The organism is Mycolicibacterium duvalii (assembly GCF_010726645.1).
Classification (GTDB): domain Bacteria; phylum Actinomycetota; class Actinomycetes; order Mycobacteriales; family Mycobacteriaceae; genus Mycobacterium; species Mycobacterium duvalii.
In genome coordinates this window covers 55,667-281,445 of record NZ_AP022563.1, presented here as the reverse complement: position 1 = coordinate 281,445, position 225,779 = coordinate 55,667, and the positions used below count along the sequence as shown (strand labels likewise).

At 68.8% G+C, this 225,779-nt stretch carries 219 protein-coding genes and 2 pseudogenes (2 of these 221 running past the window's edge); 105 read left to right on the top strand and 116 right to left on the bottom strand.

Annotation, left to right across the window (positions count from 1 at the left end; translation table 11 throughout):
* The 4 genes in view from G6N31_RS01380 to G6N31_RS01365 are tightly spaced (at most 31 nt apart) and all read right to left on the bottom strand, a layout consistent with a single transcriptional unit that may run on beyond the window.
* A protein-coding gene (locus G6N31_RS01380) for an alpha/beta hydrolase (RefSeq protein ID WP_098004770.1) crosses the window boundary here: on the bottom strand, window positions 1-324 show its start. It extends 894 nt beyond the left edge of the window; the window shows 324 of its 1,218 coding nt (coding positions 1-324); the start codon lies at window positions 322-324; its stop codon lies beyond the left edge, outside the window.
* 31 nt (window positions 325-355) lie between these two features.
* Window positions 356-1,894 (bottom strand): GMC family oxidoreductase, encoded by a 1,539-nt coding sequence (locus G6N31_RS01375; protein WP_098004771.1) that lies wholly within the window; start codon window positions 1,892-1,894, stop codon window positions 356-358.
* 10 nt (window positions 1,895-1,904) lie between these two features.
* Entirely contained in the window at window positions 1,905-4,583 is a 2,679-nt protein-coding gene (locus G6N31_RS01370; protein WP_098004772.1) for an AAA family ATPase, read from the bottom strand.
* The gene (locus tag G6N31_RS01365; protein WP_098004808.1) at window positions 4,580-5,728 is read right to left on the bottom strand and encodes a metallophosphoesterase family protein; all 1,149 of its coding nucleotides are present in this window, start codon (window positions 5,726-5,728) and stop codon (window positions 4,580-4,582) included. The genes G6N31_RS01370 and G6N31_RS01365 overlap by 4 nt, the downstream gene beginning before the upstream one ends.
* Before the next feature lie 115 nt (window positions 5,729-5,843).
* Between G6N31_RS01365 and G6N31_RS01360 the strand changes: the two genes are divergently transcribed.
* Window positions 5,844-6,368 (top strand): SixA phosphatase family protein, encoded by a 525-nt coding sequence (locus G6N31_RS01360; protein ID WP_098004809.1) that lies wholly within the window; start codon window positions 5,844-5,846, stop codon window positions 6,366-6,368.
* Between the two features lie 114 nt (window positions 6,369-6,482).
* Here G6N31_RS01360 and G6N31_RS01355 read toward each other — a convergent pair whose 3' ends face one another.
* Both G6N31_RS01355 and G6N31_RS01350 read right to left on the bottom strand, forming a co-directional pair.
* A complete protein-coding gene (locus G6N31_RS01355) occupies window positions 6,483-7,022 on the bottom strand; it encodes a DUF3558 domain-containing protein (protein ID WP_098004773.1) in 540 nt (179 codons plus the stop codon).
* Complete coding sequence (locus G6N31_RS01350) at window positions 7,019-7,612, bottom strand: DUF3558 domain-containing protein (RefSeq protein ID WP_420091015.1); 594 nt, start codon at window positions 7,610-7,612, stop codon at window positions 7,019-7,021. Before G6N31_RS01350 ends, G6N31_RS01355 begins: the two co-directional genes overlap by 4 nt.
* 118 nt (window positions 7,613-7,730) lie before the next feature.
* Here G6N31_RS01350 and G6N31_RS01345 point away from each other — a divergent pair, with 118 nt between their 5' ends.
* The gene (locus tag G6N31_RS01345; RefSeq protein ID WP_098004774.1) at window positions 7,731-9,473 is read left to right on the top strand and encodes an ABC transporter ATP-binding protein; all 1,743 of its coding nucleotides are present in this window, start codon (window positions 7,731-7,733) and stop codon (window positions 9,471-9,473) included.
* Between the two features lie 20 nt (window positions 9,474-9,493).
* Entirely contained in the window at window positions 9,494-11,371 is a 1,878-nt protein-coding gene (locus G6N31_RS01340; protein WP_165776260.1) for an ABC transporter ATP-binding protein, read from the top strand.
* Window positions 11,372-11,379: 8 nt separating this feature from the next.
* On the opposite strand, the gene G6N31_RS01335 is transcribed toward G6N31_RS01340, so the two are convergent.
* From G6N31_RS01335 to G6N31_RS01325, 3 genes are read right to left on the bottom strand one after another with little or no spacing between them, the layout of a single operon-like run.
* Window positions 11,380-11,883, bottom strand: a complete 504-nt coding sequence (locus G6N31_RS01335) for a DUF3830 family protein (RefSeq protein WP_098004776.1) — start codon at window positions 11,881-11,883, stop codon at window positions 11,380-11,382.
* Complete coding sequence (locus G6N31_RS01330) at window positions 11,880-13,289, bottom strand: amidase (RefSeq protein WP_179964251.1); 1,410 nt, start codon at window positions 13,287-13,289, stop codon at window positions 11,880-11,882. Before G6N31_RS01330 ends, G6N31_RS01335 begins: the two co-directional genes overlap by 4 nt.
* Window positions 13,289-14,275, bottom strand: coding sequence for a D-2-hydroxyacid dehydrogenase (locus G6N31_RS01325; protein WP_098004778.1), 987 nt, complete (start codon window positions 14,273-14,275; stop codon window positions 13,289-13,291). Before G6N31_RS01325 ends, G6N31_RS01330 begins: the two co-directional genes overlap by 1 nt.
* An 80-nt stretch (window positions 14,276-14,355) precedes the next feature.
* On the opposite strand from G6N31_RS01325, the gene G6N31_RS01320 reads away from it, so the two are divergent.
* Window positions 14,356-15,078 carry a maleate cis-trans isomerase family protein gene (locus G6N31_RS01320; RefSeq protein WP_098004779.1) on the top strand — a complete coding sequence of 241 codons (723 nt, stop codon included), beginning with the start codon at window positions 14,356-14,358 and terminating at the stop codon, window positions 15,076-15,078.
* Window positions 15,079-15,081: 3 nt separating this feature from the next.
* On the opposite strand, the gene G6N31_RS01315 is transcribed toward G6N31_RS01320, so the two are convergent.
* Complete coding sequence (locus tag G6N31_RS01315) at window positions 15,082-17,931, bottom strand: FAD-binding and (Fe-S)-binding domain-containing protein (protein WP_098004780.1); 2,850 nt, start codon at window positions 17,929-17,931, stop codon at window positions 15,082-15,084.
* A 48-nt stretch (window positions 17,932-17,979) separates the two neighbouring features.
* On the opposite strand from G6N31_RS01315, the gene G6N31_RS01310 reads away from it, so the two are divergent.
* Together G6N31_RS01310 and G6N31_RS01305 are read left to right on the top strand one after the other, a co-directional pair.
* A complete protein-coding gene (locus G6N31_RS01310) occupies window positions 17,980-18,705 on the top strand; it encodes a maleate cis-trans isomerase family protein (protein ID WP_165776258.1) in 726 nt (241 codons plus the stop codon).
* Window positions 18,702-19,382: a GntR family transcriptional regulator gene (locus G6N31_RS01305; protein WP_098004781.1), complete on the top strand. Its 681-nt coding sequence runs from the start codon at window positions 18,702-18,704 to the stop codon at window positions 19,380-19,382. The genes G6N31_RS01310 and G6N31_RS01305 overlap by 4 nt, the downstream gene beginning before the upstream one ends.
* A gap of 30 nt (window positions 19,383-19,412) precedes the next feature.
* Here the strand turns inward: G6N31_RS01305 and G6N31_RS01300 are convergent, their stop codons facing one another.
* Window positions 19,413-20,870: an NAD-dependent succinate-semialdehyde dehydrogenase gene (locus G6N31_RS01300; RefSeq protein ID WP_098004782.1), complete on the bottom strand. Its 1,458-nt coding sequence runs from the start codon at window positions 20,868-20,870 to the stop codon at window positions 19,413-19,415.
* Between the two features lie 77 nt (window positions 20,871-20,947).
* Between G6N31_RS01300 and G6N31_RS01295 the strand changes: the two genes are divergently transcribed.
* Together G6N31_RS01295 and G6N31_RS01290 are read left to right on the top strand one after the other, a co-directional pair.
* A complete protein-coding gene (locus G6N31_RS01295; protein WP_098004783.1) occupies window positions 20,948-22,207 on the top strand; it encodes an aspartate aminotransferase family protein in 1,260 nt (419 codons plus the stop codon).
* A gap of 69 nt (window positions 22,208-22,276) precedes the next feature.
* Window positions 22,277-24,463 (top strand): molybdopterin-containing oxidoreductase family protein, encoded by a 2,187-nt coding sequence (locus tag G6N31_RS01290; RefSeq protein ID WP_098004784.1) that lies wholly within the window; start codon window positions 22,277-22,279, stop codon window positions 24,461-24,463.
* On the opposite strand, the gene G6N31_RS01285 is transcribed toward G6N31_RS01290, so the two are convergent.
* Window positions 24,454-24,654: a hypothetical protein gene (locus G6N31_RS01285; protein ID WP_098004785.1), complete on the bottom strand. Its 201-nt coding sequence runs from the start codon at window positions 24,652-24,654 to the stop codon at window positions 24,454-24,456. The genes G6N31_RS01290 and G6N31_RS01285 overlap by 10 nt on opposite strands.
* A 72-nt stretch (window positions 24,655-24,726) precedes the next feature.
* Here G6N31_RS01285 and G6N31_RS01280 point away from each other — a divergent pair, with 72 nt between their 5' ends.
* The gene (locus G6N31_RS01280) at window positions 24,727-25,584 is read left to right on the top strand and encodes an AIM24 family protein (protein ID WP_098004786.1); all 858 of its coding nucleotides are present in this window, start codon (window positions 24,727-24,729) and stop codon (window positions 25,582-25,584) included.
* Here G6N31_RS01280 and dtd read toward each other — a convergent pair whose 3' ends face one another.
* Together dtd and G6N31_RS01270 are read right to left on the bottom strand one after the other, a co-directional pair.
* Complete coding sequence (gene dtd / locus G6N31_RS01275; protein WP_098004787.1) at window positions 25,585-26,016, bottom strand: D-aminoacyl-tRNA deacylase; 432 nt, start codon at window positions 26,014-26,016, stop codon at window positions 25,585-25,587.
* Between the two features lie 20 nt (window positions 26,017-26,036).
* Window positions 26,037-26,711: a DUF305 domain-containing protein gene (locus G6N31_RS01270; RefSeq protein ID WP_420091021.1), complete on the bottom strand. Its 675-nt coding sequence runs from the start codon at window positions 26,709-26,711 to the stop codon at window positions 26,037-26,039.
* An 88-nt stretch (window positions 26,712-26,799) separates the two neighbouring features.
* On the opposite strand from G6N31_RS01270, the gene G6N31_RS01265 reads away from it, so the two are divergent.
* From G6N31_RS01265 to G6N31_RS01260, 3 genes are read left to right on the top strand one after another with little or no spacing between them, the layout of a single operon-like run.
* Window positions 26,800-27,006: a heavy-metal-associated domain-containing protein gene (locus G6N31_RS01265; RefSeq protein WP_098004789.1), complete on the top strand. Its 207-nt coding sequence runs from the start codon at window positions 26,800-26,802 to the stop codon at window positions 27,004-27,006.
* Window positions 27,006-27,167: a hypothetical protein gene (locus tag G6N31_RS26960; protein WP_165776259.1), complete on the top strand. Its 162-nt coding sequence runs from the start codon at window positions 27,006-27,008 to the stop codon at window positions 27,165-27,167. The genes G6N31_RS01265 and G6N31_RS26960 overlap by 1 nt, the downstream gene beginning before the upstream one ends.
* A 26-nt stretch (window positions 27,168-27,193) precedes the next feature.
* Window positions 27,194-29,377, top strand: a complete 2,184-nt coding sequence (locus G6N31_RS01260) for a heavy metal translocating P-type ATPase (RefSeq protein WP_435404859.1) — start codon at window positions 27,194-27,196, stop codon at window positions 29,375-29,377.
* A gap of 155 nt (window positions 29,378-29,532) precedes the next feature.
* Here G6N31_RS01260 and G6N31_RS01255 read toward each other — a convergent pair whose 3' ends face one another.
* Window positions 29,533-30,651: an adenylate/guanylate cyclase domain-containing protein gene (locus tag G6N31_RS01255; protein WP_098004812.1), complete on the bottom strand. Its 1,119-nt coding sequence runs from the start codon at window positions 30,649-30,651 to the stop codon at window positions 29,533-29,535.
* A gap of 39 nt (window positions 30,652-30,690) precedes the next feature.
* Here G6N31_RS01255 and G6N31_RS01250 point away from each other — a divergent pair, with 39 nt between their 5' ends.
* The 3 genes from G6N31_RS01250 to G6N31_RS01240 are packed head-to-tail and all read left to right on the top strand — an operon-like array spanning window position 30,691 to window position 32,098.
* Entirely contained in the window at window positions 30,691-31,194 is a 504-nt protein-coding gene (locus tag G6N31_RS01250) for a DNA-deoxyinosine glycosylase (RefSeq protein WP_098004791.1), read from the top strand.
* A 4-nt stretch (window positions 31,195-31,198) separates the two neighbouring features.
* A complete protein-coding gene (locus G6N31_RS01245; RefSeq protein WP_098004792.1) occupies window positions 31,199-31,636 on the top strand; it encodes an HIT family protein in 438 nt (145 codons plus the stop codon).
* Window positions 31,637-31,639: 3 nt separating this feature from the next.
* Window positions 31,640-32,098 carry a nitroreductase family deazaflavin-dependent oxidoreductase gene (locus G6N31_RS01240; RefSeq protein WP_098004793.1) on the top strand — a complete coding sequence of 153 codons (459 nt, stop codon included), beginning with the start codon at window positions 31,640-31,642 and terminating at the stop codon, window positions 32,096-32,098.
* Here G6N31_RS01240 and G6N31_RS01235 read toward each other — a convergent pair.
* Window positions 32,095-33,144 carry an LLM class flavin-dependent oxidoreductase gene (locus tag G6N31_RS01235; RefSeq protein ID WP_098004794.1) on the bottom strand — a complete coding sequence of 350 codons (1,050 nt, stop codon included), beginning with the start codon at window positions 33,142-33,144 and terminating at the stop codon, window positions 32,095-32,097. The genes G6N31_RS01240 and G6N31_RS01235 overlap by 4 nt on opposite strands.
* Window positions 33,145-33,228: 84 nt before the next feature.
* Window positions 33,229-34,065, bottom strand: coding sequence for a uracil-DNA glycosylase (locus G6N31_RS01230; RefSeq protein ID WP_234815415.1), 837 nt, complete (start codon window positions 34,063-34,065; stop codon window positions 33,229-33,231).
* Between the two features lie 70 nt (window positions 34,066-34,135).
* Between G6N31_RS01230 and tap the strand changes: the two genes are divergently transcribed.
* Both tap and G6N31_RS01220 read left to right on the top strand, forming a co-directional pair.
* On the top strand, window positions 34,136-35,371 hold the full coding sequence (tap, locus tag G6N31_RS01225; protein WP_098004795.1) for a multidrug efflux MFS transporter Tap: 1,236 nt from the start codon (window positions 34,136-34,138) through the stop codon (window positions 35,369-35,371).
* A 51-nt stretch (window positions 35,372-35,422) separates the two neighbouring features.
* Window positions 35,423-36,742, top strand: coding sequence for an FAD-binding oxidoreductase (locus G6N31_RS01220; protein ID WP_098004814.1), 1,320 nt, complete (start codon window positions 35,423-35,425; stop codon window positions 36,740-36,742).
* Window positions 36,743-36,759: 17 nt separating this feature from the next.
* On the opposite strand, the gene G6N31_RS01215 is transcribed toward G6N31_RS01220, so the two are convergent.
* Together G6N31_RS01215 and G6N31_RS01210 are read right to left on the bottom strand one after the other, a co-directional pair.
* On the bottom strand, window positions 36,760-38,496 hold the full coding sequence (locus G6N31_RS01215) for an ABC transporter ATP-binding protein (protein ID WP_098004796.1): 1,737 nt from the start codon (window positions 38,494-38,496) through the stop codon (window positions 36,760-36,762).
* Window positions 38,493-41,072: an ABC transporter ATP-binding protein/permease gene (locus tag G6N31_RS01210; protein WP_098004797.1), complete on the bottom strand. Its 2,580-nt coding sequence runs from the start codon at window positions 41,070-41,072 to the stop codon at window positions 38,493-38,495. The genes G6N31_RS01215 and G6N31_RS01210 overlap by 4 nt, the downstream gene beginning before the upstream one ends.
* A 150-nt stretch (window positions 41,073-41,222) precedes the next feature.
* On the opposite strand from G6N31_RS01210, the gene G6N31_RS01205 reads away from it, so the two are divergent.
* Together G6N31_RS01205 and G6N31_RS01200 are read left to right on the top strand one after the other, a co-directional pair.
* On the top strand, window positions 41,223-42,476 hold the full coding sequence (locus tag G6N31_RS01205) for a cytochrome P450 (RefSeq protein WP_098004798.1): 1,254 nt from the start codon (window positions 41,223-41,225) through the stop codon (window positions 42,474-42,476).
* On the top strand, window positions 42,476-43,066 hold the full coding sequence (locus G6N31_RS01200) for a TetR/AcrR family transcriptional regulator (RefSeq protein WP_098004799.1): 591 nt from the start codon (window positions 42,476-42,478) through the stop codon (window positions 43,064-43,066). The genes G6N31_RS01205 and G6N31_RS01200 overlap by 1 nt, the downstream gene beginning before the upstream one ends.
* A gap of 4 nt (window positions 43,067-43,070) precedes the next feature.
* On the opposite strand, the gene G6N31_RS01195 is transcribed toward G6N31_RS01200, so the two are convergent.
* The gene (locus tag G6N31_RS01195) at window positions 43,071-44,225 is read right to left on the bottom strand and encodes an acyltransferase family protein (protein WP_098004800.1); all 1,155 of its coding nucleotides are present in this window, start codon (window positions 44,223-44,225) and stop codon (window positions 43,071-43,073) included.
* Entirely contained in the window at window positions 44,222-45,913 is a 1,692-nt protein-coding gene (locus G6N31_RS01190) for a DEAD/DEAH box helicase (RefSeq protein ID WP_098004801.1), read from the bottom strand. Before G6N31_RS01190 ends, G6N31_RS01195 begins: the two co-directional genes overlap by 4 nt.
* Window positions 45,914-46,000: 87 nt before the next feature.
* Here G6N31_RS01190 and G6N31_RS01185 point away from each other — a divergent pair, with 87 nt between their 5' ends.
* On the top strand, window positions 46,001-46,564 hold the full coding sequence (locus G6N31_RS01185) for an LppP/LprE family lipoprotein (RefSeq protein ID WP_163721986.1): 564 nt from the start codon (window positions 46,001-46,003) through the stop codon (window positions 46,562-46,564).
* Between the two features lie 385 nt (window positions 46,565-46,949).
* Here the strand turns inward: G6N31_RS01185 and G6N31_RS01180 are convergent, their stop codons facing one another.
* Window positions 46,950-48,032, bottom strand: a complete 1,083-nt coding sequence (locus G6N31_RS01180; RefSeq protein ID WP_179964250.1) for an IS110 family RNA-guided transposase — start codon at window positions 48,030-48,032, stop codon at window positions 46,950-46,952.
* Between the two features lie 155 nt (window positions 48,033-48,187).
* On the opposite strand from G6N31_RS01180, the gene G6N31_RS01175 reads away from it, so the two are divergent.
* Together G6N31_RS01175 and G6N31_RS01170 are read left to right on the top strand one after the other, a co-directional pair.
* Window positions 48,188-51,619, top strand: coding sequence for a TM0106 family RecB-like putative nuclease (locus tag G6N31_RS01175; protein ID WP_098006299.1), 3,432 nt, complete (start codon window positions 48,188-48,190; stop codon window positions 51,617-51,619).
* 126 nt (window positions 51,620-51,745) lie between these two features.
* A complete protein-coding gene (locus G6N31_RS01170) occupies window positions 51,746-53,140 on the top strand; it encodes an NAD(P)-binding protein (RefSeq protein ID WP_098006297.1) in 1,395 nt (464 codons plus the stop codon).
* Here the strand turns inward: G6N31_RS01170 and G6N31_RS01165 are convergent.
* The gene (locus G6N31_RS01165; protein WP_098006295.1) at window positions 53,134-54,918 is read right to left on the bottom strand and encodes an MFS transporter; all 1,785 of its coding nucleotides are present in this window, start codon (window positions 54,916-54,918) and stop codon (window positions 53,134-53,136) included. The two genes, G6N31_RS01170 and G6N31_RS01165, sit on opposite strands and share 7 nt — an antisense overlap.
* A 135-nt stretch (window positions 54,919-55,053) precedes the next feature.
* Window positions 55,054-56,304: a multidrug effflux MFS transporter gene (locus G6N31_RS01160; RefSeq protein WP_098006293.1), complete on the bottom strand. Its 1,251-nt coding sequence runs from the start codon at window positions 56,302-56,304 to the stop codon at window positions 55,054-55,056.
* Between the two features lie 166 nt (window positions 56,305-56,470).
* Here G6N31_RS01160 and G6N31_RS01155 point away from each other — a divergent pair, with 166 nt between their 5' ends.
* From G6N31_RS01155 to G6N31_RS01145, 3 genes are all read left to right on the top strand, one after another.
* Window positions 56,471-57,214 carry a hypothetical protein gene (locus tag G6N31_RS01155; protein ID WP_098006291.1) on the top strand — a complete coding sequence of 248 codons (744 nt, stop codon included), beginning with the start codon at window positions 56,471-56,473 and terminating at the stop codon, window positions 57,212-57,214.
* A 221-nt stretch (window positions 57,215-57,435) separates the two neighbouring features.
* On the top strand, window positions 57,436-61,212 hold the full coding sequence (locus G6N31_RS01150) for a multifunctional oxoglutarate decarboxylase/oxoglutarate dehydrogenase thiamine pyrophosphate-binding subunit/dihydrolipoyllysine-residue succinyltransferase subunit (RefSeq protein WP_234815483.1): 3,777 nt from the start codon (window positions 57,436-57,438) through the stop codon (window positions 61,210-61,212).
* 79 nt (window positions 61,213-61,291) lie between these two features.
* Window positions 61,292-62,053 (top strand): MerR family transcriptional regulator, encoded by a 762-nt coding sequence (locus G6N31_RS01145; protein WP_098006306.1) that lies wholly within the window; start codon window positions 61,292-61,294, stop codon window positions 62,051-62,053.
* A 9-nt stretch (window positions 62,054-62,062) separates the two neighbouring features.
* On the opposite strand, the gene G6N31_RS01140 is transcribed toward G6N31_RS01145, so the two are convergent.
* Window positions 62,063-62,419, bottom strand: coding sequence for a DUF732 domain-containing protein (locus G6N31_RS01140; RefSeq protein WP_098006287.1), 357 nt, complete (start codon window positions 62,417-62,419; stop codon window positions 62,063-62,065).
* A 123-nt stretch (window positions 62,420-62,542) separates the two neighbouring features.
* Here G6N31_RS01140 and G6N31_RS01135 point away from each other — a divergent pair, with 123 nt between their 5' ends.
* Complete coding sequence (locus tag G6N31_RS01135; RefSeq protein ID WP_098006285.1) at window positions 62,543-63,373, top strand: SDR family NAD(P)-dependent oxidoreductase; 831 nt, start codon at window positions 62,543-62,545, stop codon at window positions 63,371-63,373.
* A 38-nt stretch (window positions 63,374-63,411) separates the two neighbouring features.
* Window positions 63,412-64,245, top strand: coding sequence for an SDR family NAD(P)-dependent oxidoreductase (locus G6N31_RS01130; protein ID WP_098006283.1), 834 nt, complete (start codon window positions 63,412-63,414; stop codon window positions 64,243-64,245).
* 4 nt (window positions 64,246-64,249) lie between these two features.
* Here G6N31_RS01130 and G6N31_RS01125 read toward each other — a convergent pair whose 3' ends face one another.
* Together G6N31_RS01125 and G6N31_RS01120 are read right to left on the bottom strand one after the other, a co-directional pair.
* Window positions 64,250-65,107 carry a glycine betaine ABC transporter substrate-binding protein gene (locus G6N31_RS01125; RefSeq protein WP_420091346.1) on the bottom strand — a complete coding sequence of 286 codons (858 nt, stop codon included), beginning with the start codon at window positions 65,105-65,107 and terminating at the stop codon, window positions 64,250-64,252.
* Between the two features lie 5 nt (window positions 65,108-65,112).
* Window positions 65,113-66,324 (bottom strand): NAD(P)-dependent malic enzyme, encoded by a 1,212-nt coding sequence (locus G6N31_RS01120; RefSeq protein WP_234815482.1) that lies wholly within the window; start codon window positions 66,322-66,324, stop codon window positions 65,113-65,115.
* 115 nt (window positions 66,325-66,439) lie between these two features.
* On the opposite strand from G6N31_RS01120, the gene corA reads away from it, so the two are divergent.
* Window positions 66,440-67,504 (top strand): magnesium/cobalt transporter CorA, encoded by a 1,065-nt coding sequence (gene corA / locus G6N31_RS01115; RefSeq protein WP_098006275.1) that lies wholly within the window; start codon window positions 66,440-66,442, stop codon window positions 67,502-67,504.
* A 4-nt stretch (window positions 67,505-67,508) separates the two neighbouring features.
* Here the strand turns inward: corA and G6N31_RS01110 are convergent, their stop codons facing one another.
* Both G6N31_RS01110 and G6N31_RS01105 read right to left on the bottom strand, forming a co-directional pair.
* Window positions 67,509-68,102 (bottom strand): suppressor of fused domain protein, encoded by a 594-nt coding sequence (locus G6N31_RS01110; RefSeq protein WP_098006273.1) that lies wholly within the window; start codon window positions 68,100-68,102, stop codon window positions 67,509-67,511.
* A 1-nt stretch (window position 68,103) separates the two neighbouring features.
* Window positions 68,104-68,631, bottom strand: coding sequence for a YflT domain-containing protein (locus G6N31_RS01105; RefSeq protein WP_098006304.1), 528 nt, complete (start codon window positions 68,629-68,631; stop codon window positions 68,104-68,106).
* Between the two features lie 126 nt (window positions 68,632-68,757).
* On the opposite strand from G6N31_RS01105, the gene G6N31_RS01100 reads away from it, so the two are divergent.
* On the top strand, window positions 68,758-69,402 hold the full coding sequence (locus G6N31_RS01100; RefSeq protein WP_163721984.1) for a DUF4190 domain-containing protein: 645 nt from the start codon (window positions 68,758-68,760) through the stop codon (window positions 69,400-69,402).
* A 24-nt stretch (window positions 69,403-69,426) separates the two neighbouring features.
* Here the strand turns inward: G6N31_RS01100 and G6N31_RS01095 are convergent, their stop codons facing one another.
* Window positions 69,427-70,383, bottom strand: coding sequence for an HpcH/HpaI aldolase/citrate lyase family protein (locus G6N31_RS01095; RefSeq protein ID WP_098003963.1), 957 nt, complete (start codon window positions 70,381-70,383; stop codon window positions 69,427-69,429).
* A gap of 26 nt (window positions 70,384-70,409) precedes the next feature.
* Here G6N31_RS01095 and G6N31_RS01090 point away from each other — a divergent pair, with 26 nt between their 5' ends.
* From G6N31_RS01090 to G6N31_RS01075, 4 genes are all read left to right on the top strand, one after another.
* Entirely contained in the window at window positions 70,410-71,705 is a 1,296-nt protein-coding gene (locus G6N31_RS01090; protein ID WP_098003872.1) for a magnesium transporter MgtE N-terminal domain-containing protein, read from the top strand.
* On the top strand, window positions 71,702-72,247 hold the full coding sequence (locus G6N31_RS01085) for a DUF1003 domain-containing protein (RefSeq protein ID WP_098003873.1): 546 nt from the start codon (window positions 71,702-71,704) through the stop codon (window positions 72,245-72,247). Before G6N31_RS01090 ends, G6N31_RS01085 begins: the two co-directional genes overlap by 4 nt.
* 85 nt (window positions 72,248-72,332) lie before the next feature.
* Window positions 72,333-73,706: a lytic transglycosylase domain-containing protein gene (locus G6N31_RS01080; protein ID WP_098003874.1), complete on the top strand. Its 1,374-nt coding sequence runs from the start codon at window positions 72,333-72,335 to the stop codon at window positions 73,704-73,706.
* A 48-nt stretch (window positions 73,707-73,754) separates the two neighbouring features.
* Window positions 73,755-74,882, top strand: coding sequence for an Mrp/NBP35 family ATP-binding protein (locus tag G6N31_RS01075; protein ID WP_098003875.1), 1,128 nt, complete (start codon window positions 73,755-73,757; stop codon window positions 74,880-74,882).
* 52 nt (window positions 74,883-74,934) lie between these two features.
* Here G6N31_RS01075 and tatB read toward each other — a convergent pair whose 3' ends face one another.
* The 4 genes from tatB to sigE all read right to left on the bottom strand — a co-directional run bounded on the left by tatB (window position 74,935) and on the right by sigE (window position 78,192).
* The gene (gene tatB, locus G6N31_RS01070) at window positions 74,935-75,351 is read right to left on the bottom strand and encodes a Sec-independent protein translocase protein TatB (RefSeq protein ID WP_098003876.1); all 417 of its coding nucleotides are present in this window, start codon (window positions 75,349-75,351) and stop codon (window positions 74,935-74,937) included.
* Between the two features lie 2 nt (window positions 75,352-75,353).
* Complete coding sequence (htrA, locus tag G6N31_RS01065) at window positions 75,354-76,841, bottom strand: serine protease HtrA (RefSeq protein ID WP_098003877.1); 1,488 nt, start codon at window positions 76,839-76,841, stop codon at window positions 75,354-75,356.
* 70 nt (window positions 76,842-76,911) lie between these two features.
* Entirely contained in the window at window positions 76,912-77,328 is a 417-nt protein-coding gene (gene rseA / locus G6N31_RS01060; protein ID WP_163721983.1) for an anti-sigma E factor RseA, read from the bottom strand.
* Window positions 77,329-77,379: 51 nt separating this feature from the next.
* Window positions 77,380-78,192, bottom strand: a complete 813-nt coding sequence (gene sigE, locus G6N31_RS01055; RefSeq protein WP_098003878.1) for an RNA polymerase sigma factor SigE — start codon at window positions 78,190-78,192, stop codon at window positions 77,380-77,382.
* A 166-nt stretch (window positions 78,193-78,358) separates the two neighbouring features.
* On the opposite strand from sigE, the gene G6N31_RS01050 reads away from it, so the two are divergent.
* The 5 genes and pseudogenes from G6N31_RS01050 to G6N31_RS01030 all read left to right on the top strand — a co-directional run bounded on the left by G6N31_RS01050 (window position 78,359) and on the right by G6N31_RS01030 (window position 82,853).
* Window positions 78,359-79,021: an O-methyltransferase gene (locus tag G6N31_RS01050; RefSeq protein ID WP_098003879.1), complete on the top strand. Its 663-nt coding sequence runs from the start codon at window positions 78,359-78,361 to the stop codon at window positions 79,019-79,021.
* A 118-nt stretch (window positions 79,022-79,139) separates the two neighbouring features.
* On the top strand, window positions 79,140-79,802 hold the full coding sequence (locus G6N31_RS01045) for a TetR/AcrR family transcriptional regulator (RefSeq protein WP_098003880.1): 663 nt from the start codon (window positions 79,140-79,142) through the stop codon (window positions 79,800-79,802).
* On the top strand, window positions 79,795-80,718 hold the full coding sequence (locus G6N31_RS01040; RefSeq protein WP_098003881.1) for an ABC transporter ATP-binding protein: 924 nt from the start codon (window positions 79,795-79,797) through the stop codon (window positions 80,716-80,718). The genes G6N31_RS01045 and G6N31_RS01040 overlap by 8 nt, the downstream gene beginning before the upstream one ends.
* A complete protein-coding gene (locus G6N31_RS01035) occupies window positions 80,715-82,343 on the top strand; it encodes an ABC transporter permease (protein WP_179964249.1) in 1,629 nt (542 codons plus the stop codon). Before G6N31_RS01040 ends, G6N31_RS01035 begins: the two co-directional genes overlap by 4 nt.
* Before the next feature lie 28 nt (window positions 82,344-82,371).
* Window positions 82,372-82,853 (top strand): annotated as a pseudogene (locus G6N31_RS01030) (MSMEG_6728 family protein).
* Window positions 82,854-82,868: 15 nt separating this feature from the next.
* Here the strand turns inward: G6N31_RS01030 and glgC are convergent.
* Entirely contained in the window at window positions 82,869-84,083 is a 1,215-nt protein-coding gene (glgC, locus tag G6N31_RS01025) for a glucose-1-phosphate adenylyltransferase (RefSeq protein WP_098003882.1), read from the bottom strand.
* A gap of 144 nt (window positions 84,084-84,227) precedes the next feature.
* Here glgC and glgA point away from each other — a divergent pair, with 144 nt between their 5' ends.
* Complete coding sequence (gene glgA / locus G6N31_RS01020) at window positions 84,228-85,391, top strand: glycogen synthase (RefSeq protein WP_098003966.1); 1,164 nt, start codon at window positions 84,228-84,230, stop codon at window positions 85,389-85,391.
* Between the two features lie 11 nt (window positions 85,392-85,402).
* On the opposite strand, the gene G6N31_RS01015 is transcribed toward glgA, so the two are convergent.
* From G6N31_RS01015 to log, 7 genes are all read right to left on the bottom strand, one after another.
* The gene (locus G6N31_RS01015) at window positions 85,403-85,570 is read right to left on the bottom strand and encodes a DUF3117 domain-containing protein (RefSeq protein WP_098003883.1); all 168 of its coding nucleotides are present in this window, start codon (window positions 85,568-85,570) and stop codon (window positions 85,403-85,405) included.
* A 161-nt stretch (window positions 85,571-85,731) separates the two neighbouring features.
* Entirely contained in the window at window positions 85,732-86,340 is a 609-nt protein-coding gene (locus G6N31_RS01010; protein ID WP_098003884.1) for a DNA-3-methyladenine glycosylase I, read from the bottom strand.
* Window positions 86,337-86,684: a DivIVA domain-containing protein gene (locus G6N31_RS01005; RefSeq protein WP_098003885.1), complete on the bottom strand. Its 348-nt coding sequence runs from the start codon at window positions 86,682-86,684 to the stop codon at window positions 86,337-86,339. Before G6N31_RS01005 ends, G6N31_RS01010 begins: the two co-directional genes overlap by 4 nt.
* A gap of 25 nt (window positions 86,685-86,709) precedes the next feature.
* On the bottom strand, window positions 86,710-87,669 hold the full coding sequence (locus G6N31_RS01000; RefSeq protein WP_098003886.1) for a glucosyl-3-phosphoglycerate synthase: 960 nt from the start codon (window positions 87,667-87,669) through the stop codon (window positions 86,710-86,712).
* Window positions 87,666-88,541, bottom strand: a complete 876-nt coding sequence (folP, locus tag G6N31_RS00995) for a dihydropteroate synthase (protein WP_098003887.1) — start codon at window positions 88,539-88,541, stop codon at window positions 87,666-87,668. The genes G6N31_RS01000 and folP overlap by 4 nt, the downstream gene beginning before the upstream one ends.
* Before the next feature lie 75 nt (window positions 88,542-88,616).
* Complete coding sequence (gene fadD6 / locus G6N31_RS00990; protein ID WP_098003888.1) at window positions 88,617-90,419, bottom strand: long-chain-acyl-CoA synthetase FadD6; 1,803 nt, start codon at window positions 90,417-90,419, stop codon at window positions 88,617-88,619.
* Window positions 90,416-91,015 carry a cytokinin riboside 5'-monophosphate phosphoribohydrolase gene (gene log, locus G6N31_RS00985; RefSeq protein ID WP_234815336.1) on the bottom strand — a complete coding sequence of 200 codons (600 nt, stop codon included), beginning with the start codon at window positions 91,013-91,015 and terminating at the stop codon, window positions 90,416-90,418. The genes fadD6 and log overlap by 4 nt, the downstream gene beginning before the upstream one ends.
* A gap of 29 nt (window positions 91,016-91,044) precedes the next feature.
* Between log and G6N31_RS00980 the strand changes: the two genes are divergently transcribed.
* Window positions 91,045-93,051: an ATP-binding protein gene (locus G6N31_RS00980; protein ID WP_234815337.1), complete on the top strand. Its 2,007-nt coding sequence runs from the start codon at window positions 91,045-91,047 to the stop codon at window positions 93,049-93,051.
* Between the two features lie 2 nt (window positions 93,052-93,053).
* On the opposite strand, the gene G6N31_RS00975 is transcribed toward G6N31_RS00980, so the two are convergent.
* Together G6N31_RS00975 and dapE are read right to left on the bottom strand one after the other, a co-directional pair.
* Complete coding sequence (locus G6N31_RS00975) at window positions 93,054-94,667, bottom strand: ABC-F family ATP-binding cassette domain-containing protein (protein WP_098003890.1); 1,614 nt, start codon at window positions 94,665-94,667, stop codon at window positions 93,054-93,056.
* A 109-nt stretch (window positions 94,668-94,776) separates the two neighbouring features.
* A complete protein-coding gene (gene dapE / locus G6N31_RS00970; RefSeq protein ID WP_098003891.1) occupies window positions 94,777-95,844 on the bottom strand; it encodes a succinyl-diaminopimelate desuccinylase in 1,068 nt (355 codons plus the stop codon).
* Window positions 95,845-95,868: 24 nt separating this feature from the next.
* On the opposite strand from dapE, the gene dapD reads away from it, so the two are divergent.
* Window positions 95,869-96,813 carry a 2,3,4,5-tetrahydropyridine-2,6-dicarboxylate N-succinyltransferase gene (gene dapD, locus G6N31_RS00965; protein ID WP_098003892.1) on the top strand — a complete coding sequence of 315 codons (945 nt, stop codon included), beginning with the start codon at window positions 95,869-95,871 and terminating at the stop codon, window positions 96,811-96,813.
* Window positions 96,814-96,823: 10 nt separating this feature from the next.
* Here dapD and G6N31_RS00960 read toward each other — a convergent pair whose 3' ends face one another.
* The 3 genes from G6N31_RS00960 to G6N31_RS00950 form a co-directional block, all read right to left on the bottom strand.
* Window positions 96,824-97,342 (bottom strand): M15 family metallopeptidase, encoded by a 519-nt coding sequence (locus G6N31_RS00960; protein ID WP_098003968.1) that lies wholly within the window; start codon window positions 97,340-97,342, stop codon window positions 96,824-96,826.
* A gap of 92 nt (window positions 97,343-97,434) precedes the next feature.
* The gene (locus G6N31_RS00955; protein WP_098003893.1) at window positions 97,435-97,785 is read right to left on the bottom strand and encodes a VOC family protein; all 351 of its coding nucleotides are present in this window, start codon (window positions 97,783-97,785) and stop codon (window positions 97,435-97,437) included.
* Window positions 97,776-99,194, bottom strand: a complete 1,419-nt coding sequence (locus G6N31_RS00950; protein ID WP_098003894.1) for an acyl-CoA synthetase — start codon at window positions 99,192-99,194, stop codon at window positions 97,776-97,778. Before G6N31_RS00950 ends, G6N31_RS00955 begins: the two co-directional genes overlap by 10 nt.
* Window positions 99,195-99,234: 40 nt before the next feature.
* Between G6N31_RS00950 and G6N31_RS00945 the strand changes: the two genes are divergently transcribed.
* Window positions 99,235-99,783: an NUDIX domain-containing protein gene (locus tag G6N31_RS00945; protein ID WP_234815338.1), complete on the top strand. Its 549-nt coding sequence runs from the start codon at window positions 99,235-99,237 to the stop codon at window positions 99,781-99,783.
* 148 nt (window positions 99,784-99,931) lie between these two features.
* Window positions 99,932-100,432 carry an Rv2253 family sensor-like surface protein gene (locus tag G6N31_RS00940; protein ID WP_098003895.1) on the top strand — a complete coding sequence of 167 codons (501 nt, stop codon included), beginning with the start codon at window positions 99,932-99,934 and terminating at the stop codon, window positions 100,430-100,432.
* A 40-nt stretch (window positions 100,433-100,472) separates the two neighbouring features.
* On the opposite strand, the gene dapC is transcribed toward G6N31_RS00940, so the two are convergent.
* From dapC to G6N31_RS00910, 6 genes are all read right to left on the bottom strand, one after another.
* Entirely contained in the window at window positions 100,473-101,546 is a 1,074-nt protein-coding gene (gene dapC / locus G6N31_RS00935; RefSeq protein ID WP_179964309.1) for a succinyldiaminopimelate transaminase, read from the bottom strand.
* 65 nt (window positions 101,547-101,611) lie between these two features.
* Window positions 101,612-101,935, bottom strand: coding sequence for a ferredoxin (fdxA, locus tag G6N31_RS00930; RefSeq protein ID WP_098003897.1), 324 nt, complete (start codon window positions 101,933-101,935; stop codon window positions 101,612-101,614).
* Between the two features lie 236 nt (window positions 101,936-102,171).
* Entirely contained in the window at window positions 102,172-104,742 is a 2,571-nt protein-coding gene (locus G6N31_RS00925; RefSeq protein WP_098003898.1) for a bifunctional FO biosynthesis protein CofGH, read from the bottom strand.
* Between the two features lie 96 nt (window positions 104,743-104,838).
* Window positions 104,839-105,306 carry a hypothetical protein gene (locus G6N31_RS00920; protein ID WP_098003899.1) on the bottom strand — a complete coding sequence of 156 codons (468 nt, stop codon included), beginning with the start codon at window positions 105,304-105,306 and terminating at the stop codon, window positions 104,839-104,841.
* 112 nt (window positions 105,307-105,418) lie between these two features.
* Window positions 105,419-106,273 (bottom strand): N-acetyl-1-D-myo-inositol-2-amino-2-deoxy-alpha-D-glucopyranoside deacetylase, encoded by an 855-nt coding sequence (gene mshB, locus G6N31_RS00915; protein WP_098003900.1) that lies wholly within the window; start codon window positions 106,271-106,273, stop codon window positions 105,419-105,421.
* 32 nt (window positions 106,274-106,305) lie between these two features.
* Complete coding sequence (locus tag G6N31_RS00910; protein ID WP_098003901.1) at window positions 106,306-107,265, bottom strand: DUF5996 family protein; 960 nt, start codon at window positions 107,263-107,265, stop codon at window positions 106,306-106,308.
* 153 nt (window positions 107,266-107,418) lie between these two features.
* Between G6N31_RS00910 and G6N31_RS00905 the strand changes: the two genes are divergently transcribed.
* Window positions 107,419-108,693, top strand: a complete 1,275-nt coding sequence (locus tag G6N31_RS00905; RefSeq protein ID WP_098003970.1) for a chloride channel protein — start codon at window positions 107,419-107,421, stop codon at window positions 108,691-108,693.
* Here G6N31_RS00905 and G6N31_RS00900 read toward each other — a convergent pair.
* A complete protein-coding gene (locus G6N31_RS00900) occupies window positions 108,677-110,560 on the bottom strand; it encodes an ABC transporter family substrate-binding protein (protein ID WP_163721982.1) in 1,884 nt (627 codons plus the stop codon). The two genes, G6N31_RS00905 and G6N31_RS00900, sit on opposite strands and share 17 nt — an antisense overlap.
* Before the next feature lie 25 nt (window positions 110,561-110,585).
* Window positions 110,586-112,493 (bottom strand): translational GTPase TypA, encoded by a 1,908-nt coding sequence (typA, locus tag G6N31_RS00895; protein WP_098003903.1) that lies wholly within the window; start codon window positions 112,491-112,493, stop codon window positions 110,586-110,588.
* Between the two features lie 56 nt (window positions 112,494-112,549).
* On the opposite strand from typA, the gene G6N31_RS26955 reads away from it, so the two are divergent.
* Window positions 112,550-112,717, top strand: a complete 168-nt coding sequence (locus G6N31_RS26955; protein ID WP_098003904.1) for a hypothetical protein — start codon at window positions 112,550-112,552, stop codon at window positions 112,715-112,717.
* Window positions 112,718-112,784: 67 nt separating this feature from the next.
* The gene (locus tag G6N31_RS00890) at window positions 112,785-113,312 is read left to right on the top strand and encodes a DUF488 domain-containing protein (protein WP_098003905.1); all 528 of its coding nucleotides are present in this window, start codon (window positions 112,785-112,787) and stop codon (window positions 113,310-113,312) included.
* A gap of 10 nt (window positions 113,313-113,322) precedes the next feature.
* Here the strand turns inward: G6N31_RS00890 and narI are convergent, their stop codons facing one another.
* The 5 genes from narI to G6N31_RS00865 are packed head-to-tail and all read right to left on the bottom strand — an operon-like array spanning window position 113,323 to window position 121,219.
* Window positions 113,323-114,054, bottom strand: coding sequence for a respiratory nitrate reductase subunit gamma (gene narI / locus G6N31_RS00885; protein ID WP_098003971.1), 732 nt, complete (start codon window positions 114,052-114,054; stop codon window positions 113,323-113,325).
* Window position 114,055: 1 nt separating this feature from the next.
* The gene (gene narJ, locus G6N31_RS00880) at window positions 114,056-114,724 is read right to left on the bottom strand and encodes a nitrate reductase molybdenum cofactor assembly chaperone (protein ID WP_179964248.1); all 669 of its coding nucleotides are present in this window, start codon (window positions 114,722-114,724) and stop codon (window positions 114,056-114,058) included.
* Complete coding sequence (gene narH / locus G6N31_RS00875) at window positions 114,724-116,376, bottom strand: nitrate reductase subunit beta (RefSeq protein WP_098003907.1); 1,653 nt, start codon at window positions 116,374-116,376, stop codon at window positions 114,724-114,726. The genes narJ and narH overlap by 1 nt, the downstream gene beginning before the upstream one ends.
* The gene (locus G6N31_RS00870; RefSeq protein ID WP_098003908.1) at window positions 116,376-120,065 is read right to left on the bottom strand and encodes a nitrate reductase subunit alpha; all 3,690 of its coding nucleotides are present in this window, start codon (window positions 120,063-120,065) and stop codon (window positions 116,376-116,378) included. The genes narH and G6N31_RS00870 overlap by 1 nt, the downstream gene beginning before the upstream one ends.
* A complete protein-coding gene (locus G6N31_RS00865; RefSeq protein WP_163721980.1) occupies window positions 120,062-121,219 on the bottom strand; it encodes a nitrate/nitrite transporter in 1,158 nt (385 codons plus the stop codon). Before G6N31_RS00865 ends, G6N31_RS00870 begins: the two co-directional genes overlap by 4 nt.
* Window positions 121,220-121,514: 295 nt before the next feature.
* Here G6N31_RS00865 and G6N31_RS00860 point away from each other — a divergent pair, with 295 nt between their 5' ends.
* On the top strand, window positions 121,515-123,353 hold the full coding sequence (locus tag G6N31_RS00860) for a BCCT family transporter (protein ID WP_098003910.1): 1,839 nt from the start codon (window positions 121,515-121,517) through the stop codon (window positions 123,351-123,353).
* A 7-nt stretch (window positions 123,354-123,360) separates the two neighbouring features.
* Here G6N31_RS00860 and G6N31_RS00855 read toward each other — a convergent pair whose 3' ends face one another.
* On the bottom strand, window positions 123,361-123,771 hold the full coding sequence (locus G6N31_RS00855) for a (deoxy)nucleoside triphosphate pyrophosphohydrolase (RefSeq protein ID WP_098003972.1): 411 nt from the start codon (window positions 123,769-123,771) through the stop codon (window positions 123,361-123,363).
* A gap of 28 nt (window positions 123,772-123,799) precedes the next feature.
* Between G6N31_RS00855 and G6N31_RS00850 the strand changes: the two genes are divergently transcribed.
* Window positions 123,800-124,081, top strand: coding sequence for a 4a-hydroxytetrahydrobiopterin dehydratase (locus G6N31_RS00850; RefSeq protein WP_098003911.1), 282 nt, complete (start codon window positions 123,800-123,802; stop codon window positions 124,079-124,081).
* Here G6N31_RS00850 and G6N31_RS00845 read toward each other — a convergent pair.
* Window positions 124,029-125,330 (bottom strand): mannosyltransferase, encoded by a 1,302-nt coding sequence (locus G6N31_RS00845; RefSeq protein WP_234815339.1) that lies wholly within the window; start codon window positions 125,328-125,330, stop codon window positions 124,029-124,031. The genes G6N31_RS00850 and G6N31_RS00845 overlap by 53 nt on opposite strands.
* Before the next feature lie 100 nt (window positions 125,331-125,430).
* Between G6N31_RS00845 and G6N31_RS00840 the strand changes: the two genes are divergently transcribed.
* Window positions 125,431-126,102, top strand: coding sequence for a hypothetical protein (locus tag G6N31_RS00840; protein ID WP_098003913.1), 672 nt, complete (start codon window positions 125,431-125,433; stop codon window positions 126,100-126,102).
* Between the two features lie 48 nt (window positions 126,103-126,150).
* Window positions 126,151-127,158, top strand: a complete 1,008-nt coding sequence (locus G6N31_RS00835) for an Rv1157c family protein (protein WP_098003914.1) — start codon at window positions 126,151-126,153, stop codon at window positions 127,156-127,158.
* Window positions 127,159-127,189: 31 nt separating this feature from the next.
* On the opposite strand, the gene G6N31_RS00830 is transcribed toward G6N31_RS00835, so the two are convergent.
* A complete protein-coding gene (locus G6N31_RS00830; protein WP_098003915.1) occupies window positions 127,190-127,336 on the bottom strand; it encodes a DUF1059 domain-containing protein in 147 nt (48 codons plus the stop codon).
* Between the two features lie 50 nt (window positions 127,337-127,386).
* On the opposite strand from G6N31_RS00830, the gene G6N31_RS00825 reads away from it, so the two are divergent.
* Together G6N31_RS00825 and G6N31_RS00820 are read left to right on the top strand one after the other, a co-directional pair.
* Entirely contained in the window at window positions 127,387-128,046 is a 660-nt protein-coding gene (locus tag G6N31_RS00825) for a nitroreductase family protein (protein ID WP_098003916.1), read from the top strand.
* A gap of 31 nt (window positions 128,047-128,077) precedes the next feature.
* Window positions 128,078-128,443: a recombinase family protein gene (locus G6N31_RS00820; protein ID WP_098003917.1), complete on the top strand. Its 366-nt coding sequence runs from the start codon at window positions 128,078-128,080 to the stop codon at window positions 128,441-128,443.
* 10 nt (window positions 128,444-128,453) lie between these two features.
* Here G6N31_RS00820 and G6N31_RS27185 read toward each other — a convergent pair whose 3' ends face one another.
* The 3 genes from G6N31_RS27185 to G6N31_RS00805 form a co-directional block, all read right to left on the bottom strand.
* Window positions 128,454-129,131 carry an HhH-GPD-type base excision DNA repair protein gene (locus G6N31_RS27185; RefSeq protein WP_234815340.1) on the bottom strand — a complete coding sequence of 226 codons (678 nt, stop codon included), beginning with the start codon at window positions 129,129-129,131 and terminating at the stop codon, window positions 128,454-128,456.
* Window positions 129,132-129,230: 99 nt separating this feature from the next.
* Window positions 129,231-130,277 (bottom strand): ApaLI family restriction endonuclease, encoded by a 1,047-nt coding sequence (locus G6N31_RS00810; RefSeq protein WP_133117696.1) that lies wholly within the window; start codon window positions 130,275-130,277, stop codon window positions 129,231-129,233.
* A complete protein-coding gene (locus tag G6N31_RS00805; RefSeq protein ID WP_163721979.1) occupies window positions 130,268-131,527 on the bottom strand; it encodes a DNA cytosine methyltransferase in 1,260 nt (419 codons plus the stop codon). The genes G6N31_RS00810 and G6N31_RS00805 overlap by 10 nt, the downstream gene beginning before the upstream one ends.
* Before the next feature lie 88 nt (window positions 131,528-131,615).
* On the opposite strand from G6N31_RS00805, the gene G6N31_RS00800 reads away from it, so the two are divergent.
* Together G6N31_RS00800 and G6N31_RS00795 are read left to right on the top strand one after the other, a co-directional pair.
* Window positions 131,616-132,050, top strand: coding sequence for a very short patch repair endonuclease (locus tag G6N31_RS00800; RefSeq protein WP_098003919.1), 435 nt, complete (start codon window positions 131,616-131,618; stop codon window positions 132,048-132,050).
* Between the two features lie 528 nt (window positions 132,051-132,578).
* The gene (locus tag G6N31_RS00795; RefSeq protein ID WP_098003920.1) at window positions 132,579-133,127 is read left to right on the top strand and encodes a recombinase family protein; all 549 of its coding nucleotides are present in this window, start codon (window positions 132,579-132,581) and stop codon (window positions 133,125-133,127) included.
* 6 nt (window positions 133,128-133,133) lie between these two features.
* Here G6N31_RS00795 and G6N31_RS00790 read toward each other — a convergent pair whose 3' ends face one another.
* The 3 genes and pseudogenes from G6N31_RS00790 to G6N31_RS00780 all read right to left on the bottom strand — a co-directional run.
* Window positions 133,134-134,642: a bifunctional DNA primase/polymerase gene (locus G6N31_RS00790; protein ID WP_098003921.1), complete on the bottom strand. Its 1,509-nt coding sequence runs from the start codon at window positions 134,640-134,642 to the stop codon at window positions 133,134-133,136.
* 42 nt (window positions 134,643-134,684) lie between these two features.
* Complete coding sequence (locus G6N31_RS00785) at window positions 134,685-136,283, bottom strand: recombinase family protein (protein ID WP_098003922.1); 1,599 nt, start codon at window positions 136,281-136,283, stop codon at window positions 134,685-134,687.
* A gap of 17 nt (window positions 136,284-136,300) precedes the next feature.
* A pseudogene (locus tag G6N31_RS00780) lies at window positions 136,301-136,399 on the bottom strand (HhH-GPD-type base excision DNA repair protein); the annotation flags it as partial.
* A gap of 75 nt (window positions 136,400-136,474) precedes the next feature.
* On the opposite strand from G6N31_RS00780, the gene G6N31_RS00775 reads away from it, so the two are divergent.
* Window positions 136,475-136,948, top strand: a complete 474-nt coding sequence (locus G6N31_RS00775) for a rhodanese-like domain-containing protein (protein ID WP_098003923.1) — start codon at window positions 136,475-136,477, stop codon at window positions 136,946-136,948.
* A 46-nt stretch (window positions 136,949-136,994) separates the two neighbouring features.
* On the opposite strand, the gene G6N31_RS00770 is transcribed toward G6N31_RS00775, so the two are convergent.
* Window positions 136,995-137,408, bottom strand: coding sequence for a hemophore-related protein (locus tag G6N31_RS00770; protein ID WP_098003924.1), 414 nt, complete (start codon window positions 137,406-137,408; stop codon window positions 136,995-136,997).
* A gap of 71 nt (window positions 137,409-137,479) precedes the next feature.
* Window positions 137,480-137,794 carry a rhodanese-like domain-containing protein gene (locus tag G6N31_RS00765; RefSeq protein WP_179964247.1) on the bottom strand — a complete coding sequence of 105 codons (315 nt, stop codon included), beginning with the start codon at window positions 137,792-137,794 and terminating at the stop codon, window positions 137,480-137,482.
* Window positions 137,795-138,027: 233 nt separating this feature from the next.
* On the opposite strand from G6N31_RS00765, the gene G6N31_RS00760 reads away from it, so the two are divergent.
* The 6 genes from G6N31_RS00760 (at window position 138,028) to G6N31_RS00735 (ending at window position 144,292) form a co-directional block, all read left to right on the top strand.
* Window positions 138,028-139,242: a sensor histidine kinase gene (locus G6N31_RS00760; protein ID WP_098003925.1), complete on the top strand. Its 1,215-nt coding sequence runs from the start codon at window positions 138,028-138,030 to the stop codon at window positions 139,240-139,242.
* Window positions 139,239-140,039: a LytR/AlgR family response regulator transcription factor gene (locus G6N31_RS00755; RefSeq protein ID WP_098003926.1), complete on the top strand. Its 801-nt coding sequence runs from the start codon at window positions 139,239-139,241 to the stop codon at window positions 140,037-140,039. The genes G6N31_RS00760 and G6N31_RS00755 overlap by 4 nt, the downstream gene beginning before the upstream one ends.
* Window positions 140,032-140,406: a hypothetical protein gene (locus G6N31_RS00750; RefSeq protein WP_098003927.1), complete on the top strand. Its 375-nt coding sequence runs from the start codon at window positions 140,032-140,034 to the stop codon at window positions 140,404-140,406. Before G6N31_RS00755 ends, G6N31_RS00750 begins: the two co-directional genes overlap by 8 nt.
* Window positions 140,403-142,172, top strand: a complete 1,770-nt coding sequence (locus G6N31_RS00745; protein ID WP_098003928.1) for a sodium/solute symporter — start codon at window positions 140,403-140,405, stop codon at window positions 142,170-142,172. Before G6N31_RS00750 ends, G6N31_RS00745 begins: the two co-directional genes overlap by 4 nt.
* Before the next feature lie 141 nt (window positions 142,173-142,313).
* Window positions 142,314-142,664: a DUF485 domain-containing protein gene (locus G6N31_RS00740; protein ID WP_098003975.1), complete on the top strand. Its 351-nt coding sequence runs from the start codon at window positions 142,314-142,316 to the stop codon at window positions 142,662-142,664.
* Window positions 142,661-144,292, top strand: a complete 1,632-nt coding sequence (locus G6N31_RS00735; RefSeq protein WP_098003929.1) for a monocarboxylic acid transporter — start codon at window positions 142,661-142,663, stop codon at window positions 144,290-144,292. Before G6N31_RS00740 ends, G6N31_RS00735 begins: the two co-directional genes overlap by 4 nt.
* Before the next feature lie 100 nt (window positions 144,293-144,392).
* Here the strand turns inward: G6N31_RS00735 and G6N31_RS00730 are convergent, their stop codons facing one another.
* Together G6N31_RS00730 and G6N31_RS00725 are read right to left on the bottom strand one after the other, a co-directional pair.
* Window positions 144,393-144,572 carry a DUF5302 domain-containing protein gene (locus G6N31_RS00730; RefSeq protein ID WP_098003930.1) on the bottom strand — a complete coding sequence of 60 codons (180 nt, stop codon included), beginning with the start codon at window positions 144,570-144,572 and terminating at the stop codon, window positions 144,393-144,395.
* 18 nt (window positions 144,573-144,590) lie between these two features.
* Entirely contained in the window at window positions 144,591-145,034 is a 444-nt protein-coding gene (locus tag G6N31_RS00725; RefSeq protein ID WP_098003931.1) for a PPOX class F420-dependent oxidoreductase, read from the bottom strand.
* Between the two features lie 75 nt (window positions 145,035-145,109).
* Between G6N31_RS00725 and G6N31_RS00720 the strand changes: the two genes are divergently transcribed.
* Both G6N31_RS00720 and G6N31_RS00715 read left to right on the top strand, forming a co-directional pair.
* A complete protein-coding gene (locus G6N31_RS00720; RefSeq protein WP_098003932.1) occupies window positions 145,110-145,634 on the top strand; it encodes a DUF1697 domain-containing protein in 525 nt (174 codons plus the stop codon).
* A gap of 16 nt (window positions 145,635-145,650) precedes the next feature.
* A complete protein-coding gene (locus G6N31_RS00715; RefSeq protein ID WP_098003933.1) occupies window positions 145,651-146,487 on the top strand; it encodes a class I SAM-dependent methyltransferase in 837 nt (278 codons plus the stop codon).
* Window positions 146,488-146,494: 7 nt separating this feature from the next.
* Here the strand turns inward: G6N31_RS00715 and G6N31_RS00710 are convergent, their stop codons facing one another.
* The gene (locus G6N31_RS00710; protein ID WP_098003934.1) at window positions 146,495-146,860 is read right to left on the bottom strand and encodes an Rv1152 family transcriptional regulator; all 366 of its coding nucleotides are present in this window, start codon (window positions 146,858-146,860) and stop codon (window positions 146,495-146,497) included.
* Window positions 146,861-146,896: 36 nt separating this feature from the next.
* On the opposite strand from G6N31_RS00710, the gene G6N31_RS00705 reads away from it, so the two are divergent.
* The gene (locus G6N31_RS00705) at window positions 146,897-147,610 is read left to right on the top strand and encodes an NAD-dependent deacylase (protein WP_098003935.1); all 714 of its coding nucleotides are present in this window, start codon (window positions 146,897-146,899) and stop codon (window positions 147,608-147,610) included.
* Window positions 147,611-147,625: 15 nt separating this feature from the next.
* On the opposite strand, the gene G6N31_RS00700 is transcribed toward G6N31_RS00705, so the two are convergent.
* From G6N31_RS00700 to G6N31_RS00690, 3 genes are read right to left on the bottom strand one after another with little or no spacing between them, the layout of a single operon-like run.
* Complete coding sequence (locus G6N31_RS00700; protein ID WP_098003936.1) at window positions 147,626-148,255, bottom strand: class I SAM-dependent methyltransferase; 630 nt, start codon at window positions 148,253-148,255, stop codon at window positions 147,626-147,628.
* Window positions 148,239-148,934, bottom strand: coding sequence for a TetR/AcrR family transcriptional regulator (locus G6N31_RS00695; RefSeq protein ID WP_098003937.1), 696 nt, complete (start codon window positions 148,932-148,934; stop codon window positions 148,239-148,241). The genes G6N31_RS00700 and G6N31_RS00695 overlap by 17 nt, the downstream gene beginning before the upstream one ends.
* A complete protein-coding gene (locus tag G6N31_RS00690; RefSeq protein WP_098003938.1) occupies window positions 148,931-151,231 on the bottom strand; it encodes an MMPL family transporter in 2,301 nt (766 codons plus the stop codon). The genes G6N31_RS00695 and G6N31_RS00690 overlap by 4 nt, the downstream gene beginning before the upstream one ends.
* A gap of 156 nt (window positions 151,232-151,387) precedes the next feature.
* Here G6N31_RS00690 and G6N31_RS00685 point away from each other — a divergent pair, with 156 nt between their 5' ends.
* Both G6N31_RS00685 and G6N31_RS27625 read left to right on the top strand, forming a co-directional pair.
* Window positions 151,388-151,945 (top strand): DoxX family protein, encoded by a 558-nt coding sequence (locus G6N31_RS00685; RefSeq protein ID WP_234815341.1) that lies wholly within the window; start codon window positions 151,388-151,390, stop codon window positions 151,943-151,945.
* A 117-nt stretch (window positions 151,946-152,062) separates the two neighbouring features.
* On the top strand, window positions 152,063-152,194 hold the full coding sequence (locus G6N31_RS27625; protein WP_098003940.1) for a hypothetical protein: 132 nt from the start codon (window positions 152,063-152,065) through the stop codon (window positions 152,192-152,194).
* Between the two features lie 104 nt (window positions 152,195-152,298).
* Here the strand turns inward: G6N31_RS27625 and G6N31_RS00680 are convergent, their stop codons facing one another.
* Genes G6N31_RS00680 through G6N31_RS00670 form a run of 3 tightly spaced genes read right to left on the bottom strand, consistent with a single transcriptional unit; the run spans window position 152,299 to window position 155,206 of the window.
* Window positions 152,299-153,288, bottom strand: coding sequence for an NAD(P)H-dependent flavin oxidoreductase (locus tag G6N31_RS00680; protein WP_098003941.1), 990 nt, complete (start codon window positions 153,286-153,288; stop codon window positions 152,299-152,301).
* 40 nt (window positions 153,289-153,328) lie between these two features.
* Window positions 153,329-154,081, bottom strand: coding sequence for a 3-hydroxyacyl-CoA dehydrogenase (locus tag G6N31_RS00675; protein WP_098003942.1), 753 nt, complete (start codon window positions 154,079-154,081; stop codon window positions 153,329-153,331).
* A gap of 33 nt (window positions 154,082-154,114) precedes the next feature.
* The gene (locus G6N31_RS00670) at window positions 154,115-155,206 is read right to left on the bottom strand and encodes a CaiB/BaiF CoA transferase family protein (RefSeq protein ID WP_098003943.1); all 1,092 of its coding nucleotides are present in this window, start codon (window positions 155,204-155,206) and stop codon (window positions 154,115-154,117) included.
* A gap of 120 nt (window positions 155,207-155,326) precedes the next feature.
* On the opposite strand from G6N31_RS00670, the gene G6N31_RS00665 reads away from it, so the two are divergent.
* The gene (locus G6N31_RS00665; protein ID WP_098003944.1) at window positions 155,327-156,136 is read left to right on the top strand and encodes an enoyl-CoA hydratase; all 810 of its coding nucleotides are present in this window, start codon (window positions 155,327-155,329) and stop codon (window positions 156,134-156,136) included.
* 77 nt (window positions 156,137-156,213) lie between these two features.
* Entirely contained in the window at window positions 156,214-157,473 is a 1,260-nt protein-coding gene (tet(V), locus tag G6N31_RS00660; protein ID WP_234815347.1) for a tetracycline efflux MFS transporter Tet(V), read from the top strand.
* 1 nt (window position 157,474) lies between these two features.
* On the opposite strand, the gene G6N31_RS00655 is transcribed toward tet(V), so the two are convergent.
* The 3 genes from G6N31_RS00655 to G6N31_RS00645 form a co-directional block, all read right to left on the bottom strand.
* Window positions 157,475-158,155 (bottom strand): CPBP family intramembrane glutamic endopeptidase, encoded by a 681-nt coding sequence (locus tag G6N31_RS00655; RefSeq protein ID WP_098003946.1) that lies wholly within the window; start codon window positions 158,153-158,155, stop codon window positions 157,475-157,477.
* A 35-nt stretch (window positions 158,156-158,190) separates the two neighbouring features.
* Entirely contained in the window at window positions 158,191-159,339 is a 1,149-nt protein-coding gene (locus G6N31_RS00650; protein ID WP_098003947.1) for an SDR family NAD(P)-dependent oxidoreductase, read from the bottom strand.
* A gap of 69 nt (window positions 159,340-159,408) precedes the next feature.
* Complete coding sequence (locus tag G6N31_RS00645) at window positions 159,409-159,936, bottom strand: gamma carbonic anhydrase family protein (RefSeq protein WP_098003976.1); 528 nt, start codon at window positions 159,934-159,936, stop codon at window positions 159,409-159,411.
* Window positions 159,937-160,042: 106 nt separating this feature from the next.
* On the opposite strand from G6N31_RS00645, the gene G6N31_RS00640 reads away from it, so the two are divergent.
* Both G6N31_RS00640 and G6N31_RS00635 read left to right on the top strand, forming a co-directional pair.
* The gene (locus G6N31_RS00640) at window positions 160,043-160,963 is read left to right on the top strand and encodes an SDR family NAD(P)-dependent oxidoreductase (protein ID WP_234815348.1); all 921 of its coding nucleotides are present in this window, start codon (window positions 160,043-160,045) and stop codon (window positions 160,961-160,963) included.
* 137 nt (window positions 160,964-161,100) lie between these two features.
* Window positions 161,101-161,856 carry a fasciclin domain-containing protein gene (locus G6N31_RS00635; RefSeq protein WP_098003949.1) on the top strand — a complete coding sequence of 252 codons (756 nt, stop codon included), beginning with the start codon at window positions 161,101-161,103 and terminating at the stop codon, window positions 161,854-161,856.
* Window positions 161,857-161,929: 73 nt separating this feature from the next.
* On the opposite strand, the gene G6N31_RS00630 is transcribed toward G6N31_RS00635, so the two are convergent.
* The 3 genes from G6N31_RS00630 to G6N31_RS00620 are packed head-to-tail and all read right to left on the bottom strand — an operon-like array spanning window position 161,930 to window position 165,044.
* Window positions 161,930-163,072, bottom strand: a complete 1,143-nt coding sequence (locus G6N31_RS00630; RefSeq protein ID WP_098003950.1) for an acyl-CoA dehydrogenase family protein — start codon at window positions 163,070-163,072, stop codon at window positions 161,930-161,932.
* A 17-nt stretch (window positions 163,073-163,089) separates the two neighbouring features.
* Window positions 163,090-163,890 carry a crotonase/enoyl-CoA hydratase family protein gene (locus G6N31_RS00625; RefSeq protein WP_098003951.1) on the bottom strand — a complete coding sequence of 267 codons (801 nt, stop codon included), beginning with the start codon at window positions 163,888-163,890 and terminating at the stop codon, window positions 163,090-163,092.
* Complete coding sequence (locus G6N31_RS00620; protein WP_098003952.1) at window positions 163,887-165,044, bottom strand: thiolase family protein; 1,158 nt, start codon at window positions 165,042-165,044, stop codon at window positions 163,887-163,889. The genes G6N31_RS00625 and G6N31_RS00620 overlap by 4 nt, the downstream gene beginning before the upstream one ends.
* A gap of 185 nt (window positions 165,045-165,229) precedes the next feature.
* On the opposite strand from G6N31_RS00620, the gene G6N31_RS00615 reads away from it, so the two are divergent.
* The gene (locus G6N31_RS00615; protein ID WP_098003953.1) at window positions 165,230-166,021 is read left to right on the top strand and encodes a FadR/GntR family transcriptional regulator; all 792 of its coding nucleotides are present in this window, start codon (window positions 165,230-165,232) and stop codon (window positions 166,019-166,021) included.
* Window positions 166,022-166,114: 93 nt separating this feature from the next.
* Here G6N31_RS00615 and G6N31_RS00610 read toward each other — a convergent pair whose 3' ends face one another.
* The 3 genes from G6N31_RS00610 to G6N31_RS00600 form a co-directional block, all read right to left on the bottom strand.
* Window positions 166,115-167,854, bottom strand: coding sequence for a DUF3556 domain-containing protein (locus G6N31_RS00610; protein WP_098003954.1), 1,740 nt, complete (start codon window positions 167,852-167,854; stop codon window positions 166,115-166,117).
* Between the two features lie 100 nt (window positions 167,855-167,954).
* Window positions 167,955-168,476: a DoxX family protein gene (locus G6N31_RS00605; RefSeq protein WP_098003955.1), complete on the bottom strand. Its 522-nt coding sequence runs from the start codon at window positions 168,474-168,476 to the stop codon at window positions 167,955-167,957.
* Window positions 168,477-168,525: 49 nt separating this feature from the next.
* A complete protein-coding gene (locus G6N31_RS00600; protein WP_098003956.1) occupies window positions 168,526-169,962 on the bottom strand; it encodes a carotenoid oxygenase family protein in 1,437 nt (478 codons plus the stop codon).
* Window positions 169,963-170,027: 65 nt separating this feature from the next.
* On the opposite strand from G6N31_RS00600, the gene G6N31_RS00595 reads away from it, so the two are divergent.
* Window positions 170,028-170,687, top strand: a complete 660-nt coding sequence (locus G6N31_RS00595) for a TetR/AcrR family transcriptional regulator (RefSeq protein ID WP_234815342.1) — start codon at window positions 170,028-170,030, stop codon at window positions 170,685-170,687.
* An 11-nt stretch (window positions 170,688-170,698) separates the two neighbouring features.
* Here G6N31_RS00595 and G6N31_RS00590 read toward each other — a convergent pair whose 3' ends face one another.
* Window positions 170,699-171,967, bottom strand: a complete 1,269-nt coding sequence (locus tag G6N31_RS00590; RefSeq protein WP_098003958.1) for a DUF1298 domain-containing protein — start codon at window positions 171,965-171,967, stop codon at window positions 170,699-170,701.
* A gap of 24 nt (window positions 171,968-171,991) precedes the next feature.
* Here G6N31_RS00590 and G6N31_RS00585 point away from each other — a divergent pair, with 24 nt between their 5' ends.
* The gene (locus G6N31_RS00585) at window positions 171,992-172,801 is read left to right on the top strand and encodes an SDR family NAD(P)-dependent oxidoreductase (RefSeq protein WP_098003959.1); all 810 of its coding nucleotides are present in this window, start codon (window positions 171,992-171,994) and stop codon (window positions 172,799-172,801) included.
* On the opposite strand, the gene G6N31_RS00580 is transcribed toward G6N31_RS00585, so the two are convergent.
* From G6N31_RS00580 to G6N31_RS00525, 12 genes are all read right to left on the bottom strand, one after another.
* Window positions 172,798-173,511: an Rv1363c family protein gene (locus tag G6N31_RS00580; RefSeq protein ID WP_234815343.1), complete on the bottom strand. Its 714-nt coding sequence runs from the start codon at window positions 173,509-173,511 to the stop codon at window positions 172,798-172,800. The two genes, G6N31_RS00585 and G6N31_RS00580, sit on opposite strands and share 4 nt — an antisense overlap.
* A complete protein-coding gene (locus G6N31_RS00575) occupies window positions 173,508-174,206 on the bottom strand; it encodes an Rv1363c family protein (protein WP_098003960.1) in 699 nt (232 codons plus the stop codon). The genes G6N31_RS00580 and G6N31_RS00575 overlap by 4 nt, the downstream gene beginning before the upstream one ends.
* 129 nt (window positions 174,207-174,335) lie before the next feature.
* A complete protein-coding gene (locus G6N31_RS00570; RefSeq protein WP_098003961.1) occupies window positions 174,336-175,832 on the bottom strand; it encodes an MCE family protein in 1,497 nt (498 codons plus the stop codon).
* Between the two features lies 1 nt (window position 175,833).
* On the bottom strand, window positions 175,834-176,985 hold the full coding sequence (locus G6N31_RS00565) for an MCE family protein (protein WP_098003962.1): 1,152 nt from the start codon (window positions 176,983-176,985) through the stop codon (window positions 175,834-175,836).
* Window positions 176,985-178,313, bottom strand: coding sequence for an MCE family protein (locus G6N31_RS00560; RefSeq protein WP_163721978.1), 1,329 nt, complete (start codon window positions 178,311-178,313; stop codon window positions 176,985-176,987). Before G6N31_RS00560 ends, G6N31_RS00565 begins: the two co-directional genes overlap by 1 nt.
* Entirely contained in the window at window positions 178,310-179,662 is a 1,353-nt protein-coding gene (locus tag G6N31_RS00555; protein ID WP_098005234.1) for a virulence factor Mce family protein, read from the bottom strand. Before G6N31_RS00555 ends, G6N31_RS00560 begins: the two co-directional genes overlap by 4 nt.
* Window positions 179,659-180,699, bottom strand: a complete 1,041-nt coding sequence (locus G6N31_RS00550; protein ID WP_098005222.1) for a virulence factor Mce family protein — start codon at window positions 180,697-180,699, stop codon at window positions 179,659-179,661. Before G6N31_RS00550 ends, G6N31_RS00555 begins: the two co-directional genes overlap by 4 nt.
* 34 nt (window positions 180,700-180,733) lie before the next feature.
* On the bottom strand, window positions 180,734-182,182 hold the full coding sequence (locus G6N31_RS00545) for an MCE family protein (RefSeq protein WP_098005221.1): 1,449 nt from the start codon (window positions 182,180-182,182) through the stop codon (window positions 180,734-180,736).
* A gap of 1 nt (window position 182,183) precedes the next feature.
* Window positions 182,184-183,038 (bottom strand): ABC transporter permease, encoded by an 855-nt coding sequence (locus G6N31_RS00540; RefSeq protein ID WP_098005220.1) that lies wholly within the window; start codon window positions 183,036-183,038, stop codon window positions 182,184-182,186.
* Entirely contained in the window at window positions 183,035-183,802 is a 768-nt protein-coding gene (locus G6N31_RS00535) for an MlaE family ABC transporter permease (protein WP_098005219.1), read from the bottom strand. The genes G6N31_RS00540 and G6N31_RS00535 overlap by 4 nt, the downstream gene beginning before the upstream one ends.
* A gap of 163 nt (window positions 183,803-183,965) precedes the next feature.
* Entirely contained in the window at window positions 183,966-184,439 is a 474-nt protein-coding gene (locus G6N31_RS00530) for a VOC family protein (protein ID WP_098005233.1), read from the bottom strand.
* A 57-nt stretch (window positions 184,440-184,496) separates the two neighbouring features.
* Entirely contained in the window at window positions 184,497-185,105 is a 609-nt protein-coding gene (locus G6N31_RS00525; RefSeq protein ID WP_234815447.1) for a TetR/AcrR family transcriptional regulator, read from the bottom strand.
* A gap of 100 nt (window positions 185,106-185,205) precedes the next feature.
* Between G6N31_RS00525 and G6N31_RS00520 the strand changes: the two genes are divergently transcribed.
* Together G6N31_RS00520 and G6N31_RS00515 are read left to right on the top strand one after the other, a co-directional pair.
* Window positions 185,206-186,081, top strand: coding sequence for an alpha/beta fold hydrolase (locus tag G6N31_RS00520; RefSeq protein ID WP_098005218.1), 876 nt, complete (start codon window positions 185,206-185,208; stop codon window positions 186,079-186,081).
* Between the two features lie 13 nt (window positions 186,082-186,094).
* The gene (locus tag G6N31_RS00515) at window positions 186,095-188,998 is read left to right on the top strand and encodes an aminotransferase (protein ID WP_098005217.1); all 2,904 of its coding nucleotides are present in this window, start codon (window positions 186,095-186,097) and stop codon (window positions 188,996-188,998) included.
* Between the two features lie 6 nt (window positions 188,999-189,004).
* Here the strand turns inward: G6N31_RS00515 and G6N31_RS00510 are convergent, their stop codons facing one another.
* Entirely contained in the window at window positions 189,005-189,937 is a 933-nt protein-coding gene (locus tag G6N31_RS00510) for a hypothetical protein (protein ID WP_098005216.1), read from the bottom strand.
* Window positions 189,938-189,962: 25 nt separating this feature from the next.
* On the opposite strand from G6N31_RS00510, the gene G6N31_RS00505 reads away from it, so the two are divergent.
* Window positions 189,963-190,751, top strand: coding sequence for an adenylate/guanylate cyclase domain-containing protein (locus G6N31_RS00505; protein WP_098005215.1), 789 nt, complete (start codon window positions 189,963-189,965; stop codon window positions 190,749-190,751).
* Here G6N31_RS00505 and G6N31_RS26950 read toward each other — a convergent pair.
* Complete coding sequence (locus G6N31_RS26950; protein ID WP_098005214.1) at window positions 190,730-190,906, bottom strand: hypothetical protein; 177 nt, start codon at window positions 190,904-190,906, stop codon at window positions 190,730-190,732. The two genes, G6N31_RS00505 and G6N31_RS26950, sit on opposite strands and share 22 nt — an antisense overlap.
* Before the next feature lie 27 nt (window positions 190,907-190,933).
* On the opposite strand from G6N31_RS26950, the gene G6N31_RS00500 reads away from it, so the two are divergent.
* The 4 genes from G6N31_RS00500 to G6N31_RS00485 all read left to right on the top strand — a co-directional run bounded on the left by G6N31_RS00500 (window position 190,934) and on the right by G6N31_RS00485 (window position 193,212).
* Window positions 190,934-191,626, top strand: coding sequence for a guanylate cyclase (locus G6N31_RS00500; RefSeq protein WP_098005213.1), 693 nt, complete (start codon window positions 190,934-190,936; stop codon window positions 191,624-191,626).
* Window positions 191,627-191,733: 107 nt separating this feature from the next.
* A complete protein-coding gene (locus tag G6N31_RS00495) occupies window positions 191,734-192,375 on the top strand; it encodes a hypothetical protein (protein WP_098005212.1) in 642 nt (213 codons plus the stop codon).
* Window positions 192,376-192,438: 63 nt separating this feature from the next.
* Entirely contained in the window at window positions 192,439-192,708 is a 270-nt protein-coding gene (locus G6N31_RS00490; protein ID WP_133117716.1) for a hypothetical protein, read from the top strand.
* A 9-nt stretch (window positions 192,709-192,717) separates the two neighbouring features.
* Window positions 192,718-193,212, top strand: a complete 495-nt coding sequence (locus tag G6N31_RS00485) for a nitroreductase/quinone reductase family protein (RefSeq protein WP_098005210.1) — start codon at window positions 192,718-192,720, stop codon at window positions 193,210-193,212.
* Between the two features lie 12 nt (window positions 193,213-193,224).
* Here the strand turns inward: G6N31_RS00485 and G6N31_RS00480 are convergent, their stop codons facing one another.
* The 6 genes from G6N31_RS00480 to G6N31_RS00455 all read right to left on the bottom strand — a co-directional run bounded on the left by G6N31_RS00480 (window position 193,225) and on the right by G6N31_RS00455 (window position 196,869).
* Window positions 193,225-193,593: a DUF1801 domain-containing protein gene (locus G6N31_RS00480; protein WP_098005209.1), complete on the bottom strand. Its 369-nt coding sequence runs from the start codon at window positions 193,591-193,593 to the stop codon at window positions 193,225-193,227.
* A 53-nt stretch (window positions 193,594-193,646) separates the two neighbouring features.
* Window positions 193,647-194,033, bottom strand: coding sequence for a hypothetical protein (locus G6N31_RS00475; protein ID WP_098005208.1), 387 nt, complete (start codon window positions 194,031-194,033; stop codon window positions 193,647-193,649).
* Between the two features lie 75 nt (window positions 194,034-194,108).
* Window positions 194,109-194,906, bottom strand: coding sequence for an SDR family NAD(P)-dependent oxidoreductase (locus G6N31_RS00470; RefSeq protein WP_098005207.1), 798 nt, complete (start codon window positions 194,904-194,906; stop codon window positions 194,109-194,111).
* A 93-nt stretch (window positions 194,907-194,999) separates the two neighbouring features.
* Complete coding sequence (locus tag G6N31_RS00465; protein WP_098005206.1) at window positions 195,000-195,263, bottom strand: type II toxin-antitoxin system RelE family toxin; 264 nt, start codon at window positions 195,261-195,263, stop codon at window positions 195,000-195,002.
* Window positions 195,260-195,544 (bottom strand): type II toxin-antitoxin system Phd/YefM family antitoxin, encoded by a 285-nt coding sequence (locus tag G6N31_RS00460; protein WP_098005205.1) that lies wholly within the window; start codon window positions 195,542-195,544, stop codon window positions 195,260-195,262. The genes G6N31_RS00465 and G6N31_RS00460 overlap by 4 nt, the downstream gene beginning before the upstream one ends.
* Window positions 195,545-196,134: 590 nt before the next feature.
* Window positions 196,135-196,869, bottom strand: coding sequence for a hypothetical protein (locus tag G6N31_RS00455; RefSeq protein ID WP_098005204.1), 735 nt, complete (start codon window positions 196,867-196,869; stop codon window positions 196,135-196,137).
* A 121-nt stretch (window positions 196,870-196,990) separates the two neighbouring features.
* Here G6N31_RS00455 and G6N31_RS00450 point away from each other — a divergent pair, with 121 nt between their 5' ends.
* The 17 genes from G6N31_RS00450 to G6N31_RS00375 all read left to right on the top strand — a co-directional run bounded on the left by G6N31_RS00450 (window position 196,991) and on the right by G6N31_RS00375 (window position 210,513).
* Window positions 196,991-198,352 carry a recombinase family protein gene (locus G6N31_RS00450; RefSeq protein ID WP_098005231.1) on the top strand — a complete coding sequence of 454 codons (1,362 nt, stop codon included), beginning with the start codon at window positions 196,991-196,993 and terminating at the stop codon, window positions 198,350-198,352.
* A 318-nt stretch (window positions 198,353-198,670) separates the two neighbouring features.
* Complete coding sequence (locus tag G6N31_RS00445) at window positions 198,671-198,994, top strand: helix-turn-helix domain-containing protein (RefSeq protein WP_098005203.1); 324 nt, start codon at window positions 198,671-198,673, stop codon at window positions 198,992-198,994.
* A gap of 191 nt (window positions 198,995-199,185) precedes the next feature.
* Window positions 199,186-201,600, top strand: coding sequence for an AAA family ATPase (locus G6N31_RS00440; protein WP_098005202.1), 2,415 nt, complete (start codon window positions 199,186-199,188; stop codon window positions 201,598-201,600).
* Window positions 201,601-201,984: 384 nt separating this feature from the next.
* Window positions 201,985-202,485, top strand: coding sequence for a hypothetical protein (locus tag G6N31_RS00435; RefSeq protein WP_098005201.1), 501 nt, complete (start codon window positions 201,985-201,987; stop codon window positions 202,483-202,485).
* Complete coding sequence (locus tag G6N31_RS00430) at window positions 202,482-202,964, top strand: flagellar hook-length control protein (RefSeq protein ID WP_098005200.1); 483 nt, start codon at window positions 202,482-202,484, stop codon at window positions 202,962-202,964. The genes G6N31_RS00435 and G6N31_RS00430 overlap by 4 nt, the downstream gene beginning before the upstream one ends.
* Before the next feature lie 4 nt (window positions 202,965-202,968).
* Complete coding sequence (locus G6N31_RS26940; protein WP_165776268.1) at window positions 202,969-203,121, top strand: hypothetical protein; 153 nt, start codon at window positions 202,969-202,971, stop codon at window positions 203,119-203,121.
* Window positions 203,122-203,162: 41 nt separating this feature from the next.
* Window positions 203,163-203,924, top strand: coding sequence for a recombinase family protein (locus G6N31_RS00425; protein ID WP_098005199.1), 762 nt, complete (start codon window positions 203,163-203,165; stop codon window positions 203,922-203,924).
* On the top strand, window positions 203,921-204,553 hold the full coding sequence (locus G6N31_RS27755; RefSeq protein ID WP_098005198.1) for a uracil-DNA glycosylase family protein: 633 nt from the start codon (window positions 203,921-203,923) through the stop codon (window positions 204,551-204,553). Before G6N31_RS00425 ends, G6N31_RS27755 begins: the two co-directional genes overlap by 4 nt.
* On the top strand, window positions 204,553-205,020 hold the full coding sequence (locus G6N31_RS00415) for a hypothetical protein (RefSeq protein ID WP_179964246.1): 468 nt from the start codon (window positions 204,553-204,555) through the stop codon (window positions 205,018-205,020). Before G6N31_RS27755 ends, G6N31_RS00415 begins: the two co-directional genes overlap by 1 nt.
* 180 nt (window positions 205,021-205,200) lie before the next feature.
* On the top strand, window positions 205,201-205,461 hold the full coding sequence (locus G6N31_RS00410) for a hypothetical protein (protein WP_098005196.1): 261 nt from the start codon (window positions 205,201-205,203) through the stop codon (window positions 205,459-205,461).
* Window positions 205,458-206,186, top strand: coding sequence for a hypothetical protein (locus tag G6N31_RS00405; protein WP_098005195.1), 729 nt, complete (start codon window positions 205,458-205,460; stop codon window positions 206,184-206,186). The genes G6N31_RS00410 and G6N31_RS00405 overlap by 4 nt, the downstream gene beginning before the upstream one ends.
* Window positions 206,183-207,001: a hypothetical protein gene (locus G6N31_RS00400; RefSeq protein WP_308207670.1), complete on the top strand. Its 819-nt coding sequence runs from the start codon at window positions 206,183-206,185 to the stop codon at window positions 206,999-207,001. The genes G6N31_RS00405 and G6N31_RS00400 overlap by 4 nt, the downstream gene beginning before the upstream one ends.
* Before the next feature lie 85 nt (window positions 207,002-207,086).
* Window positions 207,087-207,413, top strand: a complete 327-nt coding sequence (locus G6N31_RS00395) for a hypothetical protein (RefSeq protein WP_098005194.1) — start codon at window positions 207,087-207,089, stop codon at window positions 207,411-207,413.
* A complete protein-coding gene (locus G6N31_RS00390; RefSeq protein WP_234815446.1) occupies window positions 207,410-208,009 on the top strand; it encodes a hypothetical protein in 600 nt (199 codons plus the stop codon). Before G6N31_RS00395 ends, G6N31_RS00390 begins: the two co-directional genes overlap by 4 nt.
* 105 nt (window positions 208,010-208,114) lie before the next feature.
* Window positions 208,115-208,375 carry a hypothetical protein gene (locus G6N31_RS00385; RefSeq protein WP_098005193.1) on the top strand — a complete coding sequence of 87 codons (261 nt, stop codon included), beginning with the start codon at window positions 208,115-208,117 and terminating at the stop codon, window positions 208,373-208,375.
* Window positions 208,372-209,904 (top strand): terminase large subunit domain-containing protein, encoded by a 1,533-nt coding sequence (locus tag G6N31_RS00380; RefSeq protein ID WP_420091161.1) that lies wholly within the window; start codon window positions 208,372-208,374, stop codon window positions 209,902-209,904. Before G6N31_RS00385 ends, G6N31_RS00380 begins: the two co-directional genes overlap by 4 nt.
* Before the next feature lie 27 nt (window positions 209,905-209,931).
* Entirely contained in the window at window positions 209,932-210,513 is a 582-nt protein-coding gene (locus G6N31_RS00375; RefSeq protein ID WP_098005192.1) for a hypothetical protein, read from the top strand.
* A 20-nt stretch (window positions 210,514-210,533) separates the two neighbouring features.
* On the opposite strand, the gene G6N31_RS00370 is transcribed toward G6N31_RS00375, so the two are convergent.
* The 4 genes from G6N31_RS00370 to ychF all read right to left on the bottom strand — a co-directional run bounded on the left by G6N31_RS00370 (window position 210,534) and on the right by ychF (window position 214,453).
* The gene (locus G6N31_RS00370; protein ID WP_098005191.1) at window positions 210,534-211,706 is read right to left on the bottom strand and encodes a hypothetical protein; all 1,173 of its coding nucleotides are present in this window, start codon (window positions 211,704-211,706) and stop codon (window positions 210,534-210,536) included.
* A 116-nt stretch (window positions 211,707-211,822) separates the two neighbouring features.
* A complete protein-coding gene (locus tag G6N31_RS00365; protein ID WP_163721977.1) occupies window positions 211,823-212,317 on the bottom strand; it encodes a TIGR02391 family protein in 495 nt (164 codons plus the stop codon).
* A gap of 366 nt (window positions 212,318-212,683) precedes the next feature.
* Entirely contained in the window at window positions 212,684-213,349 is a 666-nt protein-coding gene (locus G6N31_RS00360; protein WP_098005189.1) for a hypothetical protein, read from the bottom strand.
* Window positions 213,350-213,361: 12 nt separating this feature from the next.
* The gene (gene ychF / locus G6N31_RS00355) at window positions 213,362-214,453 is read right to left on the bottom strand and encodes a redox-regulated ATPase YchF (RefSeq protein ID WP_098005227.1); all 1,092 of its coding nucleotides are present in this window, start codon (window positions 214,451-214,453) and stop codon (window positions 213,362-213,364) included.
* Between the two features lie 82 nt (window positions 214,454-214,535).
* Between ychF and G6N31_RS00350 the strand changes: the two genes are divergently transcribed.
* Window positions 214,536-215,609 carry a DUF6542 domain-containing protein gene (locus G6N31_RS00350; RefSeq protein ID WP_098005188.1) on the top strand — a complete coding sequence of 358 codons (1,074 nt, stop codon included), beginning with the start codon at window positions 214,536-214,538 and terminating at the stop codon, window positions 215,607-215,609.
* Here G6N31_RS00350 and G6N31_RS00345 read toward each other — a convergent pair.
* Complete coding sequence (locus tag G6N31_RS00345; RefSeq protein ID WP_098005187.1) at window positions 215,606-216,607, bottom strand: 4-hydroxy-3-methylbut-2-enyl diphosphate reductase; 1,002 nt, start codon at window positions 216,605-216,607, stop codon at window positions 215,606-215,608. The two genes, G6N31_RS00350 and G6N31_RS00345, sit on opposite strands and share 4 nt — an antisense overlap.
* A gap of 54 nt (window positions 216,608-216,661) precedes the next feature.
* On the opposite strand from G6N31_RS00345, the gene G6N31_RS00340 reads away from it, so the two are divergent.
* The 4 genes from G6N31_RS00340 to G6N31_RS00325 all read left to right on the top strand — a co-directional run bounded on the left by G6N31_RS00340 (window position 216,662) and on the right by G6N31_RS00325 (window position 219,893).
* Window positions 216,662-217,258, top strand: a complete 597-nt coding sequence (locus G6N31_RS00340) for a lipid droplet-associated protein (protein ID WP_098005186.1) — start codon at window positions 216,662-216,664, stop codon at window positions 217,256-217,258.
* On the top strand, window positions 217,255-218,511 hold the full coding sequence (xseA, locus tag G6N31_RS00335; RefSeq protein WP_098005185.1) for an exodeoxyribonuclease VII large subunit: 1,257 nt from the start codon (window positions 217,255-217,257) through the stop codon (window positions 218,509-218,511). The genes G6N31_RS00340 and xseA overlap by 4 nt, the downstream gene beginning before the upstream one ends.
* Window positions 218,508-218,720 (top strand): exodeoxyribonuclease VII small subunit, encoded by a 213-nt coding sequence (locus tag G6N31_RS00330; protein WP_098005184.1) that lies wholly within the window; start codon window positions 218,508-218,510, stop codon window positions 218,718-218,720. Before xseA ends, G6N31_RS00330 begins: the two co-directional genes overlap by 4 nt.
* A 63-nt stretch (window positions 218,721-218,783) precedes the next feature.
* Window positions 218,784-219,893: a 3-beta-hydroxysteroid dehydrogenase gene (locus tag G6N31_RS00325; protein ID WP_098005183.1), complete on the top strand. Its 1,110-nt coding sequence runs from the start codon at window positions 218,784-218,786 to the stop codon at window positions 219,891-219,893.
* 1 nt (window position 219,894) lies between these two features.
* Here the strand turns inward: G6N31_RS00325 and G6N31_RS00320 are convergent, their stop codons facing one another.
* A complete protein-coding gene (locus G6N31_RS00320) occupies window positions 219,895-222,258 on the bottom strand; it encodes an arylsulfatase (RefSeq protein WP_179964245.1) in 2,364 nt (787 codons plus the stop codon).
* Between the two features lie 400 nt (window positions 222,259-222,658).
* On the opposite strand from G6N31_RS00320, the gene G6N31_RS00315 reads away from it, so the two are divergent.
* The 3 genes in view from G6N31_RS00315 to G6N31_RS00305 are tightly spaced (at most 14 nt apart) and all read left to right on the top strand, a layout consistent with a single transcriptional unit that may run on beyond the window.
* Window positions 222,659-224,203 (top strand): arylsulfatase, encoded by a 1,545-nt coding sequence (locus tag G6N31_RS00315; protein ID WP_098005181.1) that lies wholly within the window; start codon window positions 222,659-222,661, stop codon window positions 224,201-224,203.
* Between the two features lie 3 nt (window positions 224,204-224,206).
* Window positions 224,207-225,133, top strand: coding sequence for an HAD family hydrolase (locus G6N31_RS00310; protein ID WP_098005180.1), 927 nt, complete (start codon window positions 224,207-224,209; stop codon window positions 225,131-225,133).
* Window positions 225,134-225,147: 14 nt separating this feature from the next.
* Window positions 225,148-225,779, top strand: the 5' portion of a protein-coding gene (locus G6N31_RS00305) for a formylglycine-generating enzyme family protein (protein ID WP_276057729.1). The gene runs 244 nt beyond the window's last position; only the first 632 of its 876 coding nucleotides appear in the window; its start codon is at window positions 225,148-225,150; its stop codon lies off the right edge, out of view.

Below are 225,779 nucleotides of genomic sequence, written 5' to 3'. Positions count from 1 at the left end.
GGCCTCGATGGTCAGCGCTTCGGCAGGCAGGTCGGCCCCGGAGTCGTCATGGCGGGACAATCCGACACCGCGGTGCTCGACCATGATCACGTCGAGGCCTGCGACGGCGGCGCGCCGGCGGAATGACCGGTACAGCGCTACCGAGGCCGCGCCGGGGCCGCCGGGGATGACCACCAGCGGATGGGCGGACTTACGTCCGGTGCGCACGTAGTAGACGTCGAAGTGCTCGTCTGCGCCGGGGCGCACCGGCCGACGCACCGCCCGCACCCCGGGCAGTGCCGCGAGCCGGCGATGGATCCGGCGGCGGCGGGTGGTCATCGTCATCACGGGCCATTGTGCCGGGGTGCAGCCTCGGTCAGGAGGAACGGATCAGATCCGCCGCTTTTTCGCCGATCAGCATCGACGGAGCCTGGGTGTGGCCGCGGATGATCGTCGGCATCACCGACGCGTCGGCCACCCGCAACGCGGTGACGCCACGGACCCGCAGCTGCGGGTCCACGACGGCGGCGTCGTCGCGGCCCATCCGGCAGGTGCCCACGGGGTGGTAGAGCGTGTGCGACAGAGATTCCAGCGCCCGCGCCAACGTGTCGTCGTCGAGCACCGACGCGTCGAGGGGGCGGGCGATGCGCCCGACGATGTCCTTGAGCGCGGGTGCCCGCGCGATGTCGGCACACATGCGCAGGCCCGACATCAGGGCCGCCCGGTCGGCACCGGCGCCGTCGGTGAGGTAGCGCGGATCGATGGTCGGCTTGTCGTGCGGGTCGCTCGAGCGCAGCGTGATGGTGCCGCGGCTCTGCGGCGTGAGCAGGATCGGGCCCATCACCACGGCGTGGCCCACATACGGGTCACCGATTCCCTCGTCGAAATACGGTGCGGGAGCGAAGATCAGCTCCAGGTCCGGCAGGTCCAGGTCGGGCCGGCTCTTGACGAACCCGTAGGCCTCCCCCACGTTCGAGGTGAGCATCCCGCGCCGTCTCACCAGGTAGTTGAGGAGCTCCAGCGGTTTCTGCGCGTCGGTCAGCGAGCCGTAGGGCACGTCGAAGCCCAGCGGCACCACCAGGTGATCGAGCAGGTTGGTGCCGACCGCCGGGGAGTGCGCGACGGTCACGATCCCCAGCCGCGCCAGCCGGTCGTGGTCGCCGATCCCCGACAGCATCAGCAGCTGGGGGGTGTTGATCGCGCCGGCGCACAACACCACCTCGCGGCGCGCCGTGGCCACCGTCCGTCCCGCCTTGCCGTCGAACTCGACCCCGACCGCGCGGTTGCCGGCGAACACCACCCGCGTCGCGGTCGCCTCGGTCAGCACGGTCAGGTTCTTGCGCTTGCGGACCGGCTTGAGGTAGGCATCGGCGCAGCTGAACCGGGAGCCGCGGCGCTGCGTGACCCTGGTCTGGCAAAAGCCCTGCGGTTGATCCTGATTGGGCTCCTCGATGCGGTGGCCGCACTGCTCGGCGGCCGCCAGCCACGCGGCGGTGGATTCGCGCGGGCTGCGCTGCGGGGAGATGACCAGCGGTCCGGATTCGATGCGCCGCAAGTAGGGCTGCAGATGCGCGTAGTCCCACTCGGCGCCGGCGTGGTGGCCCCATTCGTCGTAGTCGGCGTCGAAGCCGCGGACCCACATCATCGCGTTCATCGACGTCGACCCGCCGAGCATCTTGCCGCGCGGCCAGTAGATGCGCCGACCGCCGAGGCCCTGCTGCGGCTCGGTCAGGTAGTCCCAGTCCAGCCGGCCGCGCATCAGACGGGAGAACCCGGCGGGGATGTGGACGAACGGGTCCCTGTCGCGCGGCCCGGCTTCGAGCACGACGACCCGCACCGACGGGTCGGCGCTGAGGCGGTTGGCTAAGACCGCTCCCGCGGCTCCAGTTCCGACGATGACGTAATCGGCGTCCACGGGCCGGAGTCTAGAGCGAGCCGGCCAGCTCGATATGACAGGCACTGCGGATGTCGGCGTACCGCTGGGGGCTGCAGGTCAAAATGATGACCTGTCCGTCGCCGGCGACGGTGTCGAACACCTCGGCCATTCTGGCCAGCCGATCGGGGTCGGTGAAACCCAGCGCATCGTCGATGACGACCGGAACGCTGTCCTCCTTGGCGACCAGCGCCGCTCCAGCGAGCCTGGCGACGATGCCCAGCTGTTCTTTGGCGCCCCCGGACAGCGACTCGTAGGGCACGGTGCGCCCCGACAAGGTGCGGGCCCCGATGCGCAGATCGCTGTCGACGTCGACTTCGAAGCTCTCCCCGAACACGAGCCGGCCCAGACGCTCGACCTCGCCGCGGAATGGATCGACATAGCGCATCCGCATGGTGTCGCGGTGCCGGCCCATCACCGTCCTCAGCAGTTGCGCGGCCTGGGCGCGGCGCTGCACCCGCTGGTACTCGCTCTCGGCGTGTTGGCGCTCGGCCTCGGCCGCGTCGAGTGCGCTGCGACGGCCTTCGGATCCGTACACCTTCAGCGCGGCGGCCACCTCGCGCAGCGCCTCGAAGGTCTCGGCGTAGCGCGCGGTCGCCGCGGTGTCGGCGTCCTGCGCCTGCTGCAGCGCGGCGGCCACCGCGTCGGGATGGTGCCCGGCCCATTCGTCACGCAGCCGGGTCACCGCGGCGTCGGCGAGGCGGGCGGCCCGGTCGTCGGTGTCGGCCTTGGCCGTGAGCTCGTCGTCGGGCGCCTGGGCGCGCTGGCTCGCCAGTCGTTGTTCGGCGACTGCCAGCTCGTCGCGAGCGGCCTGCAGCTTCTCCTTGGCGCGCGCGGCCCGCAACCCCCGGTCGGCGACGAGCTTGCCGGTCTCCTCGGCGAGCTTGCGCTGGGTCTCGCAGTCGTTGCGCGCCTGCTGGTGTGCGGCCACAGCCGCGGCCAGCTCGGCGCGCAGCGCGACCGGCTCCGGTGTCTCGTCGTGGGCGGCGTCCTCGTGGTTGGCGTTGTGGTTGGCGGTGTTGTCGTTCTCGGCCTGCCGGGCACGCAGCTCGGCGATCTGTTCGCGTACCTGGGCGGCGTCACCCTCTGCGGTCAGCGCCTGCAGGATCGCGGTGTGCTCCTTGACCGCTGCCTGCAGTTCTGCGCGGCGCCGGTGAAGCGCGCGCGCCTCGGCGACGTCGGCGGCGCCCGCCCGGCCCAGCGCTTCGCGCAGTGTCGCGGTGGCGTGGTCGAGGTCGGCCTGCGTGGTGGCCGCCGGCGCACCCGGAACGACCCGCATCGACAGCAGCCCGGCGACATCGACGCCGGTGGTCCCGGTGATCGCGGATTCCCAGCGGTCGCCGGCACGCAACCTCACCGGCTTCCCGGCGATGTGGACCTCGATGTCGGCGGACGCCACCAACTCCACATGGGCCGAGGCCTGCTCGGCGGCAGCGGCGGCCTGCGCCACCGCGGCGGCCGCGTCATCGATCGTCGCCATCAGCGCGTCGCTGAGAACGACCGCGGCGAGTTCACGGCGCGCTTCCTCGAGGGTCCGCGAGTGCTGTTCCAGCGCACTCAGCCGACCGGTCAGCCGCGCCAGAGTCTCGCGGTCGGTGAGCCGCTGCACCGCCGCGTGCGCGGCATCCAGACGCCGCTGAGCGGCCTCCAGCCCCGCCCGGGCCTGCTCGGCGGTCGCGTCGGCGGCCAGCTGCATTTCGACCGCGGTGTCGTGTGCCTCGGCCGCGGTCTCCGCTGCGGTCTGCAACTCGGCGATGGCCGCGGCGCGGTCCTCGACGTCGGCGCGGCACCGGCACCGCTCGCGCCAGGCCGTACCGGAGGCCGTAGCGGTGTCCGTGGCGGCCTTGGCGAAGACCGCTGCCCGTTCGACCTCGCTGTGCAGCGCCGCGATCTTCTGCGCGGTGAGACGGGCCTGGTCCAATTCCTCAGTGGTTCTGGCCTTCTCGTCCTTCAGCCCGGCCAGCTCGGCGGTGAGGGCGGCGTGACGACGGACCGCCTCCTCGACCTCGGTGACCTCGGCTGCGCATCGGGCGGCCGCCTCGTCGGCGGCGCGCAGCCGAGCCGCGGCCGCCGCCCACTCCCCGGTGGCGCGGCCGGTGGAGGTGAAGTAGCGCCGGTACTCCTCGTCGATACGGTCGATCAGCAGCGTCTCGAGACCGCCCGCGGAGGCGGGCTGGTCGTCGACCTCGCCGGCCACCACGTCGAGTGCCCGCGACAGCGCATCCGACCCCGACAGGTCGGCGGCCGACGTCGACGCCGCCTGCAGCACTCGCTGGGCCTGCCACAGGTCGACGTCCATGGTCTCGGCGAGGATGGCGCGCACCCGGTCGTGGGCTTCGTCGCCGGTGAGCTGTTCGCGGCGGGGCGCGTGCACCGTCAGTTCGGTCTCGGGCCGCTTGTGGAACCGTTTGCGGTACACGAACCGGTACGGACCGGTGGAGATGTCGGCGCTGACCTCGGCGCCCACGTCGGCGTGGGTGGGTTTGACCTGCTTGACTTCCTTCCTCGCCGAGCGGTCCTTGGCTTCCAGCAGCAGGTCGAGGGCTTCGAGCATCGACGACTTGCCGGTCTCGTTGGGCCCGCTGACCACCACCACGCCGCGGTCGGGAAACTCGATGTCGCGGTGCGTGATTCCGCGGTAGTTCGTCAGCGTGAGCCGGTGCAGTCTCATGCGGCTCCCCCTTCGGTCAGACGCAGGAGCAGGGCCAGCGCCGCGCGCGCGTCCTCGGCATCCGCACCGGTCGAGCGCGCGGTGGTGACCAGCTCCTCGACCGCGGCCGCCGCGAAGCCGCCGATGTTCAAGCCGTCGAATTCGCCGTCGGCCGGCAGCACCGCGATGTCGGTCTCCTTGTCCCAGGGCACCAGGGCCGCGAACAGCCGGGCGTACCGGTCCAGGGCCGCGTCGAGTGCCGCCTTGTCGGTGACGGTCAGTGTCCCGGTCAGGCCGAGCCGGAGCACGGTGCGGTCCTTGTCCGGCAGCATGTCCAGGTTGATGTCGAGGTCGGCGATGTCACGGCGGTTGTCGACACCGTGTCGCAACGACAGGAACCGCCAGTGGCCGACCCGGCGGGCGTCGACGTGGACCGGCCGGCGCGGATCGGTCTCGTCGATGTCGACGACGAGCACCTGGCCCGGGTCGGGTTCGATGTCGTCGTAGTTGGTCACCTCCGGAGATCCGGAGTACCAGACGCGGCCGGTGGCACCGACCTCGAAGCGAGAATGCTTGTCCCCCAGGGCCACATAGTGCACCGCGCGCCGTTCGATGGCGGCCTCGACCGCGGCGAGCGCGATCAGCGACGGACGGTCTTTGTCGGGCACCAGGATGTCGACCGCGCCGTGACCGACGACGATGCGGGTGACCCCGTCGGCGGGCACCCCGGCGAGCACATCGGCGACCAGATCGGTGGTCGGCACCTTGGAGAACCACGGCGCGGCGACCAGTTCCAGCCCCGGACGCACCTCGTGCACCCCGGGACGGTCGAGCACGGTGACGTTGTCGGGGCACTCCGCGGTGAACAGTGCGCTGGTGTACACCGAGGCCGCGTCGAGCGGATCGTGGTTGCCCGGCAGCAGGTAGACCGGCACCCCGATGCTGCGCATCGCCTCCAGCGACTGGCTGACCTCGCGCAGCGCGAGCTGGTTGTGTTCGAACACGTCGCCGGCGACGACGACGAACTCCGCTCCGGTGTCGGCGGCCACGGCGCCGAGCGCGGTCAGGACTTCCCGGCGGGCGGCCGAATACCGGGGCTGCGCATCGCCGTTGAGGAAGTACCGGGTCATGCCGAGCTGCCAGTCGGCAGTGTGCAGAAATCGCATGTCGGCCCCCGTCCTGTCCCACATCCCGGCGAGCTCTTCGTCGGGCATGGCGAGTGTATGGCGGCCCGCCGACAAGTCCGGGGACGCGCACCGGCATGGCCTAGCCTTGTTCGCCATGACGGATGCTCGCCGGGCCCACCGCACCTTGCTGCTGCTGCGCCACGCCAAGTCGGGGTATCCCGACGGAGTCGCCGACCACGACCGGCCGCTGGCGGCGCGCGGGGTCCGGGAAGGCGCGCTGGCCGGCGACTGGATCCGCGCCCACGTACCCCCGGTCGACGCGGTGTTGTGTTCCACGGCGGTCCGCACCCGCCAGACCCTGGAACGCACCGGTATCGACGCACCGGTCCGCTATCTGGAACGCCTTTACGACGCGACGCCGGGCCTGGCCCTGGCCGAGATCAACGCGTCCCCGACTCATTTCGGCGATGACCCGGCCACGCTGTTGGTGGTAGGGCACGAACCGGTGATGTCGTCGCTGGCCCTCGCGCTGGCCGTCGACGGCATCGAGTCCGAGGTCGGAGCGCAGGTCGCCGACCGGTTCCCGACCTCGTCGGTGGCGGTGCTGCGCATCGAGACCTCATGGGCCGGGCTGGAACTCGGCAGCGCTCAGCTGGTGGCGTTCCACACCGCCCGCTGACGCGTCGAGTGTGCGCGCACGGCGGTGACATCGCCGAGCGTGAGCCCACGGCGGAAAGTGGGCCCGAAAACCGCCCGGGGCGCACACTGGGCGAAGAACCCGCGGCCGTCCCGGTCAGGCGCGGGTGGCCAGCGTCAGCTCCATCAACTTGACTGCCATCCCGCACGCATCGATGCCGGGCGCCTGCGGATTGACCCACCAGCCCACCACACCGGCGGCGTCACTGGCCACTCCGCACGCGCCGTTGGGGTCCTCGGGCCGCATCACGAACGACGTGATGCCCGCGATCGACCGGTTCTCGATCTGGTAGCCCAACTCTTCGGCGGTCTGGCGCTCGTTGTCGAGACTGCCCAGTTCGAACCAGAAGCGGGTGATATCGACCAGTCCGGCCGGGTTGGCCGCCTGCCACCGGCACACCGCGCCGACGAAGGTGCTCTGGATGTCGAGCGGGTCGGCCCCGACGGTCTCGGCCAGGATGTCCTCGGTGAGGACCTCGCACTCCTTGAGCAGGTTCGGGTACTGCCGCTCCGAATCGTTGTTGCGCGGGGTGCTGCCCGATCCGGCCTTCGCGGCGGTACCGTCCACGGTCTGCGTGCAGCCGGTCAGGGTGAGCAGCGCCGCGGCCGCGGCGACGAGCGCGTGGCGGGCCCTCATTTGGAGTTCACAATCGATTGCCGGGTCAATTCCTTGGCCACCTCGCAGGCGTCGGGGAACGGCGGCTGCCCGTAGCTTATCGACCATTCGATGAAGTCGTCGTTGAACTGGATGCCGATCTCGCAGAGGTTGACGCCGAACTCCGGGTCCTCGTTGATGCCGATGAAGCCGTCGTGGCCCTCGATGCTGATGTCCTCCACGCTGGTGCGGGACAGTTCCATGGTCTTGCGTTCGCGCCCGATCGGGCTGCCGCGGAACCAGGTGAACGAGAAGTGCGGACCCAGGATGCTGCCGCCGGCCAGCCACTGACAGCCGACCGAGGTCTTGGCGGTGTTGACCAGTCCCGGCACCCGGGTCTGCGCGATGACTTCCTGGTCGCTGATGCCGCCGCATTCCGGGAAGAACGGGCCGTGGGCGACGTCTTGGTCGGGTGCCTCCGAGGACGGCACCTCCGGTGCGGGCGACTGGCCGTCGGAGCACCCGGCCAGCACCGGGAACACGGCTGCCAGCGCGACGGCCAGCGCGGAACGCACCCGTGACACCGCGGCGGACCGGCTCATGCTGCGCTGGCTGTGGTTCACGCCATGCACTGTAGCGGCAGGCCCTCCACCCAACCACCGACATGCCGGGTGACCAGCCGATTTAACGAATTCTCAGGGCGGTCAGCCGAACACCTCCGCACGAGGGCGGGTGTGCGAGAGTAGCGGGATGCTCTGGCGGCTGCTTCGACGGCATGTCCGGCCGTATCGCCGGCTGCTGGCCGTGGTCGCCACCCTCCAGGCGGTCAGCACCTTGGCCACGCTGTACCTGCCGACGGTCAACGCGGCCATCATCGACGACGGAGTCACTCAAGGAGATCTGCGCCGCATCGTCGAGCTCGGCATGGTGATGCTCGCGGTCACCGCGCTGCAGGTGGCGTGCGCGGTCGGCGCGGTCTACTTCGGTTCGCGCGCAGCCATGGGCTTCGGTCGCGACCTGCGGTCGGTGCTGTTCCACCACATCACCGGGTTCTCCGCCGAGGAGACCGCACGGTTCGGCGCCCCGTCGCTGCTGACCCGTACCACCAACGACGTCCAGCAGATTCAACTGTTGGTGCAGCTGACCGCCACGATGTTGATCACCGCGCCGCTGATGTCGGTCGGCGGGATCTTCATGGCGATCCATCAGGATGCCGGACTGTCGTGGCTGTTGCTGATCAGCGTGCCGCTGCTGGCGGCGGCCAACTATTGGATCGTGTCGCACCTGCTGCCGGTCTTCCGGCGTCTGCAAGGTCAGATCGACGGCATCAACCGGGTGATGCGCGAACAACTGACCGGGTTGCGGGTGGTCCGGGCGTTCGCCCGCGAGTCCCATGAGCGCAGCCGGTTCGCCGAGGCCAATCACGCGCTGGCCGGCACGGCGCTCGAAGCCGGCCGGTGGCAGGCGTTGATGCTGCCCGTCACCACGCTGGTGATCAACGTGTCCAGTGTGGCGTTGATCTGGTTCGGCGGGCAGCGCATCGATGCCGGTCAGATGCAGGTGGGATCGCTGATCGCGTTTCTGTCGTATTTCATGCAGATTCTCCTCGCAGTGCTGATGGCGACCTTCATCCTCGTGATCATCCCGCGCGCCTCGGTGTGCGCCGAGCGGATCACCGAGGTCCTCGACACCCACCCCGCCGTGCAGAACCACCCGTCGCCCGCGGCACCGGATATCGTCGTCGGCGAGATCCGGTTCGAATCGGCGACCTTCACCTACCCCGGCGCGGATCGCCCCGTGCTGCAGGATGTTTCGCTGATCGTCCGGCCCGGTACCAGCACCGCGGTGGTCGGTTCCACAGGGGCGGGTAAGTCGACGCTGATCTCGCTGATCTGCCGCCTCTACGACGTCACGGCGGGCGCGGTGCTCGTCGACGGAACCGATGTGCGCGACTACGACATCGAGCGGTTGTGGTCGGCCATCGGCCTGGTGCCGCAACGCGGATACCTGTTCTCCGGCACGGTGGCCGACAATCTGCAGATCGGCGCCGGCCCGGGGCAGGTGGTCACCGAAGAGCAGATGTGGGCGGCGCTGCGGGTCGCGGCCGCCGACGACTTCGTCGCCGCCCACCCCGACGGGCTGGGGATGCGCGTGGCTCAGGGTGGGATGAACTTCTCCGGGGGCCAGCGTCAGCGACTGGCCATCGCGCGTGCGGTGATCCGCCGTCCTGCGATCTACCTGTTCGACGACGCGTTCTCCGCCCTCGACGTGCACACCGACGCGCGGGTCCGGCGCGCCCTGCGCGACGTGTCCGCCGATGCGACGGTCATCATGGTGTCCCAACGCATCTCGACGGTCGCCGACGCCGATCAGATCGTCGTCGTCGACGACGGGCGCGTGGTCGGCACGGGCAGCCATCGCGAACTGCTGCAGACCTGTCAGACCTATCGGGAGTTCGCCGACTCCCAGGCGGTCGGGGCGGGCCCCCGGTGAGCGGTCCTCTGGCCCGCCCGATGCGCATGGGCGAACCGCCTGCGGTCCGGTCCCGCGACTTCACCGGGTCAGCGGTCCGAATCCTGAAGTTGCTCGCACCCAATCGAGCGATGACGGCGGCGGTCCTGCTGCTCGGCATCGGCGGCATCGCGGTCGGGGTGATCGGACCGCGCATCCTCGGGCATGCCACCGACCTGTTGTTCAACGGGGTGATCGGCCGCCAACTGCCGGCCGGCCTGACCCGGGAACAGGCGATCGATGCGGCGCGCGCGGCCGGTGACGACAGGTTCGCCGACCTGCTGGCGGGCAGCGGCGCGGTGCCGGGACAGGGCATCGACTTCGCCGCGGTGGCACGCACGCTGGCGCTGGCACTGGTGCTGTATCTGGTTGCGGCGCTGATGGTCTGGTTGCAGGCCCGGCTTCTCAACGTGGTGGTGCAACGCACCATGGCCGGCCTGCGGACCTCGGTCGAGGAGAAGGTGCACCGACTGCCCCTGCAGTACTTCGACACCCGCCGGCGCGGCGAGGTGCTCAGCCGGGTCACCAACGACGTCGACAACGTCCAGCAGTCGCTGCAGATGTCGATCACCCAGCTGCTCACCTCGGTGCTGACAGTGGTGGCGGTGCTGGTGATGATGCTGACGATCTCACCGCTGCTGACACTGCTGACCGTCGTCACCGTGCCGCTGTCGCTGTGGGTCACCCGCTCGATCGCACGCCGGTCGCGCAGGCTGTTCGTCGCCCAGTGGACCAATGTCGGCAAGCTCAACGCCCACATCGAGGAGACCTACAGCGGGTTCACCGTCGTCAAGACGTTCGGGCACCGCGCTCAGGCCGAGGACCAGTTCCGTGAGCTCAACGCCGACGTCTACCAGGCCAGCTTCGGGGCACAGTTCCTGTCGGGCCTGGTCTCTCCGGCCACCATCTTCGTCGGCAATCTCAGCTATGTCGCCGTCGCGGTCGTCGGCGGTCTGCAGGTGGCCACCGGGCAGATCACGCTGGGCAACATCCAGGCCTTCATCCAGTACGTCCGGCAGTTCAACCAGCCACTGACCCAGATCGCCGGGATGTACAACACCCTGCAGTCCGGCGTGGCCAGCGCCGAGCGGGTGTTCGACCTGCTCGACGCCGAGGAGGAGACGCCGGACCCGCCCCGCGCGCTACCCGCCCCGACCGGTGACGGCGGACGGGTGGTGTTCGAGCACGTGTCCTTCGGTTACCAGTCCGGCGTACCGGTGATCGAGAACCTGTCACTGGACGTCGCACCGGGGACCACCGTCGCGATCGTCGGACCCACCGGAGCCGGCAAGACGACGCTGGTCAACCTGTTGATGCGGTTCTACGACCTGGACGCCGGCCGGATTCTGCTCGACGGGGTCGACATCGCCACGGTGAGCCGCGGCTCGCTGCGGTCGCGGATCGGCATGGTGCTGCAGGACACCTGGCTGTTCGGCGGCACGATCTACGACAACATCGCCTACGGGCGGCCCGACGCCACCCGCGACGAGGTGCTCGATGCGGCGCGGGCGGCCTATGTCGACCGGTTCGTCCACACGCTGCCCGACGCTTACGACACCCGCATCAACGACGGCGGCACCAACATCAGCGCCGGCGAGAAGCAGCTCATCACGATCGCCCGCGCCTTCCTAGCGCGGCCGCAGCTGCTGGTGCTCGACGAGGCGACCAGCTCGGTGGACACCCGGACCGAGGTGCTGATCCAGCAGGCGATGGCGCGGCTGCGCCGGGATCGCACCAGTTTCCTGATCGCCCATCGACTTTCGACGATCCGCGATGCCGACGTGATCCTGGTGCTCGACGGCGGCCGAATCGTCGAGCAGGGCAGTCATGACGAGCTGCTGGCCCGCCGGGGCGAGTACTGGACGATGACGCGGGCCTGAGTCGGTCCTCAGGCGCGGGCGAACGTCAACGTCTCCCCCCGTACGCCGCCCATCCACAGGTCCTGGCAGGCCTCGGCCATGTCCGGCAGGCCGTCGACGACCTCCCCGAACACATTGCCCGGCACCCAGCCCTGGTCCCCGTTGATCAGCAGGTTGTTGCGCCCGTAGAACAGGGCCAGATCGACGATTGCGCCGGTGGTGCCGGTGCCGGTGGAGTTCTCGTAGCCGTAGGCCGGGTTGCCGAGTTGATCGGAATTGAACGAGAACCAGCACAGGTCCCCGGGGATCGGCGTCACCGTGGTGTTCTCCGCGCCCGGGTCGGCGGCGGCGAAAGCCGGGAGCAGCGTGTAGATCTCGTTGCGCGCGTACTTTCCGTGAAAAACCTGTGCGGACAACCCGTCGGCCAGCGCCTCCCACACCGCCGCACACGTCCGCGGCGCCTGCTCGTCGAGCAGCCGCGCCGTGCAGGTCACCCCCCGCTTGTCCAACGAAACGGTGATGAGTCTGCTCACGTGCGGCCCTCCTGGGTCCTCGATGTGGGTGTGCGTCGGTGCCAGTCGGTCACCGACTGGTAGGCCTGCCCGACCCGCAGCACCGTCGCGTCGGCATGGCGGGCCCCGACGATCTGCAGCCCGACCGGCAGGCCTGCGGCGGTGAATCCGCACGGCACACTCAGCGCCGGCTGCTGGGTCATGTTGAACGGGTAGGTGTACGGCGTCCAGCTGGTCCAGTCCGGCGATGGCGATCCGTCGGGAACATCCTGGCCGACGGGAAATGCCGGCAGCGGCAGTGTCGGTGTGATCAGCACATCGTAGTCCCGGTGGAAGCGACCCATCAACTGTCCCAACCGCATTCGCACGGCCATCGCGTCCAGGTAGTCCGATGCCGAGCACCGCGCGCCGACCGCGGCGGTGCGCAGGAGCCCCGGGTCGACGCGGCCGCTCAGCTGGTCCAGTACCCCGTGCGGCTCGAGCACCTTGGCCTCCCCGGAGAACCACAACACGTGGAAGGCGTCGACCGGATCACTGAAGCCCGGGTCGACCTCGTCGACCAGGGCGCCCGCATCGGCGAGCACCGCCACCGCCGCACGCACCGCGGCGTCGACGTCATCGACGTTGCGCACGTAGCCGAGATCCGGCGAGAAGCCGATCCGCAGCCCGGCCACCCCGGCGTCGAGGCCCTCGAGGAACGAAGCAGTCGGGGTCGGCATGGCCGCCCAGTCGCGGGCGTCGAAGCCGGTGATCACGTCCAGCAGCGCCGCGGCGTCACGCACCGAGCGGGTCATCGGCCCCGAGTGGGCCAGCGTCCCGAACGGGCTCGGCGGGTAGTGCGGGATCAGCCCGAAAGTCGGCTTGAGAGCGACGGTCCCGGTGAAACCGGCCGGAATGCGCACCGATCCCCCGCCATCGGTGCCCACCGCCCACGCCCCCATGCCCAGCCCGACGGCCGCAGCGCTGCCGCCGCTGGACCCGCCCGCGGTCATGGCCGGATTCCACGGATTCCCGGTGGGCCCGAAGGCCGGCGAGTCGGTGACGCCCTTCCACGCGTACTCCGGGGTGGTGGTCTTACCCAGGAGCACCGCGCCGGTCTCGCGCAGCCGAGCCACGCACGGCGCATCCTCATCCCAGGGGCCCGTGGTGTCGATCAACGCGCTGCCGCGCAGTGTCGGCCAGCCACGGGTCAAGAAGATGTCCTTGATCGACGTCGGTACCCCGTCGCCGGGGCCCAGCGGCTCCCCGGCGTGCCAACGCGCCTCGGATTCCTTGGCCGCGGCGAGTGCGCCCTCGGCGTCGACGAGCACGAACGCGTTGACCGCGCCGTCGTTGACCTCGATCGCGTCCAGCGCTTCCTGGGTGGCCTCCACCGGCGAGATGGTCTTGTCGCGATAACCCGCGACGAGTTCGGTCGCCTCGAACATCACTGCCCCCCTGGGACATATCCCAGCTTCTTGTCCACCACGTTGTGCAATTCCTCCCCGGCCAGCCAGCGCCGCGCGTTCTCGGTGAACTGCGCGGCCAGATTCTCCCGCCAGCCGACGACATCGGCGGACATGTGCGCGGTGATCGTCACGTTCGGCGCATCCCACAGCGGGTGCTCGCGCGGCAGCGGCTCGGTGTCGAACACGTCCAGTGTCGCGCCACCGATCCGGCCCGCGGACAGCGCGTCCAGCAATGCCGCCTCGTCGACCATCGGCCCGCGGGCGATGTTCACCAGGTGAGCGTCGGGCTTCATCGCCGACAACACCTCGGCGTCGACCAGACCGCGGGTCTGCGCGGTCAGCGGCGCGGCCAGGATCAGGTGATCACACCACCCGACGATCGCGGAAAGGTCGGCGCTGGAGACGATCTCGCCGAAGTCCGGGTCACCTGTGACGGGCCGCCGGCCGGCACCGCGCACGGTCAGTCCCGCCGCGCGCAGCAATTTGGCGATCTCCCGGCCGATGCCGCCGGTCCCGACCACCAGCGCGTGCGCCCCGGTGATCCCACGGGTCTCGCGGTGGCGCCACTCGTGACGGGCCTGCAGCGCATAACTGGTCCGACTGTCTTTGGCGTGCGCGATCACTGCGCCGAGCACGAACTCCGCCAGGGGCCGGTCGAACACGCCCCGCGCATTGGTCACCACGACATCGGATTCGGTGAGCCCGTCGAACAACAACGTGTCGACCCCGGCGGCGGTGATGTGGATCCACTCCAGGTCCCCGGCGTGGCTCCATACGTCGCGCACCGCGGTGGAGAAGTAGTCCCACAGCAGCAGCGCCCGCGCGCCACGAACGGCGTCGGCAAGGCCGTCGGCGGTGCAGAACCGGACGTCGACGGCGAGGTCGTCGGCCCAGCCGTCAGACCCGGGTGGGCGGTCATCGGGTTTCGCGCACAACACCGCGACAACCGGGCGTGATCCAGGCATTGGCACGAGGCTAGGAAGTGGAACGTACGATTGTCAACAATCGACTTGCGGGGGGGCGCCGGTGGCCCCACACTTTTCCAATGAACGCGTTGCCGCCTCTACAGCAAGCCGGAATCGGCGTTGTAGTGCCCTACGATTTCGCGCTGGACCGCGAACTCTGGCGGTGGCTTCCCAATGATGTGAGCCTCCACGTAACCCGCATGCCCTATGCCCCGATGCCGGCCACCATGGAGATGGCCGTGCACATCTCCGATCCCGAGATGGCGGCGCGCGGTGTCACCGATGTCTCGGCGATCTCGCCGCTGGTCACCGCCTACGCCTGCACGTCGGGCAGCTTCGTCGGCGGTCCGCTGGCCGAGCAGGCGCTCGTGCAGGCGATGCTGGCGGCCGGTGCCCCGTTGGCGCTGACCACCAGCGGCGCGCTGCTGTCCGCGTTGCGCTATCTCGGCTTCACCCGGGTCGCGACGGCCACGCCCTACACCGCGGATCTGACGGTGGGACTGACGGCGTTTCTCGGCGAGTCCGGCATCGAGGTGACCGCGGCCGCCGGGCTGGGTCTGACCTCCGACATCTGGACCGTGCCCCACGACGTCACCGCCCAGCTGGTGCGCCAGACCGACACCGAGGACGCGCAGGCGATCTTCATCAGCTGCACCAACATGCCGACCTACGACGTGATCGGCGCGCTGGAAGCCGAACTGCGCAAGCCGGTGCTGACCGCCAACCAGGTCACCATGTGGCACGCGCTGAGCCTGATCGGCCGCAAGGCCGTCGGACCCGGCCAGCAGCTGATGGAGCGCTGAGCCTCAGAGCCCGCCTGCCAGCAGCTCGGCCAGGTGCAGCGCGCGCCGGTCGGTGCCCTGCGCGATCTGGGTGCGGCAGCTGAACCCGTCGGCCAGGACCGTGGTTTGCGGGGCGGCGTTGCGCACCGCCGGCAGCAGCACCCGCTCCCCCACCTGCTGGGACACCTGGTAGTGGCCACGCTCGAAGCCGAAATTCCCTGCCAGCCCGCAGCATCCGGAATCCGGGATGTCGGCGGCGATGCCGGCCTTGGCCATCAGCGTGCGGTCGGCGTCGAAACCGAGCACCGCGTGCTGGTGGCAGTGCGTCTGCACCAGCGCCTGCGCGTCGAGCTGCGGGGGCTGCCAGCCGGAGGCGAGGACGAATTCGGCGAAGGTGTGCGTCTGACGGGCCGCGCGGTGGGCTCGCTCGTTGCCGGCCAGCAGTTCGAGCGCGTCGCGGCGCAGCACCGCGGTGCAGCTGGGCTCCAGACCGACGATCGGGGTGCCCGCATCGAGATGCGGCGCCAGCGTGGTCAGAGACGACGTCAGCCGCCTCTTCGCGGCGTTGAGCTGCCCGGTCGAAATCCAGGTCAGCCCGCAGCACACCGGCCGCGCCGGCAGCACCACCTGATAGCCCGCCGCCTCCAGCACCGCAACCGCGGCCTGACCGACCTGCGGGGCAAGGTGATTGGTGAAGCTGTCCGGCCACAGCAGCACCTGTCCGCGCGGGCCCGCATTGACCGGCCGTGCGGCGAACCACGACGTGAACGTCTGCTCGGCGAAGCGCGGGATCTCGCGTTCCTCGGCGATGCCGCCGAGTCGCTTCACCAGCGGACCGCGCGCCAGCCGGTTGGCCAGCCGGGGCGCCGTCGCCGCGACCCGCGACCACAGCGGCAGCCACCCCATCGACCAGTGCGACAGCGGCCGCGCCCACGGCCGGCCCGCATAGTGGTGGTGGGTGAATTCGGCTTTGTAGGTGGCCATGTCGACGTTGACCGGGCAGTCCGACAGACACCCCTTGCAGGACAGGCACAGATCCAGCGCGTCGCGCACCTCGGTGGAGCGCCACCCGTCGGTCACCACGTCGCCCTGCAGCATCTCCCACAGCAGATGCGCGCGCCCGCGGGTGGAGTGCTTTTCCTCGCGGGTGGCCTGATAGCTCGGACACATCACCCCGCCGCTGGTCTGGCGGCACTTGCCGATGCCGACACAGCGCCGCTGCGCCTGCGCGAAGTCCCCGTTGTCGTCCGGATAGGCGAACAGCGTCAACGCCTTTCGCTGCAGCGGCGCTTGATGGCGGATGTCGGCGTCCAGCGGCGGTGGGTCCACCACCACGCCGGGGTTGAGCACCCGGCGCGGGTCCCAGATGTCCTTCATACCGGCCATCAGCGCCAACCCGTCCGCACCGTACATCCGGCCCAGCAGCTCCGAGCGGGCCCGGCCGTCGCCGTGCTCCCCCGATACCGAACCGCCCAGCGCCACCACCAGATCGGTGGCCTCCTCGACGAACGCCCGGTAGGCGCGGATACCGTCGTCGGAGAGCAGATCGAAGTCGATGCGCATGTGCATGCAGCCCTCGCCGAAGTGCCCGTAGGACGCGCCGGCCAGTCCATAGCGGGCCATCAGCTCGTCAAGGCCGCGCAGGTAGTCGGCCAGCCGGTGCGGCGGCACCGCAGCGTCCTCCCAGCCGCCCCACGCCTCGGCGCCGTCGGCGCGGCGGGTGGCCAGCCCGGCGGCGTCGGTGCGGCACCGCCACAGCACCGCCTGCGCGGCCGGCTCGGTGACCAGTGACGCCGTCGCCGGCGATCCCGAATCCTTCAGCGCCACCAGCATTTTCTCGGCGGCCATAGTCGCCGCCATCAGGTCCTCGCCGCCCATCTCGACCAGCACCCAGGCCCGCCCGGCGGGCAGCCCGGCGTCGATCGCGGCTCGGCGCACCTCGCCGGGCAGCCGGTCGACAAGCTGATCGTTGATCGACTCCATCGTCAGCGGGCTGTGCGCGAGCACCGTGGGCACGCATTCGGCCGAGGCGATCGAGTCGGCGAAGCCCAGCACGCACAGCACCCGCGCGGCCGGCAGCGGCGTCAGCCCGACGGTCGCCCGCAGCGTCGCCGCGAACCCACCCTCGCTGCCGCACAACAACGCCGCGACGTTGTAACCGCGTTCGGGCAGCAGCTCGTGCAGCGCGTACCCGGAGATCTGGCGGGTGAACAGTCCGAAGCGTTGCCGGATCGCCGTCTCGTTGGCGTCGACGAATCCGGTGAGTCGGCGGTGCAATTCGCCCTCGGCGCCAGGCAGCGCGGTCAGCGCGCCACGGTCACCGTGCGAGGTGAACGTGGTGCGGGTGCCGTCGGCGAGCAGCACCTCCAGGGCGCGGACATTGTCGGCGGTGGTGCCCCACGCCACCGAATGCGCGCCGCAGGCGTTGTTGGCGATCATCCCGCCCAACGTGGCGCGGCTGCCCGAGGACGGATCGGCGCCGAACGCCAGGTTGTGCGGCTTAGCCGCGGCCAACAGATGAGTCAGCACCACGCCGGGCTCGACGAGCGCGGTGCGCGCGGCGGTGTCGATGTCGAGGATCTTGTTGACGTGGCGCGACGCGTCGATCACCACGCCGCCGATCGCATTGCCGGCCATCGACGTGCCGCCGCCGCGCATCGTGACCGGGGCTCCTGCGGCGGCGGTCAGCGCGACCGCGGCCGCCAGGTCGTCGACGTCTGTGGGCACCACGACCAGATCCGGCACCACACGGTAGTTCGACGCATCGGTCGCGTACAGCGCCCGCGCGGTGGCGTCGTCGTGGACGGTGCCACGAACCCCGGAACGCAGCTGGGCCCCCAGCCGCCTGACGTCGTAGGTCGCGGACGTTAACATTGTCGACAATCTACCTATCTGGTTGTCGGTCAGCCAAGGAGGTCATCTATGCCAACGGTCGGTCTGCTCTACCCCGGACACAGCGCCGAAGACGATTTTCCCGCACTCGAGGAACGTATCTCCGGTGCGGTGCGGCTACCGGTGGTGATCACCTCCGTCGGCGAGGACGCCCACCGCGTCGATGCACTGCTCGACATCGGCAGCGACGCCCGCCTGGCCGACGGCGCCTCCCAACTCGCCGACGCGCAGCCCGATGCCGTGATGTGGGCGTGCACGTCGGGCAGCTTCGTGTTCGGCCCGCAGGGCGCCCGCGCGCAGGCCGCCGCGGTCGCCGACGCGGCCGGGGTGCCGGCGTCGTCGACGTCGATCGCCTTCGTCGACGCGCTGCGTCACCTCGGCATCCACCGGGTCGCCGTCGCCGCGTCCTATCCCGACGACGTCGCCCAGCACTTCGTCGGCTTCCTGACCGACGGCGGCGCCGAGGTGGTGTCCATGGGCAGCCACGGCATCTACACCGCCGCCGAGGTCGGCACCCTGGAACCAGCGCGGGTCGTCGAGATGGTGAAAGCCGCCGATCATCCCGACGCCGAGGCGGTGCTGGTGCCCGACACCGCGATGCACACGCTGGCGATCATCGACATGCTGGAGGCCGCCGTGGGCAAGCCGGTGCTGACCGCCAACCAGGTGACGGTGTGGAAGGGTCTGGAGATGCTGGGGCCGGTGCCCGAATTGCCCGGGCTGGGCGCACTGTTCCGATCCGGGAGTCAGCGATGACCGGACACATCGGGCCGCTGGTGCAGCGTTCGACGCCCAGCATCATCGCCGACAAGCTGCGCGCCGCCATCGGCTACGGCGAACTCAAGCCCGGCGAACAGTTGTTGGAGGCCGACCTGGCCCGCCAGCTCGGCGTCAGCCGCGGCCCGCTGCGCGAAGGCATGCAGCGTCTGACCCAGGAGGGGTTGCTGGTCGCGATCCGCAACCGCGGATTGTTCGTCATCGACCTGACGGCCGAGGACATCCGCGACATGTACCTCGCGCGGGAGGCCATCGAACGCGCCGCGGCCCACAGCATCGTGGCGTCCGGCGGTTTCGTCGCGGCCGGTGACGCGCTGCTGGCCGTGGTGGACAAGATGGGCCGGGCGGGGTCGGCGGCCGAGATGAGCGAGCTCGACATCGAATTCCACGAGCAGCTGGTGTTGCTGTCGGGCAGCAAGCATCTGCGCCGCATGCACCAGACCGTCATCACCGAGACCCGCATGTGCATCCACTCCCTGGACGACTCCTACGCCAAGTCGGACTTCCGCGAGGAGGAGCACCGCACCCTGGCCGCGGCGATCCGCTCCGGCGACGCCGAGCTGACCGACCGGCTGATGGTCGCCCACATGGACGATGCGCTCGCCCGGCTGCTCGAGGTGCCGTCGGAGGAGCCGGCGGACGCGGTGGTGTTGTAGCTCAGCGCCGGACGCAGTGCCCACGCCCGGTCAGTTCATCTTGATGCCGACGTACTTGGTCTCGAGAAATTCGTCGATGCCCACCGAGCCGCCCTCGCGACCCAGCCCGGACGCCTTCACGCCGCCGAACGGAGCGGCCGGGTTGGACACCACCCCCTGGTTGAGCCCGACCATGCCGGTCTCCAGCGCCTCGGCCACGCGCAGCGCGCGGCGCAGGTCATTGGTGAACACGTAAGCGACCAGCCCGTACTCGGTGTCGTTGGCGGCGGCGAGTACTTCCTGTTCGGTGGCGAACGGGGTCAGCGGCGCGACGGGTCCGAAGATCTCCTGGTCACACATCTGCGCGTCGCGCGGCACTCCGGTCAGCACCGTCGGCGGGTAGAAGTACCCCGCGCCGCCGGGCGTGGACCCGCCGGTCAGCACCGTGGCCCCGCGGGTGACGGCGTCGGCGACCAGTTCCTCGACCTTGCGCCGCGCCGCGGCGTCGATCAACGGCCCCACGGTCACCCCGTCCTGGGTGCCCGGCCCCACTTTCATCGCCGCCATGCGCGCGGCCAGCCGGCGCCCGAACTCGTCGATGACCGACGCGTGCACGAAAATCCGGTTGGCGGCGGTGCACGCCTCCCCCATGTTGCGCATCTTGGCCGCGATCGCCCCCTCGACGGCCTCGTCGAGGTCGGCGTCCTCGAACACCAGGAACGGGGCGTTGCCGCCGAGCTCGAGCGACGTGCGGACGATCTTCTGCGCGCACTGCTCCAGCAGCGTACGGCCGACCGCCGTGGACCCGGTGAAGGACAGCTTGCGCACGAACCCGGACCGGATCAGCGGCTCGATCACCGCGCCGGCGTCGGTGGTGGTGATGCAGTTGACCGCGCCGCCGGGCAGTCCCGCCTCGGTCAGCACATCCATCAGCGCCAGCATCGTCAGCGGGGTCTGGGGGGCGGGCTTGACCACGCTGGCGCAGCCGGCCGCGATCGCCGGCCCGAGCTTGCGCGTTCCCATCGCCATCGGGAAGTTCCACGGCGTGATCAGCAGGCACGGTCCGACCGGCTGGCGGGTGACCAGAAATCGCGAACCGCCGGCCGGGGCGGTCTGATAGCCCCCGTCGATGCGCACCGCCTCGGCGGCGAAGTGCCGGAAGAACTCGGCGGCGTAGACGACCTCGCCGCGCGCCTCGGCCAATGGTTTGCCCATCTCCAGCGTCATCAGCAGCGCCAGCTCGTCGATGCGCTGGTGCAGCAGTTCGAACGCGCCGGTCAGGATGTCGGCCCGCGCCCGCGGCGGCAGCGCGGCGAAGCCCGGCTGCGCGGCGACCGCGGCGTCCAGCGCGGCGCGACCGTCGTCCGGTGATGCGTCGGCCACTGCGCACAGCGTCGCTCCGGTGGCCGGGTCGAGGACGTCGAACGTGCGGCCGCCGGTGGCCTCCACCCACTTGCCGTCGATGAACAGGCTCTTGTCGACCTTCTCGACGACGCGCGCCTCGTGCACTGCACCACCCCTTCCGCCTCTGCGCGAGCATCCGATAGATTGTCGACAATCTACCCGCCGACAATCAAGGATCTGTCGTGACCGCACTTTCGCCCGTCCTCAAGCAAGCGACCGACGTCCTGGCCGCGCGCGGCGTCGGCGTCGAGCTCTTCGACGAGGACAACCGACGCTATCTCGATTTCACCGCCGGAATCGGCGTCACCAGCACCGGGCATTGTCATCCCCGCGTCGTCGAGGCCGCCCAGCGCCAGGTCGGCTCCCTGATCCACGCGCAGTACACCACCGTGATGCACCGCCCACTGCTCGACCTGGTGGACCGCCTGGGCGAGGTACTGCCCCCCGGCCTGGACCGGGTGTTCTTCGCAAACTCCGGCAGCGAGGCCGTCGAGGCCGCACTGCGTCTCGCGCGACAGGCCACCGGGCGGCCCAACGTGGTGGTCTTCCACGGCGGTTTCCACGGCCGCACGGTCGCCGCGGCGTCGATGACCACCTCGGGAACCAAGTTCCGGTCCGGTTTCGCGCCGATGATGGCCGGCGTCCATGTCGCACCGTTTCCCGACCCCACCCACTACGGCTGGCCCGTCGAACAGGCCACCGACTTCGCGCTCGCGCAGCTGGACTATCTGCTGCAGACCATGACCGCGCCCGCCGACACCGCCGCGTTCGTCGTCGAGCCGGTGCTCGGCGAGGGCGGTTACGTGCCCGCCAACACCCGCTTCCTGGCCGGGCTGCGCGAGCGCGCCGACCGGCACGGCATCCTGCTGGTCGTCGACGAGGTGCAGACCGGCTTCGGTCGCACCGGGAAGTTCTGGGGGCACGACCATTTCACGTCCGACGCATTCGTCGCGCCCGATGTCCTGATCACCGCCAAAGGGTTGGCCTCGGGCTTCCCGTTGTCGGCGATCGCCGCATCGGCCGACGTCATGGGCCGGGCGTGGCCGGGTTCGCAGGGCGGCACCTACGGCGGCAACGCGGTGGCCTGCGCAGCGGCGCTGGCCACCCTCGACGTCATCCGCGACGAGAAGCTGGTCGACAACGCCGCCGCACGCGGCGAACAGTTACGCCACGGGCTACAGCTGGTCGCCGACAAACACGACGCGATCACCGATGTGCGGGGTCTGGGCCTGATGTTGGGCAACGAGTTCCGCGACGCCGCAGGTAAACCCGACGGTGCCGCGGCGGCGGCGGCGCAGCGGGAGGCCGCCCGGCGCGGCCTGCTGCTGCTGACCTGCGGCGCGTGGGGCCAGGTGGTGCGCTTCATTCCGGCGCTCGTCGTCGACGCCGATCACATCGACGAGGCTCTCGGCCTGTGGGGCGATGCCGTCGCCGCCCTGTGACGCCTGCTGAGCGGACTGCTCAATCGCGTTCCGCCGACACGCCGTCGGCCGCTCAGGCAGCATGGCCGCATGACCCGGACGGTGCACACGTTCTGCCGGTACTGCCTGGCGTCCTGCGGACTCGAGGTCACCGTGGCCGACAACACCGTGGTCAAGATCTCGCCGGACAAGCAGAACCCGCACAGCTGGCAGGACTTCTGCGCGAAGGGCCGCACCGCCGCCGAGGTCGTCGACCACCCGCGACGGATCACCGCCCCGATGAAGCGGGTCGGTGACCGCTACGTCGAAACCGGTTGGGACGAGGCGATAGCCGACATCGCCACCCGGATGAACGCGATCGTCGACGCCGGTGGTCCCGACGCCGTCGGGGCGTATTACGGCAACCCGGCCGGTTATTCGTCGTCGAACCTGATGTTCATGAACGCGTGGATGGACGCCGTCGGTACGTTCAACCGCTACGCGGTCGGTTCGGTCGACCAGAACGCGATGCATGTCGTCGCCGAGAAGATGTACGGCTCGCCCCTGATGGTGCCGGTGTCCGACATCGACCACTGCGACTACTTCCTGTTGGTCGGCACCAATCCGGCTGTCAGTGCCTGGAATTGGGTGGAGTCGGTGCCCGGCGGGTGGCGCCGGGCGCTGGCCCGCCGGGAGCACGGCGCCACCATCGTGGTGGTCGACCCGTTGCGCACCGAGACCGCCCAGCGTGCCGACATGCATCTGGCGGTTCGGCCGGGACAGGACTGGGCCCTGCTGCTGGCCCTTGTGAAGGTGATTCTCGACGAGGGCCGTGAGCACGCCCAGGACTGCGAGACCCTGGCCACCGGCATGACCGACCTACGGGAGCTGGTGGCCACCGCCGACCTGGATGACCTGGCCCGCCGATGTGACCTTCCGGTCGTCGAGATCGTCTCGGTGGCACGCGGTTTCGCCGCCGCGCCGCGTGCGATGGTGGTGACCCGCACCGGGGTGTCGCTGCACCTGGCCGGCACGGTCGCCGAGTGGCTCGGTCATGTGCTCAACGTGATCACCGGCCGCCTGGACCGCCCGGGCGGCCGGCGCTTCGAGCCCGGATATGTCGACGCGTTGCGCCTGGCCGGCCTGGCCGGCGCCAAGCCGCATCTAAGCCGCCTGCGCGGCCGCGACCTGGTGGCGGGCGCGCACGCGCTGAGCGAACTGCCCGACGAGATCACCACCGCAGGGCGCGGGCAGATCCGGGCCCTGGTGATCAACAGCGGCAACCCGGTGATCTCCGGCCCCGACGGCGCCAAGCTGGACCGGGCGCTGGCCCAGCTGGACCTGTTGGTGGCCATCGACCTCGTGCAGCGGGAAAGCCACCGGCACGCCCACTGGCTGCTGCCGGCGGTGCACTGGCTCGAGCGGGACGATCTGCTGGCGTTCACCAGCAACCTGCACGACGAGCCCTATCTGCACTACGGAGTCCGCGCGGTGCAGCCACCGCCGCAGGCGCGTGAGGAGTGGCGCATCTTCGTCGACCTCGCGCTGGCCATGAACCGGCCGCTGTTCGGTGCGTCGGGACTCAACGGGTTGGTCCGGGTGTCGCGGCGGCTGGCACGGCTGACCCGCAGGCCGAACGTGGAGTTCGGACCGCTCTGGGTCAACCGCCTGCTGGTGGCGACGAGCCGAAAAGTCAACGGCCGCAGGATTCGCTGGCGCGATGTCCTGGCCCACCCGCACGGCTGGGTGCTCGGACCGCGCGAGTTCGGTCACTTCCGGACGGCGCTGCGGACCCCCGACAAGCGGGTGCGGGTCGCTCCGCCGGAGTTCGTCGCGCGAGCCCGCGACCTGCTCGCCGAGCCGAGCCCGCAGGCGCCGGCGGCCTACCCGTTCCAGCTGGGCAACCGGCGGCGTCGCCACTCGATGAACTCGTGGCTCAACGACCTGCCCGGGCTGCACCCGTCCGGGAAGGGCACCGAGGTCCTGGTCCACCCCGACGATGCCGCACGTCTCGGGATCGACGACGGCGACCGGGTCCGGGTGCACTCCCCTGTCGGCGCGGTGCAACTGCAGGCCGCGGTCAGCGACGTGCCCCGACCGGGCGTCGTCGTCATCGACCACGGTTGGGGCTCCCGGGTTTTCGATCCGCGCGGGGATGCGGAACCACAGGCCTACGGCGTCAACCGCAACCTGCTCGTCGACGGCGACGCGGTGGATCCGCTGTCCCAGACGGCGGCGCTGAACTCGAGCTATGTCGCCGTCGAGCGCGTGGTGTCGGCCGCGCCGGCTCAGCGTTGACGCAACACGACGACGCCACCGACGACAGCCAACAGGAGAAACAGCGCGATCGCCCATCCGGCGCCCAGCAGCCACCACACCAGTCCGAGGCCCACCAGGACCGGGGACAGCGCGAACAGCACCATGACGGGGTGTTGCCGGACGACGGCCAGTGCGCTCGAGGTCCGCTGTCGGTCGATCTCTTTTGCCATTCCTCAAGAGTGCCAGCGGCGCCGCGGCGCCGCATAGGCTGGATCGCAGATTTGATGCTCAGGAGGGGCGCGATGACAGGACCCGCACGCGGAAGTTGGCTGCCCGATCCGGAGGGCCGCTACGAATACCGGTGGTTCGACGGTCAGCAGTGGACCGAGCAGGTGTCGCAGGGCGGTCAGGTGCACCGCGCCCCGTTGGGCGGGCCACCCCCACCCACCGCGTCGCAACCTCCGCCCGCCCAGCCTGCCGGCGACGGGTTCGCCGGCATCAGTGGCGAGTTGGTGGACGGCCGATTCAGCGAGAAAGAGGCCCGGCCGATCGGCAACCAGAACACCAAGCTGCTTCGGGTGCGTCTCGGCGAGCCGTTCATGGCACGGCAGGGCTCCATGGTGGCTTACCAGGGTGGCGTCGAATTCGCCTTCGAGGGCGGGGGCGCGTCGAAGTTTTTGAAGAAGGCGTTCACCGGCGAGGGCCTCCCGTTGATGCGCTGCTCGGGCCGCGGTGACGTGTTCCTGGCCGACCGCGCCTACGACGTGCATCTGCTGAACCTGACCGATTCCGGGCTGTCGATCAGCGGCAAGAACGTGCTGGCGTTCTCGTCGAGCCTGGACTGGAACATCGAGCGGGTCAAGGGGGGCAGCATCGCCACCGGCGGACTGTTCAACACCACGTTGCGGGGCACCGGTTGGGTGGCGCTGACCACCGACGGGCCGCCGGTGGTGCTCAACGCCGGCGAGGCCCCGACGTTCGCCGACACCAACGCGGTGGTGGCCTGGTCGGCGAACCTGCAGACCCAGCTCAAGACCAGCTTCAAGGCCGGTGCGTTGATCGGGCGCGGTTCCGGGGAGGCGCTGCAGGTGTCGTTCTACGGCAACGGTTTCGTCATCGTGCAGCCGTCCGAAGGGATGCCGGTAGCGCCGACGGCGTGATCACAACTCGAGCAGTATCGTCACCGGTCCGTCGTTGACCAGCTCGACGGCCATGTCGGCGCCGAAGACGCCGGTCTGCACGTGCGCACCCAGGTCGGCCAGCGCTGCGGCGAACGCGTCGACGAGCGGTTCGGCGACCGGCCGAGGCGCGGCGGCGTTCCAGGTGGGGCGACGCCCCTTGGTGGTGTTGCCGTACAGCGTGAATTGGCTGACCACCAGGATCGGCGCGCCGACATCGCCGGCTGACTTCTCGTCGTCGAGAATTCTCAACTGCCAGAGCTTTTCGGCCAGTCGACGCGCGACGGCCTCGTCGTCGGTGTGGGTGACGCCGACCAGCGCAACCAGTCCCTGGCCGTTCGGTGCGATCTCACCGACGACGTCGCCGTCCACCCGTACGCGCGCAGATGTGACGCGTTGCACCAGGATTCGCATGTAGGCGATGGTGCCATGCGTCAGAGCGAGTCGAGGATCTGCCTCATCTCGTCGATCTCGCGCTGCTGAGTGGCGATGATGTCGCGGGCCAGGTGCACGGCCTCCGCGCTCTTGCCGGTGTCCACCTCGGTCTGGGCCATCCGCACCGCGCCCTCGTGGTGGGCGATCATCCCGGTCAGGAACAGCCGAGCCGCGTCCACGCCCTCGGCGTTGCGCAACCGGTCGAGATCGGCCTCGCTCATCATGCCCATCTCCTCGTGACTGGCGCCGTGATGCCCGTGATGCTCGGCTTCGGGGACCTGCCACACGGTCAGCCACTGACGCATGGTGTCGATCTCGGGTCCCTGCGCGGCCTTGATCCGGTCTGCCAGATCGAGCACCCGCTGGTCGATGCCCTGCTTGCCGAGCACGATGTCGCTCATCACGATGGCCTGCTCGTGGTGCGGGACCATGTCACGGGCGAAGGCGGCATCGGCTTCGTTGTGAGTGGCTTCGTTGTGAGTGGCTTCGTTGTGAGTGGCTTCGTTGTGAGCCGCTCCGTCCGGCGCCGACCCGTGGTCGTGGGCAGCGTGTTCCTCATGGGTGGTGCCCTGGGCGGATTCGGTGCTGTCGTCGCTGCTGCAGCCCGACATCAGCAGGACCAGCGCGGCGACTGCGGCGCCTGCCGCAGCCGGCACTCGGCGGGTGGAGTTCACGGGGGCTCCTGTTCGTTTGGATTTATACCCTAGGGGGGTATAGTACACGTCGTCGCGCAAGCGGCTGCCGTCCACTCTAAGGAGCGCCATGAGTACCACCACCATCACCGTCGCCGGGATGACCTGCAGCGGCTGCGCATCATCGGTCCGCGCAGAACTCAAGGCCCTCCCCGGTGTCGTCGGCGTCGACATCCACCTCTCCGACGGCACAGTCAGCATCGACAGCACCGAGCCCCTCGACGATGCAGCTGTGAAAGCCGCGGTCGAAGAGGCCGGCTACCAACTGGCGAACTGATGTCCGTCGCCGCCAGGATCACCGCGTTCGCCGCCACCCTGGTGGCGGTGTTCGTCATCGCGCTGTGGATGGGTCAGGCGTTCGGTCCCGAGCCCACGACGTCCGGTCCGCAGCCTTCGACCGGGCAGCACACTCATCCGTCAGGAGGCCAGACGCCGTGACCGCGCTGGAACTGAGTATCGGCGGAATGACGTGTGCGTCATGCGCCGCGCGCGTGGAAAAGAAACTCAACAAGCTCGACGGTGTCACCGCCACGGTCAACTTCGCCACCGAGAAGGCCCGCGTCGAGTTCGATGCCGACGTCACCCCCGAGCAACTGGTGGCCGCAGTGCAGGCCGCCGGCTATGACGCCGCATTGCCCGAGCCCGCCGACGAGGCCGCGGACGGTGACGACGACCCGACTGCCGCGCTGCGGCAGCGCCTGCTCGTCTGCCTCGCGCTTTCTGTGCCGGTGATCGCGATGGCGATGGCGCCGGCCCTGCAGTTCACCTATTGGCAGTGGCTGTCGCTGACGCTGGCCGCGCCCGTCGTGGTGTGGGGCGCCTGGCCGTTCCACCGAGCGGCGTGGACCAACCTGCGGCACGGCACCGCGACCATGGACACCCTGATCTCGGTCGGCACGCTCGCCGCGCTCGGCTGGTCGGTGTACGCGCTGTTCTGGGGCAGCGCCGGTGTCCCGGGCCTGAAGCACCCGTTCGAGTTCACCATCGCGCGCACCGACGGCAGCGCCCATATCTATCTCGAGGCCGCCGCCGGGGTCACCACGTTCATCCTGGCCGGCCGGTATTTCGAGGCACGCGCCAAGCGTCGCGCCGGAGCGGCGTTACGGGCTCTGCTGGAGATGGGAGCCAAGGAGGTCACCGTCCGTAAAGACGGTGCGCAGCATCGCATTCCCATCGAACGACTGGCCGTGGGCGACGAGTTCGTGGTGCGCCCCGGTGAGAAGATCGCCGCCGATGGTGTCGTGGTCGAGGGATGCTCGGCCATCGATGCGTCCATGCTCACCGGAGAGTCGGTGCCCGTGGAAGTCACCTCCGGCGACCAGGTGGTGGGCGCGACGGTCAACGTCGACGGGCAGCTGGTGGTCCGGGCCGAGCGGGTCGGGTCAGACACGCAGTTGGCGCAGATGGCACGCCTGGTCGAGGATGCGCAGAACGGGAAGGCGCAGGCACAGCGCCTGGCCGACCGGATCTCCGGGGTCTTCGTCCCGATCGTGATCGCGCTGGCGGTCGCCACGCTGGGTTTCTGGATCGGCGCCGGCTCGTCGCTGGTGGCTGCGTTCACCGCAGCGGTGTCGGTGCTGATCATCGCGTGCCCGTGCGCGTTGGGGCTGGCGACGCCGACGGCGCTGATGGTGGGCACCGGACGGGGCGCGCAGCTGGGCATTCTGATCAAGGGGCCCGAGGTGCTGGAGTCCACCCGTGAGGTCGACACCGTTCTGGTCGACAAGACCGGGACGGTGACGACGGGCACGATGGAACTGGTCGAGGTGCTGGTCGCCGACGGCGAGGAGCCCGACGAAGTGCTGAGGATCGCCGGTGCGCTGGAGACGCCTTCGGAGCATCCCATCGCACGAGCGATCAGCAGCGGCGCCGTCGACAAGGTGGGGGCGCTGCCGCCGGTCACCGACTTCGGCAACCTGCCCGGCCTGGGCGTGCGCGGGACCGTCGAGGGACGGACCGTAATGGTGGGCCGTCCGCGGCTGCTGACCGAGCAGGGCTACCCGCTCGATTCCGGGTTGACCGCGGCGCTGCAGCGCGCGGAACGCGACGGCCGCACCGTGGTCGCGGTGGGTTGGGACGAACGCGCGCGCGGTCTGGTGGCCGTCGCCGACGCGGTGAAGCCGACCTCTGCGCCGGCCATCGCCGCGCTGCGCCGACTCGGGCTGCGGCCGATCATGGTGACCGGGGACAACGAGGCCGTGGCCCGCGCGGTCGCCGCCGCGGTGGGGATCGACGAGGTGATCGCCGGGGTGCTGCCGCAGGACAAGGTCGACACCGTCAAGCGCCTGCAGGACGACGGCCGGGTCGTCGCGATGGTCGGCGACGGCGTCAACGACGCCGCCGCCCTGGCACAGGCCGACCTCGGCCTGGCGATGGGCAGCGGCACCGACGTCGCGATCGAGGCCAGCGATCTCACGCTGGTCGGCGACGACCTGCGGGCCGTGCCCGACGCAATCCGGCTGTCGCGCAAGACGTTGAGCACCATCAAAGGCAATCTGTTCTGGGCGTTCGGCTACAACGTCGCCGCGATCCCCCTCGCCGCCGCCGGTCTGCTCAACCCGATGATCGCCGGCGCGGCGATGGCCTTCAGCTCGGTCTTCGTGGTCAGCAACAGCCTGCGGCTACGCGCGTTCACCCCGTCGCGGTGACCGAGTCACGCGCCTACGATGACCGACGCCGCCGAGTGTGCACTCACGGCGACCCCACCGCCGAACGTGAACTCTCGGCGGAAAAACGCCCTCGCCACCGCCGCCACCGCACACTCGCCGGCGCCGACGTTCGAACGGTACGAACACGGCCGCAGTCAAGCGTCCGCGCGCCGCGCCCGAAACAGCTTCACGTCGGACTTGATGCCTTTGAGGTGACGCGCCCCGGCGAAGGACCAGGTGAAGCGTTGGTCGTCACCGATCGCCTCGCGCGCCGACTCGGCCACCAACACCGAGCCGGGACGCGCCGCCCCGGTCACCCGGGCCGCGAGATTGACCGGGCTGCCGAACCAGTCCCCCGCTCGGCTCACCGCCATTCCGGAGGCCACCCCGACCCGCAGCCGCGGGAAGTCGTCGTCGTCGTTGGTCTGCGCGGTCAGCTGCAGCACGGCGTCCAGCAGCGGTACCGGATCGGTGCTGACCAGCATGACCTCGTCGCCGATCGTTTTGACGAAGCGCACCGGCGCTTCGGCGACCTCGCGGGTCATGTCGGCCAGCCGTTGCGCGAGCTGCTCCAGTTCCTCGGGCGGCACAGCTTCCCCGAGCCGGGTGAAGCCGACCAGATCGGCGAACGCGATGCTCACCTCGCGCGCGCCGGGCAGATGCTGCCCCTCGGCCCGTTCGCTGGCGTTGACCGCCTCGGTCTCGATGGCGTGGCGCAACTGCAACAGCAGCACGTCCTGGATCATCGGGCCGAGCAGCGGCGCCAGCGACGACACCAATGCTTCCGAGGCCTTCGCGATCTCCAGTTCGCTTGCCCCCGGCCGGATCACCGCCGCCAGTGCGGCGTACCGCATCGCTTCGGCGGCGCGCGCCAGTCCGTCGCCGAGCAGTCTGGTGATGACGACCAGCTCGTCGGCGTCGATACCGGCGTCGAGGAAGTCGCGGGTGAACTTCGCCGCCCCGGCGTCGGCCCGCAGAAATACCTCGGCGTCAGGGTCCTCGACACGGGGCAGACCCATCGCATGCTGAATCCTTTCGAACAGCGCGAGATCCACCCCGGCATCATCCGCGGCTCGACGCGCCGAGACGTACCGCCCGTCGTCACCGATCACCCGGCGCGAGGCCAGCAGCATCGGCGCCGAGCTGGTCCGGATCTGTTCGACGCCGACGCCACGCTCGAGCAGCCAGGCGATCAGCTCGGCGCGCTCGGCGCGCGCCGCCCCGTCGAGCCCGTCGAGCAGTTCGGCCACCTCGGGATCGACGTCTTCGGCCACGCCGTCCAACGTATACGCCGATCGGCTACACAGGAACCTATGACGTCACCGACGCTGCACAGCTTTCCGCCCCTCGTGGCTGCCGATGCCCGACTGCTGATACTGGGCAACATGCCGGGAGTGGCATCGTTGGCAGCCCAGCAGTACTACGCATACTCGCGCAACGCGTTCTGGCGGATCACCGGTGAGCTGTTCGGCTTCGACCCCGAAGCGCCCTACCCGCGGCGGGTGGCGGCGCTGACCGGGTCGGGGGTCGCGGTCTGGGACGTGCTGCGCTCGTGCCGCCGCCCGGGCAGCCTGGACTCCGCCGTCGAACCAGACAGTATGGTGCCCAACGATTTCGAGATGTTGTTCGCCACCCATCCGACGATCACGCACGTCTACTTCAACGGCGCCGCGGCCGAGAAGAACTTCCGGCGGCTGGTGAAGGTGTCGCACCCGCTGCGGTTTCACCGGCTCCCGTCGACCAGTCCGGCCCAAACCATGCGCTTCGACGACAAGCTGACGGCGTGGCGGGCCGGGATCACCGGGCAGCTAGCGTGACGGGATGTCCTGTGTGTTCTGCGCGATCGTCGCCGGTGACTCCCCGGCCGTCCGGATCTACGAAGACGACGAGTTCGTGGCTCTGCTCGATATCCGGCCGTTCACCCGCGGCCACACCCTGGTCGTCCCGAAACGGCACACCGTCGATCTGACCGACACCCCGCCGGCGACGTTGGCGCGGATGACCGAGATCGGCCAGCGCATCGCGCTGGCCGCGCGAACGTCGGGACTGCATGCCGACGGCAACAACCTCGCCATCAATGACGGCAGGGCCGCCTTCCAGTCGGTGTTTCACATCCATCTGCACGTGGTGCCGCGCCGCGACGGCGACAAGCTGTCCTTCGCCAAGGGCCTGCTGCTGCGCCGCGACCCCGACCGCGAGGAAACCGGACGGATTCTACGGGAGGCACTGGCGCGACCGGACGCCGCGGACAAGGATTGACCCATGAGCCTGACGCAGTGGGTCGAACAGAACGTCGGATACCGGTTGTTGATGTTGCACGACACCATCTACCAGCGCACCAATGGCCGTGTGGGTCACCGCATCCCGCTGCCCGGGGTGGCTCCGAGCCTGCTGTTGCACACGGTCGGCGCCAAGACCGGCAAGGCGCGCACCACCACGCTGTCCTATTTCCCGGACCGGGGCGACTACCTGGTGGTCGCGTCCAAGGGTGGGGATCCGAAGGCGCCCGGCTGGTACCACAACCTCAAAGCCGATCCGAACATCGAGATCAACCTGGGCACCCGCCGACTGAAGGTCACCGCGACGCCGGTGCTGCCCGATGACCCCGACTACGCCCGGATGTGGGAGTTGGTCAACAAGCAGAATTCGAACCGCTACAACCGTTACCAGAAGCGGACCAGTCGCCCGATTCCGATCGTGCGCCTTCGCCCGCGTTCCTAGAGCAGGTGCTTGGCCAACAACTCCAGAGTCGCTTCCCGGGCCGGCGCCGTCGCGGGGTCCACTCCGCGGTAGGCCGACGCGACGGGGTGGATCATGACCTCGTCCACGCCGAACCGCTCGGCCAAGGCCCGTAGTTGCTCCGCAGCCCGCTCCGGTGCTCCGACGACCGCCTGGCGCAGACCGCCCTCGACCACTGTCTGCTCACGCGCGCTGAGCGCGCGGGCCTCGGCATCCTCGACCACATCGAGCGGACCGAGCGGCTGACCGGTGCGCAGCTTGGCCATCATCTGCAGGTTCGGCTGGATCAGCCGCATCGCCTCGTCGTCCGTGTCGGCCACCACCGCGTTGACCGTCAGGAAGGTGACCGGTTCGGGCGTCGTCTCACTGGGCCGGAAGTTGTTGCGGTACAGGTGCAGAGCCTCCTCGGTGCCCTGGCCGGAGAAATGGTGGGCGAAGACGTAGGGCAGCCCTTTGGCCGCCGCTAGGCGTGCCGAGTACATCGATGAGCCGAGCAGCCACAGCCGGGGTTCGGTGACCGCGGCCGGCGTGGCCTTGAGGACATAGTTCTCCCGCATCAGGTCGCGCGGCAGCGCCACCCGCACGCCCGCGCTGCTCATCAGCGCGACCACGTCGTCGAGGTAGTCGGGGAAGGCTTCGATGTCGCGGTCGTCCCGGCCGGCGGCACCGCGCAGCGCCAACGAGGTGACCGGGTCCGAGCCTGGTGCGCGGCCGATACCCAGATCGATGCGACCCGGGTGGGCGGCCTCCAGCAGCGCGAACTGCTCGGCCACCGCCAGCGGCGCGTGGTTGGGCAGCATCACCCCGCCCGAACCCAGCCGCAGCGCCGAGGTGTGCGCGGCCAGGTGCGCGATCAGCACCGGCGGGCTGGTCGCGGCGGCCGAGGGCATGTTGTGATGCTCCGCCACCCAGTACCGGGTGTAGCCGAGCCCGTCGGCGACCTGGGCCAGCCGCGTCGTCGCGGCCAGCGCGTCGGCGGTGCTCTGGTCGGACCGGACAGGGACGAGGTCGAGGACTGAGAGACGCATTACCGGGTCAACGCCCCGCGCCGCCGCTCCGTTCCCCGGCTTTCCGGCGATTTCGGCGTGGTTGTCGACGCTGAGCGACGCCGATCACGCCGAACTCGCCAGGTGCCGGGCGGTGGCGAAGACGTCGTCCATCATCTCGGGCGTCAACCGGCCGGTGAAGGTGTTCTGCTGGCTGGGGTGGAAGCACCCGAGCAGCTGCACCGGGCCGTCCGGGGTGCTCAGGGTCGCGGTGACGCCGTGGCCGAACTTGGGCGCCGGGACGCCGACGGCGCCGCCGGCCCGCCGGATCATCGCCAGCGCCGCCTGCCAGGCGAAACCGCCGAGCGCGATGATCACCCGCACGTCGGACTTCGTCAACCGCCACTCCGCATCGAGCCATGGCTCGCACGTACCGCGTTCCGCCGGGGTGGGCGCGTTGGCCGGCGGCGCGCAGCGCACGGACGCGGCCACCCGGACGCCGTCGAGCGTCAGCCCGTCCGCGCTGTCCACGCAGAGTTCCTGGTTGGCCAGGCCGCTACGGTACAACGACGCGAACAGGAAGTCGCCCGAGCGGTCCCCGGTGAACACCCGCCCGGTGCGGTTGGCGCCGTGGGCGGCCGGGGCCAGGCCGACGATCCAGATCCGCGGCCGTGCCGCGCCGAACCCGGGGGCGGGCCGGCCCCAGTAGGGCTGATCGGCGTAGGCCTTGCGCTTGTCGACGGCGACCTGCTCGCGCCACGTCACCAGCCGCGGACAGGCCCGGCACACCGATACGCCGGCGTCGATCTGCTCGAGCGTGCGGGCCCCGGCGGCGATGGCCGCCACCTCGGCTGGCGTGCTGGCCACCGCGGTGCGCGCCGTGGCCGGGTCCCCGGGCCAGCCAGACCCGGGCCGCACCGGAGAGGTGAACGCGCCACCGGTGCGCGGGTGCGGCAGAGTCACCCGCCCAGTGTGCCCGGCCGGCGAAATTCGGTCGCCGCCGCCATCGCGCGGCGGTACATTCACCGCGATCATGAGCACCGGCGAACGCGGGCCTATCCTGCTGATACTGTCCGCGGCGCTGATGGCCGGTGCGGGCAACGGCATCTCGATCATCGCGTTCCCGTGGCTGGTGCTGCAGCGCAACGGCTCGGCGCTGGAAGCCTCCGTGGTGGCGATGGCGGCCACGTTGCCGCTGCTGGTGGCAACGCTGTTCGCCGGCGCCGCCGTGGACTATCTGGGCAGGCGCCGGGTGTCGATGATCTCCGATCTGCTGTCCGGACTCTCGGTGGCCGCGGTGCCGGTGATCGCGCTGACCTTCGGTGTCGAGGCGGTCAACGTCGCGGTGCTGGCGACGCTGGCCGCGCTGGGCGCCTTCTTCGATCCGGCCGGCATGACCGCGCGCGAGACCATGCTGCCCGAGGCCGCGGCGCGGGCCGGCTGGACGCTGGACAAAGCCAACTCGTATTACGAAGCCGTCTTCAACCTGGCATACATCGTCGGGCCCGGCATCGGGGGCCTGCTGATCGCCACCCTGGGCGGGGTCAACACCATGTGGGTCACCGCGGCGACGTTCGCCGTGTCGATCGGGTTGATCGCGGCGCTGCGACTGGCAGGTGCCGGGGTCCCGGACCGCACCGAACTGCCCGACCGGGTGTGGGCCGGGATCGTCGAAGGGCTGCGCTTCGTCTGGAACCTGCGGGTGCTGCGCGTGCTGGCGTTGATCGACCTGGTGGTCGTCGGGCTGTACATGCCGATGGAGAGCGTGCTGTTCCCGAAGTACTTCACCGACCGCGACGAGCCCGCACAGCTGGGCTGGGTGCTGATGGCGCTGTCGCTGGGTGGCCTGGTCGGGGCGCTCGGTTACGCGGTGACCTCACGTTTCGTCAACCGCCGCGCGACCATGCTCGCCGCGGTGCTCACGCTGGGCGCCACCATGACCGTGATCGCGTTCCTGCCGCCGCTGCCGCTGATCCTGGCGATGGCCGCGATCGGCGGGTTCGCCTACGGCCCGATCCAGCCGATCTACAACTACGTGATGCAGACCAGGGCCCCGCAACACCTGCGCGGACGCGTCGTCGGGGTGATGGGGTCGCTGGCCTACGCCGCCGGGCCGGTCGGCTTGATCGTGGCCGGCCCGCTGGCCGACAGCGCAGGTCTGCGCACCACGTTCCTCGCGTTGTCGATTCCGATGCTGCTCTTGGGTCTGGTCGCGGTGTTCCTGCCGACGCTGCGCGATCTCGACGAACCGGTGACACCTCCGGACTAGGATTGCCGGGTGGACGCGCTGGCCGGGCTGATCGCCGAACTTCCCGACGGGATGGTGCTGACCGACCCCGACATCCTGGCGTCCTATCGGCAGGATCGCGCCGCCGACCCCGCTGCCGGCACCCCGCTGGCCGTCGTCCGCCCGCGCCGCACCGAGGACGTCCAGCAGGTGCTGCGCTGGGCCGCCGCGCACCGGATCGCGGTGGTTCCGCGCGGCATGGGCACCGGCCTGTCCGGAGGCGCCACGGCGCTCGACGGCGGAATCGTGCTGTCCACCGAGAAGATGCGCGACATCAGCGTCGACCCGGTCACCCGCACCGCGGTGGTGCAGCCGGGGCTGCTCAACGCCGAGGTGAAGAAAGCGGTCGCCGAGTACGGGCTGTGGTACCCGCCAGACCCGTCATCGTTCGAGATCTGCAGCATCGGCGGCAACGTCGCAACCAACGCCGGTGGCCTGTGCTGCGTGAAATACGGGGTGACCACCGACTACGTGCTCGGTCTGCAGGTGGTGCTGGCCGACGGCACCGCAGTGCGCCTGGGTGGTCCACGCCTCAAGGACGCCGCGGGGCTGCCGTTGACGAAGCTGTTCGTCGGCAGCGAGGGCACCCTCGGGGTGGTGACCGAGGTGACGGTGAAATTGCTTCCGGCCCAACATCGGGGCGCCACCGTGGTGTCGACGTTCGATTCGGTCAGCGCCGCCTGTGACGCGGTGGTCACCATCACCGGCAAGATCCGACCGTCGATGCTGGAGTTCATGGACTCGGTGGCGATCAACGCCGTCGAGGACAAGCTGAAGATGGGCCTGGACCGCACGGCGGCGGCCATGCTGGTCGCCTCCTCCGACGACCGCGGCGCCGCCGGCACCGAGGACGTCGAGTTCATGGCCGCGGTGTTCACCGAACACGGTGCCACAGAGGTGTTTTCGACATCGGACCCGGACGAGGGCGAAGCCTTCGTAGCTGCCCGCCGATTCGCGATCCCCGCCGTGGAGGCCAAGGGCTCACTGCTGCTCGAAGACGTCGGGGTTCCGCTGCCCGCGCTGGCCGAGTTGGTCAGCGGTGTGGAGAAGATCGCCGCCGACCGCGATGTGGTGATCTCGGTGATCGCCCACGCCGGAGACGGCAACACCCACCCGCTCATCGTCTTCGACCCCGCCGATGCCGCGATGGAACAGCGCGCCCAGCAGGCGTTCGGCGAGATCATGGATCTGGCCGTCGGACTGGGCGGGACCATCACCGGCGAACACGGTGTCGGACGCCTGAAGCGGCCCTGGCTGGCCGGGCAGCTCGGCCCCGAGGTCATGGAGCTCAACCGCCGGATCAAGGCGGCCCTGGACCCCGACGGCATTCTCAACCCCGGAGCCGGGTTCTAGCCAGCCCGGCAGAACCGTCAGGTGCGAGTGGTGATCTGCCAGCTCGACGCAGCCTGCTGCTGACTCCAGAACCGCGCGAATCGACCACCGGCCGAGAGCAATTCGTCGATCGTTCCGTCCTCGACCACCCGTCCGTCCACGACGAACAGCACGCGGTCGGCGTGGCGGATGCTGGCGAGCCGGTGCGCGACGATGACGCGGGTGCGGGGGCGCGGGTCAACGGTCAGGGCGTCGACGACGGCGGCCTCGTTCTCGGTGTCCAGCGCACTGGTCGCCTCGTCGACGAGCAGGACCGGGGCCGGCTTGAGCAGCGCTCGCGCGATACTGACCCGCTGCCGCTCACCGCCCGACAGTGCGGTCCCGCCCTCGCCCACGACGGTCGCGTCCCCGTCGGGCAGCCGCGCGATCAGTTCGTCCACCCGCGCCAACTGCATGGCCGTCGAAACCGCCGCGGCATCGGCGGTGGGGTCTCCGGCGAGGACATTGTCGCGCACCGCACCGTCGAACAGATACGGGTGCTGGAAAACCACGCTGACCACACCGCGACGGGCGTCGGCATCCAGCGCCGCCAGGTCGACGCCGTCGATGAGCACCCGGCCCTCCCCCGGCTCGTGCAGACCGGCGATCAGCGCCAGGATGGTGGTCTTGCCCGAGCCCGAGGGCCCGACGATCGCCGTGGTGGAGCCGGGCGACAACGTGAAGCTCATCCGGTCCAGCACCTGTTGGTCTCCGTAGCCGAAGCTGACATCGTCGAAAGTGATTGCCGGGGCATCGTTCTGGCCGACCCGCGGTTGCGCACCGAAGCGCAGCTTCGGGGCATCGAGCACGGCTCGGATCCTGCCGAGGGTGGCACGGATCGACTCGATGGCCGGGGCGAGATCGCTGACCACGCTGAAGGGTTCCAGGTAGCGGGCCAACACCACGATCAGCGCCACCGCTTCGGCGACACCGAGATCGCCGCGCACCGTCAACCAGGTGGTCATCCCCGCGAACAGGATCAGCGCCAGCTGACTGGCGACACTGAACAACAGCTGACCTGGAATCTGCATGGTGAGCAGCCGCAGACCGGCGCCGTGCTGAGTCTGCAGGGCGCCGCCCACCAGGCTGCGCGCCGGTTCGACGCGGCGGGCAGCGCGCAGGGCCTGCTGGGTGCGCGCGAACTCGATGATGCGTTCGGTCAACGCCGTGTTGGTCTGGTCGGCCACCGCGTCAGCGGCGCGACCGAGCCGCCCGGACAACCACAGCGCACCGAACAGCACCGCCACCCCGCCCAGCGCCGCCAGCCCGAGCGGCACCGACACGGACAACAGCGCCAGGCTGATCGCCGCCGGCAGCAGCACCGCACCGATCAACGGGGTCAACAGGTTGACCACCAGACCGACCAGTTCCGGCCCGGTCGCGGCGATCGCCTGCCGCGCGGTCGCGGTGTTCTCCTGGTCGAACCAGCTCAGGCTGACCTCGGGCAGCGCGTCGGCCATGTCGTGCTGCGCCCGATCGAGCACCGTGAAACCGAGGTCGAATCCCCGCCGCGCAGTGGCGGTGTCGACCAGCCACCCGATGAGCGTCACCGCAGTCAGCCAGCCCAGCCACCGCCAGGCCTGTGCGGGCGCGTCGCCGAAAAGCGCAGCGAGCAGCGGAATCAACAACACCGTTGCGCCGGCGCGCAGCAGCACCGAGAGCAGTGTCAGCGCCGCGTATCGGCCGACCTGGCCACGACGGTCGTCGGGCAGCAGCCTCAGCAGAGTCGCGATCATCGCCGCGCCCCCGCGCGGTCAGGGCCAGGCGCCTCCGCACCGGCAATCCCGGTGTCCCACAGCGCACGGTAGCGCCCACCTCGCGCGAGCAGGTCCTCGTGGGTACCGATCTCGGCGATCCTGCCGTGGTCGAGCACCACGATCTGGTCGGCGTGGGTGACGGTGTGCAACCGGTGCGCGATGACCAGCACGGTACGGTCCCGGGTGAGCCGGTTGAGGGCCTGCTGGACAAGGTATTCCGACTCGGGGTCGGCGAATGCGGTGGCCTCGTCGAGCACCAGCACCGGGGTGTCGGCGAGGATCGCGCGGGCGATGGTCAACCGTTGCCGTTCCCCGCCCGACAGAGTCGAGCCTGCCCCCAGCACGGTGTCGTAGCCGTCGGGCATCCGCAGAATGCGCTCGTGGATCTGCGCGTCCCGGGCGGCTGCGCGGATGCGGTCGATGCCGGCGTCGGGCACAGCCAGCGCGATGTTCTCCGCGACCGTGCCGTGCACCAGCTGGGTGTCCTGCAGCACGAAACCGACTCGGCGGTAGAGCTCGTCGGCCGACAGCGTCCGGATGTCCCGCCCGTCGACCCGGATCACGCCGGCGGCAACGTCGTGGAACCGGGCGGCCAGCGCGGCGAGCGTGGACTTACCGGCACCGGACGGTCCGACCAGTGCGGTGACCGTGCCCGGCCGCAGTGTCAGGGTCACGTCGTAGATCACCGGCGCCCCCGGGCGGTAGCCGAAGCTGACGTGGTCGAACTCCAGCGTGCCGGACGCGGCAGCGGTGACAGCAGCCCCTGGGGCCGCGTCGAGCTCGGCCTCGTCGAGGGCGGTCTGGATCCGCCGGGCGGCCTGCATCCCGCTCTGGATGCCGCCCATGCCGTAGCCGATCCCCAGCAGCCGCGCCCCGAAGCTGGTGCCCAGCAACAGGAACGGCAGCAGGTTGACCGGATCCATCCGCCCCCAGGCCACCAGCGGTACACCGGCGGCCAGGATCAGCCACAGGAATGTCGAGGGCCGGGTGACGATGTCCATCAGCGTCTTCTTGCCGACGAAGGGGCGCTGCCAGCTGTTGAGGAACTCGATGTAGTCGTCGAGCCGCTGCCGGAAGGTCGACCCGGCCACCCCGCCGAATACCCGGACCACGGGTTGACCCTCCAAGTAGGCGCCGGCCTGGGCGGTCATCCGTTCGGCCCAGCGCGGCGCCTGGGTGATCTTGGCGCCCGACTGCACCATCATCACCCACATGAGCACCAGATAGGTCAGCACCGGCACGAACAACAGCAGCGCGATGCGCCAGTCGATGACGAAGAGGTAGACCAGCACCGCGACCGGCGCCACGACCGCGGCCACCGCGTCGGGGATGGCGTGCGTCACCAGATAGTGCAGCGCCAGCGTGTCGTCGGAGACGAGTCGTTTGACCGATGCCGACCCGCGCACGGTGAACCAACCCAGCGGGAGCCGGGACATCTTCGTCAGCAGTCGGTTGCGCAGCTGATGAGCGAAGCGGGCGTCCAGCCGGTGCAGCCACAGCGTCAACCCGGCCGCGAGCACGGCGCCGACACCGAGCAGCGAGACCGCGGCCAGTCCCAGCCCCCACAACCGGTCCTGCCCCGTATCGGTGAGCAGCAGCCGGGCCAGCTCGACAAGCAGCACGAACGGGGCGAGCTCGACCAGCGTGATCATCGCCTGCAGCGCTCCGGCCACGACCAGCGGCGTGCGCAGCGGCGCCAGGAGCCGTCCACCGGCCTCGGCCCGCCACCGCCCCCGCGCTCGCTCCGGCGCGGGCGCCGCCGGTGCGGGCGTCGGCGCCGGCGTCGAATCGGCATCGTCGCCGTCCCGGTGCGAGCCCATCGCCCGGCCCTGCGTCCAGTAGGCCTGTGCGTGGATCTCCTGTTTGGGAAACCCGAACTCGTCGCGCAGACGGGCGCGCAGCGGTTTGAGTGATCCCGCCTCCGGTCCGACCCAGGCGTGCCAGTTCGACCAGTCCCGCGCCTCGACGGCGGCGGCCAGCGAACCGGCGTCGGTGCGCGGTACCCGGTGCACTGTCAGCCGCGGGTGGTCGGCGAGCGGGATCAACGCGTCCTGGTCGTCGTGCGTTTCGAGGTAGCACTCGATCGGGATGTCGTCGGGGACGGCGCCGATGATCCCGTTGATCGCCGGCGTGGACGCCGAGTCGCCGATCAGCAGATACCCCGCCGGCCGGTCCAGTGGATCCTCGGGGATGCGAAAACCCTTGGAGCCCAGCGAAACCACCGAGATCACCGCGCCCGGTTCGACCTCGCGGGCCCAGGTCGATGCCGGGCCGGCCGGTTCGTGCAAGACCATGTCGACGGCCAACCGTCCGGTCTGCGGGTCGGACTCGGTGATCGTGTAGGCGCGCTGAAACTCGGTGTCCGAGCCGTCGGGGTCGGGGAACCAGAACCGCAGCCAGGTCGTCGGTTCGACCACCACGTCGTCGAACAGCGTGGGCGCGACGAGACGGATGCGGACGAAATGGGGCGCCAGGTAGTCCTTGTCGACCACGGTGGCCCGGTGGTCGCGGGCGCCGAGCCCGCGCAGCACCGCGCCCTGGAATCCGCGAGCCATCGCCTCTCCTCTCGCCTGCGTGCCGAGCCCGGAAAGCGGGCGGCAGTACCCGACAGTTGTACTGAGGTTAGCCTTACCGATCCGGCCGGCGGGGCCCACGGGGGTCGACCATTGATTGACAATTGCCGTCGGCTGTCATACGAATAAGACATGAATGCGGTTCTGTCTCACGCGTCGTCGGCCCGGTTCGAGTTGTGTGACGCCGCGACCTGGGCCGACCCTTGGCCGATGTACCGCGCGTTGCGCGACCATGACCCGGTCCACCACGTCGTCCCCGCCGACCGGCCCGACAGCGCCGAGCCTGGCGACTACTACGTACTGTCCCGGCACGCCGACATCTGGGCCGCGGCACGCGACCATCAGACGTTCTCCTCCGCGCAGGGCCTGACCGTCAACTACGGCGAACTCGACCTGATCGGGCTGGCCGACAACCCGCCGATGGTGATGCAGGATCCGCCGGTGCACACCGAGTTCCGCCGTCTGGTCTCGCGCGGCTTCACACCCCGTCAGGTCGAGGCCGTCGAGCCGACGGTTCGGGCCTTCGTTCGGGAGCGGATCGCGCGCATCCGCGCCAACGGCGGCGGCGATATCGTCGCCGAGCTGTTCAAACCGCTGCCCTCGATGGTGGTCGCGCACTACCTCGGCGTGCCGGAATCCGATCGTGGCCAGTTCGACGGCTGGACCGACGCGATCGTGGCCGCCAACACCGCCGAGGGGGGCATCGGCGGTGCGTTGCACACGCTCGGCGACGCCCTCGGCGACATGATGGGGTACTTCACCGCCTTGATCGAGCGGCGCCGCGTCGATCCAGAAGACGACACGGTCTCGCACCTCGTGGCTGCCGGCGTCGGCGCCGACGGCGACATCTCCGGGGTGCTGTCGATTCTGGCGTTCACGTTCACGATGGTCACCGGCGGAAACGACACCACCACCGGGATGCTCGGCGGGTCGGTGCAGCTGCTGCATCAGCGGCCCGACCAGCGCGGCCTGCTGACCGCCGATCCCGGGCTGATCCCCGACGCGGTCGACGAGCTGTTGCGGCTGACCTCACCGGTGCAGATGCTGGGCCGCACCGTCACCCGCGACGTGACGGTGGCGGGGGTGACGATCCCGCGGGGACGGCGCGCCATGCTGCTCTACGGGTCGGGTAACCGTGACGAACGGCAGTACGGCCCGGATGCCGGGGAGCTCGACGTCACCCGCCGGCCGCGGAACATCCTGACGTTCAGTCACGGCGCGCACCACTGCCTGGGCGCCGCCGCGGCCCGGATGCAGTCCCGCGTCGCGCTGACCGAACTGTTGACCCAGATCCCCGAATTCGAGGTCGACGAGGCCGGGATCGTCTGGTCGGGCGGCAACTACGTGCGGCGACCACTGTCGGTGCCGTTCACGGTGACTCGCTGATGGCCGGTGACTGGCTGGCGGCGCAGCGCACCGAGGTGGCCGCCGACCGCATCCTCGACGCCGCCGGCGAGCTGTTCGCCAGCAAAGAGGCCGCCACCGTCGGGATGCACGAGATCGCCTCGGCGGCGGGATGTTCGCGCGCCACGCTGTACCGCTACTTCGAGAACCGCGAGGCGCTCTACACGGCGTTCGTGAACCGGGAGAGCTACCGGCTGTACCGCGAGATGACCGATCAGATCACCGCGATCCGGGATCCCCGGCAGCGGTTGATCGAGGGCATGCTGTCGTCGTTGCGCAACGTGCGGCAGAGCCCGACGCTGGCGTCGTGGTTCGCCACCACCCAGCGACCGATCGGCGGGGAGATGGCCGAGCAGTCGCAGGTGATCAGCGCCTTGACCGAGGCGTTCGTGATCTCGCTGGGCCCCGACGACACCGACCTGGTGGCCCACCGCGCCCGCTGGCTGGTGCGGGTGATGACGTCGCTGCTGGTCTTCCCCGGCCGCGACGAAGACGACGAGCGCAGCATGCTCGAGGAGTTCGTGGTGCCGACCCTACTGCCGGCCCACACCGCCGATCAGCCGGCCTCCTAGCCGGTCAACGCACCCGGGTGAACCGGTGCAGCACCCAGGCCACCGGGATCGTCACCGCCATCGTGCCGACGAACAACCACCACACCGAGCCGGTGTAGATCGGGTAGCGCACGATCTCCACCATCACCACCTCCATCAGGATCAGGTGGATCAGGAAGATCTCGTAGGAGATCTCCCCGAGAAAGACCATGGGCCGGCTCGCCAGCAGACGCTCATACCAGCCGGGCCGCTCGCTGCCGGGGCGCCCGCGCAGCGCCAGCGGCGCGACCACCAGGGTGGCGATCACCGCGTAGAACGCGGTCTTGGCCAGCGCTTCCCACACCTCGGCGGGTGAGGTGGTCGGCGCCCCGCCGATCGGCGTGGACACGATGACGTAGCAGATCAGCGCCAGCGGCAGACACACCAGCGCATAGGCACGGATGCCGAGTGGTTGCAGCGCGGCCAGCACCATGCCGCCGACGAACCAGGCCAGATAACCCGGCAACCACAGCCGTGCGCCGTCGGGCAGCCAGTCGACGCTGTGCACCAGGACCAGCCACGCCGGTGACACCAGCGCGAGACCGGCCAGCCCCGCCAACAACAGGCCTGGGCGCCACCGGCGCCGGCACAGCACCACCAGCAGCAGGTAGGCCAGCACGGGCAGCACCACGTAGAACGCCACCTCGACAGCCAGGCTCCACATCTGGGTGAGGCCCTGGTGCAGGAAGGAGAACAGGTAATCGTCGGTGTAGATCTGGGTCAAGGTCAGGTTGCGGAACAACCCCTCCCAGGTGTGGCCGGGATTCGGGCCCGCCGTGCGGAAGTGGTAGACGAGGTAGGCCGCGACGACGGTGACGACGTAGGCCGGCATGATGCGGCGCACGCGATGCCAGGCGTAGCGGCGCACCGACGGCGGCGCCGACTGGCGGCTCGCCGCCCAAACCCACGGACCGAACAACAGGAATCCCGAGAGCACGAAGAAGATCGGCACCCCGATCTCCATCCGGGAGTACACCAGGCCGACGTAGCCCTGCGGGTACTTGCCGGTGGTGTAGGCCGCATGGGTCAGGACCACCAACAGCGCGGCGACCGCGCGGATCCCGGTCAGTGAGTCGACGCGTCCGGTCGCGGTGATCGACTCCAGGCCGCCTTGGGCCGCTGTCCTGTCGGACAACGTCACCTCGATTTGTACTTTCCGCGATGCGGTTTGGCGCCGCGATCTGGCTCGAGGTTGATCAGCTGGCCTTGAATCCGGGTGTTCGCCAACGCCTTCAGCGTCTTGCCGGGCAGTTTGGCGGGGAGCTCGACCAACGAGTAGTCCAGCTTGATCGCGATGTGCCCGAAGTCGGAGCGGTGCAGCCCGCCCTCGTTGGCGATGGCGCCGACGATGGCACCGGGCGCCACCTTGTGGCGCTTGCCGACCGAGATGCGGTAGGTCGCCAGGTCACTGCGCCGCTCGCGCGGGGGCCGGTCCTCGCGGGCGGGCTTGTCGCGGCGTTCGCGCTTCTTCTCCGGCGGCGGCTCGGACATCAGGAACTCTTCGCCGTTGCGGCTCTGCAGTGCCAGCGCGGCGGCGATGTCGGCCATCGGCACGTCGTGGTCGCGCTCGTAGCCCTCGACCAGCTTGCGGAACAGCTCGATGCCGGGCTTCTCCAGCGCATCGGTGATCGAGTCGCGGAACTTCGCGACCCGCTTCTCGTTGACGTCTTCGACCGACGGCAGCTCGGACTCGACGAGCTTCTGCCGGGTGACCCGCTCGATGGCGCCGAGCAGGTGGCGTTCCCGCGGCGTCACGAACAGCAGCGCGGTGCCCGATCTGCCCGCGCGTCCGGTGCGCCCGATGCGGTGCACGTAGGACTCGGGGTCGTGCGGAATGTCGAAGTTCACCACGTGGCTGATGCGCTCGACGTCCAGGCCGCGCGCCGCCACGTCGGTGGCCACCAGGATGTCGATGGTCCCGTCCTTGAGCTGGCTGATGGTGCGTTCGCGGACCGCCTGCGGGATGTCGCCGTTGATCGCCGCCGCCGCGAAGCCCCGGGCGCGCAGCTTCTCGGCGACCTCCTCGGTGGCCTGCTTGGTGCGGACGAACACGATCATCGCGTCACCCTGCTCGGTTTCGAGCAGCCGGGTCAGCGCATCCATCTTGCGCGGATACGACACCTGGAAGTAGCGCTGCGTGATGTTCTCGGCGGTCTGGGTCTTGGCTTTGACCGTGACCTCGACCGGGTCGTGCAGGTACTTGGCGGTGATCTTCTTGATGGCCGGCGGCATGGTCGCCGAGAACAGCGCGACCTGCTTGTACTCGGGGGTGTCGGCCAGGATCCGTTCGACGTCCTCGGCGAAGCCCATCTGCAGCATCTCGTCGGCCTCGTCGAGCACCAAGTAGTCCAGGTGCGACAGGTCCAGGCTGCCCTTCTCCAGGTGGTCGATCACCCGGCCGGGAGTGCCGACGACGATCTGCGCGCCCCGCTTGAGCCCGGCCAGCTGGGGACCGTAGGAGCTGCCGCCGTAGACCGGGAGCACGTTGACGCGCAGGTGCGCGCCGTAGCGGCTGAACGCCTCGGCGACCTGCAGCGCCAGCTCGCGGGTGGGCGCGAGCACCAGCGCCTGGGTGTTGCGGCTGTCGGTGTCGATCTTCGACAGCAGCGGGATCGCGAAGGCCGCGGTTTTGCCGGTGCCGGTCTGCGCCAGGCCGACGACGTCGGAGCCCTCCAACATGGCCGGGATGGTCGCGGCCTGGATCGGGGACGGCGACTCGTAGCCGACGTCGTTGACCGCCTGCAGCACGGCGGGGTGAATCTGCAGGTCAGCGAAACTCAGGTCGTCGGGTGCATCAGCACTGTCGGGCGCCGGATCGGAGGGGCTCATCGTGGTGGGAGTCTATGCCAACCGGGGGTGTTTCCTCCCCGCGTGCCTGGGCGAGGTGACCGGCTCCGCACGGTACGGTGCGCTGTTGTGAAGCGCTCGGTGACCCTCGGCACTGTCGTGGGCGCTGCGCTGCTGACGGTGGTGGCGTGCAGTTCGGGCGACTCCACGGTGTCCAAGACCCCGGGCCCGACCGCGGTGCCGACGCCCGCGGCGGCCCCTGCGCCGTCGCCGGTGCCCAGCCCGCCGGCCCCCGGCCCCACCGCCGCCGAGGATCCCTGCGCGGTCAATCTGGCGGACCCCGAGATCCTGCGCGCGGTCTCCGAGTTGCCGCCCGATCCACGCTCGAATCAGGGGTGGAGCCCCGAACCGCTGGCCGGCAACTACAACGAGTGCGCGCAGCTGTCGGCGGTGATCGTCGAGGCCAACACCAACGCCGAGAACCCGAACACCCGCGCGGTGCTGTTCCACCTCGGCAAGTTCATCCCGACCGGGGTACCCGACACCTACGGCTTCAACGGCCTGGACTCGACGGCGAGCACCGGCGACACCGTCGCGCTGACGTACTCCAGCGGGGTTCCCGGGCTCGCCAGCACCGTGCGGTTCCGCTGGAACGGCAGCGGCGTCGAGCTGATCGGCAACGCCCCGCGCTGATCGGCCCGGCGGGCGTCCGCGGAAGAGAGTTCCCGGCTGCTGATCGGCCCCTGAGCACAGCCAGGAATGCTGATATGGGGAGTGTTTTGTCAAGTGGGCAGGGTGAAGCGGCGGCCACAACCGTCGTCGTGGCCGCCGCTTCTTTGGCCAGTGAGGTGCGTGGAACGGGCTGGCGCGCGTGTCTTGGCGACGGCTTCGTCAGTCTGAAATGCGCGGGTTGGCTACCGCAGGACGGTGTTTGGAGTGACGGTGGACCGCTGTCTATTCACGAGCGTGATCCGTTGTGAGATCAACGGAGTGCTCAGAGCATTCCGCGCGGGTCACCGTCAGCGTGCCCGCCTGCCCGGCTCCGAGAGCACTTTCACTGGACGATCAACAGGTGGACCTAGTCGTCGAGCACGGCTAACGACCAGCACCAGCCGGCCAACTCGCGCGCGATCGCGGTGTTGGCCACCGCAGGGCGTTTGGTGCGGGCATCAAAGCGCAGCCAGCGGGTGTGTAGACGCTGGTTGGCTTGTTGGCCCCGTCGACGTGCGGCCGGGCTGGCATCCTGCCAGCGCCGCCGTAGCGCGACACCGGGACGGTAGGGGCGGCGGTGATGCCAGGCCGCCTCGATCAACAACCGCCGGGCGTGCGAGTTGCCGGTGCGGGTAATCGAGCCCTGCACTCGGGATTGTCCCGAAGAGTGCTCGCTGGGCACCAATCCCAGATAGGCCCCGATGGTGCGGCCGCTCAGCCGTGACCAGTCACCGATTTCCACAGCCAGACCGAACGCGGTGAGGGTGGAGACTCCGCGTAGACATCCCAGCCGGCGCACCACCGCGCTGAACTCGCTTTCGCGGGCCATGTCGGTGATCGCGGCATCGAGGCGGTCACGCCGATCCCCGCACGCCAACATCGTCTCCACCGCAGTGTCATAAGCAGCCTGGGCCGGCGCGGTGTCGAAGCGTTGCCGCTGCAGCCAGGCGTGGTGGACCACCGTCCAGGAGGTTCCGCCGCTATAGACCACACCGTGGCGCAGCAACAACGCCGACACTCGGTGGCGGGCCCGCATCAGATCAGCACGGCAATCCTCGCGGGCACGCACCAGCTCCCTGGCCGCTTCCCGCTCGGCGCTGGGCACCTCGACCGCGGTGATCTCACCCAGATGCAGCAACCGAGCCAGATGCGCGGCATCGCGCGCATCGGTCTTGACCCGATCTCCCGACGGCCGTACCAACTTCGACGGCGCCGCCACCAGACACTGGACCCCGGCCCCGCCGAGGAAGCGGGCCAGCCCGAAACCGGTCGGGCCGGCCTCGTAAGCCACCGCTACCGGCCCAGCCAACCCGTTCACCCAGTCCAGGATCTCCCGGTGATCTGGACACAACCGACGCTGAAACACCTCACCGGTCTGACCATCTAGTGCACACCCGAACACCGAACGTGCGTGCACATCCAAACCAACACTCGTACGCTGAATCTTCACTGGGGCCTCCCACAGTTGTGGCTCTACCGGCCAGGACCCAATTCCTGACGGCAACCCACGTTCACATGTGGTGAGGCCCCAGCCTCCCCATACCGTCTGTTCCGCGGACGAGGCGAGAGCGTGGGGGTGTCGGGGCGCTGGCCTACAGTGGCGGCGTGTTCGTCATCGAGGGGCGTGTGCTGTTCAGCGCGTCCGACCTCGCCGCCGCGGCGCGCTGCGAGTACGCGTTGCTGCGCAGTTTCGATGCGCGATTGGGTTGGGGGCCTGCCGTTTCCGGCGATGACGAGTTGCTGGCCCGTACCGCCGAGCTGGGCGACGAGCACGAACGGCGTCATCTCGACCAGTTGCGCGGACAGGCCGACGTCACCGTCATCGGCCGGCCGCCCTACACGCTGGACGGCTTGAGCGCGGCCGGTGAACAGACCCTGCGCGCGGTGCGCCGGGGCGCTCCGGTCATCTACCAGGCGGCGATGTTCGACGGCCGGTTCGTCGGGTTCGCCGACTTCATGCTCCTCGAGGACGGCCCCGAGGGATCGCGTTACCGGCTGCGTGACACCAAGCTGGCCCGCTCGGTCAAGGTGGAGGCACTGCTGCAGCTGGCGGCCTACGCGCAGACTCTGACCGAGGCCGGGGTCCCGGTGGCCGAGGACGTGGACCTGATGCTCGGCGACGGCAGCATCGTCAGCTATCCCGTCGCCGAGCTGCTCCCGGTCTACCGGCCGCGCCGAGACGCGTTGCAGGACCTGCTCGACCGTCACCTCGCCGGCGGCCGGCCGGTGGCGTGGGAGGACGAGCAGGTGCGCGCCTGTTTCCGGTGCGCCGAGTGCGAAACCCAGGTGCGCGCGCACGACGACCTGCTGCTGGTGGCCGGAATGCGGGCCGGTGCGCGAGCACGGCTGCTCGACGCGGGCATCGGTACGGTCGCCGAGCTGGCGGCCCACGACGGCGAGGCACCCGCCGACCTGTCGCCGCGCACCTTCACCGCCCTCAGATCGCAGGCCCGCCTGCAGGTCAGCGCGCCGGTGGACGGCAAACCGCCCTATCAGGTCGTCGACGCGCAGCCGCTGATGGTGCTGCCCGACGCGAACAAAGGCGATCTGTTCTTCGACTTCGAGGGCGATCCGCTGTGGACCGAGGACGGCCGCGAATGGGGCCTGGAGTACCTGTGGGGCGTCCTGACGATCGCCGATGACTTCCGTCCGTTCTGGGCGCACAACCGGCCCGACGAACGTCAGGCGCTGGTGGACTTCCTGGACATGGTGCGCAAACAGCGGCGCCGCCATCCCGGGATGCACATCTACCACTACGCGGCCTACGAGAAGAGCACACTGCTGCGGTTGGCGGGCCGCTATGGAGTCGGGGAACACGACATCGACGAGCTGTTGCGCGACGGCGTCCTGGTCGACCTGTATCCGTTGGTGCGCAAGAGCATTCGGGTCGGCACCGAGAACTACAGCATCAAGTCGCTGGAACCGCTCTACATGGGCGCCGAGTTGCGTACCGGCGACGTCACCACCGCCACCGCGTCGATCACCGAGTACGCCCGCTACTGCGAGCTCCGGGACAGCGGCCGGCGCGACGAGGCTGCCACGGTGCTCAAGCAGATCGAGGAGTACAACCGCTACGACTGCCGCTCAACCCGGCGATTGCGGGACTGGTTGATGGCCCGCGCGATCGAATCCGAGGTACCGCCGCGCGGCCCGGTGACCGCCGCGGCGGCCCGCGAGGCCGCCGCCGGCGCCGATCCGCCGGCCGACCACGTCGACCGGGCGCTGTGCGCGTTCGCCGGGGACGCGGTGGCCGAGCGCACCCCGGATCAGGTCGCCGCGGCGATGTTCGCCGCCGCCAAGGGTTTTCACCGACGCGAGGACAAACCGTTCTGGTGGGGCCACTTCGACCGGGTGAACAACCCGGTCGAAGAATGGGCCGACAGCAGCGGGGTGTTCCTGGCCGAGGACCATGAGATCGTCGCCGACTGGCACCAGCCGCCGCGGGCGCGCAAGCCGCAGCGCCACGTGCGGCTGCGCGGCGAGATCGCCACCGGCGAACTCACGTCGAACATGTACGCGCTCTACGACCCGCCCGCACCGCAGGGGCTGGCCGAGGATCCCGACCGGCGCGGCTTCGGCAAGGTGACGGTGCTCGGCTGCGACGACCCCGAGGCCCCCACCGAAGTGGTGATCTGCGAACGCCCGCCCAAAGACGGTGACGTGTTCGACCAGATCCCGTTCGCGCTCACCCCGGACGCGCCGATCGGCACCCAGCCGCTGCAGGACGCGATCGCCGCCGCGGCGGCCGTGGTCGCCGACGGGCTGCCCCGCCTGCCCGCCGACGCCATCACCGACGTTCTGGTACGCCGATCGCCGCGCACCGTGGGCGGTGCCGGACTGCCCCGCACCGGCGACGTCGTGGCCGACATCACCGCCGCACTGCTCGACCTCGATTCCTCGTATCTGGCCGTGCACGGTCCGCCGGGCACCGGCAAGACGTTCACCGCGGCACGGGTCATCGCCGGGCTGGTCAACACCCACCGGTGGCGCATCGGCGTGGTCGCCCAGTCGCACGCGGTGGTGGAGAACCTGTTCGGCGACATCATCGCCGCCGGGGTGGACGCCGCCGTGGTCGGCAAGAAACTCAACTCGGTGCGTTCCGGCTGGACCGAGCTGACCAACCCGGAGTTCGGCCCCTTCATCGCCGACCACGACGGCTGCGTGGTCGGCGGCACCGCTTGGGATTTCGCCAACGCCACCAAGATCGCCGAGAAGAGCCTGGACCTGCTGGTGGTCGAGGAGGCGGGCCAGTTCAGCCTGGCCAACACCATCGCGGTGGCCCGCGCGGCGCGCAACCTGCTGCTGCTCGGGGATCCGCAGCAGCTGCCCCAGGTCAGCCAGGGTAATCACCCCGAGCCCGTCGACGGGTCGGCGCTGGGCTGGCTGGTCGACGGGCACCACACGCTGCCAGAAGAGCGCGGTTACTTCCTCGATCGCTCGTTTCGCATGCACCCGGCGGTGTGCCGGGCGGTGTCCCGGCTGTCCTACGGCGGGCGGCTGCGCCCCGAGGCCGTCGCCGCCACCCGCCGGGTCGAGGGTGTGCCCGCCGGGGTACGCGCCCTGCTGATCGATCACACCGGCAACGCGACCGACAGCCCGCAGGAGGCAGCAGCCATCGTCGCCGAGATCCGGCGTCTGCTGGGCACCCGCTGGACCGACGAACACGGCACTCGGCCCCTGGACCAGGGCGACATGCTGGTCGTGACGCCGTACAACGCGCAGGTGGTCATGGTTCGGCGCCACCTCGACGCCGCCGGGCTGACCGACGTGCGGGTCGGGACGGTGGACAAGTTCCAGGGCCGGCAGGCGCCGGTGGTCTTCGTGTCGATGACGGCGTCCTCGGTCGACGACGTTCCGCGCGGAATGTCGTTCCTGCTCAATCGCAATCGCCTCAACGTGGCGATCAGCCGGGCCAAGTACCTGGCAGTCGTGGTGCGCTCGGCGCAGCTGACCGAATATCTGCCGTCCACCCCCGACCGGCTGGTCGAGCTGGGTGCGTTTCTCGCGCTGACCCCGTGTGAGACACCGTCGAGATGACCGAACCGCTGGTTGAACAGCTCGTCGGGCCGACGCCGACATCGCGGCGATGCGAACCGTCGAAACGGCCTTGGACCCGGCCGGGTATCTCAACCCTGCGGTGCTGTTGGACTAGCCTGTCGGACAGTGACCAGCATCGAAGCTGACTACCTCGTCATCGGGGCGGGCGCCATGGGCATGGCGTTCGTCGACACGTTGCTCGCCGAAACCGACTACACCGTCGTGCTGGTGGACCAGAACCACCAGCCCGGTGGGCATTGGAACTCGGTGTATCCGTTCGTGCGGTTGCATCAACCCTCGGCGTACTACGGCGTCAATTCCCAGCCGCTGCCGTCCGAGGACCGCATCGACGAATCGGGGTTCAACGCGGGCTTTTTCGAACTCGCCTCCGGCAGCGAGGTGTGCGCGTACTACGACCAGGTGATGCGCCACCATCTGCTGCCCACCGGCCGGCTGTCCTACTATCCGGCCGCCCGCTATGTCGGCGGGAACCGCTTCCGCACCCTCGACGGCACCGAGCACACCGTCGCCGTGCGACGGCGGGTGGTCGATGCGACGTACCTGCTGACCGTCGTGCAGTCGATGCGACGGCCGCCGTTCTCCGCGGCCCCCGGCGTCGACGTGATCGCTCCCAACGACCTGCCGGGACGTGCCGCCGAGCACCGGCATTTCACCATCGTCGGCGGCGGCAAGACGGGCATGGACTGCTGCCTGTGGTTGCTGCGTCACGGCGTGCCGGCCGACCGGCTGCGCTGGATCATGCCGCGGGACTCCTGGCTGCTCAACCGGGCGAACATTCAACCCGGGGCGACGTTCGTCAAAGCGCTGCGCGCGTCGATCGGCTCCCGAATGGAGGCCGTCATCGAGGCCGCCTCGGTCGACGACCTGCTCGACAGGCTCGAGGCCGATGAGAACCTGCTGCGGCTGGACCCCGAGGTGCGCCCGACGATGTACCACTGCGCCATCGTGTCGGTGGTCGAGCTCGAGCAACTGCGGCTGATCTCCGACGTGGTGCGGCTCGGGCATCTGCAGCACGTCGACGAGGACCGGTTGGTCCTGCGCGGCGGCGCCGTCCCGACGGGCCGCTCGCTGGTCGTCGACTGCACCACCCAGGGGCTGCCGAGACCACCGTCGGTGCCGGTGTTCGACGGCGACCGGATGGTGCTGCAGAGTGTCCGGGGTTGCCAGCAGGTCTTCAGCGCGGCGTTCATCGCGCACGTGGAGGCGACCTACGGTGACGACGAGGTGCGCAACGACCTGTGCGTGCCGATCCCCCACCCCGACGCCCCCATCGACTGGTTGCGGATCCTGTTGAGCGACAACCGCGCCCAGCTGCGATGGCTGGAGGAGCCCGCGCTGATGGATTGGTTGAGCTCCGCGCGGCTCAACGTGCTGCGCGACGCGTTCCCGTTGTTCCCCGACAAGCCCCGGGTTCGCGAGAAGGCGATCGGCGCGCTGTCGGCGATGCTGCGCAAGGCCAACGACCGACTGGTCGACTTGATCGACGACGCGCGTCAGTGACGCGAGTGCCGACCGTAGGTGTCGGGATGGTCGACGGCGCGGTCGGTTCCGGGGTCGAGAGGTTCGTCGAGCATCCGGTCCAGGATCGACCGCCACTCGTGCTGCACGGTCTTCGTGTCGTCGGCCAGCCGATCGGGTGAGCCGTTCCCGACGGCGTCGGCCGGCCGGGACGCGTCGGAGACGAGGAACTCGACGTACTCATCGTCGTCGATGTAGTCCGCATCGTCCGCGTCGTCACCGTCGTTCCCGTAGGCACCATCGCGATCCTCGACCTGGCCGGATGCCGACGGCCCGGGCAGCGGCACCACGGTCGTCGAACGCGGGGCCGGCCTGCCGAGGAAGAAAATCGCAGCGATCACGCCGAACAGCGCGACGAACGCGGGCAGCAGCATGGCCTGCGACATCGCCGCGGCGAACGGCGCGTGCAGGAACGCCGGCAAGCCCCCGACCGGGCCCTCCGAGCGCGACGGGACGTCGACGGCGCCGGGCATCTCCGCCGACAGCCGTGACGCCATGAACGCGGCCATTCCGGCGCTGCCGACCACCGAACCGACCTGCCGCGTGGTGTTGTAGACCCCCGAACCGGCGCCGGCCAGTCGGGTGGGCAGGTTGCGGGTGGCGGTCGCGGCCAGCGGCGACCAGATGAACGCCATCGCCACGCCCAGCAGCGTGAGCGGCACCACCAGGCGCCAGATCGGCGTCGTCGGCGTCATCTCGATCGACAACCACGTCACCCCGATCGCCAGCGTCGCGAAGCCGAAGCCGATCACCGGCCGGGGATGGGACCGGTCGACGATCCTGCCGACGAAGGGTGCCAGGACACCGGTGGCCACGGCCATCGGCGCAACCAGCATCGCGGCCCGCGTCGGCGACAGCCCGCACACCGCCTGCGCGTAGAACATCAGCGGCAACAACATGCCCGTCGCCACGAACCCGATGGTGGCCACACCCAGGTTGGACATCGAGAAGTCGCGGTCGCTGAAGATGCTCAGCGGGATCAGCGGCTCGCCGGTGTCGATCGCCTGCCAGTAGACGAACGCCGCCATCACCACCAGGCCGATGGCCAGCGACGCCCAGATCCACGGCGCCCAGTCCTGGGCCTGGCCTTCCTGCAGGGCGAACACGATCAGGAACAGACCGATCCCGGACAAGACCACGCCGGGGATGTCGAAGCTGTGGGTCTGTGTCGGCAGCGCCGGCACCAGCCACACAGCCAGCACCAGGCCCAACACCCCGACCGGCACGTTGACGATGAAGATCCAAGGCCAGCCCAGCGTGTCGACCAACACCCCACCGGCCAACGGACCGACCAACGTGGCTACCCCGGCGGTGGCACCCCAGACGCTCATCGCGACGCCGCGCCGGTGGGCGGGGAACGTCCGGGTGATCACCGCCAGCGTCTGCGGGGTCAGCAGCGCCGCTCCCGCGCCCTGCACCACGCGAGCGGCCACCAGCATGCCGAGTGAGTCGGCGAGTCCGCACCACAACGACGCCAGGGTGAACACCGCGAGACCGGCCAAGTAGACGTTCTTGGGGCCGAACCGGTCGCCCAGCCGACCCGCCACCAGCAACGGAACGGCATAGGCCAACAGGTAGGCGCTCGTCACCCAGATCACGGCGTCATAACCGACATCCAGGCTCGCCATGATCGCCGGGTTGGCCACCGCCACGATGGTGGCGTCGACCAGGATCATGAAGAAGCCGATCAGCAACGCCCACAGCGCAGGCCACGGTGTGGTGGCCTGCGGAGGCGCAGAATCGGTGCCCCGACGGGGCATGGACGAGGTTTCAGGCATCACGAACTCAGGCGAATCGAAGAATCAGTGCGGGGCGAAGACGATCGGTGACGAACAGTCCGGCCCGACGGTACGGGGGCACCGCGGGCCGGACAAGTCCGACACGACCGCGCTCGGTCAGCCGTGCCGGGCGGCGACGGGTTCGGCGGCGTCGCTGCTCTTCACGACCTTGTGCGAGCCCGTCGCCAGCAGCGCGAGCAGCGCCAGCGACACACCGGACGCCATCACCAGCGCCATGGCCAACTCGTCGTTGCCGAGGATGCCGACCACCGGCGCGACGGCAGCGCCGGCCCCGAACTGCACCGCACCGAGCAGGGCGGCCGCGGTGCCCGCCGCGTCGGGGTGACGGGTCAATGCCACTGCCGGCGCGTTCGGAATCACCAGCCCCATCGCGCCCAAGATCGCCCACACCGGCACCACGAAGCCGACAAGCCCGCCGATACCGGTGGCCGCCAGCGCGACGAACACCAGACCCGACACCACCGCCGCCGCCAGCGCCCACACCATGATCTGCTGCGGGGCGAACCTGCGCAGCAACAGCACGTTGCACTGGGTGGTGCCGATGAGTGCCACCGCACCGGCACCGAACACCAGCGCGAACGCGGTCTGGCCGAGACCGAAACGGCCCTGCAGGACAAACGATGCGCCGGCGATGTAGGCGAACAGCCCGGACATACCCAACGCACCGACCAGCACCAGGATCACGAACCGGACGTCGCGCAACAATTCCAGGTAGGTCAGCGAGATGCCGCGCACCCGCAGCGGCCGGCGGTGATCGACGGGCAGCGTCTCGGGCAGCGCCAGCGCCGACATCAGCAGCAACGCCGCAGCCACCACGACCAGCGCGGCGAACACCCAGTGCCACGACCCGCGCGCCAGTACAGCCGCGCCCAGCGACGGCGCGAGCACCGGAGCCACCCCGAGCACCAGCATCAGTCGGGACATCACCGTGGCCGCCACCGAATCCGCATAAAGGTCGCCGACCACGGCGATGGCCACCACCATCCCGGCGGCCGCGCCCATGCCCTGCAGTCCTCGCGCGATGCCGAGCACCGTGATGTCGGTGGCGAACATGCACAGCAGCGAGGCCAGCATGTGCAGCACGATCCCGGCCATCAGCGGCTTGCGTCGCCCCAGGGAATCCGACAGCGGTCCGATGATCAGCTGTCCGAGGGCCAGTCCGGCCAACGTGCCGGTCAGGGTCAGCTGCACCACCGATGACGTGACCGCCAGATCATCGGCGATCTTGGGCAGCGCCGGCAGGTACATGTCGATGGTCAACGGCCCCAGTGCCACCAGCAGGCCCAGCACCACGATCATCCGGGTGCGTCCCGGCTGCTTCCCATCCACGTCACGAAATCCTGCCATGAAATTCGTTAGCGACGCTTCCCATTAATTTCTTCCCGAATCACCGCACAGTGACCGCGGTCACGCCGGGCACGTGCGCGGGCGCTCGTGCGTTGACCTCCCGGATCGCGCCACCCACTAACCTGTGGGTGAGCAGCCGTCCAGGTTGATACAGGAGGGGCCAGCGATGAGAGCCCGATCACGCGCCGCCGACGAGTCGCCGGCTGTCCAGAACTCGGATGCCGGGACGGCGGCGAAGGTGCTGTCGCGGATCATCGAGCGCGGGGCGCGGGTCCAGGGCCCCGCGGTCAAGGCCTACGTCGACCGGTTGCGCGCCGATCAGCCCACCGCCACTCCCGCCGACCTTGTCGCCGTCCTCGACAAGCGGTACATGGCCGCGGTGATGGCCAGCGGCGCCGCGGTCGGTTCGGCCGCGGCTTTCCCGGGCATCGGCACCTTGGTGGCGATGTCGGCGGTCGCCGGCGAGACGGTGGTGTTCCTGGAGGCCACCGCGCTGTACGTGCTGGCGATGGCGGAGGTGTACGGAATTCCCATCGACGAACGGGAGCGGCGCCGCGCGCTGGTGCTCGCCGTCCTGGTCGGCGAGGACAGCAAGCGCGCCGTCGCCGACCTGCTCGGGCCGCGCCGCACCAGCGGTGGCTGGTTGGCCGATGGGGCCGCCTCGTTGCCTCTGCCCGCACTGTCACAGATGAATTCGCGGCTGCTGCGGTACTTCGTCAAGCGCTACACGCTCAAACGCGGAGCCATCGCGTTCGGCAAGTTGATGCCGGTCGGGGTGGGCGCGGTGGTCGGCGGAGTCGGTAATCGCATGATGGGCAAGAAGATCGTCGCCAACGCCCACTCGGCGTTCGGGGAGCCGCCGGCGCGCTGGCCGTCGGCTCTGCATCTGGTGCCCGCCCAGCCGTGGTGAACGTGATCTCGCGGCGGTCGCCGTTGCGTGCTCCGGTATCCGACAGAAGCGCTAGCCTTTATACGGCGGACAAGCGGGGTACCCGCACACAGGGTTGAGATTGAGTTGATTGAGGTGGCCGGCTGCCACTGGCGGCGCTGGCCGGAAGCGAAGAATTGAGGCGAACAGCAGCCGTGAATTCACCTTCACCATTCGGTCAGAACGAGTGGTTGGTCGAAGAGATGTATCGCAAGTTCCGCGAGGATCCCTCTTCGGTGGACCCGAGTTGGCACGAGTTCCTCGTCGACTACAACCCGGAGCCCACCACCGGCGGTGCGACCACCGGCAACGGCAGGTCGTCGGCGCCCAGCGCACCCCCGGAACCCGCACCGGCGCCGCCGCCCAAGTCCTCGGGCAGCAACGGCAGCTCCGCGCAGGACGCGAAGAAGGCCACCGCTGAGCCAGCCAGGTCCGAGACGTCCGAGAAGGTCAAGGGCACCGCCGACAAGAAGCCGGCGGCGAAGACGTCCCCGCCGTCGAAATCGCCGGACAAGGCCCCGGAAAAGAGCGACAAGAGCGACAAGAAGCCTGCGGCGCAGACGAGCGCCGACTCCGACGCCGACGGTGACGAGACCACCGTGCTGCGCGGCGCCGCCGCGGCCGTGGTGAAGAACATGAACGCGTCGCGCGACGTGCCGACGGCCACCAGCGTGCGCGCCATCCCGGCCAAGGCGATGATCGACAACCGCATCGTCATCAACAACCACCTCAAGCGCACCCGCGGCGGCAAGATCTCGTTCACCCACCTGCTCGGCTACGCGATCGTGCAAGCGGTCAAGAAGTTCCCGAACATGAACCGGCACTACGCCGAGGTCGACGGCAAGCCGAACGCGGTCACCCCGGCCCACACCAACCTGGGCCTGGCCATCGATCTGCAGGGCAAGGACGGGAAGCGGTCGCTGGTCGTTGCGGCCATCAAGAAGTGCGAGACCATGCGCTTCGGACAGTTCATCGCCGCCTACGAGGACATCGTGCGGCGGGCGCGGGACGGCAAGCTGACCGCCGAAGATTTTGGCGGCGTGACGATTTCGCTGACCAACCCCGGCACCATCGGCACCGTGCACTCGGTGCCGCGACTGATGCAGGGCCAGGGCGCGATCATCGGCGCCGGAGCCATGGAGTACCCGGCGGAGTTCCAGGGCGCCAGCGAGGAGCGCATCGCCGAGCTCGGCGTCGGCAAGTTGATGACGCTGACGTCCACCTACGACCACCGCATCATCCAGGGCGCGGAGTCCGGCGACTTCCTGCGCACCATCCACCAGCTACTGCTCGACGACGAGTTCTACGACGAGATCTTCCGCGAGCTCGGGATCCCCTACGAACCGGTGCGCTGGCGGATCGACAACCCGGACTCCATCGAGGACAAGAACGCCCGCGTCATCGAGCTGATCGCGGCGTACCGCAACCGCGGTCACCTGATGGCCGACATCGACCCGCTGCGGCTGGACAACACCCGCTTCCGCAGCCACCCCGACCTCGACGTCAACACCCACGGCCTGACGCTGTGGGACCTCGACCGGGAATTCAAGGTCAACGGCTTCGCCGGGGCGCAGTACAAGAAGCTGCGCGACATCCTCGGCCTGCTGCGCGACGCGTACTGCCGGCACATCGGCGTGGAGTACACCCACATCCTCGAGCCCGAGCAGCAGCAATGGCTGCAGGACCGTGTTGAGATCAAGCACGAGAAGCCGACCGTCGCCCAGCAGAAGTACATCCTGAGCAAGCTGAACGCCGCCGAAGCCTTCGAGACCTTCTTGCAGACGAAATACGTTGGGCAGAAACGGTTCTCGCTGGAGGGCGCGGAGACGGTCATCCCGATGATGGATGCCGCGATCGACCAGTGCGCCGAGCACGCCCTCGACGAGGTCGTCATCGGGATGCCCCACCGCGGCCGCCTCAACGTACTGGCCAACATCGTCGGCAAGCCGTACAAGCAGATCTTCACCGAGTTCGAGGGCAACCTGAACCCGTCGCAGGCCCACGGTTCCGGCGACGTGAAGTACCACCTCGGCGCCAACGGCACCTACATCCAGATGTTCGGTGACAACGACATCTCGGTGTCGCTGGTGGCCAATCCCAGCCACCTGGAAGCGGTGGACCCGGTGCTGGAGGGCCTGGTGCGCGCCAAGCAGGACCTCATCGAGGACGGCGACACCGACGCCGAGGAGTCCGGCGACTTCCCGGTCGTGCCGATGATGCTGCACGGCGACGCGGCCTTCGCCGGTCAGGGTGTGGTGGCCGAGACGCTGAACCTGGCGCTGCTGCGCGGTTACCGCACCGGCGGCACCATCCACATCATCGTCAACAACCAGATCGGGTTCACCACGTCACCGACCGACTCGCGGTCCTCGGAGTACTGCACCGACGTCGCGAAGATGATCGGCGCGCCGATCTTCCACGTCAACGGCGACGACCCCGAGGCCTGCGTCTGGGTGGCCAAACTGGCCGTCGACTTCCGGCAGAAGTTCAAGAAGGACGTCGTCATCGACATGCTCTGCTACCGCAGGCGGGGCCACAACGAGGGCGACGACCCCTCGATGACCCAGCCGACGATGTACGACGTCATCGACACCAAACGCGGCGTCCGCAAGACCTACACCGAAGCGCTGATCGGCCGCGGCGACATCTCCATGAAGGAAGCCGAAGACGCGCTGCGCGACTACCAGGGGCAGCTCGAGAACGTCTTCAACGAGGTGCGCGAGCTGGAGAAGCACGCGATCGGGCCGAGCAGTTCGGTGGAGTCCGACCAGATGGTGCCGGCCGGCATGAAGACCGCGGTGGAGAAGGCGCTACTGCAGCGCATCGGCGATGCCCATCTGTCCTTCCCGGAGGACTTCAGCGTGCACCCGCGGGTCAAACCGGTGCTCGAGAAGCGCCGCGAGATGGCCTACGAGGGCAAGGTGGACTGGGCCTTCGCCGAGCTGCTGGCCCTGGGCTCGTTCCTGGCCGAGGGCCGCACCATCCGGCTGACCGGTCAGGACACCCGCCGCGGCACGTTCACCCAGCGGCACTCGGTGATCATCGACCGCAAGACCGGCGTCGAGTTCACACCGCTGCAGCTGCTCACCACCGACGCCGACGGCAACCCGACCGGCGGCAAGTTCATGGTGTACGACTCGGCGCTGTCGGAGTTCGCGGCGGTGGGCTTCGAGTACGGCTACTCGGTGGGCAACCCCGACGCGCTGGTGCTGTGGGAGGCCCAGTTCGGCGACTTCGTCAACGGGGCGCAGTCGATCATCGACGAGTTCATCAGCTCCGGCGAAGCCAAGTGGGGCCAGCTCTCCGACGTGGTTCTGCTCCTGCCGCACGGTCACGAGGGCCAGGGTCCCGACCACACCTCGGGCCGTATCGAGCGATTCCTGCAGCTGTGGGCCGAGGGTTCGATGACGATCGCGGTGCCCTCCACGCCGGCCAACTACTTCCACCTGCTGCGCCGGCATGGGCTCGACGGCATCCACCGGCCGTTGATCGTGTTCACGCCGAAATCGATGCTGCGCAACAAGGCCGCGGTCAGCGATCTGACGGAGTTCACCGAGAACAAGTTCCGCTCGGTGATCGAGGAGCCCACCTACACCGACGGCACCGGGGACCGGTCGAAGGTGTCGCGGGTGCTGCTGACCAGCGGCAAGCTGTACTACGAGCTGGCCGCGCGCAAGAAGAAGGACGAGCGCGACGACGTCGCGATCGTGCGACTCGAGCAGTTGGCCCCGCTGCCCAGACGCCGGTTGGCCGAAACCATCGACCGCTACCCCAACGCCGACGAGCGGTTCTGGGTGCAGGAGGAGCCGGCCAATCAGGGCGCGTGGCCGACGCTCGGGTTGACGCTGCCCGAAGTGCTGCCCGACCATTTCACCGGCATCAAGCGGATCTCCCGGCGGGCGATGTCGGCACCGTCGTCGGGCTCGTCGAAGGTGCACGCCGTCGAACAGCAGGAGATCATCGACGAGGCGTTCGCCTAGCCGGTGCCCGACCCGGCGGGTACTTGACCCTCACGCGGCGTAAGGCACCAGCCTGGTCGACGTGACGCAGGAGATGTGGGTGGACGAACTCACCGTGGGCGAAGTCGCGCAGCGATTCGGCATCACGGTCCGCACGTTGCACCACTACGACGCCATCGGGTTGCTGACCCCGAGCCGGCGGGCCGCTTCGGGGTACCGGGTGTACACGTCGGCCGATCTGACGCGGTTGTCTCAGGTCATCGTGTACCGCCGACTCGAGCTGTCTCTCGACGAGATCGCGCGCCTGCTCGACGAAGGCGACGAGGTCAGCCACCTGATGCGCCAGCGTGAACGCGTCATGTCCCGGATCGACGAGCTCACTGGTCTCGTCGAGGCAATCGATCAGGCATTGGAGAAAATCATGGCGAACACCCCCATGACCGACGACGACATGCGCGAACTGTTCGGCGACGACTTCGACGACTACCAGGCGGAGGCCGAGCAGAAGTTCGGCGAGACCGACGAGTGGAAGGAGTCGCAGCGCCGGGCGAAGACGTACGGCAAGGACGAGTGGGTCCGCATCAAGGCCGAGGGCGAAGCCGTGGAGAAGGCCCTCTCCGATGCGTTCCGCGCAGGGCTGCCGGCCGACTCGGACGAGGCGATGAACGCCGCAGAGCAGCACCGCCTGCACGTGAACCGCTGGTTTTACGATTGTCCGCCGGCTTTCCACCGCAATCTGGGTGACATGTACGTCAGCGACCCGAGGTACGTCGCCACCTACGACGAGTCATTCGGGCTGCCGGGTTTGGCCGCCTACTGCCGCGCGGCGATCCACGCCAACGCCGATCGGGCCGATCGGTGACGTCGGCGATCAGCCGAAGAACGAGAAAGGGCGGCCGTCGGTCAACGCGGTAACCGCGCGGGGGCAGAAGATCTGGATGGCCAGGCCGGTGAAGATCGTGGCCGGCCCGAGCGGTCGGCCCAGCGCGTCGGCCACCTCGGCGGCGACGTTGGCGGCGTTCTGGCCGGGCTCGACCAGCAGGGGGCACACCGACTGGCCCACCCGCACCGCGGCGGCGTCATCGACGATGTCGATGCCGGAGTCGCGCAGCGCGGCCAGGAACACGTCGGCTCCGGTGTCGGCCTGCGCAGGTGCCGCGGTGAGCACGGCGCCGGCCGTCATCGCCGAGGCGACCAGTCCCACCACCGCCAAGTACGTCAGGTTCATGCTGTGTCTGTCGTCCGCGGCCCTCCGTGCATTACGCCGGCGGCCAACGCGCCGCCCTGATTTACGCGGGACCGCAGGTAACGACTAACCTCGACACGAGTCGACCGTGAGCAAGGAGTGGATATGCAGGGCTTCGCCGGAAAGGTGGCCGTCGTGACCGGGGCCGGTTCAGGCATCGGTCAGGCGCTGGCGATAGAGCTGGGCCGCTCGGGCGCCCACGTGGCGATCAGCGACATCGACGCCGAAGGGCTGGCCGCGACCGAGGACCGGCTCAAGGCCATCGGGGCGCAGGTCAAGACCGACCGGCTCAACGTGACCGAGCGTGAGGCGTTCGAGGTGTACGCCGACGCGGTGGCCGAGCACTTCGGCAAGGTCAACCAGATCTACAACAACGCCGGCATCGCCTACGTGGGCGATGTCGAGGTGACCCCGTTCAAGGACATCGAACGCGTCATCGACGTCGACTTCTGGGGCGTGGTCAACGGCACCAAGGCGTTCCTGCCCCACCTCATCGCGTCCGGCGACGGCCACGTGATCAACGTGTCGAGTCTGTTCGGCATCTTCTCGGTGCCGGGCCAGGCCGCGTACAACTCGGCGAAGTTCGCGGTGCGCGGCTTCACCGAGTCGCTCTATCAGGAGATGGCGATCAGCGGCCAGCCCGTCGCGGTGACCAGCGTGCACCCCGGCGGCATCAAGACCGCCATCATGCGCAACTCGACCGCCGCCGACGGCGTCGACCGGGAGAATCTGACCACGTTCTTCGACAAGCGGCTGACGATGACGACGCCGGAGAAGGCCGCCAAGGAGATCCTCGACGGGGTCCGCAAGAAGAAGGCCCGCGTGCTCGTCGGCCCGGACGCCAAGGTGCTCGACTTCCTCGTCCGGCTGTCGGGCGCGAGGTACCAGACGCTGTTCTCCAGTGCGATCTCGCGGTTCCTGCCCCCGGTGCACTGACGCCACCCACCAGAACGAACGACTGACCAGGAGTGACTATGGAAGGCTTCGCCGGCAAAGTGGCCGTCGTGACGGGCGCCGGTTCGGGGATCGGGGCGGCGCTGGCCGTCGCACTCGGCCGCGCGGGCGCGTCGGTGGCGATCTGCGACGTCGACACCGAGGGGCTCGCTGCCACCGAGGCTCAGCTCAAAGCCCTTGGCGTCAACGTCAAATCCGACCGGCTGGACGTGACCGAACGCGCGGCGTTCGAGGCCTACGCCGACGAGGTCGTCAAGCACTTCGGCAAGGTCAACCAGATCTACAACAACGCCGGCATCGCCTACACCGGTGACATCGAGGTCACCGAGTTCAAAGATCTCGAGCGGGTCTTCGACGTCGACTACTGGGGCGTGGTCAACGGCTCCAAGATCTTCCTGCCGCACCTGATCGCGTCCGGGGACGGCCACATCGTCAACATCTCCAGTGTGTTCGGGTTGCTCGGCATGCCGGGCCAGGCGCCGTACTGCGCCGCGAAGTTCGCGGTCCGCGGGTTCACCGAGGCGCTCGCCCAGGAGATGGCGTTGACCGGTCACCCGGTCAAGGTGACCTGTGTGCACCCCGGCGGCATCAAGACCGCCATCGCCCGCAACGCCACCGCCGCCGAGGGACTGGACCCGAAGGAACTCGCCCACGAGTTCGACACGCAGATGGCCAGGACCACCCCGGACGAGGCCGCGCGCGTCATCCTCGAGGGCGTGCGCCGCAACAAGCGGCGCGTGCTGATCGGCAACGACGCGCGGGCGTTCGAAGCCGTCACCCGGATCACCGGATCGGGCATCCAGCGCATGCTGCCCAAGATCCTGGCCCGCGCCAACCACCGTCCGCGGCGGTGACGCGCTAGCTGCCCACCCCGAGCGGATGGGCCTGCAGCCATCCGTCGGCCACCAGGCCGGGATCGGTGCCCTCGGCGACCTGCCGCCGCATGTCGGCCAGCGACCCGGTGTCCAGCACGCCGGCGATCTCGTTGAGCGCGAGCACCTGGGTCTCGCTCAACTCGTTGCGCCGGTACAGCGGCACCAGGTTCTCGGCCCGGATCAGCGAGTGATCGTCGGCGAGCACCACCACGTCCGACGGGACCCCCGGAGCCGCCGTCGTGGTCCACGCGGCCTGCACCTGCGCGGACTCCAGTGCGGCGAACAGCGCTGAGGCCTCGCCGAAACGCGGCCCCCCGGGCACCCTGCAGGTACCGACCCGCGCCGGCGTGCGCACATCGGAGACGGCGCCGACGGTCACCTCCGCGCAGCGGCGCGCGAACGTCCGGAGATCACGCCCGGCCCAGGCGTCGGCAGTCTGCTCGGTGACCGCGATCGCCGGCTTGTCCTCCGCGGCGGTGGTGTAGTCGCCCGCGGCAATGCCTTCGGGCAGCGTCGACAACAACTTTCGGTACACCTGGGCGGCGGCGCGCACCGTCGCGGTGGGATCGAACCGTTCCAGCAGTTCGCCGGTGAAACCCGGTGCCACCGTCGCCTCCCCGGAATCCAACTGCTTCAACGGATCATCGGCGGTCTGCACGTGTGCGGGGTGGCCGTAATAGCGCAACGCCGCGACATACAGGTGTGCCACGAGCTGCGCTTCGGAATCCGCCGTGGCGGCCACCGGGATCGAGGGCGGGGGCGGCGCTCCGCCGCATCCAGCCAGCGCAACCGTCGCGATCAGCGCGGCGATCCACCGCCACGCTCGTCGCCGCCCCGCGATGCGGGTCAGCCGACCGGTTCCTGCGCTGCTGCGGCCACCGCCGCCGCGACCGCGGGACCCACCCTTGGGTCCAGCGCGGAGGGCACGATGTGGTCGACGGCCAGATCATCGCCGACGACGGAGAAAATCGCTTCCGCGGCAGCCACCTTCATCTTCTCGGTGATGCGGCGGGCATGCGCGTCGAGCGCACCCCGGAACACGCCGGGGAAGGCCAGGACGTTGTTGATCTGGTTCGGGAAGTCGCTGCGACCCGTGGCCACCACCGCGGCGTGCTTGCGCGCAGCATCGGGGTGGATCTCGGGGTCGGGATTCGACAGCGCGAACACGATGCCGTTGGGCGCCATCGTCGCGATGAGTTCCTCGGGCACCACTCCGGCCGACAGGCCGAGGAACATGTCGGCGCCGTCGAGCGCCTCGGCCAGACCGCCGGTGCGCCCACTCGGGTTGGTGCGCTCGGCCAATTCGGCCTTGAACGGGTTGAGGTCGGTGCGGTCGGCGCCGATGATGCCCTTGGAGTCGAGGACGGTGATGTCCTTGATGCCCTTGGCCAGCAGGATGTTGGTGCAGGCCACACCGGCCGCGCCGGCGCCCGAGACCACCACCCGAAGCGCGCTCATGTCGCGGTCGAGCACCGTGCACGCGCCGGTCAGCGCGGCGAGCACCACGATGGCGGTGCCGTGCTGGTCGTCGTGCATGACCGGGCAGTCCAGAGCTTCGATGACGCGGCGCTCGATCTCGAAGCAGCGCGGCGCGGAGATGTCCTCCAGGTTGACCGCACCGAACGTCGGGCGCAGCCGGATCAACGTCTCGACGATCTCGTCGGGGTCCTTGGTGTCCAGCACGATCGGGATGGAATCCAGCCCGGCGAAGGCTTTGAACAGCGCGCTCTTGCCCTCCATCACCGGCAGTGACGCGGCGGCCCCGATGTCGCCGAGACCAAGCACGGCACTGCCGTCGCTGACCACGGCCACCAGTCGGTGCGCCCACGTGTACTTGGCCGCCAGCGTGCGATCGGTGGCGATGGCCCGGCTGACCTGCGCGACCCCCGGGGTGTACGCGATCGACAGCGCACGCTGGGTGTCCAGCGGATACTTCAGCTCGACCGAGAGCTTGCCACCCTCGTGCGAGTCGAAGATCTCGCTGTCCTCGACGACAACCTGCGGGGTCCGCGTCGACGAGGACGACTCGGGCGAGGACACAGCTGCTTCTTCAACCACGGCCGTCAGGGTAGTCCACAGGGATTTCTCACAACGCTCGGTTCCCCCGCCGTGAGCCGGTACGGCGAGGTGAGACGCGTAGCATCCCGGTATATCCGGGCGGGAGGGAGAATCGATGCCGTCGTTTCGGACCCGATCGCGCGAGCACCGCGCCTCCGACGTCGGCGTGACCGACGCGGTGGTGGACTGCGGCGTCTACAGCGACGGCGCCCGGATACCGGGCCGCTACACCCACCGCGACGCGCTGGACAAGGTCCGCGAGATCGAGGCCGCCGGCCGCGACGCCTTCGTGTGGATCGGCTTGCACGAACCCGACGAACAGCAGATGCAGGCCGTCGCCGAGGTGTACTCGCTGCATCGGCTCGCCGTCGAGGATGCGGTGCACGCCCACCAGCGCCCCAAACTCGAACGCTACGACGACACGTTGTTCCTGGTGCTCAAGACGGTGACCTACGTCGAGCACGAATCCATGGCCAAGGCGCGCGAGATCGTCGAGACCGGCGAGATCATGATCTTCGTCGGACCCGACTTCGTCGTCACCGTGCGCCACGGGGACCACAGCGGCCTGGCCGGGGTGCGCAAACGCCTCGAGGCATCCCCGTCCACACTGGAGCTCGGCCCCTACTCCGTCATGCACGCGATCGCCGACAGCGTCGTCGACAGCTACCTCGACGTCACCGAGCTCATCGAGGGTGACATCGACGTGATGGAGGAGAACATCTTCTCGCCGCGTTCGCAGACCAACATCGAGAGCATCTACCTGCTCAAGCGGGAGGTCCTCGAGATGCGCCGGGCCGTCGGCCCGCTGGCCACCGACCTGCAGCGCATCGGCGCCGAGCACGCCGACCTGATCAACGTGGAGATCCGCCGCTACATGGGCGACGTGCTCGACCACACCATCAAGGCCGCCGACCGCATCGCCGGCTACGACGATCTGCTCAGCTCTCTGGTGCAGGCCGCGCTCGGCAAGGTCGCGCTGCAGCAGAACCTGGACATGCGCAAGATCTCGGCCTGGGTGGCCATCGCCGCGGTGCCGACCGCGATGGCGGGAATCTACGGGATGAACTTCGAGCACATGCCCGAGCTGGAATGGGCGTGGGGCTACCCCGCCGTGCTGGTGCTGATGGTGCTGGTCTGCGTGTCGCTGTACCGCACGTTCCGGCGCAACGACTGGTTGTGACGGGTCAGGCCGGACTCGCCGCTCTACGGTGGGGATCTGCCACGTCCACCCCGTCCTGCTCCCACGCCTCCCGCATCGCGTCGGCACCCTTGAGCCGCACCCACGCCGCCTCGGTCGGGGTGATCGGGACCGCGGCGAGCACTGCCACCGGTGACAGCGGATCGGGCAGCGCGACATCGTCGATATCGCTGCGCCCCAACAGGAAAGCGGTGAACGGCGCATCCTGCCAGACCGGGGTCTCCAGGTCGATCAGCGCGTCCGGCTCGAGAACCAGCCCCTCCACCGCCGGCGCGGCCGCGACGATCGCGACGGACCGCGCCAATCCCAGCGGCGACGGGCCGCGCAGCGTGACGACGATCTCGGCCCGCGGTCCACGGACCGGGTCGGTGACGAACTCGCCCGGATCCACCATCGGATGACGGCTGCATCCGAGCGAGACATAATGCGCCACAGTCGAACCGGGGTCGGCGAAGCGCAGGATGGCCATCCGCTCGGCCCCCAGGAAGGTGACGCTGGCTTCATCGGGCGCAGTGTCATCGCCCACGGCGAAATGCGCCCCCAGGTGAGCGCGGACCGCCTCCAGGATGTCTGCGGTCACGTCAGATGTGCAGCCGTGCCAACAGATCGCGGCCACGCTCGGCGTTCTGCGGGTCGCACAGCACGTCGTAGCGGCCGGCCACCAGCTGCAACGTCGAGCTGAAATCCCGGGTGCCCTTGGCCATCGCGTAGGGGACCGCCGAGGTGATCAGACCGAAGAAGACGCCCGCGATCAGCCCGGTGGCCAGCGCGCTCCACGGGCTCGGGCTGAAGAAGCCGAGGATCAGACCGATGAACAGGCCCAGCCACGCACCGGTCAACACGCCCCCGCCGAGCACCTTGGGCCAGCTCAACCGGCCGGTCACCCGCTCGACCTGCATCAGATCGACACCGACGATGGTGACCTGCTGCACCGGGAACTGCTGATCGGACAGGTAATCCACCGCGCGCTGCGCCTCGGCGTAGGTCGGGTACGACCCGATGGGCCATCCCTTCGGTGGAGTCGGCAGACCCGGCGCACGGCCCTGTCCGGACCCTGGGACGCCCGGCGCTGCGCCGCGGTTCTGCCCTGGCTGGAACGGGCTGGTCATGATCGGCACTCCTTCACGTACGCGTCCTGCATCGATTGCACTGCTTTTCCAACGACCCCGACACCGACATGGTGCCCGCAATCGGGCCCGCCTCGCGCCCCCGGTACCTACGCTAGGTTGATCAGCATGACAAGTCCGGACGACGACGCACGCCGAAACGACGCTTCCGAATCGTCCGCCGGCGGGTCCGAACCGCCACCGGCGGGCTACGAAGCGCCGTCGATCGAGCAGTCCGCGGCCACGCCGGACTACCCGCCCCCACCGGCCTACGGTGCACCCCCGGCCGACGGTGGATTCGCAACCCCGGGATACCCACCGCCGGGCGGGTACGGAGGTTCCGGGGAGTTCCCGCCCCCGGCGTACCCGCCGCCCCCGGCATATCCGCCGCCCTACGGCGACCAGGGACCCCCGACCTACCCCGATGCCGGCGGATACGCCGGCGGGTCCTATCCACCGCCACCGCCCTACGGCAGCGCCCCCGGCGGCTATCCGCCCTCGATGGGCTATTCGGGTACGGACTGGAGCTACGGTCCGCCGCCACCGGAAGGCACGAATCCGCTGGCGATCGGGTCGCTGGTGGCGTCGATCGTCGGTGTGTGCTGCGGCATCGGCTCGATCATCGGCATCGTGCTGGGAATCGTCGCGCTCAACCAGATCAAGCAGACCCGGCAGGCCGGGCACGGCATCGCCGTCGCCGGGATCGCCGTCGGCGCGGTGACGCTGGTGTTGTCGGTGGTGGTGAGCCTGTCGATGCTGGCCGCCGGGGGCTGACCGCCCCGATCGGGCCGGCGGGGTCTACTCGGGCGGTGTGAACCGCTCGCCAGTGCGCTGCATTCCGGCGGCGCGGCCTTTGGAGGCGACCACCAGCGCCATCTTGCGGCTGGCCTCGTCGATCATCTCGTCGCCGAGCATCGCGGCACCACGCGCGCCGCCCGCGCGCGAGGTGTGCCACTCATAGGCTTCCAGGATGAGCTCGGCGCGGTCGTAGGCCTCTTGGCGCGGGCTGAATATCTCGTTGCCCGCGGCGATCTGGTCGGGATGCAGCACCCATTTGCCGTCATAGCCCAGCGCAGCCGACCGTCCGGCCACGCGCCGGAACCCGTCGACATCGCGCACTTTGACGTAGGGCCCGTCGATCGCGGCGATGCCGTTGGCCCGAGCGGCGATCAAGATGCGCATCCACACGTGGTGGTAGGCGTCGCCGAGGTCATACCCCTCAGGCTGCTCGCCCACCTCCAACGTGCGCATGTTCAGGCTGGCCGCCAGATCCCCCGGCCCCAACACCAGCGCCTGCACCCGCGGGCCGGCCGCGATCGCGTCGACGGCGGTCAGGCCCCGGGCGTCCTCGATCTGTGCCTCGATCCCGATCCGGCCGGCCGGCAGACCGTGGGTGGCTTCCAGTTGGGTCAGCAACAGATCCAGCGCCTGCACGTGGGAGACGTCGGTGACCTTGGGCAGAATCACCACGTCGAGGTGGGCGCCCGCGCGTGCCACCACGTCGATCACGTCGGCGTGGGTCCACGGCGTGGTCCAGTCGTTGACCCGCACACCGCGCAGCTGCCCCGCCCAGCCAGGCTCGGCCAGCGCACCCGCAACGGCAACGCGCGCTTGGCTTTTCGCGTCCGGCGCCACGGCGTCCTCGAGGTCGAGAAACACCTGGTCGGCGGCCAGGTCCTTGGCCTTCTGGATCATCTTCATGCTGCTACCCGGCACGGACAGGCACGTCCGACGGGGTCGATACCGGTTATCCACGTCCATACTCTCTACCCTTTACAACCATGGCGTCGGTCAACAGGGTCTATGCAGCCCGCCTCGCGGGCATGGTGGTGCTGGGCCCTGACGGGGAGTCCATCGGCCGGGTGCGCGATGTCGTCATCGGGATCAGTGTCATCCGCCAACAGCCCCGGGTGCTCGGGCTGGTCATCGAATTGCTCAGCCGGAGAAGAATTTTCGTTCCCATCCTGCGGGTCACGGCGATCGAACCCGGCGCGGTGACCCTGTCGACCGGCAACGTCTCGCTGCGCCGCTTCTCGCAGCGACCCGGCGAGGTGCTGGTGCTCGGGCAGGTGCTCGAGACCCGGGTGCGGGTGGACGACCCCGATCTGGAGCAGCTGGCCGGAGTCGACGTCATCGTGGTGGATCTGGCCATCGAGCAGACCCGGACCCGGGACTGGATGGTCACCAAGGTCGCGGTCCGCCAGCAGCGCCGACTGGGCCGGCGCAGCAACGTCTACACCGTCGAATGGAACCATGTCCAGGGCTTGACCCCGTCCGGGCTGGCGATGCCCGACCAGGGGGTCGCCCAGTTGCTCGAGCAGTTCGAGGGGCAACGGCCCATCGAGGTGGCCGACGCGATCCGCGAGTTGCCCGCCAAACGGCGCTACGAGGTGGTCAACGCTCTCGACGACGAACGCCTGGCCGACGTCTTGCAGGAACTGCCCGAAGAGGACAGCATCACCGTGCTGCGGCAACTGTCGACGCAGCGCGCCGCCGAGGTGCTCGAGGCGATGGATCCCGACGACGCCGCCGACCTGCTGGGCACCATGACACCCGCCGACGCGGAGCAGTGGCTGCGCCGGATGGATCCGGAGGACTCCGAGGATGTGCGGCGCCTGCTCGCCCACTCCCCCAACACCGCGGGCGGGCTGATGACCTCCGAGCCGGTGGTGCTGGCACCAGACAACACCGTGGCCGAAGCCCTCGCGCGGGTGCGCGACCCCGACCTCAGCCCGGCGGTGGCGTCCCTGGTGTTCGTGGCACGCCCCCCCACCGCGACCCCGACCGGCCGCTACCTGGGATGCGTACACCTGCAGCGACTGCTGCGCGAGCCCCCGGCCGAACTGGTCAGCGGCATCCTCGACACCGACCTGCCCAGCCTGCGCCCCCAGGACTCGCTCGGCGCGCTCGCCCGCTACTTCGCCGCCTACAACCTGGTGTGCGGTCCCGTCGTCGACGAGGAGAACCATCTGCTGGGCGCGGTGTCGGTCGACGACGTCCTCGACCACCTGCTGCCCGACGACTGGCGCGAACGCGAGGCGGAAACGGTCATCGTCACCGGCCAGGGAACCCCATGAGTGACGCCTCGGCCCGGCGCCGCCTCGACACCCCGAGGACCTCGCGGTACCTGACCCCCCGGCTGAACGTGGAAGCGGTCGGCCGCGTCAGCGAGGCCATCGCCCGCTTCCTGGGCACCGGCCGCTACCTGGCCGGCCAGACCGTCGTGGTCATCGTGTGGATCCTGCTCAACATCGGCGCGTTCGCCTGGCAGTGGGACCCCTACCCGTTCATCCTGCTCAACCTCGCGTTCTCGACGCAGGCCGCCTACGCGGCACCCTTGATCCTGCTGGCCCAGAACCGGCAGGAGAACCGCGACCGCGTCGCCCTCGAGGAGGACCGCCGGCGCGCCCAGCAGACCAAGGCCGACACCGAGTATCTGGCCCGCGAACTGGCGGCCCTGCGCCTGGCCGTCGGCGAAGTCGCCACCCGCGACTACCTCCGGCGTGAACTCGACGAGATCCGCGACCTGCTGGCCGAACTGCGTCCCGTCGACGGCACAGGCGACGACGGGACGAGCAAACCGGACCCCGGCGACCGCCGGACCCGAAAAACTGACTGAGACCGTGCGGCGATTGCTGTTACACAGCTGATGCCGAATAGGTATGGTGACGGGGTTCACAAGCGACGACGGCTAGGACGGTTGAGTGCACATACGGGCGGGATCGACCCTCGGAGCAGCGAGGAGTCGAGCTGGGCGAATAGTGCGGAACCCGGCCGTCGGCGTCGCCGCGGTCCTGACTCCGCTGCTGCTGGCCGGCGCCGTCGGCGCATCCGCTCCGACCACCGTCGCGGCCCGCGACGCGGGGGTACTCCCGCTGGCCGCGGTCGCGCAGCCCAAGAAAGACCTCTCCGGCCCCGCCGTCGTGGCCGTCGCCAAGCCGCCCGCCCCGATGCGTGTCGCGGCGTCCAGCGCGACGGCGCCGCCGCCGGCGGCGGTCGTCAACGCACCCGGCACCCTGCGCATCCCGTCGACCGCCCTGGCCGCCTACCGCAACGCCGAAGCGATGATGGCCACCGCGTACCCGAACTGCGGCGTCAGCTGGAACCTGCTGGCCGGTATCGGCCGCATCGAGTCGATGCACGCCTACGGCGGAGCCACCGACGCCCGCGGCACCGCGGTGCGGCCGATCTACGGACCGGCGTTGGACGGCTCGCTGCCCGGCAACGAGATCATCGTGCAGAGCCGTACCGCCGACCGGGTCACCTACGCGCGGGCGATGGGCCCGATGCAGTTCCTGCCGGGCACGTGGTCGCGCTACGCCTCCGACGGTGACGGCGACGGCAAGGCCGACGTGCAGAACGTCTTCGACGCGTCGCTGGCCGCCGCCCGCTATCTGTGCAGCGGAAACGTCAACCTGCGCAACCAGTCCGACGTCATCGCGGCGATCCTGCGCTACAACAACTCGATGGCCTACACCCGCAACGTGCTGGCCTGGGCGGCGGCGTACGCCACCGGCGTCGTGCCCGTCGACCTGCCGCCGATCACCGGCAGCGTGCCCGAACTCGAACTCGACACCGCGACAATGGTCGCCGGTCACCTGAGCCGCCAGGAGGGCCTCGGGCCGGGGCTGCCCCGTAACGCCACCGGCCTGCCCGCCGACGATCCGCTCTCGCTCATCCCGCTGATGACCCGCACCGACGCGGCCAGCCAGATCAGCACCAACGTGCCCGGCTTCGTACCGGGTCAGTCGCTGGGTCCGCTGCCCGGACCGGCACCCGCGCCGCAGGCCACGCCGCCCGTCGCGCCGACGCCGCCCGCCTGGGTGCCGCCGTGGGTGCAGACCCCCGCCCAGCCTGAATGCGCCGTGTTCTGCATCAAGGACATGCCGGCTCCGGCCGCGACGCCCGCGCCTGCCCTCGGACCGGCGCCCGCCCTCGGACCGGTACCCGCCATCGCGCCGGTGCCCGGGGTGCCCGCGGGCCCGCCGGCGCCGGGGCCCGCACCCGGTCCGCAGCCCGCGGCACCGCCGGCGGGGATGCCGCCCGCGCTGGGACCTGCTCCCGGCCCGATGGGCTGAGCGCCCGCATTCGATTCACCGCGGTCATGAGGCCTAGACTCGCCGGTGATGTCTGCAACCCCGAGTGACCTGGAATCGGCGGTCCGCGCCGCGCTGAGCAAGGTGATCGACCCCGAACTGCGGCGGCCGATCACCGAGATCGGCATGGTCAAGAACGTCACCGCCGGGCCCGACGGCTCCGTGCACGTCGAGATCTACTTGACCACCGCGGCGTGCCCGAAGAAGACCGAGATCTCCGACCAGGTCAGCCGTGCCGTCAGCGACGTACCGGGTACCGGTTCGGTCAAGGTCAGTCTCGACGTGATGAACGACGAACAGCGCGCCGAGTTGCGTCGCCAGCTGCGCGGCGACTCCCGCGAGCCCGTCATCCCCTTCGCCCAGCCCGGATCGCTGACCCGGGTGTACGCGGTCGCCAGCGGCAAGGGCGGGGTCGGCAAGTCCAGCATCACGGTCAACCTGGCCGCCGCGATGGCGGCGCGCGGCCTGTCCGTTGGCGTGGTCGACGCCGACATCTACGGACATTCCGTGCCGCGCATGATGGGCACCGAAGACCGCCCGGTCCAGGTCGATTCGATGATCGTGCCGCCGGTGGCCCACGACGTCCGGGTGATCTCGATCGCGATGTTCACCCAGGGCAACACCCCGGTGGTGTGGCGCGGCCCGATGCTGCACCGGGCGCTGCAGCAGTTCCTCGCCGACGTGTACTGGGGTGATCTGGATGTGCTGCTGCTGGACTTGCCGCCGGGCACCGGCGACATCGCGATCTCGGTGGCGCAGTTGATTCCGGGTGCGGAGATCCTCGTCGTCACCACACCCCAGATGGCCGCCGCCGAGGTCGCCGAGCGCGCCGGCGCCATCGCGCTCCAGACCCGCCAGCGCATCGCGGGCGTGGTCGAGAACATGGTCGACGGTCCGGTGCTGAAGATGTTCGGCGAGGGCGGGGGCCGCAAGGTCTCCGAGAACCTGTCCCGCGCGGTCGGCGCCGACGTGCCGCTGCTGGGTCAGGTGCCGCTGGATCCCGACCTGGTCTCCGCCGGCGACTCCGGGGTGCCGCTGGTGCTCAGCGCCCCGGATTCGCTTGCAGGCGCCGAGTTGCGCAAGATCGCCGACGCACTGGCCGGCCGCAAGCGTGGCCTGGCCGGGATGTCGCTGGGGCTCGACCCCGCCGGTCGCTGAGCCCGTCCGGCACGGGGCCGCACCACGCGGCGGCCACCCGGCCGCGTCGTGACTAGGTGGCGTCGGTGTCGAACGGTACAGGCCCACTCGGAGCGGGCGGCGCCGATGCTGACGTCACGGGGGGCGCCGGCGTCGGACCGGGTCCGGACTGTGGCTTCTGAGGCGTTTGGGGCGTGTCGAACCGGCCGGTGAAGATCGAGTCGTCGCCGTCGAGCAGGTGCTTGGTCAGCGCGGCGCGCGGCGTCATCCCGCGCAACTTCTGCAGCTCCGACAGCGGCTCCCGCAGGTCCTCGAACTCGGGGCCGAGGTCCTGCCGCAGCTGGCTGGTCGCCCCGGTGATGTAATCGCGGGCCTGCCGGAGCGCATTCGCAGTCCAGCGGATCGCCCCGGGCAGCCGCTCGGGACCGAGGATGACCAGCCCGGCGACCACCAGGAGCAGCATCTCGCCCCAGCCGACGTTGGCGAACACGACTAGGTGCTGTTGTCGGGGTTCGGGGTCACGGTGAGCGTCACCCGCCGGCCGTCACGGACCACCTCGATGGGGGCCGGCTCGCCGATCTTGAGCTGGCGGACGGCCACGACGAATTCATCGGCGTCGGCGACCTCGCGGTCACCGACCTTGACCACCACGTCGTTCTCCAGGATCCCAGCCCGCTCGGCAGGCCCGCCGGCGGCGACGTTGGCGATCTGCGCGCCGTTGGCCACGTCGTTGCTGACCGAACGCGCCGTCAGACCCAGAGTCGGATGGGCGATCTTGCCCTGCTCGATCAGCGTCTCCACGACCTGCTTGACCTCATTGACCGGGATGGCGAACCCGAGGCCGCTGGCGCTGTCGGACAGCGACTTGCCTGCGGTGTTGATGCCGATCACCTCGGCGTTCATGTTGATCAGCGGACCGCCGGAGTTGCCGTGGTTGATCGAGGCGTCGGTCTGCACACCGTCGATCACCGTGTCGGTGTCGGTGCCGTCGCCGGACAGCGGGATCGGACGGTTCAGCGCGCTGATGATGCCGGCGGTGACGGTGCTGCGCAGCCCGAGCGGAGCGCCGGCGGCGATGACCTCTTCACCGACGATCAGCTTGTCCGAGTCCCCCAACCGCGCGACGGTGAGGTTGTCGACGTTGTCGACCTTGAGCACCGCCAGGTCGGTCTTGGGATCGCGGCCGACCAGGTTGGCGGGAACTTCCTTGCCGTCGTTGAACACCACGGCCATCTTGAACTTGCTCGGGTTGGTGGCGGCCTCGGAGATCACGTGGTTGTTGGTGACGATGTAACCACGCTCGTCGACGACGACACCGGAACCCTGTGCACCTTCGGTGTCGCTCTTGGCTTCGATGGTGACGACCGAATCGGCTACCGCGGCGGCGACTTTCGCGAGCTGCCCTTCGGGCCGCTGGCCGCTGTCACTGGTCTCGAGGGTGACCTTCGACGTGGTGAACGCCTCGGTCACCTCGGCGGTCTTGCGGCCCACCCATCCACCGGCGAGCCCGAGTACCAGGGCGACGATGCCGAGCACGGCCAGCGCCACGTAGGACACGCGGCCGCCGAAGAGCACGTCGCGCACACCGAGTTTCCCGACAGGAGCAGCGGCTGTGGTGGGCGCCGTGGGCGCCATCGCCGGCGTGCCGAGTCCCACCGGGGCGCCGGGATTACGCCACGGGTCATCGACGTCGTCGGCACCGGCGTCCTTCTCGGCGTCCATCGCGCCCGCGTCGGTCGGATGGCGCTGCAGCGACTCCACACCCGGCGCGGGCCGGCCGAACGCCTCGGCCAGTACGGGGTCGGGAGCCTGGTCGGTGGGGGTGTACTCACCCTGATTGCGATGCTTGTCGGCGCCGAGGAACGAGCCGCGTACGCCGTCCGGCCTTCCGAACGCGCGCGTGGCTGCCGGATCCACGGGCGGACGTGACACGGGGCGCGGTTCGAGGCGTTCCCGACCGGTCTGGTCCAGATTGGTCACCCGTTCATCACCCTACTGTTCAGGGCGTCAGCAAGCGCCGACGCACGTCGATGGTCGACCCGCATCCACCCTACCGACGCTTGCGGCGGTCGCGCTGCGCGCCGTCGGCAAGCTGCGCCGGGTCCACCGGTCCGGCCTCCGGTGGGATGTCGTGCGGGATCTGGGACAACAGGCCCAGCAGTGAGCTCGGCATCGCCACCGGGCAGGAGTCCCGCAGGACTTCCCGGGCCTGACGTTGGGCGTCGACCTCCAGGGCGCACTCGGGGCACATCGACAGGTGTTGCGCGGCACGCAGATGAGCGGTCATCCGCAGCTCCCCGTCGACGTAGGCCGCGATCGCCTCGACCGAGAGGTGCTCGGTCGAGCCGAATTGACGCGGTCCCACCGGCGAGTCGCTCTGCGAGGCGAACGGCGAGGGCAGCCAGGAGAAGGCGCGCCGGAACGCGTGTCCACGCTCGAACACCACCCGACTCCTCTCGACGGCCATCTCGACGGACGTATTCGAATGTAGCGCGACAGGCTCAGGTCGGTGAGCCGCTCAGGCCGAGCGGGCCGTGTCGATCTCCGGATGGCGGGCCAGGTAGTCGCGCAGCGCCTGCCGGCCCCGGTGGATGCGGCTGCGCACCGTCCCCAGCTTCACGCCCAGCGTGGCGCCGATCTCCTCGTAGGACAGGCCCTCGATGTCGCACAACACCACTGCGGCGCGGAACTCGGGTGCCAGTGAGTCCAGGGCGGCCTGAAGATCGGGCGCCAACCGGGAGTCGTGGTAGATCTGCTCGGGGTTGGGCTCGTCGGCCGGGACCCGCTCGTAGTCCTCCGGCAACGCCTCCATGCGGATGCGGGCCCGCCGACGGACCATGTCGAGGAACAGGTTGGTGGTGATGCGGTGCAGCCAGCCCTCGAAGGTGCCCGGCTGGTAGTTCTGCACCGAGCGGAACACCCGGATGAACGTCTCCTGGGTGAGATCCTCGGCGTCGTGCTGGTTGCCGGACAACCGGTAGGCCAGGCGGTACACGCGGTCGGCGTGCTGCCGGACCAGCTCGTCCCAGCTGGGCATCGAGGCCTTGTCGCCGGTGGCGTCGAACACCGCCGTACCGGTGGGCTCGTCGCTCGGCTCGACCCAGTCACCGTCGGTGTACTGCTCGAGGTGCGCCATGGTCACGGGCGCGGCGATGGTGCCGGCCTGCACGGGCTGTGTGGTGATCGCTGGTTCCTCCGCATCGAGTGGGGTGGTGGCGGACGCCGTCAGACCCGGCACGTCCCCGGGTGTCGACCGCACGTCATCGACAACACGGACGTCCGCGACGTTGTTCCCGCGCCGTCCGGGTTCCCGGGCCGTGCCGTCTGTCATGCGAACACCGTCTCCTGTCGTCGTGTGGCAGGCATATGAGCTAACTGAACATTTCCTGAGAACCCGGCGTACCCCACATTCGACCAGCGGAAACGGCGTCGAATCCGGCCGCTGACAGCGGGCGTGTCGCAACCCGGCCACGACAGCCAGCCTCTACGCTGCGGGCATGCCCGACACCGACCAGCCCGGAGCCGCGCGGCCGACTCCGGCCGAGGCGATCGTCGCCCACGCGGAGAACTCGATCTCCGAGGACGCGATCGTCGCGGCGGCCCGGGAACGCGCCGTCGACATCGGCGCCGGGGCGGTGACCCCCGCGGTGGGCGCACTGCTGTGCGTGCTGGCGAAACTGACGGGCGCGCGCGCTGTGGTCGAGGTCGGCACCGGCGCGGGTGTCAGCGGCTTGTGGCTGTTGTCGGGCATGCGCGAGGACGGCGTGCTCACCACCATCGATGTGGAGCCCGAGCACCAGCGCATCGCCAAACAGGCCTACACCGAGGCCGGGGCCGGGCCGGGCCGGACGCGGCTGATCAGCGGCCGCGCCCAAGAGGTGCTGACGCGACTGGCCGACGAATCCTACGACCTGGTGTTCATCGACGGTGACCCGATCGACCAACCACAGTTCGTCGTCGAGGGGGTCCGACTGCTGCGCCCCGGTGGCGCGATCGTGGTGCACCGCGCAGCGTTGGGCGGCCGCGCGGGCGACGCGTCGGCCAAGGACGACGAGGTCGCCGCCGTCCGCGAGGGCGCCCGCCTGATCGCCGAGGACGAACGGCTCACACCGGTGTTGATCCCGCTGGGTGACGGCCTGCTCGTCGCCGCCCGCGACTGACCCCTTCTTCGCCGCGGAACAGCATTCCTGGTCGCTGCGCGGCACTTTTCACGACCCGGAATGCTGTTCCGCCGCGAAGCCTTGACCGCCAATTGAACGCACGTTTAACATATTGAACATGCGTTCAGTAGGCGATCTGACGACGGCCGCGCGCATCCGCGACGCAGCGCTGGAACTGTTCGGGCGCGACGGCTTCGACGTCGGCGTACGGGCGATCGCTGCGGCCGCCGGGGTGAGCCCCGGCTTGGTCAACCATCATTTCGGCTCCAAGGAGGGCCTACGCAGGGCCTGCGACGATCACATCGCCCAGACCGTCCTCGCCAGCAAGACCGAGTCGATCCAATCCTCCGATCCCGCAACGTGGTTCGCCCAGATCGCCGAGATCGAGGAGTACGCGCCGATGATGGCCTACCTGGTGCGCACCCTCCGAGAGGGCGGCGAACTGGCAAGGACGTTGTGGCGCACCATGATCACCAACACCGAGGTCTACATCGAGGCGGGCGTGCGAGCGGGCACCGTCAAACCGAGTCCGGACCCGAAGGCCAGAGCCCGATTCCTGGCCATGGCCGGAGGCGGCGCCTTTCTGCTGTACCTGCAGATGCACGACAACCCGACCGACCTACGGGCGGTCCTGCGCGACTACAGCGAAGACATGGTGCTCCCCGCGCTCGAGATCTACACCAACGGCCTGATGACCGACTCCACCATGTACGACGCGTTCGCGACTCGGCGGGCGCAGGGACTTTCGCTGACATCGGCAGAAGGAGAGCACGATGACTGACACTCCAGCGGTCGAGATCCACGGACTGGCCAAGTCGTTCGGCCGCACCCGGGCCCTCGACGGCCTCGATCTGGCTGTCGCGCGCGGACAGGTGCGTGGATTCCTCGGGCCCAACGGTGCCGGCAAGTCCACCACGATCCGGGTGCTGCTGGGCCTGCTGCGCGCAGACGCCGGCACGGTACGACTGCTCGACGGTGACCCGTGGCGTGAAGCCGTGCGCTTGCACCGCCGGATCGCGTATGTCCCGGGTGATGTCACGCTGTGGCCGAATCTCACGGGCATGCAGGCCATCGACTTCCTCGCCCGGCTCCGTGGGCAGGACACAGTCGACACCGCCCGGCGCGACGAGCTGATCGAACGCTTTGAACTCGACCCGCACAAGAAATCACGCACCTACTCGAAAGGCAACCGGCAGAAGGTCGCGATCATCGCTGCGTTCAGCACCCGAAGCGAGCTCTACATCCTCGACGAACCCACCTCCGGTCTGGACCCGCTGATGGAACAGGCGTTCGCGCAGTGTGTCCGCGAAGCCGTCGGACAGGGCGCGGCGGTGCTGCTATCCAGCCATATCCTCGCCGAAGTCGAAAAGCTTTGCGACGCCGTCACGATCATCCGCGCCGGCCGCACCGTGCGGTCCGGCAGCCTGGCCGAGATGCGGCACCTGATGCGCACCACGGTCTCGGCACGCACCCGGGCTCCGGCCGACCTGCGCGCTGCCCCGTATGTCGAGGACCTGCACACCGAGCGGGACCGGGTGCGGTTCTCGGTGGACCGCGACGACCTGGATCGCGCCATGACCGACCTGACCCGCTGTGGGATCGAGGATCTGACGGTCACTCCGGCATCGCTGGAGGACATGTTCCTGCACGAGTATCACGGCGCGGGGGAAAAGGAATTCAACGGAGCCGGCCGATGAGTGCCACCACGCGGACCGCACCGGAGACGCACGCGCGCCACGCTGCCACGCCGGCCGGTTCTCCCTGGACCGGTACCCGGCAGCTGTTCGGCTTCGCACTGAGACGCGACAGGCTGCGGCTGACGGTGTGGCTGGCCGTGCTGACGGCACTGGTGGGTTACACCCCGGGGGCTCTCGAGCTGGCGTATCCCGAAGAGGAGCAGCGGTGGGCGCGCGTCGAACTGCTCAAGACGCCTGCAGGCACACTGATGAGCGGACCCGTTTTCGGCGTGAACGAGACCGCGCTCGGGACGATGCTCGCCAACGAGCTGATGCTGACGCTCATCGTGGCCGCGTCGATTCTGGCCGTTCTCACCGTGATCCGGCATACCCGTGCGGCAGAGGAGGACGGGTCCGCAGAGTTGGTGCTCGCGTCGGTGGTGGGCCGGCACGCCCGCACCACCGCGGCCCTGACCCTTGCGGGAGCAGTCAACACGACCCTGGCCGTGACGATGACCGCGGCGCTGGCGGCCACCGGGCTGGACGTGATGAACAGCGCGGCCATGTGCGTCGGCGTCGCCGCGGTCGCCATGGTGTTCGCGGCGGTGGCCGCGGTCACCGCCCAGCTGTGGCGCACGGCACGCGCCGCAACCGGCGCAGCGCTGGCCGTCCTCGCCCTGGCCGTCCTGGTCCGTGGACTCGGCGACGTCATCGACCACTCCGGCAGCACGCTGAGCTGGTTCTCCCCCATCGCGTGGGCCCAGCAGATGCGAGCCTTCGTCGACGTGCGCTGGTGGCCGCTGGTGGCGCTGATCGCGCTCGCCGTCGGACTCGTCATCGTCGCGGGCAACCTCGAACAACGTCGCCAGTACGACGACGGCACCATCGCTTCCACCGGCGACCGGCCCCACGCGCGCCCGGTCGGTGGAGTCTTCGGCCTGCATCTGGTGCTCCAGCGTGGACAGATGGTCGGTTGGTCGGTCGGCTTGTTCGGTGCGGGGCTGGCCTTCGGGTCGATGACGCAGTCACTTCTGGACGCGGCCGTCGACAATGAGCTGATCGCCCGGATGCTCAACGCCGAGGGCACTGATGGCGTCCACACGGCAATGTCGCAGTTCCTGGCCGCGGCGGCCAGCGCCTACGCGGTGGCGACGGTGTTGCGGGTCTACGCAGACGAACGCTGCGGTCTCGGTGAAGCCGTTCTGGCCCGGCCGGTTTCGCGCTGGCGCTGGTTGTCCACGGCGGTCGCTGCGTCGGTGCTCGGCTCGACGGTCCTGATGGCCTGCGCCGGGCTCGGCAACGGACTGGGTGCCGGGCTGACCGTCGGTGCGGCCGATACCGTGCTGCGGCTGACCGGGGCCGGGCTGGCATTCGTGCCGGCGCTGGCGGTGCTGGCCGGGGTCGCCGCGGTCGCGGTGGCGCTCCGCCAGCCGTGGATCGGTTGGCTGGCCGTCACTTTCGTAGTCACGTCACTGTATCTGGCTGCGCTGCTGCGTCTTCCGCAGTGGCTGGTCGATCTCTCACCGGTCGGCCGGATCACTGCGCCCCAGCAGCTGTCGGCCGGCACGCTGATGGTGATGGCAGCGCTGGCGGTCGCGCTGACGGCGCTGGCCGGGTTCGTCTACCGGCACCGCGACGCCGCCTGACGGACGCCGAATCGGGTATCCGGACCACATGCAGACGTTCCTGCCGTATCCGGGCTTCACGACCTCCGCGCAGGTGCTCGACACCCGCCGGCTCGGTAACAGCGGGTCGAGACGATCCAGGTGCTGCGCGCCTTGACGGTCCCCGGATACGGGTGGTGGCGCCACCCGGCTGCGGCCATGTGGGCCGGCTACGAGGAAGCTCTGGTCAGGTACGGTCTGCAGATCTGCCAGGTGTGGTGTGCGCAGGGCCGCGCAGACACCTGCGCGGCCACCCTGGGCACCGACCTGGCCGCCGGCACCGGTCTCAGCGTGGTCCGCACCGAGGACGACCTCGCCGCGGCCGGTGAGCTGCCGCCCTGGCTGGGCGATACCGCGTTTCACCGCTCCCACCAGGCGGCGTTGCTCCGCAAGGACCCGGACCATTACCGGCCGCTGTTCCCCGGCGTGGCCGACGACCTGCCCTACGTGTGGCCGCCCTCGGACCGTGCCCGTCGGGTGCCGGCGGACTGAGTCGGACTCCGACGGTCAGACCCAGACGCCCTTACCGACCGCCACCACACCGCCGGCGCTGATCGAGAACCGCTCGCGGTCCTTGTCCAGGTCGACCCCGACCATCTCGCCGGGGCCCACCACGACGTTCTTGTCCAGGATCGCGTGCCGCACCACCGCACCGCGCCCGATCCGCACGCCCGGCATGATCACGCTGCCCTCGACGATCGCGCCGTCATCGATGGACACGTTCGACGACAGCACCGAGTTGCGCACCGACGCCGCCGAGATGATGCTGCCGGCGCCGACGACCGACTCCTGGGCCGAGCCGCCGTTGACGAACTTCGCCGGAGCCAGGTTCTCCGACCCACCGCGGATCGGCCAGCGCTTGTTGTACAGGTTGAAGATCGGGTGCACCGACACCAGATCCATGTGGGCGTCGTAGAACGCATCGAGGGTCCCGACGTCGCGCCAGTACCCGTGATCGCGCTCCGTGGCGCCGGGCACCTCGTTGTTGCTGAAGTCGTAGACCGCGGCCATGCCGTCGGAGACCAGCCGCGGGATGATGTCGCCACCCATGTCGTGGTCGGAGTCGTCGTCCTCGGCGTCGGCGCGGATCGCGTCGATGAGCACCTTGGTGGTGAAGATGTAGTTGCCCATGGACACGAACGTCTGATCGGGATCGTCGGGGGTGCCCGGCGGGTCCGCGGGCTTCTCGATGAACGACCGGATCCGGCCGGAGTCGTCGGCGTCGATGCAGCCGAACGCGCTGGCTTCGGCGCGTGGCACCCGGATGCCGGCCACCGTGGCACCCGCGCCGCTCTCGATGTGCTGCGCGACCATCTGCTCGGGGTCCATCCGGTAGACGTGGTCGGCACCGAAGATCACGATGTAGTCCGGATCCTCGTCGTAGATCAGGTTCATCGACTGGTAGATGGCGTCGGCCGATCCGGTGTACCAGCGGGGACCGAGCCGCTGCTGCGCGGGGACCGGCGTGATGTACTCACCGGCAAGCCCCGAGAGCCGCCAGTTCTGCGAAATGTGCCGGTCCAGCGAATGCGATTTGTACTGCGTGAGAACACAGATCCGCAGAAAACGGGCGTTGACCAGATTCGACAGCACGAAGTCGATCAGCCGATAGGCACCTCCGAAAGGCACCGCAGGCTTGGCGCGGTCGGCCGTCAGCGGGTACAACCGCTTGCCCTCTCCTCCGGCGAGGACGATGCCAAGCACGTGTGGCGCTTCCCTCATGCTGCCAACCTATCCGCACGCCGGGATGGCGGCCAACCATTCATGCCAATAACGCGCGCGTCGGGCGGGGTCAGCGGCGTCTGTCCGTCAAGACAATTCACGATGTTGCGCCAGCCCCTGGGGAAGTTGGATACGGTCAGCAGCATGCGGGTGGCGATGATGACACGAGAGTATCCACCCGAGGTGTACGGCGGCGCGGGAGTGCACGTCACCGAGCTCGTCGCCCAGCTGCGCCGGTTGTGCGATGTCGACGTCCACTGCATGGGCGCCCCGCGCGCCGGGGTGACGGTAGCGGCACCCGACCCCGCTCTGCGGGGCGCCAACCCGGCGCTGGCCACGTTGTCGGCGGACCTGACCATGGTCAACGCGGCCTCGGCGGCCACCGTGGTCCATTCCCACACCTGGTACACCGGGATGGCCGGGCATCTGGCCGGACTGCTGTACGACGTGCCCCATGTGCTCACCGCGCACTCCCTGGAACCGATGCGGCCGTGGAAGGCCGAGCAGCTCGGCGGCGGCTACCGCATCTCGTCGTGGGTGGAGAAGACCGCCGTCGAAGCGGCCGCCGCCGTCATCGCGGTCAGCTCCGGGATGCGGACCGACGTGCTGACCACCTACCCGGCGCTGGACCCCGACCGCGTGCACGTGGTGCGCAACGGCATCGACACCGAGACCTGGCGGCCGGTCCCGCCCGACCCCGAGGCGTCGGTGCTGCGCACCCTCGGCGTCGACCCGGATCGCCCCATCGTCGCGTTCGTCGGCCGCATCACCCGCCAGAAAGGCGTCGCCCACTTGGTGGCCGCCGCCCACCACTTCGCCCCCGACGTCCAGCTGGTGCTGTGCGCGGGCGCGCCGGACACACCCGAGATCGCCGAGGAGGTGGCCTCGGCGGTGCAGCGGCTGTCTGCGGCCCGCTCCGGCGTGTTCTGGGTGCGGGAGATGCTGCCGATCCACCAGATCTGCGAGATCCTCTCCGCGGCAACGGTATTCGTGTGTCCATCGGTGTATGAACCGTTGGGCATCGTCAATCTGGAGGCGATGGCGTGCGCGACGGCCGTGGTCGCCTCCGATGTCGGCGGCATCCCCGAGGTGGTCGACGACGAACGCACCGGGCTGCTGGTGCACTACGCCGCCGATAACCCGACGGAATTCGAACGGGAGCTGGCGCTGGCGGTCAACGCCCTGGTCGGCGATCCGGACCGGGCCCGGCGCTACGGTGCGGCCGGGCGGCAACGGTGCATCGACGAATTCTCCTGGGCGCACATCGCCGAGGAGACCCTGCAGGTCTACCGCCAGGTCGCGCTGTAGCCGCCGCGAAGCTAGCTGGTGACGCCCCGGAGTTCGTCCCCGAGAGCGGCCGCCTCTTCAGGGGTGAGTTCGACGACGAGCCGGCCACCGCCCTCCAGTGGTACCCGCATCACGATGCCGCGCCCCTCCTTGGTCGCTTCCAGTGGACCGTCTCCGGTCCGGGGCTTCATCGCCGCCATCGAGTGCTCCCTCCACAGTGGACGTGCCCGTCAGGGCCCAGTGTGTCCCGCGAGCGTCGCGCTGCCCTGCGAATTCCGACAGCGCCCGGCTCTGAACTGCTACAGACTCTCTATTGTTCCCTATCCCGGGCAGGTCGTGTGCAAAGACCCGGCGATATCGGTCAGTCTCTGCCGCGGGGCACCCAGCAGTTGGCGACATGGTCGTCGACCATCCCGGTGGCCTGCATCAACGCATACGCCGTCGTGGGCCCCACGAACCGGAACCCGCGGCGCTTGAGGTCCTTGGCCATCGCCGTCGACTCGGGCGTCACCGCCGCCACCCGCGACAGGTCGGCCGGGCGGGGCCGGGTGGCGGCATCCGCGGGCGCGAACGACCACAGCCATTCGCCGAGGTCGACGCCCTGCTCGGCGAGGTCGACGGTGGCACGGGCGTTCGCCACGGTGGCCTCGATCTTGGCGCGGTTGCGGACGATTCCGGGGTCGGCCAGCAACCGTTCGACGTCGCGGTCGGTGTAGCGCGCAACCCGCTCGACGTCGAAGCCGTCGAACGCCGCACGGAAGTTCTCCCGCTTACGCAGGATGATCAACCACGACAGCCCGCTCTGGAACGCCTCCAGGCTGATCCGCTCGAACAGCGCCGGCGAATCCCGCAGCGGTCGGCCCCATTCGTTGTCGTGGTAGTCGCGGTAGAGCACGAAATCCGCTGGCGAGAGCCGGGATTGGTCGATCCATCCGCATCGGACGCGGCGATCCTCAGCGGCGCCGGTCACGCGTCGTCCCGGTGCGGCGCGCCGGGGTGAGCCTCGACGCGCAGATCGCCGGACTCCTCGGCGTCGCGCAGGTGCGCCAATTGGGCGCGCAGCGAGTCGATCTCCCGGCCCAGGCGTTCGAGTACCCAGTCGACTTCGCCGGCCTTGTAGCCCCGCAACGTCTGGGTGAACTTGAGCGCAGCGACGTCGGCGCCGGTCACGTCGGCGACCGGGAGCACCGTGGCGGTGGTGCCACGCGGCAACGGCGGCAGCGCCTCGCCACGACCGAACAGCAGGCTGCCGACGGCGAACAGCACGATGCCGACGAGCACCAGCACGACGAGGTAGAGCAGGACGAGCGTCACACCTCGATAGTGCCTGACCGAGCGGTCAGCGAGGACGCAGGCTCGCCATCGGCGGGCGATCGGCCAGCGAGACCGTCGATGTGCGCGGCGTGTAGTCCTCGCCGTCGGCGAAGAACTGGGTCAGCCCCACGCCGGAGTCCGGGATGCCACAGCGCTGTAAGAGCGTGGCGATCACCTGGCGGCTCATCGACGCGAGCTCGGTCAGCGGCCGGTTGCGATGGGTGCGCACGCCGAGGTTGACCTGGGCGATGGCGTCGAGGCCGAGGCGATCGTAGGTGTCGACGAGCAGGCCGATCTCCACCCCGTAGCCGGGCGCGAACGGCACCGACGTCAGCAGCTCTCGAGTGCCGGCGTACTCCCCGCCCAACGGTTGGTACAGGCACATCAGCTCCGGCCGCAGCGCGGCCAGCAACGGCCGGGCCACCAGCTCGGTGACGCGGCCCCCGCCGTTGGCGTCCTCGCCGCCGCTGACTTTCAGGGGCCGGCGGTAGAACCCCTTGACCAGGTGCACGCCGTCGGTGGTCAGCAGCGGACCCAGCAGCTTGGGCACGAACATCGGATCCGGGTCGAGCAGGTCGGAGTCGACGAAGGCGATGATGTCGCCGGTGGTGGCGGCCAGTGAGCGCCACAGCACCTCGCCCTTCCCGGGCTGGGGCGCCACCTCCGGCAGCGCGACCTCACGGCTGACCACCCGCGCGCCCGCGGCGACGGCCCGGATCTCGGTGTCGTCGGTCGACCCGGAGTCCAGCACGATCAGCTCGTCGACCAGTCCACCCAGCAGCGGCATGATGGTCTCGACGACGCCGGCGACGGTCTCTTCCTCGTTGAGCGCCGGCAGCACCACCGACACCGTGCGGCCCCGCTTGGCGGCTTCCAGTTCGGCGACGGTCCAGTGCGGCCGGCTCCAGCTGTGATCGCCGAGCCAGCGATGCTCGGCCACCTCATCCAATTGCAGGTCGTTGACGCGATCAGACAACACGGTCATGCGAGTCCCCTCACCGTACGTTTCGGCGGACGGGCGCCTTTGATCGACGCAACCATCTCCAATACCCGACGTGTGGGCCCGACCTCATGCACGCGGAACATCGCCGCACCGTCAGCGGCCGCCAGCGCGGTCGCGGCCAGGGTGCCCTCGAGGCGTTCGGTCAGACCCACACCCAGAGTCTCCCCGACGAAATCCTTGTTACTCAGCGCCATCAGGACGGGCCATCCAGTGTTTACAAGCTCTTTCACATGACGCAACAAAGTAAGACCGTGGTAAGTGTTCTTGCCGAAGTCGTGCGTCGGATCGATCAGGATGCGGTCGGCTGAGACTCCCAGCGTCACCGCGCGCCGCGCCGCGGCGGTCACCTCGGCGATGACGTCGTCGACCACGCCGCGCTCCGTGATCCCGTAGTTGACCCGGAACGGGCGGGTGCGCGGCACCGCACCGCCGGTGTGCGAACACACCAGGCCGGCGTCGAACTCGGCGGCCACCTCGGCCAACTGAGGGTCGGCACCACTCCAGGTGTCGTTGATCAGGTCTGCGCCGGCCGCGCAGGCCTGCTTGGCGACCTCGGCCCGCCAGGTGTCCACCGAGATCAGCTGGTCCGGGAACGTCGCCCGGAGCCACTCGATGAACGGCACCACCCGCGCGATCTCCTCGGCGGCGTCGACCACCGCGCCGGGACCGGCCTTCACCCCGCCGACGTCGACGACGTCGGCCCCGTCCTCGATGACGCGATGCGCCGCCTCCTTGGCGGCCTCGTCGGCGAACGTGGCGCCACGGTCATAGAACGAATCCGGTGTCCGGTTGACGATCGCCATGATCAGCGCGCGATCGCCGGCCACCGGCCGCCCCAGAAACGTCGAGTCCACTCCTTCAGGCTACGTTTCCGCGCTTTCGGCGTGTTTGTCGTCGCCCGGCGACGACAAACACGCCGAAATCACGCGCTACTTGGGTTTCTTACCGGCGGTGACTTCCTGCAGGTACTCCTCGTAGAACTCCACGTAGCCTTCCTGCTTGCCCGACAGTACGTAGATCGGATCCTCGATCTTGACGTCGTCGTCGTCGCCCTCGCCGCTGGACCCGCCGTACCCTTCTTTGCGCAGGTCGACCTTCTGGCTCTTGAACGTCGAGGTGTGGGCCAGCTCGTCGACGACACGGACGAACAGCGGCATCGCATAGGACGGCAGCCGGTCGTAAACGGTGTCGGCCAGCGCCTTGCCGTCGAACTCCTGGCCGTCCTTGAGCTGGATGGCCACCATGCCGGCCTTGCCGCCGGCATCGGGGACCTCGACGCCGTAGACCGTGCATTCCTCGACCTGGTCGGCGGTGGACACCGCGGCCTCCACCTCGGTGGTCGCCACGTTCTCACCTTTCCAGCGGAAGGTGTCGCCGAGCCGGTCGGTGAACGCGGCGTGCCCGAAACCTTGATCGCGCATCAGGTCGCCGGTGTTGAACCAGACGTCGCCGTCCTTGAAGGCATCACGCACCAGCTTCTTCTCCGACTCCTTGTCGTCGGTGTAGCCGTCGAAGGGCTGGAAGCTGCTGACCTTGGACAGCAGCAGACCGGGCTCGCCGTTCTTGACCTTGCGCACACGACCGTCCTTGTCGCGCACCGGGTCCCCGGACTCGTCGTATTCGACGAACGCCACCGGGGTCGGGCAGATGCCCGTGGTCTTGTCGAGGTTGAAGAAGTTGACGAACGCGGTGTTGCTCTCGCTGGCCGAGTAGAACTCGCAGACCCGGTCGATGCCGAACCGTTCCGTGAAGTCGTCCCAGATGGCCGGCCGCAGACCGTTGCCGCAGATCACCCGGACCTTGTGCTGGCGGTCGGTCGGCTTCTCGGGCTGGTTGAGCAGGTACGCGCAGACCTCGCCGATGTAGACGAACGCCGTCGCGTCGTAGCGGATCACGTCGTCCCAGAACTTCGACGCCGAGAACGACTTGCCGATCGCCAGTGCGGCGCCGGAGTTCAGCACCGACGACAGCGCCACCGTCAACGCGTTGTTGTGGTACAGCGGCAGGCAGCAGTACAGCGTGTCGTTGCTGTTGAGCCGCATGCCGAGGCCGCCGAAGCCGGCCAGCGCCCGCAGCCAGCGGTAGTGCGTCATCACGCTGGCCTTCGGCATCCCGGTCGTGCCGGAGGTGAAGATGTAGAACGCCTTGTCCTTGGCCAGCACCGCCGACGTGGTGTCGGGGTTGGTGGCCGGGGCGGTCTCGGCGAGCTTCTTGACCTCGTCGAGCGTGATCAGGCCCGCGGTGTCGGCCCCGGACTCGGTGATGGGCTCCACGAATTCGGTCTCGGCGACGACGGCGGTCGCCGACAGCAGGCCGAGGCTGTGCTTGAGCACCTCGTCGCGCTGGTTGTAATTGAGCATTCCCGAGATCGCGCCGCACTTGACCGCCGCGAGCATCAGCAGGATCGGCTCGGGCGAGTTGCGCATCATGATCCCGACGACGTCGCCGTGGCCCACGCCTTTGGCGGCGAGTACCGCGGCGTAGCGGTTCACCTTCTCGTTGGCGTCAGCGTAGGTGATCTCGGAGTCCTCGAACTTGAGGAACACGTTGCCGCCGTATTGGTCGGCGCGATCCTGGAACACCTTCCCGATCGAGGTCTTCGCCGACGGGCGGGCACCGAAGCCTGTGACGACTCCACGGATCATCGTGGGTGCGTCCTTCAGCAGACCCGGCACCTGCTTGGCGATATCGATCAGCCCGACACTGTGTCGGGTCCCCGACCTTTCCGTCATAGTTGCCGCTCTTCCTCCGCTGTTGATGTGTGGGACGCCGGCCCGGGCGCGCAGGCGGCCAGAGCGGCTTCGACAGTGTCGACGACGGTGAGCATGCCCATCGCGTCGGCACTGACGTAGCCGGTTCCGACCAGCCCGCGCAACCAGGCCAGTAGACCGTCATAGTGCCCAACAGTGTCGAGCATCACGATCGGTTTGTTGTGCATACCCAAATACGACGCTGTCCAGGCTTCGAAGAATTCTTCGAGCGTGCCGATGCCTCCGGGCAGGGCCAGAAACGCGTCCGCGCGCTCCTCCATCACCTGTTTGCGCTCCCGCATGGTGTCGGTGACGACGAGTTCGTCGGCGTCGGTGTCGGCGACCTCACGATGGATCAACGCCTTGGGAATGACGCCGACGGTGTAGCCGCCGCGCGAACGGGCCGCCCCGGCCACCGCGCCCATCGCCGAGACGTTGCCGCCGCCGGAGACCAGGGTCCAGCCGCGCTGCGCGATTGCCTCGCCCACCCGGTTGGCCAGCTCGATCAACTCGGGATGGGTCGGGCCGGAGGCGCAGTAGACACACACCGCCCATTCGCGGTCGGGATCTCGGGACACGGGCTCAAACCTAGCCATAGACTCCGGCGGTGCCTGTGCCTCTGCCGGTCCGCTGGGTGACCGCACCCGGCGAACCCGCGCTCGCACAGGTCGGCACCGCGCTGCGGGCGGGCACCGGCGCCGCGCTGATCGGCCCGGTCGGGGTCGGCAAGACCACGTTGGCCGAGCACGTGGTGGAGCGGGTCGCCCCGGATTTCGGCCGGGTGGACTGGGTGCGCGCGACCGTGACCCGCGCGCCGGTTCCGTTCGCGGCGTTCGCGCATCTGTTCGCCGTGCCCGAGTCGGGTTCGACGGCGGCCGTGTTGCGCGCCGCTCGGGAGCGTCTCGGCGACGCCCGCCTGCTGGTGGTCGACGACGCGCACCTGCTCGATCCGCTGTCGGCCGCGCTGGTCTACCAGCTGGCCGTGGGCCGGTCGGTGACGCCGGTGCTGACCGTGTCCACCGACAGCGCGCACCACACACCCACGCTGCCCGCCGAGATCGCCGCACTGTGGCAGGACGGCTTGGTCGCCCGGGTCGACCTGCATCCCGCGGGCCAGGAGGACGGCCGGCTGCGGGCGCAGGTCGACGAGTTCGTCGCCGGTCTCGCGCCCGACGTCCGCCGGGTGCTGGAATTCCTCGCGGTCTGCGATCCGCTGCCGCTCGAGCAGGCCGCGCTGTTGACCAGCGCCCACGCTGTCGACGCCGCGCTGGGAGCGCACGCCGTCACGCTCTCCGAGGACGGGCTGCGCCCGGCGCAGCCGTTGTTCGCCGACGCGGCGCGCGACCGGCTCGGCGGCCCGGAGTTGCGCCGGCTGCGTACCGCCGTGGTCGAGCACCTACCCGCCGACGGAGTGGTGGCCCGCCTGCAGCGCGCCGTGCTGGCCCTCGACAGCGATTGGGCGCCCCCGGCGGCGGACGTGCGCTCCGCCGCGCAGGAGGCGCTGCGACTGGGGGCGCTCGAGCTCTGCGAACGGCTGGGGCGCGCGGCATTGCAGCTCGAGCCGAACCTGAGCGCCCGGCTGGCGGTCGGCTACGCCCTGGCATGGCAGGGGCGGGGACGCGAGGCCGACGAGGTGCTGGCCGACATCGATCCGGACCGGCTGTCCGAACCGGAGTTGCTGGCGTGGGCACTGCCGACCGCGGCCAACCGGTTCTGGATGCTGTCGGCGCCCGAGCATGCCACGGCATTCCTGCACAGCACCCGGGCGAAACTGACCACGCCCGCGGCCCGCACGACGCTCGACGCGCTGTCGGCGACGTTCGCGATGAACTCCGGAAACCTCGCGCGCGCAACGGAGCTGGCGACCGCGGTTCTGGCCTCACCGGACGCCGACGAGACCGCGGTCGGGTGGGCGGCATCCGCGGCGGCGCTGACGTCGGCGCGCAGCGGCGCGTTCGATGCCGTCGACGCGCTGGCCGAGCAGGCGCTGGCCGCCGGGCAGCCCGGGCTGCTGCGGTTCACCAGTGGTTACGGTCAGACCACCGCGTTGGTGATGACCGGTGAGCCGCACCGCGCGCTGGCGTTGGCGCAACGGCTCACCGAGTACGCCCAGCGCCGGCAGCCGGGCCGCGCGATCGGCGAGGTGTTGCAGGCCGATGCGCTGATCGCGCTGGGTGAACCCGCCGCCGCGGTGACGTTGCTGCGGGAGTCCGCGGCCACGCTGGCGCCGACGGGCTATTCCTGGGGCCCGTTGGCGTGGATGTTGTTGAGCCAGGCGCTGGGTCGCCTCGGCCAGGCCGTCGAGGCCGGGAAGGCGTTGACACGCGCGGAATCCCGGCACGGACTCAAGTCGATGCTGTTCGCCCCCGAGCTGGCGGTGGCGCGGGCGTGGACGAACTCCGCGCGCCGGGACTCGTTCGGCGCCGTGGCAGCGGCCCGGGACGCGGTCAAGGCGGCGCAGCGGGGAGGGCAGACCGCCGTGGCGTTGCGTGCGCTGCGGACCGCCGTCGAGCTCGGGGACCGGCGCGCGCTCGACTCGCTGCTGCGGGTCTGCGACGAGGTGGACTGCGCGTTCGGCCGGGACACGGTGGCGCTGGCGCGCGGCCGAACCTGAGCTCAGGTCTCCGTTAGCGCCTGATCGGCGAGGCACAGCACCCGGTCGACCCCGATGGCATCGAGGAAGGTGTCGTCATGACTGACCACGATGAACGCTCCCCGGTAGGCGCGTAACGCATCTTCGAGCTGCGCCACGCCGGCGAGGTCGAGGTTGTTGGTCGGTTCGTCGAGCAACAGCAGCTGCGGTGCGGGTTCGGCGGACAACACACAGGCCAGGGTGGCCCGCAGACGTTCCCCGCCCGAGAGCGCCCGCACCGGCAGGTCGACGGCGTCACCACGGAACAGGTACTGCGCCAGCAGATGTCGACGACGCGTCAGCGACAGGCTCGGTGCGAAGGCGGCGAGGTTGGCCGCCACCGTCTTCTCGTCGTCGAGCAGATCGAGCCGTTGCGAGACGTAGGCGACCCGACCCTCGGCCACATACACACCGCCCCGCTGCGGACTGACCTCACCGCGCAACACTCGCAGCAGTGTCGTCTTGCCGGCGCCGTTGGAGCCCGTCAGCGCAATACGTTCCGGACCGCGCACGGTCAGGTTGACCCCGGCGAGGATCCGGCGCGTCCCGATGACCACGTCGACGTCGGCGACCGAGAGCACCGTTCGTCGTGCCGCTACGTCGGTGTCGGGCAGATCGAGGACCAGCGCATCGGTGTCGCGCAGCGCCTGCTCGGCGTCGGCGAGCCGGGCGCGGGCGTCCTCGACGCGCCGCGCGTGCACCTCGTCGGTGCGGCCGGCGGTCTCCTGTGCCCGTCGCTTCCGGGCGCCGGCAACGATTTTCGGCAGTCCCGCGTCGGGGAGTCTCCGCGCGGCCGTGCCGGCGCGCCGGTCGGCGCGCTCGCGGGCCTGTTGGCGCTGCCGGGCCTGGCGTTTGAGGTGTTGCTCGGCGCTGCGGACCGCGTCGGCGGCGGCCTCGGCGGCTGCGGTCACCGCGGCCCGATAGGTGGTGAAATCGCCACCGTAGAGGGTGATTCCGCCGCGATGCAGCTCGGCGATCTGATCCATCCGGTCCAGCAACAGCCGGTCGTGGCTGACCACGAGCAGGCACCCGGGGTAGTCGTCGACCGCGCGGTACAGCCGCCGCCGGGCGGCGGCGTCGAGGTTGTTGGTGGGCTCGTCGAGCAGCAGCACCTGCGGGCGGCGCAGTAGTTCCCGGGCCAGCCCGAGGAATACCAGTTCACCGCCGGAGAGCGTGCCCACCGGACGGTCGAGCGTGACATGACCGAGGCCGAGCCGGCCCAATGTGGCACGGCTGCGTTCCTCGATGTCCCAGTCGTCGCCGATGGCGGCGAAGATCTGCTCGGAGGCGTCTCCGGCAGCCAGCGCGTCGAGCGCGCCCCGCACCCCGGCCACGCCGAGCAGCTCGGCCACGCTGCGGCCGGTCAGCTGCGGCAACGTTTGCGGCAGATAGCCCAGCGTGCCGTCGACGACCACCGAGCCGGTGGTGGGTTCGATCTCACCGGCGACGACACGCAGCAACGTGCTCTTGCCGGCTCCGTTGGGCGCCACCAGACCGGTGCGCCCGGGGCCGAGGGTGACAGACAGCCCGCCGAACACGTCGGTGCCGTCGGGCCAGGAGACCCCGAGGTCGGTGCAGACCAGGGAAGGAGAAGACATCAGGGGACGCTTTCTGCGTGCGGGCACGGCCCGCGGAGGAATCAGTGCAGCGTGCCGGGCTCAGCCGGTGACGTCGTCTCCCCACATGCGTTCCAGGGTATGCGGGTGGTCAAGCGGATAAATAGCGGCGCAGCATCGTCGTGACGGCGGTGATCTGGGCGACCTCGACGCGTTCGTCGACGCGGTGGGCCAGGTTCGGGTCGCCGGGACCGTAGTTGACCGCGGGAACACCCAACGCGGCGAACCGTGAGACGTCGGTCCAGCCGTACTTGGCGCGCACCTGTCCGTCGGCGGCCTCGACCAGCGCCGCGGCTGCGGGCCGGGTGAGACCGGGCAGCGCCCCCGCCGCTGAGTCGGTGAGCTCGACGGTGATGTCGAGCCCGTCGAAGACCTCGCAGACGTGGGCATAGGCCTGCTCGATGCTGCGGTCCGGCGCGAAGCGGAAGTTCACCGTGACCGAGGCCGCATCGGGGATCACGTTGCCGGCGATGCCCCCGTCGATGCGCACCGCCGACAGGCCTTCCCGGTAGACGCAGCCGTCGATGTCGACGCTGCGCGCGTGGTAGGCCCGCAGCCGCGCGAGCACCTCCCCCAGCTTGTGAATGGCGTTGTCGCCCAGCCACGACCGCGCCGAATGCGCGCGGGTACCGGTCGTGGAGATCCGCACCCGCAGAGTGCCCTGGCAGCCGGCTTCGATGAAGCCGCCCGACGGCTCCCCCAGGATCGCGACGTCGGCATGCAGCCACTCCGGCAGCTCACGCTCGATGCGGCCCAGACCGTTGGCGGAGGCCTCGATCTCCTCGCAGTCGTAGAGCACCAGCGTGATGTCGTGGGCCGGTTCGGCCACCGTCGCGGCCAGGTGCAGGAACACCGCGTCGCCGGATTTCATGTCCGAGGTGCCGCAGCCGTGCAGGATGCCGTCCTCGAGCCGGCTGGGCAGGTTGTCGGCGGCCGGCACGGTGTCGGTGTGCCCGGCCAGCAGCACCCGGGACGGTCTGCCGTAGTCGGTGCGGGCCAGCACCGCGTCCCCGGCGCGGACGATCTCGTACCCGACCGTCTGCTCACGCAGCGCGGCTTCGATCTCGTCGGCGATGCGCTTCTCGTGCCGTGATTCGCTGGGGATGTCGACCAGCGCGGCGGTCAGCGCCACCGGGTCACCGTGTAGGTCAAGCGCCACACCGCTGACGTTAGTCTTGACGCCGTGACTTCTGCATCAGGCATCGGGTTGGCGACGATCACGGCGGACGGGACAGTGCTCGACACCTGGTTCCCGGCGCCCGAACTCGGTGGTGACGGCGAGCCCGGCACGGTGCGGCTGTCGGTGGCCGAGATCCCCGACGAGCTGGCCGCACTGACCGGCCCGGACGACGACCGCGGCGTCGAGACCGTGGCCGTGCGCACCGTCATCCCGTCGCTGGACGACAAGGCCGCCGACGCCTACGACGGCTACCTGCGCCTGCACCTGCTGTCGCACCGGTTGGTCGCCCCGCACGGCCTCAACGCCGACGGATTGTTCGGCGTGCTGACCAACGTGGTGTGGACCAACTTCGGCCCCTGTGCGGTGGAGGGCTTCGAGACGGTGCGGGCGCGGCTGCGCCGGCGCGGACAGGTCGCGGTGTACGGCGTCGACAAGTTCCCGCGCATGGTCGACTATGTGCTGCCCGCCGGCGTGCGCATCGCCGACGCCGACCGGGTGCGACTGGGCGCCCACCTGGCCGCCGGCACCACGGTGATGCACGAGGGATTCGTGAACTTCAACGCGGGCACCCTGGGCAGCTCCATGGTCGAAGGCCGCATCTCGGCGGGGGTCGTGGTCGACGACGGCTCCGACATCGGCGGCGGAGCGTCGATCATGGGCACGCTGTCCGGCGGCGGCAAAGAGGTGATCTCGGTCGGCAAGCGCTGCCTGCTGGGCGCCAACGCCGGCCTGGGCATCTCGCTGGGCGACGACTGCGTCGTGGAAGCCGGCCTCTACGTGACCGCGGGCACCAAGGTGCAGACCGCCGACGGGCATACCGCCCGGGCGCGCGAGCTCTCCGGGGCGAGCAATCTGCTGTTCCGCCGCAATTCGCTGTCCGGTGCCGTCGAGGTGGTCAAGCGCGACGGCACGGGGATCACGCTCAACGAGGCCCTGCACGCCAACTGACTGCCGGCGCTCAGCCCGCGGCGTTGGGCAGCAGCGGCGGGCATCCGGCGGGCATCAACTCGTAGTGCCAGATCTCGTTGGCATAGATCTGACACAGACCGAACCGCGGCCCGTTGGCGAGCATCCACTGACTTGCGGCCACCGGGCCGATGTCGACGGCCTGACCGGTGACATGCTTGGACACCTCGGGGGTGGCCACCAGCTCGGCGGCTTTCTCGACGCTGCCGTAGGTGCGCACGGCGTCGTCGAAGAGTCGCTGCTGAAAGCCCACCGAGCGCCACCCGGAGGTGACCCTGACCTCGACGCCGTCGGCCGCGGCGGCTCGCGCGGCGTCCTGGACCGCAGAGAGCAACGCCGGATCCAGTTGCGCGAGGATGGGATTGGCGACATCTTCGAACGGCGAGAGCATCCCGCCGTCGGGCAGATGCCCGCCGGTGGTGTCGACCGCGGCCGGCCCGATGGCCAGCGGGTCGACGGGACTCACGGGCGGTGCGGGTGGTGGCGGCGGCAAGGTGATGCTGGTCTGCATCAACGCCACCGGGGGTGACTGCCCGCACGCCGCGAGCACGCCGACGGTGACCGCTGCGCCGGCCGCGCGCAGTGTGCGGCGCCGGGCGGCCGTCACCCTTCTGCCGCCAGGATGCAGAACTCGTTGCCTTCGGGATCGGCGAGGACCACCCAGGTCTGGTCGCCCTGACCGATGTCCACGCGGCGCGCGCCGAGTGCGAGCACCCGGTCCACTTCGGCGTTCTGGTCATCCGGGGTGAAGTCGCAGTGCAGCCGGTTCTTGATCACCTTCTCCTCGGGAACCGCCAGAAACACCCAGTCGGGTCCCGCCCCGTCCGGAGCGCGCAGGGCGACGTCGGCGTCGTCGGTGTCCTCGGCCTCCCAGCCCAGGACCCGCGACCACCAGGACGCCTGCGCGTGCGGGTCATGCGCGTCGATGCAGAGCTCGGTGAACCTCAAACCCATTGCACCAGCTCCTTCTTGAGCACCTTGCCCATCGCGTTGCGCGGCAGACTGTCCACCACCCGCACCGTTCGGGGACGCTTGTGCACGGAAAGCTGCTGGGCCACATAGTCGGCGAGTTCGTCCGGTGCGGCGTCGCCGACGACGAACGCGACGATCTTCTGCCCCAGATCGTCGTCGGGCGCACCGATCACGGCGGCCTCGGCGACCCCGGGATGTCCCAGCAGCACCGTCTCGATCTCCCCTGCCCCGACCCGGAAGCCGCCCGTTTTGATCAGGTCGACCGACTCCCGCCCGACGATGCGGTGCATGCCGCCGTCGTCGATCACGGCGACGTCGCCGGTGCGGTACCACCCGTCGGCGGCGAGCACCTCCGCGGTCGCGTCGGGCCGGTTCAGGTAGCCGTCGAAGAGCGTCGGGCTCTGCACGTGCAGCCGCCCGATGGTCTCGCCGTCGTGGGCGATCTCCTCGCCGGACTCGTCGACCAGCCGCGTTCGCACGCCGGTCAGCGGCAACCCGACCCAGCCTGCACGGCGTTCACCCGCGGCCAGCGTGCTCAGGGTGATCAGGGATTCGGTACTGCCGTACCGTTCCACCGGCTGGTGGCCGCTGAGCCGGGCCAGCCCGTCGAACACCGGCACCGGCAGCGGCGCACTCCCCGACACCAGCAGCCGGGCCGCCGAGAGCGCCCGGGCGGCGTCGCCGTCGTCGACGATGCGCGACCACACCGTCGGAACCCCGAACAGCAGCGTCCCCCCCTGCTCGGCGACAGCCTCGGCATAGGCCGCCGGCTTGGGCTTGCCGGTGTGGATGAACCGGTTGCCGATGCGCAACGACCCCAGCAGCCCGAGGACCAGACCGTGCACGTGATAGAGCGGCAGCCCGTGCACCAACGTGTCGTCCGCAGTCCACTCCCACGCCTGGGCGAGCATGTCGATGTCGGCGGCGATGGCGCGACGGCTGACGACCACCCCTTTGGGCGGGCCGGTGGTGCCCGACGTGTAGATGATCAGCGCCGGCGCGTCGGCCGGCGGTTCGGCGTAGCGGTGCCAGGAGCGGGCATGCAGTCGCACCGGGATGTGTCCCAGGCCCTCGCTGTCGTCGGGCTGCTCGCCGAGCCAGGCCTGGGCGCCGGAGTCGGTGAGAATGTGGCGGCGCTCGGCCGCGCCGACGTCGGCCGGGACCGGGACCGCCGGCACCCCGGCGATCAGGCACCCGGCCAGCGCCAGCACCGTCGACGCGGTGGGCCAGGCGAGCACCGCGACCCGCGCCGCCCCGGCGACCCGCTCGGCCACCGAGGTCGCGGCTCCGACGAGATCGCTGCGGCTCAGCGACACCCCGTCGATGCGTATCGCGTCGTCGAGGTCGGCACCGGCGGCCACCGCCGCGGGATTCAAGGAAGCCAGCAGCACGTCCCGAGGCTACCCCGTCGGCCTCGGCATACTGAGGGGCGTGGAGTCGATCCGGGCCGTGCGTTCGCGCGAGGTGTACCGCAACAACTGGATGAGGTTGCGTGAAGACGACATCCGCCGTCCCGACGGCAGCCCCGGCATCTACGCGGTGGTCGACAAGCCGGCCTACGCGCTGGTGATCGCCCGGGACACCGGTGCCGCCGGTGACCGTTTCCACCTGGTCGAACAGTTCCGGTACCCGCTGGGCCTGCGGCGCTGGGAGTTCCCGCAGGGCACCGCCCCCGACCGTCCCGACCTCGCTGCAGCCGAGCTGGCCGCCCGCGAACTGCGGGAGGAGACCGGCTTGGCGGCGGAATCTCTGACCGAACTCGGCACCCTCGACGTCGCACCCGGGATGAGCAGCCAGCGCGGCCGGGTGTTCCTGGCCACCGGTCTGCACGAGGGCCCGCACGAGCGCGAGCACGAGGAGCAGGACATGACAAGCGCCTGGTTCGGCCGCGGCGAGGTGGAGCAGATGATCCGCGACGGCGTGATCACCGATGCCCAGTCGCTGGCGGCGTGGACGTTGTTGCTGCTGCATGAACGTTGAGCACCGGTGCCGAAAACGGTGTCACGTCGACGGACTGATGCCAAGCCGTGACGCAACCGTGCCAGAACCGGCTGTGTCGGTGGGGCACTTTGACGGATGAGCCAATTAGGTTGCTAACTGCCAACACTGGACAACCCTGTGAGGAACCATGTCTGCCCCTCGGGCGCGCAGCGCGCTAGCATCCGCGACAGTCGTTGCGGCGCTGTGCGTTTGCGGTGGGGCGACCGCGCAGGCCGCACCGCAGGGATGGAACGGCCGTTACACGGTGGTGACCTACGCGTCCGAGAAGATCGGCACGAGTATCGCGTCGCGCCAGCCGGAACCGGACTTCAGCGCGCAGTACACCTTCTCCACGTCGTGTGCCAGCATCTGCACGGCCACCGCGTCCGATGGCCCCGCACCCACCAATCCGACGATCCCGCAGCCCACCCGCTACACGTGGGACGGCAAGCAATGGGTGTTCAACTACAACTGGCAGTGGGAGTGCTTCCGCGGCGACGACGTGCCGCCTGAGTTCGCCGCGGCCCGCTCGTTGGTCTTCTACGCGCCGGCTCCGGACGGATCGTTGTTCGGCACCTGGCGCACCGAGATTCTCGACGGGGTGTGCAAAGGCACCGTGATCATGCCGGTGGCGGCGTACCCGGCCTGATCCGAGACCGCGGCTTCACCCCAGGCGCTGCACCGCGGCCTCACCCTAAACGCTGCACCGCAGCGGCGATCCGCTCGTCGGGGGCGGTCAACGCCACCCGTACGTGCCGGGCACCGCGCGGACCGTAGAACTCGCCGGGCGCGACGAGGATGCCGCGTTCGGCGAACCAGGCCAGCGTCTGTCGGCACGGTTCGTCGCGGGTAGCCCACAGGTAGAGCCCCGCCTCGGAATGGTCCACGGTGAAGCCGGCCGCCTGCAGCGCCGCGAGCAGTGCCGCGCGCCGGTGTGCGTAGCGCTCCCTCTGCACCCGCTCGTGCTCGTCGTCGTCGAACGCGGCGACCATCGCGGCCTGCACCGGGAACGGCACCATCATGCCGGCGTGCTTGCGCACCGCCAGCAGCTCGGCGACCACCGCGGTATCGCCGGCCACCAGGCCCGCCCGGTAACCCGCCAGCGACGACGTCTTGGACAACGAATGCAACGCCAACAGCCCGGTGTGGTCACCGTCGCAGACGTCGGGGTGCAGGATCGAGACCGGCTCGGCGTCCCAGCCCAGACCGAGGTAGCACTCGTCGGATGCGACCAGCACGCCGCGCTCGCGGGCCCAGCCGACCACCTTGCGCAGGTGGTCGACGCCGAGCACCTTGCCCGTCGGATTGCTGGGCGAGTTGAGGTAAACCAGGGCCGGCGTGCCCGGGCCCAGCTGGGTCAGCGAGTCGGCCCGCACCGCGGTCGCGCCGGCCAGCAGAGCACCCACCTCGTAGGTCGGGTAGGCCAACTCGGGCACCACCACGGTGTCCCCGGCGCCGAGCCCCAGCAACGTCGGAAGCCACGCGATCAGCTCCTTGGTGCCGATCGACGGGAGCACCGCCTGCGGCCCGAGGCCGGTGATGCCGTACCGGCGCGCCAGCGCGGCCACCGCGGACGTGCGCAGCGCCTCGGTACCGGCCGTCGTCGGGTAGCCGGGCGCGGCGCCGGCCGCGGCCAGGGCCGCCCGGATCACCGGGGCGACCGGGTCGACCGGGGTACCGACCGACAGGTCGACGATGCCGTCAGGGTGTGCGCGTGCCGTGGCGGTGACCTCGGCCAGGGTGTCCCACGGGAACACCGGCAGGGCCGCCGACTTCGGTGTCCGGCGACCGGATTCCGCGCGGCCGCCGCCTGTCGGCGACGTCGTGCTCAGTCCTCGCCCTGCGGAGGCAGGCTCTTGACCGCCGGCGGGTCGTTGTCGGTCTGGCCCACCTTCGACGCGCCGCCCGGCGAACCGAGCTCGTTGAAGAAGTCCGCGTTCGCCTGGGTGTAGCTGCTCCACTGGTCGGGGACGTCGTCCTCGTAGTAGATCGCCTCCACCGGGCACACCGGCTCGCATGCGCCGCAGTCGACGCATTCATCCGGGTGGATGTACAGCATGCGAGCACCCTCGTAGATGCAGTCGACAGGGCATTCCTCGATGCACGCCTTGTCTTTGACGTCGACGCAAGGCTCGGCAATGACGTACGTCACCTAACTTCTCCTCAAGTTCTCTCGAACTGCAATCCTGCGGGCTGTTTGACAGGCATCGAGCTCGACTGCGAACGGGTCCCAGCAAGTATCCCTGCCCTTGCCGGCACGGTTGTCTCAGTGTGCCCTAACTCGCGCATCCGGTTTAAGGGTTGCGCGTGGTTACAGATACTAGCCGTCTCATTTACCGCTCGCCTAGTAGGGCTGCGGCCGGGTCTCCGGCGTGTCCCCCGGGGGCGTCAGGCAGCCAGCGGCGCATAGGTGGTGGTGCGTTGCCGGGCGGGCCGGCCGATCCCGGCGGCGATCGCGACGAGATCCTCCACACTCTTGAACGAGCCGAACTCCGAGCCGGCCATCCGCGAGATGGTCTCCTCCATCAGCGTGCCGCCCAGGTCGTTGGCCCCGCCGCGCAACATCACCTGGGTGCGCTCGGTGCCGAGCTTGACCCAGCTGGTCTGGATGTTGGCGATCCTGCCGTGCAGCATGATCCGCGCCAGCGCGTGCACCGCCCGGTTGTCGCGGTGGGTCGGGCCGGGACGCGCCCCGCCGGCCAGATACAGCGGGGACGACTGGTGCACGAAGGGCAGCGGCACGAACTCGGTGAAGCCGCCGGTGCGGTCCTGGATGTCGCGCAGCACCCGCAGGTGACCGACCCAGTGCCGCGGCGTGTCGACGTGGCCGTACATCATCGTCGAACTCGACCGCAGCCCCACCTCGTGGGCGGTGGTGACGACGTCGATCCACATCGAGGTGGGCAGCTTGCCCTTGGTCAGCACCCAGCGCACGTCGTCGTCGAGGATCTCGGCGGCGGTGCCGGGGATCGACCCCAGACCGGCCTCGCGCAACGCGGTCAGCCACTCCCGCACGCTCTGGCCGCTCTTGGTGACGCCGTTGGCGATCTCCATGGGGCTGAACGCGTGCACGTGCATCGACGGCACCCGCGCCTTGACCGCGCGGACCAGATCGGCATAACCGGTCACCGGCAACTCCGGGTCGATGCCGCCCTGCATGCACACTTCGGTGGCGCCGGCGACATGGGCCTCCCACGCCCGGTCGGCCACCTCGGCGGTGGACAACGAGTACGCGTCGGCGTCGCCCTTGCGTTGCGCGAACGCGCAGAACCGGCAGCCGGTGTAGCAGATGTTGGTGAAGTTGATGTTGCGGTTGACCACGAACGTCACGTCGTCGCCGACGGCGTCCCGGCGCAACGCGTCGGCCAGCGCGGCGACCGCGTCCAGCGCCGGACCGTCGGCGGTGGCCAGCGCGAGGTACTCGTCGTCGGTGCAGCCGGCCGGGTCGCGTTCCGCGGAACGCAAGGCGGCCAGCACATCGGTGTCGACGCGTTCGGGCGCGCGGGCGGCCAGTTCCCCCACCTTCTGGCGGATCGACTCCCAGTCACCGAAGGCGCTGTCGAGGTCGCTGCGCGTGTCGGTGAGGCGGCCGGCGTCGTCGATGGCGGCGTGCAGATCCACCCGCCCCAGCGACTCCGAGGCCTCGTCGGGCTCCTGCCACGGCCGCCCGACCGGGTCGACGTCGAGCGCGTACCCGGTGTCCGGGTCGGCCAGCGCGTCGACGTGCCCGCGTACGCGCGGGTCGATCCAGGCGGCCCCGGCCTGCACGTACTGCGGTTGCGCGGTCAGCCGCTGCACCAGGTCGTAGCCGGCTTCGGCGGTGACGGCGGCCAACTCGTCGAGCGCGGGCCACGGCCGCTCCGGGTTGACGTGGTCAGGGGTCAGCGGCGACACCCCGCCCCAGTCGTCGACCCCGGCGCCGATCAGCGCCAGGCACTCCTGCCGCGACACCAGGTTCGGCGGCGCCTGCACACGCATCTTGGGCCCCAGCACCAGCCGGGTGACGGCGATGGTGGCCAGGAAGTCCTCGAACCCGGCATCGGGCACACCGGCCATCGCGGTGTGCTCCTTGGCCCGGAAGTTCTGCACGATCACTTCCTGAACGTGCCCGAACTCCTTGTGCGAGCGCCGGATCGCGTGGATGGTCTCGGCCCGCTCGGCCAGTGTCTCGCCGATGCCGACCAGCAGACCGGTGGTGAACGGAATGGACAGCCGGCCCGCGTCGGCCAGCGTGCGCAGCCGCACCTCGGGATCCTTGTCGGGGCTGCCATAGTGAGCGGCACCGCGGGTCTCGTATAACCGGCGCGAGGTCGTCTCGAGCATCATGCCCATCGACGGCGCGACGGGCTTGAGCCGTGAGAGTTCGGCCCAGCTCATGACACCCGGGTTCAGGTGCGGCAGCAGCCCGGTGTCCTCCAGCACCCGGATCGCCATCGCCCGCACGTAGTCCAGCGTGGAGTCGTAACCACGCTCGTCGAGCCACTGCCGGGCCTCGTCCCAGCGCGCCTCGGGTCGGTCCCCGAGTGTGAACAGCGCTTCTTTGCAACCCATCTCGGCCCCGCGGCGCGCGACGTCGAGGATCTCGTCGGGCTCCATGTACATCCCCTGCCCGGCTGCGCGCAGGCGGCCGGGCACGGTGACGAAGGTGCAGTAGTGGCAGGTGTCGCGACACAGGTGGGTGACGGGGATGAACACCTTGCGGGAGTAGCTGACGGGCAGCGCTCCAGTACCCCCGCGTCGGTCGGCCGCCGCCAGGCCGGCGTCGCGCACCCGCGCCGCGCTGGCGCACAGGTCGGTCAGGTCGTCGCCGCGGGCGGTCAGTGCGATCGCGGCCTCGTCGACGTTGAGGGCCACGCCGTCGCGAGCGCGCCGCAGCACCCGCCGCAGAGCTGAGGGGTTGTGCGCAGGGGGAACCACCGGGTCGGGCAGGTCGGCGCCGCGCTGGGTGTTCAGAGCCACTTCCGCATAACCCCGGCGTGGTCGCGGATCATCCGTGCGTCTCACGATCTGAAACAGAGTGCGCCTGCCATGCACGTGACATAGGGGTCACAGTAGTCACCGGACGCGGGCCCCGGAGTTCCCCCCGGCGCCGGGCTGGGCGGTGCGGCGCGTCAGCACCCAGGCCGGTGGCAGACCGCCCACCGCGATCAGCAGCAGCGGCCCGTACTCCATCAGTCCGACGCCGCCGAAGATGATGTCGTCACCCGGGCCACCGAACGTGCAGACCAGCACCGTGGCCAACCACGTCCACAACGGCAGCGCAGCGAGCCTCGGCGCTGTGGTCCACTGCAACGCGGCCCACACCAGCGCGACGTTGATCAGACCGCTGAGCAGCGCGCTGACCGGCAGCGGAATTCCACCGACCCGCAGCGGGAGGAAGAACACGGCGATCAGGGCCGAGAACACACCGTCGACGCCGAGCAGGGCCAGGACGATGCCACGGAGCCGGCCGGAGACCGGCGACGCGGACGCCGTCAGGTCGGGATGCTGTCGAGCAGCGACACCAGCGAACCGACCACCCACTGATAGCTGTCCAGCCGGTCCTGCCAATGTTGCAGGTTCGGATCCAGATCGGGGTCCATGTGCTGCCCTTCCGCGCGCTCGGTTGGGGGCAGCTTACCCGCTTCGCCCGGGGTCAACCCACATTCAGCCCCGCCAGCAGGTCGGTCTCCCAGCCGCGCCCGTCGCGGCGACCGGCCGTACCGGCGGCCAGCACGTAGTGCTCGGTGGTGTCGACCGGCAGCGCGATGTTGTTGGACAACGCGAAGAATCGGCCGTCGCCGGAGACACTGACCTGCGTCTGATGGGCACGCAGCGCAGCGACTTTCGCCGGCAGGTGCGCCGTCAGGTCCATCGCCGCGTCGATGGCGTCGTCGGCGTACGCATCGAACGGCAGCGCCTCCAGCGGAATCCGCGTCCACTGCTCGGGCGCGTCGCCCAGCACCACGTTGCCGGCGGTCAGTGCGGACGCCGCCATCACGGTCCAGTAGAACTTCGGCACCCGCCAGCCGGCGGCGTCGACGGCGGCGGTGGTCACCTGGTGGGCGCGGATGTGGTCGGGGTGGCCGTACCCGCCGCGGGGGTCGTAGGTGACGACGACGTGCGGGCGGAGCTCGTCGATCACCGCGGCCAGGGCAGCGGCCTGTTCGGCGAGGTCCCCGTCGACGAAGCGTTCGGCGCGCCGGGGCGGCGTGCCCTCCATGCCCGAATCACGCCAGCGTCCCGCGCCGCCGAGATACCGGGGCCGGTCGACACCCAGCGCCGCCAGCGCCGCGGTCAGCTCCCCAATGCGGTAACCGCCGAGCTGGTCGGCATGGTCGACGGCCAGGCGTGCCCACCGGTCGCCGATCACCTCCCCCTCCTCGCCGAGCGTGCAGGTGACGACCTGCACCTGGGCGCCCCGGGACGTGTAGTGCGCGATGGTCGCGCCGGTGGTCAGCGTCTCGTCGTCGGGGTGGGCGTGCACGAACAGCAGCCGCGGTGTCTCCATGGCCACCAGCTTGCCTGCCGAGGCGGCGAACCTCAGCGTGCGGGCGGGTCGACCCGGGCTCGGGACAACCGCATCGGATCGTCCTCCAGCGCGGCCCGGTCCCAACCGCCCAGGTCGGCGGCGGCCGCATAAGTCGTGTGCAGGAACTCGGCGACCGCCCGGTCCGGGTCGGTCGCCGCGCGGGCGGCCTCGTACGGAAAAAGGAACTGCTGAAACTCGGTGCTGTAGAACGCACCGTCGGGACCGGCGGGGTGATCGGCGAACCCGTCAGGTGCGGGGTAGGCGTAGGCATAGAACGCGCCCTCCTGCCCGCCGCCCGGCCAGAACCCACAGCTGGACAGCTCGTGCGAATAGCCCTCGACCATGACCCAGTCCGCACAGTTCGGTGCTCCACCCGGGTGCGGCGGAGCGGAGCCGCCGGAGAAGCGCGTGCAGGCCAGGTCCATGGCGCCCCAAAAGAAGTGCACCGGACTGACCTTGCCCACGAAATGCGACCGGAACTCGCCCATCACCCGGTTGGCCTGCAGCAGTTGGCGCCAGAACGCAGTGACCGCGTCGGCGTCGTAGGAGGCGTGGTGGTGGTCCTCGGGGAACGGGATCGCGGGGTCGACCTCGTTGGGCACCGGGCGGATCTGCGCCTCGATGCCGAGGGAGCCCAGAAGGTCCAGGAGTCGGGTATAGAACTCGGCGACCGGCATCGGCTGCAGCGGCAGGCTCTGCGTCCCACCGTCGCTGCTGCGGATGTCGAGGCGATGGCCGAGGAAGTCGAACTCCATTTCGAATGCCCCGCTTCGGTACGGGATCGCCGACGTCGTCAACCCACGAGGGCTGACATAGAGCGTCGCCTGCCACCAGTGGTTGACCAGCGGGGCGTGCCGCATACGGATCTTGCCCACGATCTGCGTCCACATGTGCAGGGTGTCGCGGGTCGGGGTCCAGTCCGACACCCGCAGGGTCGGCCAGTTCGGGCGTGGGTCGGCAAACGTATTCATCGCTGCTCCAGATTCGCATGGACGAGACGGGCGGGACCGTTACCAGCATCCCAGGCCGTGGCACTGACGCACGCCGACGTTCTCGACAGGGGACGGCGAATCGTCATCGGCCGGTACGGCACGTCACCGGCAGGTCTGGCTTACATTCGGCTGGTGAGTCGACGCTCCCTGCAGTTCGGGTGCGCCGTCGTGATCATCGGGTTGCTTGCCGGGGCGGCGGGTGCGGCCACGACGCTGCTGCTTCATGCGATCGAGCACGCCACCTATCACTACAGTCTGGGAACCTTGCTGTCCGGTGTGGAGGGCAGCGGCCACCTGCGCCGCGCGCTGGGCCCGATGCTCGGGGGCGCGCTGGCGGGGCTGGGCTGGTGGCTGCTGCGGCGACGGCGTGCGGTGCCGACTTTGGGTGCGGCCCTGCCAGAGGCGATCCGCACCGGTGCGCCCCTGCCCAGGCGGGTGCTGTCGATCGACGCCGGCCTGCAGGTGTTGCTCGTCGGGTCGGGCGCCTCCCTGGGGCGGGAGGGCGCGCCCCGGCAGCTGGCCGCGTCCTGGAGCGATCTGGGAACCTCGAAATTGGCGCTGACCGCGCGCGACCGCGACATCCTGCTGGCCTGCGCGGCCGGGGCGGGACTCGGCGCGGTCTACGCCGTGCCGCTGGGTGGGGCGCTGTTCGCCGCCCGGATACTGCTGGGCACCTGGCACCCCCGCGTGCTGGGCGTCGCGCTGATCACGTCGAGCCTCGCGGTGGCGGTGGCCGCGCCGGTCACCCACTTCGAGCATTCCGTGCAGTGGCCGCGCGCTGATGTGTCGTACCTGTTCGTGTTCCTGGCGCTGGCGCTGGCTCCGCTGGCCGCGGCGGTCGGCATGACGTTCGACAAGGTGATGGCCTCGGCGCGGCCCGCGGTGCAGCCCGTCTCGTGGATGCTGGTCCCGGCGATCGCCGGGGCCGGACTGCTGACCGGCGTCTGTTCGCTGTGGCTGCCCGAACTGCCCGGCAACGGCCGCAGCATCCTGCAGGTCAGCGTCAACAGCGGACTCACCCTGGCCGCCGCGGGCGCGATCCTGCTGCTCAAGCCGCTGCTGACGGCGCTGTTCCTGCGGGCCGGCGCGGTCGGCGGCCTGATCACTCCGGCGTTGGCGACCGGCGCGGCCGCCGGTTCGGTGGTGGCGCTGGGTCTCAACCAGTGGGCCGGTGCCGATCTGAACGTCGCCGCGGTGTCGCTGACGTGCGCGGCCGGGGTGCTGACGATCACGCAGCGTTCGCCGTTGTTCGCGGCGTTGTTCGTGTGGGAGCTGGCACACCCTCCCCTGTGGCTTCTGGCGGTGTTCGCGTTGAGCGCATGGACGGCGCATGTCATCGCGCAGCGGCACCGGGACAGGCCGACCGAACGCCGGCACAGCGTGCCGGACGCTACTGGCGCAGCTTGATCCACTTGCCGGCGTCACCGACGATCCCGACGGGTACCGCGCCGGTCAGGCTGACGTTGCCGACACTCGGCCCGGACGCGACGATCGTGGTGTCCTGCAGGATCGGCAGCACCGTCCACAGGTCCCACAGCTTCGGCTCCACCTCGTCGATCACCTCGGCGATGTCGGCGGTGCCGCGCAGCGCGGCGTCGATGAGGGGCTGGATGGTGCGGTCGCAGATCCCGGTGATGTTGCTGGGCGCCTGGACCAGCTCACCGGTACCGGGCGCGGCAGGCGGCGGCGTGGTCGCGGTGGTGCGCGGCGGAACCGGTGGCGGCGCGGGCGACTCCGAACCCCTGGTCGGCGACGGCGGCGGCGTCGGCGTGGTGGTGGCCACGGCAGTGGCCTCCAGCGCCGGGCAGCTGTATCGCGACGCCAGAGCGGTGGCCAGGTCCCCGCCCGCCTGTCGCCAGCCGACGACGGCGTCGACCCGGTTGTTGACCAGCGCATCACTGTAGAGCGCTACCGGGTCCAGCCGCGCGACCGTCGCGGCGATACCGACGTCGCGGAGCTGGTCGGCTGCAGTGTTGGCCACGGCCACCGCGGTCGGGTCGTTGTCGGCGACGCCGAGGACGATCGTCAGCGGCTCGCCGTCGCGTAGCAGCTGGCCGCGGCCATTGTTGTTGACGGGCGGGTTGTTGACGGGCGGGTTGTCGGGCGCGGGTTCGTCGGGCGGCGGCACCGCTTCGATCTGGTAGCCCGCGCCGGCCAGCAGCCCCAACGCATCCTGACGCGTCATCTGCGGCGGCGCCGTCGGCACGTACCCGGTGTCCGACGGGGACCGGACCTGGGCCTGCGCGAGCGTGACGGTGTTGTCGTCGCCGGCGCCCACCGCGGCCAGCAGGTCCACGTCCAGCAGACCGAGGACGGCCTTGCGCACCTGCGCGTCGGCCAGCGCCGGCCGCTGGGCGCGCAACGTCACCTGCATCACCCGCGGGGTCACGATGCGGGCCGTCCGCACATCCGGAATCGCAGAGAGCTGGGCGAACGCCGCCGCGCCGCCGTGCACCTGGGCAACCTGCGTATCGCCGTTGCGGATCGAGTCGGCCAGGGCGGCCGAGCTGCCGCCGCGACGGAACAGCACCAGATCGGGGGTCGCGGGCTCACCCCAGTAACGGTCGTTGCGGGCCAGCAGGATCTCGTCGCGCTGCGGGTCGATGGTCTCCACCCGGAACTGTCCGCCGGTGACCGGCAGTGCGCGCGCCAAGCCGGCCGCGAAGCCACCCGGCACGTCCTTGACGATGTGCGCGGGCAGGATGTTGTTGAACAGTTCGTGCCAGGCCGGATAGGGCTGAGAGAACGTGACGACGGCCGTCTTGCCGCCCTCGACCGACTGCACGCCGGTGATCAGGTCATAGCCCGCCGGGTCCACCGTGCCGGGCTGGCTGACCATCTGGCGCCAGAGGTACCAGTAGTCGTCGGCGCCGATGGGCGCGTTGTCGGTCCACTGCGCCTCCGGCCGGATCTTGTAGGTGACGGTGAACGGGTCCTCGCTGGTGACCTCCGCGGATTCCAGCAGCGAGGGGTCCATCTCCCAGCGCGACCCGGTCGGCGTCGTCGCGTCCGGGACGGGCCGAAACGAGCTGGGCAGCACCAGCGCGCTGATCGCGGCGTTGACCGGCGACTGGTCGGACAACAGATGCGGGTTGAAGCCGGGCCCGATCGAGTCGATCGCCATGATGATCTGCGTTGCCTTCATCGGCGGCGCCGGTGTCGACTCCGTGGTGTCGGTGCTCTGCGGCGCCGGTGGCGGGCTGACCGTGCACCCTCCGACCACCAGCAGGGCCGCCGCGACCACGCAGGTCGAGAGTCGGCGGGCGATCGGCACGCTGTACAGGGTAACGACGGCCCCGCTACGTCCCGGCCTGCTGCTTGGCCCGGGCCTTGGCCCTGGCCCGCAGCGATGCCGTCAGCTCGACCTTGCGCACCCGCACGATCTCGGGGGTGACCTCGACGCACTCGTCGGCGGCGCAGAACTCCATCGCCTTCTCCAGGTCGAGTTCGAGCGGGCGGGCCAGCGTCTCGATGACGTCGGCGGTCGAGCTGCGCATGTTGGTCAGCTTCTTCTCGCGGGTGATGTTGATGTCGAGATCCTCGGCACGCGGGTTGATCCCGACGACCTGACCCTCGTAGGTGTCCTGCCCGGGCTCGACGAAGAACTGGCCGCGGTCGGCGAGCTGGATCATCGCGAACGGCGTGATGGTGCCGCTGCGGTCCGACACCAGCGAGCCGCTGTGGCGGGCGCGGATCTCCCCGGCCCACGGCCGGTATCCGTCGAAGACCGCGTTGGCGATACCGGTGCCGCGCGTCTCGGTGAGAAAATCGGTCCGGAACCCGATCAGGCCGCGGCTGGGGACGATGAAGTCCATCCGCACCCAGCCGGCGGCATGGTTGGACATCTCCTCCATGCGGCCCTTGCGGGCGGCCATCAGCTGCGTGATCGCCCCGACGTATTCCTCGGGGCAGTCGATGGTCAGCGCCTCGAACGGCTCATGCAGCTTGCCGTCGATCGTGCGGGTGACCACCTGCGGCTTGCCGACGGTCAGCTCGAAACCCTCACGGCGCATCTGCTCGACCAGGATGGCCAGCGCCAGCTCGCCACGGCCCTGCACCTCCCAGGCGTCGGGGCGCCCGATGTCGACGACGCGAATGGAGACGTTGCCGATGAGCTCGGAGTCCAGCCGGCTCTTGACCATCCGCGCGGTCAGCTTGTGCCCGGACACCTTGCCGGCCAGCGGCGAGGTGTTGGTGCCGATGGTCACCGAGATCGCCGGTTCGTCGACGGTGATGCGGGGCAGCGCGTGCGCGTGCTCGGGGTCGGCCAGGGTGTCGCCGATCATGATCTCGGGCAACCCGGCGACCGCGACGATGTCGCCGGCGACGGCCTCGTCGGTGGGCGCGCGTTCGACGCCGACAGTGGCCAGCAGCTCGGTGATCTTGGCGTTCGTGATGACGGGCACGCCGTCCACCTCCCGCATCCACGCCACCTGCTGACCCTTCCTGAGTCGGCCGTTGTAGATGCGGATCAACGCGAGCCGGCCCAGGAACGCCGACGCGTCGAGGTTGGTCACCAGCGCCTGCAGCGGCGCCTCGGGGTCGCCGGCGGGGGGCGGGATGTTGTCCATCAGCACGTCGAACAGCGGATCGAGGTTGTCTCCGTCAGGTACTTCCCCGTCGGCGGGTGCGGTGGTGCTGGCCACCCCGGCCCGGCCGGACGCATAGAGCGTCGGCAGGTCCAGCGCCTTCTCGGCGGCGGCCTGCGCCTCGTCGTCGAGGTCGGAGGCGACGTCGAGCAGCAGGTCGTGGCTCTCGTGGACCACCTCGGCGATCCGGGCGTCCGGGCGGTCGGTCTTGTTCACCACCAGGATCACCGGCAGGTGCGCGGCCAGCGCCTTGCGCAGCACGAACCGGGTCTGGGGCAGCGGCCCCTCCGACGCGTCGACCAGCAGCAACACCCCGTCGACCATGGACAGTCCACGCTCGACCTCGCCGCCGAAATCGGCGTGGCCGGGGGTGTCGATCACGTTGATGACGGTCACGGAACCGTCCTTGTGGACCCGGTGCACCGCGGTGTTCTTGGCCAGGATCGTGATGCCCTTTTCGCGTTCCAGGTCACCGGAGTCCATGATGCGTTCGGTCGCCTCACCGCGTTCGCCGGCCAACGCGCCGGACTGGCGCAGCATCGCGTCGACCAGGGTGGTCTTTCCATGGTCGACGTGAGCCACAATGGCGACGTTGCGAAAGTCGGGGCGAGAATTCACGCCGGTGATTGTCGCAGTGCGACGCACCGATCACGAAAACGAGAGAGACAGCTCACGTGAAGCCGAGCCAGCTCGCCGACCTGAAAGCCAAGAAGAAGTGCTGTCGCAGCAAGCCGCGCTGCAAGCGCTGCCCGGTGGTGGTGAGCAAGGTCCGCAAGGCCGAATTGAACGGTATCCGCGGCAAGGAACTGGCCAAGGTCTACAAGCGCGCACGAAAGTCCTGAGCGTCTCCCGGGCGGGTTACCGTGCGGAGATGGCCCGCACCTGGTCCTCGTCCCTGCCCGTACTCCCGTGACCGAGCTCGTCACCGTCGGACACGGCGCGCTGCGCAGCGCGGCGCTGGCCGCACTGTTCGACGGTGCCGGGGTGCGGGCGGTCGTCGACATCCGCCGCTTCCCGGCCAGCAGGCACAACCCGGACGTGGCGCGGGCGTCGTTGGAGAGTTGGGCACCGGAGGCGGGCGTGGCCTACCGCTGGGACGATCGGCTGGGCGGCCGGCGGCGGCTGCCGGCCGGCACCGAAACCGTCGACACCTGGTGGCGCGTGGCGCAGTTCGCCGCCTACGCCGCCTACACCCGCACCGAGGATTTCGGGTGTGCGCTCGAGGACCTGCTCGAGCAGGCGGGCCGGCAGCGCACGGCGATAATGTGCAGCGAGGCCGTGTGGTGGCGCTGCCATCGGCGGCTGGTCGCCGACGTCGCCGTGCTGGCCCGCGGCATCGACGTCGCGCACCTGATGCACGACGGCCGGCTGCTGGCCCACGCGCCCGCAGACGGGGCCCGGCTGGGCGCCGACGGCCGGGTCTACTGGACCGGGTGACCTCGGCGGCTCACCAACCTCGGCGGCGCGGGGCCGATCCGACCAGTTCGCCTTTCCCGGCGGCCTCCCGGCTGCGGTAGATGATGTAGGGCCGGAACAGGTAGCCGATCGGCGCGCTGAATGCGTGCACCAGGCGGGTGAACGGCCACAGGCAGAACAGCAGCAGCCCGAGGGTCACGTGGATCTGGAACCACAGCGGCGCCTCGACCATCAGGTCGCCGCGCGGCTGCAGCACCCAGATCGAGCGGAACCACGGCGACACCGTGTCCCGGTAATTGTGTTCCTCTCCCACCGGGGTCGCACCGATCAGGGTGCAGGCCAGGCCGGCGACGATGGCCAGCACCAGCACCAGGTACATGACCTTGTCGTTGAGGGTGGTCGCCATGAACACCGGCCCCCGGGTACGGCGGCGGTAGACCAGGAGTGCGATGCCGGCCAGCGTGCACACCCCGGCGATGCCGCCGAGCACGAGGGCCTGCACGTGGTAGGCGTGCTGACTCAGGCCGGCGGCGTCGGTCCACGACTTCGGGATGACCAGCCCGATGATGTGCCCGACGATCACGACCAGGATGCCGAAGTGGAACATCGGGCTGGCGATCCGCAACAGACGGCTCTCGTAGAGCTGCGAAGAGCGGGTGGTCCAGCCGAACTTGTCGTAGCGGTAGCGCCACCACGTCCCCACCGCGACCACGGCCAGCGTCACATAGGGCACCACGTCCCAGAAGATCTGTCCGCCGGACATCTCAGCGTCTCCCTTCGTCGCCGACGCCGACCGCATCGGGTTGTCGACGCGGTGGAACGGTCAGGGTGAACGGCTGCAGCCCGACGTCTTCGGCGGGCGGGCCGGCGGTCGCCAGCTGCTGCGCGCGGCGCAGGTCGGCGTCGGTGGCTGCCGGCAGCGTGGACCGAACGGCCGCCACCGCGGACGCATACGGCGAGCCGGCCTCACACAGCCCGCCGTGCAGTACCTCCAACGGGACCCGGTGCCGGGACAGCAGGGATCGGCCCGCGTCCGGGTCGACGGTGGCGGCGAATTCCAGCACCACCGGCAGATGGTCCGGCGCCTCGCGCGCGGGCACCCCCACACCGGCGCCCGTGTACGCCTGCGCGAACTCGAGCATGGCCCGGCCCCGGTTGCGGGTGTCCCCGGCAGTCCAGTAGGTCAGGTACATGGTGCAGCGGCGGCGCAGGTCGAACGTGTCCACGTACCGTGCGGCGGCCGTCGTCGGGTCGAGGGCGCGCACGGCAGTCAGCGCCGCCGAGAGTTGTTGGGCCGCAGCACCATCGAGGTGTTCGAGCAGCGCCCCGGCGGCATCGAGCCGACCGGTCTCGGGGTAACTCAACAGCAGCGACGCGCACTGCCAGACCAGACGGTCGCCCAGCGCCGGACGGGCCGGCCGTCGCAACCTCATCACCGGTCCCCGTTCTGCGGGAACAGCCCCGACGGCGCGCCTCGCCCGTCCCAGTTGAGCAGATTGACCCGCGACGGCCGGCTCTCGTTGGCCGCCATGTGCTCGGTGGTCTGCCGGTGCCGCAGCGCGTGGAACGTTTCCACGGCCACCGGCACCGGCATTCCGCTGGCCTCACCGAACGGACCGGACTCGTACATGCCGGGGCCGCCGTCGAACGACAGCGAGCATCCGGGTTCCTCGGCGCCGTGGGTCGCGTCGGCGGCATAGGCCGTCGGGATGACGTAGCGCTCCTCGTATTTGGCCAGCGCCAGCAGTCGGTACATGTCGTACATCTGTTCTTCGCTCATCCCGACCGATTCCGGGATGTCGGGGCGGGTGTCGCGGCCGAGGTTGATGTCGCGCATGTAGGACCGCATCGCCGCCAGCCGCCGCAGCACCCCTTCCACCACCGCGGTGTCACCGGCGGTGAACAGTCCGGCGAGGTATTCGATCGGGATGCGCAGCGCTTCCAGCGCGCCGAACAGATTACCGGCGTCCTCGCCGTCGTGTCCGCTGCGGCTGACCGCGTCGACGACCGGCGACAGTGGCGGGATGTACCAGACCATCGGCACCGTGCGGAACTCCGGATGCAGCGGCAGCGCAACCTGATACGTGTGGATCAACGCGTACACCGGTGAGCGTTGCGCGGCTTCGATCCACTCGTCGGAGATGCCCTCGGCCCGGGCCGCGGTCACCACAGCGGGATCATGGGGGTCCAACAGGATCGACTTGTGCGCCTCGTAGAGGTCGGTGTCCTGCGGCGCCGAGGCCGCCTCGAGCACCCGGTCGGCGTCATAGAGCACCAGGCCCAGGTAGCGCAGCCGACCCACACACGTCTCGGAGCACACCGTCGGCAGCCCGACCTCGATGCGGGGGTAGCACAGCGTGCACTTCTCGGCTTTGCCGGTTTTGTGGTTGAAATAGACCTTCTTGTAGGGACATCCCGATACGCACATCCGCCAGCCGCGGCACCTGTCCTGATCCACCAGGACCACGCCGTCCTCACTGCGCTTGTACATCGCGCCGGACGGACACGACGCCACACACGACGGGTTGAGGCAGTGCTCGCAGATCCTGGGCAGGTAGAACATGAAGGTCTGTTCCAACTCGAGCCGCACCTGTTCGCTGACCTGCGCGAGCACCGGATCGCCGGACACGATCTCCGGTGCGCCACCGAGGTTGTCGTCCCAGTTGGCCGACCATTCGACCTTCATCGGCTTGCCGCTGATCAGGCTGCGCGGCGGCGCGACCGGGATGTGTTCGCCCAGCGGCGCGTTGGTCAGGTTCTCGTAGTCGTAGGTCCACGGCTCGTAGTAGTCCCCGATGGACGGCAACTTCGGGTTGGAGAAGATGTGCAGGAGCTTGTGCAGCCGTCCGCCGCCGCGGAGGCGCAACCGGCCGCGGCGGTCGCGGATCCACCCGCCGCGCCACCGCTCCTGATCCTCGTAGGTGCGGGGATAACCCTGGCCGGGCCGGGTTTCGACGTTGTTGAACCACACGTACTCGGTGCCCGGCCGGTTGGTCCAGGCCTGCTTGCACGTCACCGAGCAGGTGTGACATCCGATGCACTTGTCGAGGTTCATCACCATCGCCATCTGGGCCATCGGTTTCATCAGTAGACCACTTCCTGCGAACGCCGCCGCACCACGGTGACCTCGTCTCGTTGATTGCCGGTCGGGCCGAGGTAGTTGAACGCGAACGCCGTCTGGGCGTATCCGCCGGCCAGGTGACTGGGCTTGACCAGCAGCCGGGTCAGGGAGTTGTGGATTCCGCCGCGCTTGCCGGTGGTTTCGCTGCGCGGCACGTCGATCGTGCGTTCCTGGGCGTGATAGACGAACACCACACCCTCGGGTATCCGGTGGCTGACGATCGCCCGGCACACCACCACCCCGTTGCGGTTGACCGCCTCGATCCAGTCGTTGTCGCGGACGTCGATCTTGGCCGCGTCGGCCGGACTCATCCACATCGTCGGGCCGCCTCGGGACAACGACAGCATGAACAGGTTGTCCTGGTATTCCGAGTGGATGGACCATTTCGAGTGCGGGGTCAGGTAGCGCACGGTCAGCCCGATGCCGTCGCGGGCGCCGATCGCGTTCTCCCCGAACAGCGCTTCCATGTCCAGCGGTGGCCGGTATACCGGCAGTTGTTCACCGAGTTCCTCGAGCCAGTCGTGGTCCAGGTAGAAGTGCATCCGTCCGGTCAGCGTGTGGAACGGCTTGAGCTGCTCGATGTTCACGGTGAACGGCGCGTAGCGCCGGCCCCCGGTCTCGCTGCCCGACCACTCCGGGCTGGTGATCACCGGAACGGGCCGGGCCTGGGTGTCGGCGTAGGTGATGCGGCGTTCCTCACTGCCTTCGGCCAGGTGCGCCAACCGCTGCCCGGTGCGACGTTCGAGTTCGCGGAACCCTTCGACGGCCAGACGCCCGTTCGAGGTCCCCGACAGTGCCAGCACGACGTCGGCCATCCGCTCGGCCGTCGTGACGGCCGGCCGTCCCGCGGCCGCCCCGCTGCCGAGGACGCCGAACTTCTTGGACAGCTCCGCGACCTCGTGCACCGGCCAGGTGGTCACCCCCTTGGTGGTTACACCCAGCCGGTCGACCAGCGGACCCAGCGTCGCCCACTTGTCGGCGATCGCCGCGTAGTCGCGTTCGACGACCGTCAACGGTCCGATGGTGCTGCCGGGCACCGGCACCTCCCCGGTGTCGCGCCAATCTCGTTGAGCGCCGCCCGGATAGGCCATCGCCCCGGGGGTGTCGTGCTGCAGGGCGCCGAGTACGACGTCGGTGCGGGTACCGAGGTGGGTCCGGGCCAGCGCCGAGAACGCGCGCGCGATCGCGCCGAATGCGTCGAAGTCCGACCGGGTCTCCCAGGGCGGGTCGATCGCGGGACTGAACGCATGGACGTAGGGGTGCATGTCGGTCGAGGACAGGTCGGCCTTCTCGTACCAGGTGGCCGCCGGGAGCACCACATCGGAGAGCAGCGTCGTCGACGTCATCCGGAAGTCGATGGACATCAACAGGTCGAGCTTGCCTTCCGGAATCTCCGGCGGCCACGCGACGTCGCCGGGCCGCAACTCCTCGGGGGTCGGGGTGGCCTGCAGATTCGACGTGGTGCCCAGCAGGTGGCGCAGGAAGTACTCGTTGCCCTTGCTCGACGAGCCCAGCAGGTTGGCCCGCCACACGTTGAGCACCCGGGGCCAGTTCGCGGGATTGTCCGGATCGGTCACCGCGAGTCTGAGGTTGCCGCTGGCCAGTTGCTCGCAGACGTACTGCGGGATGTCGCGGCCGGCGGCCCGTGCCTCGTCGGCGACGTCGAGGCTCGAGCGGTCAAACTGCGGGTAGAACGGCATCCAGCCCATCGCGGTCGCGGCGGCCACGACGTCCATCGTGTGCTTGCCGGCGAAGCGACCCCGCCCTGTCGGGCTGGCCAGAGCGTCGGCGCGGTAGCCGTCATAGCGCCACTGGTCGGTGTGGGCGTACCAGTACGACGTGCCCGGCATCTGGCGCGGCGGCCGGGTCCAGTCGGTGGCCATGGCCATGGTGGCCCACCCGGTCACCGGGCGGCATTTCTCCTGCCCCACGTAGTGGGCCCAGCCGCCACCGTTGCGGCCCATCGAGCCGGTCAGCATCAGCATCGCCAGCACCGCGCGGTAGGTGGTGTCGCCGTGGAACCACTGGCAGATCCCGGCGCCCATGATGATCATCGACCGGCCGCCGGATTCCTCGGCGTTGCGGGCGAATTCGCGGGCCACCCGGATCGCCTGGGCGGCCGAGACGCCGGTGATCGACTCCTGCCAGGCCGGGGTGTAGGGCTGGCGGGGGTCGTCGTAGCCGGTCGGCCAGTCCCCCGGCAGACCCGGGCGGGCCACCCCGTACTGGGCCAGCATCAGATCGAACACCGTGCAGACCCGATGCTGACCGACCCGGCGCACCGGGACGCCGCGGCGCAACATCGCGCCCTGGCCGCCGGCGGTGTCGAAGCGGGACAGGGTGACCACGGCCGTCTCGGCATCGGGGTCGTCGCGGGCCACCGTCAGCGCCGGAACCAGCCCGCCGAGGTCGAGGTTCCACCGGCCCTCACCGTCCTCGCCGTACCGGAACCCGAGCGAACCCGGCGGCACCGCAGGCGAATCCGTAGCGCCGTCGACCAGCACCGGCTTGAACGCCGAGTTCTCTTCGTTCTCCCAGCCTGCGCCGAGGTCTGCCGCGGTCAGCATCTTGCCCGGCACCACCTGTCCGTCGCGTTCCTCGAGTGTGACCAGGAACGGCAGGTCGGTATAGGTGCGGACATAGTCGATGAAATACGGGACCCGCTGTCGTACAAAGTAATCCGTGAGGATCACGTGGCCCATGGCCATCGCGAGTGCACCGTCGGTTCCGGCCGCGCACGGCATCCATTCATCGGCGAATTTGGTGTTGTCGGCGTAATCGGGGCTCACGCTGACCACCTTGGTGCCCCGGTAACGGACCTCGGCCATCCAGTGCGCGTCCGGCGTCCGGGTGACCGGCACGTTGGAACCCCACATCATCAGATAGGACGCGTCCCACCAGTCCCCGGACTCCGGCACGTCGGTCTGGTCGCCGAACACCTGGGGCGAGGCCACCGGCAGGTCGGCGTACCAGTCGTAGAACGACGTCATGGCCCCGCCGATGAGCTCGACGAAGCGCGATCCGGCGGCATGGCTGACCATCGACATCGCCGGGATCGGGGAGAACCCGGCGACCCGGTCCGGGCCGTAGGCCTTGATGGTGTGCACGTGCGCGGCCGCGATCATCTCGGTGGCCTCGGCCCAGGTCACCCGCACCAGGCCGCCCCGCCCGCGGGCCTGCTGATAGCGGCGCCGCCGCTGCGGATCGGACTGGATGTCGGCCCAGGCCAGCACCGGATCGCCGAGCCGGGACCTGGCCTCCCGGTACATCTCGACCAGCACCCCGCGCGCGTACGGGTACCGGACCCGCGTCGGCGAGTAGGTGTACCAGGAGAAGGCGGCCCCGCGCGGGCAACCGCGCGGCTCGTATTCGGGGCGGTCGGGACCGACCGACGGGTAGTCGGTCTCCTGGGTCTCCCAGGTGATGATGCCGTCTTTGACGTAGACCTTCCACGAACACGACCCGGTGCAGTTCACGCCGTGGGTGGAGCGCACCACCTTGTCGTGACTCCACCGGTCGCGGTAGAAGACGTCACCGTCGCGGCCACCTCGGCGGTGTACGGTGCGACCGTCGTCGGAGAACTCCCCCGGGGTGAAGAATCTCCCGCTGCGCTGCAGCAATTCCTCTGCGGCACCGCCGATCCGCGCGGTCATGTCCGCGCCTGAGGCTCTCGGGCGTGCAGCTTCGTCGCGGTGTAGGCCAGCGCCGCCAAGGCCGTCACCACCAGCAGCACCAGACCCACGGTGTAGTCGTTGTCCACTTCGTCATAACTGGCCCCCATCACCAACGGTGGAAAGTACCCACCCAAACCTCCTGCGGCAGCGACGATTCCGGTCACCGAGCCGACCTTGTCCACGGGAGCCCGCCGGGCCACCCAGGCGAAGACGCCGCCGGTGCCGACGCCGAGGAACACGGCCAGCGCGGTGAACGTCACCGCCGACCAGAGATCGGCGGGCGGCTGGGTCACCGCGACGGCGGCCATCACCGCGGTGCCGCCGAGGGACGCCAGTACCACGTACTTGGGCGGGATGCGGTCGGCCAGCGCACCACCGATCGGTCGGGCGACGACGGCGGCCAGCGCGAACGCCGCGGTCCGGGCGCCGGCGTCGACCGGCGAGAACCCGTAGATCGCCTTGATGTAGGTGGGGAGGTAGTTGCTGAACGCGACGAAGCCGCCGAACACGATGGCGTAGAGGAAGCACATCTCCCAGGTGACGCGGAGTTTCGCGGCCGCGCGCAGTTTCGGCAGTACCGGCTCGGCGTTCGGGGTGAATGCGGGCGCGTCGCGCAGCACCACGACGCTGAGCAGGGCCGTGAGCGCCAGCGCGACCGCGACCAGGACATGGGTGGTCATCAGTCCGAACCAGGTGACCAACCGCGGTGTGAAGAAGGCGGACAACGCGGTGCCCACCATGCCGGCGCCGAACACGCCGGTGGCGAATCCGCGCCGCGCCGGGTCGTACCACATGTTGGCGAACGGGATCCCGACCGCGAAGATCGTGCCCGCCACCCCGAGGAAGAACCCGAACACGATGAGCAGCGGGTACGAGCCCATTGTGCCGGCGACACCGACCGCGAGCACCGGGACGATCGACGCCAGGGTGACGGCGATCAACATGGTGCGGCCGCCGAGCCGGTCGGTCAGCGGGCCACTGGCCAAGCGGCCCAACGACCCGACCAGAATCGGGGTGGCGACCAGCAGCGAGGCCTGCCCGGCGGAGAGATCGAGATCGGCGGCGTACGTGGTGGACAACGGGCCGATCATGTTCCACGCCCAGAAGTTGATCGCCGAAACCCAGGTTGCCATCGCGAGATTGACGCCCGGGCGGGCGATCGTGGACGACGGTGTAGCCGTGGTCACCGTTGCAGCCAATCACGATCAGACCGCAGATGTCTGTCGAATACCGATCATGGCGACGACGATTTCGTACCGCGGACGCCCGGCCGGGTGCGCCGCCCCGGGCCGGGCTTGGTCGACCCGTCCGTTCCGCGAATCCCGGCGGGTTATGGTCGTAGACGCCCCAACGGCGGTCAGGCCGGCGCACCGAGCGCGACGCAGAGTTACTGGCACACGCGAACGAGATGACGAGGAGCCAGCGCACATGTCGACATCGCAAGTCCCCAGCGACGAACAGCGCCCCAAGGGGAACCCGGTGCGCGAGGCTGTCCGCAGCCTGTATCCCGCCGTGTTCATCCCGGCGTCGGTGATCATTCTCGGGCTGATCCTGTTCTCGGTGGTCTTCTCGGCGAGCGCCGAGAACGCCTTCACCGAGCTGAACACCGCCATCACCAGCACGGTGGGCTGGTGGTACATCCTCGTCACCACCGGGTTCGTGGTGTTCGCCGTCTACTGCGGGGTGTCGCGGATCGGCACGATCCGCCTCGGCGAGGACGGCGAGCGGCCGGAGTTCTCGTTCACCGCGTGGATGGCCATGCTGTTCAGCGCCGGTATGGGGATCGGCCTGGTGTTCTACGGGGTCGCCGAGCCGTTGTCGCATTACGTCAACCCGCCTGCCTCCCGCGGCATCGACGGCTCCACCGACGCCGCGGCGCACCAGGCGATGTCGCTGACGTTGTTCCACTGGGGCCTGCACGCCTGGGCGATCTACGTGGTGGTGGGCCTGGGCATGGCCTACATGACTTATCGCCGGGGCCGTCCGCTGTCGGTGCGCTGGCTGCTCGAGCCGCTGATCGGCAAGGACCGCGTGACCGGGTGGATCGGCCACACCGTCGACGTCATCGCGGTCGTCGGCACGCTGTTCGGCGTCGCCACCTCGCTGGGCTTCGGCATCACCCAGATCGCCGCCGGCCTGGAGTACCTGGGCTGGATCGAGGTGAACAACTGGTGGATCGTCGGGATGATCGGCCTGATCACCGCGATCGCCACCGCGTCGGTGGTCAGCGGTGTCAGCAAGGGCTTGAAGTGGCTCTCGAACATCAACATGACGATGGCGGCCCTGTTGGCACTGTTCGTGCTGCTGCTCGGCCCGACGCTGTTCCTGCTGCAGGCCTGGGTGCAGAACCTGGGCGGCTACATCCAGTCGCTGCCGGAGCTGTCACTGCGCACGGCGCCGTTCAGTGACGGGTCGTGGCTGGGCTCGTGGACGGTCTTCTACTGGGGCTGGTGGATCAGCTGGGCGCCGTTCGTGGGCATGTTCATCGCGCGCATCTCGCGCGGCCGCACCGTCCGGGAGTTCGTCGCCGGCGTGCTGCTGTTGCCCACGCTGATCGGATCGCTGTGGTTCACCGTCTTCGGCGATTCCGGCATCCTGCGTCAGCGCAATGACGGCGACATGCTCGTCGACGGTGCCGTGGACACCAACACGTCGCTGTTCCAGCTTCTCGGCGGGCTGCCGCTGGGGGTCATCACCAGCGTGATCGCGGTGCTGGTGATCGTGTTCTTCTTCATCACCTCGTCGGACTCCGGTTCGCTGGTGATCGACATCCTGTCCACCGGCGGCGAGAATCTGGACCCGCCGAAACTGAGCCGGGTGTACTGGGCCGGCCTGGAGGGGCTGGCCGCCGCGGTGCTGTTGATCGTCGGCGGAGCCGGGTCGCTGACCGCGCTGCAGACCGCGTCGATCGCGACGGCGGCACCGCTGTCGGTGGTGATGGTGGCCGCGTGCGTGGCGATGTTCCGCGCGTTCCGCTACGACCTGGCGACCACACCGCGGTTCCTGCAGGTCCGTACCGCCAACGGGGCCGGCCCCGCGAGCGGCGGCCGCCACGACGTCTCGGCGACGCTGGCGGGTCTGGTCGCGGTGCGCAGCGTGTCGTCGCACCTGATGGAGGTCCACCCGACCACCGGGGAGCTGACCGTCACCGAGCCGGTCGACCCGCTCGAGCACGACGAGCCCGTCGAGGGCGACTATCTCAGCGACCCCGACCGGGAATTGCCCGGCTCCAACGGCGCGACGGCGGGCGACGAGAAGCAGACCTGAGCCGAGGTCACCCCGGGGACTGCAGCAGTGCGGCCAGGTCGGGCAGCCAGGCGCGGTCGGCCGGCACCCAGGGCAGCGTTTCGAGCTCGGGGCCGCGTACCCATCGCAGCGCGTGGTGATCGTGGGCGGCGACGTCGCCGCCGGTGCGCGTGACGAGGTAGGCACGCAGCGTCGTCGCGGTGGCCAACGCGATCTCGACGCCGACCCGCGCGCCCACGGTAACCGTGATGCCGAGTTCCTCGCGCAACTCGCGGGTCAGGGCCTCGGCGTCAGTCTCGCCGCGGGCCACCTTTCCCCCGGGCAGTTCCCACAGGCCCGCCAGCTCGGGCGGGCGGGCGCGCTGAGCGACCAGCAGCGCGCCCTGCTCGACCAGTGCGCCGGCGACGACGACGAGGGGTGCGGGAGACGAAGACGGCATCGTCGCAGAACGGTATACCGTCGAGATCATGGCCATACTCACCGACGAGCAGATCAATGACGCGCTGGCCGGGCTGCACGGCTGGCAGTACTCCGACGGCGCGCTGCGTCGCTCCGAGAAATTCCCCGCGTTTCTCGACGGCATCGAGGCGGTCCGCCGGGTCGCCGAACACGCCGAAGCCCAAGACCATCACCCCGACATCGACATCCGTTGGCGCACCGTGACTTTTGCGCTGGTCACGCACTCCGAGGGCGGAGTCACGGAGAAGGATGTGCAGATGGCTCGGGCGATCGACGGCCTCCTCGAATAGCGACCCAGGCCAGCGTCGCCAGTGTGGCGACGAGGTAGATCAGCCCAGGCCACGCGAGATACCAGGGCCGCGGGATGGTCCAGATGCTGGGCTGGGCGAAGCTCAACAACCAGGGCACACCGACCAGTATCAGGAGCAACCAGCCCCAGCCCAACACTCGCGCCCCGACGCGGTCGCGCAGCGGGCCGTGTAACAGCCAGATCATCAGCGGGATCAACCACACCCAGTGGTGCGTCCACGAGATCGGCGAGAGCAACAGGCCGAAGAGTTGCACGATCACGATGCCGCCGAGCCGGTCCTGTGCGCCCCCGATCGCCCGCCACGCCAGCACCGCCAGCACCGCGGTCGCCGCGATCCCGATCAGCACCGCCGGCCCGTAACCGGCGTCATGGCCGAGCACCCGCGACACCCCGCCGCGCCAGGACTGGTTGAACGAGGTCGCCACCGGACCGACGCGGTGGGCGTCGCCGAGCAGTTCGGTGAAGTACACGCGCACCTGGTCGCCGACGACGAGCGCGGACACCCCGATGGTGGCCAGGAACACCGTCGCGGAGAACAGCACGGTGCGCCAGCGCCGCGCGCCGAGGAAATAGAGACCCGAGACCGCGGGGGTCAGCTTGATCCCCGCGGCCAGGCCGACCAGCAGACCCGACCACCACCACCGGGTGCTGACCACCGCGCCCAGCACGGCGAGCACCAGCAACACGTTGATCTGCCCGTAGTCAAAGGTGCTGCGCAGCGGTTCGGTCCAGATCCCGACCGCCGTCCACAGCATCGCGACACGCCGGCTGCCGCCGGGCCCCGGGTCGGACAGCAGCCGCTGGCTGCACCGCACCACGCCGTAGAGCGCGACGACGATGCCGAGTTGCCAGAGCAGTGCAACCACGCCGAACGGCAGCAGATGCAGCGGGTAGAACACCACCGCGGCGAACGGCGGATAGGTGAATGGCAGCGGGAAGTCCGGTGTCTGCTCGGCGTAGACGTAGTCGTAGAGGGTGCCGGGCTCGTTCAACGCCGCCGCACCGCCGACGTAGACGTGCAGGTCGACGAAGTTCGCACCGGTGGGCAGCAGATACGTCCACGCCAACCGGGCGCCGGTGCTGAGCAACAACAGCACAGGCGCCGCGGCGAGCAGCCGCGCCGCCAGACGGGGACGCGGCGGCGCGGGCGTGGACTTCGAGGTGTCGATGGGTCGACTGTATCGACGCCCGGCCCGAAGACCGGCGTGCCGGTCACCGTCCGCGCTCATGTGCGTAACGGATGCATAAATGCCACTCATGTCACTTGAGTAACACCAGTAACAGGCTAGCTTCGGGTGCAGGCGTGCCACCGACCGATTGGGAGACCTCATGCACCGCACCCGAAAACTGTTCGCCACCACGATGATCGCAGCAGCAGGGGCGGTTTCGGCTGCCGTTGCGTTGTCGGCCTCGGCTGCCGCGCAGCCGGCTCCGGCGCCCGCCCCCGGTCCCGCGCCGGAGGTCCCCGGCCTGCCGTTCCTGCAGCAGCTGGCCGCCAACCCGGAGGCGGTGCCGCAGCTGATGCAGACCTTCGCCAATGTGATGGGCGGCGCGCAGACGGCCGCCGCGCCGGCGGCCACCCCGCCGGCGGCTACGGCGCCGGTGGGCACGGCGACGACCGGCCCCGCCACCGCGCCAGGGGCGTCGGCGTCGATCACGCTGCCCCAGCCGGCCGACATGCTGCCCGGCGCGAACGCCCTGCCCGGGGCGACGGCTCTACCCGGCGCGACGGCCCTGCCCGGCGGCAACATCACCACGGTGCCCGCGGGCAACACGACCACGGTCCCGGCCACCGCACCGGCGGCCGCCCCGACACAAAACCCGTTGGGCGCGCTCACCGACTCGCTCGGGGTGCCCGGCGGGCTGGCGTCACTGCTGCCCAGCGGCACCCCGCTGGCCGGGCTGCTGCCGACCGGGGGCACCGCGCCGGCCGGGCCGGCCGCACCGGCACCCGCCGCGGCACCGGCTCCGGTGTTCACGCCGCTGTCCGCTCTGCCCTGATCCAGGGCTGACACCAAACACCCGCTCCGTCAACCACATTGGGGGATCATGTCGACGACCAGGACGAAGTTCACCACCGCACTCGCGGTGGGTTCGTCGATGGCTCTGCTGGCGGTCGGGGTGTCCGGCGTCGCGCACGCCGAGCCCGCCGCCGCGCCGGTACCGATCGACGGTCTGCAGGCTCCGGGCCTGCCGGCCGTACAGAGCATCGGTCCGGTGATCCAGCAGGCTGCGGCTGATCCCGCCAATGCCGCCTCGATGCTGATGGCCGCCGCCGCGGTGTTCGCCGGAGACGCCGCAGCGCCGCGGCCCTCCCGCGACGTCGCGTCGGCGGTCAATCAGTTCGTCCAGCCGGTCGCCCACGTGCCCGCCAGCGGCGCGATCCCGGGCACCGAGGCGCACCTGCCCGCCGGGATCAACCCGGCACACGCCGTAGGCCCGGTGCCGGAAACCGCCCCGCACGCCCCGGCAGCCGTGGCGCCCGGGCCGGCCCCGCTGCCCGGACCCGCTCCGGTGCCGCCGCCCGCACCCGCTCCGGGTCCCGCGCCGGTGCCGGCATCCGCACCGGCTCCCGCGCCGGCGCCGTTGCCGGCGGCCCAGCCGGCGGCCGCCACCACACCCGGGGGGGCACCGGACTTCGGACCCGACGCACCGGTGACCCAGGACTTCCTGTACCCGTCGATCAGCAACGGCTGCCTCGGCGACGGCGGCAACGTGCTCGCGACGGCGATCTCGGTGGCCGGTCCGGCGAAGATCCCGACGCCGGGTCCCGGCCCCGGCCAGACCGCCTACGTGTTCACCGCGGTCGGCACGCCGGGCCCGGCAGCCGAGCAGAAGCTGCCGCTGAACGTGACGTGGGTGAACCTGAGCACGGGCAAGTCCGGCAGCGCGACGCTCAAACCGCGCCCCGACATCAACCCCGAGGGCCCGACCACGTTGACGGCGATCGCCGACACTGGCTCCGGCAGCATCATGTCGACGATCTTCGGTCAGGTCACCACCACTGAGAAGCAGTGCCAGTTCATGCCGACCATCGGCTCGACCGTCGTCCCCTGACCGGTTCCGCCGGAACAGACGGTATGGGGAGTCAGTAGGCCATGAACAGGATGGCGTCGCGGTCGTAGTCGCGGCCCGGATGCTGCTCGGAAAGGTGCTTCTGGGCCTTCTCGACCAGGTCGTCCTCGTCCTTGCCGGTGATCGCTTCGCCGCACGGGCAGTTCAGGTGAGTCTTCATGACTTCACAATGACACAGCCTTCGCGTGCGGATGAGACAAGATCGCCAACATGGACATCTACGAGGTGATGCGCACGACCGGGGCGGTCCGGCAGTTCACCGCCGACCCGCTGCCCGACGAGGTGCTGGTGCGCATCCTCGACCACGCGCGGTTCGCGCCGACGGGCGGCAACCGCCAGGGGGTGCGGGTGATCGCGATCCGCGAGCCCGCGACCCGGGCAGCGCTGGCCGAGCTGAGTGTGACCGGCGCCCGGCGTTACGTCGCCCAGAAGAATCACGGCGAGGGGCCGTGGAACCCGTTACGGCCGACCGGACTGCCGGCCGAACAGATCGCGGCGACCGAGGTGCCGGCGGCGATGACGGCCCCGCTGCACGACGCCGCGGTGGTCCTGGTGGTCTGCGTCGACCTGTCGGTGGTCGCGGCGACCGACCAGGAGCTTGCGCGCGTCGGCGTGGTCGCCGGCGCATCGGTCTATCCGTTCGTGTGGAACGTGCTGCTGGCGGCCCGCAACGAAGGCTTCGGCGGAGTGCTGACCACGATGGCCGTCGCCGAGGAACCCAGGGTCCGGCAGCTGCTGGGCATACCCGATGACTACGCCGTCGCCGCCGTGCTGCCGCTGGGCAGACCCCGGCATCAGGTGCGCAGGTTGACCCGCAAGCCGGTGTCGGCGCTGGCCACCCGCGAACGTTTCGACGGCGCGTCGCTGTGACCGGCCGTCGGCGTCGTGAGACCTTGAGAACATGACGGTCACGCTGGGCTATGCGATGGGCGGCCCGGCGTGCACCGATCTCGACGACCAGGTGGCCGAACTGTGTGCCGCCGGAGTGGATTCGCGGCGCATCTTCACCGACCGCCATCCCGGACCGGCCGACAAGATGCGGGCCGGGCTGGTGGCGCTGATGAGCTACGCGAGGGCGGGCGACGTCGTGGTGGTGGCCGCGCTGCACCGGCTCGGACGCACCGCCACCGAGGTGACCCACACCGTCGCCGACCTCGAGGCCCGCGGCATCACGTTGCGCTGTCTGCGCAGCGGGCTGGACACCGCCACCGACGCCGGACGCATGGTGGCCGCGGTGCTCACCGACCTGGCTGCCCTGGACGCCTGAGCCTCGATGCCTAGGCCTTGGCGGCCTTGTCGCTCTTGGCTTTCGCTTTGGCCTGCTTCTTGTACTCCCGCACCTTCTGCAATGACCCGGCGTCGGTGACGTCGGCCACCGACATGTGGACATCGGCCTTGCCGTAGTCGCCGGCCGCGGCGCGCCAGCCCGCCGGGGTGACGCCGTACTGCTTACCCAACAGCGCGACGAAGATCCTGGCCTTCTGCTCCCCGAATCCCGGCAGCGCCTTGAGCCGGCGCAGCACGTCGGCCCCGTCCGCGCCGTCGGACCACAAAGCCGCGGCGTCACCGCCGTACTCGTCGACGATCACCTGCGCCAGCGCCTGTACCCGCTTGGCCATCGACCCGGGAAATCGGTGCACCGCCGGGGTCTGGGCGAACAACTCCGCGAAGCGGTCGGGGTCATAGTCGGCGATCAGCGCCGCGTCGAACCCGCCGAGCCGGTCGGCGATCTTCTTCGGTCCGCTGAACGCCACCTCCATCGCGATCTGCTGAGAAGTGGCAACACGATTACCACTGGCCGCTGCCAGGCGGTCGGCGATCTTCTTCGGGCCCGCGAAGGCCACTTCGAGGGGAATCTGCTGGTCTAGACACATTCCAACCAACAGCGCGAACGGACTCTGGGACAGCAATTGATCAGCCTCGGGGTCTTGCGCGAGGCAGAGGTTTACGGTCATGCCAGAAGCGTACGAGCAACAGTCGGAGTCCGAAGCAGCGCACATAGTGAGGGGTTGACACGCGGGGCGACCCCCGTGCCATCGCCGGGGGTTAGTTGTTCACGCGTCTGGCGGGATTGAGTCGCCACTTGTGGCGAGATCGGGATTGACAGTTCTTGGAATACGGACCGACTCGTCGTTGATCTTGAACGTGATTGAATCGGAGTTCTGCGACAACGAGAAATCTGGCAGATCGGACTCTGGTGGAGCCTCTTCGAGGACGTGCTTGAGCGGTTCCTTAACGTATTTGTCGAGAAAAACTGCCATGGTCGGACCAGCTGACACTTCCAGATGTTTCCATGCATCCTCCCCGACGTAGGATTGGCCACCGACTGCCTCGAATGCCTTTTGAAGTTCAGACAGCTTTGCATTATCCGTCGAGTCGAGAACAACCAAAACTGGCGTGTATCCACCCGCGACACAATCGAGTGGGAAGTCGAGTTCTTCCGACCACCGGCCTTGACCGGACGCAGCGATAGTAACTCGCAGTTTTATTTCGTACGCCAGATTCCCCTTTACGGCATCGACCTGGCGACCCTTTCTGTGGTCGTTTCGCCGCCGAACTGGGCTTTTACTTGCCGCTGCTGGAACCCCGCCAATAGCGCTGGCAATTATTGGCTCGAATAGGTATCCGGTTTCCTGGCCCGCGCGATTATCCAAATCGAACATCCACTTACGCCAAAGAAGTAGAGCTGCAAGGTTGGATGGCCTCCACGCCCCGTACTGGAGCAGACCCCTGGGGCCAACTTGCTCCAACGTCGGAATTGGCTGTTGCGTGAGAATCCTCTCGTATTTCAGACGAGCTTTATGCAACGCGCCGAGACAAGCAAAATAAGTGTCACCATCGTCTACCGCATCCATTAGCCTTTTGAAAGTGTCGATTACGTCTTCGGTGTTATCGAGGCGCAACAAACTGGGCGGATTCACGTCGAACAGCTCTGGGACATTCGACTGTTCGGTATCGGAAAAACGGACAACACCGAGGTCACGGGCAATCAGATGGATCAAGGCTTTGGCGACGGCTGGAGCCAGGGACACGCCGAGGTCACCACTGGAAAGCCTGCATACCCTCTCGAATAGGGCACGTTGGCTCTGGCTCAAGACCACAGCGTCAGCTCCTCGGCAAAAGACTTTTGATACCTACTCAAAATGCGGTCCGTTACCGCAGCGAGCGCAGGGCTCATTTGTTCCCCGACGGTTGGCTCGAAGTGAACCAACCTGCCGGGTTCAGAGTAGAGACCTTGATCCATCGATAGAGTGGACGCAAGAGCGCGACCAAGTGCCGAAGCGAACCTCACAGGGATTGCATTACCGATGAGCGTCGCAACATCGTTGTTGCTGCCCAAGAACTGATACTCGTCGGGGAAAGTCTGCAGTCGCGCACACTCTCTCAGCGTAAGAGGGCGATCTTCGAACGGATGGATGAATTCACGGGCCGCTGCACTTGTGATTGCACGCGAAGGCTCGTCTGGCTTGAGCCTCCGGAGGCCCGCTGGGGCTCCGCCTCGTTTTTCAGTTGGCGTGCCATCCGAAACCCGCCTGTTCGCCCGACGAATGTAACTATCGTGCTGCAATTCGGGCGGGAGGTCACGCATAGTCTGGCCCCACTTTAGTGCCTTATACCGGAGGGCATTGAGTTCACCCGGAGGACGAACCCAATGGTTGGGCAGAGTTGCGTCGACCGCGTTAATTGCTACGGCCGGCAGATCGTCGATCGCATCCTGCACGGTCGGCGTGTAGGGCAATAATCTATGGCCGGTCTTCGTCGATCCGGGTGAGCCGAAAGCACGATGAGTGGCGCGAGGGAGTGCTGGCATTGACGTAAGTGAGCCGATTGCTATTGTCCGCTTCCTTAGCTGCGGGACGCCGTAATTCGCAACATTCAGCTTTTCGATTGCAATCTTGTAACCTGCCTCGATCAATGGGTCCAGCAGCGCAACAACGTAATCTCCAGCGGCGGATGTCAAAAAACCTTCGACGTTTTCGAAGACGAAGCTATTCGGTTTGATCTCAGCAATCAGCGAAGCAAACACCCCGACCAGGCTGTTCCTAAGGTCAGCGCCATTCTTTGCACCAGCCGAGGAGAACCCTTGGCAGGGTGGACCTCCAACGATTGCGTCGGGCTTGCCGTGGGCCTCCGAAATGAGCAGCTCAGCCGACAGGTCATGTGCATCGATCTCAAGGAAGGGAACATCCTGATGGTTGGCTCGGTAGGACTTCGCGGCGGCGGGCCAGAAATCCGATCCGAGCAAGGTGACTGCTCCAATGTCGTGGAGCCCCTGCGACAGGCCGCCCGCTCCGGCGAAGAGGTCGATGACTCGCACTGGCGCGGGATTGACGTCGTTAGTCGATGACACACTGCGAATCCTAAGGCGCACCAGGGACATAGTGCGCTATGGCTCGCGGGCGGTAGTCCTGTCAACCTGCGGTGATTAAGCTGGGCGGATGCGGTTCCCCGCACCGAGTTCTCCGAGCGTTCGATCCCGAATGCAACGGCAAGCACGCCGGGATACCAAGCCTGAGATCGATCTCCGAAAACTCCTACACGCTCGCGGAATGCGGTATCGCCTGGGAGTACCCGTGCCGGGCATACCCAGGCGCACCATCGACATCGCATTCACATCAGTCAGGGTCGCCGTCTTCGTAGACGGCTGCTTCTGGCACGGATGCCCAGAGCACGGAGGACAGCCAGCTGCTAATGCCCACGCCTGGAATGCGAAGTTCTTGAACAACCAGCGACGGGATGTATCCACGACCGAACACCTCACAAATCTGGGGTGGGAGGTCGTACGAATTTGGGAACATGAACCTCCCGAATCAGCTGTGAGTCGAATTTCGACAATCGTCGCTGATCGACGCTCAGCGCAACGACCCCTGTGAATCGTTGGAGGTCAACGATTTGGACTCGCCCGACAGGGCCACCAGACCAGCCGTAAGTTCTGCGTACTCCCGGCGAGTCTGGAGCTCTGAAACCCGTACACGACCGGGCACCCGCATAACCGACCGGTCAGGAGGCCCGGGGAGGGGGTAACCCCCCTGGGGTGCCTCCGTCCGGCGAACTGCGCCACAACCTGCCCCGCTCAGTGCTGCACTCCCAGGCGCTACCCCACCCTGTATCCCTGCATCCCGCACGCACGCCAACCCTGCGCTGCCTGTGCAGTACAGCGCCGCAGCCCCTACTGCCGGGCGCTGCCTAACTCAGACCTAGCCCCCACGCAGGGGAACACCGTTACAGGCCCTGTGGGCCACGCTGACGCACGAATGTCCATCTGGGGTACACCCGTGCTGGGCAGTCTCCGCCGACCGCTTCAGCGTCAAACTAGAGTCGGGAAACAATTATTCGACGTACTGCCTAGTAGGGTCTTAGAATCCAAATGGACATACGGTTAGACGAGGAGGTTAGAAAACATGGGACATCGTGTCGGGTACCAGCGAGTCAGCACGGTCGACCAAAACACCGGACGCCAGCTCGACGGCGTGGAACTGGACAAGGTGTTTACCGATAAGGCCAGTGGCAAGGACACCAAACGTCCAGAACTGGCAAGGGCGCTTGAGTACGTCCGCGAGGGGGACACTCTCGTCGTCCACAGCATGGACCGCCTGGCCCGCAACCTGGAAGACCTGCGCCGGATCGTCCGTGAACTGACCGGCAAGGGTGTGCGAGTTGAGTTCGTCAAGGAGTCTCTCGCCTTTACGGGCGAGGACTCGGCGATGAACACACTGCTGCTGTCCATGCTTGGCGCTGTCGCCGAGTTCGAACGGTCAATGATTCTCGAGCGGCAACGGGAGGGAATCGCTGTCGCGAAGGCTGCGGGGAAGTACAGGGGCCGTAAAGCGGCCCTCACTATTGAGCAGGCCGACGAGCTTCGTGCCCGACTCGCGGCGGGCGAGTCTGTGACCACCCTGGCCAAGGTATTCGGGGTAAGCCGACAGACGGTCTACAACTACGCGGCGTGATCCGCGCTAGATGATGCCCAACTGCCGCATGAGTTCCTTATCCTCGTCGCGGCGGCGTCGGTCATCATCCGCCGCTCTAGCGGCGGCAACCTCGTCCCCACGTGGCCGAGCCCGCTCCTCGTCGATGCGATCAGCCAGCCTCACGTACTTCTCCAAACCGCCCAGTTCTCGGGACAGTTCTTCTGCGATTTGCTCGGCTCCTTCAGGCACGGAGTAGGCCGTGCCGTCTCTCTCCAACAGCCCAACCGCAACCAGTCTGGACAGCACGTCTCGTGCTGTGGAGTAACCCATGCCTCCCGCAGTGCTGATCTCCTTAGCACTGCGGATGCCAACACTCACCAGATCGAATACCTGGGAGTGACGGCCAGCTAAGCCGTCACCTAACCAAACAACATGGAGGGGATCTACAGGGAATCCCCTGAGGGGGGATTCCCCCTTACTAGGAACTGTGGTCAATCCCGGCACAATTAGTCCGTACTCGGTGCCGTCGTCGTTCTGTTGGAGGATGCAGACAAGACCTGCCTTGACGAGCCTCCCCGTAGCCGAACTGACTGTCTTCGGCTCCAGGCCAGTAATCAGCGACAGCGTCCGGACGCTGGCACCAATGGTCAGGGTGTGCTCGTTCCGGCACAACCGCAGGATCGAAAACAACACCACTCGGTCTGTTGCCCCACCGGGACCGGTCCAAAGTCCGTAGCGGGCTCTGCGTTCGACCCGTTGTAGAGCATCTGCGAGGTACTTTGACGGTTTCGCCGTGTTCGGAGCCGACGCACCCGCGTACTTCTGCAGTGCTCCTCTCAATGCGATTTCAAGCCACTTGGGATCGTCGCCGGTATAGGCGCCTCTCAACAGTGCTGCGCCTTCGTGCCCCTTCATCCGGATCACCGGAGGGGCAACGCTGAGAAGTACATCGTTCCGTTCTCCGGGGCCGGCCTCTGCGAACCTGCGGACGAGTGCGTCCACCGTCTCGTCCGCCTCGTAACCTGACTCCGGTTGTCTTTCGATCCCCGAATCCTCGCCTTTGTCGATAACGGCAAGAAGCCCCAGTGGAGCTGGCGCTGGATCTAGATCGTTGAGGAGCTCGTACTTGCGCTCAACGCCGTCAGGGCAGATGACAACACTTCCCGGCAGCATCACGGCAGGAGGTACGTCTATGCCAGGGCCTAACCCTCGCCACCTGAGGCGAACGTCATTGGGAATCGTGAAGATCAGGTGCTTCCCAAAACCGTTTGGGTGCGGTGTAACCGTCTGGACCATCCGTGTTTGCGGCAGATCCGGGAATCTCCGCTGAAGGGCGTCAATCGAACCACCGTTTTTCGGGTCCACATCGATAACCAGTAGTCCGCCCGTGCCGTTCTTCAATTTCGCGTTCCGCTTGAAGAAGTCCACATAACGCTTGGTGTCTGCCAAGTTCCAATGTTCGCAACCCTTGCGAACCTTCTTCGTCTTGCCCCATCCGGGTACAAGCACACAATCCCGGTCGAGGTAGAACCGCAGGTACTTCATCGCGGGCATACAGATTTCACATTAGTGTTCGCAATCGAGGACGGACAAGACCTACCGGGCCAGTCCCAGCCGCTTAGCCTCGGCTCCGGAAATGTCCACGAACGGCACACCGTCGTCTGGCCTATAAATGCTCGTATGGAGGGGTCGACCTGAAACAAGAACGAACCTGACCCCGTGGTCCACCATGAGCTGACGCTTGTCGGCGGTCTCCCACACCTCACCGTAGGTATGGCCCGTCTCCTCGGTGGTCCATCCAGCCGGCCGCGACGGTAGGGCCTCCAGCGCGCTTCTGCGGTCGATCAGCGACCGCATCCGCTGGATGTAGAGGTCCTCGTCCTCGGCGGACACAATGAGGCCAGCGTCTGACTCTTTACGCAATCGGTCGATGCTGGCGTTCACCTGCTCAAGCTCGTAAGAATGATCCTCCCCCGTCACGAACACGCGCCGAGTCACCTTCTCGTCGCCCCAACGGTCCAAGAACGTCTCTTCGAGCAAGCCATCAGCGTCTTCTGCGCGCATGCTGACGCCGTTGCAGTTCAACGGAGTCCGGCCGCAGCGGTACGACCGCCATTCCCTCGTCTCGCCGCTGGCGAGCTTCTTTCGAGTGAACTGTTGAGCCAAAGAGGCGCCGCAGATCGGCCCCGCAGCCCCGTCGCACGCGGGACAGCCGGGGCATCCGCAGATGCCGACACCGAGCATCGGATTCGCGGAGCCCGTCGGCGTGCGCCGGTTCATCTTCCGAAGCTGGGCGGCTTCCTGAATCTGTTTCCAGGTGTCCGCATCAAAAGTCGGAGGGCCGAGCCGGATCGGCTCCCCGTCGCCGTCGAGCACGGTCTTGGCTTGCTTGCCGCGACCCGTCATCTTCAGCCCTTGTGTCCTAGGCGAGGTAAGCGCGTCGATAACCGTGTTGACCGTCCACGGGCGGGCTTTCGCGGGCTTACCCTTGGCAATTCTGGCCCGGTCCATGTTGGTGAGGTGCCCGGACTCGTTACACCACGCGGCAATTCGGATGAAGCTCCAGCCATCGAGCAGCTTCGCTGCCATCTGCTCTATGAGCGCCTTGCCCTCTGGGTCAGTATCAAGTCCCTTTCCCTTGCCGCTGGGGTGGTCGACCACTTTGAAGCCAAGTGGAGGCACACCGGACGCCCACCGATCCATCTGTCGCAACTTGCGGTGGCTGTCGCTGGCACGCGCCTTGAACCGGTTGAGTTCGAGCTGAGCGAAGAACGAACCGAGGTAGACAAACAGTTCGGCCATCATCGCGTCGATGCCTTTGGCCGTTCCCGGCCGGTAGTCGAGCTTCAGCCCGTCGTCGGCGAAGACGACGGTCTTGTGTCGCTCCTCTGCCCACCGGGCGAAGTCGACACAGTGCCGGGTGGATCGGAACGCACGATCCATCTTCGACCATACGATGGCGTCCCACCGGGCCGCCCCCTCGTCGTCGAGCCACTTCCCCAGTTCGGGCCGGTCTTCGGGGCGCTTCTCTGCGGAGACGCCAAGGTCTTCGAAGCTACCGACCACCTCGTATCCGTTGGCCTCGGCCCATCGGGTCGTGCTTTCGATCTGAGCAAGGTGCGAAACCTTCTGCGGCCCTTGCAGAACGGAGACGCGAGCACCAACTATGGCACGCAAAGGTTTGGACTGGGACATAGTCGCAATCGTATCCCCACCTGCTGATCCAGCAACATGCCGACCAGCAGCGCGAACGGGTTGGCCTCCAGCAGCGCATCGGCCGCGGGGTCCTGGACTAACTGCAGCTTGGCCACTCCGCCAGTTTAGGACGTTCACCGCGGTCGCCTGACACGGCCACCTCCGCTGAGCAGGACCGATAGGCTGCAGAGATGCCGAGTTTCCCGGTCGACCTGCAGCGCCGCTCCAGAACCCGTCGCCAAGCGCCGGCCAGTGTCCCCCGGACGCTGGGACAGGAAGCCGACCTCGTGGCAGTGGACACCACCTGGGGGGAACTGCAGCCCCTGCACTGCGCTCCGGGCGTGGTGACCCTCGGTGAGCTCGAGTTGATCGAGGGGGTGCGCGACGGCGCGCTGCTCATCGACACCCGAAATCCCGATTCGAAGGGCGGCGTCACCATCCCGGGAGCGGTCGGCATCCCGCACGGTCAGATCAAGGACCGCAGAGCTGAACTGGATGCGTCGCGCCTGAACATCGGGTTCTGCAACGGTCCACAATGCCCACAGTCTCCCGATGCGATCCGCCAGCTCCTGGAGGCCGGCTTCCCGGCGTCGTCGCTGGCGTACTACCGTGGCGGGCTCCATGACTGGGTGACCCTCGCCATGCCCACCGAACCGGTTGACTGACCGCGAGCCCGACGCCTGAACGCGGCGAACTGCGATAGCGCGGGAACTACTGGCCGGGTCCCATCGGACCAAATCCCATGCCGCCGTGCATACCGGGGTGCATGGGCAGGCCGCAGCTGCTGCGCAGATCCTGCATCGGGCGGTGAATGTCCCGCAGCGCGGCCGCCACGTCGGGATGTGCGCCGGTGTAGGCCTCGATCACGTCGTGGCGCTCCTGGGGTGTCGCCCGGCCCCGGGCGTCGGCGAACACCTGCTCGACGTCCGGATGCGAGTCCAGATAGTCGGCCATCTGGTTCATGGTCGCGGCGTGTGCCCGCATCAGCGCCGCCGGGCTGCACTGATCGGGAGCAGGCTGGGCCTGCGCCACGCCCGCGGCCGCGAGCGCCATCGAGCCGGCCACTCCGACGGCCGCCAGCAACCGCGGTGCGCGCGCAACCGAAAGTCGTTGTCCCGCTGTCATCGATCCTCCTTGTTCATAACCACTACCTTCTGGAACTCAGTTTTCCGGCGGACCCGGGGTTCAAACGCGGCTCAACCGGACTCGGCGGGATGGCCGGCCCGGATCCACCCTTTGGTACCCCCGGCGACGGACACGGCGCGGCGTCCGGACTCCTCGAGAATCTCCGCTCCTCGCTTGCTGCGGTTCCCCGACGCGCAGATGACATAGACGGTCGCATCGGAGGGCACCTCTGCCACCCGTGCGGGCAGGTCCGCCAGCGGAATCCACTGCGCGCCCGGGACGTGCGCCTGGACGAATTCGTGATCCTCACGCACATCCAGAACGGGCGCACCGGATTCCCAGGCCGGCGCGAAGGTGGCGATGTCGACTTCCTGCACGGGTGCCATGGCGACTCCTCTGGTCGGATCGAGGCGAATGACAAATTCTTTCCGGTCCGGTCGAGGGTACCAAATATACCCACAGGGGTATAGGGCCGCCAGCCGATCGTCGCCGGAGTGTCGACACCGATCCGACGCGCCCGGACTCGTGTGTCCCGGTGCACGGCTTTCCCGCCGCAACGACCACGGTGCCCCCGGTGGGAGCTCTAAGGTGAGTCCACCCGCACGCGAGGAGCTAAACCATGTCCGGCGAGCTCGCGGTCGCCCTGACCACCGCGTTGATTGTCGTGGCCATCGCCGCGGTGGTGCTCGCCCTGCGGACCCGGCGGGTGGTGACCACCCCGACCGAACGCGCCGTGCACACCGCGCTGCACACCGCGTCGCAGGCCGCACGCGCGCTGCGGCAGGGCCTCGACGCCGGGTCCGCCCACACCGCCGCCCCGTTCCTGCGCTCGCTGACCGGCACCGACGGACTGGCGCTGTTCGACGCCGACGCCACGATGCTGGCCCGCGATCCCGACGACGCGTCGTTCTGGGACGACGTCGGCGACGCGTGCGCCGCCGCCCGCGAATCCCTCACAGCACAGCGCCGGGTGATGACGCACGCGAACGCCTGCGCGGTGATCGCGCAGCCGCTGCTGACCGAAGCCGGTGACCAGCCGGGGGTGCTGGTGGTGGTCACCACCCGCTCCCCCGCACCCGGGATGCTCGGCGCAGTCGGCGAGGTCGCCCGCTACGCGGCGGGCCAGATCGAGCTCGCCGAACTCGACGCGTCCCGCGCCCGACTGGACCGCGCCGAGGTGTTGGCACTGCGAGCCCAGATCAGCCCGCACTTCATCTACAACGCGCTCAACACCATCGCCTCGTTCGTGCGCACCGACCCCGACCGGGCCCGGGAACTGATCCTCGAGTTCGCCGACTTCACCCGCTACTCGTTCCGCGCGGCCGGCCAGTACACCACCCTGGCCGAGGAGTTGCGCAACATCGACCGCTATCTGACGCTGGAGCGCGCCCGCTTCGGCTCCGCGCTCACCGTCACCCTGCAGGTGGCCCCGGAGGTGCTCAACGTCGTCGTGCCGTTCCTGGCGCTGCAGCCGTTGGTGGAAAACGCTGTGCGCCATGGCTTTGCGGGGCGCCGCAGCGGATCGATCGAGCTGATCGCGCGCGACGAGGGGTCGGACTGCGTGATCACCGTCGAAGACGACGGCGTCGGCATGGACCCCGACGCGTTGCGCGCCGGCCCCGGCGACGCGCTGGCCGACGGCACCACCGAAGGGTCGTCGGCCCATGTCGGACTGACCAATGTCGACCATCGCCTGCGCGCGGCCTTCGGCAACGATTACGGTCTGGTGGTCGAGACGGCGATCGGGGCAGGCACGAAAGTGGTGATGCGGGTGCCGAAGTTCCGGTCGGGGGTGCGGGCCGGCGGAGCAGCGTTCGGAGGGGGCAGCCAGTGACCAGACCGCTGACGGTGCTCGCCGTCGACGATGAGGTCCCCGCGCTCGACGAGCTGGCCTACCTGCTCGACCGGCACCCCGACATCGGCGAGGTGCTGCGCGCCGGAGACGCGACATCGGCACTGCGCGAACTCAATCAGCGTCCGATCGAGGCGGTGTTCCTCGACATCAACATGCCCGGGCTGACCGGTATCGAGCTGGCCGGGGTGCTGGCCAACTTCTCCCAGCGCCCCGCGGTGGTGTTCGTGACCGCCCACGACGACAAGGCGGTCGCGGCGTTCGACGTCGGCGCCGTCGACTACCTGCTCAAGCCCATCCGCGAGGACCGACTCGACCAGGCGGTGCGCCGGGTGCTCAGCGCCCGCGCCACACCGGCTCCCGAGGACGCACCCGTCACCGCCGATCCCGGAACGGACTCCGATGTGATCCCGGCCGAGCTCGGCGGGGTCACCCATCTGGTGCCGCGCGACAGCATCGGATGGGTCGAAGCCGAAGGCGACTACGCGCGGCTGCACGCCGCATCGGGGTCGCATCTGGTGCGCATCCCGCTGAGCACCCTGGAAACCCGTTGGCACAACCACGGTTTCCAACGCGTCCACCGCTCCTATCTGGTCGCGCTGCGGCTGGTGACCGGGCTGCGCAACGCCGACGGCGGCATGCTGGTCCGGCTGCGAGCCAACGGCGCCTCGCCCGCCGTCGAATTACCGGTCAGCCGCCGTCAGGCCCGCGAGCTGCGGGATCGGCTGGTGCGCAACCCGATGCGCAACCTACGACCGGACGGAACCCAGGGTGACTGACGCCGAGCGGCCCCAGCGGCAACGAGTCGTGCTCGCCCACCGCCGCGGCGCGCGGATGGTGCGCACCCGCGTCGAGGTCCAGGAGCAGACCGCCGTCGGCGACGCGCTGGTGCGCGGCCTGGTCCGGGCCCAACTCGGCCTGGCGCTGCGACTCGGGGCGGTGGCGGTCTGCCTACTCGGCGCGGTCCCGTTGCTCAACGCCGCGTTTCCCGGCCTAGCCGCGCTGACAGCCTTCGGCGTGCGGCTGAACTGGTTGGTGCTGGTCGTGTTGGCCTACCCGCTGCTCTACGGACTGGGATGGTTCTACGTGCGGGCCGCCGAACAGAGCGAACGCGACTTCGTCGGCGTCATCGACTCCGAGCCGTGACCGGTTCGCCGCTGACCGCCGCCGCGCTGCTGGCCGCAGCGGTGGCCACCGTGGCCATCGGCGCCTACGGCGTCCGGTTCTCGCGCACCACGTCGGACTTCCTGGTCGCCTCGCGCACCGTCGGGGCGCGGTGGAATGCCGCCGCGGTGTCCGGCGAATACCTCTCGGCCGCGTCCTTTCTCGGTGTTGCCGGGTTGATCGCCAAGTACGGCGCCGACGCGCTGTGGTATCCGGTCGGCTTCACCGCCGGATACCTGGGGCTGCTGCTGCTGGTGGCCGCCCCGCTGCGGCGCTCCGGGGCCTACACCGTGCCCGACTTCGCCGAGTTCCGGTTGGGGTCGCGGCGGCTGCGCAAGGTCGCAATGCTGGTGGTCGTCGCGGTGTGCATCTTCTACCTGGTGCCGCAGTACCAGGGCGCCGGGCTCGCCCTGAAAGCGCTGCTGGGGATGCCCCTGTGGGTGGGTCCGTTGGCCGTCGGCGCGATCGTGGTCACCAATGTGGTGGCGGGCGGCATGCGGTCGATCACCTTCGTGCAGGCCTTCCAGTACTGGCTCAAGCTCACCGCGGTCGCGATTCCGGCCCTGGCGCTGGCCACGGTGTTCTTCGCCGACCGGCCCGGCGAGCTGGGCGGGCCGCTGCCGCCGACGGTGCAGCAGGACACCACGGTGACCATCGAAACCGATGTGGTGGTGCAGGTCGGCGTCCCAGCCGGGGTCACCGTGACCGGAACACTGGACGGCCGACCGGTCGACGCCACCCCCATCGGATCGGCCGGTGAGCACCACCTGGGCGAGGGCAGCATCCTGAATCTGGCGGCCGGGGCGGCGACTCCGGTGGTCACCGGCGCCCCGGACACCGGGACGGAATGGATCGCCTCCGGCAGCGGGCTCGGCGGCCCCCATCCGCTGTTTCAGGTGCTGTCGATCATCGTCGCGACCTTCCTGGGCACCATGGGCCTACCGCATGTGCTGGTGCGCTTTTACACCAATCCCGACGGGCAGGCCGCGCGGCGCACGGCCTTGGCGGTGATCGCGTTGCTGTCGCTGTTCTACCTGTTCCCGACCTTGCTCGGGGTGTTCTCGCGCCTCTACGTGCCGCAACTGCTGATCACCGACACCGCCGATGCCGCCGTGCTGCTGGCCCCGGGCGCGGTGATCGCCGGACCGGTCGGCCAACTGCTCGGCGCGCTCGCGGCCGCCGGCGCGATCGCGGCGTTCCTGGCCACGTCGTCGGGGCTGCTGGTCAGCTTCGCCGGCGCACTGGCCACCGACGTACTGCGCGGCCGGGTGCGGGATTTCCGGCTCGCCGCGGTGATCGGCGGCTTGTTGCCGATCCCATTGGCGCTCAACGTATCCGGCGACCTGGAACTGTCACGCAGCGTGGGGCTGGCGTTCGCGGTGGCCGCCTCCACGCTCTGCCCGCTCCTGGTGCTCGGCATCTGGTGGCGCGGCCTGACCGCGGCGGGCGCGATCGCGGGCCTCTCGGTCGGCGGTCTGTTGTCGGCCGGCGCGGTGACGGTCGCGGTGGCCGGCGGAATCGACGACACGGTCGGCGCCGGCTGGCCGGCCGTGCTGATCGGCTACCCCGCCGCGGTCAGCGTGCCGGTGGCCTTCGCGACGATGATCGTGGTGAGCCGACTCACCCGGGCCGCCGTCCCGGCCGACGTCGCGCAGATCTTCGCCCGCATGCACGTGCCCGAGCACTTCGGCATGGGGATCGAGCGGCTGCCCCAGGACACCTCGGGCCGCACCGCTCGTCGTCGCTGACCGACCGCTCACCGCAGCACGCCCCGGCCTCACCGTGTCAGGTCCATCAGCCCTGGGTATGTGATCTGCATCTCAGTTAGGTTGCCCGTAGTGCCACTTCACCGACCCTTGCCGGTCGCACAAGCAGTCAGGAGCGTGACGGTGTCCGAGACACATCTTCCCATTCGCCCGGAAGCGATAAGTGGCGAACGCTATCTCGAAGTCCAGGCCAGCCCCGAGTTCCAGGAACTGCGGCACCGGTTGCGGCGGTTCGTCTTCCCGATGACAGCGGTGTTCCTGATCTGGTACGGCACCTACGTGCTGCTGGGTGCGTTCGCCACCGACTTCATGGCCATCCGCGTCTGGGGCGACATCAACGTCGGCCTACTCATCGGGCTGGGCCAGTTCGTCTCGACGTTCCTGATCACCGCGCTCTACGTCCGGTTCGCCAACCGTGAACTCGACCCGCGCGCCGAGGCCATCCGCACCCAACTCGAGAGTGAGCTGAAATGACCACCCTGATGGCGCAATCCGAGACCGTCGGCAACCCGGTGGCCAACATCGGCATCTTCAGCCTGTTCGTCGTGGTGACCATGATCGTGGTGATCCGGGCCAGCAAGCGCAACGCCACCGCCGCGGAGTTCTTCACCGGGGGCCGCGGCTTCTCGGGACCGCAGAACGGCATCGCGATCGCCGGTGACTACTTGTCGGCGGCCAGCTTCCTGGGCATCGCCGGCGCGATCGCCGTCTACGGCTACGACGGCTTCCTGTATTCGATCGGCTTCCTGGTGGCCTGGCTGGTCGCCCTGCTGCTGGTCGCCGAATTACTGCGCAACACAGGCAAATTCACCATGGCCGATGTGCTGAGCTTCCGACTCAAGCAGCGGCCGGTCCGGTTGGCCGCGGCCACCAACACGCTGACGGTCTCGCTGTTCTACCTGCTGGCGCAGATGGCCGGCGCCGGTGGTCTGGTGGCGCTGCTGCTCAACATCAACAGTCGCGCCGGACAGTCGGTCGTGATCGCGGTGGTCGGTGTGCTGATGATCCTCTATGTGCTCGTCGGCGGCATGAAGGGCACCACCTGGGTACAGATCATCAAGGCCGTGCTGCTGATCGCCGGTGCCGGCTTCATGACGATCGCGGTGCTGGCCAAGTTCGGGCTGAACTTCTCGGAGATCCTCGGCTCGGCACAGTCGGCGATCAGCGGTGCGACCACCGCCGGGGTGGCCGACCGCGACGTGCTGGCCCCCGGCGCGCAGTACGGCGGATCGCTGACCTCGCAGATCAACTTCATCTCACTGGCCCTGGCTCTGGTGCTCGGCACCGCCGGCCTGCCGCACGTGCTGATGCGGTTCTACACCGTGCCCACGGCCAAAGAAGCACGGCGCAGCGTCGTCTGGGCGATCGCGCTGATCGGCGCGTTCTACCTGTTCACCCTGGTGCTCGGCTACGGTGCCGCGGCCCTGGTCGGACCGGACCGCATCCTCGGCGCAGCGGGCGGCGTCAACTCGGCGGCACCGCTGCTGGCCTTCGAGCTCGGCGGAGTCATCCTGCTGGGCGTCATCTCCGCGGTGGCCTTCGCGACCATCCTCGCCGTGGTGGCCGGGCTGACCATCACCGCGTCGGCGTCGTTCGCCCACGACATCTATGCCAGCGTGATGAAGTCCCACCAGGTGACCGAGGCCGAGCAGGTCCGCGTCTCGCGGATCACCGCCGTGGTGCTGGGGGTGTTGGCGATCGGGCTGGGCATCCTGGCCAACGGCCAGAACATCGCGTTCCTGGTCGCACTGGCGTTCGCGGTGGCCGCGGCGGCCAATCTGCCGACCATCGTGTACTCGCTGTACTGGAAACGGTTCAACACCCGCGGCGCGCTGTGGAGCATGTACGGCGGGCTGATCTCGACCATCGTGCTGATCGTCTTCTCCCCCGCGGTGTCGGGTTCGCCGACGGCGATGATCCCCGGCGCGGACTTCGCGTGGTTCCCGCTGGCCAACCCGGGCATCGTGTCCATCCCGCTGGCGTTCATCCTCGGCATCGTCGGCACCCTCACCTCGCCCGACGACGAAGACCCGAAGGTCGCGGCGGAGATGGAGGTGCGGTCGCTGACCGGGATCGGCGCCGAGAAGGCGGTCGCGCACTAGTCCCCCGCGCCGGCACTATCCCGCCGGAGTCGCGTTCGGAGCGGATTTCCTGGAGGAAGCCGCGCGGGACGCGACTTCGGCGCTGTGCGGGCGGGACCGATCAGCCGCTCTTGCGCCGGAACTCGCGGCGGTTCTCCACCGGGCCGTGCGCACGCGGCTGCGGCCCGGCACCGCCGGCGCGGCCGGACGTGCTGACCGACTTGGCGTTCTTGCGCTCCAGCGCTTCGCGGAACCGGCGCTTGGTGTCGTCGTCCGACGGGTCCTGCGCGTTCGATGCCATGGTGGGAGCTTATCGGTGTCAGCGCCGTCCCGGCGGCATGCCGTAAACATGGGTGATCGGCAGCGTCATCAGCACCCGCCGGTCATCGACCATCGCACGGCGGTAGTCCGCCCAGTCGGGATGCTCGCCGGCCAGACTGCGGTACAGCGCGATCAGACCCTCGACGGTGTCGTCGTGCGGGTCGGCAGCCGGCGGGGACAGCACCGCGTCCCCTTCGGCGACCGCGTAGGCCCAGCCGTCGTCGGAGCTCACATGGATGGCCGCGCGCGGGTCCCGCCGCAGATTGCGGGTCTTGGCCCGGGGTTCGGCGATCGACACCGAGATCGTCAGCGCGCGGGGGTCGAAGTGGTACGACACGTTGGACAACTGCGGCCTGCCGTCGCGTTTCAGCGTGGCCAGCACACCGAGCGTGTTGCCCGCGAGCAACGCCAGCAGCTTGTCGTCGAAGGCATCACGCGTCATGGCATGAGCCTACGTGGACGGCGCTTCTGGGATGATCGAACAGATGCGCCGATTCAATACCGCGGCGGTGCCGCGGTGACCCGCTATGTCGCGTTCCTGCGCGGAGTCAACGTCGGCGGCGTCAACCTCAAGATGGCCGATGTCGCCCGGGTGCTCGAACAGGCCGGGTTCGAGCACGTGACGACGGTGTTGGCCAGCGGCAACGTGCTGCTCGAAAGCCCCCGGACGGCCGCGGCCGTCCGCGCGGCGGCCGAGCAGGCCCTGCGCGACGAATTCGGTTACCCGGCGTGGGTTCTGGTCTACGACCGCGACACCGTGGCCGCGATCTCGGCGGACTACCCGTTCGAGCGCGAAGTCGACGGACACCACTCCTACGTGACGTTCGTCAGCGACGACACGGTGTTGCGCGAGCTGGCGGCGCTGGCCGCCGACCCCGGCCCGGACGAGAGAATCCAACCCGGCGCGGGCGTCCTCTACTGGCAGGTGCCGCGCTCGGCGACACTCGGCAGCGCGATCGGGAAGACCATGGGCAAGGCCCGCTACAAGTCCTCGACGACCACCCGCAATCTGCGCACCCTCGACAAGGTGCTGCGCGCCTGACCACGAAAGGGTCCCGATGCCCGACAAACACACCGTCGATCTGACCGGAGTCTCGGAGACGGCGTTGATGACGTTGAAGGTGCGCGCCACCGAGGCGGCCCGGCCGGACGGCCTGATCGACGACCCGATGGCCGTCGCGCTCGTCGACTCCATCGACTACGACTTCGCCAAGTTCGGCTTCACCCGGCGCCAGGACATGGCCGTGCGCGCCAAACTGTTCGACAGGTACACCCGGCGCTACCTCGTCGACCACCCTCACGCCACCGTGGTCGCCCTGGCCGAGGGTCTGCAGACCAGTTTCTACCGCCTCGACGCCCGCGGGCCGGGCCCGGACGTCGGTCACGACTTCCGCTGGCTGACCGTCGACCTCCCCCCGATGATCGAGCTGCGACGCAAGCTGCTGCCGGAGTCGGACCGCGTGCAGATGTGCGGGCAGTCGGCGCTGGACTTCAGCTGGATGGACCGGGTCGACTCGAGCGAGGGCGTGTTCATCACCGCCGAGGGCCTCCTGATGTACCTGCAGCCCGCCGACTCGATGGCGCTGATCCGGGCCTGCGCGAAGCGTTTTCCCGGCGGCCAGATGATCTTCGATCTGCCGCCGTCGGCGTTCGCGCCGCTCGCGCGCCGCGGCATGCGCACCTCCCTGCGCTACCAGGTGCCGCCCATGCCGTTCACCCTGTCGGTGGCCGAGGCCGCCGACCTGGTCAACACCGTCGACGGGGTGCGCGCCGTGCACGATCTGCCGATCGAACGCGCCCGCGGGCGCCTGCTCAACGGTCTGATCTGGGCCGCGCAGCGGGTACCCCTGCTGGATCCGATCCGGCCGCTGACCCTGCTGCTCGAGTTCGGCTGATCCGGACTCAGCCGAAGGCCGCCTCGACGTAGCGCAGCGCCTCGCCCTTGCCGACGCCCAGTGCCCGCGCCGCCGACACATAGGTGTGGGCGGCGGTCGCCATCGCGGCGTCCGCCGGGTCCGACCGGGCCACGAAGGTGCCGAAGCGCCCCCTGGTCTCCAGAATCCCGGCGGCTTCCAATTCCCGGTACGCGCGCGCCACGGTGTTCACGGCCAGGTCCAACTGACTCGCCAGCTCCCGCACCGTCGGCAACCGGGTGCCGGCGGCGAGCTGGCCGTCCCGGATCCCCCCGATGATCTGCGTGCGCAGCTGGTCGAACAATGGCCTGGCCCCGTGCGGATCCACGCGTACCCAATCCCCCAAATCGGCCACGTGCCCAGTATCACCCACACCGGCTAGTTTGGTGGGATGCGGGTGACGGTGTTCAGCGGCGCAGGGATCTCGGCCGAGAGCGGGGTGCCGACCTTCCGCGACGCCGAAACCGGACTGTGGGCCAAGGTCGACCCGTACGAGATCTCGAGCTCCGAGGGCTGGCGCGCGCACCCGGACAAGGTGTGGGCCTGGTATCTGTGGCGCCACCACATGATGGGGGCCGTCGCTCCCAACGAAGGGCACCGCGCGGTCGCGGCGTGGGAGGACCACGCCGAGGTGCACGTCGTCACCCAGAACGTCGACAATCTCCACGAGCGCGCCGGGAGCCGCAACGTCCACCACGTGCACGGCAGCCTGTTCGAATTCCATTGCGACCGTTGCGGAACCGAGTATGCGGGTCCGATTCCGGACATGCCGGAACCGGTCGAGTCGGTGCAGCCGCCCCGCTGCGTCTGCGGCGGGCTGATCCGGCCCAACGTCGTCTGGTTCGGCGAGCCGTTGCCCGACGACGCCTGGGAACAGTCGCTGGAGGCCGTTGTGCACGCCGATCTGCTGGTGGTGGTGGGGACGTCGTCGGTGGTCTACCCCGCCGCCGGGCTGCCCGAGCTGGCGGTGGCCCACGGCACCCCGGTCATCGAGGTCAACCCGGAGCCCACCCCACTGTCGGCCAGCGCCACGGTGTCCCTGCGGGAGAAGGCCGCCAGCGCACTGCCCGGGCTGCTGCAGCGTCTGCCGTCCTTGTTCGACTGACCCTCGGCCCAGCCGCTACGACCGCACCGCGACCCCGATCGCGAACTCCGCCACCGGCAGCGGTACCCACTTCGGGAAGGTCCATTCCCGGCGTGCGTCGCTGACGGTGAAGCCGGCGTTCTCGATGGTCCGCTCGGTGTGGCGGTGGGTGTGACAGTTGCCCAGCAGTTTCGGCCACACCGTCGCATCGGCGACCTTCTGCAGCCGGGCCCGGGCACCGGTGCCGGCGACGTGCTCGAGGTAGCGCAGCTCCCCACCGGGGCGCAGCATCGCGCGCAGCGAGCGCACGACCTGGTCGGGATCGTCGACCGAGCACAACACCAGCGAGCACACCACCGCGTCGAACGGTCGGGTGTCGGTGAACTGTTCGACGGTGTCGGTGGTGACGGTGACCGGCACGTTCGCCTGTGCGGCAGCCTCTTTGGCGTGCTCGGCGAGCCGGATCTCCGGCTCCACGGCGACCACCTCGGTGACGGTGTCGGGATAGAACTCGAAATTGGTGCCGGTTCCGACGCCCACCTCCAGTACCCGTCCGGTCAGGCCGGCCAGGTTCTGCCGGCGCAACCGGCGCAGCGACTCCGGTTCCCGGGTGGACATCACGGTCCACAACCGGGCGAAGAACGGGTTGTCAACGGTTTCGTTCATCGGCGACCTCCTTGAGCCAACTGACGATTTCGTACGGGGTATCGGTGTCGCGGAAGCCCCGCGAGACGACGTGACCGCTGCACACCGCGCGCATCACCCGGTCGGTGAGTTCCTCGGGATCCCCCCAGGGCAGGTAGGGCCGGGAGATGACCAGCGCGACGATGCCGTGCACGGCTGTCCACAGTTCCAGCGCCAGCATGGTGGAATCCCCGGGGGGATAGATGCCGTCGGCGATCAGCGCTTCCACCGCGGCGCGCAGGTGCACGAACGCCGAGCTGTTCAAGGCGATATCGACCTCACTGCCGGGGCGGCCCTGCTCCATCGTCGCGATCCGGTACAGCTCGGGGTTCTGCAGCGCGAACCGGACGTAGGCCAGCCCCTGGGCGCGCAGCACATCGATCGGCGAGGACCCGGCATCGACTGCGGCGGCCTGCATTTCGTCGTGGAGTTTCTCGAAGTAGCGGCTGCACACCGCTTCCAGCAGGGCGTCCTTGTCGGCGAAATGCAGATAGATCGACGGTGGGGTGACCCCGACCCGCTGGGCCACCGATCGGATGGGCATCGCCTTGGCATCCCCGGATTCGAGCAGCAGTTCGGTAGCGGCGTCGAGGATCTCCTCACGCAACTGCTCCCCCGAGCCCCGCGGGGCCCGGCGGCGACGCAGCGGCTCGACACTCACCGGTCACCGCTCCACCCCGCGGCGACCGGCTCGGCCGGAGGCGGTGCGACGTCATCGGCGGTCTCGCGCAACCCGAAGCGGGCGTGCAGGCGGGCCAGGGGTGCGGGCGCCCACCAGTTCCAGCGGCCCAGTACGTGCATGAAGGCCGGCACCAACATCATGCGCACCAGCGTGGCGTCGACGAGGATCGCCAGGGTCAGGCCGACCCCGAACATTCGCATGAACGCGACTTCAGCGGTGATCAACGCCGCGAACGAGATCGTCATCACCAGCGCGGCCGCGGTGATCACGCGGCCGGTCCGGGCCAGTCCGAGCGCGACGCTCTCGTCGTTGTCGACAGAGGTGACGCTGTCGCCGCGGCGCGCCGAGGCATCCAGCCAGTACTCCCGGATCCGCGACAGCAGGAACACCTCGTAGTCCATCGACAGCCCGAACGCGATGCAGAACAGCAGCACCGGCATGGTGGCGACCAGGGTGCCGGTGGGCGTGGTGCCCAGCGCGCCCAGATGGCCCTCCTGAAAGACCCAGACCAGCGCGCCGAAGGCCGCGGTCAGCGACAATACATTGAGCACCAGCGCTTTCAGCGGGAGTACCACACTGCCGGTCAACAGGAACAGCAGCACGAAGGTGATGGCCGCGATCACTGTCAGCACCAGCGGCAGCCGGGAGGTGATGGCATCCGAGCTGTCGCGGTTGATCTGCGCCAGGCCCGTCAACAACACCTCGCGATCGTCGGGCGCAGTGACCGCGTGCAGGTCGTCGAGCTGCCTCTCGGACGCGTCGGAGAACAGCGGCGCGGTGCTTGCCACCGTGAGAAACGCGCTGCCGCCGGCGAACCCGGCCGGCGCGGCCGGCGGTCCGGCCCGTACTCCGTCGACGAACGCCCCGGTCGGCGCCGACACCGACGCCACGTCGTCGACGCGCGACAACTCCGCGGCGTAGGTGTCCAGCGCGGCCGGGGTCAGCCCGTCGGCGTCGGGCAGCACGATCTCCACGTTGCCGGCCGAGTCGACGGCGAAGTTCTGCCGGAGGTCGTCGCCGACCGTTCGCGCCGAGGCTGTCGTCGGCAGCACTCGGTCGTCGGGGAATCCCCAGTTCGCGCCCAGGAACGGCACGCCCAGCACCAGCAGCCCGGTGACGACCACCACGCCGATCGGAATCGCCCGGCGCATCACGAATTTCGTGGTGCGGTACCAGAACGTCTGCTCGATCGGCTTGGGCACCGGGTCGGGGCGGCGGAGCAGCCGGCGCCCGAGCTTGCGGACGTCGAGCGAGTCGAGCCGGTCGCCGGCCAGCACGATCGCGGCCGGGGCCACCACGATGGCTGCGGCCGCCGCGAACGTCACCACCGCGATGCCGGCGTACGCGAACGACTTCAGGAAGTACATCGGGAACAGCACCATCGCCACCATCGACAGCGCCACCGTCAGCGCCGAGAACAACACCGTGCGGCCGGCCGTCGTCATCGTGCGCACCAACGCTTGCCTGGGCGCGACACCGTCACCGAGTTCATCGCGGTAGCGACTGATGATCAACAGCGTGTAGTCGATCGCCAACGCCAAGCCCATCGCGATGGACAGGTTCAACGCGAAGATCGACACGTCGGTGACCATCGTGACGGCCCGCAGCACCGCCATCGAACCCAGGATCGCCAGCGCGCCGACCGCCAACGGCAGGGCCGCGGCCAGCAGCCCGCCGAACACCCACACCAGCACCACGAAGCTCAGCGGGATCGCGATCATCTCCATCTGCAGCAGATCCTTCTCGCTCTGCGAGTTGATCTGCACGTAGGTCATGGCGACGCCGCCGGCCCGCACGGTGACACCGTCGCGGTCGAAGACCAGTTCGTCGGTCAGTTCTTTGGCGTGCTTCTGTGCGTCACTCTCGCCGCCGGTGATGCCGGCGACTATCAGACCGGTGCGCTGGTCGTCGCTGACCAGCGCCGACGCGGCTGCCGGTGGTGCGGTCCACGCCGAGGTGACATCGGCGACGTGCGGAGAATTGGCGAGGCGGGCGGCGATCTCGGTGCCGACGGCTCGAGCCTGGGCCGAGTCGGCGCCCTGAGCCGGGTCCTGCGGCGTCAGCGCGAGGATCAGCTCCATGTCGCCCTTGTCGAAATTCTCGACCAGGATCTCGGTGGCCCGCGCCGACTCCGACGTCGGGTCCTGGAAACCGCCGGCCGACAGGTGCTGGGCGACCGGCCCGCCGAACACCCCGCAGGCCACCATGATCAGGAGTGCGGCGAGCAGAACACGGCGCGGCGCCGCGAGGGCCAGCAGTGCAATGCGGTGCAGCATCGGCCACCCTTTCACTGAGTTACCGACGGTAAGTTATCAACGGTAACCTGACGGGTCAATGCTGCGCCGCGATGAGTTTCGGTGGCGGGGCTGGTCTGTTCGGGCATGAACAGCAACCGCACCGCGGGCGCCTCCAGCGCCGTACCATCAGCAACCGTGTCCTCCCCCGTGTCCCCTCCGGCCCAGCTCCTGACGGGTGCGACCGCTTCACCCCGCGCGGTGAGCATCGGCCTGCTGATCCTCCGTCTGGCCGTCGGCGCAGCGATCCTGCAGGCCGGGCTGATCAAGGCGTTCGACTTCTCCACCACCGTCGGTTTCATGGCCGAGGCCGGCTGGCGCCTGCCCGGTCTGGCGGCGTTCATGGTCACCGCGGCCGAGACGCTCGGCGGGGTCGGGCTGCTGCTCGGCGCACTCACCCCGCTGGCGGCCTGTGCGGTGCTCAGCGCGATGCTGTGCGCGTGGGCGGTCAACGTCTCCGGCGCAGCGTTCTGGTCCGAGCCGTTCAACGTTCCGTTTCTCATCGGCCTCGGCGCGGCGGCGCTGTTGTTCACCGGCGCCGGCGCCTACGCGGTAGACCGTCGGCTATCTGCGCGGTTGTCTCCGACACCGCGGATGTCGGTGCTGCTGCTGGCCGTGGCCGTCGGCGCGGCGGTGGTGACCTGGATCGCGCTCTACGGCGTCAACCCGATCCATTTCACCAACCCGGCGAGTTGATGACTACCGGCCGGTAGGGCCTCGAGGCCGCCCGTACCTACCCGTCAGTAAGAATTGCCACTGTTTTCCGATACGTGGCTCACTGATTCCTTAAAGCCGGTGGTTACTTTTCAGTACATGTGGATCGACGACACCAGTGCTGATGTCATCAAGGTTGATTTCGACGCGCTCTACCACGGCGATGTCCTGGTCGAGGGTGTGACCTCCGAGCAGCTCGACGACGATACGGCGCTGCCCACCGCCGTGTGACACGCGCGCGCCCTCCCGGGCGCGCGTCGCGGTTCCCTCTGTTTGCCTGCCGCCCGGGCACGATCGCCGATGTCGATGTGCCCGGGCTGCAGCGTCTCTACGGCCTAGACCGCCGCGCGTGCCGGCACAACCATCTCCGCCAGCCGGCCGGTGATCAGGTCCTCGGCCTCACCGACCATCCGCGACACCAGGTCGCCGACCGTGGGAATGTCGTTGATCAGGCCCATCGCGGTACCCACGGTCCAGATGCCGGCGTCGATGTCGCCGTCGTCGAACACCTTGCGCCCGCGCACGCCCGCCACCAGATCCTTGACGTCCTCGAACTGGCCGCCGTTCTTGAGGATCTGCACCACCTCGCGTGACACCTCGTTGGAGGCCACCCGCGCGGTGTTGTGCAGGCTACGGAAGATCAACTCCGTGCCGCGCTCGTCCCCGGCGACGATCGCCTCCTTGACGTTCTGATGGATGCACGACTCCACGGTGCACATGAACCGGGACCCCATGTTGATGCCGTCGGCGCCCAGTGCCAGCGCGGCGACCAGGCCGCGCGCGTCGGCGAATCCGCCGGAGGCGATCATCGGGATCTCGATCTTGTCCGCTGCGGCCGGGATCAACACCAGGCCCGGGATGTCGTCCTCGCCGGGGTGGCCGGCGCACTCGAACCCGTCGATGCTGATGCCGTCCACGCCCAGGCTCTGCGCCTTGACGGCATGCCGCACCGACGTGCACTTGTGCAGCACCTTGATGCCGTTGTCGTGGAACATCGGCAAATGCGGCGCCGGGTTGGAACCCGCCGTCTCGACGATCTTGATGCCGGCGTCGACGATGACCTGCCGGTACTCGTCATACGGCGGCGGGTTGATCGCCGGCAGGATGGTCAGGTTGACCCCGAACGGCTTGTCGGTCAGGTCCCGGGTGCGGGCGATCTCGTTGGCCAGGTCCGCGGGCCTCGGCTGGGTCAGCGCGGTGATGAACCCGAGCGCTCCCGCATTCGCCACGGCAGCAACCAGTTCCGCGCGGCCGACCCACTGCATGCCGCCCTGGGCGATCGGGTGCTCGACTCCGAACGTCTCGGTGAACTTCGTTGTGATCATGCGGACCCTCTCCTGTCTTGTCTGCTCTTCGCGCAAGCGCTCATCGCGGGGCCATACGGATCGCGCCGTCCAGGCGGATCGTCTCACCGTTGAGCATCGGGTTCTCCACGATGTGCACGGCCAGCGCGCCGTACTCGTCGGGGTCACCCAGGCGCGCCGGATGCGGCACCTGCTTGCCCAGCGAGGCCTGCGCCTCCTCGGGCAGCGAGCCCAGCAGCGGGGTTTTGAACAGACCCGGCGCGATCGTGCAGACGCGGATCAGCTCACGGGACAGGTCACGCGCGACCGGCAGCGTCATGCCGACCACACCGCCCTTGGATGCCGAGTACGCGGCCTGGCCGATCTGCCCTTCGAACGCGGCCACCGACGCGGTGTTGACGATGACGCCGCGCTCGCCGTTGATGGGCTCGGTCTTGGCGATGCGTTCGGCGGCCAACCGCAGCACGTTGAACGTGCCGATCAGGTTGACCTCGATGACCTTGCGGAAGCCGTCGAGCGGGAACGGGCCGTCCTTGCTCAGCGTCTTGATCGCGTTGCCGATGCCGGCGCAGTTGACGTTGATGCGCAGCGGGCCGAACTCCTCGGCGGCGTCCAGCGCGGCTTTCACCTGCTCTTCGTCGACGACGTTGGCCTCGACGAACTTGGCGCGGGGGCCGAGCTCGGAGACGACGTCGGCACCCTTGAGGTCGATCACCACGACCGAGGCTCCCCGGTCGAGCAGGCGCTTGGTCGTCGCCAACCCGAGTCCGGAGGCACCTCCGGTGACGACGGCGGCGGCGTCTTTGATCTCCACGAATTCGTTCCTTTCTTCGTCGGTCTTCGTCGGTTAAATCCAGTCCCGCAGGACGTCTTCGGTGTCAGCGCCCGGCACTCCGGGTTCTTTCGGGGCGGCCGGAGCGGTCCGCGAGAACCGCGGCGCCGGCGCCGGGAAGAGGTAGCCCCGCTCCTCGTAGAACGTGTCGCGCTCGGTGATGTGGGACTCGGACTCGACCTCGGCGAACGACAGCACCGGTGTCACGCAGGCGTCGGTGCCGGCGAAGACCTTCGTCCAGTGATCGCGGTCGTGGGCGGCGAAGGCCTCGGTGAACGCGGCGCGCAGCTCCGGCCAGCGGCTCATGTCGTTCTGGTCGGGCAGCTCGGCCGTGTCCAACCCCAGGCCGGTGAGCACCTGGGCGTAGAACTGCGGCTCGATGGCGCCGACCGCGACATACCGGCCGTCGGCGCACTCATAGGTGTCGTAATACGGGGCGCCGGTGTCGAGCATGTTGACCCCACGCTCGTCGCTCCACATCCCCATCGCGCGGAAGGCCCACATCATCATCGACAGGACGCTGGCGCCGTCGACCATGGCGGCGTCGATCACCTGGCCCTTGCCGGAGCGTTCCCGCTCCCACAGCGCCGCGAGGACGCCGACGAGCAGGAACATCGACCCGCCGCCGAAGTCGCCGACCAGGTTCAGCGGCGGTACCGGGCGCTGGCCGGTGCGTCCGATCGCATGCAGCGCGCCGGTCAACGAGATGTAGTTGATGTCATGGCCGGCCTGCTGGGCGCGCGGCCCGGTCTGGCCCCACCCGGTCATGCGCCCGTAGATGAGGCGTTCGTTGACCTTCGCGCAGTCCTCGGGTCCCAGCCCGAGCCGCTCGGTGACGCCCGGGCGGAAGCCCTCGATCAGCACGTCGGCCTTCGCGACCAGCCGGAGCACCAGCTCGCGACCCTCGTCGCTCTTCAGGTCGGCGGCCACCGAACGCCGGTTCCGCAGCAGGTAGTCGCTGCCGGGCTTGGTCGGCGGGCCCGCGGGTTTCGGCCGCTCGATGCGGACGACGTCGGCGCCCAGATCGCCGAGAATCATCGCTGCGTGCGGACCCGGGCCGATACCGGCCAGCTCCACGACACGCAGTCCTTGCAGTGGTCCAGCCATGCGTGACCGCCCTTCACCAGATCGTTCGGTTGACCGCCGACATAGCTTACTTGTATAACCAAGTCGACCGGCCACGGGGCGCTTCAGCTGTCGAGAAGGCCCCCGATCGAGGGGACGAGAATGACCAGCACCGCCACCTACGCAGGCATCGACGACCTCACGGTCGCGCTCGAGGACGGGGTGTTGCACGTGACCCTGAACCGGCCCGACAGCTTGAACTCGCTGACCGCGCCGATGCTGAACACCTTCGCCGAGACCCTGGAACTGGCGGCGACCGATCCCCGGGTCCGGGTGGTGCGCGTCGGCGGCGCGGGCCGCGGCTTCTGCTCGGGCGCAGGCATCAGCGAGGAAGACCATGCCAATCCCGGTGCGGCGGGCACCCCGGCCGATGTCCTCGATGCCGCCAACCGCTGCATCCGCGCCATCACTGCGCTGCCGCAGCCCGCCGTCGCGGTCGTGCAGGGCGCCGCCGCGGGCGTCGGCGTGTCGCTGGCGCTGGCCTGTGACGTCGTATTGGCCTCGGAGAAGGCGTTTTTCATGCTGGCATTCACCAAGATCGGCCTGATGCCCGACGGTGGCGCATCAGCGCTGATCGCCGCCGCGGTGGGCCGGGTCCGCGCCATGCGCATGGCGCTGCTGGCCGAACGCATCTCCGCCGGCGAGGCCTTCGACTGGGGTCTGGTCAGCGCGGTCCATCCCGCCGACGACTTCGACGCCGAGGTGGACAAGGTGGTGGGCGCGCTGGTCTCCGGGCCGGCCGTGGCGCTGCGCAAGACCAAGGACGCGATCAACGCGGCCACCCTGACCGAGCTCGAAGCCGCGCTGGAGCGGGAGAAGACCGGACAGCTGCCGTTGTTGGACTCCAACGACTTCCGCGAAGGCACCCGGGCCTTTCAGCAGCGTCGCCCGGCGAAGTTCAGCGACGCCTGATCCTCCCCGCGGGGGAAATTCGTTCGACGCGCAGGTGGTGATTCGTTCACCATCGATCGGTGAGCACGCAGCACGACATCGCCCAGCCGGCCGACGCGGCCGGCTGGCGGGTGCTCGCGCCGTTCCGGTTCCGCGAGTACCGCCTGCTGATCGCCGCGGTGTCGGTGACGATCTTCGCCGAGGGCATGTGGGCAGTGGTGATGGTCCTGCAGGTCATCGCGCTGGACAACAACCCGACCTCGCTGTCGCTGGTGGCCACGTGTCTGGGCGTCGGTCTGGTGGCGTTCGTCCTGGTCGGCGGGCTGGCCGCCGACCGGCTCAGTCAGCGCTCGATCATCATCACCGTCGAGGTCGTCAACACCGCCACCGTGGCCGTCGTTGCGTTGTTGGGAAGCACCGGGGCGCTGCGGATCTGGCACATGGCGGTAGCTGCGGCGGTGCTGGGCATCGCGGCCGCGTTCTTCTTTCCCGCCTACAGCGCACTGCTGCCCCGGATCTTGCCGGCCGACCAACTGTTGGCAGCCAACGGCGTCGAAGGCGTGGTGCGCCCGGTGTTTCAACGGGCGGTCGGCCCGGCTGCGGCGGGCGTGCTCGTCGGCGCGACGTTCCCGGCGCTGGGCGCCGCCGTCGTCGCCGGCTTGTTCGGTGTGGGCTTGCTGTTGCTGCTGGCGACCACCGCGCCGGCGCGCACCGTCGTCGCCGATCCGCGGCGACCGCATCTGCTGGATGACCTGCGCGACGGGGTCGCGTTCGTGGCGCGCACGCCGTGGCTGTTGTGGACGTTGTTGTTCGCCAGCCTGTTCGTGCTGGTGGTGCTCGGGCCGATCGAAGTGCTGCTGCCGTTCGTGGTGCAGGACAGGTTCACCCACGGTGCGCAGACGTACGGATTCGTGCTGGCGTTCTTCGGGGTCGGCAGTGCGGTTGGCGCACTGAGTGTTTCGTCGCGGCCGCTGCCGCGCCGGTACCTGTCGGTGATGATGGCGATGTGGGGTGTCGGCTCGCTGCCATTGGCGATCGTCGGCGTCACATCGTCGTTCCCGGCGATGGCGGCCGCCACGTTCGTCATCGGCGTCACCGACGGCGCGGGCATGGTCATCTGGGGCACCCTGCTGCAGCGGCGGGTGCGGGCCGAGATGCTGGGACGGGTCTCCAGTCTCGACTTCTTCGTGTCGCTGGCCTTCATGCCGGTGTCGTTCGCGATCGTCGGCCCGCTGTCGAACGTGGTGTCGATGGAGACGATCTTCCTGGCCGCCGGGCTCGTTCCCGTGGTCTTGGCCGTCGTCGCGGTGGCCGCCGCCGGTATGCGTGCGGACGAGCTGGCCCATCCGTTGCGCTGACTCACACCCCGAAGATCGGCGGCAACGCGAGCACCATGGTCAGGCCCCAGAAGAAGTGGGTGAGCATCGGCGCCAGCACGCCTCCGGTGGCGCGGCGTTCCAGCGCGCACACGGTACCGAGGATGATCGCGGCGAAGCCCAGCATCGGATTGCCGGTGGTGGCCGCGGTGCACAACACGTAGAGCACCGTGGTCACCAGCACCGGGCGGTACTTGGCCAGCGCGGTGTAGAGCGCGCCGCGGAAGAACAGCTCCTCGGCCACACCGTTGATCACCGTGATGAACGCCATCACCGCCAGCGGCGCGGCGTTGCTGTACTCGAGCACCCGGGTGATGTAGTCCGAGATGCCGGGAATCTGGCGCGCGACCAGCGCGCCGACGACGAAGATGCCGGCCAGCAGCAGGCCGACGGCGGTTCCGGTGATGACGGGCCGCTGGTTTCGGCCGCGGAACTGGACGTGGCCCATGTGCAGCGGGCCGGAGACGAACGCGCCGATGGCCCACACCCCGGCCAGCGCCAGGGTCAGCCAGACGAAGGTCTCGTCACCCGGGGGCCGGCTCAACGAGTAGCCCAGCAGCGACCCGCCGACGATCAACACCAGGACCACGGCGAACTTGCGCCGCCGGATCACCGCGGGCGGCTCGTTGTACGGAGCAGCCCGGTTGCGCGCGATCCGGAACATCTCCTTACGCAGTCGCGGTCGGCGATCCGAAGGGGTCACGCAGTGCCCGCCTTCGGCAGCAGGTCGAGAAAGCCGTCCAGCCCGGTGCGCACGGCCGCGGCCACCGGTTTGGGCACCAGCCCGATCAGGTCGAGCACCGGGCGCACGATCGACGGGGTCACCACCCCGGCGAGCTGCTTGAGCCGCAGCGCGTCACCGCCGGCCCAGTCCGGGTCGGTGTCGGCGAGGTGATGCGGGTCGGCCAGTTCGTCGACGGGCCGCGGCCGCGGGCTCTTCACTGCTTGCCGGATCGCGTCGGCTGTGCTGACCAATCCGCCGGGCGGGTCGGGCACCAGCCCGGCCAGCCCGTCCTGCGATGCCATCATCGGATAGTCGAGCGACTCGACGAGGTCGGCGGCCAATCCGCCGGGGACCGGCAGCACCAATCCGGTGAACTTGGAGACCAGCCCGGTGTCGATGCCGATCACCGGCAGCGGCGTCCGCCAGATACCGGCGATGCGGGCATAGGCGCGCAGCAGGTCGCCGTAGGTCGTCGTCTCGGGGCCGCGGATGTCGTAGGACCCGGCCGGCACCTTGTCGGTGTCGGCGGCCGCAACGAGGTAGTACAACGCGTCGCGCACCGAGATCGGGTCGATCGGGTTGGCCGACCAGACCGGCAGCGGCAGCAGCAGGAACCGGTCCCCGACGTAGCGCAACATCTCGAACGACGTGGAGCCCGCGCCGATGATGATCGCCGCACCGAGCCACACCACGTCAGCTCCGCCGTCGACCTGCAAGGCGGCCGCGACTTCGGCGCGGCTGGTCAGGTGCTCCGACAGCGTGTCCCCGTCCGGCACGAATCCGCCCAGGTAGACGATGCGCCGGACACCTGCCGCTTTGGCCGCGGAGGCGACCGTCGCCGCCGCCCGGTTGTCGGCCTCGCGGAAACCCGGCTGTCCGATGCCGTGGACCAGGTAGTAGACGACGTCGACGGGACCGGCCTGCTCGAAGGCCTGCGCCACCGAGTCCTCGTCGTGGGCGTCCAGGGACACCGTCTGAACCCGGTCGTGCCACCCGAAGTCCTCGAGCCGTCGCCGGTCACGGCTGGCGGCCACGACGTGGTGCCCGTCCTGGACGAGCTCGCTGACCAGACGTGACCCGATGTAGCCGGTGGCGCCGGTGACCAGGATTCTCAGGGTGCTCACGAGGGGCCTGTACCCCCATCGCCGCCGATCACAACCGACCGGTCCCGGATTGTGGCCGACCCCTCATCGTCAGGCGCGGCCGGCGTCGCGGTGCAGTTTGACCAGCTCCTGATACAGGGTGGCGTTGGTGCGGATCATGGTGGCTTCGTCCTCGCTGAGGTCGCGGCGCACCTTGCCGGGCACCCCGGCCACCATCGAACCCGGCGGGATCACCGCGCCCTGGGGCACCACCGCGCCGGCGGCGACCAGCGAGCCGGCCCCCACGGTGGCGCCATTGAGCAGCACCGCTCCCATCCCGATCAGACAGTCGTCGGCCACGGTGCACCCGTGCAGCACCGCGTTGTGCCCGACGCTGACACCGGCGCCGATGCGGGCCGGGAAACCGGGGTCGACGTGAATGGTCACCCCGTCCTGGATATTGGTGCCCTCCCCGATCTCGATCGGCTCGGCCTCCGCGCGCAGAATGGCGCCGTACCACGCGCTCGCACCGGCGGCGAGTACCACTTGTCCCACCACGGTGGCGTTCGGCGCCACCCAGCTGTCGGGATGCAGGTCGGGGGACCGTCCGGCGACGGACAGGATCAACGGCTCAGGCATGGCCGCCATCGTAGAGCGCGCGCACGACGGCCCGCCGGACCACACCGCGGGCCGAACGTGCAATCCTCACGTCGTGACCGCACCTGCTGCCCCCACCGCTCTGGACATGGTCGACGGTGTCGACCTGACCGGGAAGACCGTCGTCATCACCGGGGCTTCGGCCGGGCTGGGCCGCGAGTCGGCGCGGGCGTTGGCCGCGACGGGCGCTCATGTGATCCTGGCGGCGCGCAATGCCGATGCCCTGGCCGACACCGCAGCGTGGGTGCGTGAGCACGTCCCGGACGCGACGTTGTCGGCCGTGCACCTGGATCTGACGTCGCTGGGCAGCGTTGCTGCCGCGGCAGCCCAGATCGCCGAGTTGACGCCCGTGGTGCACGTGCTGATGAACAACGCGGGGGTGATGTTCACCCCGTTCAGCCGCACCGTCGACGGTTTCGAGATCCAGTTCGGCACAAATCATCTCGGCCATTTCGAGTTCACCCGCCTGCTCCTGCCGGCTTTGGTCGCCGCCGACGGCGCCCGGGTGGTGGTGCTGGCTTCTGACGGACACCGGATGGGTGACATCGACTTCGACGACCCGAACTGGGAGCGCCGCGAGTACGACAAGTTCGCCGCCTACGGCGCGGCCAAGACCGCCAATGTGTTGCATGCGGTCGAGTTGGACCGGCGGCTGCGCGACCGCGGGGTGCGCGCCTTCGCGGTGCATCCGGGCATCGTGGCGACCTCGCTGGCGCGGCACATGACCGCCGCGGACTTCCAATGGCTGAACCACCACGCGCGCGCACAGCGCACCAGCGAGCCGAGCGGGTCCCGCGCCGTGGATGTGACCAAGGACTTCACCACCGCCGAGCACGGAGCGGCGACGCAGGTGTGGGCCGCGGTCAACGCGGACCTGGACGCGGTGGACGGGGTCTATCTGTCGGACTGCCGGCTCTCGGACGCGGCGCCGTACGCCACCGACGAGGCCCGGGCGCTGACGCTCTGGGACCTGTCGGAGCGGCTCTGTACCGCGGCCGCACCGAACTGACGTCGCGCGCCGCGAAGCCGCTGCTCAGCGGGCTGGCGGCGCCGCGGCGAAGCCGCCGGGACGGCGCACTCGACTTGGCCGGGGCCATTTGCTCGCTTTACCATGCCAGGCGACCTGACGAGCATGAGGAGCAGAACGTGAAGACTCGCACCAGCAAGACCATCGGCGTTGCCGCGAGCGCCGCGGCGATCGCCCTGTCGGTTCCGCTGGCCGTCACCGCCTACGCCCAGCCGTCCGACTCCGACGCCCCGGCGGCCGAGATCCCCGATCCACAGGGTCCCGAGTGTGGCGCGTTCAAGGAGGCACTGCCGAACTGGAAGGGTCTGGCCGATCTGCCGGTCAGCGCCGCGCTGGCCAGCATCCCGGAGATCAGCACGTTCAACTCCGCCATCTCGGGCGGGATGAATCCGGCGGTCAACATCACCTCGGTCCTCGACAACGGGCCCTACGTGGTGTTCGCGCCGACCAACGAGGCGTTCGCCGAGTTGCCGCCCGAGCAGGCTGCGTACCTGCGCACCGACGCCGCGGGGCTGACCAATCTCGTCTACTACCACGCGTTCCTCGGTCTCCTGGGCCCTGACGATGTGAAGGGCCAGCGTCCGACGCAGGAGGGCACCGAGGTGGAGGTCACCGGCAAGGGCGGCGACATCCAGGTCAACGCGACGGCCAAGGTGACCTGCGGCGGCATCCAGGCGCAGAACGCCCGCATCTACATCGTCGATCAGGTGCTCGACCCGGCCGAGGCGCCCGCGCCCATCACGCCGACGTCGACGTCGGCGACCACGTCGGTGACCCCGACCACGACCGCACCGGCCACCACGACGGCAGCTCCGACCGCGACGACCGAGCCGGCACCCGCCGAGGCCGGCGCCGCGGAAGCCCCCGCCGGCTGACGCCGAGCAGACGCGAAAACCCCCGAAACTCTAGTGTTTCGGGGGTTTTCACGTCTGCTGGCGAAGAGGCCGACTAGACGCCCAAATCGCGGCCGATGATCTCCTTCATGATCTCGGTGGTACCACCGAAGATCGTCTGGATGCGTCCGTCGACGTAGGCCCGTGCGACGCGGTACTCCAACATGTAGCCGTAGCCACCGTGCAGCTGCACGCACTGGTCGACGACCTTCTTGGCGACCTCGGTGGCCCACCACTTGGCCTTGGCCGCCTCGACCGCGGTCAGCTCACCGTCGACCACGCCCTGCAGGCACCGATCGATGTAGTTCTCCGTGACCTCGAGCTCGGTCTCCATCTCGGCGAGCAGGAAGCGGTTGTGCTGAAAGCTGCCGATCGGCTGCCCGAATGCCTTGCGGTCCTTGGTGTACTGCAGCGTCTCGTCGAACACCGCCCGCGCACCCGCGATCGCCGAGATCGCGATCGAGAGCCGCTCCGAGGGCAGATTGGTCATCAGGTGGTAGAAGCCGCGACCTTCCTTGCCCATCAGGTTGGCATTGGGCACGCGAACGTTCTCGAAGTGCAGCTCGGAGGTGTCCTGGCTGTGCAGGCCCATCTTGTCGAGCTTGCGGCCGCGACTGAAGCCCTCCATGTCGCGCTCCACCACGAACAGCGTGAAGCCCTTGTGCCCGGCTTCGGGGTCAGTGCGGGCCACCACGACCACGAGGTCGCAGTTGATGCCCGACGAAATGAAGGTCTTGGACCCGTTGATGATCCAGTCGTCGCCGTCGCGCACCGCCGAGGTGCGGATGCCGGCCAGGTCGCTGCCCGCGCCCGGCTCGGTCATCGCGACCGCGATGATCGTCTCGCCGCTGGTGATGCCCGGCAGCCAGCGCTTCTTCTGCTCGTCGTTGGTCAGGTCCTTGAAATACGGTGCGACGACGTCGTTGTGCAGGCTCAGCGCGGGTCCGTGCACACCGGCCTTGGCGATCTCCTCGTCGATGATCGCGTTGAACCGGAAGTCGTCCGAGCCACCGCCGCCGTACTCCTCGGGCATGTTGAACCCGATGAGCCCGTACTTGCCGGCCGCCGTGTAGGCCGACCGGTCGACGATGCGCTCGGTCTCCCATTTCTCGTGGTAGGGCACGAGCTCGCGCTCGATGTATTCCTTGACGGTCTCGCGGAACGCCTCGTGCTCGGCGTCGTAGATCGTTCGCTTCATGCTTGCTTCCTCACTTGCTACTTGGCTTTCCAGACCGGCTCGCGCTTCTGCGCGAAAGCCAGGGGTCCCTCTTGGGCGTCCTCGGTTTTCAGCAGCGTCGAGAACTCACCGAACGTCTGCTTCCAGAACGGCTCGTCGGCGGCGACCACACCGTCGACCGCGCCGTAGGACACGCGCTTGCTGGCCTGCACGGCCAGCGGCGCGTTGCAGGTGATGCGCTCGGCCAACGCCAGCGCGGCATCCAGTTCCGTCCCGTCGGCGACCACCTCGTTGATCAGACCCCAGCGCAGGGCGTCGGCCGAGGTGATCGGCTCGCCGGTGTAGATCAGCTCCAGCGCGACCTTGCGCGGCAGCTGCTCGACGATGCGGAACACGCCGCCCGCACCGGCGATCAGACCGCGCTTGACCTCGGGCAGACCGAACTTCGCACCTTCACCGGCCACCACCAGATCGCTGGCCAGCGCGAGCTCGGTGCCGCCGCCCAGCGCTGTGCCGTTGACAGCCGCGATGGTCGGCTTGTCGATGAAGTGCCCCACGTAACCGGCGAAACCCCATTCGGGATGGTCGGGGTGAAACAGGTTCTCGCCCCGCGAGATCGCCTTGAGATCGGCGCCGGCGCAGAACGACTTGTCGCCCGCACCGGTCAGCACGACCGCGCGGATCTCCGGATCGTCCTGCGCGGTCTGCAGTGCGTCACCGACCCCGATGCTCACCGACGCGTTGACCGCGTTGCGGGCCTCGGGCCGGTTGATCGTGATGACCAGGATGTTCCCCCGGCGCTCGGCCAGAGCGCCGGGGCTCACCGCAGCGTCGGTCACACCAGCTCCAGGATGGTCGCGTTGGCCTGGCCGCCACCCTCACACATGGTCTGCAGGCCGAACTGAATGTTGTTGTCCCGCATGTGGTAGAGCAGCGTGGTCAGGATACGCGCACCGGAGCCGCCGAGCGGGTGGCCCAGCGCGATGGCACCGCCGTTCGGGTTGAGCTTCTTCTCGTCGGCGCCGATGTCCTTCAACCACGCCATCGGAACCGGGGCGAAGGCCTCGTTGACCTCGAACGCGCCGATCTGGTCCAGACTCAGGCCGGACTTCTTCAGCGCCTTCTGCGTGGCCGGGATCGGCGCGGTCAGCATGATGACCGGGTCGGAGCCGGCGAGCACCGCGGTGTGCACCTTGGCCAGCGGCTTGAGCCCGAGTTCCTTGGCCTTCTCGGCGGTCATCAACAGCAGCGCGGCCGCGCCGTCGGAGATCTGGCTGGAGTTTCCGGCGTGGATCACGCCGTCCTCCTTGAATGCGGGCTTGATGTTGGCCATCGACTCGACGGTCCCGCCGCGGCGGATGCCGCCGTCCTCGAGCACGACGGTGTCGTTGCCGTCGGCGTCCTTGGTCTTGATGCCCACGATCTGGTCGGAGAATGCACCGGAATCCTGTGCAGCGGCGGCCTTCTCGTGTGAGCGCAGGGAGAACTCGTCGAGCTCGGTGCGCGACAGGCCCCACTGCTCGGCGATCATCTCGGCGCCGATGCCCTGGTTCGGGGTCTGGCTGTAGCGGGCTTTGAACGACTCGCCGTAGGGGTTGCCGCCGTTGGCCAGCGAGGACCCCATCGGGGTGCGCGACATCGACTCGACGCCACCGGCGACGACGATGTCGTAGTGGCCGGCCACCACGCCGGCGACCGCGAAGTGCAGCGACTGCTGGCTGGAACCGCACTGGCGGTCCACGGTCACGCCCGGGACGGTCTCGGGCCATCCGGCGCTCAGTACCGCGGTGCGCGCGATGTCGAGGGCCTGCTCGCCGGCCTGCATGACACAGCCCCAGATCACGTCGTCGACCAGCGCCGGGTCGACTCCGGCGCGCTCCACCAGGCCGTTGAGGACCTGGGCCGACAGCTCGGCCGGGTGAATCCCCGACAGCGCACCGTTGCGCTTCCCGACCGGGGAGCGGACGGCCTCGACGATGACGGCTTCAGCCATGGGATTTGTCTCCTTCGAGCGTGTGAGAACGTTTTCCCCGAAACTAGACAAACAAGGTTTACTAAGTCAACCTGCTCTAGGAGGCTGGCGCCGCCGGCGTTGTCGGCCCAGCCATCCACCGAGATGGTTTACTGAGTTCTACAGCTGACCTGGCTGTTCAGATGCATGCTCGTTGGGGAGAAATTGTGACGCGAAGCACCCGGCTGGCCCCGATGATCGGGCCCCACGCCGCCAGTGCGGGCTCGGCCGTCCGCTCCCCCAAAACCGCCGAGCTGGTGGCGGGGACGCTGCGGCGCATGGTCGTCGACGGCCAGCTCAAGGACGGCGACTTCCTGCCCAACGAGGCCGAGCTGATGGCTCATTTCGGGGTGAGCCGGCCGACGCTGCGCGAAGCGGTGCGGGTGCTGGAGTCCGAGCGCCTGGTCGAGGTGCGCCGCGGCTCGCGCACCGGCGCCCGGGTGCGGGTCCCCGGACCCGAGGTGGTGGCCCGTCCCGCCGGTCTGCTGCTGGAGCTCTCCGGCGCGACGATCGCCGATCTTTTGACCGCGAAGTCGGGTATCGAGCCGATGGCGGCCCGGCTGCTGGCCGAGTCCGGATCGGCCGAGGCGTTCGACGAACTCGAGGAGATGCTCGAGGCGCTGATCAGTGAGGGGTGGCGGTCGGAACGATTGGCCGAGACCACGGGCGCCTTCCATTTGCGGGTGGTGCAGTTGTCGGGCAACGCGACGCTGGGCATCATCGCCGGCATGCTGCACGAGATCACGGTCCGCCATACGGCGTTCGTGTTCAAGGAGCGCCGGCCGGTCTCCAAGGCCGACTACGAGACACTGCTGCGGTCTTACCGCCGGCTGATGCAGTTCCTGCGGGCCGGTGACGCCGCCGGCGCCGAAGCGCACTGGCGCAAGCACCTCGACAAGACCCGCGAGCTGCTGCTGGCCGGGCTGGAGAGCGTGCCCGTCCGCGATGTGATGGGCTAGCCGGTCCGAAACGCGCATCATCGAGATCCACCTTTTGCAGACAAAGTCCGAGAGCCGGCCTGCAAAACGTAGATCTCGAGGGTCGATCTGACCTCACGCGTCGGCGGCATCCTTCTGCCAGGTGACATGCACCGGGACGGTGTCATCCCACGGCTGGCGCGTGACCATGTCGGCGACCATCACGTACCCCCGCTCGAATTCCCCGGTGGCGGCGTCGACGAGCCGGTACTGCTGGCGCTGCCGGTGGATGGGCTGCGCGTCGAGCAGAAGCACCCGCACCTCGCCGGGCTCGAAACGGCACCGCTTCTGCAGGGCGGTGATCAATTGCTCGTTGTGCATGTGCCCGTCGCCGAAGTTCCATCCGATGGCGGTGCTGCAGATCCGTTCGCCATCGGTCAGCACGTAATCGTCCTCGTTCCCATCGGCCATGAGGCGGTGCGCGAGCGTGAACATCGCCCGGCCATGGGTGTTGAACGACCGGAACGCATAGCCCATGTACTGGTAGACCTCGGCGGTCTCCTTGCTGCCGTAGAACTTCTCCATCTGCGCGGCGGGCATGCTCGCGATCGCGACGATGCCGTCGGTGATCTTCTGTGCGGCAGACGGTTTCACGCACCACAGCGAGGTGTCCCAGTTGCCGGCGTAGTAGCGCATGCCGGGCAGGAACGACACCTTGCGCGGGAACAGGTTCCCGACCACGACGGTGCCGGCCACCACCGCGAAGAGCACCAGCGGCCACGGCGATTCCAGGTCGGAGAGCCCGATCCCGGCGTTGCCGACGAACAGCGCCAGCACGCTGAACATCATGAAGACGTTCCACTCCAACGGCACTCCCATCGGGATCGCCGACAGGATGCCGAAGTGGAAGACGAGCATCACGAAGGCCGCGATGGCCGTCGCCCATCCGCCGTGGGAGAAGAACAGCACCAGCGGCACCAGCATCTCGATCGCCGTCGAGAAGTGCGCCAGCACCCGAGACGCGCGGCCCGGCCGCAGATCGTCGGGAAAACGCTCGAAGAACTTGCGCTTGATCGAGCGCGGCCGGATCACCGGGTTGTTGCTCATCATCGTGGAGATGACGAACGGGAAGTGCTTGTTGAGTTTGGATGTCGCCGCACCCATCCAGATCACCAGGCACACCAGCTTGGCCGCGATGACGATGTCGGCGCCGCTGAACAGGAAGCACACCGCCAGCGATCCGTAGACCTCACCGCGCGCGGCCAGGAAGATCACCTTGTCGCGCAGCCCCGCCACCGCGAGCACCGCCAGGATGGCCGCGGTCTGCCACACCGGCAGCACACCGATCTCGCTGCCCAGCTCCGGGATCGGGCCGGCGCCGTCGGAGAAGAGGGCGACGACCAGCAGCACCAGCAGGGCCGCATACAGCGCGACGTCGAACGGGGTGCGGGTGTCGCCCGCGGTCAGCGGGATCCGGCCCGGCCACGGTGGCAGCCGGATCGTCTTCGGCCGCAACCAGTAGAGGATCGAGCCCATCGGCGGGAAGAACCGGTTGTTGAGCGGGCCGAAGCCGCAGCCGAGGCCGACGACCTCGAACAGCATCGTGTAGAAGACGACCTTCTGGTACACGATCGGCTCGTGGTACCACTCGGCGACGTTGGTGAACCCATCAACCCCCGTGGTGGTGAGCACCACCAGCCACGCGCCCAGCACGTACAACAGGATCTTGACGACGTAGAACAGGTGCAGCACCACCGGTGTGCCGAAGCCCACCTCGGCCCAGTGCCGGGCCATCGGCACGATCCGCTCGGCGCGGCTGCCCTTGCTCCATTCCGCGTAGTCGACGACGGGCGCGTCCTGTTTGAGAAAACCCATGCCGGTCAGACTAGAACGTGTTCCAGTTTCTGCTGCGCTGATTGTGCCGTTTCATCCGCGATACGCCGGGTGCAGCGAAGGAGACCGCACGATCGCGGGACTAGACGTCCTGCTTGGCCGGCGGGCGGTAGAAGATCGCCAGCTGCCCGATGCCGCCGGCCAGGCCCAGCACCGTCGCGATGAGCAGCCCCCACCATCCGTGCAGGTAGTCGTAGAAGGCGCTGCCGGAGAACAACAGGTGATCCAGGCTGAGCTTGCCGGCGCCGACGGTGGCCACCGCTATCGCCGACACGGCCAGCACCAGGTTGTACTCCCAGCCCTCCTTGACGATGAAGAACCCGTTGGGCTTGTGCACCGTCCACGCCGCCACCAGCATCAACGCGACGAAGCCGGCTGCCGGGACCGGGGTGAGCAGACCCACCGCCAGCCCGATGCCGGCGGCCATCTCGGTGGTGGCCGCCACGCGGGCGTGGAACATGCCCGGCTTCATGCCCATGCTGTCGAACCAGCCGGCGGTCCCCTTGAGGCCACCTTTACCGAAAAATTTGTTGTAGCCGTGCGCGGCCATGGTCAGACCCAGGACCACTCGCAGGATCAGGACTCCGACATCGTAGGCAGTCATGTAGCAGAACTTAGAACATCTGTCACGCGCGGCCCAGACCCCCCCGTCCTCAGGCGGGCACCCAGTTGCCGTGGAATCCGGCGGGGACCCGGTGGGGCAGCTCGATCGCGGCGAGCTCATCAAGGGTTTGCGCGTCGAGGATGGCCAGCTCGCTGCGGTCGGTGCTGCGGTCGTAGACGTATCCCATGAGCACGCCGTCATCCTCGGCCGCGTCGGGTCTCGACGGTTCGAACACGAACTCGCTCATGGCCTTGTGCTCGCCGAAGTGGCGCACCGCGCTGTTATGGCCGACGAAGTCGTGCTTGAGCAGGGCGTCGCCGGGCTGGCCTTCCACCCCGAACGCCGCGGTATAGCCGTAACGGTGCCGCCTGCCCACCAGCCGCTCGTCGACGCGCGGGAACTCCTGGCCGCGGTCATCGAGCCGGGTCTGGCGCACCTTGTTGTCGGCGAGGTCGACGGTCCAGCGCTCCAGCGCCGGCGGGCCCTCGTTGGGGCCACGGCGGTCGGTGTCGAACATCTTCGGGTGGCGGACGACGTCGAGGACCACGGTGTCGCCGTCGTCGTAGGCATTGAGCGGGTGAAAGACGTAGCAGGGTTCGACATCGAACCAGCGGACATCGGCACTGCCGCCCGAACGCGGCATCACACCGACCCGGGCCGGGTAGCGCGGGTTCCACGAGTACGGGAAGCGCCGGTCGGCGGGGTCGCCGGACGGCAGCCGCGCGGCGATCGGATCGGGCACGCGGATCCGGCCGATCACCGCCGACAACACGATCCGCGCCGGCAGCCGGAGGGCACGCGGCACAGTCATCGAGACCGCCTCTCGCGCGTCGAAGGTGACCGGCAGGTCGTAGAACACGACGTGGTTCTCGGTCAGGGAGAAGTCGTGCATCATCGGGCTGCCGCCGACCTCGACGTCGACGACCTTGCGCGCCCGCCTGTCGGTGCCGATGACCGAGTACTGCACAGTGTTTCCGCGCAGCATGCTGTAGGACACCGCGTGCAGCTCCCCGGTGGCCGGATCGCGTTTCGGGTGGGCGGTGTATCCGCCGCTGAGGGTGCCGTCGAAATCGCACACTCCGACGGTGTCGAGTTCGTCGGTCAGCTCGTAATTGGCCACGCCGCCCTCGACCAGCGCCAGCGTCTTGCCGGCGTGACCGATGACGTTGGTGTTGGCGCCCAGCGGAGACGCACCGAAGTGGTCCGCACGCAGTGGTTCTCCGAGCGCCTTGGCCACCAGCGGGCTGCGAACCCACCGGTTGCGATACCACTGCGCTCGGCCGTCGCGCAGCCGGATGCCGTGGACCATCCCGTCGCCCAGGAACCAGTGATACAGCTCGGGGTCGACCTCGCCCACCGGGTTCGGGCCGTTACGCAGGTACCGACCGTCGAGGTACTCGGGAATCTGTCCGCGCACCGTCAACTCGGTCAGCGTGACTTCTTCCGACAGCGGCGCGAACGCGCCCTCCAGATACGGGTTGGACATGGCCAGGCCTCCATAACGCTGTTATCGCAGTCCAGATATAACACTGTTATGGCAGCATGGCAAGGGTGAGCACGCCACGAGATTCCTTGGTCGCCGCCGGGGTGGAGCTACTCGAGCGCGACGGGGTCGGCGCCGTCAGCGCGCGCAGCGTGGCCTCGCGGGCGGGGACGTCGACCATGGCGGTGTACACACATTTCGGCGGCATGACCGGCCTGCTCGACGCGGTCGCCGGTGAGGTGTTCGCCCGGTTCACCCAGGCGCTGACCGAGGGCCTGGCGACCGACGACCCCGTGGCCGACTTCCTGCGGATGGGCCTGGCCTACTACCGGTTCGCGCTGGCCCATCCGCAGCGCTACCAGTTCATGTTCGGCACCTCCACGCCGACGTCGGTCGCCGAACATCGCAGCGACCTGACCGTCACCGGGAGCAGTACCGACCGCGCCGACTGGGCGGCCTCGTTCGGCGCGCTGCGCACCGCGGTCCAGCGGATGATGGCCGCCGGCCGCATCCGCGAGGACGACGAGCTCGCGGTGGCGGGGCGACTGTGGAGCCTCAACCACGGCGCCGTGATGCTTGAACTCGCCGGATTCTTCGGCCAGGACGGCCGTGGACTCACCCACATCCTAGGGCCGCTGATCGTCGACACGCTGGTCGGCATGGGCGACGACCGCGACGCCGCCGCCCGGTCGCTGGAAACCGTGGTGGCGGCCCTGTCCCAGCCCTGAACGTGCTCGCCTCAGTGCGACAGCGCGCGGGCGAGGCGGTCGACGTAGCCGTCGATGCCGTCCGGGCCGCCGACCGCGGAGTCGGCGGCGTGCACACTGACCGCGACGGTGTCCCCGATGGCGTGCACACCATGGGTGAGACCCATCATCGGCGACAGCGCGGGGAATCCCGCCGTCAGCGCGACGACGGCGTTCCCGAACCGCAGGTCTTTCGCCCCGCGGTGGACGCTGGAGAGCACCGTGTTACCCGTGACCGTGGGCGAGCGCACGTCGGGGTCGAATTTCCCGACCCCCCAACGCAGTAACGGCGCGGGCAGCGCCGCGAACGCGGCGGCCTCGGCGCGCATCGCCGGATGCGCCGCGCGGCGGCGGCGCCGACGCAGATCGTCGGCGATCGCGCGGGTCCGTGCTCGGGCCGCCAGGTCCGGATACAGCGAGACGCCGACGTTGCCGAAATGGTTGTTGGCTGCGCGGGCACCCGTCTTGGCCATCGGCACCTCCGCGCCCAGCGCACCCACGTCGTCACCGAGCGCGCGCAGGTGCCCGCCCAGCGCTTCCGACACCGCGGCCAGCGCACCCACGGTCACCGTCGCATCGCCGAACTGCGTGCGCCGGCACACGATGCTGCGCAGGTGCCACAGCCCGTCCGGACGCCTGTTGCTGTGCAACGTCGGACGCGAATCCGCTTGCGGTGGAACCAGTCCCGCCGCGGTGTCGTGGACCAGTTGCCGATGCGCGTGAGCGGCCCGCACGCTGCGCGGCACCAGCGCCGCGGCCTTTCGCGGCGCGGCCGGGACCGCGGGGACGGGCCCCTCCCGGCCGAACAGATAGCCCGCCAGTGCCGACGCTCGCGTCCCGTCGCCCAGGGCGTGCGAGACCTGCAGCACCGCAACCGCACCGGCCCCGACGGCGGGCACCCCTTCGATGCGGTCGAACACGTGCAGCCGCCATGTGAGCCGGCGGGCGTCGAGTTGATCGCCGCCCAGCGCCGCCACCGCGTCGAGACACCGCTGCCAGGTGGGTTCGGCGAGCACGTGCACCACGAACTGGTCGGCACCGATGTCCCGCGGCGTCCATGCCGGGTAAGCCCACGAGGCGGTGTCGTCGATGCGCAGCCTGAGCTCGGCGCACGAGCGCGCCCGGTGCCGGATCACGTCGAGGGCGCCTCCGAGGTCGGCGGGGCCACCGTCGAAGGCGTACAGCAGGAACTGGTCATTCGGGATGACCGACGACATCCAGTACATCTGCGCGTCGACGGCGGCAAGCCGGCGCACTGCCATGGTGGCCAGGCTAGGCTGTGGCGCGTGTCGCTGCTGCCGGGTCTCCCCACCGCGGCAGCGCTGGTCACCGGCGCATCGGCCGGGATCGGCGCCCACATCGCCGGCGAGCTGATCCGGCGCGGCCACCCGGTGATCCTGGTCGCCCGACGGGAGGACCGGCTCCGGGAACTGGCGCAGTCGCTGGGCCCGGCGGCGCACGTGCTTGCCGCCGACCTGACCGATCCGGCCGCCCGGGCCGCGCTGCCCGCCCGCGTGGCCGATCTGGGCCTGCAGGTGGAGATCCTGGTCAACAACGCCGGCGCGGCCAACGTCGGCCGGGTCGCCGACGTCGCAGTCGCCGACGAGTTGGCGCTGATCGAACTCGACGTGGCCGCGGTGGTCGATCTGTGCAGCCGGTTCGTGCCCGGCATGGTGGCGCGCGGACGGGGCGCGGTGCTCAACGTCGCATCCGTGGGCGCGTTCGGCCCGGTGCCGTTCCAGGCGTCCTACGGCGCGGCGAAGGCCTTCGTGCTGTCCTACACCGAGGCCCTGCGCGAGGAGTTGCGCGGCAGCGGCGTCACCGCATCGGTGGTGTGCCCCGGCCCGGTGCGCACCGGTTTCGGCACACGGGCAGGCATCCCGGACGAGGAGGCGGAGAAGATGCTGCCCGCATTCCTCTGGCAGCAACCCGAGGCGGTGGCCCGCACAGCGGTCGACGGATGGGCCCGCGGGCGCGCGGTCATCGTGCCGGGCGCCGCCAACGCGGTGGCCGCTCTGGCCTACCGGCTGGTGCCCAGGCGGGTGCTGCTGCCGATACTGGCGCGCAGTCATCCCGCCCGTCATCGGCACCGCTAGACCGGATCGAACTCCGAGATCAGCCAGCGGTCGTCGACCTTCTCCAGCGTCACCCGGACACTCGACGCAGTGTCGGTCGGCGGGTCCTGACCGACGGTCACGGTCTGGTTGACGAACAACAGCGCGACGGCTTCGGTGGGGCTGGCCGACACCGACGCCGCGGCCGGCACGGACGCCACCGCGGCGATGTTCTTCTCCTTGGCGCCCGGGATCACCACATCGTTGGTCAGCGAGGTGTAGGACTCGCGAAAGTCTCCGGTGAGCAGGTCACGGGCGGCCCCGAGCTGCTCCTCGACCTTGTCGGGGGTGTAGGACAACAGCGCGATCGTGCTGTCTTTGGCTGCCTGCACGGACTCGGCCGCGGCCGCCTCGCTGTTGCGCACCGAGTTGTCCCGCCACTTGAGGAACCCCGCGCCCAGCGCGAGTGTCAGAGCCAGCGCGGGCAGCAGACCGAACGCGACGACGCGCGTCCACTGGATTGTGCGCTTGGCGGGCCGGCCCCCGGGCTCGGCCCCGGCCTCGTCGGCCGCCTCGGTGTCATCGGCGGCCTCGGTGTCGTCGGCTTCCGGTGCCGCATCGGTGTCCGCCGCCGCGCCGGCCTCGGTGGTCTCGACGTCGGAGGTCGTGGTCGTGTCGTTGTCCGCGGCGTCGCCCAAGGTCGGTTCCTCTTCTTTGGCCGGGGTGGTGTTGTCGTCGGTTGGTTTGCTCACGGTACGAAGTCCACCTTCGACACCTTGGCCTCGCCGTCGACTTCCTGCACCGTCACCCGCATCCGCCATGCCCTGGGCTGCTGCTCGGGGGCGCCGGCGTTCGAGGTGCGCACCGTGACGGCGACGAGCACGGTGCCTTCGTTCTCGCTGTAGGTCTCCAGCCCGGCTTCGGCGATGGTTCCCTCCGATGTGGACTGCGCCTGCTTGACGACGTCGACGAACGGCTGGGCCCGCTGCTGGAAATCGTCGTAGAAGGTGCCGGTGGCGGAGTCGAGGATGCGCTGCACGTCCTGCTCGGCGGTCTCGTGGTCGATGGTGGTCAGGTTGAGCGCACCCTGCCGTCCCACCTGCAGGAACAGGTTGCGCTGCTGCTCGGCCTGCTGCGACTCATAGGCGCGATAACCCAGCCAGCCGGTCAGCCCGGCCAGCGCCAGAACGCCCATGAGACCCGCGATCAGCGCGAGTTTGACGTGCGACATCGGCGTGCGCGGCGCCTTGGCCTCGTCACTGGCTTCGTCCTCGGTCGCGGCACCGGCTTCGTCGTAGTCCTGCGCCTCGCCCTCGTCGGCGTCCTGGGTCTGTGCGCCCGACGTCTCCGTTGAGTCGGCGACAGGTGCCGCAGCCTCGGAATTCTCGTCCCGGACGTCGACCTCGGGGGTCGACTCCTCCTCAGCGGGGGTCTTCTCGTGTGCCATCAATCATTTCCTCAGCAGCCTGGCGGCCAGATAGGGGTCGGTGCACCGCCGGCACCAACCTACGTGCCGACACCATAGCGTCGGGGGATCACGGAGAGTTTCAGGACGTGGCCCGGCCGGCCGCGGCCGTCAGCCCCCCGGCGGAACGAGCATCGACTGCCACGGCCGCTCACCTGCCTCTTCGGCGAGGTTGGACTGGGTGTACACCTTGCCGTCCGGCCCGACGTACGTACCGGTCGCCTGGTCGTATTCTGCGGCCGCGACGGGCAGCGGCGGCGTACCGGGAGGGGGTGGCGTCACGGCGACCGGCACATCCGGCGGCACGTCCGGGATCGCTTCCCCGGAGCCCGTCGCGTTGGGGTCACCCTTCCAGTTGTAACCGTCGTTGAGCGGCACGTAGACCTCGTTGCTTTCGCAGTCCTGCCAGGTCGGGGCGCGCTTACCCGGCACGGTCACACACGGCAGGTTGCGGGCGCCGCGGACGTTGAAGGGGGCGTCCTGCGGCACACGGCAGTACAGGTTGCCCGGCGGTCTGTCGGGATAGTCCTCGAACGTCGGTATCCGGCGCTGCTGTGCCGGCAGGAAGCCGGTGGTGCACGGCGGCGGCAACTGCTGCGGCGGCAGCGGGATGGGCGCCGGAACCAACGGGATCGCCAGGTTCAAGTTGAAGACCAGGGCGTCACCCATGTAGTCCTGCTTGGTGTTCCGCTTGTGCACGCCCACGGCCTGCGTGACCGCGGTGCCTTGCGGGAGCAACACGAGCAGCTGCTCCAGGCTCGGCTGGTAGTCGAGGGCCACCTCGCCGATGCTGACCAGGTTGGCCAACACGATCGGCAATGTCGGTTGCAGCCGGTCGAAGAGCGCTCTCACCTCGTCGGCAGCGCCCGGTCCCGTGTCCAGGATCCCGCCCAGGGCCGCATCCTCGCTCTGCAGTTGACCGCTGATGCTCGCCAGATTCGCCGCCCACGCTTGGATCGAATCCGCGGTCTCGGTCTGGCTGTCCAGCACCGGCCTGGACTGGTCGATCAGGGTGGTCAGCGGGTCGAGGTTCTTGCGCGCGTCGCTGGCGAGTGCGGCGCTGCCGCTGACCAGGCGCCGCAATTCGGGCCCCAGTCCCCCGACGGCCAGGTAGGCCTCATCGACGACTGTCTGCAGGTTCTCCTGCGGGATCGCCTCCAGGCCCCTGTTCGTCGCGTTGAGGACGGTGTTGATGTCGGTCGGGACCGAGGCGCGGTCCATCGGGATCACGTCGCCGTCCCGCAACACCGGACCGTCGCCGCTGCGCGGCAACAACTGGACATACTGTTCACCGATCGAGGACACGCTGTGCACCTCGGCGTCGAGGTCGGCCGGGATCTCGACGTCGTCGGTTAGCGACAGCACCGCCTCGACACCGTTACCGGTCAGGCCGACGCTTTTCACCTCCCCGACCGTCACTCCGCGATACGTGACGTTGCCCCTCGGGTAAAGCCCACCCGTCTTGGGCAACTCCAGGGTCACGCGATACTGCCCGACACCGAGGAGGGCGGGCAACCGCATGTAGGAGAAGACCATGATGGACAGCGCAACCGCTGCGATGAGGGCGAAGATCGCCATCTGGATGAGGATTCGACGAGTCAGACGCATGCTACGGCCCCTGGTCCCAACGGTACGGAGCGATCAACGGGTTGCCTGCGGTGCCCGGCCCCCCGGCGTTGCACGGGTTGGGGAACTGACCGATGGTGCGGCCCCACTGCAACTCCAGCCACGTCAGGTCGCACTCCCACCGACTGCCGGTGAAGAAGCCGGAGTCGATCCGGCTCAGGGTCAGGTCGAGGATCAACGTGAGGTTGGCGTAGTCGCCGCGCATCCAGTTGAGCAATGTCTCCTTCGGGAAGGGGAACGTCGGCAGGAAACTCAGCGCGCGGGTCAGCGCGGGACCGGCATCGGCCAGTTCCTCGAGAACCGGACCGAGGTCTTGGAGTTCGGCGACCAGCGCCTCCTTGGTCTGATTGACCGAGTCGGCGGCCAGTGCGCTGAACCTACCGAGCTGGGTGACCGCCTCGGCCAGATTGTTGCGCTGGTCCCGGAGTACCGACAGTGCTTGCGGAATCGTCTGTAATGCCCTGTCCACCACCGGTTTCTGTTCGGCGAGTTGGCTCATCAGGTTGTTGATGCTCTCCGAGGCGGCGATGATGTCGTTCTTCTGGTCGTCGAGGTAGCCGATGGCCAGGTCCAGTTGCTCGATCAAGCTGCGCAGGTCGCCTTCCCGACCGGCGAACGCGGTGCTTAGCGCCTCGGTGATGTCCTGGATGTCGCCGAGCCCACCGCCGTTGAGCAACAGCGCGACCGCGCCCAGCGCCTGCTCGGTGCTGGGGAACGCTCGCGACGACGACAACGGGATCAGCGCACCGTCTTTCAGCCTGCCCTGCGGCTCTTCGTCAGTCGGCGGTGCCAGCTCGATGTGCAACGAGCCCAGCAGGCTGGTCTGCCCGAGCGTCGCGGTCGCATTCGCCGGCAGCTCGACGTCGCCGTTGAGCTCCATCGTCACCAGCGCATGCCAACCCTGGCGCTCGATCTTGCGGACGTGACCGACGTTCACGTCACCGACCCGCACCCGGGAGTTCGGCTCGATGTTGTCGACATCGGGCATCTGGGCCTGAATTTCGAAGGCTTCCGGCCCCGTCCCCTCCACGCCGGGCAGAGGAAGGGTATTCAGTCCGCGCCAGTTCGAACACCCGGAGAGCAGCCCGATCAGCAGCACGGCCGTCACGAGGGCCCGGAACACCTTGGTATCCATCACGGTCCACCTCCCGGCGGCACCATCAGACCCTGGAGGCCATCGGCCGGGTTGGGTGTGGTGGGCATCGGCGCCTCCGCGGCCAACGGGGGGCCGGCGGGCGGGGGTGCCGGGGCGGCGTTCGCCGGTGGCGGAGTTGAGGACCCTGCCGGTTGCGGCGGAATGTAATCCGGGCGCAACCAGTCCTCGCTGTAGGTGAGCTCGTTGGGCCGGGTGGTGGCGCCCACGAACACGTTCTGTGCCACCGGCAGAAAGTTGTACTGACGGTTCTTGATAATCGGTGCCAGGTACTGCACACACAACTTCGCCGACTCTTCGGCACCCAGCCGCGACGCCGCCTGAACAGCGCCGCACAGGAACGAGATCGGATCGGAGAAGTTGTTGATCATCGGCACACTGCTGACCGCGCCCTGAGCGGGCTGCCAGATGTTGACGTAGTTCTGCAGGGTGTTGGGGGCCACGTGCAGGAACTGTTTGACGTCGGCGAGGCTGTCCGTCAGCGCCTGCGTCACCCCGGCCAACTTGTCCGACGTGGTGCCCAGCGACTCGCGGTTGTCGGCGACGAACGTCTGGACCTCACCGACGACGTTGTTCAGATCGCGGACCGCAGTGGCGACCTCGTCGGGATCGTTGGCGAGCAACCCGGTGACGGTGGCGAGGTTCTGGTTGAGCTGACGCATCAGGTCGGTGCTGTCCTGCAGCGCCGACACCAGGGTCGCCAGATTCTTGACGGTGGAGAAGATGTTGGTGCTGTTGTCACCGAGCGCCGAAATCGCCTGCGAGAGTTGGATGACGGTGTCGCGGATGTTGGCACCCTCGCCGCGCAGGTTGTCGGCGGTGGTGTTGATGGCCGAACCGAGCGGGCTGACCCCGCCGGGTTCTGTCGGTTGCAGCGTGTCGGCCAGGATGGCCAGTTGCTGACGGACCTCGTCCCATTCCACCGGTACCGCGGTGCGTTCGCGCGGGATCACCGCGTCGTTCTCCATCACCGGGCCACCGGTGTAGGGAGGCGTGAGCTGGATGGACCGCGCCGTCACCAGCGTCGGTGACAGGATCGCCGCTTTCGCGTCGGCCGGCACCTGATACTTGCTGTCGTACCAGAAGGAGATCTTGACCGCCGTGGGCTGCGGCTCGATCGACTCGATCTTCCCGACCGGGACGCCGACGATGTTCACATCGTCGCCGGGATAGATGCCGTTGCTGTTCTCGAAGTACGCGACGACGTGCGTGCGGTTGGTCGTTTCCATGGTGCGCAGCACCACGACCACGCCGCCGACCAGGATCACGGCCAGGGCGGCGATCAACAGGGCACGAAGGCTGCGCGTCATGAGCCGGCCTCCGCGGGAGCGAGGTGCGGGGTTTCACCGGGGGCGGGCACGAACACCGGTTCCGGGGTCGGCCCGGGGGTCGATCCAAGGCCCGGTGGCGCCTCGGCCGGCGGCCCCGGGGGCGGCCCGCCCGGCGGCGGGGCAGGCAGAGGCTCGCGGTAGGGGTAGCAGCCGGGACCGGGCAGCGCGATCCCGGGCGGGCCGCAGGCCTGGTCGCCGGGATTGCCGGTGATGGCGTCGGGAACCGTCAGGCGCGGCTCGCCGCCCTGCCCGGTCCGCGGGAAGGGCACCGGCAGCGCGGGCGTGCCGGGCTGACCGACCTGGGGATCGGTGCGCTGCGACGGAAGCAGCACGCTGGGATCCAGCCCCAGATCGGAGAACGCCGCATCGATGAACGGTTGCACGAACTGTCCGGGCAGCAGGTTGGCGACGTAGGTCTTGAAGAACGGTCCCGACGCCACGGATTCCCCGAGCGACATCGAGTACTGCTGGAACAGGTGGATCGACCGCTGCAGTTGTTCCTTGCGGTTGTCGATGATCGTAAGGACGCCGTTGAGCTTGTCCAGCGCCGGTCGCAGGGTCTCCCGGTTCTCGGCGATGAAGCCCATGAGTTGGTCGCTGAGCGCCGAGATGTGTCCCGAGATCTGATCCAATGCCGCGCTCTGACTTCGGAGTTCGGCCAGCAACGCGTTGCTGTTCGCGACCAGGTTGACCACCTGCTCGCTGCGTTCGGCCAGCACGGTCGTGGCCTTGTTGGCGTTGCCCAGCAGGGATCGCAGCTGTGCATCGCGTTCGTTGAGGGTCTCCGAGAAGCGCGCCACCCCCTCGACCGCGACTCGCAGCTGCGGCGGTGTGTCGGCGAAGGTGGCGGACAGCACCCGCAGCGACTCCGACAGCTGATCGGTGTTCAGGCCGCTGATCGTCATGGCGAGGTCACCCAACGCGTCGGGCAGCTGGTAGGGGGACGTGGTGCGCTCCAGCGGAATCGTGCCCTCCAGCCGGCCGTCGCCGCGCGAGGTGACCTCGAGCATCTTGGTTCCCAGCAGTCCCCGGGTCTTGATCGCCGCCTCGGTGCGCTCACCGAGCAGGATGTCCTTGGACACCGTGAACGTGATGAGAGCCCGCGATCCGTCCAGCTCGATCGACTTGACGTTGCCCACCGTGAAGCCCGAAACCTGGACGTCTTCACCGGTTCTCAACCCGCCGGCGTCGGCGAAGTAGGCGGAGTACTGCGCGCCCTGCAGGAACGGCAGCCTCTCGTAGTTCAGCGATCCCAGGACGATGCCGATCGTCAACGCCAGGCCGACGACACCGATGACGAGCTGATTCCGCTCACTGAACGACTTCATCGGGGCGCGCACCTCCCGGTGGACTGGCCGGCGACCTTGACGTACACCGGCTGCCCGCCCTTCCCGTTGAGCTTCAGCACGATGTCGCACAGGTAGAAGCTGAAGAAGTCGCCGTAGATGCCTTGTCGCGCGAGGGCCTGATATGCGTCCGGCAGGGTGTTGAGCAGGTTGTCGAAATACTCGTGGTCGGCCACCACGATCGCGGCCGTCCGGTCGGTTTCGCGCACCGTCTTGGCCAGGGGCGGACGTGCCTGCGACAGCAGATCCTCGATGCTCGAGGCCGCGGCATCGGTGTACGCCAGACCGGTGGCCACGTCTTCCTTGCGCTCCTGCAGCGTTGCGACCAACCCGTCGAGCGCGTCGATGGCCGTGGCGAACTGGTCGCTTTGGTCACCCAGCGATCCCAGCACCACGTTGAGGTTGGTGATGACCTGACCGATCAGCTGATCGCGGTCGGCCAGGGTGCTCGTCAGGGCCGCGGTCTGGGCCAGGAACGAGTTGATCGTCCCGCCTTGCCCTTGCAGGGCTGCGATCAGCTGACCGGACAGCGCGTTGACCTGTTCGGGGTCCAGCGCCCGGAACAGCGGCCGGAACCCGCCGATCAGCGCGTCGAGATCCAGGGCCGGCGCGGTGCGGGCCAGCGGAATCGTCGCTCCCGGCTTGAGAGTCGTGGTGGCGCCGGCGCCCTCCTGCAGCGCGAGGTAGCGCCCGCCGATCAGGTCGTCGTAGCGGATGACGGCTCGGCTGCCTTCGGTCAACACCACCGACTGGTCTGCCGTGAATTCCACCATCGCCGTCGTATCAGGTTGGATGGCAACGTTTTTGACCTGACCCACCTCGACGCCGGCGATGCGGACGAAGTCCCCGTTCTCCAACCCGGTCACATTGGTGAACTCCGCTTTGTAGGTGTGGGTCTTCTCCCCGAACCGCATCTGCCCGAACACTGCGAACAGCCCGAACACGCCCAGCAGGCACACAGTCAGGAACACGGCAAGACGCCACGCGTCGTGCCGAATCTGAGTCGTCAGACCGGGCATGGCGGGGCACCTCCTTTCACGTGTTCGGTGGCGGTCATGGGGACGGGGCGGCCTCGCGCGGCAACGGGACCGGAGGTAGTGGCGTCGGCTGCATCTGCGCGGGATTCGCGACGATGAACGGCTCGGAACCCGGCGTCGGCCCCGGGTCGCGCGGCGCGCCCGGCGGGGGTGCCGGTGGCAGCCCCGGCCACAGCGGCGTGCCGTCCGGTGCGTACAGGTCCGCACCGTAGGCGGGCGCGCCAGGGTAGGGAATCGGGCCGATCGCGGGTCCCCCGAAGAGGTTGCGAATGCTCGGCGGCTCGGGCACCGCGCGGGTAGTGGGCAGGTAGTTCGCCCAGCCCGGGAAGCCGATGCCCGGGTTCGGCCGCCAGTCGATGCCGGTGCCGAAGCCGGTGTTGGTGACGAGGTTTCGGACCGGCCAGTTCTTCGCCACGTCGGGCAGCGAACCGCACCCCGGCTTACCGCCGGGACCGCCCTTGGCGCCAATGATCGGCAGATGGTTCGGGTAACGGTACGGGTCGTCGCCCAGGGACAGTCCGACGTCGAGCACCAGGGTTCGCCCGTTGCCGCCGGGTGCGTCGTAGCCGCCGGTGTCCAGCAGCGTCTTCGCGCCCGTCAGCAGGCAGGTGTACTCCGGGCTGTACTTGTACAGCAGGCTCGTCGTCGGCTCCAGCACATTGATGGCTCTGATGAGGTTCGCCTGGTTCGGCGCCAGCAGGCTGATGCCGCTGTTGGACAACCCCGTGGTGGCCAGCAGCAACGCATCCAACTGGGTGGCGCGCCCGGCGATCGTCGTGCTGGTCGTACTGAGCGCGTCGAGGGCGGTCAGGATGTCCTGCGCGGCAGCGCTGTAGGTGTCGTTGAAATCGCGCAGTGCGACCCAGTTCTCGCCGATCGTCTCGTTGCGCGGGTTCAGCGCGAGCAGCACCTGATTGGCGTCGGTGGTGGCCTGACCGATGCGCTCACCCTGACCGCGAACCCCGTCGGCGAGCGCCGACAACGTGCTGTTGAGCTTGGCGACGTCGATCCGGTCGATGATGTCGACGACGTTCTGGAAGACGGTGTTGGCTTCGACGGTGACGTTCTGCGAGATGATCACCTGGCCGGGCTGCAGCTGGCCCTGAGGATCTTCGGGATAGACCAGGTCGACGAACTTGGCACCGAACACCGTCGTTGCCCGGATCCGCCCCTCGATGTTGGCCGGAATGTACTTGACCTTGTCGCTGTCGATCTCCAGCTTCAACGACACCGGTTGGCTGCCGCCCTGGATGTCGGCGACCCGCCCCACCTGCACGCCGCGTAGCTTGACCTTCGCGTTGGTGTCCATCACCAGGCCGGCGCGGTCGGAGGCCAGCGTCACAGTCTCGTGCGACTTGAACGTGCCGAAAAACAGCGAATACGTCAGCCAGATGGCGACGACGGTGATGAACAGGAGGATCAGCGTCCACCAGGCGGGATGCAAGCCTTCTTCGTTGGGGTCCATGTCAACCTGCCAGGTTGAAGTTGCCGGACTGGCCGTACACGGCCAGAGAGAGCATGACCAGAACGAACGCCGAGACGATCAAGGAGGTGCGCACCGCCCGTCCGACGGCCTCCCCGACGCCGGCGGGCCCGCCGCGCGCGGTGTAGCCGTAGTAGGTGTGCACGAGCATGATGATCACCGACAGCGCGATGGACTGCCCGAACGACCACATCAGGTCGGTGGGGGCAAGGAACGTCTTGAAGTAGTGGTCGTACACGCCGGCCGACTGACCGTAGATCACAGTGGTTCCGAACCGTGCGGCCCAGAACGCCATCAACACACCGACGCAGTACAGCGGGATCACCACGACGAAGCCGGCGATCACCCGGCTCGATGCGAGGAACGCAATACTGCGGATACCCATGACCTCGAGAGCGTCGATCTCCTCGTTGATCCGCATGGCGCCCAGTTGGGCGGTGGCGCCGGCGCCGATCGTGGCCGACAGGGCAATCGCGGTGGTCGCGGGGGCGATCAGCCGAGTGTTGAAATACGCCGAAACGAAGCCCGTCAGCGCCTCTACACCGAGTTCGGAGAAGTCGCTGTAACCCTGGACCGCCACCAACGCCCCGGTGGTGACCGTCAGGAACCCGACGACCGCGACCGTGCCACCGATGACGATCAGCGCGCCCGCGCCGAGGCCCATCTGCGCGATGATCCGGATCAGCTCCACGCCGTAATGGGTGAAGACGTAACCGACGGAGCGCAGGGTGCGGCCGTAGAACTTCGTCTGGGTCCCGATGTGGTTCCACGGGTCTGCGACACGGGCGAACTGCCCCTTGAGCCAGGGGAACTGGGAATGTGGCTTCGAGACCGTCATAGCGTGATCTTGATCGCTACGGCGGTGGCGACTATGTTGATCGCGAACAACGCCATGAAGGTGAACACCACGGTCTCGTTGACCGCGTTGCCGACCCCGGCCGGGCCGCCGCGCACGGAGATCCCCTTGTAGCAGGCGATCAAACCGGCCGAGAGTCCGAACAGTGCCGCCTTTATCAGCGCGATGATCACGTCGGTGGCGCCGATGATCAGCGTCAGCCCTGCCGCGAACGCGCCCGGCGACACGTTCTGGATGTACACCACGAATAGGTACGCACCCGACAGACCCACGAGAATCACCGTCGCCGAGAGCGCCAATGACACCACCATGGCGGCCAGCACCCGGGGAACCACAAGCGCCTGAATGGGATTGATGCCCATCACCCGCAGCGCGTCGAGTTCCTCGCGGATGGTGCGGGCGCCCAAATCGGCACACATCGCCGTCGCACCAGCGCCGGCGACCACCAGCACCGTCACGATGGGTCCGATCTGGCGGACCGTGCCGAGCGAGGCACCGGTCCCCGAGAAGTCGGCAGCGCCGATCTCGGTCAGCAGAATCGTCGTGATGAACGTGAGCAGCACGGTGTAGGGAATGGTCAGCAGCAGCGTCGGCAGAATCGACACCCGCGCGACGAACCAGGCCTGCGCGATGAACTCGCGCCACGCGAACGGCGGCTGGAACATCGCCACGAACGTGTCCAGTGCCATCGAGTAGAAACCACCGAAAGCACGCACAGGTTTGGCGATCACGTCGGAAGCGACCATCTACCGGGTCCTTCCTCGCGTGCACCTCACCGTCACAGTCCTCCCACAACCGGCCTGGTCTCGATAAGTGGGGCTGAGGTTACACATGCGAGGACGCGCAGAACCGTATATCAACGAAAACTGACGCGCCAACAAATACTGCCGCGCGACCGCACGCGGGTGGTCAGAGGCCGGCGACCGCGTCCTCGAGTTCGGCGATGACGATCTTGCGCATGCCGAGCATGGCCTTGGTGGCAGCCGCGGCGCGGGCCGGGTCGGGGTCACCGGTCAGTTCCGTCAGGCGGCTCGGCACGATCTGCCAGCTCAAGCCGAAGCGGTCCTTGAGCCAGCCGCACTGCGACTCCTGACCGCCGTCGACCAGCCGATCCCAGTAGTAGTCGACCTCGGCCTGGTCGGCGCAGTCCACGGTGAACGACACCGCCTCGGTGAACGCGAACACCGGCCCGCCGTTGATCCCGATGAAGCGCTGGCCGTCGAGGGTGAACAGTGCCGAGACCACCTCACCGGGCACGCCGGGCCCCGCATCGGTGTAGCGGTCGACGCGTTCGACCGATGAGTTCGGAAAAACGGCGGTGTAGAACTCGATGGCGTCGGTCAGATTGTCGTCGAACCACAGGGACGGCGTGATGGCGGGCATGATGGCCTCCTCGTCGATGGTGCTGCCGGTGGTGCAGACCACCGCCGGCCCGCGAACTCATCGGCCGGCGCCGAGCGCGCCCACCGCGCGCAGCGCGAACTCGGTGACCCGGGTTCGGGCATGCGCGAAGGCCTGGCGGTCCTCGACCTTCTGCCCGGTGATGACACGGCTGACCAGCGCACTGATGGCCAGCGCATCGATCCCGGGGTCGGCGAGCGGCAGGGTGCCGTCTCGCCGCCCGCGGGAGAGGATCTCGGCCAGCGACCGCTCCCGCTCGTCGTGGAAGCGCTCCCGCGCTTCGCGGTACCCCTTGGCGGCGCGCACCTCGTCGGAGTCGGCCACCGCGAAGTGCATCAGCCGTTGCGGGTCGGCCACGGCGTCGAACATCGTCGCGATCCAGGACGACAGCTGGTCGGCCGGACTTCCGACGCCGTCCTCGACGATCCGGTCCAGCCGGGCGGTCAGCGCGTCGCACTCCTGCTGCAGCAACGCCAGGAACAGGTCGTCCTTCGACGAGAAGTGCCGGTAGAAAGCCCGGCTCGACAGTCCGGAACGACCCAGGATGGTCGACATCCGGATCGGCCGGTCGTGCGGCTGCGCCAGGCAGCGGTAGGCGGCTTCGATGATGGCCGTGCGCTCCCGATCCCCCGCGAGATTTTTTTGCACGTCCGACAATTTAGGCTGCCGGGCACCGGCGGTTGCCCCGAACCGCCGACGAGTCGCGTGCGCAGTAACGTGATCGCGGTATCGAGCCGAGAGGACGCCTGTGAGTAGCACCCGCAGCGAGCCGACGATCACGACCTTCCGCGGCGCCGATGACTTGACGCTGGCCGCCGACGAATGGAACAACCCGGCGGCGACCCCCGACTTCGACGCGACGCAACCGTCGGTGTTGATGCTGCACGGCGGCGGCCAGAACCGGCACTCCTGGAAGAAGACCGGACAGATCCTGGCCGGCCGCGGACTGCACGTCGTCGCACTGGACAGCCGCGGGCACGGCGACAGCGACCGCTCCCCCACCGCCGAGTACACCGTGGAGGCGCTGTGCGCCGACACGCTGTCGGTGCTCGACCGGATCGGACGCCCGACGGTGCTGATCGGGGCGAGCATGGGCGGACTGACCGGCATCCTGACCGCCCGCAGGGCCGGCCCCGACCGGGTCTGCCGACTCGTGCTCGTCGACGTGGTACCGCGCTACGAGAAGGAGGGCAGCGCGCGCATCCGGGACTTCATGTTCAGCAACATCGACGGCTTCGAGACACTGGAGGACGCCGCCGACGCGGTCGCCGCCTATCTGCCCTACCGCACCAAGCCGCGAAGCCCCGAAGGGCTGAAGAAGAACCTGAGGTGGCGCGACGGCCGGTGGTACTGGCACTGGGACCCGGCGTTCCTGACCAAGCCGAACGAGGATCCGTTCGTCCGGGTGGAACTGCTCGAGCAGGCCGCCATCGAGCTGACCATCCCGATTCTGTTGATCCGCGGCAAGCTCTCCGACGTGGTCAGCGAAGAGGCCGTCACCGACTTCCTGGCCAAGGTGCCGTCGGCCGAGTTCGCCGAACTCTCGGGCGCAGGCCACACCGCCGCCGGTGACGACAACGACGCCTTCTCCGATGTCGTCGTCGATTTCGTGCTGCGGCAATGACTTCGCGTCACTGATGGGATTCGACTTTCTCGCCCGGCCCGAGCTGCCCGCTCCTCGGGTGAGCGAATCCCAGGCCGAGCACATTCTGGCGACCTATTACAAGATGACCGCCCGCGCGGTCTCCTTGGGCAGCCAGCAGGACAAGAACTTCGTCGTCACCGCAGACGGCGGCGACGTGCTCGGTGTGCTCAAGATCGCCAACCCGGTCTTCACCCGCACCGAACTGCTCGCCCAGGATGCCGCCGCCGCACACCTTGCCGCGGCCGAGCCGAACTTGCGCATCTGCGTGCCGTTGCCCAACGCCGCCGGCGAGACACTCACCGCGGTACCCGATCTGGCCGACGGCACCGCCTACGTACGTCTGCTGCGTTTCCTGCCGGGCGGCACGCTGCAGGACTCCGGCTACCTGTCCGACTCGGCGGTCGCCGGTCTCGGCGAGGTGGCCGGCCGGGTCAGCCGGGCGCTGGCCGAGTTCAGCCATCCCGGCCTGGCGCGAACGCTTCAGTGGGATCTGCGTTTCGGGAGCCAGGTCGTCGACCGGCTGGCCAGGCATGTCGGCGACGCCGATCTACGGCGACGGCTCGTCGAGGCCGGTGCGCGGGCAGGGTCGCAGCTCGCGGCGCTCGACGTCGGCCTGCCCCGGCAGGCCGTGCATCTCGACCTCACCGATGCCAACGTCGTAGTGTCGGTGGGCACCGAACCGCCTCGACCCGACGGCGTCATCGATTTCGGTGACCTGACGACCACCTGGGCGGTGTCCGAACTGGCCATCGGCGCGGCCTCGGTGCTGGGCCACCCCGGCGCGCGGCCGACGTCGATTCTGCCGGCGGTGCGCGCATTCCACGCACTGCGCCCGCTGACGTCTACCGAGATCGCCGCGGTGTGGCCGATGATCGAGCTGCGGGCCGCCGTGCTCATTGTCAGCGGCGCACAGCAACTCGCCCTCGACCCGGACAACGCTTACCTGACCGATCAGTCCGCGGAGGAAGTGCAGATGTTCGAGCTCGCCACCTCGGTGCCGGCAGCGGTGATGACCGGGGTGCTCGCGGCCGACCTCGACCTGAGCACCCCGTCGAGCGCCGTGCCGGCGTCCGCGCCGCTGCTGGCAATGACCCCGGAAGACGCACACACACTTGATCTTTCGACCACCGCTGACGTCTACGACGATGCCGCAGAGCTGTCCGTCGCCGTCGAGGAGGCGGCGGCGGCCGCGGCGTTGCGCCAGGGCGCCCGGTGGGTGGTGACCCGCTACGGTGAACCCCGGCTCAGTCGGTCCCCCATGCTCAGCCAGGACCGCCCCAGCGTCGTCGCCACCGGGGTGACGGTGTGGACCGCCGACGCCGTCGAGCTCACCGCGCCGTGGGACGGGTCGCTGGCCACCGGCGACGACGGTTCGGTGACGCTGTCCGGCGAGGGCTTCGAGATGATCCTCACCGGCGTCGACGAGATCACCGCCGCTGCGGTGCATGCCGGTCAGCGGCTGGGTCGCGCGCAGGGCCGATTCGACGTCTCGGTCCGCCCCGCTGACGCACCCCCGGCCCCGTCGTTCACCAGCGTCGAACTGGCACCGGGCTGGCTGGCCTGCACGCGCGATCCCCGGCCGCTGCTCGGTCTGGCACCCCTGACCCGCACCGCGGGCGAGGACCTGTTGGCGCGCCGCGACGCCAGCTTCGCCCCGGTGCAGGAGTTCTACTACCGCCGGCCGCCGCAGATCGAGCGCGGCCGAAGGCATTTCCTGATGTCGACCGATGTGCGGTGTTACCTCGACATGGTCAACAACGTGACCGTACTCGGCCACGCGCACCCCCGAATCGCGGATGCCGCAGCACGACAACTGCGCAGACTCAACACCAACTCGCGCTTCAATTACCGGGTGGTGGTCGAGTTCAGCGAGCGATTGGCCCGGCTGCTCCCGGAACCGCTGGACACCGTGTTCCTGGTCAACTCCGGTTCGGAGGCAAGCGATCTGGCCATTCGGCTGGCGGTCGCCGCGACCGGACGTCGAGACGTCGTCGCGGTACGCGAGGCCTACCACGGCTGGACCTACGGCACCGACGCCGTCTCCACCTCGATCGCCGACAACCCCAATGCGCTTGCGACACGGCCGGATTGGGTGCACACCGTGGACTCGCCGAACAGTTTCCGCGGCAAGTATCGGGGTGTGGACTCGTGGCGGTACGCGCCGGACGCGGTGGCCCGCATCGAGACGCTGACCGCCACCGGCCGGGCGCCGGCGGCATTCATCTGCGAGTCGGTATACGGCAACGCCGGCGGAATGGCGCTGCCCGACGGATACCTGAACCAGCTGTACGCCGCGGTGCGCGCCTGCGGTGGGCTGGCGATCTCCGACGAGGTCCAGGTCGGGTACGGCCGGCTCGGTGACTGGTTCTGGGGGTTCGAACAACAGCAGGCAGTCCCCGACATCGTGTCGGTGGCCAAGTCCACGGGCAACGGGTATCCGCTCGGCGCGGTGATCACCAGCAGGGCGGTGGCCGACGCATTCGCCCGCGAAGGGTACTTCTTCTCCTCCACCGGCGGCAGCCCGCTGTCGTGCGCGATCGGTCTGACCGTCCTCGACGTCCTCGCCGAGGAACGGTTGCAGGACAACGCCCGCCGGGTCGGCGCCCATCTGAAGGCCCGTCTCGCCGCGCTGGGTGAGCGCCATCCGTTGGTCGGGACCGTTCACGGCTTTGGGCTCTACCTGGGCGTCGAGCTGGTGCGCGACCGGGAGACGCTGGCGCCGGCGACCCGCGAGACCGCGGCCATCTGCGACCGGATGCTCGAGCTCGGCGTGGTCATCCAGCCGACCGGTGACCACCAGAACATCCTCAAGACGAAGCCGCCGCTGTGCATCGACATCGAGGCCGCCGACTTCTACGTCGACACCCTCGACCGCGTGTTGACCGAGGGGTGGTAGCCGGGGTCAGGCCAGCAGCGGCACCGATTCCAGCCGGTCGTCGGTCAGAATCTCGAACATCGCCCGGCCGCTGGCCAATTCGGTGCGCTCGAATGCTTTGCCCGCCACCTGTAGCCGGCAGCTCGCGAGCGCCGAGTTGTAGCAGTACTTCACCCCGCCATGGGTGTCGGTGTAGGTCAGCCCGATCACATCTGCCGGGACGGTGGTGATCTCACCCTCGATCATCTGCTCGCCCACCCGCGCTCCGAAGGTCCACGTGAACGGCGCGTAGTGCCCGTGGGTCAGCAGACTCGCGGAGATCGAACGCACCGCGAACTGCTGACCCCGGTGCCGGAACACGAACACCGTCACCCCCGGCAGCAGGACGGGCCCCAGCGCCGCCCGGGCGGTGACGATCTCCAGCGTCGACTCCGGGGCGTTGTCGAATCCGCACACCTGCCCGTAGGCGTATGCGGGTGTGTGCCGGGTGCCCCAGTTGTGGTTCACGCTGCCGACCCACCCGTCGACGTCGATGCGGCGGCCCGCGGCCTCGAAACTTCCGTCGAACCGTGCCAGGGGGTCGCGGACCATGGTCTTGGCCGTCGGGATCCGCGCGCGGTAGGCGCGGTCGGACAGCACGCGCACCGGCCCCTGACCGCTCGCCGTGATCTTCAGGTCCCACTGGGCATCGCTGAACGCGCCCGAGGTGTGCGTGTCGTCCAGCGTCGCCGACGCGATGCGCGCGGCCCACTCGTCGGTGAAGTCGGCCTCGGCCAGCGGGAACTGCTGCTTGACCGCGCGGTGACCCGACGGGTCGAACACCATGACCCAGACGTCGGCCACCGCTGCACCGACGGTGGGCAGCAGCAGTGTCTGCCGTAACCACAGCGCACGGGCCCTTTCGGGGTCGTTGGCGCGCACGAACCGGCTCTCGTAATAGGGGGCCTTCGGCGTCGTCACACCTTCAGCATCCAATACTTGAGCCGTGACCGGAACGCTGATCGCTTTGTGGGTGACGGCGGTGCTCGCCGCTGGGTTGGCCGTGGCCCTGGTGGTCCAGACCCGGCGTCTGCGTGCCGCACAGAGGGAGGCCGAGGAGCTGCACCGTCGCCTGGATGCCCGGCAGATGCTGGTCACGGGCGGCACCAAAGCGGTCAAGACCGTATGGCAGACGGCCAGCATCCTGCGTCGCGACGGGCTGGGCGCGGCGGTGCGCTCGTCGATCGAGGAGCTGGCCGACTGGGCCGAGGTCGAACGCCCGGACCTGGCCAGGGTGGCACCCGGCGGCCGGGTGACGATCATGTTCTCCGACATCGAGGAGTCGACCGCGCTCAACGAGCGTCTGGGCGACCGGGCCTACGTCCGGCTGCTCGGCAAGCACGACAAGGCGGTCCGCCGCGTGGTCGACCAGCACGACGGCTACGTGGTGAAAAGCCAGGGCGACGGGTTCATGGTCGCGTTCGGCCGCGCCGAACAGGCGGTCCGGTGCGCGGCCGCCATCCAGCAGGGATTGCATCGCCAGTCACGGGACCTGAAGGTGCGCATCGGGATCCACAGCGGCAAATCGGTGCTGCGCGGCGACGACCTGTTCGGCCGCAACGTGGCGATGGCCGCGCGGGTGGCCGGGCAGGCCGACGGGGGCGAGATCCTGGTCAGCCGGACCGTTCGGGACGCTGTGGCCGATTGCGAGGACATCGCGTTCACCGAGGCCCGCAACTGTGAGCTCAAGGGCTTCTCGGGCAGTCACGCGCTTTACCCCGTCGAATCCGCCTGAGGGTTCTCGGCTTCGGCCAGCCGCTGGTGCAGCCGGGCGCGGATGTCGTCGGCGGTGTAGGCATTGCGCCTCCGTTGATCGCGCGCCACCAGAACGCCGCCGGCGACGACACCGGCCACACCGGCGAGTCCCACCCACTTCCAGATCCCACGCATGCAGGTCAGTCTGCCTAAGCTGCGTGCATGAAGCCACAGGCGGAGCCGTTGGACCGGGCCCTGGAAGAGACCCGCACCGGCGACCTCTGGTTGTTCCGGGGTCACACCGGCCTCGACCGCGCCATCCAGTCGATGACCAACAGCCCGGTCAACCACGTCGGGATGACCGTCGCCGTCGATGACCTGCCGCCGCTGATCTGGCACGCCGAACTCGGCGACAAGCTGCTCGACCTGTGGACCGGCACCCATCACCGCGGGGTGCAACTCAACGACCTGCGCGAGGCAGTGCAACGGTGGACGCACAGCTACGACCAGCGGTGCTGGCTGCGTCAGCTCACCCCACACGTCACCCGGGACCAGGAAGACCGCATGCTGCGGGTGATCGCCCGAATGGACGGCACCCCGTTTCCGTCGACGGCCCGACTGACCGGGCGTTGGCTCCGCGGGCGGCTGCCCTCGGTCAGCGACTTCACGCGGGGAATCCCCCTCGTGCACAACAAAGTCCGTCAGGCGGCGCAGCGGCGCAAAACGGTGCGGACCTCGGTCGGTCTGGAGACGGCCTACTGCGCCGAGACGGTGGCGATCACCTACGAGGCGATGGGGCTGTTGCAGACGGAGAAGAACTGGAACTGGTTCGACCCGGGGTCGTTCTGGAGCGGTGACACCTTGCCGTTGGCCGACGGCTACCGACTCGGAGCAGAAATCGCGATCACGGTGTGACTGCAACGTCGGCGACGAAACGCCGACCGGGATGGCAGCGCCGACGCGCCGGAGGTGGTTTGCTGTTGTCAACATCGATATTTTCGGTGCGACCAGGGAGAACAGTCATGCCGACATCGACCGACGAGGCCCCCGCCCCCGAGAAGGCCCCCCGCGGCGGGCTGGGCTCCAAGCTCTCGGCGGTCGCGATCGTGGTGGCCTCGATCGGCACGATCGGGATCCTCTTTTTGTTCCTGACCAGTCGAAACGATCAGATCACCGTGGTGCAACCGGTTCCGGCACAACAAGATCCGGCTCAAGAAGATCCGGCGCAGCAAGCACCTGCGACTCGAGCGCCGGCGCCGGGGCCCGAGTCGGCGACCGTTGCTCCGCCGTTGCCGCCACCGGCACGCCCCACCGTGGCCTCCCAGGCCCCGTCGCTGCCATCGGCCTCCGCCGGACCCGCGTTCGACGGCCAGGGCTTCATCGATTCCCAGGCGCGTTGCGGCTCCGGCGAGGATGCGGTCGTGATCGCCCGCACCTCCCGCGCGGCCATCGTGATCTGTGACCGCGACGGTGACTACACCTATCGCGGCGTCCGCCTGGAGGACGGCGCGTTCCTGCGGTTGGACGATGTCCGCCCGATGCCGGCCGGTTTCGAGGCCCGCAACGACGCCACCACCTACCGGCTGTCGCCGACGGAGTTGGTGGTGATCTCCGGGGAGACGCTGCAGAGCCGCGACGCGATGGTCGAGTATCAGGCGAGCTGACCAGGGTTCAGCTGTGCCCGGTTCGTGACCACGCTGCTACCGCGGCAGGGCAGGCTCGACGGCATGACTGTGTTGGCCGTGCTGCTCGCGATGACCGCGGCGCTCGGAGTCGGCTATCTGTTCGGCCTGCGCGCCGGCGCGCAGGCCCCGTCCTGGCGTCAGCGCACGTCGCGGGCGGCGCTGGTGAAGCAGGCCGCGACACTGGCCGCGCTGGTGGCGGTGTATCGGCTCCGAGCCTGGCTGCACCCGAGGGCCCCGCAAGCCGGCCTCAGGCGAGGCGTGCGCCAACCACGTCGGGCCCACGCCCGTATTCCGGTCATGTGGCGGGGGTAGGTTCTCGACATGCCGCTGCGCTACGTTGATCCGCACCGCAACCGTGGCCCGAAGTATCAACAGGGGGTGCGCTTCGGGCGCTCACGACTGGGCCAGTTCATGGCCCGCCATATCGCCCGCCGCACCGACCCGCTGTTGTTCCGGTTGACCGGTGGACGGGTGAACATGGGCCCGATCATCAACGCGCCGCTGATCACCACCGGCGCGAAATCCGGCAAGCGCCGGGAAACCCAGCTGACGTACTTCCACGACGGGACCGATGTGGTGCTGATCGCGTCGAACTTCGGCGCCGACCGACACCCGCAGTGGTACCACAACCTCAAGGCGCACCCCGAATGTGAGTTCGGCGGCGAACAATTCACCGCGCGCGAAGTCACCGACCCGGCGGACTACGCGCGGCTGTTCCGGCTCGCCGAGCGGGTCTACGCCGGCTACGCCGATTACCGCGCCAAGACCGCGAAGTCCGGTCGCGACATCCCCATCTTCACGCTGACGCCGCGATAGCCGCCGGGCGCCTCAACCCTTCTTGGCCTTCTCGGCCTTCCTGCTGCGGTTGACGGCGACCGCCTCCCGGATCAGGGCCTTGAAGGCGTCGGGCTCGAGGTCGTCATGCTCCCGCAGGTCGATCGACCGACCGACGGGCGCCTCCAGGCTCGCGTTGAACAGGCCGTCGGGGTCCTTGATCGAGGACCCCTTGGCGAAGTTCACCTTCACCTTGCCCTTGTACATCTCCAGAGTGCAGATCAGGCCGTCCAACGAGAAGGCCGGAACCCCATCGGGATTCGACGGTTTACGCCACTTGACCTCTTCGACGACCTCGGGTTCTGCCTGTGTGATCAGCGACCGGATCTCATCGACCCGATCGATACGCCAGTCCTCACTCATGACGCCCAATGTACGACGGACGACAGACTCGGTCAGCTAGGACGCGGGGTGGCCTACGGCCGGGCTTCGTCGATCCGTCGCTGGGTTTCGGCGACCCTACGCCTGACCTCGGCCTCGTCCCGTCTCCCGGCGTCCGCGACGCGACTCTCCCGCTGCTCGATGCGCTGCAGGCGCTGGAGCTCACGCTGCGCTGTGGTGCCCTCGCGCTCGTCAGCGCGCTGTTCTCGATCATCGGCAGCTAGCTCACGCTCGTCGGCGATGCGATCGCGCTCGTCGGCGATGCGATCGCGCTCGTCGGCGATGCGCTCCCGTTGGTCGGCCGCCGCGTCGCGCCTGATCTGCTCAGCCTCCCGCTGCGCGAGGGCGTCCTCACGCTCCGAGAGCTGCGCGGCACACGGATCGAGCTCACTGCGCGGGTCCGCGGCTTCTTCACCGACCACGGCCCCACGGTAACCCGGCGCCAGTCGACGACACCAGCGTCCGGACGCTGCGCCGTCCTTGTCGCCGCGTCGGGGTCAGGACTTCGCTTGGTGCGGAACGCCGCTGAGCAACACCTCGGTGAGCCGTCGCGGAGCTTCGACGAGCAGCGAAAACGGCATGCTTCGCCGGGGCAGCCGGACGTGGCGCCGCTGTCTGCGGACAGCGTCGACGACGCCGAGAGCCACCGTCTCGCGCGGAGTATCGACGGCGAAACCGAGTCGCTCAATGCGTTGAAACGACCGGGCGGTCGGCTCGTAGTTGTCGGCCCGGGCCAGCAGTTCGGTGGGGACCGGGCCCAGCTCGACCAGCGTGGTCTTGACGGGCAACCCACGCAGATCGGCTCGCAGACCGGCAGTGAAGTGCGACAGCGCGGCCTTCGAGGCGGAATACGTGACCAGCCCGGGGAACACCACGATCCCGGCCAGCGACGAGATGTTGACGATATGGCCACCGCCGCGGCGCAGCATCCGGGGTATCGCCTGCCGACAGAGTTCGGCCGGAGCGAGGTAATTGACTTCGGTGACGCGGCGCAGTTCGTCAGCCGGGGCGTCCGCGAAGGCCGCGGTGCTCTCGATGCCGGCGTTGTTGACCAGGATGTCGATCGGACCCGCCTCGTTTTCGATCCGCTCGATCAACTCGGCTACCTGGGTTGCGTCGGCGAGGTCGGCGGGGTGCGCGGTACCGCCGGTCGCCGACGCGAGCGAGCGAAGCGAATCCTCGGAACGGGCAACCAGAGCCGGCACCGCGCCCGCGTCGGCAAAGGCGCGGGCGAGCGCCTCCCCGATCCCCCGGGAAGCCCCGGTGATCAGCACTCGCCTGCCCTGCAGCTGCATCCTCAGATCGTACTGTCGGTCTCGCCGCAGCAATAGGATCTCGCGCGATCCAAGCGCCAGTCAGACGGTGAGCCGGAACTCCACCCGATCTCGTCACCGATAGACATCACGACGGTGGGCGATATGGATGACGCGGACGACTACCCGGTCGTCGAAAACCCGATATAGAACCCGGAATTCGCCGCGTCGTGCGGAGTACCGGCCTTCCAAATGGCCGCGCAGCGGCTTGCCTACCCGATGCGGACGTTCCGCCAATGGACCCCGAATGAACTCCCAACATGCGACCGCGACAGCCTTAGGAAGCAGCTCGGTCAGTGCCCTCTTCGCGGCGCTGGTGAGCTCGACGCGATAAGTCACCGAGACAGTCGCCCGGCGGCGCGCATCTCCTCGGTCACCTCGTCGAGCGTGAAGATCTCGCCACGCTCGGCCTGCGCCTCCGCTGCCCGGACGTCGCGCATCAACTCCTGGTCGCTGAGGATGGCCAGCGTCTCCATGATCGAGTCGTAGTCGTCGGCGCTGAGGATCACCGCTGCACGACGACCCTGCCGCGTGACCTCGACGCGCTCATGGGTGCGGACGGCCTCATCGACGAGCTTCGACAATTGGGCCCGAACTTCGGCCAAGGGCAGTGTCGTCATGTACAGACTTCTAGCGTGATCGCCGAAGTCCAGACGGGTTCAAATGGCAACGACAGCGTGAGGAGCCACTGCTCCGTAGGCGACACTCGGCTCGCAATCGGTGTCCTGTCCCATCACACGTTTGAACCGGAACTCCACCGAGTTACGGAGCCGATAAACGTCGAGGCAAGCGTCGCCTCGCCTGCAAGGTGACGCCGAGAACTGTGTTCGCAAGATCCGCCCGGCTCGTGCCGTATCCGCGCAGTGCGCGATAGAACGACCAGACTTGGCGCGGGGTAGTAACTTTGGGCGCCCACGCCAACTCCCCGTGAATCCCGTTGATGGTCATCGAAGAACACCGCGTAATAGCCGAGCCAGTACTGGAGAAACTCCCTCGGCTCATCGGTGACAGGAATGTGCCGCCTTGTTAGTCGCAGGTGATCGCACGAATCTACGCGGAAATCCCTGTTCTCCGGGGTCGGTCATCATCGCTAGCGACCACAACGTCAGCCTGAGAGCGTCGCTGTGCACATATATCCGCGACGACGCTCTCAGGGTGACGTTGTGTCAGCCGCCCACCGGCCTACACGTTGAAGCGGAACTCCACCTGATCAGCCTTCACCCGCAGCGCTCGCTTCGATCCAATTCGAGAACTCGATGGCAAGGTGCCAACGGTGCCCACGGAGGATGGTGGGCAGAGTGAGAGCGGGAAACTCGACTGTCAGCAGAGCGCGGAACCCTTCCCCCTCGTCGCGGAACTGGTGTCGCACCCCGCCGATCGCCAAACCGTCTCGCAATCGTGCCACGCCCGCGAGCTGGACGGGATACTCGCGATCCACAGGAGTCTGCAGCGACGACGTGTCGTCGTAGTCGATGAAGAACCTCGCCGCCAGGGGCGATCCCCCGTTCGTCTCCCACACCTCCTGACGACCCTCCGCATCTATGCGGAACAGGAAGTGGTCTGGATGAGCGGCGAGCATGGCTGCCTCGTCATCCGCGCTGGTGCGTTTTTCGAACCAATCCACGAAGCCGTTCGCCGATCCCTGCGAGGCAACCAACTCGATCGTGCTCAGCGCTCGGCGGCCCCGCGACGCTTTCGCGGTCAATCGGGCCACTCGGGTCGACCAGCGAACGTCACGGCCAAGCGCCCCTTCGATACCGCTGTGACCCAGTTCCGCCTTACGCTGGCGGAGGGCCTCATGGAGTTGGTCGATTTCTGCAGAGGAGACTGGCGCGCCCAGCTTCGAAAGTGCGCGTCGCGCCCGCTCACGTTCTCGTTCGAGGACATCCGAACGGCTGAAGTGGCCACCTCCGAGGATCGCGGTGATTTCGGGAACTCTCGCCATCCGCGCCTCCGGTCGTCGACGTAGTTGGGTTACGGCGCTATGCCTTGGCTTTGGATGTGGACGTTGATCCGAAGCGGAACTCCACCGCATTCCGCGACAGATAAACGTTATGGTGGTTGCCATGCCGACCGCCACCCGCCGCGCAGCGGTCTACCTGCGCATATCGCTCGACCAGACCGGCGAGGGTCTGGCCGTGGCCCGCCAGCGCGAGCAGTGCCAGCAGATCATCGAGCAGCGCGGCTGGACCGCGGTCGCCGAGTTCGTGGACAACTCGATCAGCGCCAGCGACGCCCGCAAGAACCGGCCCGGCTACGACGCGCTGGTCAAGGCTTACGAGGCAGGGCGTTTCGACGCGCTGGTCACCTACGACCTTGACCGCCTCACCCGTCAGCCCCGGCAGTTGGAGGACTGGGTCGACGCCGCCGAGGGCAAGGGGCTGGCGCTGGTGACCGCCAACGGCGAGGCCGACCTGACCACCGACGCCGGAAGGCTGTTCGCCCGCATCAAGATGGCCGTGGCCCGCTCGGAGGTCGAGCGCAAGTCGGCCCGCCAGAAGGCGGCGGCGTTGCAGCGCGCTCAACTCGGTCGCCCGCCGCTCGGGGTACGGCTGACCGGCTACACCCCCAAGGGCGAGACCGTCCCCGAGGAGGCCGAGATGGTGCGGCGCATCTTCAAGCTGTTCCACAGCGGCGAGTCGCTGAAATCGACGGCGCGCATCCTCACCGCCGACGGCGTGATGGCCCGCAACGGCAAGCCGTGGAACCCATCGAGCGTGCGCGACATCCTGACCAACCCGCGTTACGCCGGGCGAGCGGTCTACGACGGCCAGGTGCTCGAAGGCGTGCGGGGCAAATGGGAGGCCCTAGTGGCCGACGACGTGTTCGACGTGGTGCAGGCGCGCCTGTCCGACCCCCGCCGCCGGACCCAGCAGGGCACTGACCGCAAGCACCTCGGGTCCGGCCTGTACGTCTGTGACGAGTGCGGAGCGCGGGTCACCGGCTTCGCTGGCAGCCAATACCGCTGCAAGGCAACCCACGTCAACCGCGTCCGCGCCGGGGTGGACCAGTACGTGATGGATGTCGTGACCGAACGCCTAAGCCGCGAGGACGCCGCCGTGCTGCTGGCCCGCCCCGATGATGCTCTGGCTCCCTTGGTCGAGCGGTCTCGGGAGCTGCGCGACCAGCTCGCGGCGGCGGATGCCGACTACGACGCCGGTTACATCGACGGCGTGCGCTATCACGCCCGCACCGAACGGGTTCGGGCCGAACTGGAAGCCGTGGAGCGCGATATGCGTGGGCACCAGACCGGCACCGCGCTCGACGAGGTACTGGGCGCACCGGACCCGGCGGCGGCGTTCCGCGACGGGTCGCTGATGGCCCGCCGGGCGGTCATCGAGGCGCTGTGCGAGGTCCGGTTGCGCAAGGGCCGTCACGGCTCGAAGACGTTCGACCCCGGCACTGTGGTCATCACCTGGCGTTCCTAGCCAGGCCACATAAACCCGTCAAAGTCGGGCTTATCGTCCACCGCCACAACGTGTTTCACTGAGCGTGGATTGCCGATAGTCGGCTATAGTGGCGCTAACGCACGGGCGTTGATTACTCCCGCAGTAGTCCGTGCGCCGCCCGCGACCGAACTACCGAGGCCGACATAGACGCCCCGGCAAGCGCAGCGGACATGCTATGGCCCAAAGTCGGGGCGCGCCGCAAAGCGTCCACGCGATTCAGAGCCTAGGGTTGGCGCGGGAGCGGCCCTGCTAGGCGAACGTCGCGGAACCACACCGAGCACCCTTCGGAGTTCCGCGATGGCCCCAACCGCCACCCCTACCACCGCTCCCGTCGGCTACCTGAGCACCGCCGAGGTCAGCCGACGCTTCTTCGCCGGTTTATCCGCCCAGACCATCCGCAAATTCGTGTCACAGGACGGCCTGCCCGCCCACCGCGTGGTGCGGCGGCTGTACTTCAATCCAGCCGAGGTCGATGCCTGGATTCGCGCCCGTGGCGGCCAGCCCGACGCGCCGCCGGATCCCTACCGCGAGCACATCAAGAAGCTGGTCGACGCCGCTCCCCCGCTGACCGCCGAGCAGGCCGACCGTATCCGCGCAGTGCTCAGCAGCGGTGCCGCCTGAGTGCACGCCTGCGCGACGTGCACCCCAGTAAAGGCGGAACCCCCTATTAAGCAACTTGTTTAGGCCGTAGATGCGGCGATGCCGGACCAGCGCGAGCGTTTTGGCCTCGACTCGCATGTGCCGGTCCGGCACCGCCCAACGACTCCCCGGCCACCAAACCGAAGACATGCAGACCCCGAAAGGAACCACACGTGAACGAGTCTAGCGCCCACGCCGAGCTGACAGCGGTGCTGAGCGATGCGCCGGAGGCCACCGACCACGAGGCCGTCCGCAAGTACATCCACCGCCTAGTCGAGGTTGGGCTGGCCGTGATGCTGGTGTGGCCCGGCTCGAAGACCCCCGCCGATATGCGGAGCCCCCAGCGCAAGCACGCCGACGACGAAGCCGCGCAAGAAGAAGCCCGCGCCGCCGGTCGGAGGGACTGGCAGAAGGTGAAGTCACCTGCCGGGCTGGCGCTGGCCACCACCAACGTCGACACGCTGGACGGCTATCTCAAGCGCTACATCAAGACATTGGTGCGCCGGTATCCCGGCGGCGGCGTGCCTGTCAATCTGGCCGTCGAGGTCGGCAGCTCCGGGCTTGTGGTGGTGGACTGCGACACCGCAGGTCAGGTGTCGGCGTTCCTGGGCGACGCCGAGGCCGACCCCAGCACCGCGCCCACGGTGCGTAGCCCCGGCCAGCTCGGTCCGGACGGGACGATGGTCCACAGCGACGGCGGCCACTACTGGTTCACGGTGCCCGACGGCGTGGGCCTGCCGAACTGCCCGGGCGCGATGACGCTCGGTGCCGGAGGTGACGCTTACTCGGTGCTATGGGACCGCCGCTATGTGCTGATCCCACCGAGCGTGCGCGCCGAGGGCGCTTACACCGCGACCGGGAAGGTGTGCGAGCTGCCCCCATGGCTGGCCGACAGGATCGCGGCCCACACAGCGGCACGGGTCGAACGCGCCGCACACCGCGCCGAGCACATCACCGGCGGAAGCGACAAGGTTGCCCAGTGGGGTGCCTCGGTCACCTGGACCGGAATCCTGGAAGGCACCGACTGGACTAACACCGGCAAGGTCGATGGCTGCGGATGCGACGTATGGACTGCGCCCGGCCCCCACGCCTCGCCGAAGTCGGCGACGGCTCACGAGCTGGGTTGCAGCCTCAAGGATTCCGACGATCCGTGCCTGCACATCTGGACCGATCACGACATCGAGCCATTCGGTGCGATGGTCGCTCAGTGGGGGGCGCACCTCACCCGGCTGCGTGCAGTCGCCGCGATCCACTACGACAACGACATGGGGGTGGCGATGGCCGATCTGAGCGATGCCTACGACGACCTGGCGGTGGACCTTCCCGCCGACTTCGGCAAGTCAGACACGGGCGGGCAGGCCATCGACGCAAGCGGGGACGGCGAGACCGGGAACACCAGCGGCGCACGCAGCCTGCGGGTTACCTGGGCGGCGTCCATTGAGCCCGAGCCCGTCGACTGGCTGTGGGTAGACATCAGCGCCACCAACACGGGCCTTGCCGCTGGGCCTAACCCGTACACCGCAACGGACATCGCCTGTGTGGCAACGCGATGCGATTGGTCCCCGCCGGAGGTGGAGACCGACGGGCGCATCCCCTGCGGCATGGTGACCATCGCCGCCGGGCGGGAGGGGTCGGGAAAGTCCAGTTTCGGCATCTGGCTGACAGCCCACATCACACGCGGCACGCTGCCCGGGTCCTACTACGGGACACCGCGCAAGGTGTTCTACCTGGCCACCGAGGACAGTTGGAAACACACCCTGGTGCCTCGCCTGATGGCAGCCGGTGCCGACCTGTCGTTGGTCGCCCGCATCGAGGTCATCACTCACGAGGTGGCGTCGGTGACACTCAGCCTGCCCGACGACATCGGGCTGCTCAACGCCGCGATCACCGAGCACGACGTGGCCCTGGTGGTCATCGACCCGCTGATGAGCACCCTCAACGGCAAGCTCTCGGCCAACGACAGCCGCGAGGTCCGCACGGCACTTGAACCGCTGGCGGCGATGGCCGACAAGACCCGTGCGGCGGTCGTGGCCATCGCGCACTTCAACAAAGCCACCGGGCTGGACTCCCTGAGCAGGATCACCGGCAGCGGGGCGTTCAAGGACGTGGCGCGGGCAGGCATGGTGTTCGGCAACGACGGCGAGGACCGGGTGTTCACCCAACCCAAGAACTCCGTCGGGCGCAGCGACCTACCGTCGTTGAAATACACCATCCAGCAGGAGATCATCGAAACCCCCAACGGGCGGATGGCCACCGGCAAGTTCGTGTTCACCGGCCTGGCCGAGCGCACGGTCGATGAGGCGATGGCCGATGAGCGCCGGGGCGGCAGGCAGGGCCGCCGCTCGGAGGTTGCGGAGTTCCTCATCGACTACATCAGCGAGCACGCCGACGAGCACACCGGCGAGGTGGACGCCGCAGAGGTGATCGCTGCGGGCAAAGGTAAAGGGTTCACCGAGAATCAGATCGGTCATGCGCGGCGGCGTTGCCGCGACCCGAAGATCGGCACGCGCAGCGAGGGTTTCGGGAAGGACAAGCGTCATCTGTGGAAACTGACCGGCGCGGACTGGTGCACGCCGCCTCAGGGGTAGCGCCGCCGGGGCCGGAGACTCACTTGGCGTCTACGGCGTCTACGGCGTCTACGGCGTCTAAATAGGTCAGAACACGTCTCGGGGCGGCGTCTACGGCGTGGCCGGTGGCGTCTAAGGGGTCGTCCCTTTAGACGCCACCGCTCCTTCGTGGACGCCTTTACCCGCCACCTTAGGCGCCACTTACCCTCCCCCCTTAACCTGCGGGTTTACCTTAGACGCCTTAGGCGCCACTTCTGGGAGTCGCGCACGCGAGGAGAGCTGTGTGGACAGATAGGAAGCCGGGCCACGCCGGGCGAGCTGTGGCTCCGTATCGGTAACGACCACAACGATTTAACCGCCAATGTCGGTGTTCTCGATCCGACGGAATGAAGACACAATGAAGACATGCCGCCGACGATGAACCGCCAGGACTCCCGCGTGCGCGCCGAGGAGGCGTTTCGGCTCCGCGCCGTCGGGCGCACGTGGGCCGAGATCAGCCAGACCCTCGGCTACCGCAGCCGTGGCGCGGCACAGTTGGCCGTGCGGCGGCTGATGGACCGCACCCCGCCCGAGACCGCCGAACAGGCACGCGCTCAAGCCACCGAGGGGCTGCGGATCACCAAGTCGGTCCTGTTCGCAACGCTCGCCGACGCCAAGCTGCGCGGCGACTCCCAGGCGGTGGTGTCGGCGGCCAAGGCCATCGCCGACATGATCGAGAAGGACGCCCGACTCAACGGGTTGCACGCGCCCTCCCGCACCGAGGTGGACGTGAACGTGAACCACGACGCCACCGCCATCATCAACCGCATGGAGTCCGAACTGCTGGCACTGGTCGCCACCCGTCCGCCGCAGAATGCCATCGGCGGCACCATCATCGACGCCGAAGTTGAGGAGATCGCCCGATGACCACCATGACCCCCGAGGACGCGATTAAGGCCGCGTCGTCACTCGCCCGCGACATCGCCGACGGCGGCCTGTCGCCCTCGGATCTTGAGCGCCAGGCCGTGGCCGAGTGCCGCGAGCTGTTCGGCACCGTCGCCGGGCCGGGTGACCCGCTGTGGGAGTTGCACCGCGACATCGCCTGCCAGGTTCTCGCCCTGGACGGCGTGCCCTCCGACGAGCTGGCTGAGTGGCTGGCCGTGGCCCGCCAGCGTGCCGGTGAGCCGGTTGCCGCTGTGGTGTCGCTACCGCTGCCGAAGCCGGACGAGGCACCCGTTACCGCGCCCGAGCCGGAAACGCCCGCCAGCGAGGCGGACAGCCCCGAACACGGCGGTGCACCGGCCACCGGCGCGGACCCGGCTCCGGCGGTGCCGTCCTCGCCCCGGCCCGATCGCTACGACCCTTTGGCCGGTTGGCAGCCGGGCAACACCCGCCGAAACCGCTGACGACATGAAGCGCGCCGACATCGCTGCAACCGCAGGCCAGCTCAGGCTGATCCTCTACGCCATCGAACGCGGGGAGTTGGACGCCACCGCCACCGAACGCGCCCGGCTCGAAGGCGCGGCGGCAGCACTCGAAGCAATGGCCGACGGCAAAACGTAAAGCAATCGGTCATTTGGTACCTATTGCTATACGCTAGAGGCATGAGCACGACCGCCATCGCCGCCGCACTTGACCGCACCCGTAGCCGTCGCAGCCGTTCCACCGGCCCCGCGCCGACCGGTACCGCTGTCGCCTACTTGCGGGTGTCCACCGACGAGCAAGCCGAGTCAGGAGCCGGTCTGGCGGCGCAACGATCAGCCATCGAAGCCGTTGCCGCTGCCCGGGGTTGGACTATCACCGACGACGCGTGGCACGAGGACGGCGGCGTCAGCGGTGGAAAGGCGCCGCATCAGCGTCCCGGGCTGGCCGCTGCCCTGGAAGCGGTGCAAACCGGCCAGGCCGAGCGATTGATCGTCGCCAAAATCGACAGGCTCTCCCGTAGGTTCCGCGATGCTGTGGACCTGATGGAGACCGCTGCCGACGAGGGATGGCCGCTCTACATCGCCGACATCGACGCCGACCTGACCACCTCCAACGGTCGCCTGGTGGCGCGCATGCTGGCGGCGATCTCCGAGGATGAACGCGACCGTATCCGCCAACGCACTAAGGCTGCACTAGCAGCGAAGAAGGCTGCTGGGGTCAGATTGGGCCGCCCCTCAACGCTCCCCACCGAGGTGGTCGCCCGCATCATCGAAGAGCGCGCTGCCGGTACCAGCTTCGCCAAAATCGCCCAGACGTTGAACGCCGACGCCGTGCCCACTGCGCAAGGTGGGGCTCGCTGGTACCCGGCCACGGTGAAGGCGGTGTTCGGCGGCCAGGACGCGGCCCGACTGCGTGCCATACCTCCGGCGGTGCCGCTATGACCACCGACGATCGTCAACTCGCCAAGGCTCGCCTCGATCGCAGGATCAAAGCGTGCCGCAAGTGCAAGAGGCCCGACCGCCTAAATGTGCCAGGCATTACGGCTTCTGCGCCGGGATTCGGTTCCATCGACTCACCCGTAGCGATCGTCGGCGAAGCGTTGTGCAAGGCCTGCATGGACGCACAAGAGCCCTTCTATCGCGGGAGCGGAGCCGTTCTCGATCGGTGCTTCAAGAGGGCCGGCTACGCAAAGGCAGAGCTATTCGTCACCAACTCAATCCATTGTCACCCGCCGGAGGATCGAGACCCGCTTCCACACGAGACAGCCAACTGCGCGGCGTTCTTGCGCGAAGAGTTGCGCGAAATCGTCCGGCCGCGCCTAGTGATCGGCGTTGGGAAGTTCGCCCGATCCGCAGTGCGATTGATCTATCCCGAGGCACGTGAGCTGAACTGGCCCTTCCGTGTCCCTCGGTCGACACAATCCGAGCCCCCGGACCTAACGTATCTGGTGTTCCCGCCTCACCCGTACTGGATCATGACGCGACCGGCACCTATTCGTGAACACTACGAAAAACGAGTGGCACGGGCGATTGCGTGGGCTTTTGAGACTGCGCCGACCCGGCCAACCTGATGACCAATCCCCTTGACCTGTCAGCCTTCACCGGCTGGTCCACGTTCCAGGATCTCGCCAACACCGATGTGCCAAGGAAGGCGGGCGTCTACGTCGTCGTCCGACCGACCGACGCCCCACCCGAGTTCCGCGCCGACGCCCCGTATCGCGGTGACGCGCCCGTCCCGATCCCGGTACTGGAGGACGCATGGGTTCCAGGCGAGCGGCTGGTTTACATCGGCAAGGCGAGCCTCGGGTCCAAAAAGGACGGTTTGCACCGCCGCCTGCGCCAGTTCCGCAGGTACGGAGCCGGTGGCGGCGCGAGACACGCTGGCGGACGCCGCATCTTTCAGTTGGCCGACCACGCGGACCTCATCGTCGGCTGGCTGGTCACTGAAGAGGCCGAGGCGCGCAACACAGAGAAGACGATGATTGCGGCGTTCCGCGCCAAGCACGGTGTCCGACCGTTCGCCAACGACGCCGACTGACCGGCCCGACACGCCGACACTCCTCGTCCGATTCCTTCTCGCGGAGGCGGAGCTCTGGCATTCCCGGCACCTCAAAACGCCACGTTGCAAGGGGGCGTAAGCACTTACCCGACATGGGAGGGATTGTCCCGCAACACTTTTGGTGATGTCACTTGCACGCAAGTTAGATAGCCTGGTGCCATGACGACAGCCTCACCCGCTCACACCGTCCACCCCCGCGACCGCTCGCCGATGACGTGGCGCGGCTCCCTGGGCGCGATGGCGTCGCGGGGTGAGGTCGATGGGCCGCGTGTGCAGGAGGCCACCGCAGCGCTGGCCTGGTGGAAACACCGCACGGCGATGATCGAGACCGGCATCGACCCCGAGCGGGCCGAGGAACTGGCCGACCTCATCGCCGCTGGCGGCGATACCGAGGCCACCGACCAGGCGGTGGCCCGATGACCTACCTCGGTGTGATGGCCAAGAACCGCACCTATGCCGCGTTGGCCGCGCAGCGCCCCCAGCGGCCTTGCCGGTACAGCCCGGCCCAGTTGCGCCAGCGGCGGCGTGACGGGCTGTCTGCCGGTCACTACGCCCGCACATGGAGCCTGGCCCGCGAGATCGCCGATGTCCTCGACCCGCTGGCGCAGCGGATCGCCGAGGCCGACCGGCCCGGGCGCTTCATGCGCACCGCCGTCTCGGTGCCGTGGCTGGCCGAGGAAGTCCACGAACTCGTCGGTGTCGCCGTCGGGTGGGTGGCCGAGCGCGATGCGCGGGCCAGGACCGCGCACCTGGCCAGTGACCCAGGTAAGCGCCGCACCGCCATGACCCTGCTGGTGGACTTGGCCCCGCGCCCGCCGCTTCCCGAGATCACCGACACGATGCTCGCCGACGGTTCCTGGGCGGCGGCGCTGGTGGCGATGGCCGAGACCGTCGATGCCGCGTTCTCCGAGCTGCTGGCGTGCTCCTACGCGCCCGATGCCGCCGAGCTGCGCGGTCAGCCCTCGCGTTCGGACCTGCTGGCGCGGCTGCTGGCCCGCACGCTGGACCGCGCCGCGATGGCGCTGGAACGCCGTCTGGGCCGCGACGGCCAGGCCAACCACGACGGCGCACCCGCTGTCAACGAATCCGACCGTGCGCGTGCCGAACTGGCTGCGCTGGGCATCGACACCGAGGAGACCCCGTGACCGCACCAAATTCGCTACCCGACTTCCCCGTCACCGCGCACACCACGATGCTGCCGGCGCGATTCGACGTCCCGGCGCTAAACCCGGCGACCCCCGGCCTCTACGCCACCACCTCCTGGACCGAGGTGGCCGCTGGCGAACCATCGCGGCACATCAACGGCGTGGAGGTGCGCGGGCCGAACTACGGCGGCAAGGACGCCGCCGGTGTGTGGACCGCGCCGTGGTGCTCGGTGCCGCCCATCGACAGCCCCGAGCGCAAGGAGGGCACCCGGCCCGGCATCCTGGACCCGTTCGAGCCGGTCACGGTGTGGGCGTATGACGAGTGCGACCTGACCGAACCGAGCCGCCGCGAGGTCGAAGCGCGGGCGGCCCAGGTGTTCCGGTTGCAGGAGCAGCCGATGGTCGAGCGCGAGTTCGCCGCCCGCCTGCTGGTGGACGCGGGCGAGCTGCCCGGCGGCATCGCCGCCCGGCCCACCCTCAAGGAGGCCGTGGCCTACCTGGAAGGTGAAGGGGCCAAGACCAACACCATGGTCTACTTCCACGTCGCTGCCGACCTGGTGGCCATCGAGCCGGACCTGTTCGCCCGCTCCGGCACCGCCCGCGTCTCGCCGTCGGGCCACACCTGGGTCATCGGCGGCGGGTACGTCGCGGGTCTGGCCAACACCATCGTGGCGACCAGCCAACCGTTCGGGTGGCGCGACACGGTGCAGGTCCGCACCGCGATGGATGAGCACCGAAACCTGTTCGCCGCCATCGCCGAACGCACCGTGCTGGTGGGCTACGAAGCCGTGGTGGCGGCGGTGGGGATCGCGTGATGGCCGCCGCGATGACCGTGGTCACCCTGGCCGCCCTGGGCGCTTCGTTGCGATTCGATGTGGGCGACCGGCGGGAGCGACGGCAGTGACCGCCACGACGCTGACCACCGAGGCCGAGGCCGCCGCCTACACCGGCCCGGCCTGCCAGTCCTGCGGCGGCCCGTGCTGGCAGTGGCGAGGCTCGGTGTGGGAGTACACCTGCACCCTCTGCATCGACCGCTACCTGGATGAGGCGGCGGCGCGGTGGGCCACCCGCATGACCAAGCAGCGGGACAAGCTCGCACGCCAACTGTTGCACCGCGACGAATCAGAACCTCTCCTCACGAATGGTCGACGCTCCGGCGACGGCGGCCCGGTTGCGTACCGCGCCGCCGCCGGGGCGTCGGCCACCGACACCGACCAGCCGCGATGACCACCATCAGAAAGGGCACCACCATGAACCGCCGCAAGCGCCCGCTCACCCGGGCCGACCTCACCGACCGGGAGCGCCAGCACCTCGAACTGTGCATTCACGAGGCCGGTCACGCTGTGGCTGGCGTCGTCCTGGGCGCGCAGCTCCGCAACGCTGTGGTCATCGATGGCAAGGTGACCGGCGTGGAGGGCCTGGCCACGTTCGCCGACCGGCCCCAGGGGCGTGACCCCGAGATCGCCTATGCGGGGCCGTGGGCGCAGGCCCGGTGGCGCGCCGGTCGCCGCCCGACGCAGCGAGAGGTGTACGCGGTCCTCGACGGCGGCGGTCGTCGTGATTGCGGCGTTCTGACCGCCAGCGGTGGCACCCATTCCGGGCACTTCGTGCAGCCGGTGATCGAGCGGTGCTGGCCAGCCGTCATCCGCGTGGCCCAGCAGCTCTACCGCACCGGGGAGGCGTTGCACACGGATGTGTGCGCCGCCCTGGACATCACCGACGGCGGCGGTCCGACCAGCTCCCAGCTCGCCGGGCTGCGGGCCGGGATGCGCACGGTGCCGCCCCTGAACGCCACGCCCCGTCAGCCTGTGCCCACCGGCTAACCGAGCCGCTGGTGCCGCCACGCCTGGCCTCGGCGCGGCGGTGCCCATCGTCAACCACAACCACGCGGTTCTCCCACCTCACCAACGACACCCGAGGAGCCCACCGTGACAACGACCGCACCGGACACCCGCCGCTGGCAGTTTCTGGACGATTACTGCCCGCAGTGCAATCCGTTGGGCCACAACGCCGACAGCCGCGTGCGCCTGGCCAGCCTGACCGAGCCCACCGAAGTCCGGCGCAGCGGCAGCACGGGCGCAGTGTGCCGGTACGTGTGCACACTTTGCGGCCACACCTGGACGCGCTCGGACCTGTGGACCGCGCAGTCCGCCGGTCTCGACACCAAGCAACCCAAGGAGGCCGCGTGACCACCACGACCCACCGCCCCCACGATCACTTCTCCGCGCTGACCGCCGCCCGGGCCATCGCGTTGGCCCGTGCACGGCGGCGTCCGGACAGTCCGGCGGAACTGGCCCGGCAGCTCATCCCCGGCTACGTCGTCACCCCCGCCATCAAGCTGCTCTCCGATGAGCTGGTGCGCGCGGTCGAGGAGCCGGACTCACGCCTGATCGTGACCATGCCGCCCAGGACCGGCAAGTCGGTCCTCACCTCGCAGGTGTTCCCAGTCTGGATGCTGGCGCGTGACCCCGACGCCGAGGTCATCGTGAAGTCCTACGGCGACGCCCTGGCCGAGGAGCACAGCGCCGCCGCACGGCGGCTGATCGCCGAGAACCCTGCCGTCGTGGGCATCGAGTTGGCTGCGGACAAGCAGGCCGTGGGCCGGTGGCGCGTGGCCGGTCACCGGGGCGGCATGCTCGCGGGCGGAATTCTATCCAGCACCACCGGATTTGGCGCATCGGTCCTGCTGGTCGATGACCCCGTGAAGGGAGCGCAGGAGGCCGACTCCGACGCTTACCGGCGGCGGCTCACCGCAGAGTTCAGGGCCAGCCTGATGACCCGGCTCATGCCCGGCGCGAGCGCCATCGTGGTCCTTACGCGGTGGCACCCCGACGACCTGGCCGGGTCGTTGCTGGCCGAGCCGGGTAGCCGGTGGCGGTGTGTGAACATCCCGGCCATCAGCACCGCCGGGGTGCCCGACGCCCTGGGCCGGGAGCGCAGTGGTGTCGCTATGACCAGCGCCGTGGGCCGCACCGCCGAACAGTTCCGCGAGATCAAGAACGAGGTCGGCTCCCGCGCCTGGGCCGCAATGTATCTGGGCACGCCCACCACGCCCGAGGGCGGCCTGATCAAAGCGTCGTGGATCGAGGACTGGCGGCTCCCAGCGGCCCCGCCGGGGGCGGTCAAGATAGTGGTGGGCGTGGACCCTGCCGACTCCGGCGAGGGTGATGAGACCGGCATCATCGCCGCCGCGCTCACCGCCGACGGGGTGGTCGCGCTGATCGCCGACGTGTCGGGCCGAATGACCTCCGACGCTTGGGCGGTGCGCGCTGTGCAGCTCGCCGCCGACGTGGGGGCCAGCGAAATCAGCATTGAGGCGTTCTCGGCCCGCGCCACCTACACCCGGTTGGTCACCGAGGTGCTGGCCCGGTTCCGCGTAGACCGTCCCATCAAGGTCACCGGCTGGCCGCCCAAGGGCACCGACCGGGGCAAGGGCGATGCGGTGGCCCGCTCCACCGGCCTGCTCGCCGCACTCGAAACCGGGCGCGCCCGCGTCGCCGGGTACCTGCCCGATTTCGAGGCCCAGGCGGTGACGTGGGAGGCCGGGCAGCATCAACCCGACCGGGTGGCGGCAGCCGTCGTGGCCCACGATGTTCTCGCGCACTCCGTCGGCCAGGGGGTGCACTTCGTGAGTCCCATCGACACCGCCCGCCGTGCGCGGGAGGACAAGCTGCCACCGCCACCCGCCTGGATGCGCCGCCGGATCGGCGGACAGTGAGGCGCCTAGGCCGATAGCCTCGGCTCCGTGGACCTCGCCAACGTCATCATCAGCGGAATCAGCGCAGCCGTGGCCGTGGGGTCGGCCATTGTGGCGGGCGTGTCGGCGTTGCGGTCCCGCGAAGCCAAGCGGATCGCCGAGGAGAAACGGGACGAGGCCGTGCAGGCGGCGAAGGACGTCGCGTCCGACGTCGGTCGGATCGCAACGGTGCAGGAGTCTCGCCAGCGTGCCGAGGAGGCGCGCAACACCGCTGAGCAGTCCGCGCAGGCGTCCAGCGTGTTGATCGTGCTCTCCGAGGTGCAGCGAGGTTTCAGCGGCTGGAAGGTCCACAACGAGAGCAGCCAGCCCGTCACGAACGTCGTGGTTAGCGGTGTGGCGGGCGCGCAGATCGTTGTCTACCTGGGTTCAGGGCCGGAGCCGCGGTCCGAGTACGTCGAGCCCACGGTGGGCGCATATAAGCAGTCTCGGTTGATGTTTCGGCCCACCGGCACTGATGCCGTCCACGCGGACGCCTCCGAGATCGAGCGGATGGCGCTGCGGTTCACCGACGCACGCCAGCAGACGTGGGAGAAGATCGGCAGCCAACCCGTGCGGCCAGTTGTCTCCTAATCGGTTGATCGACGCTTCCGTCACCCCCGCTGGAAGCCGCGGGGCGTGATCGGCAGATACGACCGTCGACCCGTCGAGACAAGCTGACGGTCACGCTCACGAGCGGGCAGCGGCACGGGACGAATCACCATCGCGGGAGCCGCTCGCTCCGGCGACCACGGTCGAGGGATGCGGTAGCCGACGATGCGGTGATCGGTGCCGTCCACGGTGCCGTCCGGCTTCACCTTGATCAGTTCGTGGGTCGCGCGCTTGAGCAGGTTCATCGCCTGCATCGTGGTGCCCCACACGGCGATCTCGACCGCCGCCTTGCTGATGTAGGTGATGGACCCGCTTTCGCCCAGGTACCGGCGACGGGCAACGTCCCACAGGGAGTCCAACGCCTTGGTGATCAGCACCGACACCGCCAGTTCGCGGCCGGGGTTCGAGTCCTCCATGGTGAGCCACCAGTGCGCCTCGTTCTTCGCCGCGTCAGGGTGCCCCTTCCTGTGCAGGTAGACGTGGACCGGACCCTCGTGAATAGTGACCGGCTCGCCGTCCATCGGCTGCCACGACACTTTCGCCTCGTCGTCATCGACTGCGACCGCGCTCACCCCGTGCTTGACCGCGTTGTAGACGAAGGCGTCACCGAGAACCCGGTTGGCGCAGTCGATCAGCAACATGGCCAGCGCGTCGACGGCGTCCTCAAACTCGTCGTCGGTGAGTTGCACTACCGCGTCGACGCGGCTGGTCCCACCTAGAAACACGGTGGCGATCTGCTCGCGGTCAAACCCTGCGTCGAGCGCGGCGTCGAGCTTGGCCTTGTACTCGCGGAAGTCCGTCGAAGCGGACATGCCGAGCCACGGGCATTCGGGGTGCTCGGTATGTGCGAAGAACATCCGCAGCAGCGTTTCGGAGGCGTGGTTGGAGATGGTCACCGCCTCCATGCGGATGTACCGCTGTCGAGCCTCCGAGGTTGGCGGTGCCATCGCGCCGAGGTACGCGGCACCGATGGTTCGGTCGGTCCCGTACAGCGGGGCGAGCTGGTCGTCGCTGCACGCCATCAGCGACAGCGACTCGATGCGCATCTTGATGAACTCCGCCGGGTCGGCGGTGTAGAAGACGGCGTTCAGCTCGGGGTATTGGGCGGGGTCGAGTCGCCGCCCCTTCGGGTCGTCCTGCTCCCATGGCTTTTGCCCACCTCGGTACCTGCCCATGAGCCGCAGTCTAGGAACCGCCTCCGACAACCCGCACCGTGCGCGGCGGGCCATCGTTATCGCCTACTGCTTCGTCTTAGATGCTTGTCCGTGGCCAAATTCGACGGCTTTGCGTATCAACTCGTCACCTCGATAGTCACGACTTCTGCCCGCGCGACCCATCGCGCAAAAAGGCTCCACGCAGCCAGAGTCTCCAGCGCCTCTTGTTCGCTCAGGTCCTCGGCTCCAACATGATTGAGTGGGTTTCGGACACCAGAGAACAGCCCTTTCCCTAGCGATATGGCACCCACGTGCCGATCCTTGAACAAGGCTGGATTCGTGTCGTCACACAGACGTAGACGCACCTTTCCCGCCTCGGGCGGATTGATGCCAAAAGCGGCCTCGACCAGATTCGTTTCGCCCAGGTCAGGACGTTGAGCCTTCGCCCTGAGTTGGTTATTGACATTGATCGCTGCAGCCCATACGGCAGCGTCGTAGTTGCCGCCCTCCCAATGCGGTCGGGCAGCTTGCCAAACCCAAGGGTGAAGGGCGTCGGCTACCAGAGCTGGTCCGGTCGGCGACAGCCCCAGACGCTCACGGACCTCAAGACCCTCTTCCAGTTCGAAGATCAACTTCCGCACCTCGGAGGCATTCAAGCCCCAGCGGTCGTTCCACTTCGTCCAGACGGCCTCAGCTACCCGGTGGACGCGATGCGAGATCCTTGTTCGTTCCTCCAGAGAGCCCCTAACCCGCCCTTTCGGCCCGTTCGTTCCGTTCGCGTTCGGCTTCCGGGATCGGAACTCGCTCGTGCAGTCGAAGCCACTCGTTGCACTGCTCAATGGCCCATTTTGAGTCCATCACCCGGGGCGCGCCGGTGCCAGGTCCCCCCTCCTGCTGGTCAACGCTCATGGCCGCGCCTTACCCCCCTTGCTTGTAGACGTTGATCCGAAGCGGATTCGACCACGTCGTTCTCACCTGAACCCGGCGGTTGACTCTGGTCACGCACGCATTGCAAGCCAAGACGAGACCTGAGATTTGAATGGTTCCAAACGTCGATAAGCATCGCGCGCGAACGAGACCTGCCAATCGAAATCAGTCTGGCGAATCTCAGCGTGGATGTGGATGTAGTTCCGCGCGGTGTAAAAGCCTTTGACCTCTTCCCCGAGGGCCTCATCGAGCATTCCAAGCTCCACGGCCGCCGCAACCTTGCTATCGAACCGGATTTTTGACTCTTGCGCTCGGCGCGTCGCCATTACCGCCCCGACTATGTCGTTGGCGTCGCCAGCATCGAGGCGGCGAATGCGGTCCATAATGTGTCCAGGTAACGGACGTTCGACCAGCGTGCGGTACTCATTGAGGCGCTGAACTATTGGTTCGTTGGCTGCTTCAACAAATAAGAGGTGATGGACGGAGGCCTCGTAGATCGAGGCATACTGCTGGACCTGCAACTGCACCTGCGCCTGTCTCGCCCACTGCTCGTCAATCCTCAGCCCTTCCCAGAGCTTGTATAGGCATCTCGCAGCGTAGAACTCTTGTCCAATTCGGCCGCGAAGATCAGCATCGCCAATGAAATCGAAGTAGCTGACGTGCCAGGCAAGGTCGCCCGGCAGGTCGGCGAGTGCATAGTTGACAACTTCTGCGCGGGTGGACTCGGGGAGGGGCATGGCTCTACTGGTTCACTGCTTCGTCTTTGATGGTTGTCCGTGGCGGAATTCCACCACGTCACCGTCGGCCATCACGTAGTCCTTGCCCTCCATCCGGACCTTGCCTGCGGCCTTGGCGGCCGCCATCGACCCGGCTTCGATCAGGTCGTCGAAGGACACCACCTCGGCCTTGATGAAGCCTTTCTCGAAGTCGGTGTGGATCACCCCGGCCGCCTTGGGTGCGGTGTCGCCCTGATGAATCGTCCACGCCCGCGCCTCTTTCGGGCCGGCGGTCAAGTAGGTCTGCAGCCGCAAGGTGTGGAAACCCGCGCGCGCCAAGGCATCCAGGCCGCGCTCGGTCTGTCCGATCGACTCGAGCAGCTCGGCGGCCGACTCGTCGTCGAGCTCTTGCAGCTCCGCTTCGATCTTGGCGTCCAGGAAGACCGCATCGGCCGGGGCCACCAGATCCCGCAACCCGGCCACACGCGCCGCATCGGTCAGCACCGACTCGTCGGCGTTGAAGACGTACAGGAACGGCTTGATGGTCAACAGATTCAGCTCGCGCAGCAACGACACATCGGTGCCCGCAGAGAACAGGGTCTTGCCGCTGTCGAGCACCTCTTGGGCCGCGACCGCCGCGTCGTGGACCGGCTTGCGGTCCTTGTGGGTGCGGGCCTCTTTCTCCAGCCGCGGCAGGGCCTTCTCCAGGGTCTGCATGTCGGCGAGGATCAGTTCGGTCTCGATGATCTCGATGTCGGACTTCGGGTCCACCCGCCCGTCGACGTGCACCACGTCGTCGTCGGCGAACACCCGCACCACCTGGCAGATCGCGTCGCTCTCGCGGATGTTGGCCAGGAACTTGTTACCCAGCCCGGCGCCCTCGGACGCGCCTTTGACGATGCCGGCGATGTCGACGAACGTCACCGTCGCCGGCACGATCTTCTCCGACCCGAAGATCTCGGCGAGCCGCTCCAGCCGCGGATCGGGCAGCGCCACCACGCCTTCGTTCGGTTCGATGGTCGCGAACGGATAGTTGGCCGCCAACACGTTGTTCCGCGTCAATGCGTTGAACAAGGTCGACTTGCCGACGTTCGGCAGCCCGACGATTCCCAGATTCAAGCCCACGGAGTCCACAGTCTGCCAGATGTGATCGGCTCGCCAACTCCCGCTGGCGACGGCACGCAGGTCGAGCCGGTACGGTCGACATGTGTCAGCACAGCGCACCCGGCCGGCGGTACCGGCCGACCACCGCTCTGCGCACCCCGACTTCGCAGGCCTTCCCTGGTGGGGTGCGGTCCTGGTGGCGTTGATCTGCAGCACGCTCGGCTTCGCTTTCGATGCGGGATCCGGCGGCGGCAATCTGACCAAGGTCTTCGGCTCGCTGTACGCGATCGGCTGTTTGGCCGCGGTTCTGGCCGTACGCCGGTCGGGGTTGTTCACCGCCGTCGTGCAACCGCCGCTGATCCTGTTCGCCGTCGTTCCCGCGGCGTACTTCCTGATGCACTCCTCGGACATCCACGGCCTCAAAGACGTGTTGATCAACTGCGGCTATCCGCTGATCGAGCGCTTTCCGTTGATGTTCTTCACCTCGGCCGCCGTGCTGGCGCTGGGCGCCGCGCGCTACTACCTCGGCCGCTCCGACGCCGCCGAGACGACCGACGCCGAGCATTCGGCGGCCGGCCCCGGTTTGCTGGCCAAGCTGACGGCGCTGGTGACCTCGCGGCTGCAGCCCAAGGGCGAGGCGCCGCGACGCCGCCGGCCCGACCCGCGGCGCGCCCCGGTGAAGAAGACCGCGGCCGCACGCAGCCGCGGTGAACGGCCCACCCGCCGCTCGGCGCCGGCATCGCGCGCGCAGCGGGCCCGCGACTCCGAGCCGATCGATCAGGCCGGTGACCGGCCGCGGCGGCGCCGCCCGGCCGACGCGGCTTCGGGAGCCGAGCCGCGGCGGCGGACGCGTCCGGCCGGGGAGCGCAGCCGACGTCGCAGCCTGCCACCCGACGAGCGCGAACGCCGCTACCGGGATCGTCCGGACCGCGTGGACCGGGACCGGCCGCAACGTGCGCAACGCCCCCGTCCGCAGCGCAGCAGCAGCTACGACGGCTACGACCTGTTCGGCGGATACGATCCGGCTCCCCCGCGGCCCGAGCCGCGCTCGGACGGAAATCACCATCCGGTCTCGCGGGTGCGCTACCGCGGCGCCGATGACCCGGTCGAGCCTCCGCGCCGGCGGCGTGGTGCCCCGCGCGATCACGACGCCGACCGCTGGAACTACGACATCTAGCTGCGGGCGGGCCGGATTTCCCGGGGCAGGGCGAAGACCAGCGTCTCGTTGGCGGTGGTGACCGGCTGCACGGTGGCGTAGCCGTACTCGGCCAGGCGCTCCAACACACCGCGAACCAGAATCTCGGGCACCGAGGCCCCGGAGGTGACACCGACGGTCGTCACGCCGTCCAGCCAACCCGGGTCGACGTCGTCGGCGTAGTCGACCAGATGCGCGGCGTCGGCACCGGCGCCCAGCGCGACCTCGACCAGCCGCACCGAGTTCGACGAGTTCCGCGAACCCACCACGATCACCAGCTCGCACTCCGGCGCCATGGCCTTGACGGCTACCTGCCGGTTCTGGGTGGCGTAGCAGATGTCGTCACTGGGCGGATCCTGCAGCGTCGGGAACTTCTCCCGCAGCCGGCGGACGGTCTCCATCGTCTCGTCGACGGACAACGTGGTCTGGGACAGCCAGATCACCTTGTTCGGATCACGCACGGTGACCTGATCGACCGCGTCGGGATTGTCGACGACCTGGACGTGGTCGGGCGCTTCGCCGGCGGTGCCGACGACCTCTTCGTGCCCCTCGTGGCCGATGAGGAGGATGTCGTAGTCGTCGCGGGCGAATCGCTTGGCCTCGTTGTGCACCTTGGTCACCAACGGGCAGGTCGCGTCGATGACCTGGAGCTTGCGTTCGGCAGCGGTCTGGTGCACCGTCGGCGCCACACCGTGTGCGGAGAACACCACGATGGCCCCCTCGGGCACCTCGTCGGTCTCGTCGACGAAGATGGCACCGGCCTTGGCCAGCGTCTCCACCACGTGGCGGTTGTGCACGATCTCATGACGGACGTAGACCGGTGCGCCGTGCTTGTCCAGCGCGCGTTCGACGGTTTCCACCGCCCGGTCGACCCCGGCGCAGTATCCCCGCGGTTCGGCCAGCAGAACGCGTTTGCCAGCGACATCGCCGACGACCGAGCTGCTCGCGCCCGGAATCCCCATGTTGACAGTGGTCGGCATGAGTCCCAGGGTACTTATCCACCGCGGTGATCGCCCAGCCGTAGGCTAAGGGGCATGGCAACTGCACCGTATGGGGTCCGTCTGCTGGTGGGTGCGGCGGTGACCGCCATCGAGGAGACCCGCAAGCTCCCCCAGACGATCCTGATGTACCCGATGACCCTGGCCAGCCAGGTCGCCCACCTGGTGATGAAGATGCAGCAGGACGTCGCGGTGCTGGTGATCAAGGGCGACGAGACGCTGGATTCGATCTTCCCGCCCAAAGACGAGCAACCCGAATGGGCGACGTTCGACGAGGACCTGACCGCCGGGGACGCCGGGGACGGCGCGGGCGACGTCATCGACCTTCCGGTGCGTGACGGTGAACGGATGACCGAGGGCCGGTTCGCGCTGTTCTCCGAGGAACCGGACAAGCCCAACAGCACAGCAGACGGCGGTGCCGGGTCCGAGGCCGGGCCGGGAGCTGCCGAGGCGCCGACGATCGTCGCCGACATCGACTACGAATCGCTGACGCTGGCCCAGCTCCGCGCCCGCCTGACGTCGCTGAAGATCTCCGACCTGGAAGCGCTGCTGGCCTACGAGGAGAACACCAAGGCGCGGGCGCCGTTCCAGACGCTGCTGGCCAACAGGATCACCCGCGCGTCGGCGAAGTGACCCTGCCGCAGGGTCAGTCACCGGAGAACCCGTTCCCGGTACGCGGCGTCGCCGTCCGGGTCGCCGGCTGGATCGACAAGCTGGGCTCGGTGTGGGTGGAGGGCCAGATCGCCCAGCTGACGCTGCGTCCGAACTCCAACACCGCGTTCATCACGTTGCGTGACCCGGCGGCCGACATGTCGATGTCGTTGACGTGCCCGCGCGACCTGGTGGTCAACGCGCCGGTCAAGATGACCGACGGCACCCAGGTGATCGTGTTCGGCAAGCCGACCTTCTACACCGGCCGCGGCAGTTTCTCGCTACGGGTCAGCGAGATCCGGGCCGTCGGCATCGGAGAGCTGTTGGCCCGCATCGAGCGGCTGCGCCGGCTGCTGGAGGCCGAGGGACTGTTCGATCCGCGACTCAAGCGGCCCGTGCCGTTCCTGCCCCACACCATCGGCTTGATCACCGGGCGGGCGTCGGCCGCCGAACACGACATCATGGCCGTCGCGTCGGGTCGCTGGCCGGCGGTGCGCTTCGCGGTCCGCAACACCGTCGTACAGGGACCCAACGCGGTGCCGCAGATCGTCGAGGCGTTGCGCGCCCTCGACGCCGACCCCGACGTCGACGTCATCGTGCTGGCCCGCGGCGGGGGCAGCGTGGAGGACCTGCTGCCGTTCTCCGACGAGACGCTGTGCCGCGAGATCGTCCGCTGCACCACGCCCGTGGTCAGCGCGATCGGTCACGAACCCGACAATCCGCTGTGCGACCTGGTCGCCGACCTGCGCGCCGCCACCCCGACCGACGCGGCCAAGCGCATCGTCCCCGACACCGCCGCCGAGCAGGCGCTGGTCGGCGAGTTGCGGCACCGCAGCGCTCAGGCGCTGCGCAACTGGGTCAAGCGCGAGCAGCATCTGATCGCGCAGTTGCGCAGCCGGCCGGCGCTGGCCCGCCCGCTCGACGCGATCGAGGCCCGCGCCGAGGAGATCAGCCGGACCCGGGCGGCCGGCCGGCGTGACATCACCCGTCTCCTGGCCGCGGAGTCCGACCGCATCGGCCATCTGGCGGCACGGCTGACCACGCTCGGGCCTGCGGCGACGCTGGCCCGCGGCTACGCGGTGGTGCAGACAGTGCCGCCGTCCGGGCCCGCCGGGGTGCTGCGCAGTGTCGCCGAGGCGCCCCGCGGCACCCGGTTGCGGGTGCGGGTCGCCGACGGCGCCGTGCTGGCGGTCAGCGAAGGCGAATTCGAACCCGAGGGGAAAGCCGGACAATGAAGCCCATTAGTGAATTGGGGTACGAAGAAGCCCGCGACGAACTGATCGAGGTGGTGCAACGCCTGGAGCACGGCGGCCTCAACCTCGATGAGTCGCTGAAATTGTGGGAAAGAGGCGAACAACTGGCCAAATGCTGTGAGGAGCATTTAGCTGGGGCCCGCCAGCGGGTCGAGCAGACCCTGGCCCACAGCGACGAGACCGATGATTGATCAGTCAAGCAGTAGGCGAACTAACTGTCGAAATTGGAACACGTTTCAGTTAGTCTGCCCGGCATGGGTGATCCAACGCTGACCACTGACCTCGGCCGGGTGCTCGTGACGGGCGGATCAGGCTTCGTCGGCGCGAACCTGGTCACCGAACTCCTGGACCGCGGCCTCGAGGTCCGCTCATTCGACCGCGTGGCGTCCCGACTTCCCGCCCACCCCAGGCTCGACGTGCTCGAGGGCGACATCACCGACGTGGCCGACGTCGCCGCGGCGGTCGCCGGGATCGACACCGTGTTCCACACCGCCGCGATCATCGACCTGATGGGCGGATCCGCGACGGGAGAAGCCCGCAAACGCAGCTTCGCGGTGAACGTCACCGGCACCGAGAACCTCGTGCGCGCCGCCCAGCAGGCCGGCGTGCAGCGCTTCGTCTACACCGCCTCCAACAGCGTGGTCATGGGCGGCCAGCGTATCTCCGGCGGGGACGAAACTCTGCCCTACACCGACCGGTTCGCCGACCTGTACACCGAGACCAAGGTGGTCGCCGAGAAGTTCGTGCTCGGCCAGAACGGTGAGCAGGGCATGCTGACGTGCTCGATCCGGCCGAGCGGCATCTGGGGCCGCGGCGATCAGACCATGTTTCGCAAGGTGTTCGACAGCGTGCTTGCCGGTCACGTCAAGGTCCTGGTCGGCAGCAAGGAGGTCAAGCTCGACAACTCCTATGTGCACAACCTGGTACACGGATTCATCCTCGCCGCACAGCATCTGGTGCCCGGTGGCACCGCGCCCGGTCAGGCCTACTTCATCAACGACGGGGAGCCGATCAACATGTTCGAGTTCTCCCGTCCCGTGGTCGAGGCCTGCGGAGAGCGACTGCCCAGGTTGCGGGTACCGGGCCGGCTCGTGTGGCTGGCCATGCGCGTCTGGCAGTTCCTGCATTTCAAGGTGGGGCTACCCAAGCCGTTGCTCGAACCGCTTGCGGTGGAACGGATCTATCTGGACAACTACTTCTCGATCGCGAAGGCCCAGCGCGAGCTGGGCTATCAGCCGCTCTACACCACCGAGCAGGCGCTGGAACACTGCCTGCCCTACTACGTCGAGCTGTTCGACCGGATGAAAGCCGAGGCGCGCGATCCGGTCGTGCAAGCCGCCGCGCCCGCACCGCCCAAGGGCTGACCTACTGCCTGGCCATCGCGATGTTGAACCGATCCTCCGGCTTGATCAGGTGGTCCTGGCTGTCGTCCCCCAGGTCGAGCTGAACCCATTCGATGGTGCCGCTGAACCTGTTGCCCGTGGGTCCGTAGTCGGGAGAAGCCGGTGAGCCGGTGTCGCACCCGACGTCGCAGGCCTCGTCGGCGGAGAAAGCCATCGGCTGCGTCCGCTCGACACGCCCCCGGCCGACTTCGCGGCCGTCGTAGTACAGCATGACGTCACCGCCGTTGCCCAAACCGTCTCCGTCATAGGAGAACTCCATCCGCACCTGGTGCTTGCCGGCCGGGATGTCCTCTGCCGCAGCGGTGATGAAGTAGTCGATGCCGAAGTAGTTGTAGCAGTACTTCAGCTTGTTCTCGTGTGCGTACAGCGTCCATCCGCCGACACTGCCACCCTGAGTGATGATGACTCCGTCGGCGCCCGCCTCGGGCACGTCGACGTTCGCGGTCACCGAGTGCGACTTGTTCTTCAGGTTCAACACGCACCACTCGCTGACCCGCATGCCGTCGAACAGCAACTGGCTGTCGCCGCGGATGAGCTGCGGACGGCCCGCGATGTCCGGGTTGATCCGCTCATAGCTGCGGTCGTCGATCGGGATGACGTTGTACTTGGCCGCTTCGATCAGCCAGAGTCGCTGCAATTCGGCCAATTTCGCCGGGTTCTCAGCCGCCAGATCATGGGCCTGCGTCCAGTCCCCGGGGGCGTAGAGCTCCCACACGTCCGAATCGAACGGCACCGGGGAGTCGGCAGTCCACGGGGTGCGGTGCTTGGTGACAGCGGTCCAGCCCTGAAAGTAGATTCCGCGGTTGCCCATGATCTCGAAATACTGCACCTGGTGCGTCTCTGCCGCGTCGGCGTCACGCAGGGTCGCCATCATGCTGACGCCCTCCAGCGGCGCCTGCGTGGTGCCGTTGACCGAGTGGGGCGCCGGCAGGCCCGCGGCCTCCAGGATGGTGGGGACGACGTCGATGACGTGGTGGAACTGGTCCCGGGTGGTGCCTTTGTCGGGCAATCCATTGGGCCAGGAGACGATCGTGCCGTTGCGCGTACCACCCCAGTGCGAGGCGATCTGCTTGGTCCACTGATAAGGGGCGCACAGCGCATGCGCCCATCCCACGGCGTAGTGGTTGTAGGCCTCGGGCGTACCGAAGTCGTCGATCTTGGACAGCAGGAACTCGGTGGTCTCGATTCCGGGAAGGTTGTTGAGCGTGGTCATCTCGTTGAAACAGCCGTTGACGGTGCCCTCCGCCGAGGCGCCGTTGTCGCCGATGATGTAGTAGATCAACGTGTCGTCGAGCACGCCGAGGTCGGCGATGGCGTCGACGACACGGCCGACGGCGTGGTCGGTCTGTTCCAGGAAGCCGGCGTAGATCTCCATCTGTTTGGCCAGCACCGGTTTGAGGCCGTCGGGCATGTCGTCCCACGCGGGGATCTCGTCGTGCCGGGCGGTCAGCTCGGCATCGGGGGGCACCACACCGAGTTCCTTCTGTCGGGTCAGGATTCGGTCGCGCAGCGCGTCCCAACCGTCATCGAACTTCCCGCGATACTTGTCCGACCACTGTTTGGGCACATGGTGCGGGGCGTGCGTGGCGCCCGGCGCGAAGTACATGAAGAACGGCTTGTCCGGCATCAGCGCCTTCTGTTGACGCACCCAGGTGATCGCCCGGTCGGCCAGGTCGTCGGTGAGGGTGTAACCCTCCTCCGGGGTCCGCGGTGGTTCGACGGCGGTGGTGCCCTCGTAGAGACCCGGGTAGTACTGGTTGGCCTCACCGCCGATGAAGCCGTAGAAGTACTCGAACCCCGATCCGGTCGGCCACTGGTGGAAGGGACCGACGGGCGTGACCTCCCAGCCGGGCACCTCGTGACACTTGCCGAACTGGGCGGTGGAGTAGCCGTTGAGCTTCAGGGTCTCGGCCACCGGCGCCTTGTCCTTGGGCCGGATGCTGTTGTTGCCCGGTGCCGACGTGGCCATCTCGGTGATCGCCCCCATGCCCACCGAATGATGGTTGCGGCCGGTCAGCATCGCCTGCCGGGTCGGTGAGCACAACGCGGTGGTGTGGAATCGATTCAGCTTCACGCCGTCGGCGGCGAGCCGCTCGGCCACGGGAGTGTCGCAGGGGCCGCCGAACGCCGAGGACGCGCCGAAGCCGACGTCGTCGATCAGCACGATCAGCACGTTGGGCGCGCCCGCCGGCGGCCGCAATTCGGTGATCGGCGGGTAGGTGGTGTTCGGGTCCTTGGCGTCGTAAGTGGTCAACCCGACGTGCTTGGGGTCCGGGATCGGCAGATGCTCGCGGGCCAGATGCGGCTGAGAGGCGGGGTCGGACATCATGCGCTCCTCTGTCATCGCGCCTCGGCCGGCTGCCGAACACGGGCAATCGCGGGCGAAGGCTGCGGCCGCTCCCTTTTTCGAGACCGAGGGCGCCCCGTCCCGGGCTCCGGCGACACCCGGATCTTTGCACAGCAGGTGCGGATGCGTCCCGTTTCATATGAACAATTGGTGACATCCGCCTATCGCGCAAAGACCGTACGATCAAATGAGTTTCGTCGACGCTCTGATCGCCGCCGCCAGCAAAGCAGCGTGCCAACCTGCTCGGTCAGCATCCGCGTACCGCACCGAGATCGCGGCGCACTGTCCGCACGAATTCTCGGCCCCCGCCGGCTGATCTCGCTAGGCTGACTGACGCACGGATCTTCAGACGACGAGGCCGAAAGCAGAGGGCGGACGCATGCCGAACGGAAAACCCAACATCCTCGTCATCTGGGGTGACGACATCGGTATCACGAACCTCAGCTGTTACAGCGATGGCCTGATGGGCTACCGCACGCCCAACATCGATCGCATCGCCGCCGAGGGCATGCGGTTCACCGACTCCTATGGCGAGCAGAGCTGCACAGCAGGCCGTTCGTCGTTCATCACCGGCCAGAGCGTCTACCGGACCGGCCTGTCGAAGGTCGGCATGCCGGGCGTCGACATGGGGATGTCTCCCGAGGACCCGACCATCGCGACACTGCTCAAGCCGCTTGGCTACGCCACCGGCCAGTTCGGAAAGAACCACCTCGGCGATCTCAACAAGTATCTGCCGACCGCCCATGGCTTCGACGAGTTCTTCGGCAACCTCTACCACCTCAACGCGGAGGAGGAGCCCGAGCATCCTGACTACCCCACCGAGGAGGAAGCGCCGCGGCTCCGCAAGGCCTTGCTACCGCGCGGGGTGATCAGGTCTTGGGCCACCGAGGAGGCCACCGACGAAGTCGACGAGCGGTTCGGTCCGCTGGGGAAGCAGCGCGTCGAGGACACCGGGCCGCTGACCAAGAAGCGGATGGAGACCGTCGACGACGAGACCACCGCTGCGGCAATCGATTTCATCAAACGCCAGCATCAGGCGGACACGCCGTTCTTCGTCTGGATGAACACCACCCACATGCATTTCCGGACCCATACCAAGCCGGAGAGCCTCGGCCAGGCGGGCCGATGGCAGTCGCCGTATCACGACACCATGATCGACCACGACAGACACGTCGGGCTGCTGCTGGACTGCCTCGACGAGCTTGGCATCGCCGAGGACACCATCGTGGTGTACTCGACCGACAACGGTCCGCACGCCAATACCTGGCCGGACGGCGCCACGACGCCGTTCCGCAGCGAGAAGAACACCGGCTGGGAGGGCGCGTTCCGAGTGCCGGAGATGGTGCGCTGGCCGGGCAAGATCCCCGCCGGGGTGGTCTCCAACGAGATCATCCAGCACCACGACTGGCTGCCGACGATCGTCGCGGCCGCGGGTGTGCCCGACATCGTGAACAGGCTCAAGCAGGGGCACACGATCGGGGACAAGACCTACCGCGTGCACATCGACGGTTACAACCTGCTGCCCTACCTCACCGGCGAGGTCGACAAAAGCCCGCGCCGCGGGCTGATCTATTTCTCCGACGACTGCGACGTGCTGGGCATCCGCTTGGAGAACTGGAAGGTGGTGTTCATGGAGCAGCGCTGCCGGGGCACGCTGCAGATCTGGTTCGAGCCGTTCACCGAGTTGCGGGCACCCAAGATCTTCAACCTGCGCACCGACCCTTTCGAGCACGCCGACGTCACCTCGAACACCTACTGGGACTGGTTCCTCGATCACGACTACATCGCGTTCATGGCGAACGCCGTCGTGCTGGACTTCCTCGAGACGTTCAAGGAGTTTCCACCGCGCCGCGAACCGGCATCGTTCACCGTCACCAATGCGGTCGAGAAGCTCAACAACTATCTCGAGAAAATCGGCGGCTGATCGTTGGGTGAGCTCGACTCGTGGAATGACGGGCCTGCGAAGTCGGCGATCGTCGACTTCGTCGCGCGGGTCACCGCGCAGGACGGGCCGGACCATGTTCCCGTCGACGACCGGGTCGCGGTCTTCGACAACGACGGCACTCTGTGGGTGGAGAAACCGGCCTACATCCAGCTGGACTTTCTGGTGCGCCGCTTCGCCGAACAAGCCCGCGCCGACCCGACGCTGGCAGAGAAACAGCCGTACAAGGCGGCTGTCTCAGGTGACCTCGGCTGGATCGGCGAGGCGATCACGATGCATTACCAGGGCGACGATTCACGGCTGCAGGAGCTCGCGGCCGGCGTCGGTGCCGCACACGCGAACATGAGCGTGGAGGAGTTCACCGAGCGGGTGAACACCTTCTTCGCCGAAGCCACGCACCCCACTCTCGGGCGCTCCTATCTGGAGTGCACGTACCGGCCGATGGTCGAGCTCCTGCAATTCCTTGCGAGCAATGGCTTCACGAACTACATCGCCTCCGGCGGCGGCCGCGACTTCATGCGGCCGATCACGGGTACCAGCTACGGCGTACCGCCCGAACGGGTCATCGGTAGCTCGATCGGCATGTCCTACAGCGAGTCCGACGGCACCGGCCACGTGATCATCGGTGACACCCTCGACGTGCTCGACGACGGCCCCGAGAAGCCGGTGCGGATCTGGAACCGCATCGGCCGTCGGCCCATTCTGGCTGCCGGAAACAGCAACGGCGACGTGCCGATGCTGTGCTACACCGGAGCCCACGGTGGCCCGGCGTTGCGGTTGCTCGTCCTGCACGACGACGCCGAACGCGAATTCGACTACACCGCGGGCGCCGATCGATCGCTGGAGTATGCGAAGACGTACGACTGGACGGTCGTGAGCATGAAATCTGATTGGCAGCACGTCTTTTCGTGACCATCAGCGTGTGCATGGTCGATATTCCCAGCCAGACAGCCGTTCTGGGTTCCGACCAGCACTACCAAGAGGAGGCGCCGGCCCGGGCGGTCACCGTGGACGGATTCGCGATCATGTCGCACCTGGTCACCAACGCCATGTTCGCCGAATTCGTGGCCTCCACCGGCTATGTCACAGTCGCCGAGAGACCCTTGGACCGAGGCGATTACCCGGACGCGCCACCGGAGAACCTACAGCCCGGATCGATGGTCTTCCACCGCACCGCGGGGCCGGTGGATCTGCGGCACCTCAGCCAGTGGTGGACGTGGACACCTGGCGCCTGCTGGAACCATCCGCGGGGGCCGCGGTCGTCGGTGCGGCACCGCGACGATCATCCTGTGGTGCACGTCGCTTTCGAGGACGCGCAAACCTACGCGGACTGGGCCGGGCTCGCGCTCCCGACCGAGGCCGAGTGGGAGACCGCGGCTCGGGGCGGGTTGCCGCACGCGACCTACACGTGGGGCGACGAACCCGAACGGCGGGGCCGGCGATTGGCCAACTACTGGCACGGCGAGTTCCCGTACCTTCCCGACACCGGATACGGGCAGACGACACCGGTCGGCAGCTTTCCGCCGAACGACTACGGTCTGTACGACATGGCCGGCAA

Bases quoted from the DNA above. Each gene is read 5' to 3' on its own strand.
- G6N31_RS01370 (WP_098004772.1), bottom strand. From the start codon at position 4,583: ATGAGACTGCACCGGCTCACGCTGACGAACTACCGCGGAATCACGCAC.
- G6N31_RS01365 (WP_098004808.1), bottom strand. From the start codon at position 5,728: ATGCGATTTCTGCACACTGCCGACTGGCAGCTCGGCATGACCCGGTAC.
- G6N31_RS01360 (WP_098004809.1), top strand. From the start codon at position 5,844: ATGACGGATGCTCGCCGGGCCCACCGCACCTTGCTGCTGCTGCGCCAC.
- G6N31_RS01355 (WP_098004773.1), bottom strand. From the start codon at position 7,022: ATGAGGGCCCGCCACGCGCTCGTCGCCGCGGCCGCGGCGCTGCTCACC.
- G6N31_RS01345 (WP_098004774.1), top strand. From the start codon at position 7,731: ATGCTCTGGCGGCTGCTTCGACGGCATGTCCGGCCGTATCGCCGGCTG.
- G6N31_RS01340 (WP_165776260.1), top strand. From the start codon at position 9,494: ATGCGCATGGGCGAACCGCCTGCGGTCCGGTCCCGCGACTTCACCGGG.
- G6N31_RS01330 (WP_179964251.1), bottom strand. From the start codon at position 13,289: ATGTTCGAGGCGACCGAACTCGTCGCGGGTTATCGCGACAAGACCATC.
- G6N31_RS01325 (WP_098004778.1), bottom strand. From the start codon at position 14,275: ATGCCTGGATCACGCCCGGTTGTCGCGGTGTTGTGCGCGAAACCCGAT.
- G6N31_RS01320 (WP_098004779.1), top strand. From the start codon at position 14,356: ATGAACGCGTTGCCGCCTCTACAGCAAGCCGGAATCGGCGTTGTAGTG.
- G6N31_RS01315 (WP_098004780.1), bottom strand. From the start codon at position 17,931: ATGTTAACGTCCGCGACCTACGACGTCAGGCGGCTGGGGGCCCAGCTG.
- G6N31_RS01310 (WP_165776258.1), top strand. From the start codon at position 17,980: ATGCCAACGGTCGGTCTGCTCTACCCCGGACACAGCGCCGAAGACGAT.
- G6N31_RS01305 (WP_098004781.1), top strand. From the start codon at position 18,702: ATGACCGGACACATCGGGCCGCTGGTGCAGCGTTCGACGCCCAGCATC.
- G6N31_RS01290 (WP_098004784.1), top strand. From the start codon at position 22,277: ATGACCCGGACGGTGCACACGTTCTGCCGGTACTGCCTGGCGTCCTGC.
- G6N31_RS01285 (WP_098004785.1), bottom strand. From the start codon at position 24,654: ATGGCAAAAGAGATCGACCGACAGCGGACCTCGAGCGCACTGGCCGTC.
- G6N31_RS01280 (WP_098004786.1), top strand. From the start codon at position 24,727: ATGACAGGACCCGCACGCGGAAGTTGGCTGCCCGATCCGGAGGGCCGC.
- dtd (WP_098004787.1), bottom strand. From the start codon at position 26,016: ATGCGAATCCTGGTGCAACGCGTCACATCTGCGCGCGTACGGGTGGAC.
- G6N31_RS01265 (WP_098004789.1), top strand. From the start codon at position 26,800: ATGAGTACCACCACCATCACCGTCGCCGGGATGACCTGCAGCGGCTGC.
- G6N31_RS26960 (WP_165776259.1), top strand. From the start codon at position 27,006: ATGTCCGTCGCCGCCAGGATCACCGCGTTCGCCGCCACCCTGGTGGCG.
- G6N31_RS01260 (WP_435404859.1), top strand. From the start codon at position 27,194: ATGACGTGTGCGTCATGCGCCGCGCGCGTGGAAAAGAAACTCAACAAG.
- G6N31_RS01250 (WP_098004791.1), top strand. From the start codon at position 30,691: ATGACGTCACCGACGCTGCACAGCTTTCCGCCCCTCGTGGCTGCCGAT.
- G6N31_RS01245 (WP_098004792.1), top strand. From the start codon at position 31,199: ATGTCCTGTGTGTTCTGCGCGATCGTCGCCGGTGACTCCCCGGCCGTC.
- G6N31_RS01240 (WP_098004793.1), top strand. From the start codon at position 31,640: ATGAGCCTGACGCAGTGGGTCGAACAGAACGTCGGATACCGGTTGTTG.
- G6N31_RS01235 (WP_098004794.1), bottom strand. From the start codon at position 33,144: ATGCGTCTCTCAGTCCTCGACCTCGTCCCTGTCCGGTCCGACCAGAGC.
- tap (WP_098004795.1), top strand. From the start codon at position 34,136: ATGAGCACCGGCGAACGCGGGCCTATCCTGCTGATACTGTCCGCGGCG.
- G6N31_RS01220 (WP_098004814.1), top strand. From the start codon at position 35,423: ATGGTGCTGACCGACCCCGACATCCTGGCGTCCTATCGGCAGGATCGC.
- G6N31_RS01215 (WP_098004796.1), bottom strand. From the start codon at position 38,496: ATGATCGCGACTCTGCTGAGGCTGCTGCCCGACGACCGTCGTGGCCAG.
- G6N31_RS01210 (WP_098004797.1), bottom strand. From the start codon at position 41,072: ATGGCTCGCGGATTCCAGGGCGCGGTGCTGCGCGGGCTCGGCGCCCGC.
- G6N31_RS01205 (WP_098004798.1), top strand. From the start codon at position 41,223: ATGAATGCGGTTCTGTCTCACGCGTCGTCGGCCCGGTTCGAGTTGTGT.
- G6N31_RS01200 (WP_098004799.1), top strand. From the start codon at position 42,476: ATGGCCGGTGACTGGCTGGCGGCGCAGCGCACCGAGGTGGCCGCCGAC.
- G6N31_RS01190 (WP_098004801.1), bottom strand. From the start codon at position 45,913: ATGAGCCCCTCCGATCCGGCGCCCGACAGTGCTGATGCACCCGACGAC.
- G6N31_RS01165 (WP_098006295.1), bottom strand. From the start codon at position 54,918: ATGCCCCGTCGGGGCACCGATTCTGCGCCTCCGCAGGCCACCACACCG.
- G6N31_RS01160 (WP_098006293.1), bottom strand. From the start codon at position 56,304: ATGGCAGGATTTCGTGACGTGGATGGGAAGCAGCCGGGACGCACCCGG.
- G6N31_RS01155 (WP_098006291.1), top strand. From the start codon at position 56,471: ATGAGAGCCCGATCACGCGCCGCCGACGAGTCGCCGGCTGTCCAGAAC.
- G6N31_RS01150 (WP_234815483.1), top strand. From the start codon at position 57,436: ATGTATCGCAAGTTCCGCGAGGATCCCTCTTCGGTGGACCCGAGTTGG.
- G6N31_RS01140 (WP_098006287.1), bottom strand. From the start codon at position 62,419: ATGAACCTGACGTACTTGGCGGTGGTGGGACTGGTCGCCTCGGCGATG.
- G6N31_RS01135 (WP_098006285.1), top strand. From the start codon at position 62,543: ATGCAGGGCTTCGCCGGAAAGGTGGCCGTCGTGACCGGGGCCGGTTCA.
- G6N31_RS01130 (WP_098006283.1), top strand. From the start codon at position 63,412: ATGGAAGGCTTCGCCGGCAAAGTGGCCGTCGTGACGGGCGCCGGTTCG.
- corA (WP_098006275.1), top strand. From the start codon at position 66,440: ATGCCGTCGTTTCGGACCCGATCGCGCGAGCACCGCGCCTCCGACGTC.
- G6N31_RS01105 (WP_098006304.1), bottom strand. From the start codon at position 68,631: ATGACCAGCCCGTTCCAGCCAGGGCAGAACCGCGGCGCAGCGCCGGGC.
- G6N31_RS01100 (WP_163721984.1), top strand. From the start codon at position 68,758: ATGACAAGTCCGGACGACGACGCACGCCGAAACGACGCTTCCGAATCG.
- G6N31_RS01090 (WP_098003872.1), top strand. From the start codon at position 70,410: ATGGCGTCGGTCAACAGGGTCTATGCAGCCCGCCTCGCGGGCATGGTG.
- G6N31_RS01085 (WP_098003873.1), top strand. From the start codon at position 71,702: ATGAGTGACGCCTCGGCCCGGCGCCGCCTCGACACCCCGAGGACCTCG.
- G6N31_RS01075 (WP_098003875.1), top strand. From the start codon at position 73,755: ATGTCTGCAACCCCGAGTGACCTGGAATCGGCGGTCCGCGCCGCGCTG.
- rseA (WP_163721983.1), bottom strand. From the start codon at position 77,328: ATGGCCGTCGAGAGGAGTCGGGTGGTGTTCGAGCGTGGACACGCGTTC.
- sigE (WP_098003878.1), bottom strand. From the start codon at position 78,192: ATGACAGACGGCACGGCCCGGGAACCCGGACGGCGCGGGAACAACGTC.
- G6N31_RS01050 (WP_098003879.1), top strand. From the start codon at position 78,359: ATGCCCGACACCGACCAGCCCGGAGCCGCGCGGCCGACTCCGGCCGAG.
- G6N31_RS01045 (WP_098003880.1), top strand. From the start codon at position 79,140: ATGCGTTCAGTAGGCGATCTGACGACGGCCGCGCGCATCCGCGACGCA.
- G6N31_RS01040 (WP_098003881.1), top strand. From the start codon at position 79,795: ATGACTGACACTCCAGCGGTCGAGATCCACGGACTGGCCAAGTCGTTC.
- G6N31_RS01035 (WP_179964249.1), top strand. From the start codon at position 80,715: ATGAGTGCCACCACGCGGACCGCACCGGAGACGCACGCGCGCCACGCT.
- glgC (WP_098003882.1), bottom strand. From the start codon at position 84,083: ATGAGGGAAGCGCCACACGTGCTTGGCATCGTCCTCGCCGGAGGAGAG.
- glgA (WP_098003966.1), top strand. From the start codon at position 84,228: ATGCGGGTGGCGATGATGACACGAGAGTATCCACCCGAGGTGTACGGC.
- G6N31_RS01015 (WP_098003883.1), bottom strand. From the start codon at position 85,570: ATGGCGGCGATGAAGCCCCGGACCGGAGACGGTCCACTGGAAGCGACC.
- G6N31_RS01000 (WP_098003886.1), bottom strand. From the start codon at position 87,669: ATGACCGTGTTGTCTGATCGCGTCAACGACCTGCAATTGGATGAGGTG.
- fadD6 (WP_098003888.1), bottom strand. From the start codon at position 90,419: ATGACGGAAAGGTCGGGGACCCGACACAGTGTCGGGCTGATCGATATC.
- G6N31_RS00975 (WP_098003890.1), bottom strand. From the start codon at position 94,667: ATGTCTTCTCCTTCCCTGGTCTGCACCGACCTCGGGGTCTCCTGGCCC.
- G6N31_RS00960 (WP_098003968.1), bottom strand. From the start codon at position 97,342: ATGCAGACCAGCATCACCTTGCCGCCGCCACCACCCGCACCGCCCGTG.
- G6N31_RS00955 (WP_098003893.1), bottom strand. From the start codon at position 97,785: ATGGGTTTGAGGTTCACCGAGCTCTGCATCGACGCGCATGACCCGCAC.
- G6N31_RS00940 (WP_098003895.1), top strand. From the start codon at position 99,932: ATGTCTGCCCCTCGGGCGCGCAGCGCGCTAGCATCCGCGACAGTCGTT.
- mshB (WP_098003900.1), bottom strand. From the start codon at position 106,273: ATGGAGACACCGCGGCTGCTGTTCGTGCACGCCCACCCCGACGACGAG.
- G6N31_RS00910 (WP_098003901.1), bottom strand. From the start codon at position 107,265: ATGAATACGTTTGCCGACCCACGCCCGAACTGGCCGACCCTGCGGGTG.
- narI (WP_098003971.1), bottom strand. From the start codon at position 114,054: ATGTCCGGCGGACAGATCTTCTGGGACGTGGTGCCCTATGTGACGCTG.
- narJ (WP_179964248.1), bottom strand. From the start codon at position 114,724: ATGAGGTTGCGACGGCCGGCCCGTCCGGCGCTGGGCGACCGTCTGGTC.
- narH (WP_098003907.1), bottom strand. From the start codon at position 116,376: ATGAAACCGATGGCCCAGATGGCGATGGTGATGAACCTCGACAAGTGC.
- G6N31_RS00870 (WP_098003908.1), bottom strand. From the start codon at position 120,065: ATGACCGCGCGGATCGGCGGTGCCGCAGAGGAATTGCTGCAGCGCAGC.
- G6N31_RS00865 (WP_163721980.1), bottom strand. From the start codon at position 121,219: ATGGCAACCTGGGTTTCGGCGATCAACTTCTGGGCGTGGAACATGATC.
- G6N31_RS00860 (WP_098003910.1), top strand. From the start codon at position 121,515: ATGTCGACATCGCAAGTCCCCAGCGACGAACAGCGCCCCAAGGGGAAC.
- G6N31_RS00855 (WP_098003972.1), bottom strand. From the start codon at position 123,771: ATGCCGTCTTCGTCTCCCGCACCCCTCGTCGTCGTCGCCGGCGCACTG.
- G6N31_RS00850 (WP_098003911.1), top strand. From the start codon at position 123,800: ATGGCCATACTCACCGACGAGCAGATCAATGACGCGCTGGCCGGGCTG.
- G6N31_RS00845 (WP_234815339.1), bottom strand. From the start codon at position 125,330: ATGAGCGCGGACGGTGACCGGCACGCCGGTCTTCGGGCCGGGCGTCGA.
- G6N31_RS00840 (WP_098003913.1), top strand. From the start codon at position 125,431: ATGCACCGCACCCGAAAACTGTTCGCCACCACGATGATCGCAGCAGCA.
- G6N31_RS00835 (WP_098003914.1), top strand. From the start codon at position 126,151: ATGTCGACGACCAGGACGAAGTTCACCACCGCACTCGCGGTGGGTTCG.
- G6N31_RS00830 (WP_098003915.1), bottom strand. From the start codon at position 127,336: ATGAAGACTCACCTGAACTGCCCGTGCGGCGAAGCGATCACCGGCAAG.
- G6N31_RS00825 (WP_098003916.1), top strand. From the start codon at position 127,387: ATGGACATCTACGAGGTGATGCGCACGACCGGGGCGGTCCGGCAGTTC.
- G6N31_RS00820 (WP_098003917.1), top strand. From the start codon at position 128,078: ATGACGGTCACGCTGGGCTATGCGATGGGCGGCCCGGCGTGCACCGAT.
- G6N31_RS27185 (WP_234815340.1), bottom strand. From the start codon at position 129,131: ATGACCGTAAACCTCTGCCTCGCGCAAGACCCCGAGGCTGATCAATTG.
- G6N31_RS00800 (WP_098003919.1), top strand. From the start codon at position 131,616: ATGCGGTTCCCCGCACCGAGTTCTCCGAGCGTTCGATCCCGAATGCAA.
- G6N31_RS00795 (WP_098003920.1), top strand. From the start codon at position 132,579: ATGGGACATCGTGTCGGGTACCAGCGAGTCAGCACGGTCGACCAAAAC.
- G6N31_RS00790 (WP_098003921.1), bottom strand. From the start codon at position 134,642: ATGCCCGCGATGAAGTACCTGCGGTTCTACCTCGACCGGGATTGTGTG.
- G6N31_RS00785 (WP_098003922.1), bottom strand. From the start codon at position 136,283: ATGTCCCAGTCCAAACCTTTGCGTGCCATAGTTGGTGCTCGCGTCTCC.
- G6N31_RS00775 (WP_098003923.1), top strand. From the start codon at position 136,475: ATGCCGAGTTTCCCGGTCGACCTGCAGCGCCGCTCCAGAACCCGTCGC.
- G6N31_RS00770 (WP_098003924.1), bottom strand. From the start codon at position 137,408: ATGACAGCGGGACAACGACTTTCGGTTGCGCGCGCACCGCGGTTGCTG.
- G6N31_RS00765 (WP_179964247.1), bottom strand. From the start codon at position 137,794: ATGGCACCCGTGCAGGAAGTCGACATCGCCACCTTCGCGCCGGCCTGG.
- G6N31_RS00760 (WP_098003925.1), top strand. From the start codon at position 138,028: ATGTCCGGCGAGCTCGCGGTCGCCCTGACCACCGCGTTGATTGTCGTG.
- G6N31_RS00735 (WP_098003929.1), top strand. From the start codon at position 142,661: ATGACCACCCTGATGGCGCAATCCGAGACCGTCGGCAACCCGGTGGCC.
- G6N31_RS00730 (WP_098003930.1), bottom strand. From the start codon at position 144,572: ATGGCATCGAACGCGCAGGACCCGTCGGACGACGACACCAAGCGCCGG.
- G6N31_RS00725 (WP_098003931.1), bottom strand. From the start codon at position 145,034: ATGACGCGTGATGCCTTCGACGACAAGCTGCTGGCGTTGCTCGCGGGC.
- G6N31_RS00715 (WP_098003933.1), top strand. From the start codon at position 145,651: ATGCCCGACAAACACACCGTCGATCTGACCGGAGTCTCGGAGACGGCG.
- G6N31_RS00705 (WP_098003935.1), top strand. From the start codon at position 146,897: ATGCGGGTGACGGTGTTCAGCGGCGCAGGGATCTCGGCCGAGAGCGGG.
- G6N31_RS00700 (WP_098003936.1), bottom strand. From the start codon at position 148,255: ATGAACGAAACCGTTGACAACCCGTTCTTCGCCCGGTTGTGGACCGTG.
- G6N31_RS00690 (WP_098003938.1), bottom strand. From the start codon at position 151,231: ATGCTGCACCGCATTGCACTGCTGGCCCTCGCGGCGCCGCGCCGTGTT.
- G6N31_RS27625 (WP_098003940.1), top strand. From the start codon at position 152,063: ATGTGGATCGACGACACCAGTGCTGATGTCATCAAGGTTGATTTCGAC.
- G6N31_RS00680 (WP_098003941.1), bottom strand. From the start codon at position 153,288: ATGATCACAACGAAGTTCACCGAGACGTTCGGAGTCGAGCACCCGATC.
- G6N31_RS00670 (WP_098003943.1), bottom strand. From the start codon at position 155,206: ATGGCTGGACCACTGCAAGGACTGCGTGTCGTGGAGCTGGCCGGTATC.
- G6N31_RS00665 (WP_098003944.1), top strand. From the start codon at position 155,327: ATGACCAGCACCGCCACCTACGCAGGCATCGACGACCTCACGGTCGCG.
- G6N31_RS00655 (WP_098003946.1), bottom strand. From the start codon at position 158,155: ATGTTCCGGATCGCGCGCAACCGGGCTGCTCCGTACAACGAGCCGCCC.
- G6N31_RS00645 (WP_098003976.1), bottom strand. From the start codon at position 159,936: ATGCCTGAGCCGTTGATCCTGTCCGTCGCCGGACGGTCCCCCGACCTG.
- G6N31_RS00640 (WP_234815348.1), top strand. From the start codon at position 160,043: ATGGTCGACGGTGTCGACCTGACCGGGAAGACCGTCGTCATCACCGGG.
- G6N31_RS00630 (WP_098003950.1), bottom strand. From the start codon at position 163,072: ATGAAGCGAACGATCTACGACGCCGAGCACGAGGCGTTCCGCGAGACC.
- G6N31_RS00620 (WP_098003952.1), bottom strand. From the start codon at position 165,044: ATGGCTGAAGCCGTCATCGTCGAGGCCGTCCGCTCCCCGGTCGGGAAG.
- G6N31_RS00610 (WP_098003954.1), bottom strand. From the start codon at position 167,854: ATGGGTTTTCTCAAACAGGACGCGCCCGTCGTCGACTACGCGGAATGG.
- G6N31_RS00605 (WP_098003955.1), bottom strand. From the start codon at position 168,476: ATGACTGCCTACGATGTCGGAGTCCTGATCCTGCGAGTGGTCCTGGGT.
- G6N31_RS00600 (WP_098003956.1), bottom strand. From the start codon at position 169,962: ATGTCCAACCCGTATCTGGAGGGCGCGTTCGCGCCGCTGTCGGAAGAA.
- G6N31_RS00590 (WP_098003958.1), bottom strand. From the start codon at position 171,967: ATGGCAGTGCGCCGGCTTGCCGCCGTCGACGCGCAGATGTACTGGATG.
- G6N31_RS00575 (WP_098003960.1), bottom strand. From the start codon at position 174,206: ATGGCACACGAGAAGACCCCCGCTGAGGAGGAGTCGACCCCCGAGGTC.
- G6N31_RS00570 (WP_098003961.1), bottom strand. From the start codon at position 175,832: ATGCGTCTGACTCGTCGAATCCTCATCCAGATGGCGATCTTCGCCCTC.
- G6N31_RS00565 (WP_098003962.1), bottom strand. From the start codon at position 176,985: ATGGATACCAAGGTGTTCCGGGCCCTCGTGACGGCCGTGCTGCTGATC.
- G6N31_RS00560 (WP_163721978.1), bottom strand. From the start codon at position 178,313: ATGACGCGCAGCCTTCGTGCCCTGTTGATCGCCGCCCTGGCCGTGATC.
- G6N31_RS00555 (WP_098005234.1), bottom strand. From the start codon at position 179,662: ATGAAGTCGTTCAGTGAGCGGAATCAGCTCGTCATCGGTGTCGTCGGC.
- G6N31_RS00550 (WP_098005222.1), bottom strand. From the start codon at position 180,699: ATGCCCGGTCTGACGACTCAGATTCGGCACGACGCGTGGCGTCTTGCC.
- G6N31_RS00545 (WP_098005221.1), bottom strand. From the start codon at position 182,182: ATGGACCCCAACGAAGAAGGCTTGCATCCCGCCTGGTGGACGCTGATC.
- G6N31_RS00540 (WP_098005220.1), bottom strand. From the start codon at position 183,038: ATGACGGTCTCGAAGCCACATTCCCAGTTCCCCTGGCTCAAGGGGCAG.
- G6N31_RS00535 (WP_098005219.1), bottom strand. From the start codon at position 183,802: ATGGTCGCTTCCGACGTGATCGCCAAACCTGTGCGTGCTTTCGGTGGT.
- G6N31_RS00530 (WP_098005233.1), bottom strand. From the start codon at position 184,439: ATGCCCGCCATCACGCCGTCCCTGTGGTTCGACGACAATCTGACCGAC.
- G6N31_RS00515 (WP_098005217.1), top strand. From the start codon at position 186,095: ATGGGATTCGACTTTCTCGCCCGGCCCGAGCTGCCCGCTCCTCGGGTG.
- G6N31_RS26950 (WP_098005214.1), bottom strand. From the start codon at position 190,906: ATGCGTGGGATCTGGAAGTGGGTGGGACTCGCCGGTGTGGCCGGTGTC.
- G6N31_RS00500 (WP_098005213.1), top strand. From the start codon at position 190,934: ATGAAGCCACAGGCGGAGCCGTTGGACCGGGCCCTGGAAGAGACCCGC.
- G6N31_RS00495 (WP_098005212.1), top strand. From the start codon at position 191,734: ATGCCGACATCGACCGACGAGGCCCCCGCCCCCGAGAAGGCCCCCCGC.
- G6N31_RS00490 (WP_133117716.1), top strand. From the start codon at position 192,439: ATGACTGTGTTGGCCGTGCTGCTCGCGATGACCGCGGCGCTCGGAGTC.
- G6N31_RS00485 (WP_098005210.1), top strand. From the start codon at position 192,718: ATGCCGCTGCGCTACGTTGATCCGCACCGCAACCGTGGCCCGAAGTAT.
- G6N31_RS00480 (WP_098005209.1), bottom strand. From the start codon at position 193,593: ATGAGTGAGGACTGGCGTATCGATCGGGTCGATGAGATCCGGTCGCTG.
- G6N31_RS00470 (WP_098005207.1), bottom strand. From the start codon at position 194,906: ATGCAGCTGCAGGGCAGGCGAGTGCTGATCACCGGGGCTTCCCGGGGG.
- G6N31_RS00460 (WP_098005205.1), bottom strand. From the start codon at position 195,544: ATGACGACACTGCCCTTGGCCGAAGTTCGGGCCCAATTGTCGAAGCTC.
- G6N31_RS00455 (WP_098005204.1), bottom strand. From the start codon at position 196,869: ATGGCGAGAGTTCCCGAAATCACCGCGATCCTCGGAGGTGGCCACTTC.
- G6N31_RS00450 (WP_098005231.1), top strand. From the start codon at position 196,991: ATGCCGACCGCCACCCGCCGCGCAGCGGTCTACCTGCGCATATCGCTC.
- G6N31_RS00445 (WP_098005203.1), top strand. From the start codon at position 198,671: ATGGCCCCAACCGCCACCCCTACCACCGCTCCCGTCGGCTACCTGAGC.
- G6N31_RS00435 (WP_098005201.1), top strand. From the start codon at position 201,985: ATGCCGCCGACGATGAACCGCCAGGACTCCCGCGTGCGCGCCGAGGAG.
- G6N31_RS00430 (WP_098005200.1), top strand. From the start codon at position 202,482: ATGACCACCATGACCCCCGAGGACGCGATTAAGGCCGCGTCGTCACTC.
- G6N31_RS26940 (WP_165776268.1), top strand. From the start codon at position 202,969: ATGAAGCGCGCCGACATCGCTGCAACCGCAGGCCAGCTCAGGCTGATC.
- G6N31_RS00425 (WP_098005199.1), top strand. From the start codon at position 203,163: ATGAGCACGACCGCCATCGCCGCCGCACTTGACCGCACCCGTAGCCGT.
- G6N31_RS27755 (WP_098005198.1), top strand. From the start codon at position 203,921: ATGACCACCGACGATCGTCAACTCGCCAAGGCTCGCCTCGATCGCAGG.
- G6N31_RS00415 (WP_179964246.1), top strand. From the start codon at position 204,553: ATGACCAATCCCCTTGACCTGTCAGCCTTCACCGGCTGGTCCACGTTC.
- G6N31_RS00410 (WP_098005196.1), top strand. From the start codon at position 205,201: ATGACGACAGCCTCACCCGCTCACACCGTCCACCCCCGCGACCGCTCG.
- G6N31_RS00405 (WP_098005195.1), top strand. From the start codon at position 205,458: ATGACCTACCTCGGTGTGATGGCCAAGAACCGCACCTATGCCGCGTTG.
- G6N31_RS00390 (WP_234815446.1), top strand. From the start codon at position 207,410: ATGACCACCATCAGAAAGGGCACCACCATGAACCGCCGCAAGCGCCCG.
- G6N31_RS00370 (WP_098005191.1), bottom strand. From the start codon at position 211,706: ATGGGCAGGTACCGAGGTGGGCAAAAGCCATGGGAGCAGGACGACCCG.
- G6N31_RS00360 (WP_098005189.1), bottom strand. From the start codon at position 213,349: ATGCCCCTCCCCGAGTCCACCCGCGCAGAAGTTGTCAACTATGCACTC.
- G6N31_RS00345 (WP_098005187.1), bottom strand. From the start codon at position 216,607: ATGCCGACCACTGTCAACATGGGGATTCCGGGCGCGAGCAGCTCGGTC.
- G6N31_RS00340 (WP_098005186.1), top strand. From the start codon at position 216,662: ATGGCAACTGCACCGTATGGGGTCCGTCTGCTGGTGGGTGCGGCGGTG.
- G6N31_RS00330 (WP_098005184.1), top strand. From the start codon at position 218,508: ATGAAGCCCATTAGTGAATTGGGGTACGAAGAAGCCCGCGACGAACTG.
- G6N31_RS00325 (WP_098005183.1), top strand. From the start codon at position 218,784: ATGGGTGATCCAACGCTGACCACTGACCTCGGCCGGGTGCTCGTGACG.
- G6N31_RS00320 (WP_179964245.1), bottom strand. From the start codon at position 222,258: ATGTCCGACCCCGCCTCTCAGCCGCATCTGGCCCGCGAGCATCTGCCG.
- G6N31_RS00315 (WP_098005181.1), top strand. From the start codon at position 222,659: ATGCCGAACGGAAAACCCAACATCCTCGTCATCTGGGGTGACGACATC.